Annotated in this window: 208 protein-coding genes, 5 pseudogenes and 1 riboswitch (1 of these 214 cut by a window edge); of the genes and pseudogenes, 95 read left to right on the forward strand and 118 right to left on the reverse strand. The window is 72.1% G+C overall.

The window, feature by feature from the left end:
* Positions 1-704: the start of a DUF2079 domain-containing protein gene (locus ACGFYP_RS19045; RefSeq protein ID WP_393494501.1), read on the reverse strand. 817 nt of this gene lie to the left of the window's left edge; the window shows 704 of its 1,521 coding nt (coding positions 1-704); its start codon is at positions 702-704; its stop codon lies off the left edge, out of view.
* A gap of 25 nt (positions 705-729) precedes the next feature.
* Positions 730-1,593 carry a prepilin peptidase gene (locus ACGFYP_RS19050; protein WP_393494504.1) on the reverse strand — a complete coding sequence of 288 codons (864 nt, stop codon included), beginning with the start codon at positions 1,591-1,593 and terminating at the stop codon, positions 730-732.
* A 72-nt stretch (positions 1,594-1,665) separates the two neighbouring features.
* On the opposite strand from ACGFYP_RS19050, the gene ACGFYP_RS19055 reads away from it, so the two are divergent.
* Positions 1,666-2,034 (forward strand): DUF192 domain-containing protein, encoded by a 369-nt coding sequence (locus tag ACGFYP_RS19055; protein ID WP_393494507.1) that lies wholly within the window; start codon positions 1,666-1,668, stop codon positions 2,032-2,034.
* On the opposite strand, the gene ACGFYP_RS19060 is transcribed toward ACGFYP_RS19055, so the two are convergent.
* Positions 2,006-3,133, reverse strand: a complete 1,128-nt coding sequence (locus ACGFYP_RS19060; protein ID WP_393494510.1) for a hypothetical protein — start codon at positions 3,131-3,133, stop codon at positions 2,006-2,008. The genes ACGFYP_RS19055 and ACGFYP_RS19060 overlap by 29 nt on opposite strands.
* Positions 3,134-3,291: 158 nt before the next feature.
* The gene (locus ACGFYP_RS19065; RefSeq protein ID WP_393494513.1) at positions 3,292-3,657 is read right to left on the reverse strand and encodes a hypothetical protein; all 366 of its coding nucleotides are present in this window, start codon (positions 3,655-3,657) and stop codon (positions 3,292-3,294) included.
* Between the two features lie 113 nt (positions 3,658-3,770).
* On the opposite strand from ACGFYP_RS19065, the gene ACGFYP_RS19070 reads away from it, so the two are divergent.
* Positions 3,771-4,763, forward strand: coding sequence for an endonuclease domain-containing protein (locus ACGFYP_RS19070; RefSeq protein WP_393494515.1), 993 nt, complete (start codon positions 3,771-3,773; stop codon positions 4,761-4,763).
* Positions 4,764-5,043: 280 nt separating this feature from the next.
* The gene (locus tag ACGFYP_RS19075; protein ID WP_393494518.1) at positions 5,044-5,931 is read left to right on the forward strand and encodes a PhzF family phenazine biosynthesis protein; all 888 of its coding nucleotides are present in this window, start codon (positions 5,044-5,046) and stop codon (positions 5,929-5,931) included.
* A 150-nt stretch (positions 5,932-6,081) separates the two neighbouring features.
* On the opposite strand, the gene ACGFYP_RS19080 is transcribed toward ACGFYP_RS19075, so the two are convergent.
* The 14 genes and pseudogenes from ACGFYP_RS19080 to ACGFYP_RS19145 form a co-directional block, all read right to left on the reverse strand.
* Positions 6,082-6,711 (reverse strand): OmpA family protein, encoded by a 630-nt coding sequence (locus ACGFYP_RS19080; protein WP_393494521.1) that lies wholly within the window; start codon positions 6,709-6,711, stop codon positions 6,082-6,084.
* 11 nt (positions 6,712-6,722) lie between these two features.
* The gene (locus ACGFYP_RS19085) at positions 6,723-7,265 is read right to left on the reverse strand and encodes a hypothetical protein (protein WP_393494524.1); all 543 of its coding nucleotides are present in this window, start codon (positions 7,263-7,265) and stop codon (positions 6,723-6,725) included.
* 62 nt (positions 7,266-7,327) lie between these two features.
* Positions 7,328-8,017, reverse strand: coding sequence for a pilus assembly protein TadG-related protein (locus ACGFYP_RS19090; protein ID WP_393494527.1), 690 nt, complete (start codon positions 8,015-8,017; stop codon positions 7,328-7,330).
* Complete coding sequence (locus ACGFYP_RS19095) at positions 8,017-8,232, reverse strand: Flp family type IVb pilin (protein ID WP_393494530.1); 216 nt, start codon at positions 8,230-8,232, stop codon at positions 8,017-8,019. Before ACGFYP_RS19095 ends, ACGFYP_RS19090 begins: the two co-directional genes overlap by 1 nt.
* A 135-nt stretch (positions 8,233-8,367) precedes the next feature.
* Complete coding sequence (locus ACGFYP_RS19100) at positions 8,368-9,075, reverse strand: response regulator (protein WP_393494533.1); 708 nt, start codon at positions 9,073-9,075, stop codon at positions 8,368-8,370.
* Positions 9,072-10,313, reverse strand: a complete 1,242-nt coding sequence (locus tag ACGFYP_RS19105; RefSeq protein WP_393494536.1) for a sensor histidine kinase — start codon at positions 10,311-10,313, stop codon at positions 9,072-9,074. The genes ACGFYP_RS19100 and ACGFYP_RS19105 overlap by 4 nt, the downstream gene beginning before the upstream one ends.
* A 3-nt stretch (positions 10,314-10,316) precedes the next feature.
* A complete protein-coding gene (locus tag ACGFYP_RS19110) occupies positions 10,317-11,204 on the reverse strand; it encodes a DUF5936 domain-containing protein (protein WP_393494539.1) in 888 nt (295 codons plus the stop codon).
* Between the two features lie 14 nt (positions 11,205-11,218).
* Positions 11,219-12,160, reverse strand: coding sequence for a type II secretion system F family protein (locus ACGFYP_RS19115; protein WP_393494542.1), 942 nt, complete (start codon positions 12,158-12,160; stop codon positions 11,219-11,221).
* 31 nt (positions 12,161-12,191) lie between these two features.
* The gene (locus ACGFYP_RS19120; protein WP_393494545.1) at positions 12,192-13,535 is read right to left on the reverse strand and encodes a CpaF family protein; all 1,344 of its coding nucleotides are present in this window, start codon (positions 13,533-13,535) and stop codon (positions 12,192-12,194) included.
* Positions 13,536-13,537: 2 nt separating this feature from the next.
* Positions 13,538-14,005: a TadE/TadG family type IV pilus assembly protein gene (locus tag ACGFYP_RS19125; RefSeq protein ID WP_393494548.1), complete on the reverse strand. Its 468-nt coding sequence runs from the start codon at positions 14,003-14,005 to the stop codon at positions 13,538-13,540.
* Positions 14,002-14,382 carry a TadE/TadG family type IV pilus assembly protein gene (locus ACGFYP_RS19130; protein WP_393494551.1) on the reverse strand — a complete coding sequence of 127 codons (381 nt, stop codon included), beginning with the start codon at positions 14,380-14,382 and terminating at the stop codon, positions 14,002-14,004. The genes ACGFYP_RS19125 and ACGFYP_RS19130 overlap by 4 nt, the downstream gene beginning before the upstream one ends.
* 3 nt (positions 14,383-14,385) lie before the next feature.
* Complete coding sequence (locus ACGFYP_RS19135) at positions 14,386-15,654, reverse strand: CpaE family protein (protein WP_393494554.1); 1,269 nt, start codon at positions 15,652-15,654, stop codon at positions 14,386-14,388.
* A 7-nt stretch (positions 15,655-15,661) separates the two neighbouring features.
* Complete coding sequence (gene cpaB, locus ACGFYP_RS19140; RefSeq protein WP_393494557.1) at positions 15,662-16,366, reverse strand: Flp pilus assembly protein CpaB; 705 nt, start codon at positions 16,364-16,366, stop codon at positions 15,662-15,664.
* A gap of 264 nt (positions 16,367-16,630) precedes the next feature.
* Positions 16,631-17,497, reverse strand: a pseudogene (locus ACGFYP_RS19145) (hypothetical protein); the annotation flags it as partial.
* 394 nt (positions 17,498-17,891) lie between these two features.
* Here ACGFYP_RS19145 and ACGFYP_RS19150 point away from each other — a divergent pair.
* Positions 17,892-19,592 (forward strand): chitinase, encoded by a 1,701-nt coding sequence (locus tag ACGFYP_RS19150; protein ID WP_393494560.1) that lies wholly within the window; start codon positions 17,892-17,894, stop codon positions 19,590-19,592.
* 64 nt (positions 19,593-19,656) lie between these two features.
* On the opposite strand, the gene ACGFYP_RS19155 is transcribed toward ACGFYP_RS19150, so the two are convergent.
* Positions 19,657-20,874: a serine/threonine-protein kinase gene (locus ACGFYP_RS19155; protein WP_393495057.1), complete on the reverse strand. Its 1,218-nt coding sequence runs from the start codon at positions 20,872-20,874 to the stop codon at positions 19,657-19,659.
* A 120-nt stretch (positions 20,875-20,994) separates the two neighbouring features.
* Positions 20,995-22,278: an Nramp family divalent metal transporter gene (locus ACGFYP_RS19160; RefSeq protein WP_393494563.1), complete on the reverse strand. Its 1,284-nt coding sequence runs from the start codon at positions 22,276-22,278 to the stop codon at positions 20,995-20,997.
* A 312-nt stretch (positions 22,279-22,590) separates the two neighbouring features.
* Between ACGFYP_RS19160 and ACGFYP_RS19165 the strand changes: the two genes are divergently transcribed.
* Entirely contained in the window at positions 22,591-23,961 is a 1,371-nt protein-coding gene (locus ACGFYP_RS19165; RefSeq protein ID WP_393494566.1) for a M14 family metallopeptidase, read from the forward strand.
* Between the two features lie 92 nt (positions 23,962-24,053).
* Here the strand turns inward: ACGFYP_RS19165 and ACGFYP_RS19170 are convergent, their stop codons facing one another.
* The 4 genes from ACGFYP_RS19170 to ACGFYP_RS19185 form a co-directional block, all read right to left on the reverse strand.
* A complete protein-coding gene (locus tag ACGFYP_RS19170) occupies positions 24,054-25,523 on the reverse strand; it encodes a GntP family permease (protein WP_393494569.1) in 1,470 nt (489 codons plus the stop codon).
* Between the two features lie 149 nt (positions 25,524-25,672).
* Positions 25,673-26,083: a RidA family protein gene (locus tag ACGFYP_RS19175; RefSeq protein WP_361966725.1), complete on the reverse strand. Its 411-nt coding sequence runs from the start codon at positions 26,081-26,083 to the stop codon at positions 25,673-25,675.
* On the reverse strand, positions 26,080-26,841 hold the full coding sequence (locus tag ACGFYP_RS19180) for an IclR family transcriptional regulator (protein WP_361966723.1): 762 nt from the start codon (positions 26,839-26,841) through the stop codon (positions 26,080-26,082). The genes ACGFYP_RS19175 and ACGFYP_RS19180 overlap by 4 nt, the downstream gene beginning before the upstream one ends.
* Complete coding sequence (locus ACGFYP_RS19185) at positions 26,838-27,977, reverse strand: sugar kinase (protein WP_393495059.1); 1,140 nt, start codon at positions 27,975-27,977, stop codon at positions 26,838-26,840. The genes ACGFYP_RS19180 and ACGFYP_RS19185 overlap by 4 nt, the downstream gene beginning before the upstream one ends.
* A gap of 227 nt (positions 27,978-28,204) precedes the next feature.
* Between ACGFYP_RS19185 and ACGFYP_RS19190 the strand changes: the two genes are divergently transcribed.
* Both ACGFYP_RS19190 and ACGFYP_RS19195 read left to right on the forward strand, forming a co-directional pair.
* Entirely contained in the window at positions 28,205-29,518 is a 1,314-nt protein-coding gene (locus ACGFYP_RS19190; RefSeq protein ID WP_393494574.1) for an amino acid deaminase, read from the forward strand.
* A 14-nt stretch (positions 29,519-29,532) separates the two neighbouring features.
* Positions 29,533-31,158, forward strand: coding sequence for an amidohydrolase family protein (locus ACGFYP_RS19195; protein WP_393494577.1), 1,626 nt, complete (start codon positions 29,533-29,535; stop codon positions 31,156-31,158).
* 273 nt (positions 31,159-31,431) lie between these two features.
* On the opposite strand, the gene mptB is transcribed toward ACGFYP_RS19195, so the two are convergent.
* Complete coding sequence (mptB, locus tag ACGFYP_RS19200) at positions 31,432-32,952, reverse strand: polyprenol phosphomannose-dependent alpha 1,6 mannosyltransferase MptB (protein WP_393494580.1); 1,521 nt, start codon at positions 32,950-32,952, stop codon at positions 31,432-31,434.
* 11 nt (positions 32,953-32,963) lie between these two features.
* On the reverse strand, positions 32,964-33,437 hold the full coding sequence (locus ACGFYP_RS19205; protein WP_393494583.1) for a hypothetical protein: 474 nt from the start codon (positions 33,435-33,437) through the stop codon (positions 32,964-32,966).
* Between the two features lie 185 nt (positions 33,438-33,622).
* Here ACGFYP_RS19205 and ACGFYP_RS19210 point away from each other — a divergent pair, with 185 nt between their 5' ends.
* Both ACGFYP_RS19210 and ACGFYP_RS19215 read left to right on the forward strand, forming a co-directional pair.
* The gene (locus ACGFYP_RS19210) at positions 33,623-34,834 is read left to right on the forward strand and encodes a pyridoxal phosphate-dependent aminotransferase (protein ID WP_361968313.1); all 1,212 of its coding nucleotides are present in this window, start codon (positions 33,623-33,625) and stop codon (positions 34,832-34,834) included.
* 77 nt (positions 34,835-34,911) lie between these two features.
* On the forward strand, positions 34,912-35,307 hold the full coding sequence (locus ACGFYP_RS19215) for a hypothetical protein (protein WP_361968311.1): 396 nt from the start codon (positions 34,912-34,914) through the stop codon (positions 35,305-35,307).
* A 63-nt stretch (positions 35,308-35,370) separates the two neighbouring features.
* On the opposite strand, the gene ACGFYP_RS19220 is transcribed toward ACGFYP_RS19215, so the two are convergent.
* Positions 35,371-36,153 carry a hypothetical protein gene (locus ACGFYP_RS19220; RefSeq protein WP_393494587.1) on the reverse strand — a complete coding sequence of 261 codons (783 nt, stop codon included), beginning with the start codon at positions 36,151-36,153 and terminating at the stop codon, positions 35,371-35,373.
* Positions 36,154-36,263: 110 nt separating this feature from the next.
* On the opposite strand from ACGFYP_RS19220, the gene ACGFYP_RS19225 reads away from it, so the two are divergent.
* On the forward strand, positions 36,264-37,178 hold the full coding sequence (locus ACGFYP_RS19225) for a poly-gamma-glutamate hydrolase family protein (protein WP_393494590.1): 915 nt from the start codon (positions 36,264-36,266) through the stop codon (positions 37,176-37,178).
* A gap of 148 nt (positions 37,179-37,326) precedes the next feature.
* On the opposite strand, the gene ACGFYP_RS19230 is transcribed toward ACGFYP_RS19225, so the two are convergent.
* The gene (locus ACGFYP_RS19230) at positions 37,327-39,153 is read right to left on the reverse strand and encodes a phosphoenolpyruvate carboxykinase (GTP) (RefSeq protein WP_393494593.1); all 1,827 of its coding nucleotides are present in this window, start codon (positions 39,151-39,153) and stop codon (positions 37,327-37,329) included.
* A gap of 195 nt (positions 39,154-39,348) precedes the next feature.
* Between ACGFYP_RS19230 and ACGFYP_RS19235 the strand changes: the two genes are divergently transcribed.
* Positions 39,349-40,020 (forward strand): hemolysin III family protein, encoded by a 672-nt coding sequence (locus ACGFYP_RS19235; RefSeq protein ID WP_393494596.1) that lies wholly within the window; start codon positions 39,349-39,351, stop codon positions 40,018-40,020.
* A 19-nt stretch (positions 40,021-40,039) separates the two neighbouring features.
* On the opposite strand, the gene ACGFYP_RS19240 is transcribed toward ACGFYP_RS19235, so the two are convergent.
* The 3 genes from ACGFYP_RS19240 to ACGFYP_RS19250 are packed head-to-tail and all read right to left on the reverse strand — an operon-like array spanning position 40,040 to position 42,250.
* A complete protein-coding gene (locus tag ACGFYP_RS19240) occupies positions 40,040-41,059 on the reverse strand; it encodes a glycoside hydrolase family 26 protein (protein ID WP_393494599.1) in 1,020 nt (339 codons plus the stop codon).
* 1 nt (position 41,060) lies between these two features.
* Positions 41,061-41,714, reverse strand: coding sequence for a vitamin K epoxide reductase family protein (locus tag ACGFYP_RS19245; RefSeq protein WP_393494602.1), 654 nt, complete (start codon positions 41,712-41,714; stop codon positions 41,061-41,063).
* A gap of 32 nt (positions 41,715-41,746) precedes the next feature.
* Positions 41,747-42,250: a DUF5949 family protein gene (locus tag ACGFYP_RS19250; RefSeq protein ID WP_393494605.1), complete on the reverse strand. Its 504-nt coding sequence runs from the start codon at positions 42,248-42,250 to the stop codon at positions 41,747-41,749.
* A gap of 150 nt (positions 42,251-42,400) precedes the next feature.
* Here ACGFYP_RS19250 and ACGFYP_RS19255 point away from each other — a divergent pair, with 150 nt between their 5' ends.
* Positions 42,401-42,826: a tyrosinase family oxidase copper chaperone gene (locus ACGFYP_RS19255; protein ID WP_393494608.1), complete on the forward strand. Its 426-nt coding sequence runs from the start codon at positions 42,401-42,403 to the stop codon at positions 42,824-42,826.
* Positions 42,810-43,676, forward strand: a complete 867-nt coding sequence (locus tag ACGFYP_RS19260; protein ID WP_361968287.1) for a tyrosinase family protein — start codon at positions 42,810-42,812, stop codon at positions 43,674-43,676. The genes ACGFYP_RS19255 and ACGFYP_RS19260 overlap by 17 nt, the downstream gene beginning before the upstream one ends.
* A 54-nt stretch (positions 43,677-43,730) precedes the next feature.
* Here ACGFYP_RS19260 and ACGFYP_RS19265 read toward each other — a convergent pair whose 3' ends face one another.
* The 6 genes from ACGFYP_RS19265 to ACGFYP_RS19290 form a co-directional block, all read right to left on the reverse strand.
* On the reverse strand, positions 43,731-44,000 hold the full coding sequence (locus tag ACGFYP_RS19265) for a chaplin (RefSeq protein ID WP_393494612.1): 270 nt from the start codon (positions 43,998-44,000) through the stop codon (positions 43,731-43,733).
* A 290-nt stretch (positions 44,001-44,290) separates the two neighbouring features.
* The gene (locus ACGFYP_RS19270; protein ID WP_361968283.1) at positions 44,291-44,767 is read right to left on the reverse strand and encodes a hypothetical protein; all 477 of its coding nucleotides are present in this window, start codon (positions 44,765-44,767) and stop codon (positions 44,291-44,293) included.
* 201 nt (positions 44,768-44,968) lie between these two features.
* The gene (locus tag ACGFYP_RS19275) at positions 44,969-45,955 is read right to left on the reverse strand and encodes an LPXTG cell wall anchor domain-containing protein (RefSeq protein ID WP_393494615.1); all 987 of its coding nucleotides are present in this window, start codon (positions 45,953-45,955) and stop codon (positions 44,969-44,971) included.
* A 428-nt stretch (positions 45,956-46,383) separates the two neighbouring features.
* On the reverse strand, positions 46,384-46,647 hold the full coding sequence (locus tag ACGFYP_RS19280; RefSeq protein ID WP_361968279.1) for a hypothetical protein: 264 nt from the start codon (positions 46,645-46,647) through the stop codon (positions 46,384-46,386).
* A gap of 248 nt (positions 46,648-46,895) precedes the next feature.
* A complete protein-coding gene (locus ACGFYP_RS19285; RefSeq protein WP_393494618.1) occupies positions 46,896-47,612 on the reverse strand; it encodes a hypothetical protein in 717 nt (238 codons plus the stop codon).
* A gap of 259 nt (positions 47,613-47,871) precedes the next feature.
* Positions 47,872-48,111, reverse strand: coding sequence for a chaplin (locus ACGFYP_RS19290; protein WP_361968275.1), 240 nt, complete (start codon positions 48,109-48,111; stop codon positions 47,872-47,874).
* 388 nt (positions 48,112-48,499) lie between these two features.
* Here ACGFYP_RS19290 and ACGFYP_RS19295 point away from each other — a divergent pair, with 388 nt between their 5' ends.
* From ACGFYP_RS19295 to ACGFYP_RS19335, 9 genes are read left to right on the forward strand one after another with little or no spacing between them, the layout of a single operon-like run.
* Positions 48,500-49,561, forward strand: coding sequence for a DUF3344 domain-containing protein (locus tag ACGFYP_RS19295; protein WP_393494622.1), 1,062 nt, complete (start codon positions 48,500-48,502; stop codon positions 49,559-49,561).
* Position 49,562: 1 nt separating this feature from the next.
* Positions 49,563-50,684, forward strand: a complete 1,122-nt coding sequence (locus ACGFYP_RS19300) for a glycosyltransferase (RefSeq protein WP_393494625.1) — start codon at positions 49,563-49,565, stop codon at positions 50,682-50,684.
* A complete protein-coding gene (locus tag ACGFYP_RS19305; RefSeq protein WP_393494628.1) occupies positions 50,681-52,120 on the forward strand; it encodes a sugar transferase in 1,440 nt (479 codons plus the stop codon). Before ACGFYP_RS19300 ends, ACGFYP_RS19305 begins: the two co-directional genes overlap by 4 nt.
* Before the next feature lie 2 nt (positions 52,121-52,122).
* A complete protein-coding gene (locus ACGFYP_RS19310) occupies positions 52,123-53,430 on the forward strand; it encodes an O-antigen ligase family protein (RefSeq protein ID WP_393495062.1) in 1,308 nt (435 codons plus the stop codon).
* A complete protein-coding gene (locus tag ACGFYP_RS19315) occupies positions 53,423-55,450 on the forward strand; it encodes a lipid II flippase MurJ (protein ID WP_393494631.1) in 2,028 nt (675 codons plus the stop codon). Before ACGFYP_RS19310 ends, ACGFYP_RS19315 begins: the two co-directional genes overlap by 8 nt.
* Positions 55,347-56,135, forward strand: coding sequence for a polysaccharide deacetylase family protein (locus tag ACGFYP_RS19320; RefSeq protein WP_393494634.1), 789 nt, complete (start codon positions 55,347-55,349; stop codon positions 56,133-56,135). Before ACGFYP_RS19315 ends, ACGFYP_RS19320 begins: the two co-directional genes overlap by 104 nt.
* Positions 56,132-57,265, forward strand: a complete 1,134-nt coding sequence (locus ACGFYP_RS19325) for a glycosyltransferase (protein ID WP_393494637.1) — start codon at positions 56,132-56,134, stop codon at positions 57,263-57,265. Before ACGFYP_RS19320 ends, ACGFYP_RS19325 begins: the two co-directional genes overlap by 4 nt.
* Before the next feature lie 26 nt (positions 57,266-57,291).
* A complete protein-coding gene (locus ACGFYP_RS19330; RefSeq protein WP_393494640.1) occupies positions 57,292-57,966 on the forward strand; it encodes a lipopolysaccharide biosynthesis protein in 675 nt (224 codons plus the stop codon).
* 11 nt (positions 57,967-57,977) lie between these two features.
* Positions 57,978-59,102 carry a GNAT family N-acetyltransferase gene (locus tag ACGFYP_RS19335; RefSeq protein WP_393494643.1) on the forward strand — a complete coding sequence of 375 codons (1,125 nt, stop codon included), beginning with the start codon at positions 57,978-57,980 and terminating at the stop codon, positions 59,100-59,102.
* 698 nt (positions 59,103-59,800) lie between these two features.
* Here the strand turns inward: ACGFYP_RS19335 and ACGFYP_RS19340 are convergent.
* Positions 59,801-60,794 (reverse strand): annotated as a pseudogene (locus ACGFYP_RS19340) (glycoside hydrolase family 26 protein); the annotation flags it as partial.
* 155 nt (positions 60,795-60,949) lie between these two features.
* Between ACGFYP_RS19340 and ACGFYP_RS19345 the strand changes: the two are divergent.
* Complete coding sequence (locus tag ACGFYP_RS19345) at positions 60,950-62,257, forward strand: ATP-grasp domain-containing protein (RefSeq protein WP_393494646.1); 1,308 nt, start codon at positions 60,950-60,952, stop codon at positions 62,255-62,257.
* A 14-nt stretch (positions 62,258-62,271) separates the two neighbouring features.
* Positions 62,272-63,528, forward strand: coding sequence for an NAD(P)-binding domain-containing protein (locus ACGFYP_RS19350; RefSeq protein ID WP_393495065.1), 1,257 nt, complete (start codon positions 62,272-62,274; stop codon positions 63,526-63,528).
* A gap of 58 nt (positions 63,529-63,586) precedes the next feature.
* Here the strand turns inward: ACGFYP_RS19350 and ACGFYP_RS19355 are convergent, their stop codons facing one another.
* Entirely contained in the window at positions 63,587-63,820 is a 234-nt protein-coding gene (locus tag ACGFYP_RS19355) for a chaplin (RefSeq protein ID WP_393494649.1), read from the reverse strand.
* Positions 63,821-63,992: 172 nt separating this feature from the next.
* Positions 63,993-64,196, reverse strand: a complete 204-nt coding sequence (locus ACGFYP_RS19360) for a hypothetical protein (protein WP_393494652.1) — start codon at positions 64,194-64,196, stop codon at positions 63,993-63,995.
* A 150-nt stretch (positions 64,197-64,346) separates the two neighbouring features.
* On the opposite strand from ACGFYP_RS19360, the gene ACGFYP_RS19365 reads away from it, so the two are divergent.
* Positions 64,347-65,396 carry an LCP family protein gene (locus tag ACGFYP_RS19365; RefSeq protein WP_393494655.1) on the forward strand — a complete coding sequence of 350 codons (1,050 nt, stop codon included), beginning with the start codon at positions 64,347-64,349 and terminating at the stop codon, positions 65,394-65,396.
* Here ACGFYP_RS19365 and ACGFYP_RS19370 read toward each other — a convergent pair.
* A complete protein-coding gene (locus tag ACGFYP_RS19370; RefSeq protein WP_393494658.1) occupies positions 65,393-67,423 on the reverse strand; it encodes a thioredoxin domain-containing protein in 2,031 nt (676 codons plus the stop codon). The two genes, ACGFYP_RS19365 and ACGFYP_RS19370, sit on opposite strands and share 4 nt — an antisense overlap.
* Before the next feature lie 189 nt (positions 67,424-67,612).
* Positions 67,613-68,005 carry a rodlin gene (locus tag ACGFYP_RS19375; protein WP_361968245.1) on the reverse strand — a complete coding sequence of 131 codons (393 nt, stop codon included), beginning with the start codon at positions 68,003-68,005 and terminating at the stop codon, positions 67,613-67,615.
* Positions 68,006-68,248: 243 nt separating this feature from the next.
* Between ACGFYP_RS19375 and ACGFYP_RS19380 the strand changes: the two genes are divergently transcribed.
* Complete coding sequence (locus ACGFYP_RS19380) at positions 68,249-71,458, forward strand: tetratricopeptide repeat protein (protein ID WP_393494662.1); 3,210 nt, start codon at positions 68,249-68,251, stop codon at positions 71,456-71,458.
* 59 nt (positions 71,459-71,517) lie between these two features.
* Here ACGFYP_RS19380 and ACGFYP_RS19385 read toward each other — a convergent pair whose 3' ends face one another.
* Positions 71,518-71,754: a hypothetical protein gene (locus ACGFYP_RS19385; protein WP_393494664.1), complete on the reverse strand. Its 237-nt coding sequence runs from the start codon at positions 71,752-71,754 to the stop codon at positions 71,518-71,520.
* Entirely contained in the window at positions 71,747-72,628 is an 882-nt protein-coding gene (mca, locus tag ACGFYP_RS19390; RefSeq protein WP_393494667.1) for a mycothiol conjugate amidase Mca, read from the reverse strand. The genes ACGFYP_RS19385 and mca overlap by 8 nt, the downstream gene beginning before the upstream one ends.
* Before the next feature lie 95 nt (positions 72,629-72,723).
* Here mca and ACGFYP_RS19395 point away from each other — a divergent pair, with 95 nt between their 5' ends.
* The 4 genes from ACGFYP_RS19395 to ACGFYP_RS19410 all read left to right on the forward strand — a co-directional run bounded on the left by ACGFYP_RS19395 (position 72,724) and on the right by ACGFYP_RS19410 (position 78,683).
* Positions 72,724-73,125, forward strand: coding sequence for a DUF4307 domain-containing protein (locus tag ACGFYP_RS19395; protein WP_393494670.1), 402 nt, complete (start codon positions 72,724-72,726; stop codon positions 73,123-73,125).
* A 189-nt stretch (positions 73,126-73,314) separates the two neighbouring features.
* Complete coding sequence (gene greA / locus ACGFYP_RS19400; protein ID WP_361968235.1) at positions 73,315-73,812, forward strand: transcription elongation factor GreA; 498 nt, start codon at positions 73,315-73,317, stop codon at positions 73,810-73,812.
* A gap of 108 nt (positions 73,813-73,920) precedes the next feature.
* On the forward strand, positions 73,921-76,311 hold the full coding sequence (locus ACGFYP_RS19405; RefSeq protein WP_393494673.1) for a PQQ-binding-like beta-propeller repeat protein: 2,391 nt from the start codon (positions 73,921-73,923) through the stop codon (positions 76,309-76,311).
* A 41-nt stretch (positions 76,312-76,352) separates the two neighbouring features.
* On the forward strand, positions 76,353-78,683 hold the full coding sequence (locus ACGFYP_RS19410) for a protein kinase (RefSeq protein ID WP_393494676.1): 2,331 nt from the start codon (positions 76,353-76,355) through the stop codon (positions 78,681-78,683).
* Between the two features lie 76 nt (positions 78,684-78,759).
* Here the strand turns inward: ACGFYP_RS19410 and ACGFYP_RS19415 are convergent, their stop codons facing one another.
* From ACGFYP_RS19415 to ilvA, 3 genes are all read right to left on the reverse strand, one after another.
* Positions 78,760-79,557 (reverse strand): ABC transporter permease, encoded by a 798-nt coding sequence (locus ACGFYP_RS19415; protein ID WP_361968771.1) that lies wholly within the window; start codon positions 79,555-79,557, stop codon positions 78,760-78,762.
* 5 nt (positions 79,558-79,562) lie between these two features.
* The gene (locus ACGFYP_RS19420) at positions 79,563-80,618 is read right to left on the reverse strand and encodes an ATP-binding cassette domain-containing protein (protein ID WP_393494679.1); all 1,056 of its coding nucleotides are present in this window, start codon (positions 80,616-80,618) and stop codon (positions 79,563-79,565) included.
* A gap of 159 nt (positions 80,619-80,777) precedes the next feature.
* Positions 80,778-82,007 carry a threonine ammonia-lyase gene (gene ilvA / locus ACGFYP_RS19425; RefSeq protein WP_361968765.1) on the reverse strand — a complete coding sequence of 410 codons (1,230 nt, stop codon included), beginning with the start codon at positions 82,005-82,007 and terminating at the stop codon, positions 80,778-80,780.
* Between the two features lie 147 nt (positions 82,008-82,154).
* Between ilvA and ACGFYP_RS19430 the strand changes: the two genes are divergently transcribed.
* Genes ACGFYP_RS19430 through ACGFYP_RS19445 form a run of 4 tightly spaced genes read left to right on the forward strand, consistent with a single transcriptional unit; the run spans position 82,155 to position 83,692 of the window.
* Complete coding sequence (locus ACGFYP_RS19430) at positions 82,155-82,670, forward strand: MarR family transcriptional regulator (RefSeq protein WP_361968763.1); 516 nt, start codon at positions 82,155-82,157, stop codon at positions 82,668-82,670.
* 31 nt (positions 82,671-82,701) lie between these two features.
* Entirely contained in the window at positions 82,702-83,211 is a 510-nt protein-coding gene (locus ACGFYP_RS19435) for a sigma factor-like helix-turn-helix DNA-binding protein (protein ID WP_393494684.1), read from the forward strand.
* A complete protein-coding gene (locus ACGFYP_RS19440; RefSeq protein WP_393494687.1) occupies positions 83,208-83,456 on the forward strand; it encodes a hypothetical protein in 249 nt (82 codons plus the stop codon). Before ACGFYP_RS19435 ends, ACGFYP_RS19440 begins: the two co-directional genes overlap by 4 nt.
* Positions 83,457-83,500: 44 nt before the next feature.
* The gene (locus ACGFYP_RS19445) at positions 83,501-83,692 is read left to right on the forward strand and encodes a DUF1059 domain-containing protein (RefSeq protein WP_361968757.1); all 192 of its coding nucleotides are present in this window, start codon (positions 83,501-83,503) and stop codon (positions 83,690-83,692) included.
* A gap of 70 nt (positions 83,693-83,762) precedes the next feature.
* Here ACGFYP_RS19445 and ACGFYP_RS19450 read toward each other — a convergent pair whose 3' ends face one another.
* Complete coding sequence (locus tag ACGFYP_RS19450; RefSeq protein ID WP_393494690.1) at positions 83,763-84,917, reverse strand: cystathionine gamma-synthase; 1,155 nt, start codon at positions 84,915-84,917, stop codon at positions 83,763-83,765.
* Between the two features lie 73 nt (positions 84,918-84,990).
* Here ACGFYP_RS19450 and ACGFYP_RS19455 point away from each other — a divergent pair, with 73 nt between their 5' ends.
* The 3 genes from ACGFYP_RS19455 (at position 84,991) to abc-f (ending at position 88,838) form a co-directional block, all read left to right on the forward strand.
* Complete coding sequence (locus ACGFYP_RS19455; RefSeq protein WP_393494692.1) at positions 84,991-86,100, forward strand: hypothetical protein; 1,110 nt, start codon at positions 84,991-84,993, stop codon at positions 86,098-86,100.
* 157 nt (positions 86,101-86,257) lie between these two features.
* The gene (gene msrA / locus ACGFYP_RS19460; protein ID WP_393494695.1) at positions 86,258-86,917 is read left to right on the forward strand and encodes a peptide-methionine (S)-S-oxide reductase MsrA; all 660 of its coding nucleotides are present in this window, start codon (positions 86,258-86,260) and stop codon (positions 86,915-86,917) included.
* A 292-nt stretch (positions 86,918-87,209) separates the two neighbouring features.
* Positions 87,210-88,838, forward strand: a complete 1,629-nt coding sequence (abc-f, locus tag ACGFYP_RS19465) for a ribosomal protection-like ABC-F family protein (protein ID WP_393494698.1) — start codon at positions 87,210-87,212, stop codon at positions 88,836-88,838.
* On the opposite strand, the gene ACGFYP_RS19470 is transcribed toward abc-f, so the two are convergent.
* Positions 88,821-89,183, reverse strand: coding sequence for a DUF1330 domain-containing protein (locus tag ACGFYP_RS19470; RefSeq protein ID WP_393494701.1), 363 nt, complete (start codon positions 89,181-89,183; stop codon positions 88,821-88,823). The genes abc-f and ACGFYP_RS19470 overlap by 18 nt on opposite strands.
* 227 nt (positions 89,184-89,410) lie before the next feature.
* Positions 89,411-90,499: an NAD(P)-dependent alcohol dehydrogenase gene (locus ACGFYP_RS19475; RefSeq protein WP_361968745.1), complete on the reverse strand. Its 1,089-nt coding sequence runs from the start codon at positions 90,497-90,499 to the stop codon at positions 89,411-89,413.
* 129 nt (positions 90,500-90,628) lie between these two features.
* Between ACGFYP_RS19475 and ACGFYP_RS19480 the strand changes: the two genes are divergently transcribed.
* A complete protein-coding gene (locus ACGFYP_RS19480; RefSeq protein ID WP_393494704.1) occupies positions 90,629-91,492 on the forward strand; it encodes a helix-turn-helix domain-containing protein in 864 nt (287 codons plus the stop codon).
* 82 nt (positions 91,493-91,574) lie between these two features.
* Here ACGFYP_RS19480 and ACGFYP_RS19485 read toward each other — a convergent pair whose 3' ends face one another.
* Complete coding sequence (locus ACGFYP_RS19485) at positions 91,575-92,843, reverse strand: Ig-like domain-containing protein (protein WP_393494707.1); 1,269 nt, start codon at positions 92,841-92,843, stop codon at positions 91,575-91,577.
* 183 nt (positions 92,844-93,026) lie between these two features.
* Positions 93,027-93,368 (reverse strand): hypothetical protein, encoded by a 342-nt coding sequence (locus tag ACGFYP_RS19490; protein ID WP_361968739.1) that lies wholly within the window; start codon positions 93,366-93,368, stop codon positions 93,027-93,029.
* A 110-nt stretch (positions 93,369-93,478) separates the two neighbouring features.
* Between ACGFYP_RS19490 and ACGFYP_RS19495 the strand changes: the two genes are divergently transcribed.
* Positions 93,479-93,739 carry an LAETG motif-containing sortase-dependent surface protein gene (locus tag ACGFYP_RS19495; RefSeq protein ID WP_393494711.1) on the forward strand — a complete coding sequence of 87 codons (261 nt, stop codon included), beginning with the start codon at positions 93,479-93,481 and terminating at the stop codon, positions 93,737-93,739.
* Between the two features lie 122 nt (positions 93,740-93,861).
* Here ACGFYP_RS19495 and hutH read toward each other — a convergent pair whose 3' ends face one another.
* The 5 genes from hutH to ACGFYP_RS19520 form a co-directional block, all read right to left on the reverse strand.
* Positions 93,862-95,403, reverse strand: a complete 1,542-nt coding sequence (gene hutH / locus ACGFYP_RS19500; RefSeq protein ID WP_393495070.1) for a histidine ammonia-lyase — start codon at positions 95,401-95,403, stop codon at positions 93,862-93,864.
* A 254-nt stretch (positions 95,404-95,657) separates the two neighbouring features.
* On the reverse strand, positions 95,658-96,773 hold the full coding sequence (locus ACGFYP_RS19505; RefSeq protein ID WP_393494714.1) for a diguanylate cyclase domain-containing protein: 1,116 nt from the start codon (positions 96,771-96,773) through the stop codon (positions 95,658-95,660).
* A 132-nt stretch (positions 96,774-96,905) separates the two neighbouring features.
* Entirely contained in the window at positions 96,906-97,703 is a 798-nt protein-coding gene (locus ACGFYP_RS19510; RefSeq protein WP_393494717.1) for an enoyl-CoA hydratase/isomerase family protein, read from the reverse strand.
* A gap of 49 nt (positions 97,704-97,752) precedes the next feature.
* Positions 97,753-98,910, reverse strand: a complete 1,158-nt coding sequence (locus ACGFYP_RS19515) for an adenylate/guanylate cyclase domain-containing protein (protein WP_393494720.1) — start codon at positions 98,908-98,910, stop codon at positions 97,753-97,755.
* Between the two features lie 166 nt (positions 98,911-99,076).
* Positions 99,077-99,928, reverse strand: coding sequence for a biotin--[acetyl-CoA-carboxylase] ligase (locus ACGFYP_RS19520; protein ID WP_393494723.1), 852 nt, complete (start codon positions 99,926-99,928; stop codon positions 99,077-99,079).
* Positions 99,929-100,061: 133 nt separating this feature from the next.
* Here ACGFYP_RS19520 and ACGFYP_RS19525 point away from each other — a divergent pair, with 133 nt between their 5' ends.
* Both ACGFYP_RS19525 and ACGFYP_RS19530 read left to right on the forward strand, forming a co-directional pair.
* Positions 100,062-101,654, forward strand: a complete 1,593-nt coding sequence (locus ACGFYP_RS19525; RefSeq protein ID WP_393494726.1) for an acyl-CoA carboxylase subunit beta — start codon at positions 100,062-100,064, stop codon at positions 101,652-101,654.
* 16 nt (positions 101,655-101,670) lie between these two features.
* Positions 101,671-101,883, forward strand: coding sequence for an acyl-CoA carboxylase epsilon subunit (locus ACGFYP_RS19530; protein WP_352190145.1), 213 nt, complete (start codon positions 101,671-101,673; stop codon positions 101,881-101,883).
* Positions 101,884-101,949: 66 nt separating this feature from the next.
* Here ACGFYP_RS19530 and ACGFYP_RS19535 read toward each other — a convergent pair whose 3' ends face one another.
* Positions 101,950-103,317 carry an MFS transporter gene (locus ACGFYP_RS19535; protein WP_361968723.1) on the reverse strand — a complete coding sequence of 456 codons (1,368 nt, stop codon included), beginning with the start codon at positions 103,315-103,317 and terminating at the stop codon, positions 101,950-101,952.
* Between the two features lie 69 nt (positions 103,318-103,386).
* Here ACGFYP_RS19535 and ACGFYP_RS19540 point away from each other — a divergent pair, with 69 nt between their 5' ends.
* The 3 genes from ACGFYP_RS19540 (at position 103,387) to ACGFYP_RS19550 (ending at position 104,990) form a co-directional block, all read left to right on the forward strand.
* Positions 103,387-104,022 (forward strand): TetR/AcrR family transcriptional regulator, encoded by a 636-nt coding sequence (locus ACGFYP_RS19540; protein WP_393494731.1) that lies wholly within the window; start codon positions 103,387-103,389, stop codon positions 104,020-104,022.
* Between the two features lie 75 nt (positions 104,023-104,097).
* Positions 104,098-104,226, forward strand: coding sequence for a morphogenic membrane protein MmpB (mmpB, locus tag ACGFYP_RS19545; RefSeq protein WP_361442946.1), 129 nt, complete (start codon positions 104,098-104,100; stop codon positions 104,224-104,226).
* Between the two features lie 158 nt (positions 104,227-104,384).
* On the forward strand, positions 104,385-104,990 hold the full coding sequence (locus ACGFYP_RS19550) for a nucleoside triphosphate pyrophosphatase (protein WP_393494735.1): 606 nt from the start codon (positions 104,385-104,387) through the stop codon (positions 104,988-104,990).
* Between the two features lie 8 nt (positions 104,991-104,998).
* Here ACGFYP_RS19550 and ACGFYP_RS19555 read toward each other — a convergent pair whose 3' ends face one another.
* Positions 104,999-105,454 carry a hypothetical protein gene (locus tag ACGFYP_RS19555; RefSeq protein WP_393494738.1) on the reverse strand — a complete coding sequence of 152 codons (456 nt, stop codon included), beginning with the start codon at positions 105,452-105,454 and terminating at the stop codon, positions 104,999-105,001.
* 362 nt (positions 105,455-105,816) lie between these two features.
* On the opposite strand from ACGFYP_RS19555, the gene ACGFYP_RS19560 reads away from it, so the two are divergent.
* Positions 105,817-107,571, forward strand: a complete 1,755-nt coding sequence (locus tag ACGFYP_RS19560; protein ID WP_393494741.1) for an acetyl/propionyl/methylcrotonyl-CoA carboxylase subunit alpha — start codon at positions 105,817-105,819, stop codon at positions 107,569-107,571.
* Between the two features lie 79 nt (positions 107,572-107,650).
* On the forward strand, positions 107,651-108,205 hold the full coding sequence (locus tag ACGFYP_RS19565; protein ID WP_393494744.1) for a TetR/AcrR family transcriptional regulator: 555 nt from the start codon (positions 107,651-107,653) through the stop codon (positions 108,203-108,205).
* Positions 108,206-108,256: 51 nt separating this feature from the next.
* Here ACGFYP_RS19565 and ACGFYP_RS19570 read toward each other — a convergent pair whose 3' ends face one another.
* Together ACGFYP_RS19570 and ACGFYP_RS19575 are read right to left on the reverse strand one after the other, a co-directional pair.
* On the reverse strand, positions 108,257-109,210 hold the full coding sequence (locus ACGFYP_RS19570; RefSeq protein WP_361968712.1) for a DeoR/GlpR family DNA-binding transcription regulator: 954 nt from the start codon (positions 109,208-109,210) through the stop codon (positions 108,257-108,259).
* 177 nt (positions 109,211-109,387) lie between these two features.
* Entirely contained in the window at positions 109,388-110,827 is a 1,440-nt protein-coding gene (locus ACGFYP_RS19575) for an NAD(P)H-quinone dehydrogenase (protein ID WP_393494747.1), read from the reverse strand.
* A gap of 226 nt (positions 110,828-111,053) precedes the next feature.
* On the opposite strand from ACGFYP_RS19575, the gene ACGFYP_RS19580 reads away from it, so the two are divergent.
* The 4 genes from ACGFYP_RS19580 (at position 111,054) to ACGFYP_RS19595 (ending at position 115,680) form a co-directional block, all read left to right on the forward strand.
* Positions 111,054-111,491: a gamma-glutamylcyclotransferase gene (locus ACGFYP_RS19580; RefSeq protein WP_361968708.1), complete on the forward strand. Its 438-nt coding sequence runs from the start codon at positions 111,054-111,056 to the stop codon at positions 111,489-111,491.
* Positions 111,492-111,686: 195 nt separating this feature from the next.
* Complete coding sequence (locus ACGFYP_RS19585; RefSeq protein ID WP_352190155.1) at positions 111,687-112,490, forward strand: purine-nucleoside phosphorylase; 804 nt, start codon at positions 111,687-111,689, stop codon at positions 112,488-112,490.
* Between the two features lie 163 nt (positions 112,491-112,653).
* A complete protein-coding gene (locus ACGFYP_RS19590) occupies positions 112,654-114,306 on the forward strand; it encodes a phospho-sugar mutase (protein WP_393494751.1) in 1,653 nt (550 codons plus the stop codon).
* Positions 114,307-114,489: 183 nt separating this feature from the next.
* On the forward strand, positions 114,490-115,680 hold the full coding sequence (locus tag ACGFYP_RS19595; RefSeq protein WP_393494754.1) for a hypothetical protein: 1,191 nt from the start codon (positions 114,490-114,492) through the stop codon (positions 115,678-115,680).
* A gap of 105 nt (positions 115,681-115,785) precedes the next feature.
* Here ACGFYP_RS19595 and ACGFYP_RS19600 read toward each other — a convergent pair whose 3' ends face one another.
* The 3 genes from ACGFYP_RS19600 to ACGFYP_RS19610 all read right to left on the reverse strand — a co-directional run bounded on the left by ACGFYP_RS19600 (position 115,786) and on the right by ACGFYP_RS19610 (position 118,594).
* A complete protein-coding gene (locus ACGFYP_RS19600) occupies positions 115,786-116,418 on the reverse strand; it encodes a PH domain-containing protein (RefSeq protein WP_393494757.1) in 633 nt (210 codons plus the stop codon).
* Between the two features lie 34 nt (positions 116,419-116,452).
* Entirely contained in the window at positions 116,453-117,082 is a 630-nt protein-coding gene (locus ACGFYP_RS19605; protein WP_393494760.1) for a class F sortase, read from the reverse strand.
* A 144-nt stretch (positions 117,083-117,226) separates the two neighbouring features.
* Positions 117,227-118,594 carry a hypothetical protein gene (locus ACGFYP_RS19610; RefSeq protein ID WP_393494763.1) on the reverse strand — a complete coding sequence of 456 codons (1,368 nt, stop codon included), beginning with the start codon at positions 118,592-118,594 and terminating at the stop codon, positions 117,227-117,229.
* A gap of 233 nt (positions 118,595-118,827) precedes the next feature.
* Between ACGFYP_RS19610 and deoC the strand changes: the two genes are divergently transcribed.
* From deoC to ACGFYP_RS19625, 3 genes are read left to right on the forward strand one after another with little or no spacing between them, the layout of a single operon-like run.
* Positions 118,828-119,784 carry a deoxyribose-phosphate aldolase gene (deoC, locus tag ACGFYP_RS19615; protein WP_361970195.1) on the forward strand — a complete coding sequence of 319 codons (957 nt, stop codon included), beginning with the start codon at positions 118,828-118,830 and terminating at the stop codon, positions 119,782-119,784.
* Positions 119,785-119,789: 5 nt separating this feature from the next.
* Positions 119,790-121,226: an aldehyde dehydrogenase family protein gene (locus tag ACGFYP_RS19620; protein ID WP_393494767.1), complete on the forward strand. Its 1,437-nt coding sequence runs from the start codon at positions 119,790-119,792 to the stop codon at positions 121,224-121,226.
* Entirely contained in the window at positions 121,219-122,112 is an 894-nt protein-coding gene (locus ACGFYP_RS19625) for an aldehyde dehydrogenase family protein (RefSeq protein WP_393494770.1), read from the forward strand. Before ACGFYP_RS19620 ends, ACGFYP_RS19625 begins: the two co-directional genes overlap by 8 nt.
* Positions 122,113-122,180: 68 nt before the next feature.
* Here ACGFYP_RS19625 and ACGFYP_RS19630 read toward each other — a convergent pair whose 3' ends face one another.
* Positions 122,181-122,567, reverse strand: a complete 387-nt coding sequence (locus tag ACGFYP_RS19630) for a hypothetical protein (protein ID WP_361970204.1) — start codon at positions 122,565-122,567, stop codon at positions 122,181-122,183.
* Positions 122,568-122,621: 54 nt separating this feature from the next.
* On the opposite strand from ACGFYP_RS19630, the gene ACGFYP_RS19635 reads away from it, so the two are divergent.
* Positions 122,622-123,317: a uridine kinase gene (locus ACGFYP_RS19635; RefSeq protein ID WP_393494774.1), complete on the forward strand. Its 696-nt coding sequence runs from the start codon at positions 122,622-122,624 to the stop codon at positions 123,315-123,317.
* Positions 123,318-123,455: 138 nt separating this feature from the next.
* Here ACGFYP_RS19635 and ACGFYP_RS19640 read toward each other — a convergent pair whose 3' ends face one another.
* A complete protein-coding gene (locus ACGFYP_RS19640; protein ID WP_361970210.1) occupies positions 123,456-124,181 on the reverse strand; it encodes a SigE family RNA polymerase sigma factor in 726 nt (241 codons plus the stop codon).
* Positions 124,182-124,341: 160 nt separating this feature from the next.
* On the opposite strand from ACGFYP_RS19640, the gene afsQ1 reads away from it, so the two are divergent.
* The 5 genes from afsQ1 to ACGFYP_RS19665 all read left to right on the forward strand — a co-directional run bounded on the left by afsQ1 (position 124,342) and on the right by ACGFYP_RS19665 (position 128,137).
* A complete protein-coding gene (gene afsQ1, locus ACGFYP_RS19645) occupies positions 124,342-125,019 on the forward strand; it encodes a two-component system response regulator AfsQ1 (protein ID WP_181019089.1) in 678 nt (225 codons plus the stop codon).
* 8 nt (positions 125,020-125,027) lie between these two features.
* Positions 125,028-126,509, forward strand: a complete 1,482-nt coding sequence (locus ACGFYP_RS19650; protein ID WP_393495073.1) for an ATP-binding protein — start codon at positions 125,028-125,030, stop codon at positions 126,507-126,509.
* Complete coding sequence (locus ACGFYP_RS19655) at positions 126,506-127,126, forward strand: hypothetical protein (protein ID WP_361970213.1); 621 nt, start codon at positions 126,506-126,508, stop codon at positions 127,124-127,126. Before ACGFYP_RS19650 ends, ACGFYP_RS19655 begins: the two co-directional genes overlap by 4 nt.
* 130 nt (positions 127,127-127,256) lie before the next feature.
* Entirely contained in the window at positions 127,257-127,844 is a 588-nt protein-coding gene (locus ACGFYP_RS19660; RefSeq protein WP_393494779.1) for a VanZ family protein, read from the forward strand.
* 92 nt (positions 127,845-127,936) lie between these two features.
* Positions 127,937-128,137 (forward strand): PspC domain-containing protein, encoded by a 201-nt coding sequence (locus ACGFYP_RS19665; RefSeq protein WP_361970216.1) that lies wholly within the window; start codon positions 127,937-127,939, stop codon positions 128,135-128,137.
* Between the two features lie 80 nt (positions 128,138-128,217).
* Here ACGFYP_RS19665 and ACGFYP_RS19670 read toward each other — a convergent pair whose 3' ends face one another.
* A complete protein-coding gene (locus ACGFYP_RS19670) occupies positions 128,218-128,571 on the reverse strand; it encodes a hypothetical protein (protein WP_393494783.1) in 354 nt (117 codons plus the stop codon).
* 178 nt (positions 128,572-128,749) lie between these two features.
* The gene (locus ACGFYP_RS19675; protein ID WP_393494786.1) at positions 128,750-129,904 is read right to left on the reverse strand and encodes an adenosine deaminase; all 1,155 of its coding nucleotides are present in this window, start codon (positions 129,902-129,904) and stop codon (positions 128,750-128,752) included.
* A gap of 115 nt (positions 129,905-130,019) precedes the next feature.
* Here ACGFYP_RS19675 and ACGFYP_RS19680 point away from each other — a divergent pair, with 115 nt between their 5' ends.
* Complete coding sequence (locus tag ACGFYP_RS19680; RefSeq protein ID WP_393494789.1) at positions 130,020-130,796, forward strand: alpha/beta hydrolase; 777 nt, start codon at positions 130,020-130,022, stop codon at positions 130,794-130,796.
* Positions 130,797-131,006: 210 nt separating this feature from the next.
* Here the strand turns inward: ACGFYP_RS19680 and ACGFYP_RS19685 are convergent, their stop codons facing one another.
* Positions 131,007-131,960, reverse strand: a complete 954-nt coding sequence (locus tag ACGFYP_RS19685) for a LysR family transcriptional regulator (RefSeq protein WP_393494792.1) — start codon at positions 131,958-131,960, stop codon at positions 131,007-131,009.
* 62 nt (positions 131,961-132,022) lie between these two features.
* Here ACGFYP_RS19685 and ACGFYP_RS19690 point away from each other — a divergent pair, with 62 nt between their 5' ends.
* The 3 genes from ACGFYP_RS19690 (at position 132,023) to ACGFYP_RS19700 (ending at position 135,126) form a co-directional block, all read left to right on the forward strand.
* Positions 132,023-133,297: an MFS transporter gene (locus tag ACGFYP_RS19690; RefSeq protein WP_393494796.1), complete on the forward strand. Its 1,275-nt coding sequence runs from the start codon at positions 132,023-132,025 to the stop codon at positions 133,295-133,297.
* A gap of 125 nt (positions 133,298-133,422) precedes the next feature.
* Positions 133,423-134,070, forward strand: a complete 648-nt coding sequence (locus ACGFYP_RS19695) for a L,D-transpeptidase (protein ID WP_361967645.1) — start codon at positions 133,423-133,425, stop codon at positions 134,068-134,070.
* Positions 134,071-134,151: 81 nt separating this feature from the next.
* The gene (locus tag ACGFYP_RS19700) at positions 134,152-135,126 is read left to right on the forward strand and encodes a sigma-70 family RNA polymerase sigma factor (RefSeq protein WP_393494799.1); all 975 of its coding nucleotides are present in this window, start codon (positions 134,152-134,154) and stop codon (positions 135,124-135,126) included.
* A 3-nt stretch (positions 135,127-135,129) separates the two neighbouring features.
* Here the strand turns inward: ACGFYP_RS19700 and ACGFYP_RS19705 are convergent, their stop codons facing one another.
* From ACGFYP_RS19705 to ACGFYP_RS19760, 12 genes are all read right to left on the reverse strand, one after another.
* The gene (locus ACGFYP_RS19705; protein WP_393494802.1) at positions 135,130-135,402 is read right to left on the reverse strand and encodes an STAS domain-containing protein; all 273 of its coding nucleotides are present in this window, start codon (positions 135,400-135,402) and stop codon (positions 135,130-135,132) included.
* Between the two features lie 53 nt (positions 135,403-135,455).
* Entirely contained in the window at positions 135,456-136,733 is a 1,278-nt protein-coding gene (locus ACGFYP_RS19710; RefSeq protein WP_393494805.1) for a thymidine phosphorylase, read from the reverse strand.
* Between the two features lie 82 nt (positions 136,734-136,815).
* Positions 136,816-137,220, reverse strand: a complete 405-nt coding sequence (locus ACGFYP_RS19715) for a cytidine deaminase (RefSeq protein ID WP_393494808.1) — start codon at positions 137,218-137,220, stop codon at positions 136,816-136,818.
* Positions 137,217-138,506 carry an ABC transporter permease gene (locus tag ACGFYP_RS19720; protein ID WP_361967556.1) on the reverse strand — a complete coding sequence of 430 codons (1,290 nt, stop codon included), beginning with the start codon at positions 138,504-138,506 and terminating at the stop codon, positions 137,217-137,219. Before ACGFYP_RS19720 ends, ACGFYP_RS19715 begins: the two co-directional genes overlap by 4 nt.
* Positions 138,503-139,615, reverse strand: a complete 1,113-nt coding sequence (locus tag ACGFYP_RS19725) for an ABC transporter permease (protein WP_393494812.1) — start codon at positions 139,613-139,615, stop codon at positions 138,503-138,505. Before ACGFYP_RS19725 ends, ACGFYP_RS19720 begins: the two co-directional genes overlap by 4 nt.
* Positions 139,612-141,204 carry an ABC transporter ATP-binding protein gene (locus ACGFYP_RS19730; protein ID WP_393495077.1) on the reverse strand — a complete coding sequence of 531 codons (1,593 nt, stop codon included), beginning with the start codon at positions 141,202-141,204 and terminating at the stop codon, positions 139,612-139,614. Before ACGFYP_RS19730 ends, ACGFYP_RS19725 begins: the two co-directional genes overlap by 4 nt.
* A gap of 196 nt (positions 141,205-141,400) precedes the next feature.
* Positions 141,401-142,438 (reverse strand): BMP family protein, encoded by a 1,038-nt coding sequence (locus ACGFYP_RS19735; protein WP_393494815.1) that lies wholly within the window; start codon positions 142,436-142,438, stop codon positions 141,401-141,403.
* A 293-nt stretch (positions 142,439-142,731) separates the two neighbouring features.
* On the reverse strand, positions 142,732-143,952 hold the full coding sequence (locus ACGFYP_RS19740; RefSeq protein WP_393494817.1) for a M20 family metallopeptidase: 1,221 nt from the start codon (positions 143,950-143,952) through the stop codon (positions 142,732-142,734).
* Positions 143,953-144,068: 116 nt separating this feature from the next.
* Positions 144,069-145,070 (reverse strand): hypothetical protein, encoded by a 1,002-nt coding sequence (locus ACGFYP_RS19745; protein WP_393495080.1) that lies wholly within the window; start codon positions 145,068-145,070, stop codon positions 144,069-144,071.
* A gap of 455 nt (positions 145,071-145,525) precedes the next feature.
* The gene (locus ACGFYP_RS19750) at positions 145,526-146,419 is read right to left on the reverse strand and encodes an N-acetylneuraminate synthase family protein (protein WP_393494820.1); all 894 of its coding nucleotides are present in this window, start codon (positions 146,417-146,419) and stop codon (positions 145,526-145,528) included.
* 14 nt (positions 146,420-146,433) lie between these two features.
* The gene (locus ACGFYP_RS19755) at positions 146,434-147,615 is read right to left on the reverse strand and encodes an acylneuraminate cytidylyltransferase (RefSeq protein WP_361967566.1); all 1,182 of its coding nucleotides are present in this window, start codon (positions 147,613-147,615) and stop codon (positions 146,434-146,436) included.
* Positions 147,615-148,883 (reverse strand): DUF6716 putative glycosyltransferase, encoded by a 1,269-nt coding sequence (locus ACGFYP_RS19760; protein WP_393494824.1) that lies wholly within the window; start codon positions 148,881-148,883, stop codon positions 147,615-147,617. The genes ACGFYP_RS19755 and ACGFYP_RS19760 overlap by 1 nt, the downstream gene beginning before the upstream one ends.
* A 187-nt stretch (positions 148,884-149,070) precedes the next feature.
* On the opposite strand from ACGFYP_RS19760, the gene ACGFYP_RS19765 reads away from it, so the two are divergent.
* Both ACGFYP_RS19765 and ACGFYP_RS19770 read left to right on the forward strand, forming a co-directional pair.
* Positions 149,071-150,069 (forward strand): glycosyltransferase family 2 protein, encoded by a 999-nt coding sequence (locus ACGFYP_RS19765; RefSeq protein ID WP_393494827.1) that lies wholly within the window; start codon positions 149,071-149,073, stop codon positions 150,067-150,069.
* Positions 150,066-151,379: an alpha-2,8-polysialyltransferase family protein gene (locus tag ACGFYP_RS19770; protein ID WP_393494830.1), complete on the forward strand. Its 1,314-nt coding sequence runs from the start codon at positions 150,066-150,068 to the stop codon at positions 151,377-151,379. The genes ACGFYP_RS19765 and ACGFYP_RS19770 overlap by 4 nt, the downstream gene beginning before the upstream one ends.
* A 213-nt stretch (positions 151,380-151,592) precedes the next feature.
* Here ACGFYP_RS19770 and ACGFYP_RS19775 read toward each other — a convergent pair whose 3' ends face one another.
* The 3 genes from ACGFYP_RS19775 to ACGFYP_RS19785 all read right to left on the reverse strand — a co-directional run bounded on the left by ACGFYP_RS19775 (position 151,593) and on the right by ACGFYP_RS19785 (position 154,792).
* Positions 151,593-152,417 carry a MerR family transcriptional regulator gene (locus ACGFYP_RS19775; RefSeq protein WP_393494833.1) on the reverse strand — a complete coding sequence of 275 codons (825 nt, stop codon included), beginning with the start codon at positions 152,415-152,417 and terminating at the stop codon, positions 151,593-151,595.
* A gap of 37 nt (positions 152,418-152,454) precedes the next feature.
* On the reverse strand, positions 152,455-153,111 hold the full coding sequence (gene leuE, locus ACGFYP_RS19780) for a leucine efflux protein LeuE (protein ID WP_393494836.1): 657 nt from the start codon (positions 153,109-153,111) through the stop codon (positions 152,455-152,457).
* Between the two features lie 100 nt (positions 153,112-153,211).
* Positions 153,212-154,792 (reverse strand): methylmalonyl-CoA mutase, encoded by a 1,581-nt coding sequence (locus tag ACGFYP_RS19785; RefSeq protein WP_393494839.1) that lies wholly within the window; start codon positions 154,790-154,792, stop codon positions 153,212-153,214.
* A gap of 173 nt (positions 154,793-154,965) precedes the next feature.
* On the opposite strand from ACGFYP_RS19785, the gene ACGFYP_RS19790 reads away from it, so the two are divergent.
* Positions 154,966-155,817, forward strand: coding sequence for a L,D-transpeptidase family protein (locus ACGFYP_RS19790; RefSeq protein ID WP_393494842.1), 852 nt, complete (start codon positions 154,966-154,968; stop codon positions 155,815-155,817).
* Positions 155,818-155,974: 157 nt separating this feature from the next.
* On the opposite strand, the gene ACGFYP_RS19795 is transcribed toward ACGFYP_RS19790, so the two are convergent.
* Complete coding sequence (locus tag ACGFYP_RS19795; RefSeq protein ID WP_393494845.1) at positions 155,975-157,063, reverse strand: hypothetical protein; 1,089 nt, start codon at positions 157,061-157,063, stop codon at positions 155,975-155,977.
* Complete coding sequence (locus tag ACGFYP_RS19800; protein WP_393494847.1) at positions 157,063-157,728, reverse strand: RNA polymerase sigma factor; 666 nt, start codon at positions 157,726-157,728, stop codon at positions 157,063-157,065. The genes ACGFYP_RS19795 and ACGFYP_RS19800 overlap by 1 nt, the downstream gene beginning before the upstream one ends.
* A 392-nt stretch (positions 157,729-158,120) precedes the next feature.
* Here ACGFYP_RS19800 and ACGFYP_RS19805 point away from each other — a divergent pair, with 392 nt between their 5' ends.
* Positions 158,121-158,855 (forward strand): Clp protease N-terminal domain-containing protein, encoded by a 735-nt coding sequence (locus tag ACGFYP_RS19805; protein ID WP_361967586.1) that lies wholly within the window; start codon positions 158,121-158,123, stop codon positions 158,853-158,855.
* A 49-nt stretch (positions 158,856-158,904) separates the two neighbouring features.
* Here ACGFYP_RS19805 and ACGFYP_RS19810 read toward each other — a convergent pair whose 3' ends face one another.
* The 3 genes from ACGFYP_RS19810 to ACGFYP_RS19820 all read right to left on the reverse strand — a co-directional run bounded on the left by ACGFYP_RS19810 (position 158,905) and on the right by ACGFYP_RS19820 (position 161,908).
* Positions 158,905-159,453, reverse strand: a complete 549-nt coding sequence (locus ACGFYP_RS19810) for a hypothetical protein (protein WP_393494851.1) — start codon at positions 159,451-159,453, stop codon at positions 158,905-158,907.
* A 62-nt stretch (positions 159,454-159,515) separates the two neighbouring features.
* On the reverse strand, positions 159,516-160,151 hold the full coding sequence (locus ACGFYP_RS19815) for a DUF4328 domain-containing protein (protein WP_393494854.1): 636 nt from the start codon (positions 160,149-160,151) through the stop codon (positions 159,516-159,518).
* 131 nt (positions 160,152-160,282) lie between these two features.
* Positions 160,283-161,908 (reverse strand): glycoside hydrolase family 20 protein, encoded by a 1,626-nt coding sequence (locus ACGFYP_RS19820; protein WP_393494857.1) that lies wholly within the window; start codon positions 161,906-161,908, stop codon positions 160,283-160,285.
* Between the two features lie 332 nt (positions 161,909-162,240).
* On the opposite strand from ACGFYP_RS19820, the gene ACGFYP_RS19825 reads away from it, so the two are divergent.
* The 7 genes from ACGFYP_RS19825 to ACGFYP_RS19855 all read left to right on the forward strand — a co-directional run bounded on the left by ACGFYP_RS19825 (position 162,241) and on the right by ACGFYP_RS19855 (position 168,344).
* Positions 162,241-162,861, forward strand: coding sequence for a 2-oxo-4-hydroxy-4-carboxy-5-ureidoimidazoline decarboxylase (locus ACGFYP_RS19825; RefSeq protein WP_393495083.1), 621 nt, complete (start codon positions 162,241-162,243; stop codon positions 162,859-162,861).
* A 172-nt stretch (positions 162,862-163,033) separates the two neighbouring features.
* A complete protein-coding gene (gene sdhC / locus ACGFYP_RS19830; RefSeq protein WP_189948009.1) occupies positions 163,034-163,414 on the forward strand; it encodes a succinate dehydrogenase, cytochrome b556 subunit in 381 nt (126 codons plus the stop codon).
* A gap of 8 nt (positions 163,415-163,422) precedes the next feature.
* The gene (locus ACGFYP_RS19835; protein ID WP_361967594.1) at positions 163,423-163,896 is read left to right on the forward strand and encodes a succinate dehydrogenase hydrophobic membrane anchor subunit; all 474 of its coding nucleotides are present in this window, start codon (positions 163,423-163,425) and stop codon (positions 163,894-163,896) included.
* Positions 163,897-163,921: 25 nt separating this feature from the next.
* The gene (sdhA, locus tag ACGFYP_RS19840) at positions 163,922-165,676 is read left to right on the forward strand and encodes a succinate dehydrogenase flavoprotein subunit (protein WP_393494861.1); all 1,755 of its coding nucleotides are present in this window, start codon (positions 163,922-163,924) and stop codon (positions 165,674-165,676) included.
* Complete coding sequence (locus ACGFYP_RS19845; protein WP_147980872.1) at positions 165,676-166,434, forward strand: succinate dehydrogenase iron-sulfur subunit; 759 nt, start codon at positions 165,676-165,678, stop codon at positions 166,432-166,434. Before sdhA ends, ACGFYP_RS19845 begins: the two co-directional genes overlap by 1 nt.
* A gap of 90 nt (positions 166,435-166,524) precedes the next feature.
* Positions 166,525-167,097, forward strand: coding sequence for a hypothetical protein (locus tag ACGFYP_RS19850; protein WP_393494865.1), 573 nt, complete (start codon positions 166,525-166,527; stop codon positions 167,095-167,097).
* Positions 167,098-167,270: 173 nt separating this feature from the next.
* Positions 167,271-168,344 (forward strand): serine hydrolase domain-containing protein, encoded by a 1,074-nt coding sequence (locus tag ACGFYP_RS19855; protein ID WP_393494868.1) that lies wholly within the window; start codon positions 167,271-167,273, stop codon positions 168,342-168,344.
* 20 nt (positions 168,345-168,364) lie between these two features.
* Here the strand turns inward: ACGFYP_RS19855 and ACGFYP_RS19860 are convergent, their stop codons facing one another.
* Positions 168,365-168,895, reverse strand: a complete 531-nt coding sequence (locus tag ACGFYP_RS19860; RefSeq protein WP_393494871.1) for a MarR family winged helix-turn-helix transcriptional regulator — start codon at positions 168,893-168,895, stop codon at positions 168,365-168,367.
* Positions 168,896-169,004: 109 nt separating this feature from the next.
* Between ACGFYP_RS19860 and ACGFYP_RS19865 the strand changes: the two genes are divergently transcribed.
* Complete coding sequence (locus tag ACGFYP_RS19865) at positions 169,005-171,284, forward strand: DUF4132 domain-containing protein (RefSeq protein ID WP_393494874.1); 2,280 nt, start codon at positions 169,005-169,007, stop codon at positions 171,282-171,284.
* Here ACGFYP_RS19865 and ACGFYP_RS19870 read toward each other — a convergent pair.
* Positions 171,253-172,056: an alpha/beta fold hydrolase gene (locus ACGFYP_RS19870; RefSeq protein WP_393494877.1), complete on the reverse strand. Its 804-nt coding sequence runs from the start codon at positions 172,054-172,056 to the stop codon at positions 171,253-171,255. The two genes, ACGFYP_RS19865 and ACGFYP_RS19870, sit on opposite strands and share 32 nt — an antisense overlap.
* A 140-nt stretch (positions 172,057-172,196) precedes the next feature.
* Here ACGFYP_RS19870 and ACGFYP_RS19875 point away from each other — a divergent pair, with 140 nt between their 5' ends.
* The 3 genes from ACGFYP_RS19875 (at position 172,197) to ACGFYP_RS19885 (ending at position 173,910) form a co-directional block, all read left to right on the forward strand.
* Positions 172,197-172,631, forward strand: coding sequence for a hypothetical protein (locus ACGFYP_RS19875; protein ID WP_393494880.1), 435 nt, complete (start codon positions 172,197-172,199; stop codon positions 172,629-172,631).
* 11 nt (positions 172,632-172,642) lie between these two features.
* Positions 172,643-173,062 (forward strand): thiol-disulfide oxidoreductase DCC family protein, encoded by a 420-nt coding sequence (locus ACGFYP_RS19880; RefSeq protein ID WP_393494883.1) that lies wholly within the window; start codon positions 172,643-172,645, stop codon positions 173,060-173,062.
* A 161-nt stretch (positions 173,063-173,223) separates the two neighbouring features.
* Complete coding sequence (locus ACGFYP_RS19885) at positions 173,224-173,910, forward strand: TetR/AcrR family transcriptional regulator (RefSeq protein ID WP_393495086.1); 687 nt, start codon at positions 173,224-173,226, stop codon at positions 173,908-173,910.
* 98 nt (positions 173,911-174,008) lie between these two features.
* Here ACGFYP_RS19885 and ACGFYP_RS19890 read toward each other — a convergent pair whose 3' ends face one another.
* The 3 genes from ACGFYP_RS19890 to ACGFYP_RS19900 all read right to left on the reverse strand — a co-directional run bounded on the left by ACGFYP_RS19890 (position 174,009) and on the right by ACGFYP_RS19900 (position 177,381).
* On the reverse strand, positions 174,009-175,562 hold the full coding sequence (locus ACGFYP_RS19890; RefSeq protein ID WP_393494886.1) for an ABC transporter substrate-binding protein: 1,554 nt from the start codon (positions 175,560-175,562) through the stop codon (positions 174,009-174,011).
* A gap of 202 nt (positions 175,563-175,764) precedes the next feature.
* On the reverse strand, positions 175,765-177,123 hold the full coding sequence (locus ACGFYP_RS19895; protein WP_393494889.1) for a metallophosphoesterase: 1,359 nt from the start codon (positions 177,121-177,123) through the stop codon (positions 175,765-175,767).
* Between the two features lie 12 nt (positions 177,124-177,135).
* The gene (locus ACGFYP_RS19900; protein WP_393494893.1) at positions 177,136-177,381 is read right to left on the reverse strand and encodes an SCO4848 family membrane protein; all 246 of its coding nucleotides are present in this window, start codon (positions 177,379-177,381) and stop codon (positions 177,136-177,138) included.
* 283 nt (positions 177,382-177,664) lie between these two features.
* Between ACGFYP_RS19900 and ACGFYP_RS19905 the strand changes: the two are divergent.
* Positions 177,665-178,387 (forward strand): annotated as a pseudogene (locus ACGFYP_RS19905) (D-alanyl-D-alanine carboxypeptidase family protein); the annotation flags it as partial.
* Between the two features lie 346 nt (positions 178,388-178,733).
* Here the strand turns inward: ACGFYP_RS19905 and ACGFYP_RS19910 are convergent.
* The 4 genes and pseudogenes from ACGFYP_RS19910 to ACGFYP_RS19925 form a co-directional block, all read right to left on the reverse strand.
* On the reverse strand, positions 178,734-179,756 hold the full coding sequence (locus ACGFYP_RS19910; RefSeq protein WP_393494896.1) for a YihY/virulence factor BrkB family protein: 1,023 nt from the start codon (positions 179,754-179,756) through the stop codon (positions 178,734-178,736).
* Positions 179,744-180,237, reverse strand: a pseudogene (locus tag ACGFYP_RS19915) (GtrA family protein). The gene ACGFYP_RS19910 and the pseudogene ACGFYP_RS19915 overlap by 13 nt, the downstream one beginning before the upstream one ends.
* Positions 180,234-181,118: a decaprenyl-phosphate phosphoribosyltransferase gene (locus tag ACGFYP_RS19920; RefSeq protein ID WP_393495089.1), complete on the reverse strand. Its 885-nt coding sequence runs from the start codon at positions 181,116-181,118 to the stop codon at positions 180,234-180,236. The pseudogene ACGFYP_RS19915 and the gene ACGFYP_RS19920 overlap by 4 nt, the downstream one beginning before the upstream one ends.
* A gap of 184 nt (positions 181,119-181,302) precedes the next feature.
* Positions 181,303-181,806, reverse strand: a pseudogene (locus ACGFYP_RS19925) (phosphatase PAP2 family protein); the annotation flags it as partial.
* 306 nt (positions 181,807-182,112) lie between these two features.
* Here ACGFYP_RS19925 and ACGFYP_RS19930 point away from each other — a divergent pair.
* Positions 182,113-183,477, forward strand: coding sequence for an FAD-binding protein (locus tag ACGFYP_RS19930; protein ID WP_393494899.1), 1,365 nt, complete (start codon positions 182,113-182,115; stop codon positions 183,475-183,477).
* Positions 183,478-183,513: 36 nt separating this feature from the next.
* Complete coding sequence (locus ACGFYP_RS19935) at positions 183,514-184,269, forward strand: decaprenylphospho-beta-D-erythro-pentofuranosid-2-ulose 2-reductase (RefSeq protein WP_393494903.1); 756 nt, start codon at positions 183,514-183,516, stop codon at positions 184,267-184,269.
* 88 nt (positions 184,270-184,357) lie between these two features.
* Here ACGFYP_RS19935 and ACGFYP_RS19940 read toward each other — a convergent pair whose 3' ends face one another.
* Together ACGFYP_RS19940 and trpS are read right to left on the reverse strand one after the other, a co-directional pair.
* A complete protein-coding gene (locus ACGFYP_RS19940) occupies positions 184,358-184,945 on the reverse strand; it encodes a 2'-5' RNA ligase family protein (RefSeq protein ID WP_393494906.1) in 588 nt (195 codons plus the stop codon).
* Between the two features lie 93 nt (positions 184,946-185,038).
* Positions 185,039-186,052, reverse strand: a complete 1,014-nt coding sequence (gene trpS, locus ACGFYP_RS19945; protein ID WP_361967626.1) for a tryptophan--tRNA ligase — start codon at positions 186,050-186,052, stop codon at positions 185,039-185,041.
* A 74-nt stretch (positions 186,053-186,126) separates the two neighbouring features.
* Between trpS and ACGFYP_RS19950 the strand changes: the two genes are divergently transcribed.
* Complete coding sequence (locus tag ACGFYP_RS19950) at positions 186,127-186,729, forward strand: sigma-70 family RNA polymerase sigma factor (protein WP_361967628.1); 603 nt, start codon at positions 186,127-186,129, stop codon at positions 186,727-186,729.
* Positions 186,707-187,552: a hypothetical protein gene (locus ACGFYP_RS19955; RefSeq protein WP_393494911.1), complete on the forward strand. Its 846-nt coding sequence runs from the start codon at positions 186,707-186,709 to the stop codon at positions 187,550-187,552. Before ACGFYP_RS19950 ends, ACGFYP_RS19955 begins: the two co-directional genes overlap by 23 nt.
* Before the next feature lie 133 nt (positions 187,553-187,685).
* Here ACGFYP_RS19955 and glyA read toward each other — a convergent pair whose 3' ends face one another.
* Entirely contained in the window at positions 187,686-188,951 is a 1,266-nt protein-coding gene (gene glyA / locus ACGFYP_RS19960) for a serine hydroxymethyltransferase (RefSeq protein ID WP_393494914.1), read from the reverse strand.
* Positions 188,952-189,021: 70 nt separating this feature from the next.
* Positions 189,022-189,112: riboswitch (ZMP/ZTP riboswitch) on the reverse strand.
* A 107-nt stretch (positions 189,113-189,219) separates the two neighbouring features.
* On the opposite strand from glyA, the gene rocD reads away from it, so the two are divergent.
* Complete coding sequence (gene rocD, locus ACGFYP_RS19965) at positions 189,220-190,425, forward strand: ornithine--oxo-acid transaminase (RefSeq protein ID WP_393494917.1); 1,206 nt, start codon at positions 189,220-189,222, stop codon at positions 190,423-190,425.
* Positions 190,426-190,746: 321 nt separating this feature from the next.
* Positions 190,747-191,442 (forward strand): polysaccharide deacetylase family protein, encoded by a 696-nt coding sequence (locus tag ACGFYP_RS19970; RefSeq protein WP_393494920.1) that lies wholly within the window; start codon positions 190,747-190,749, stop codon positions 191,440-191,442.
* A gap of 18 nt (positions 191,443-191,460) precedes the next feature.
* On the opposite strand, the gene ACGFYP_RS19975 is transcribed toward ACGFYP_RS19970, so the two are convergent.
* Entirely contained in the window at positions 191,461-192,645 is a 1,185-nt protein-coding gene (locus ACGFYP_RS19975) for a glutathionylspermidine synthase family protein (RefSeq protein WP_393494923.1), read from the reverse strand.
* Between the two features lie 16 nt (positions 192,646-192,661).
* The gene (locus tag ACGFYP_RS19980) at positions 192,662-192,961 is read right to left on the reverse strand and encodes a hypothetical protein (RefSeq protein WP_393494926.1); all 300 of its coding nucleotides are present in this window, start codon (positions 192,959-192,961) and stop codon (positions 192,662-192,664) included.
* Positions 192,962-193,051: 90 nt separating this feature from the next.
* On the opposite strand from ACGFYP_RS19980, the gene ACGFYP_RS19985 reads away from it, so the two are divergent.
* On the forward strand, positions 193,052-193,891 hold the full coding sequence (locus ACGFYP_RS19985; protein WP_393495092.1) for a hypothetical protein: 840 nt from the start codon (positions 193,052-193,054) through the stop codon (positions 193,889-193,891).
* A gap of 155 nt (positions 193,892-194,046) precedes the next feature.
* On the opposite strand, the gene ACGFYP_RS19990 is transcribed toward ACGFYP_RS19985, so the two are convergent.
* On the reverse strand, positions 194,047-195,498 hold the full coding sequence (locus tag ACGFYP_RS19990) for a PLP-dependent aminotransferase family protein (protein ID WP_393494929.1): 1,452 nt from the start codon (positions 195,496-195,498) through the stop codon (positions 194,047-194,049).
* Between the two features lie 47 nt (positions 195,499-195,545).
* Between ACGFYP_RS19990 and ACGFYP_RS19995 the strand changes: the two genes are divergently transcribed.
* Positions 195,546-196,061: a carboxymuconolactone decarboxylase family protein gene (locus ACGFYP_RS19995; RefSeq protein ID WP_393494932.1), complete on the forward strand. Its 516-nt coding sequence runs from the start codon at positions 195,546-195,548 to the stop codon at positions 196,059-196,061.
* Positions 196,062-196,141: 80 nt separating this feature from the next.
* Here the strand turns inward: ACGFYP_RS19995 and ACGFYP_RS20000 are convergent, their stop codons facing one another.
* The 4 genes from ACGFYP_RS20000 to ACGFYP_RS20015 all read right to left on the reverse strand — a co-directional run bounded on the left by ACGFYP_RS20000 (position 196,142) and on the right by ACGFYP_RS20015 (position 200,151).
* Entirely contained in the window at positions 196,142-197,131 is a 990-nt protein-coding gene (locus ACGFYP_RS20000; RefSeq protein ID WP_393494933.1) for a malate dehydrogenase, read from the reverse strand.
* A gap of 189 nt (positions 197,132-197,320) precedes the next feature.
* Positions 197,321-198,349, reverse strand: a complete 1,029-nt coding sequence (locus ACGFYP_RS20005; protein ID WP_393494935.1) for a helix-turn-helix domain-containing protein — start codon at positions 198,347-198,349, stop codon at positions 197,321-197,323.
* Positions 198,350-198,559: 210 nt separating this feature from the next.
* Positions 198,560-199,273 carry a DUF3017 domain-containing protein gene (locus ACGFYP_RS20010; RefSeq protein ID WP_393494937.1) on the reverse strand — a complete coding sequence of 238 codons (714 nt, stop codon included), beginning with the start codon at positions 199,271-199,273 and terminating at the stop codon, positions 198,560-198,562.
* Positions 199,274-199,290: 17 nt separating this feature from the next.
* Positions 199,291-200,151, reverse strand: coding sequence for a bifunctional methylenetetrahydrofolate dehydrogenase/methenyltetrahydrofolate cyclohydrolase (locus ACGFYP_RS20015; protein WP_361968975.1), 861 nt, complete (start codon positions 200,149-200,151; stop codon positions 199,291-199,293).
* A 264-nt stretch (positions 200,152-200,415) separates the two neighbouring features.
* On the opposite strand from ACGFYP_RS20015, the gene ACGFYP_RS20020 reads away from it, so the two are divergent.
* Positions 200,416-200,997 (forward strand): hypothetical protein, encoded by a 582-nt coding sequence (locus ACGFYP_RS20020; RefSeq protein WP_393494942.1) that lies wholly within the window; start codon positions 200,416-200,418, stop codon positions 200,995-200,997.
* Positions 200,998-201,097: 100 nt separating this feature from the next.
* Here ACGFYP_RS20020 and ACGFYP_RS20025 read toward each other — a convergent pair whose 3' ends face one another.
* Positions 201,098-202,564 carry a DUF2079 domain-containing protein gene (locus ACGFYP_RS20025; RefSeq protein ID WP_393494945.1) on the reverse strand — a complete coding sequence of 489 codons (1,467 nt, stop codon included), beginning with the start codon at positions 202,562-202,564 and terminating at the stop codon, positions 201,098-201,100.
* A 122-nt stretch (positions 202,565-202,686) separates the two neighbouring features.
* On the opposite strand from ACGFYP_RS20025, the gene ACGFYP_RS20030 reads away from it, so the two are divergent.
* Positions 202,687-203,442, forward strand: a complete 756-nt coding sequence (locus tag ACGFYP_RS20030; RefSeq protein ID WP_393494947.1) for an FHA domain-containing protein — start codon at positions 202,687-202,689, stop codon at positions 203,440-203,442.
* Positions 203,439-204,878: a protein kinase gene (locus tag ACGFYP_RS20035; protein WP_393494950.1), complete on the forward strand. Its 1,440-nt coding sequence runs from the start codon at positions 203,439-203,441 to the stop codon at positions 204,876-204,878. Before ACGFYP_RS20030 ends, ACGFYP_RS20035 begins: the two co-directional genes overlap by 4 nt.
* Before the next feature lie 92 nt (positions 204,879-204,970).
* On the opposite strand, the gene purH is transcribed toward ACGFYP_RS20035, so the two are convergent.
* Both purH and purN read right to left on the reverse strand, forming a co-directional pair.
* A complete protein-coding gene (gene purH, locus ACGFYP_RS20040; protein WP_393494953.1) occupies positions 204,971-206,539 on the reverse strand; it encodes a bifunctional phosphoribosylaminoimidazolecarboxamide formyltransferase/IMP cyclohydrolase in 1,569 nt (522 codons plus the stop codon).
* On the reverse strand, positions 206,536-207,159 hold the full coding sequence (gene purN, locus ACGFYP_RS20045; protein WP_361968981.1) for a phosphoribosylglycinamide formyltransferase: 624 nt from the start codon (positions 207,157-207,159) through the stop codon (positions 206,536-206,538). The genes purH and purN overlap by 4 nt, the downstream gene beginning before the upstream one ends.
* A gap of 277 nt (positions 207,160-207,436) precedes the next feature.
* Here purN and ACGFYP_RS20050 point away from each other — a divergent pair, with 277 nt between their 5' ends.
* Complete coding sequence (locus ACGFYP_RS20050) at positions 207,437-208,210, forward strand: hypothetical protein (RefSeq protein WP_393494956.1); 774 nt, start codon at positions 207,437-207,439, stop codon at positions 208,208-208,210.
* Positions 208,211-208,266: 56 nt separating this feature from the next.
* Here ACGFYP_RS20050 and ACGFYP_RS20055 read toward each other — a convergent pair whose 3' ends face one another.
* Positions 208,267-209,778 (reverse strand): DUF6350 family protein, encoded by a 1,512-nt coding sequence (locus tag ACGFYP_RS20055; protein WP_393494959.1) that lies wholly within the window; start codon positions 209,776-209,778, stop codon positions 208,267-208,269.
* Between the two features lie 131 nt (positions 209,779-209,909).
* Between ACGFYP_RS20055 and ACGFYP_RS20060 the strand changes: the two genes are divergently transcribed.
* Positions 209,910-211,328, forward strand: a complete 1,419-nt coding sequence (locus tag ACGFYP_RS20060; RefSeq protein WP_393494962.1) for a sigma factor-like helix-turn-helix DNA-binding protein — start codon at positions 209,910-209,912, stop codon at positions 211,326-211,328.
* A gap of 83 nt (positions 211,329-211,411) precedes the next feature.
* On the opposite strand, the gene sucD is transcribed toward ACGFYP_RS20060, so the two are convergent.
* From sucD to ACGFYP_RS20090, 6 genes are all read right to left on the reverse strand, one after another.
* Positions 211,412-212,296: a succinate--CoA ligase subunit alpha gene (sucD, locus tag ACGFYP_RS20065; protein WP_260229316.1), complete on the reverse strand. Its 885-nt coding sequence runs from the start codon at positions 212,294-212,296 to the stop codon at positions 211,412-211,414.
* A gap of 19 nt (positions 212,297-212,315) precedes the next feature.
* Complete coding sequence (sucC, locus tag ACGFYP_RS20070) at positions 212,316-213,494, reverse strand: ADP-forming succinate--CoA ligase subunit beta (protein WP_393494967.1); 1,179 nt, start codon at positions 213,492-213,494, stop codon at positions 212,316-212,318.
* Positions 213,495-213,894: 400 nt separating this feature from the next.
* On the reverse strand, positions 213,895-215,115 hold the full coding sequence (locus ACGFYP_RS20075) for a VWA domain-containing protein (RefSeq protein ID WP_393494970.1): 1,221 nt from the start codon (positions 215,113-215,115) through the stop codon (positions 213,895-213,897).
* Complete coding sequence (locus ACGFYP_RS20080; protein WP_393494973.1) at positions 215,112-217,523, reverse strand: DUF5682 family protein; 2,412 nt, start codon at positions 217,521-217,523, stop codon at positions 215,112-215,114. The genes ACGFYP_RS20075 and ACGFYP_RS20080 overlap by 4 nt, the downstream gene beginning before the upstream one ends.
* Complete coding sequence (locus tag ACGFYP_RS20085) at positions 217,520-218,710, reverse strand: AAA family ATPase (RefSeq protein ID WP_393494976.1); 1,191 nt, start codon at positions 218,708-218,710, stop codon at positions 217,520-217,522. Before ACGFYP_RS20085 ends, ACGFYP_RS20080 begins: the two co-directional genes overlap by 4 nt.
* Before the next feature lie 111 nt (positions 218,711-218,821).
* Positions 218,822-219,235, reverse strand: a complete 414-nt coding sequence (locus ACGFYP_RS20090) for a hypothetical protein (protein ID WP_393494979.1) — start codon at positions 219,233-219,235, stop codon at positions 218,822-218,824.
* A 142-nt stretch (positions 219,236-219,377) separates the two neighbouring features.
* On the opposite strand from ACGFYP_RS20090, the gene ACGFYP_RS20095 reads away from it, so the two are divergent.
* The 3 genes from ACGFYP_RS20095 to ACGFYP_RS20105 are packed head-to-tail and all read left to right on the forward strand — an operon-like array spanning position 219,378 to position 222,729.
* Positions 219,378-220,751 carry an SWIM zinc finger family protein gene (locus ACGFYP_RS20095; protein ID WP_393494982.1) on the forward strand — a complete coding sequence of 458 codons (1,374 nt, stop codon included), beginning with the start codon at positions 219,378-219,380 and terminating at the stop codon, positions 220,749-220,751.
* Positions 220,752-220,782: 31 nt separating this feature from the next.
* Positions 220,783-222,405, forward strand: a complete 1,623-nt coding sequence (locus tag ACGFYP_RS20100; RefSeq protein ID WP_393494985.1) for a DUF5691 domain-containing protein — start codon at positions 220,783-220,785, stop codon at positions 222,403-222,405.
* 54 nt (positions 222,406-222,459) lie between these two features.
* Complete coding sequence (locus ACGFYP_RS20105; protein WP_393494988.1) at positions 222,460-222,729, forward strand: DUF6406 domain-containing protein; 270 nt, start codon at positions 222,460-222,462, stop codon at positions 222,727-222,729.
* Positions 222,730-222,872 lie beyond the last annotated feature (143 nt).

Below are 222,872 nucleotides of genomic sequence, written 5' to 3' on the forward strand. Positions count from 1 at the left end.
ATCTCGATCAGCGAGCCGAGCGTCCCGACGGCGGCGGTGACCATCCCGAGCCGCCGGGCCCCCTTGACCGCGACGTGGACGCCGACGGCGGCGAGGGTGAGACCCAGGTCCTCCTTGATGAGCAGGAGCGGCGCGGCCCAGGCGACGGCGGCGCCCCAGCGGCGGTGGGCGAGCGCTTCGAGGGAGAAGGCGAGCAGCGGTACGGCGAGGGCGACCTCGTGGAAGTCGAAGGCGGCTGCGGAGGCGATGCCCCAACTGAGCCCGTACCCGGCGGCGACGACATGCGCGGCACGGACACCGAGCGCGCGCCGGGCCCAACGGGCCAGGGGGACGACGGCGAGGGCGAGGAGCGCCGACTGGGCGACGAGCAGGCAGAGGGGCGAGGGCCAGAGGCGGTAGAGGGGGGCGAGGGCGGCGAGGAGGGGGTGGAAGTGGTCGCCGAGGAGGTGGAAGCCGGGTCCGCGCAAGGGGACGACGGGCGCGCGGAGTTCGGCGTAGGCGCGGACGGCCTGCTCGAAGATGCCAAGGTCGTAGCCGGTGGTCCGCAGGAGCTGGTGACGGCGCACGGCGACGGTCGCGTAGAGCAGGCAGAGACCCGCGGCCCAGGCCCAGGGGAGGACGGCGGAGCGCCGGTACCAGGGGATGGGTGCCGGAGGGGCCACCGCCTGCGACTCAACGGGCAGTTTGTCAGTCATTGTCCGCATGTGCCTGGATGCTAGGCGGCGGACCTCAGGGGGAGGCGGAGAGCGCGCCGAGGAGCAGCCCGAGCAGAGCGCCACCGATCATGAACGGCCCGAAAGGGATCGCCGACTTCCGACTCCCCCGCCGCGCGAGGACCAGACCGAGCCCGTACAGCGAACCGAGGAGGAAACCCGCGAACGTACCGGCGAAGAGAACGCCCCAGCCGTACCAGCCGAGGGCCGCGCCGAGCGAGAGCGCCAACTTGACGTCACCGAAGCCCATGCCGCTCGGCCGGATCAGGAACAGCACGAAGTAGCCACCGCCCAGGGCGAGTCCACCGAGCAGCGCGTGGAACCAGGACCCGGCGTCGTACGGCAGGAGCTCGGCGCCGAGCAGGAGCAACGGCGTGGCGGCGGCGAGCGGAAGCGTGAGCGGGTCGGGCAGCCGGTGCACGCGTACGTCGACGGTGGCGAGGAGCACGGCCAGGGGCGCGCAGAGCAGCCAGACGGCGAGCTCGGGGCGGGGCCCGGTGGCGGCGGCGAGCGCGGCGCAGGAGAGGGCGGTGAGGAGGGTGGGGGTGAGGGCGGCGGGGGTGAGGGCGGCGGGGGTGAGGGTCCGCAGCCTCAGGGGGCGGGGCGTCGCGGGGGCGGTGGTGGCCTCGGGGGGAGGGGTGTTCGATGGCGCGGGGGCGGTGGTGGTGGCGGTCGAACGGGGGCTCGACGTCGTGGCGCAGGAGCGGCACGCAGGCGCGCCCAGCCAGCCGCGCGCCGGGCCGGCCAGGACGTGGCCCGCCTCGCAGTTGTCGCGCCACGGCTCCTCCGGCTCGACCGACAGTCGGTACGCGGCGCGCGGCACGAGCAGCCCCGTGGCGGCACCCCACAGCGCGGCGACGACGATCAGCGTGACGAACACCCGCCGAACCTACCCGCCCACCCGGCCGCACCGCACCGCACCGCACCGCACTCCACAGATACCGTCTCCCCCATGGGGAGACCGGGGAAGTGGCGCGACGGTACAGGGACCCTGCTCGCCGGGGAGGACCCGATCCCGCTGGAGATCGCGGCCTCCTACCGGGCGAGGCGGCGCGGCCTGCTCGGCCGGGACGGCATCGAGGGCGCGCTGCTCATCACGCCGACGAACAGCATCCACACCTTCGGCATGCGCTTCGCCATCGACGTGGCCTACCTGGACCGGAACCTCACGGTCCTGGACGTCGTCACCATGCGGCCCGGGCGGCTCGGCATGCTGCGCCCGCGCGGCCGGCACGTCCTGGAGGCGGAGGGCGGGGCGATGGCGGGCTGGGGCCTGTGGAAGGGCGCGCGGGTCACGGTGGTCCCGACCCGAGCAGCGTGAAGGCGCCGTACGCACCGGAGGCGAGCGCGAGCCCGGCGAGCACCAGGACCTGGTTGCGCGGGCGGAGCCGTACGAGCGCCACGGCGGCCGGCAGCAACAGACCGAACGCGGGCATCATCAGGCGCGGCCGGGACCCGAAGTACGCGGCGCCGATGAGGGAGATCACGACGACGGCGATCGTGTACACGAGCAGCGGCAGCGGCTGCTTCTGCCGTACGCACAGGGCGACGAGCCAGCCGAGCAGGACGAGCACGGCGCACAGGCCGAGGGCGGCCGGCGGCGGCAGGCCCCAGATGAAGCGGGCGAGGGCGACACCGCCGTCGATGGAGTTGCCCCAGGCGGCCTGGACGTCGAAGTAGGCCGTGGGACTGGACTCGCGTACGCCGACGTAGACGATGTACGCGAGCCAGCCCAGCGGCGCGAGGAGGACACCGGCCGCCATGCGGGCGGGCAGCTTCCGTTCGCGTACGACGGTGACGAGGGCCGTGATGCCGATGGCGGCGATCAGCGCGGCGGCCGTCGGCCGGGTGAGCCCGGCGAACGCGCACAGCGCACCGGCCAGGATCCAGCGCCCGCGCAGCACGGCCAGGATCGACCAGGCGGCGAGGGCGGTGAAGAGCGTCTCGGTGTACGCCATCGACTGGACGAAGGCGGTCGGGTACACGCCCCAGAGGACGGCGAGCACGACCCCGGTCGGCCGGCCCGCGACGTGGGAACCGACGGCGTAGATCCCCCAGGCGGCGGCGAGCGAGGCGGCCCAGGAGACGAGGAGCCCGGCGGTGGCGGCGTCGACGGGGAGAACGGTGGACAGGGCCCGTTCGAGCGCCGGGAAGAGGGGGAAGAAGGCCAGGTCGGAGTGGACGCTGCCGTTGGGGAGGGTGACCTGGTAGCCGTAACCGTTCTCGGCGATCCGGACGTACCAGACGGAGTCCCAGCGGCCGCTCAACCGGTGCAGCCCGTCCTTGCCGGTCGCGACGGCGGCGAGGGCGAGGATCGCGAGGCCGATGACGCGGGTGGCGGCGTAGCCACCGAGGGCGACGGCAGGCGAATCGGGCACTTGGCGCACATCGGGCGAAGGGGGCGGCCGGTCTGGGGACATGCGCTCGATTATGTCCGGCGCCGGGAGGGGGCTTGTACGCGCAGGGGCTTGTACGCGTAGGGGCTCGTAGGCGCGGGGGCTCGTAGGCGCGGGGGCTCGTAGGCGCGGGGGCACGTACGAGAAGGGACTCGTACGCGCGGGGGGCTCGTAGGCGCGGGTCATCCCCCAGGGCGGATGCGGACGAACCTCGCCGCCATGACCGGGCCGAGCTCCCGGACGAGGGCGTGCCCGGGCTCGTGCGGGTACGGCAGGTCGTTGAGGAACGAGGTGACGATGACCTCGTCGACGCCGAGGTCCCCGCGCGCGCTCTGCTCCTCCAGGAAGTCGAGCGTGCGGCGCCAGTCGGCCGCGGCCGGATCCTCCCCGAGGAAGGAACGCACGGTGTTCTGGACGACGTCCCAGAAGAACACGTGCGGGAGCACATCGCCCTGACTGAAGACGTGGGCCTCGTAGGCGTCCCGGAACTCGGGGATGTGCGTCACGAGATCGCTGACCAGTCGCACACTCGGAGATGTCGTCTTCATCGGCAGTCCACTTCGGAGCAGGCCTTGCGCCAGTTCGCACCAGGATGAGGCATGAAGGCATGAGTTATCCACAGGGGATGCGAACCTTCCCTCCTCCGTGGATCGTTGAGGCCATGGCGGTGGAGACGGAGGAGTTGGCGAGGGTCGCCCGGGGCGGGGTGCTCCTCACGGAGTGGGCCTACGGAGCGGGGTGGACACCGGGCCGCGTCGGGAGACGCCTGCGCACGGAAGGCTGGCAGCCGATCTGCCGGGGCGCATGGGCGGCCCCCGGCAAGGACGTGGACTGGCGGGTCCGCGCCAGGGCGCACCAGCTGATGCACCCGGCGTGGGTGTGCAGCCACGCCACGGCGGCGTCACTGCACCGCATCGAGGTACTCGGGGGTCGGGGGGAGGGGGTGGGGGCGGGGGTGGGGCCCCCGGTGGGGCCGGACGGGCAGCCCGAGGTGCTGGACTTCACCGTGCGCCGTCCGCTGTCCTCCCGTACCGGCGAGGGCGTGCGGGTCCACTCCACGGAGTTCCTGGCCGACGGGGACTGCGTCATGCGCGGCGGCCTGCGGGCGACGGGTCCGGCGCGGACGGTCGGCGACCTGATACGGAGCTGCGGCACGCGCGAGAGGGCCGTCGTGGTCGCGGACTCGGCACTGTCGCGGCGCACGGTACGGGGCGTCCGCCGCGAGCCGCTCGTCCACCACGGGGACCTGGCGGCAGAACTGGCCGTCCCGCGTCCGGGCGCGGCCCGAGCCCGCCGCTGGCTCCGGCTCGCGGACCCGGCGTGCGGCTCCCCTGCGGAGACGGTCGCCCGCCTCCACATGCGCGACGCCGGCCTCCGCCCGGAGTCCCAGCCCCTCCTCCGGTCCCGCTCCGGCCGCACCCTGCGCCCGGACTTCCTCTTCCGTACGGTGGGCCTGGCCGTCGAGATCGAGGGTTACGCCTTCCACGGCACCCGCCAGGCCCACGACCACGACATCCGCCGCTTCAACGACCTCGCGGACTGCCCGGAGGTCCGCCGGGTCCTGCGCTTCACGGCACGCGACGTGTTCCGCCGTCCGGACGCCGTGGTCGCGACGATCCGGGCGGTGCTGGGGCACTTGGAGGCAGGGGGTTAGGTCGGGCTGGGCAGCATGTGCCGCAACCCCGCAGCCCACGATCCTCGGCTTCACCGTCCCTTCAGCGACGAGGAGCTGGACGAGGAGCTGGACGAGGAGCTGTTGGAGCTACCAACGACTCTTTCGATGGTGCGCCGCCGTCTGGACAGCGCCCGCGTATAGGCCGTGTCCGGGCACGGAGCTCCGAGACGGTCCCCCTACCTGGGGGTCCGGGCACGGAGCTCCGAGACGGTCCCCCTACCTGGGGAACTACCTCGGGACTCGGCGGCGTTCTCCCGGCATGAACTCCGTACGTGAAACCCCCGACGTCCTGCGCTACACCGCTTTCTCCGACGATCCCGAGGGCGGCAACCCCGCCGGAATCGTTCTCGACGCCACGGGCCTCGGCGACGAGGAGATGCTGGCGATCGCCGCCGAAGTCGGCTACAGCGAGAGCGCGTTCCTCACAGCGCCGTTCGAGGGGGCGGGCTCCGGCGCGTCGGACGCCGGGCGTACGTACAACATCCGCTACTTCAGCCCCAAGGCGGAGGTGCCCTTCTGCGGTCACGCCACCGTCGCGACGGCCGTGGCGCTCGCTGAGCGCATCGGCCCCGGCGACCTGGTGTTCACCACGCGGGCCGGGACCGTGCCGGTCACCGTGACGCGGGAGGGCGGGGCGCTGCGGGCCACGCTCACAAGCGTCGAGCCGCACATCGAGGACATAGCGGCCGAGGACCTGGCGGAGGCACTTGCCGCGCTCGACTGGCCGGCCGGCGACCTCGATCCCGCCCTGCCTCCCCGCATCGCCTTCGCGGGCGCCCGCCATCTGGTCCTGGCCGCCGCGACCCGAGAGCGCCTGGCCCACCTGGCGTACGACTTCGCCCGCCTGGAGGCCCTGATGCACCGGCTCGACCTGACGACGTTGCAGTTGGTCTGGCGCGCCTCTGCGGAGGTGTTCCACGTCCGTGCCCCGTTCCCGGTGGGCGGTGTGGTGGAGGACCCGGCGACCGGGGCGGCGGCGGCCGCCTTCGGCGCGTACGCCCGTGAGCTCGGACTCGTGCCCGAGGCGACGGTTCTCACCCTCCACCAGGGGGAGGACATGGGGCGTCCCGGCGTCCTGACGGTGGAACTGCGTGCGGGCGACCGGCGGATCAGGGTCGGCGGCGCAGGGGCCCGCATCCCGGCCTGATCCGATCGAAAGGCCCTGACCGATCACGTTCGCCGGCTACCGGCCTCACCTGCGAGGGCCTCGTTCCTGGCGGCTGCTATGCCGGGGACGAGGCTTGGTCCGGGAGTGCGGTTGCCGCCGAGAATACGGCGCGGTTGCTGAGAACCCGCATCAGGGCGCCGGCGCGGGGGCCGGTGCCGTGGTGGTCGTCCGGGGGAAGGAGATCTCTACGCGACGGTTCTTGGTGCGGCCTTCCTCCGTGGCGTTGTCGGCGATCGGGTAGTCCTCGCTGTACCCGCGGATGTCGAAGGTCTTCCCCGGTTCGAGCGTCTTCGCCAACTCCAGCTGTACGGCGTCGGCGCGCTGCTTGGAGAGCTTGAGGCCGTGCTCGTAGGTCCCGAGGTTGTCGGTGAAGCCGAAGACGCGGACGCGGCTGGAGTTCTGCTGGTTGATCTCGACGGCGATGGCGGCGATACGGGCGGTGGCGGCGGGGCCGAGCTTGGCGCTGTCCTTCGCGAAGAGGACCTCGGCCTGAAGGGCGAAGGTCACGTCGACGTTGGTGTCCTCGCGGCGCTGTTCGCCCCCTTCCTCCTCGACGACCTGCTTGATGTCGAGGACCTTGGGCGCGGCGAGGGTGGCTCCGTCGGGAAGCATGAGCTCGGGCGAGTTCGCGTCGATCTCGGGGGGCGGGGAGGCGCTGGAGGTGGAGTTGGGGGGATCGTCGGCGAGCACGGGGGTGGCGGGGAGGAGGGTGAGGAGGAGGGATGCGGCGGCGAGGATGGCGAGGCGGTGGGGAGTCATGGCGGCGTCCGTCAGGAGAGTTTGATGGTGCCGGGTTCGAAGGTGGGGAGCTGGAAGCTCACTTCGGTGGTGCCGGCGGGGGGCGCCGGGAACTGCAGAAAGACCTCGGACGAGGCCTGTGCGCGGAAGATGTCGAGGCCTGTGGTGGTCAGGGGCCTACCGTCCGTGTCACGGAGCACGTAGTAGCGCTTCTTCGCGATCCCGTCCACGAGCGTCGCACCGCCCAGGGAATCTCCGTGCTTCAGCACTTCGGTCTCGTTGCCCTTCACTGCTTGCGGAAGCGCACGGCCCCTGTCAGAGGTGTTCTTCAGGCGTCCCTTGACGGTGAGAAAGCCGCCGGCATCACGCTGGGCCGAGGTGATCGTCAGCTCGAAGCCGTCCTGCCCCTTGAGCACGGCCAGAGTCTCCTCCGGAGCCTCGGACTGAGGCTCCTTGTCACCTTCGCTGCTCGTGGGAGTCGACGAGGAACTATTGGTGGGCTGGCTCTTCGGAGGCTCGTCGTCACTGCCGCAGCCGGCTACGCCGAGGACCAGGCCGGCCGCGGTGACTGCCACGGCCCACCTCCTGAGGGCCGTCGTTGCGTACCGAACACTCATGAACGGGATTCCTTCGCTTCTCAGTCGGCGAGTCGAACAGTGAAGAGGTCAGCAGCGCTGGGGAGTTCCGGCTCGTCAGGGTCGATCGTCCAGGGGACACCGTCGCATGAGAGACCGAGAATCGGGGCGGGTTCCGTCGGGGTGGGCTCAGGGTCCGGGTCCGGGTCCGGGTCGGGGTCGGGGTCGGGGTCGGGGTCGGGGTCGGGCGGCTCAGGCTCCTGAGTCGGTTCGGGAGCCTCGAACGTGCACCGTGGTTCGAGCACAGCGGTCGCCGTGGCCGTGGCGTGCTGGTTCTCCGTACCCGGGATGATGGAGTCACCGACAGAGTCCAGGGTGCGCACCTCCACCCGGAATCCCGGCTCCCCGAAGGGGAGGGGGACACACGCATCACCCGAGAGTTGCGCGTCGTTCTTGGCCGCGAAGGAGGCCGCGCGCCCGCAAGCGGCGTCCACGTCGTACTCCTCGCCCGAGAGGAAGTCACCCCATTGAGCGGGGTCGAGGATGACTCCCAACCAGCCGTCCCGCAGCTGATCGCGGGCGTCCTGGGCAGCGGCAAGTGCCGCGGCGTCTGCCGCGGTCTGAGCACCGTTCCGGGTGGCGGCCGCCTGGCCCACGGCAAAGTACGCGAACGCGAGAAGGAGCAGGCCCGCCATCACGGTGATGTAGACGGGGAAAGCCTGCCCTGAGTCGTTGTGTCTGCCGGCCCGCACTAATCGATCAGGTCGGCGATCTTGTTCGAGATCGCCGTCCGGATCGTGTTGCCGATGCTCGTACCGCTGATCGCGACCACGATCGCCACCACCACCACGATGATCCCCAGGTACTCGACCGCCGTCTGGCCCCGGTCGTTCGTCGTCCTCGTGCGGAGCCATCCGCCGAAGTGCACCTTTGCCTTCGTCGCAGCCTTCAGCATGAGGTCGCTCATGGTCGTCGTCCCCTCCGGATTCGTACATCCCCGTGCCGATGCCGTTGCCGAGTTCGGCACGCGCACGGTACGCCCCCACCCCCTCCTCCCCACAGGGCCCGTAGGCCCAAACCCGGGCCCATGTCGGGTTGTCGGTCATGATGCCGCCCTCGTGCCCAGCCAGGCGGCTATGGCCTCGCTTCGTGAGGTGGCGTGGAGTTTGGCGAAGATGCGGTTGATGTGGTTCTTGACCGTCTTCTCGCTGATGAAGCATGCGTCGGCGATCTGTCGGTTGTTCAGGCCGGACGCGATCAAGTCCATCACCTCCCCCTCCCTCACGCTCAGTCCAAAGCGTGCCACATTCGGTTGCACATGCGAAGGTACTCCGCCAAATCTCAATGAAGTCGAGACGATTGGTCGCACCAAACCATGTGCAGTCGCACCTCTCCCGCGCACTACCCCCACCAACGCGTTTGCCGCCGTCGGTGTGAAGCGCGCCCGGCCCGCTCGTACGTCGCGGACCGCCGTCACCAGTTCCTCCGCCGTGAACTCGCCGTGCACCAGGTAGCCCCCGGCCCCGAGGCGCAGCGCCTCCTGTACGACCTCGGTCTCCGCGCTGTACGTCAGCATCAGAACCGGGGCCACCCCGACCAGGTACGGGAGGGCTGTCAGGCCGTCGACGATCGGCATGCGGACGTCCAGGAGGACCACGTTCGGGCGGTGGCGGCGGGTCTCGTCCATCGCCGTGCGGCCGTCGGGGGCCTCGGCGACGACACGGATGTCCGGGGTCGCCGCGTGCAGCAGGGCGCGCAGGCCCGCGCGGACCACCGGGTTGTCGTCGGCGACGAGCACCGTGAGCGTCATCGCGCCGCCACCCCCTCGACCGGGAGTTCCAGGCGGACTTCCGTGCCCCGCGCGAGGCTTCCGCCGCCCCGCCCGATCCTGATCCGCGCACCCACGCCCGCCGCCCGCTCCACCATTCCGACCAGGCCGAAGTGGCCGGTGCTGCGCAGGCCGTCGAGGGTCGTGCCCGGGGGCAGGCCGCGGCCGTCGTCGCGGACGCTGATACGGAGAAGGCCCTCCACCACTCCCGCCGAGACGTCCACCCGCGTCGGGCGGGCATGCCGGCCCGCGTTCTCCAGGGCCTCCGACGCGATCGTGAGCAGTTGTCCGGCCACGGCCGACGGGACCGCAGGGGGTGCTGCCCCCTCATCCACGTAACTCGTCCTGATGCCCGAGCGTCGGGCGAAGTCCCGCACCCGGTCCGTCAGTTCCGAGGTCAGGTCCACCTTCACCCCGCCGTACGGCACTCCCCGCAGGCCCGCCAGCAACTCCCGCGACTCCTCCACCGCCCTGCGCGCAGCGCCCGCCACCGCCCTCGCCTGCCCGCGCGGGTCCGGCGACTCCGCCAGGGCGTCCGCCTGCAGTGCCAGGCCGTGCAGGGTCTTCGCGACCGAGTCGTGCAGGTCGCGCGCCAGGTGGGCGCGTTCCTCCTGCGCCGCCTGGGCGACCGCTAGGGCCCGGGCCGCCGCGCCGTATCGGAGGAGGAGGTTGCGGAGGGTGACCCCTAGCGCGCCCGCGATCACGCTCATGCCCGCGAGCAGCCCGGAAGCCCCGAGCGCGGGAGCCCCCCGCTCGGACTCCCCCAGCCCGGAAGCCCCCAACCCGGACTCCCCGAGCCCCGCCACGTAGGCCGTCAACACGATCAGCGACTGGAAGCCGGCGAAGGAGGCCGCCCCCCGCCGCCCGTACGCGAGTCCCGCCAGCAGCGGGGTGGTGCACACGCCGACGTACCCCAGCACGCTGTCCGGGCCCGCCGTGACGAGGAGCAGCGAGCCGACGAGGGCGTCCGCCGCGAGCAGGGTGGGGTGTCGGAGCAGCACGGGGCCGAGCCGTTCCCAGTTTCGGAACATCGCGTACGAGACGACGAGCGTGACGAGTACGGCCGTAGCGACCAACCAGCCCACCGCCAGGCCCGCTCCGCCCGCCCCTCCCGCCCCCAGAAGGGCATACGGGGTCCCCAGCGCAATCAACGCCAACCGAAGGCCCACGACCTGTCGGCACATCGCCCGCAGGGCGTTCATCTCGACATCCACCGCCATCGTTCACTCCCCCGTGATCGAGCCGAGGTTCGTGCCCGTGCCGAGGAACAGGCCCGCGCCGAGCAGGATCATCGTCGCCGGGACCATCAGGGTCGTGATCACCATCGTGGCCTTGGGGACCGCCTTGGCGGCCTTCCGGCGGGCGTTCTGGGCGTCGGTCCTGCGCATGTCGTTGGCGATCTGTATCAGGGTCTCCACGATCGGTGCGCCGAGCTCCTCGCCCTGTTGGAGGGCGGTGACGAACTGGGCGACCTGCTCGCTGTCGTTGCGTCGGCGCAGTTCGTCGAAGGCCTGACGCCGGCTGACGCCCATGTCCATCTGCCGCAGCGTGATGCGCAGTTCGTCCGCCCACGGTCCTTCGTACTTCTCCGACACCCGGTCCAGGGCCTGCCGGAAGCCGAGCCCGGCCGACACGACCACCGCCAGCACGTCGAGGAAGTCCGGCAGCGTCCGCTCGATCTGGTCCTTGCGGATGCGGATCGCCGACCAGATGCCGACCTCGGTCCAGAACGCGCCGAAGGCGAAGAGCAGCAGCGCGACGAGGATGTCGCCGTTGGAGAGCATGATCAGACCGCCGAGGCCGCCGAGGCCGCCGTAGACGGCGCGCCGGGCTCCGTAGCGGTCGATGGTGAGGCCGCCGGGGTTCCCCGCGAGGTCGATGCGGCGGCGGACGGCGCCGACCCGCTTGGGGCCCATGGCCCGCAGGACGGCGGCCGAGTAGCGCATGCCGAGCCGGTCCACGACGGAGTCGACGGCGCCGGTACGGGTGGAGCCGACCTCCAGGGCGAGTTGGAGGTCGTCGGGGAGTTTGGCGTCGGCCCGGTAGAGGCGGATGCCGTAGAGGATGCCGGTGACCGACACAGCGGCGGCCAGTGCGAGAAGAAGGTCCATGGTGCGTGCGCCCCTCACACGTCGATCTTCGAGAAGCGGCGGATGATCACGAAGCCGACGGCGTACAGCGTGAACGCGGCGACGACGGCGAACTGGCCGAGCCCGGAGCCGGTCATCCGGTCCAGTGCTCCCGGCTGCATGTTGTCGATGAGGAGCAGGGAGCCGATTCCGATGACCGGGACCGCGTACGCCGTCAGGCTGACCTGGGACAGTTGCGTACGGACCTCCCTACGGGTCTCCTTGCGCTCCTCCAAGGTCTCGGTGAGGTTGCGCAGCGAGGAGACGACGGTGCCGCCCGCCTTGTTGGCGAGGACGAGGGTGGTGACGAGGACGACCAGCTCGCGGGAGGGCAGGCGTTCGGCGAGTTCGCCGAGGGCGTCGTCGAGGGAGGTGCCGACGGCGAGCTGCTGGGCGACCTTCTCCAGTTCGTCGCCCGCGGGTGCGTCGAGTTCGTCGGCGGCCATGCTGAGGGCCATCCGCAGGGCGAGTCCTGCCTGGGTGGCGTTGGCGAGGATCCGGGACAGCTCGGGCAGCTGGTTGATGAACTTCTCGATCCGCTTCTGGCGTTGCCAGTTGAGGAAGCCCAGGGCCAGCCATACGCCGAGCAGCCCGCAGATCGGACCGAAGAACGGGGAGAGCGCGGCCTGACCGGTGATCCAGAGGGCGATCACGAGGACCGTCATGGCGACGACGAACTCGCCGGGGGTCAGGTCGAGGCCGGTGGCGGAGATCCGTAGCTCCAGGCGGCGGCCGAACGCGGTGCGCCGTACGCGCCGGTCGATGCCCCGGAAGCGGCGTCTGCGGCGGCCGGTGGCGGCGGGTTCGCCGCTCTGGGTGAGCCGGGCGACCAGGGCGGCGCGGTCCGCGGTGCCGCGCGCGTACGTGTGGATGCCGAGCACCCCGAGGACGCAGGCGAGCAGCACGACGCCGGTCACCAGCCACGTCGACGTGTTCATCTACGGCCCCTCCTCGTCATGACGGCCCTTCCTACTTCGCTTCTCGGGTGGTGAGCTGGTCGTCGGTCGCGGCGACGCCGAAGGCCTGCGGGATCGGCTGGCCGGCCAGGTAGAGGCGGTCGGCGACCCGGCGGGGCAGCGGGTGGTACTCGTACACGCCGTGGACCCGGCCGTCGGCGGCGAGGGGCTGGGCGCGGAAGGCGCAGACGGTGGCGAGGGTGAAGCGTTCGCGGGCGGTCGACGCGAGGACGGCGATCTCGGTGACCCGGCGGGTGCCGTCGGGGTGCCGGGTGAGCTGGACGAGGACGTCGACGGCGCTGTTGATCTGGTCCCTGAGGGCCTCGAAGGGGACCTTGACCTCGGACATCGACGCGAGCGTCTGCAGTCGCATCAGCGCGTCCTCGGCCGAGTTGGCGTGGACGGTGGCGAGGGAGCCGTCGTGGCCGGTGGACATGGCCTGGAGCATGTCGAGGGTCTCGCCGCCGCGGACCTCGCCGACGATGATGCGGTCGGGGCGCATGCGCAGGGAGTTGCGGACGAGGTCGCGGATGGTGACCTGGCCCCGGCCCTCGATGTTCGGGGGGCGGCTCTCCAGTCGGATGACGTGGGCCTGCTGGAGCTGGAGTTCGGCGGAGTCCTCGATGGTGATGACCCGTTCGCCGTCCGGGATCAGTTCGGAGAGCGCGTTGAGGAGGGTGGTCTTCCCGGTGCCGGTGGCGCCGGAGACGATCACGTTGAACTTGGCCTGGACGAGCCCGGAGAGCAGCAGGAGCATCTGTTCGTCGAGCGAGCCGAGGCCGATCATCTCGCGGAGCGTGTACGCGCGGGGGAAGCGGCGGATCGTCAGGGTCGCGCCGGTCAGGGAGAGCGGCGGGATGATCACGTTGACGCGTTCGCCGGACGGCAGCCGGGCGTCGACCATCGGGTTCGACTCGTCGACGCGGCGGTTGACGGTGGAGACGATCCGCTCGATGGTCTGCATCAGCTGCTCGTGGGAGGCGAAGCGGAGCGGCAGCAGTTCGACACGGCCGGCCCGCTCGATGTAGATCTGGTCGGGTCCGTTGACCATGATCTCGGTGATCGAGGCGTCTTCGAGGAGCGGTTCCAGGACGCCGAGGCCGAGCGCCTCGTCGACGACGCGGCGGATCAGCTGGGCCCGTTCGGCGGTGGAGAGGACGGGGCCCTCGCGGCTGATGATGTGGCCGAGGACGCGTTCGAGGCGGGCGCGCCGCTCGGTGGCGACGAGCGCGGACATCTCGGTGAGGTCGATCTCCTCCAGGAGTTTGGCGCGGAAGGAGGCCACGAGGTGGCCGTCCTCCCTGGCTCCTCCCGCGCCGCCCTCGTCGGGGGCGCTGATACGGGCTCGCAGGCTCATGGCTACTCGCCCTCCTCGGGCACGGGCAGGGTGGCGGTCTTCTCGATCCGTCCGAAGTCCCAGAAGGGGACGACGGACGGGATGTCCACGGAGACGGTCGCGACGGCCTCGCCGCCGCCCTCGACGACGTCGACCCGCGCGCGTGCGGCGATCCAGTCGCTCATCGCGGCCCGGCCGGCCGGCTCCGGGCCGATCGTCGCGTCGTCGTGGCCGGCGGCCCGCGCCGCGGCGCGCGCTCCGGTGCCCGCCTGCTGGGCGGCGTACGCGGCGAGGCCGAGCTGGATGCCCGCGAGGGCGATGAGCAGGAGGATGGGCAGGAAGCCCAGGTACTCGACGGCTACTTGACCCCGATCGCGCGAGGTGAGGGGGCGGACGCGCGAGGTGAGGGCGCGGACGCGGGCCTCGCTTCCGCCCCGGTCGATTCCCTGGTCGCTTCCACCCCAGCCGTCCCCCCAGTCACGTCGGCTCATCCTCCGCCCACCTCCTCCCGTACGGCTCCGGCCTCGCCCGTCACCCGGAACGGGAAGGCGATGGCGCCCGGGAAGAGGACCGGGACCCTCAGCTCCACCGTCGCCCGGGCCATGTCTCCCGAGCCGGGGCAGTCCACCCGCGCCGACCTCGACCACGAGCCGCCCAGGTGGCGCTTCCCCGCCGCCACGTAGTCGCCGTCCACGGCACAGACCCGTGCCGCCTCGTCCGCCGCGTTCGCGGCCAGCGTGAAGGTGTAGCCGACCAGGACGCACTGCCAGAGCAGGACGAGCGTGATCAGGATGAGCGGGACCATGCCGAGGAACTCGACGGCCACCTGCCCCCTGTCGTCCCGCCGTGTACGCCCCGAAGTCGGCATGGTTCAGCGCCCGCCCTTGCCGCGGGTCAGCCGGGCGAGCTGCTTGCCGGATCCGAGCTGCTTGCCCGGCCCGAGCGCGGGCCGCTGGTCGGCGGCGGACGGCGGGCCGACGAGCCCGAGTTCGCCGGCGAGCGACCAGAGGGCCTGCTTCACGCTCGATCGGGCGTCGAGCTCGTGCATGCGGCCGGCGTCGACGACGCCCTGCAGCTCCTTGAAGTTGGCGGGGACCACGACGCCCGCCATCCGCGTCCCGGTGATCTTCTGGATCAGGGCGGGCTGGATCTCGGTGCCGCGCGTGTGCCGGTTCACCACGACCGTCGTCTCCTCCGCCTTGCGGATCTGGAGGCGGTCCCACATCCGTACGGTCCGCTTGGCCGCCCGTACGGCGACCACGTCAGGGGTGGTGACGAGGAGCGCGGTGTCGGCCGTCTCGACGGCCGCCGCGTTGGCGCCGTTGAGGTACGTGCCGCAGTCGACGACCACGACGTCGTAGCGGGAGCGGAGGGCGCCGACGATCTGGCGGGCGGAGCGGTCGGCGACGTCCTCGCCGCGTTCGCCGTCGCCGGGGGCGAGGAGGAGGGCGATGCCCGTCTCGTGGACGTACACGGCGTCCTGGAGGACGCGCGGCGAGATGTCGTCGACGGCGGCGAGGTCGGCGACGGAGCGGCGGAACTGGACGTCGAGGTACGAGGCGATGTCGCCGCCCTGGAGGTCCATGTCGACGAGGGCGACGTTGCGGCCGGAGGCCCGGGAGGCCAGGGCGAGCTGGACGGCGGTGACGGTGGTCCCGACGCCGCCCTTGGCGCCGCTGACGGTGACGACCGTGCCGCCGGGTCCTGAGAACACGTCCGCGCCGCCGCCGAGGTGGCGGCGGACGCCGACGGACCACTGGGCGGCGGCCTGGACGCGGCTGGCCAGCTCCTCGTACCCGAGGGGGAGGGTGACCAGGCCGCGGGCGCCGGAGTCCATGGCGGCGGAGAAGAGCACGGGGCTCGCGTCGGCGGTGATGAGGACGACGCCGACGGCGGGGAAGCGGAGGGCGACCTCGCGGACGAGTTCGAGGGCGGGGACCGGGCCGATCCGCTCGTGTACGAGGACGACTTCGGGGAGTTCGTCGAGGGACTGGGCGGCCAGCCGGGCGAGGGTGTCGACGAGCTGGGTGGAGTCGGCGACGGGCGGGGCGGGCTCGGCGCCGGGGAGCTGGCTGAGGAGGCTGATGACGGCGCGGGCCGCGTCGGGGTCGGCGACGGCCGGCAGGATCCTGGTGGTCATACCGGCCTCACTTGTCCTTGTCGAGCGTGTAGGTGCGGTCGTCGGGGGTGAGGGTGGGCTCGGTGCCGGGGGCGACGAGGGCGAGCCGTACGTGCTCGGCGAAGGACTCGGCGTACGCGACGCGCTGGGTGTCGATCGTGGAGAGCGCGAAGGTGATCGGGACGGCTTCGGTGGGGCCGTTGCTGCGGTCGGTGCGGTCGGTGATCGGGGTGAGCTTGCCGACGTCGAGGACGCGGGCGTTGCTGACGATGACCTTGGACTGGGCGGCCTTGCCGCCCTTCTCGCCGGCGAACGTGGCGTAGATGTTGACCGTGGCACCGGGGGTGATCTTGCCGGCGACTCCCGTGGCGGCGTCGATCATGATGGCGATCTCCTGCTGGCCGGGCTGGAGCGCGGGCCGCCGGACGATCATGTCGGACTGGAGGAGGGAGCCCGCTTCGAGCGTGGTGACGGCGATCTTTCCGCGGATCTGGTCGAGGTCGGTGACGGCGGTCTTCGAGAGCCAGCGCTTCGGCATCGAGATCTCCTCGAACTGCCCGTCGTCCAGCGGGGTGTAGGGCGCCACGTCACCCTTGACGCGGTACGCCGTCACCTCGGGTCCGACCTTGGCGTTCACGTCGTCGATCACGGAGAGGACGCCGGCGAACGCGCCGAGGGCGCACAGGACGGACAGCAGCAACAGGATGACGCCACGACGCTGGCGGGAGTTCATTGCCGGACAACCTCGATCGGGGGTACGTGTGGCTCAGCGGACGGGGAACGTGGCGGACGGGGACGAAGACTCCGGGGCGGCGGAGGCGGGCGGAGCGCCGGAGGCTAGTGGGGCCGGTGGGGCCGCAGAGGCCGGTGGGGCGAGCTCACGAGGTTGACGCGCGGAGGCGACCGGCAGGGCGCCCTGCGAGCCGGTCGAGGCGGCTGCGGGAACGCGCCGCAAGGCGGTCTGCGGACCGGCCTGCGGAGCAGCCTGTCGGACACCTGGGTAGGCAGCTTGGGAAGCGGCCTGGTGGACAGGCGGTGCCGGCGGAGCGACCCACGGGGCCGCGCAGAAGCCGCAGCGGTCGCCGATGAGTTCCATCCGGCACCAGTGGCAGGTCTCGCGCCGTACGGAGGCGACCAGTCGGTGGAGTACGGCGATGTCGGGGAGGTACGCGGTGAACTCCACCAGCCGTCCGGTCCCCCACCACCGGGGCGACTCGGCGGGCAGCGGCGCCTCGTGGACGGCCTGGACCTGCCAGGTCGGGGCCAGCGTGCCGGTAGGCCAGTCGGTCTGCAGCTGGCCCCTGGCGAGGACGAGCTGGGTGGCGAACTCGGGTCCCGCGGGCGGTTCGACGCCCGCGCCGATCCGTACGAGCTGCGGGACGGGTCCTGCGAGCACGGCGAACTGGGCGCCGGGGAGCCAGCCCTTGACGTGGGACTTCAGGCCGACGGGGACGCGGTCCAGCTTGGCGACGGAGCCGAGGACGGCGCCCGCGTAGATGTAGTGGGTGAGCAGCCGGGCCGCGGAGGCGACGACGCCGGGGCTGAAGTCGCAGACCGAGAGCTGCCGCAGCTGCCGGGCCAGTACGGCGGTGCCCAGCGGTGGCAGATCGGTCTTGACCAGGGCGATCCGGTCGCTCTCCAGGAGGGAGCGGATGGCGTGCAGTCGCTGTTCGGCGGGTTTCGGCAGGGAGCTCGGGCAGAGGACGATCACATGGCCGTAGCGGTCGACCAGGAGTTGGAGATCGGCCACGGCGGAGGCGAGGGGCCGGCTCTCGGGCGCGGGCAGGACGGCGGCGGTGGGTGTCTGCTGGTCGGTCGGTGGCAGCACCAGATCGGCACTGGTGACCGCGATCGCTGTCGGCACGTCGGGCTCCCCGTCCCCATGTCCCCATGACTCACTGCGTTCACTGCGTTACTGCACAGCGCGATGCTGGCACTTTATCCACGACCTGCGGGGTGGTGAACACACAATCCGCCAAGCACAACGAGAAATCTGGGCCCGATTGGGCCTCGCCACGGCCCTTGCGATGGGCCCCCGACCGGGCCCGACGCCAGGCCCTCCCTGGGCCTTCCCCTAGGTCTCCCCTAGGCCCTCGGACCCACCCACCCAACTCCCCTTCCCCGCCAGAGGTCTTGACAACTCGATTGGTCTGGACCAGCTTGTTCCCCCAAGCGGTGGCCACCGTTCCCGACCCTCCCTCCCTCTCCCTCCCTTCCCCTCCCGTACCCCTCCCCAACTCCCCCACCGGAGGCAGCAAGTGGACCGCACCACCACACGCTCGCGCAGATGGATCGGCGGCGCCCTCGCGCTCGCCGTCGGCTCCGGGCTCGCTCTCGTCGGCGGCGCCGGCACCGCCCAGGCCGCGGACGTCAACGTGGCCAGGAACGCGGGCTTCGAGTCCGGCATCGCCAACTGGACCTGTACGGCCGGAAGCGGCGCCGCCGTCTCCTCGCCCGTACGGACCGGGGCGGGCGCCCTCAAGGCGACCCCGGCGGGCCAGGACAACGCCCGCTGCAGCCAGGTCGTCACCGTCAAGCCCAACTCGACGTACACGCTGAGCGCCTGGGTGCAGGGCGGGTACGCCTACCTCGGCGCGACCGGCACCGGGACCTCCGACGTCTCCACCTGGACCCCCGACAGCACCTCCTGGAAGCAGCTGACCACCACCTTCACCACCGGCGCGAGCACCACCCAGGTGACCGTCTACACCCACGGCTGGTACGGACAGGCCGCCTACCACGTCGACGACGTCTCCGTCTTCGGCCCCGACGGCGGCGGCCCTGTCGACCCCGACCCGGTCGTCCCGTCGACCCCGGCCGGCCTCGCCGCCGGCTCGGTCACCTCGTCCTCGGTCGCCCTGAGCTGGAACGCCGTCTCCGGCGCCACCGGCTACAAGGTGTACCGCGACGGCTCCCTCGCGCAGACCGTCTCCGGCACCTCCGCGACCGTGACGGGCCTCGCGGCCAACACCACGTACCAGTTCCAGGTCGCCGCGACCAACGCGGCGGGCGAGTCCGCGAAGTCGAACGCCGTCTCCGCCCGCACCAGCGCCACCAACCCGGGCCCCGGCCCGTCCGTCCCGAAGCACGCCCTGACCGGCTACTGGCAGAACTTCAACAACGGCGCGACCGTCCAGAAGCTGCGGGACGTCCAGGCGCAGTACGACATCATCGCCGTCTCGTTCGCCGACTCGACGACCACGCCCGGCCAGATCGTCTTCAACCTCGACCCGGCCGTCGGCTACGCCTCCACCGCCGACTTCAAGGCCGACGTCACCGCGAAGAAGGCGGCCGGCAAGTCGGTCATCATCTCCGTCGGCGGCGAGAAGGGGAACGTCACGATCAACAGTGACGCCTCCGCGACCGCCTTCGCCGACAGCGCGTACGCCCTGATGCAGGAGTACGGCTTCAACGGGGTCGACATCGACCTGGAGCACGGCATCAACTCCACGTACCTGACGAAGGCGCTGCGCCAGCTCTCCGCGAAGGCCGGCTCCTCGATGGTCCTGACGATGGCCCCGCAGACCATCGACATGCAGAACACGGGCACCGAGTACTTCAAGACCGCGCTCGCCGTGAAGGACATCCTCACGGTCGTCAACATGCAGTACTACAACAGTGGTTCGATGCTCGGCTGCGACGGCAAGGTCTACAGCCAGGGCTCGGTGGACTTCCTCACCGCGCTCGCCTGCATCCAGCTCCAGGGCGGCCTCGACGCCTCCCAGGTCGGCCTGGGTGTGCCGGCCTCGACCCGGGGCGCGGGCAGCGGCTACGTCGACCCGTCGATCGTGAAGAACGCGCTCGACTGCCTGGCCCGCGGCACCAACTGCGGTTCCTTCAAGCCCTCGCAGACCTGGCCGAACCTGCGTGGTGCGATGACCTGGTCGACCAACTGGGACGCGACGGCCGGCAACGCCTGGTCCAACGCGGTCGGCCCGCACGTCCACAACCTGCCGTAACCGGCAGATCGAAGAGACAGCCCCCGCAGCGCCGTCGCTCCCCGCGACGGCGCTGCGCCGTGTCTCAGGCGGGCAGCGGCCGGTACCCGCGCAGGGCCAGGTCCAGCTGCCGGGCCCACTCGTCGGCGCGGTCGGTACGGCGGCCGTCGACCTCGCAGGTGTACGCGGAGCCGTCGTGCAGGGTGAGGGTGACGCCGATGCCCCGGCCGCGCCGGGTCCGGCCCCACGCGAAGGACGCGATCTCCGCCCAGACGAACTCCGCCTCGACGTCGGAGACCACGAAGACCACCCCCTCGGCGTCGACGACGATCCCCGAGGTCTTGTCGGCGGCCTCGAACGTCGGCGAGGGCCCCGGCGGCCCGGCGGGCCGCGGCGGCACGACGAGGGTCGGCTGCGCGTGTACGGGAAGAGACCCGGGGACCTCGTCACGAACGCCGACAACGGGACCCGGCACCGGGACGACCAGCGTCGGCACCGGTGTCACAGGTGTCGCCGGCGGCGGCGCGAGCTCCCCGTCCCCCGCGAGCGCGTCGAGCAGCTGGGCCGGTGCGGGTCGCTCGGCCGGCTTCTTGGCGAGGCAGCGCCCCACGAGGCCGCGCAGCGCCTCCGGTACGGAGCCCAGGTCCGGGGCCTCGTGGACGGAGCGGTACATGAGCCCCATCGGCGTCCCGTCCCCGAAGGCCCGCCCCCCGGCGGCCGCGACGAGGACGCCGCCGAGCGCGAACACGTCGGCGGCGCCCGTAACCTCCTCGCCGAGGGCCTGTTCGGGCGCCAGGTAGCCGGGGGTGCCGAAGGCCGTTCCCGTGGCGGTGAGACGGGTCGACTCCAGGGCGCGGGCGATCCCGAAGTCCAGGACCCGGGGGCCGTCCGCGGCCATGACGATGTTGCCGGGCTTGAGGTCGCGGTGGACGAGCCCGCAGCCGTGGATGGCCTCCAGCGCCTCGGCAAGGGCGGCGCCCAGCGACCGGAGCCCCCGCTCGTCCATCGGGCCCTCGGCCGCGAGGAGGCCGGCGAGGGTGGGTCCTGGGACGTAGGCGGTGGCGAGCCAGGGCGCCTCGGCGTCAGGGTCCGCGTCGACGACCTGCGCCGTGTGGAAGCCGCCGACCCTGCGGGCGGCGACGATCTCGGCACGGAAGCGCTCGCGGAACCCGGCGTCGGCGGCGAGTTCCGGCCGGGCCACCTTGACGGCGACGGCACGGCCGCCGCGCGAACGCGCCAGCCAGACGGTACCCATCCCGCCTTCGCCGAGCTTGCGTTCGATCTCGTACGTGCCGATCAGCATCCCCACGCGGGACAGTATCGCCGACCGGGGCAGCCCGCCGCCCGGCCGGCTCGGCCACCGAGGGCAGCTCGACTACCGGGCAGCTCGGCCACCGAGCGGCTCGGCTACCGAGCGGCTCGGCTACCAGGGCAGCTCGCGCACCTGCTGGACGCACAGCACCACGAAGAGCAGCCCCGCCGCGCCCAGCATCCCGTTGCTCAGGTACCCGTTGCGCCACTCGGCGGGCGTACGGGAGGAGTTGAGGAGCTGGATCAGGGTCAGCGCCAGGAACGGCATGAAGAACGCGCCGATCACGCCGTACACGATGACCAGGCCGAACGGCTGGTCCAGGAAGAGCAGCGCGATCGGCGGGAACGTCAGCCAGAGCAGGTACGCGCGGAACGGCAGGGACCGGTCGCGGGGCGTTCCGGCGGGGACGAGCGTGGGCCGGTAGTGCGCGACGAAGTCGGCGAACATCAGGCTGACGCCGTGCCAGACCCCGATGAGGGAGGTGAAGGAGGTGGCGAAGAAGCCGATCAGGAAGAGCTTGGCGGTGGCGTTCCCGTACCGCTCGGACAGGATGGCGCCGAGGTCGAGGAGCCCCTTGTCGCCCTTGGCGAGCGCGAGGCCGGAGGAGTGCAGCAGCTCGGCGCCGACGAAGAGCATCGCGACGACGAAGATGCCGGTGGTGAGGTAGGCGAAGCGGTTGTCGATCCGCATGACCTTCATCCAGCTGGTGTCGCGCCAGCCCTTGGCGTTGACCCAGTAGCCGTACGCGGCCAGGGTGATGGTGCCGCCGACGCCGCCGATGAGGCCGAGGGTGTAGACGAGGGAGCCGTCGGGGAGCACCGGGACGAGACCGGCGAGGGCGTCGCCGAGGTGGGGTGTGACCCGGATCGCGAGGTAGACGGTGACCACGAACATCACGCCGACGAGGACGGTCATGACCTTCTCGAAGACGGCGTACCGGTTGAACCAGACGAAGACGAGGCCGACCAGTCCGCAGAGCACCGCCCACGCCTTGAGGTCCATGACGTCGGGGAAGAGGGCGCCGAGGGGCAGGGCGCTGGAGGACATCGCGGCCGCGCCGTAGACGAAGCCCCACACGATGACGTAGCCGACGAAGTAGACGGTGGTCCAGGCGCCGAGGCTGCGCCAGCCGTCGAAGAGGGTGCGGCCGGTTGCCAGGTGCCAGCGGCCGGCGGCCTCGGCGAGGGAGATCTTGACGAGGCAGCCGATGACGGCGGCCCAGAGCAGGGTGTAGCCGAACTTCGAGCCCGCGATCAGGGTCGCGACGAGGTCTCCGGCGCCGACGCCGGTGGCGGCGACGACGATGCCGGGTCCGATGTGGCGCCAGGAGGACTTGCGCGGGGCTTTCGTCCCCTCGACGTCTCCCGGGCCCTCCTCTTGAGCGATCTCCGCCATGTCCGCCCCGCCTTTCGCCGACCTGTGTGATCTCCTGTGGAACCCGGTCACCCAAGCGGCTATGGCGCGTTGGCGCAAGAGGGCGTGGCCGAACCGCACCCTTGACCCGTCCATGTCATGGCCGCACGATGTGCGGGACACCCCGCACAGCCACAGCAAAGCCACAGCACAGCCACCGCACAGCCACCGCACAGCCACCGCACTGTCACTGCACAGCCCCGCACCCGCGCTACCCCCGCACAACAACTGCTCAGCCCGCACAGCCCCCGCACGGCTTGTCGCACCCCCCACACTCCCCACCCAGGAGACAGCATGCGACTTCGAATCCGCGGCTCCCGCGGAACCAGCGGAAGAAGGACCGCGACTCTCGCGGCCCTTCTGGCGCTCGCCCTCGCGGCGCCCCTCTCCCTCGGCGCGAACCAGGCCGGAGCCGACTCCGAACCGACCTCCTCCGCCGCCACCGAGGAAGTGATCCGCCAGTACGAGATCCACGGCCCGTCCACCGTCGCCGAGCGCACCGCGCTCGCCGCCACCGGAGTCTCGATCGACGAGGCCGACGACCACAGCGTCGTCGTCAGCGCCAACTCCGCCCAGCTGCGCAAGCTCCGCGCCCTCGGCCACCGCCCCGAGGCGCTCCCCGCACCGCCGGACCGGTCGGCCAAGGGCCTGGGCCTCGAAGGCGTCGAACCCTTCGACTTCCCCTCGGCCGACTCGAAGTACCACAACTTCGCGGAGATGACCGCGGAGATCGACCAGCGCATCGCCCAGTACCCGACCCTCATGAACAAGCGGGTCATCGGCAAGACCTACCAGGGCCGGGACATCGTCGCGATCAAGATCAGCGACAACGTCGGCACGGACGAGGCCGAGCCCGAGGTCCTCTTCACCCACCACCAGCACGCCCGCGAGCACCTCACCGTCGAGATGGCGCTGTACCTGCTGCGCGAGCTCGGCGCGGGCTACGGCTCCGACAGCCGCGTCACGAACATGGTGAACAACCGCGAGATCTGGATCGTGCCGGACCTCAACCCGGACGGCGGCGAGTACGACATCGCCTCCGGCTCGTACCGCAGCTGGCGCAAGAACCGGCAGCCCAACGCCGGATCCTCGTACGTCGGCACGGACATGAACCGGAACTGGGACTACAAGTGGGGCTGCTGCGGCGGCTCCTCGGGCTCCAAGAGCTCGGAGACCTACCGGGGCACGGCCCCCGAGTCGGCCCCCGAGGTGAAGGTCGTCGCCGACTTCGTCCGCTCCCGCGTGGTGGGCGGCAAGCAGCAGATCAAGGCGGCGATCGACTTCCACACGTACAGCGAACTGGTGCTCTGGCCCTACGGCTGGACCACCGCGAACACCGCGCCCGGCCTGACCCAGGACGACCGGGACGCGTTCGCGGCGGTCGGCGGGAAGATGGCGGCGAGCAACGGCTACACCGCGGAGCAGTCCAGCGACCTGTACATCACGGACGGGTCGATCGACGACTGGCTGTGGGGCGCGCAGAAGATCTTCGGCTACACCTTCGAGATGTATCCGGCCTCGTCCTGGAACGGCGGCTTCTATCCGCCCGACGAGGTGATCGAGCGCGAGACGAGCCGTAACAGGGACGCCGTCCTCCAGCTCCTGGAGAACGCGGACTGCATGTACCGCTCGATCGGCAAGCAGGCGCAGTACTGCACGAGCTGACGGCCCGTAACACGGTACGTACGTACGAGGAGGGCGCCCCCGGAAAGTCCGGGGGCGCCCTGCCGCTTCGTACCTGATCCGCCGGACAGCCCCTAGACCACCAGACTGAGCCCGGCGGCGACGGCGAACCCTGCCACGGAGAGCACCGACTCCAGGACGGTCCAGGACTTCAGGGTGTCCCGCTCCGAGATGCCGAAGTACTTGGAGACGATCCAGAAGCCGCCGTCGTTGACGTGCGAGGCGAAGATCGAGCCGGCCGAGATCGCCATGATGACCAGGGCGAGGAAGGCCTGCGAGTGGCCGCCGCCCTCGACCAGCGGGAGGACGATTCCGGCCGTGGTGACGATCGCGACGGTCGCCGAGCCCTGGGCGACCCGCAGCACGAGCGATATCAGGTAGGCGAGGACGATGACGGGCAGGCCGACGTCGTTGAAGGTGTCGGAGAGCGCCTGCGCGACACCGCTGGCCTTCAGGATCGCGCCGAAGACACCGCCGGCGCCGACCACGAGCAGGATGTTGCCGACCGGCTTCAGGGACGAGGTGGAGACCTGCTCCAGGGACGTGCGGGACCAGCCGCGCCGGATGCCGAGCAGGTAGTACGCGAGGACCAGCGCGATCGTCAGGGCGACGAACGGGTTGCCGAAGAACTCGATCACGGAGCGCGGGGTCGACTCGTCGAGCGCGATGGAGGAGAAGGTCGCGGCGAGGATGAGGACCAGCGGCGTACCGATGATGACGAGCACGGTGGCGAGGGAGACCGGGGCCTCGGATCCGGAGCCCTCCTTGCGCTCGGCGGCCACCTTCGCGCGGGCCTCCTCGGCGGCCTCGACCATGTCCTGCGGGACCTCGACGAAGAGGCGCTTGCCGATCCAGGCGGCGTAGGCCCAGGCGGCGAGGACGGCGGGGATGCCGACGACGATGCCCATGAGGATGACCCAGCCGAGCGAGACGTGGAGCAGTCCGGCGGCGGCGACAGGGCCTGGGTGCGGCGGCAGGAAGGCGTGGGTCATCGACAGACCCGCGAGCAGGGGCATGCAGTAGAGCAGGATCGATTTGCCGGACCGCTTGGCGGCGGCGTAGACGATCGGCGCGAGGACGAAGATGCCGACGTCGAAGAAGACGGGGATGCCGAAGATCAGGCCGGTGAGGCCCATCGCGAGCGGCGCGCGCTTCTCTCCGAACAGGCCGAGGAGGCGGGAGGAGAGCACCTCGGCTCCGCCGGAGACCTCGAGTATCGCGCCGAGCATGGTGCCCAGGCCGATGATGATCGCGACATGGCCGAGGATGCCGCCCATGCCGGTCTCGATGACCGAGGTGGCGGCGGACTTCTGGACCGTGCCGAAGAGTTCGGTGACGGAGAGACCCGCGGCGAGGCCGACGCTGATGGAGACGGCGAGCAGCGCGACGAAGGGCTGCAGCCGGAGCTTGATGATCAGGACGAGGAGCAGGGCGATGCCGAGGGCGGCGACGGTGAGCAGCCCGGCGGTGCCGGGGACGAGGAGGAGCAGTCCTCCGGTGTGGGGTGGCGCCTCGGCGGCGGGGGATGCGGCGGCGAGCAGCATGGCGGGGCCTCGTTTTTGGGTAGGGGGGAGCGCGGCACGGCGTCCCGGGGACGGACGCCGTGCCGTGGAGCGGCGTTTTCAGCGGAATCAGCTCAGGTGGTGGGGGTACCGACTCGGCGCAGGCGCAGGCGCAGGCGCGGGCGGCGGACTCAGGAGAGGACGGCGAGGGCGTCGATCTCGATGAGGAGCCCCTTCGGAAGGCCGACGTAGACGGTCGTACGCGCGGAGGCGGGCGCCTTGAGGCCCTGCTCCTCGAAGTACGCGTTGTAGATCTCGTTCATCTCGGCGAAGTGGTCGACGTCGGTGAGGTAGACGCGCATCATCATGACGTCGTCCCAGCTCGCGCCGCCCTCCTCCAGGATCGCCTTGACGTTGGCGAAGGTCTGCAGGGTCTGCTCTCGCAGCGTGGGCCCCGCGGGCGTCGGCGCCTGGCCCTCGACCGCGGGCAGGAAGCCGACCTGCCCGGCGACCTGCAGGATGTTCCCCTTCTTGACGCCGTGCGAGAACTTCGCGGGCGGGGCGGTGTGGGTGGCGGGGGTGAGCGCGATCTTCTCGGTCATGTCCGGTCCTTGGTAGGGGTGTTGCCTGAGTAGTCCCGGCTGATGGCGTCGGCGGTGCGGCGCACCAGCGGGAGCAGGGTGAGGAGTTCCTCGGCGGTCACGACCACGTTGGGCGCGGAGACCGACATGGCGGCGACGACACGGCCGTCGGCGCCGCGGATGGGCGCTCCGACACAGTTGATGGACTCCTCGTGGCCACCGAGGTCGGTGGCCCAGCCCTGTTCGCGTACGGTCGCCAGCTCCTTGAGGAACGCGGCGGCGTTCGGGGTCGAACGGGGCGTGTACATGGGGTAGTCGAGCTTGGCGGCGATGGCGCGCCGCTCGGGCTCGGGGAGGTCGCCGAGCAGCAGCTTGGCGACGGCGGCGACGGTGATCGCGACGGGCTTGCCGATACGGGAGTACATCCGGACCGGGTAGCGGCTCTCGACCTTGTCGATGTAGAGGACCTCGCTCTCCTCGTAGACGGCGAGGTGGACGGTGTGTCCGATCTGCTCGTTGAGCGCGGTGAGGTGGGGGTGCGCGATCTCACGGATGTCGAGGTTCTCGACGGCTTCCTGCGCGAGGGCGAAGAGGCGGGCGCCGAGGCGGTAGCGCTGGTCCTGCTGCCGGTAGACGAGGCCGTGCTCGTGCAGGGTGCGGAGCAGCCTCAGGGCGGTGGACTTGTGCACCCCGAGCCGGTCGGCGACCTGGCCGAGGTCGGCGGGTCCCTGGGCGAGCAGCGGCAGGATGCTCAGCGCGCGGTCGACGGTCTGACTCATGGCGTACGTACCTCCTGGTCCTCCCCCGTCCAGCCGGGGCCGAGGTGCAGTGTCTCCCAGGCGGGGTCGTCGAGGGCGACGAGCCGGTCGGCGTGGTCCCGGCCGGGCGGCGCGGCGAGGTCCCCCGGCACGGTGAGCGCGGCGGCGGCCATCAGATGCCCGTGCCGAATCCGCTCCCGCACCCCGAGCCCCCGCAGGGTCCCGGACAGAAACCCGGCAGCGAACGCGTCCCCGGCCCCGACGGCCGCGACGACGTCGACACGGGGGGCGGGGACGGTGGTGACGGTGTCGGAGACGCCGGCCCCAGATCCAGCCTCGCCGGCTTCTGAGGCGCGGGGCTCGAATCCAGCCTCGCTGGGGGTCCCCCCACGCCCCTGGGCGTCGGGGGAGTCCGAGGCGCGGGGGTCTGGGGGCAGAGCCCCCAGTTCGGGAAGGGGCGGGGTGGGGAAGGGCCCGGCGCAGCGCTCGAAGACCACCGCACCCGCCGCACCCCGCTTCACGACCACCACGCCCGGCTCACGCAACGCACCCCGTACGGCCTCCGGCCCCACAAGCCCCCACGCCTCCTCCGCCTCGTCCTCCCCCACGAACACCACGTCCGCACCCCGCGCAAGCTCCAGGAGCACCTGCGGCCCAGACCCGTCGCGCCACAACCCGGCGCGGAAGTTCACGTCGAAGGAGACGACCGGCCGCCCCTCCCGCGGTGCGGTCAGCGTCCGCATCAGCGCCAGGCTGTCCTCCGACAGCGCGGCGGTGATCCCCGACAGGTGCAGGATCCGCCCGTCCGCGACGGAGTCGTACGGAACGGTCGCCGGCGACATCGCCGAAGCCGCCGACCCCGCCCGGTAGTACGCGACCTCGTGCGCCGACGTCGCCCGGTCCGTGGCGGTACGGAAGTAGATCCCGGTCGGCCGCACGGCGTCCCGCCCCACCGCCGACACGTCGACCCCGTACGCCCCGATCGCCTCCACCAGGTGGTCACCGAAGCCGTCCGCGCCCACCCGGCTCACCCACTTCGCGCGGTGTCCGGCCGAGGCCAGCGCGCAGGCCACGTTGGACTCGGCGCCTCCGATGGCACGGGCGAAGGTCGGTACGTCGGCGAGGCGCCCCGGCCGGGAGGGCAGAAAGGTGACCATGGACTCGCCGAGGCAGACGACGTCCACGGGTGGCGCGTCCACGGTCGGGTGGTCTCCGGTCACGGTCACCTGCGGGCTCCTCGTCGATCATGTGGGTCCATTGACCCGGCGTTGGCCCGGATGTTAGACACCACTAAGCGGTATACGCAATGACCGTTGCACATACTGCAACGCACGTACTGCACCGCGATGATGCGACGTAACAACGCGACGCCCCGGAGGACCCCATGCAGCAGCCGCAGACGCAACCCACGCCCGCCTCTGCCCCTACCCCCACCCAGCAGCTCGCGGACGAACGCGTCGACCACCGCTTCAAGGCCCTGCCGCCCGACGCCGAGGGGCTGACCGTCGGCGAGCTGGCCGCCCAGCGCCGCAACCTCTTCACCGGCGGCTTCACCACCCCCGTCCTCGCCCTCTCCGCCGAGTCCGTCGAGCACAACCTGCGCCTCCTGGAGACCTACGCCGAGCGCCACGGCCTCGCCTTCGCCCCGCACGGCAAGACCTCCATGGCCCCGCAGCTCTTCGACCGCCAGCTGGAGCACGGCGCCTGGGGCATCACCGCCGCCGTCCCGCACCAGGCCCGCGTCTACCGCGCCCACGGCATCGCCCGGATCTTCCTCGCCAACGAGCTCGTCGACGCCCCCGCCCTGCGCTGGCTGGCCTCCGAACTCGACGCCGACCCCGACTTCCGCCTCATCTGCTACGTCGACTCCGTGCGCGGCGTCGAGCTGATGGACGCGGCCCTCACCGAGGCCGGGGCGGCCCGCCCCGTGGACGTCGTCGTCGAGCTCGGCGCCGGCGAGGGAGCCCGTACCGGCGCCCGTACCGAAGCCGACTGCACCGCCGTCGCCGACGCGGTCGCCGCGACGAGCACCCTGCGCCTGGTCGGCGTGGCGGGCTACGAGGGCGAGGTCCCGCAGGCGGACGCCGCCCGAGTCCACGCCTGGCTGAACCGCCTCGTCTCCCTGGCCTCGGAGTTCGACAAGGCGGGCCGTTTCTCCCCCGGGATCGAGGAGATCGTGATCAGCGCGGGCGGCAGCGCCTGGTTCGACGCTGTCGCCGACGTCTTCGCGGAGATCCCCGAACTCTCCCTCCCCGTACTGAAGTTGCTCCGCTCCGGCGCCTACGTCTCGCACGACGACGGCCACTACCGGCACCTGACCCCCTTCAACCGGGTCCCCGAAGAGGGCGCGCTGCAGCCCGCGTTCCGGCTCTGGACGCAGGTCGTCTCCCGCCCGAGCCCCGAGCAGGCCTTCACCAACGGCGGCAAGCGCGACGCCGCGTACGACCTCGACCTCCCCGAGGCGCAGGTCGTCCGCGACGCCCGCACGGGAACGGTCCGCCCTGCCGACGGCATCACGGTCACCGGCCTCTCCGACCAGCACGGCTGGGTCCGCACCGAACCGGGCGCCGAGATCGAGGTCGGCGACTGGCTCGGCGTGGGCCTCTCCCACCCCTGCACGTCCTTCGACAAGTGGCAGCTGATCCCGCTGGTCGAGGCGGACGGCACGGTCGTCGACTACATCCGTACGTTCTTCTAGAGGAGCCGGTCACCATGGACCTCGTCATCCGCGACGTGGACGTCATCGACGGCTCCGGCGGGGAGTCGTACCGCGCCGATGTCGCCGTCGACGGCGGCCGCATCGCCGCGATAGTGAAGGAGGGCGCGGCGGCGGGCTGTCAGCGCCCCACCGCCCGGCGCGTCCTGGACGCCGAGGGCCTCGCCCTGTCCCCCGGCTTCATCGACATGCACGCGCACTCCGACCTCGCGCTGCTGCGCGACCCGGAGCACACCGCGAAGGCCGCGCAGGGCGTGACCCTCGAAGTGCTCGGCCAGGACGGCCTGTCGTACGCCCCGGTCGACGACCGCACGCTCGCGGAGGTCCGCCGGGCGATCACCGGCTGGAACGGCGACGGCTCCGACATCGACTTCGACTGGCGCACGGTCGGCGAGTACCTGGACCGCCTGGACCGCTCGCACGACGGCCGGGGCATCGCCGTGAACGCGGCGTACCTGATCCCCCAGGGCACGGTACGGATGTACGCGCTCGGCTGGGACGACCGCCCGGCCACCGACGCCGAGATGAACCGGATGCGGCAGCTGGTGGCGGAGGGCATGGAGCAGGGCGCGGTGGGCATGTCCTCGGGCCTGACGTACACGCCGGGCATGTACGCACCGGACACGGAACTGGCGGAACTCTGCAAGGTCGTGGCGGGGTACGGCGGCTACTACTGCCCGCACCACCGCTCGTACGGCGCCGGTGCGCTCCAGGCGTACGAGGAGATGGTCGCCCTCACCCGGGACGCGGGCTGCGCGCTGCACCTGGCGCACGCGACGATGAACTTCGGCGTGAACAAGGGCAAGGCCCCGGACCTGTTGTCCCTCCTGGACGAGGCGCTGACCGACGGCTCCGACATCACCCTGGACACGTACCCCTACACGCCGGGCTGCACGACCCTGGTGGCGATGCTCCCGAGCTGGGCGGGCGAGGGCGGCCCTGAGGCGATCCTGACCCGCCTCCGGGACGACGAGACGGCGGAACGGATCCGCCACCACCTGGAGGAGATCGGCTCGGACGGCTGCCACGGGGTGCCGATCGAGTGGGACACGATCGAGATCTCGGGGGTCGGCGACCCGGGCCTGGCGTCGTGCGTGGGCAGGACGATCGCCCGGTCGGCCGAGATGCGCGGCGAGGCCCCCTGGGTGACGGCCCGCCGCCTGCTGATCGACGACCGCCTGGGCTCGACGATCCTCCAGCACGTCGGCCACGAGGAGAACGTCCGCACGATCATGCGCCACCGGGTGCACACGGGCGGCTCGGACGGCATCCTCCAGGGCTTCAAGCCGCACCCGAGGGCGTACGGGACGTTCCCGCAGTACCTGGGGAAGTACGTACGCGAGGAGGGCGTCCTCTCCCTTGAGGAGTGCGTGGCCCACCTCACCTCCCGCCCGGCGGCCCGCCTCCGCCTCCCCGACCGCGGCCTGGTCCGCGAGGGGTACGTGGCGGACCTGGTCCTCTTCGACCCGACCACGGTGGCGGCGGGCTCGACGTACGACTCCCCACGCACCCTGCCGGTGGGCATCCCGCACGTCCTGATCGACGGCAAGTTCGTGATGGAGGACGGCAAGCGAACCCAAACCCTGGCGGGCCGAACGATCAGAAGAACCCCGACACCCTGACCCGGGATGGCGCGGACCGCGCCCGGGCTGCGCGGCCCGAGCTGCGCGTCATGACGAGGGCCGCGCGAGCCCTGACCCGGGTCTGCGCGGGGCCGCGCCCCGCGCAGCCCCGCCCACCCGCCGCGGGCACTCGCCCCCCCCTCCCGTGGGGGCAGCCGCCCAGCTCCCCGCCCTCCCCCCGTTGTGGGCATTCGTTCCGCGGGGCGATGGGGGTCCCCCTGCTCGAGCGAAGCCGAGAGCTTGGGGGAGGGTGGGCACAACGGAACGGCGCCCTTACGGGCGCGTCCGCTCCAGGTCCCCGCCCACCACAGGTCCGGCGCCCACCTCCGGGCGCGCCCACGACGACCGCCGCACCCACACGAGCCCCGCCGCCAGCACGACCCCGGCGGCCACGAACCCGTACCAAGGGGTCGCCCCGGACGGAGCGGTCTCGTAGACCAGCGCGGCCGACAGAACGGCCGGCACCTGCCCCACCCGCGTGTCCCAGGCCGCCACCGCCACCGCGCACACCCCCCACAGCAGGTACCAGGGCTGCACCATCGGCGACAGCGCCACCAACGCCACCAACGCCAGCCCCAACCCCAGCACCGGATCGATCCGCCCCTTCCACGCCCGCCACGCGAGCGCCAGGATGATCACCACCGCCGCGAGCAGCCCGAGCTTCTGCACAACCCCCTTCACCGGATCCGGATCATCGGAGAGCAGCAACCCCAGCCCCAACCCCACATCACTCGTCACCGACAGCGCCGTATGGATCGCCCCGGCGACACTCTGTGTCCGCAGCCACCCGAACCCGGTCCCCGCCGCCACCGTCGCGCCGACGGCCACCGCCCCCGCGACGACCCCCGGTCCGACGAGCCCCTTCGCCACACCCCGTACGCCCCCGCCACACGCACGCGCCACCATCACCCCGACGAAGAGCAAGGCGACCGCCGCCGGCGACTTGACCATCATCGCCAGGCCCACCAGGACGCTGCCGAGCACCCACCGCCCCCGCGTGGCCAGCAGCACGCCGCCGAGCATGAGCCCGATCATGAGCCCGTCGTTGTGCATGCCGCCCACGACGTGGATCAGCAAGAGCGGGTTGAGGGCAGCCAGCCACAACGCCCCGCTCCCCCTCCCGCCCGCAAGCCCCCGCACGGCCCAGACGATCAGCGCCAGCGCCCCCAGCGCGAGCAGCCGCATCCCGAACACCGCCGGGACGATCGCCCCGCCCGTCACCTTCACCACGGCCTGGGCCAACACCAGGAAGACAGGCCCGTAGGGAGCAGGGGTGTCCGTCCAGTGCCCGCCGACGCTCGCCGCCGCCTCCACGCCGAGGTCCCCGGGCCCCAGGACCGACGGCCCGGCCCCGTACACGTCGTACCCCTCCAGGACCATGGCGCCCTGGGCGATGTAGCTGTAGACGTCCGCGCTGTACAGCGGAGGCGCGAGCACCAGCGGCGCGCACCACCACCCCAGGGTCACGAGCACCCGGTCGCGGGCCTCCCGCTCCCCGCGCACGAGCAGCGTCCCGTACCGCAGCCAGGCCGCGACCAGCACCGTGAGACCCAGGTACGCCAGGACCGCGCCGGTCACCGTCGTCGCGGTGCCCCGGGCGGCCCACAGCCCCCACGGCTCCGGCCGGTCCGGCAGCGTCCCGGCCGCGTAGCCGCCCACGGTGACGGCGAGCGCGCCGAGCGCCCCCGACCACCGGCACCCGGCGGCGCTCCACAGACGGCTCCACGGACCGCTCCACAGACGGCTCCACAGACGGCTCCACGGACCGCTCCCCGCGCGGTTCCACCACGCCACGACCGTCGGCCTCACCTCGGGCGCTTCGTCTGCCCGGGCGCCGCGCCCGACTTCCCGGGCCCGTCGCTCCCGGAAACCCCGGTCGCGGTGGGCGCGGCGACATCCGTGGCGGCGGCACTCGCCCGCACGGACGCCGAGGCCGATGCCGATGCCGAAGCGGACGCCGAGGCCGACGCGGACCGGTGCGCGGCGGACGAGGACGGCGCCGGCGTACCGGTCGCGTCCGCCTCCCCGTCGCCGTCCCCGTCGCCGGAGGGATCGGCCTGGATCAGCGACGGCGGCCCCGGCCGGCCGTCGTCGTCGCCCGTGGGCGCACCGCCGCTGGTCTGGCCCGACCGGAACGCCCCGGAGACGACCGCGACCAGCAGCCCGATGCCGACCACGCCGACGCCCGCCAGCAGTCGGCGCGGGCCCGGGGCCCGCCGCTTCGTGGCATGACGGCGTCGGCCTGGGGCGTCTGCGGCTCGGTCGCGCTGGTGGCTCATGGCCGCGCATTCTACGGAGCGCACGGCGAGCCGGGTCGCGCCAGGTCACCTCCCGGGCACCGCCCTGACATCGCCGGGAAGCACGGCCCTGGAGCACACCTCCCCGCCCCCGGGCCGTGCTCCGTTCCGCCCGACGTGTCCCAAAACACGAGGCGCCCCGCGCCACCCCGCCGTAAGCTCTCGACATGCAGGTGATCCAGTCCACGAAGCTCGCCAACGTCTGTTACGAAATCCGGGGCCCGGTGCTCGAAGAGGCGATGCGGCTGGAGGCTGCGGGTCATCGCATCCTCAAGCTGAACACCGGAAACCCGGCCGCCTTCGGCTTCGAGTGCCCGCCGGCGATCCTTGAGGACGTCCTGCGCAACCTCGCCGACGCGCACGGTTACGGCGACGCGAAGGGGCTGCTCTCCGCCCGCCGCGCGATCATGAGCCACTACGAGACCAAGGGCATCCCGCTCTCCGTCGAGGACATCTACCTCGGCAACGGCGTCTCCGAGCTGATCCAGATGTCGATGCAGGCGCTGCTCGACGACGGCGACGAGGTGCTCGTCCCTGCCCCCGACTACCCGCTGTGGACCGCCTCGGTCTCGCTGGCCGGCGGTACGGCCGTGCACTACCGCTGCGACGAGCAGTCGGACTGGATGCCGGACCTCGCCGACATCGAGCGGAAGATCACCGACCGCACCAAGGCGATCGTGATCATCAACCCGAACAACCCGACGGGCGCCGTCTACGACGACGAGATGCTCCGCTCCCTCACCGAGATCGCCCGCCGTCACAACCTGGTCGTCTGTTCGGACGAGATCTACGACAAGATCCTCTACGACGGCGCCACGCACACCCCCACGGCCGCCATCGCGCCCGATCTCCTCGTCCTCACCTTCAACGGGATGAGCAAGAACTACCGGGTGGCCGGCTTCCGCTCCGGCTGGCTCGCGGTCTGCGGCCCGAAGGCGCACGCCTCCTCGTACATCGAGGGGCTGACGATCCTGGCCAACATGCGGCTCTGCGCCAACATGCCCGCGCAGCACGCGGTGGCCGCCGCCCTGCAGGGCCGGCAGTCGATCGAGGACCTGGTGCTGCCGGGCGGGCGGCTCCTGGAGCAGCGGGACGTGGCGTACGACCTGCTGACGCAGATCCCGGGCGTGACCTGTGTGAAGCCGAAGGGCGCGCTGTACCTCTTCCCCCGGCTCGACCCGAGCGTCTACAAGGTCAAGGACGACCGTCAGATGGTCCTCGACCTGCTGCGGGCCGAGAAGATCATGGTGGTCCACGGCACCGGGTTCAACTGGCACGAGCCGGACCACTTCCGGATCGTCACGCTGCCGAACGCCACGGACCTGGCGGACGCGGTGACCCGCATCGGCACCTTCCTGGACGGCTACAGCCAGCCGTAACGACTCCAGCCTCGACCACACTCAACTTTAGATTGAATCCAAGCTAGGATGGCTCCAGACACTCAGGAGGCCATCCCATGTACGAACCGATCCGCACGAAGTCGGTCCACCGGATGGCCGACGACGACCAGAACGCGTACCCGCACCGCTCCCGCGAGGAGGAGCTGGACATCCAGCTCGCCGGACACCTCGCCGCCCTGCTCGCCGTCACGGACGAGCTCGGCGACACGGAGGCGGGCGATCTCATCGCCCGCCAGGTCGCACGCCTTCGCGGCGCGCCGCCGGCCAGGCACGCGGGACTGAGCGGCTCGAACACCCCGGCGCTCCACCAGCGCGCCCACGCCCTCGCGGGCCGCGCCCTGGTCGTCGCCGCCTCCCGGGCCGACACGGCCGCCGCGATCCTCGCCGCCGAGCGCATGGACGCCCACACCGTGGCGCTGACCGCGCCCGAGCAGCTGGTCAACACCCCCTGACGGCCCCGGTCCGCGTGCCGCAGAGGCGCGCGGCCCGGGCGCCACCCCTTCGACACGGCCCCGCTACGGCGTCGTTGACGCAGTGGGCGCAGGGGAGGCCGTGAACACCGCGTCCGCCACGGCGCACTCGACGGCACCATCACCGTCGACCGTCGTCGTGCCGACCGACACCGCCGTCGCCGTACCGCCGGGCTCCACGGCGTCGACGAACGCCGTGCCGCTCGCCAGGACGGCACCGTCCCCACGCGTGAAATCGACGGTCACGACATAGCTGCCCTTCGTCGCCGCCCGGCTCGTCACCCGCAGCTCCGCCACCGGCTTCCGCGTCTGCGGGTCCGTCCGGCAGAGCGAGACCGTCACGTCGTCCGACGGGAACCGCAGGTCCTTGTGGTTCTCCCCGTACGCGTGGATGAAGAGCCCCAGCATGCCCATCGGCAACAGCACCGCCGCCGCCCCCACCGCCACCAGCGCTACGATCGCCCAGCGCGGCATACCGCCACCCCCTCCCCAGAGGGCGATCACGGTACACGGGCGTCCGACGGTGTCGTGACCGCCGACTACCCCTTCACGCTGTTCACGGCGGCGGGCCCGGACGCCAAGCAGGCGGCCGCCCGCCTCACCGCCCACCTCCGCACCCCCGACGCCCAGCGGCTGATCACCCGGAGGACGCTGCGCCGCCCGGTCGTCCCGGGCGTGGAGCTCGCGAAGCCGCTCACCGCCGACCAGCGCGGCGCTGTACGCGGCGGGGGCGCTGATCGCCCCGCCCGAGCGGCCTCCGGTCCCGCCGTTCCCGAACGCGGAGGAGCAACTCGACGCCCTCCGCGCGGACTTCGCGACCCTGCGCACGTACCTCGCCGAGGTCGAGCTCACCCGCTATCCGGAGGAACGCGGCAGGTCCTGACGGACAGTGCAGTCCCGTTCCACCCCACACCATCACGATCGGTTAAGTTCCGGCCATGACCACGAACCACTCTTCCACCCCGCCCTCCGCCTCCCGCCGCACGGTGCTCACCGCGCTCGCCGCCGCGGCCACGGTGGGCTCCCCGGTCCTCGCCCAACTGGCCTCCGCCGCGCCCGCGTACGCGGCGGGAGAGGTCGAGCACGCCTCGAACACCGCCCTGTACCAGGCGCTGGCCGGTCAGGAGGGCACCACCTTCAGCCGCCGGTTCCGCCGCCACGAGCAGTTCGACACCTCGATGACCACCGTCGCCCCGGTCCGGCGCACCGCGATCCTCGCGCTGCACGGCGGTGGCATCGAGATCGGCACCAGCGAACTCTGCCTGGGCATCGCCGGATACAGCCCGAGCGACGCCGCAGGCGCCCCGATCCTGCCGACCGTGCACGACTACTGGATGTTCGAGGGCCTGCTCTCCCAGGACAACAGGGACCTGCACGTCACCTCGAAGAACTGCGACGACCACGTCGCGCTGTCGACGGCGGCGAGCCACCTCAACGTCCTCAGCCTGCACGGCTGTCAGTTCGACCAGCTGAAGCTGCCCACGGGTACGTACCCCCCGACCGGCGACCGCCGGGTCGCCGTCGTCGGCGGCCTCAACAAGGCCTTCCGTACGGCCCTCGTGCAGGAACTGAACGCGGCGGGCTTCCCTGCGATCGACTCCCTCGCCCCCGCGTGGGCCACGCTCCTCGCGGACTTCAACGGCGACCACACCGCGAACCCCGCGAACAGGACGATGCTCGGCATGGGCGCGCAGCTGGAGCTCACGACCGAGCTGCGCAAGAGCCTCTTCACCGACCCCGACAGCCGGGGCGGCCGGGCGGGCACCTGGGACAGGAACGGCGAGTTCGTGAAGTTCCGCGACGCCTGCCGCCGGGCGATCGCCACCGTCGAGGCCGGTCAGCCGCTGCTCTGAGGCGGAGAACGCACCGGCCCCCGGAGCCGTGAGGGGGCTCCGGGGGCAGGTGTGCGTCGTGGCGGACCGTTCGTGACCCCACTGGTCAGGGCGGTGTTCGGGGCGACCCGCCACGAGTCTCGGGTCGTACCTCAGCGGGTACGGGGGCTCAGCCCAGGCGCTCGACCAGCGCGCGGTACTCGTCCCACAGCTCCTTCGGCGTGTGGTCGCCGAAGGTGTTCAGGTGCTCGGGGACCAGGGCGGCCTCCTCGCGCCAGACGTCACGGTCGACCTTGAGCAGGAACTCCAGGTCCTCCGCCGGCAGGTCAAGGCCCTCGGTGTCGAGCGCCTCCGCGGTCGGCAGGATGCCGATCGGGGTCTCGACGCCCTCGGCCTTGCCCTCCAGGCGCTCCACGATCCACTTCAGGACGCGGCTGTTCTCGCCGAAGCCGGGCCAGACGAACTTGCCGGCCTCGTTCTTGCGGAACCAGTTGACGTAGTAGATCTTCGGGAGCTTCGCGGCGTCCGCGTTGGCGCCGACCTTGATCCAGTGGGCCATGTAGTCGCCCATGTTGTAGCCGCAGAACGGCAGCATGGCGAACGGGTCGCGGCGCAGCTCGCCGACCTTGCCCTCGGCGGCGGCGGTCTTCTCGGAGGCGACGTTCGCGCCGAGGAAGACACCGTGCTGCCAGTTGAAGGACTCGGTGACCAGCGGGACGGCGGAGGCGCGGCGGCCGCCGAAGAGGATCGCCGAGATCGGCACGCCCTTCGGGTCCTCCCACTCCGGGGCGATGGTCGGGCACTGGCCGGCCGGGACGGTGAAGCGGGCGTTGGGGTGGGCGGCCGGGGTCTCGGACTCCGGCGTCCAGTCGTTGCCCTTCCAGTCGGTGAGGTGCTTGGGCAGCTCCTCGGTCATGCCCTCCCACCAGACGTCGCCGTCGTCGGTGAGCGCGACGTTGGTGAAGACGGAGTTGCCCCACAGGGTCTTCATGGCGTTGGCGTTGGTGTGCTCGCCGGTGCCGGGCGCGACGCCGAAGAAGCCGGCCTCGGGGTTGATCGCGTAGAGGCGACCGTCCTCGCCGAAGCGCATCCAGGCGATGTCGTCGCCGATGGTCTCGACCGTCCAGCCGGAGATCGTGGGCTCCAGCATGGCCAGGTTGGTCTTGCCACAGGCGGACGGGAACGCGGCGGCGACGTACTTCGACTCGCCCTGCGGCGGGGTCAGCTTCAGGACGAGCATGTGCTCGGCGAGCCAGCCCTCGTCACGCGCCATGACGGAGGCGATGCGCAGCGCGTAGCACTTCTTGCCGAGCAGGGCGTTGCCGCCGTAGCCGGAGCCGTACGACCAGATCTCGCGGCTCTCGGGGAAGTGCGAGATGTACTTGGTGGAGTTGCAGGGCCACGGCACGTCCTCCTGGCCCTCCGCCAGGGGCGCGCCGAGCGTGTGGACGGCCTTGACGAAGAAGCCGTCGGTGCCGAGCTCGTCGAGCACGGCCTGTCCCATGCGGGTCATGGTGCGCATGGAGGCGGCGACGTACGCGGAGTCGGTGATCTCGACGCCGATGGCGGAGAGCGGGGAGCCGACCGGGCCCATGCAGAAGGGCACGACGTACATGGTCCGGCCGCGCATGGAGCCGCGGAAGATGCCCTGCTCGCCCGCGAAGATGTCCTTCATCTCCGCCGGGGCCTTCCAGTGGTTGGTCGGGCCCGCGTCCTCCTCCTTCTCGGAGCAGATGAAGGTCCGGTCCTCGACGCGCGCGACGTCGGACGGGTCGGAGGCGGCGTAGTACGAGTTCGGGCGCAGCGTGGGGTCGAGCTTCTTGAACGTGCCCTTGGCGACGAGCTCCTCACACAGGCGCTCGTACTCGGCCTCGGATCCGTCGCACCAGACGATGCGGTCCGGCTGCGTGATCTCGGCGATCTCGTTCACCCAGGCGACCAGTTCCTGGTGCTGGGTGGGGACGGCGGTGGTGGGAGCCGCGTTGTCGCGCGCCACGATTGCTCCTTGATGAGGGGTTTTTAGATGTCTGCCCCGTGGGGGCTGCGACCCGGATGCGTCGTAGCTGCTCATCCGGTGCCGACCACACTCATTTGATCATCCGACGCATGCGCCCATATGTCCAGAGGGCCGCACACGTGAGCATCGCCACTCCCGTCCGGGACCTACGGGTGCGTAGGTAGCATTCGTCTCATGACTTCCGCCATGCCGTCGGTGAACGAGATCGAGCAGTTCGTGAAACCGCGGCTCAGAGGCTGGCTGCACGCCGGGATGTTCCCCGCGGTGATCATCGCGGGCCTCGTCCTCGTCGCCCTCGCCGACTCGCCCCGCGCCCGGATCGCCTGCGGCGTGTACGTCATCACCGCCTGCCTGCTCTTCGGCATCAGCGCGCTCTACCACCGGGGCACCTGGGGACCGCGCGGCGAGGCGATCCTGCGGCGCCTGGATCACGCCAACATCTTCCTGATCATCGCGGGCACCTACACCCCGCTGACCCTGCTGCTCCTGCCCGACTCGACCGGGCGTCCGCTCATGTGGGCCGTCTGGATCGCCGCGGCGGCCGGCATCGCCTTCCGGGTCTTCTGGGTCGGCGCCCCTCGCTGGCTGTACACGCCCTGCTACATCGCGATGGGCTGGGCGGCCGTCTTCTTCCTGCCCGACTTCATGCGGGCCGGCGGCATCGCCGTCCTCGTCCTCGTGATCGTCGGCGGACTGCTCTACAGCGCGGGCGGGGTCATCTACGGCATCAAGCGCCCGAACCCGTCCCCCCGCTGGTTCGGCTTCCACGAGGTCTTCCACTCCCTCACCCTCGCGGCCTTCATCGTCCACTACGTGGGCATCTCGCTGGTCGCCTACAACGCCTAGGACAGGCCCTGGACACGCCCTAGGGGGTGTCCCCGCCCCCCAGCGCGCCCCTGACCACCTCGCCGGACTCCGGATTGTCCGCGCACCCCCACACCCCGTGGGGGCAGTAGTCCGTGAACGTCTGGTAGACCGGCCGGTGCCGCGCGAACCAGTCGAGCATCCCGCGGACATACACCGGGTTGTCCCCGTTGCGGAAGAGCCCCCACTCCGGATACGAGACGGGCTTGCCGTGCGCCGCCGCGAACGCCACGTGGTGCGCGAGCCCGAACTCCTCCGTCACCTGCTCCTCGAATCCGAGCCCCTCCGGCTGGTCGTAGGCGTCGAGCCCGATGATGTCGACGTACGCGTCGCCCGGGTAGCAGCGCGGCCACTCCACGGCGTCCCGCCCCCGGCTCGCCGTGAAGTCGAAGCGGAACCGCTGCCCCGGCACGTCCCGCAGCACGCCCACGACCCGCTTCCAGTACGCCTTCCAGGCCTCGGGGTCAGGACCGCAGCGATGGCTGTAGGTGGTGCCGTTCATCTCCCAGCCCAGGACCAGGACCGCGTCGGGGAGCCGATGCGCGACGAGCCGCTCCCCCAGCGCGCGGAAGTGACCGTCGTACGCCCCCGCCGCCCCGCGCCGCAGCCCCGCCCGTACCTCCGCGTCCGGCAGCCCCTCCTCGCTGCGGTCGAGCAGCGGCACGTTCAGGACGAAGAGCCGCCCGGGCCTCTCCTCCTTCCACCGCGCCCACGGCTCGAAGAGCTCCGGATGGCCCTCGATGTTCGACCACCGGTCGCCGGGGAGGTAGGTGTGCCCGACATCCAGCGACCCGCCGCCGAGCCAGCGCTGCACATCCGCGATCCGCGCCACCCCGGCCGCGTCGGAGCCGGTGAAGAACCCGGAGGGAACGTTCAACCGCTCCGGAACGGCCTCCGGGACGGGCGCCGGCGCGGGTCCTGGCCCCCCGGTCGAGAGGCGGCCGGGAGGCAGGACGACGAGCGCGAGAACGGCCGCGAGCAGCACGGTCAGTGCGGCCCGCGGCCAGGAGAGGAGGGTCACGTCAACTGGTCCAGAAGTCCCACCAGCGCGTCAGGATCAGCATGCCGATGATCCCGATGTGCAGCACCGGCAGGGCGAAGGTGAACTCCTCGAAGAACCCCTTCACGGCGGCGGGCGCCGGCAGCACACCCGTACGGACGTTGTGCGAGGTCACGTACCAGAACATGACGAGGGTGGCGACCCAGGCGAGGCAGCACCAGAGGCAGAGCGCGTTGATCTCGTACAGCGACTGGTACATCAGCCAGGTGCAGAACCCGACACCGAACAGCATCCCGGCGTTGAGCCCGAGCCAGAACCAGCCCCGGTGGCGGGCCCCGGCGAGCACCCCCGCCCCGATCGCGACGACCATCGCGTACGTCACGAGACCGAGCATCGGGTTCGGGAAGCCGAACACCGCCGCCTGCTCGCTCTTCATGATGTTGCCGCAGGACACGACCGGGTTGAGGCTGCAGCCCGGCTGGAACTTCGGGTCCTCCAGGAGCTTGAACTTGTCGAGCGTGATCACCCAGCCGGCCAGCACACCGGCCGCGCCGGTGATCACCAGGAGCAGGCCGAGCGCCCGGCTCGCACCGACCGTCCCGTCCGTCCCGACCGCCTCCGGCGACGCGTCCTGACGCTGCCCCGGCACTCCGCCCCGTACGTTCACCGTCGCCATGCCGCCACCCCCTCCTCTCCTTCGCTCTCCGCTCAGCCCAGCAGGCTGCGCACCGGCAGCAGGACGTGCGCGGCGGCCGCCACGACCTGGTCGTCGGTGACGAAGGACTTCAGCTTCTCCTCGGTGACCGCCTCACCGGGCACGGCGTCCGGCCAGGGGCGGACCGAGACGATCAGGTAGGCGTGCCCGTTCTCCTTGACGGCCGCCTCCCACTCCGCGGGCACCGGGCACTGCGCCTTCATGAACGGCAGCGTGAGCACCGCCCGCTGCGCCTCGACGAGCAGATGGGCGCCGGTCCCGCGCTCCTGCGAGGCGTCGACGACCCGGTCCCCGACCGGCAGGCCCATGCCCTCGAGGGCGGCCCGCATCGCTTCCTCTCCGGCCTCGGGGCCGTCACGGCCGTCCCCGAGCGAATACACCATCAGAAAGGGGGTGACGGGAGTGTCGGCGGTGGGACCGATGGTCCACGGAACGACGGTGAGCGTTCCCAGCGGATTGTCGCTGCGCGCCGCGGAAACGACGTTTGGAGTGGTCATGCATCCGGATGCTAGTGGTCCAATGACCGCCGACCCGCGCCGAATTCACTCGATCGGCCGACAATCCCCCCGCTGGCATTTCGCTCGCAACCAAGTCGGGATTCCATCGTTGTGCCCTGAGGGCATTCTCCGACCGCTTGGAGACCACTCATGATCGTCCCGCGCCGCGTCGCACTGCGGTCACTTTTCACCGTGGCCGTCGCCGCCTTCACCGGCGGCACGCTGGCCCGCATCGCCACCACTCCGCGCGAGGGGTCCGCCCGCGCCGCCTCGGACGCGTCCGTCGAATCCTTCGACTCCTTCGAGCCCTTCGACGAGATGTACCGAGGGCGGCACATCAGAGGTCTGGTGGGCCCCTCCGGCGAGCCCCTCGTCCTCGTCGACGGCCGGCCGCTCCATGTGATGCGCCGCGCCGACGGCGGCTTTCTCACCCCCATCGACCACTACGAATCCCATGCGACGCCGCTGGCGGCCACCCGCGCGGCCGTGGACGAGTCGGGGTCCGCCCCGCTGACCCGCTACGCCGCCGCCCACGGCGACCATCCGGGAGGGAGCCCGCGTGGCCTACACACGTAAGAACCAGCGCGACCTTACGAGCGGCGAGCGGAGGAAGTTCGTCTCCGCCGTCCTGGAGCTCAAGCGCCGCGGCGGGTACGACGAGTTCGTCCGTACGCACATCGACTACTACGTCGCCGACGGGGACGACCGCCTCCGCGTCGCCCACATGACCCCCAGCTTCCTGCCCTGGCACCGCAAGTTCCTGCTGGAGTTCGAGCGCGCGCTGCGTGGGATCGACCCGACCGTCACCGTCCCGTACTGGGACTGGACCCGGGACAACACCCCGGCCGCCTCCCTGTGGAGCGAGGACTTCATGGGCGGCAACGGCCGCCGCGACGACCTCCAGGTGATGACCGGCCCCTTCGCCTACGCGGGCGGACGCTGGACGGTCAAGCACGGCATGACCGAGGGCAAGTTCCTGACCAGGGACTTCGGCCGCCCCCAGGACCCGATCACGCTGCCGACGAAGGCGCAGCTGGACGTGGTGATGCGGGAGACGGTGTACGACGTGGAGCCGTGGAACTCCACGAGCCGGTCGGGGTTCCGCAACGCGCTGGAGGGCTGGGCCCCAGGCCGGGGCAACGAGCGCTTCCGGATCCACAACCGCGTGCACCGCTGGGTCGGCGGCCTGATGCTCGGCGGCGCCTCCGTCAACGATCCGGTCTTCTGGCTCCACCACTCCTTCGTCGACCTGCTCTGGTCCCGCTGGCAGGCCCGCAACCCCAAGGCCGGCTATCTCCCGACCGAGCCTCCGCAGCTGGGCGAGTCGCAGTACCGCCGGATCGCGGCCCGCGACGAGAAGATGGGGCCCTGGGGCGTCACGCCCGCCTCGATGCTCGACCACAGCGCGCTCTACCGGTACGCATGACGCAGACGTCCCCCCGGCCGACGGGCCGGGGGGACGTCAGGACGTGACCGGGGGTCAGCCGCCGTAACCGCCGTCACCGTGACCGTCGACGTTCGCGCAGGTGTTGCCGAACGCCGGGTTGATCAGGCCGATGACCGTGACGGTGTTGCCGCACAGGTTGATCGGGATGTGGACCGGGACCTGGACGGCGTTGCCCGAGGCGACACCGGGCGAGTGGGCGGCGACGCCATGGGCGCCCGAGTCGGCGACGGCCAGGCCGGCTCCGCTGAGGGCAACGGCACCCGTGCCGGCGAGAACAGCGGCAGCCTTCGCGATGCGAGACATCAAGAACTCCTTGGACGTGGAAAGGCGACCGCGAGAATCACGGCCGACATTCCCGTTCAACGCCGAAATGGCGTACGGGTCACGGCCTTTAGGCCGGACGGGACGAATGAGTGAGGGAAGGCCCGCAGAACCGGTGGGCCGCCCGCCGTCGGATACGACGGGGCGAACCCGGGAACTGCGGGCCACGGCCATGCGACCAGCCTTCAGTTGTAACGAGCAACGACCCCTCGGGTGGCGGGGAAGAATCGTGTCTTCACCCGCCGGGTCATTGGTCGTACAAACGAACGCGGTCAGGCCGTCGGCTGCGCCAGACCCAACTGCGAGTCCAGCGCTCCGCGCAGTGCCGGAGCGACGACGCCGACCTGCGGCACGGCGAGGTCCGGCAGGCCGAGCCGGTCACCGCGCGGTGCGACGACCGGGTTGCCGACCGTGGCACCGGGGGTGGAGGCCGCCATCTCCGAACGCGGGGTGGCGAACAGCGCCTTGCCCGGCTCGCTTCCTTCGACGACCTCGGGCAGCTGCGCCGCGAGGACGGTCTTCGGGAGCGTGCTGGTGAACGGCACCGTGGGCAGGCTGACGTCCGGCAGAAGCCCGGACTGCCCCTGCTGGAAGCCGGTCGGGCCTCCCGGCACGGGCAGGGGAACGCCCGTGGCCACCGTGGGGGCGTCCATCGGGATCACCGGCTCAAGTCCCTGGAGCGGGACGACGACCGGCGCGTCGGCGGCGACGGCGGGGGAGGCCATGGCCGCGGAGGCGAGAGCGGTCATGAGGATTCCCATGCCGGCGTGAGAGCGCAGATTCATGACTGCGTAGGCCCTTCAGAGCAGGTGTCGACGGTACTGGGGTACTGCGCCCTGAGAACGAGCCCGACGGAGGGAACGTCGCTAAATTCGCCTGTGTGCAGCAACGCCGAAGACCCCCACAGGTGAGAGTGGGGGCCTTCGTTGACGCATCGTCAGTACGGAGCGTCAGTCCTGGCGCTCGCCCGTCCGTCCGCGCCCGGCGCGGACGACGCGCCCCGCGCGGAGGTAGAGGACGGTGCCGCCGACGAGCAGCGCGGCACTGACGGCCGCCGCACCCATCGTCGAGGCGTCGCTACCGGTCTCGGGCAGCTGCGGCTTGTCGGGCTCGTCCGGGGACGTGGGCGGAGTCGTCGGAGTCGTCGGAGTCGTGGGCTCCTCCGGCTGCTCCGGCTCCTCCGGGTACGTCGGCTCGTCCGGCTCGTCGGGAGAAGTCGGCGGAGTCGTGGGAGTGGTGGGCTCCTCGGGCTCCTCGGGCTCGTCCGGCTCCTCCGGATACGTCGGCGGAGTGGTCGGAGTCGTGGGCTCCTCCGGCTCCTCCGGATACGTCGGCGGAGTGGTCGGAGTCGTGGGCTCACCGGGGTTTCCCGGGTGCTCCGGGACATCGGGGTTGTCCGGGTTCCCGGGCTGGTCCGGGTTACCGGGGTTCTCCGGGTGATCGGGGTTCTCGGGGTGGTCCGGGTGATCGGGGTTCTCGGGGTGGTCCGGGTTCCCGGGGTTCTCCGGCTGCCCGGGATTCTCCGGGTGATCGGGGTTCCCAGGCTGGTCCGGGTTCTCCGGCTGCTCCGGATGGTCGGGGTTCTCCGGGTGGTCCGGATACTCCGGCTGGTCCGGGTGATTCGGCTGGTCCGGGTACTCCGGCGGCTTGGGGGTCTCGTCGTCGGGGCCTTCGCCGTCGCCGTAGCCACCGGGCTCGTCGTCGTCCGTCGTCGCGCAGACGTCGCCGGCCGCCTGTGCGGCGATCCCGGCGAGCTGCCCGGAATCGCCGCACAGGCTCTGGGGCAGGGGGACCTGAAGGTGCTGGCCCGTGCCGGGCTCCGGCGAAATGCCGCTACCACCGGGGGAGTTGGCCGCCATGGCGACGCCCCCGGTCAGCGACAGGATGCCCGTCGTGGCCGCGGCGGTGAAAAGCTTCCGGCTGATGATGGATCGCATACCGCTCTTCCTCTGGATAAAAGGAGAGACCGGAGGGGATCCCCCCTCGCTCCGACCGGCCTGTCCGCGCGCTCAGTGCGTCAGTCACTGACGGACTGGTTACGGAACGTCAGGCTCAGGGACACCGGGCAGCTGCGCCGCGGACCGCGACGCGAGAGCGAGCGCCGCCGTCCTCGATCTCTCCGAGCCGACCTTCCGTGGGGGGTCGGGCGAGAGCCTAGGGAGCGGACACTTCGGAAGCCGGGACCACACGGCAGCCGATCAGAAAATCATTCGATCAGCCGATCACTGTGGGCAGCGGCAGGCGCCCGGCGCGAACATCCGCCCGGGCCAGGCGGAGCGAGGGTTTCATCCAGGAGGGTCAGGACCGCGTGCGCGGTCCGCCGCGCCGGGGAAGTGCGCGGTGGGGTCGTGCTGCTGAGGCTGCGTCAGCCACCGACGGGAAGGCCGCCGAGCAGCGGGGCGCTCTGGGTCGTCTTGTTCAGCTGGTTCGCGGTGTCCCCCACGGTCTTGACGACGGAGCCGTCCGTGGTGCTGCTCAGCGCGTCCGTCTTCAGACCCTCACTGGCGAGCGTCGAGAGACCACCGTTCAGGCTGGTGGGGGTCATCGCCTCGGCGGCCATGGCGGGCGCGGCGGCACCCAGGGCCATCACAGAACCGGCGACGACCGCGGCAACCTTGGTGGGCTTCATGAATGGAGTCCTTCCTCTATCGCGTCAGTGTGCAAGCAAGTCGCTTGCCGTACAGGCCTCTTGGCCGATTCCTGTACGTCGTTCTGCCTTCTGTAACGAGAGGTGCGCGCCCCGGAAACTCCGGGAGAAGGGATTTCTGCTCACTGCACCCGAATGACTGGACGCGGTCCTATTTGCGGACCGGACAGCCGAACGCCGTGCCGTCCGGCGGGATGCCGGGCGGCACGGCGTGCATGGTGCGAGCGTGGCTACCTGACGGGCAGCGGCGGCTTGACCGGCAGCTCGGGGGCTGCGACCGGGGGCGCCACGGGAAGCTCGACGGGCGGGTCGACGGGCAGCTCGACGGGCGGGTCGACGGGCAGCTCGGGCACCTCGACCGGGAGCGTCGGCAGTGTCGGCAGGCCCGCGAGGTCCGGTGCGGGCAGCCCGCTGCCGAGCACCGTGGCGACGACCAGGTTGACCAGCGAGGTCAGGGTCGCGGTGACCTGCGGGACGACACCGGTGGCGTTGCCGGAGGTGACCGCGGCGAGCAGGCCGGCGACGGCCTTCTCGACGGTGGCGAGGGCGTCGGTGACGATGTCGGCCGGCGCGGCCTTCGCGGCCCGCCCACCACCGGCGGCGGCCGGGGTCTCGGGCAAGGGCGCCGGGGCGGTGTCCTTGACGGCGTCGAGGGCCGTCGTGATCTTGGTCTTGAGCGCCTCGGCGTCGGCGGCGGGGAGCTGACCGTCGTCGGCCTTGAGGGCCGCCGTGACGAGCTCGGTGACGGGCGTGGTCACCACGCCCATGTCATCCAGGGCCTCGGCCTGGGTGAGCAGCGCCGCGGCGTCCGGCAGGGGCGCCTGCGAGGTCACGGCGGATGTACGGGACGGGTGGTGTTCGTCGGCGATGGCGGGTCCCGCCATGCCGAGGGTGATGGCGGCGGATATCGCCAGGGCGGTGACGCGGCTCAGAGCCAGGGGACGCATATGTGTTCCTTTTCTGTATGCGTCGGACAACAACGTCACCACCGTGCGCAGCACACATAGCGCTCCGCAATGGGAGGACTACGGAGCGCCACCCCCTCCGTTCGGGTGAATCCGCTGCCCTGACCTGGTCCTCCGAGGGGCGCACGCCGTTGCACCGGACGGCGCACAAGGGTGCGTCCGAACGAGCAGAAGGCCGGCGCGCCGCCCCTTGAAGGGAGGGCGCGCCGGCCTCGGAAGGACCACGATCCGGCGTGCGAGATCAGGCGTTGACGCAGGTGTTGCCGAAGGCCGGGTTCAGGGCGCCGATGACGCTGACGGTGTTGCCGCACAGGTTGATCGGCACGTGGACCGGGACCTGGACGAGGTTGCCCGACAGGACACCCGGGGACTTCACGGCCGCGCCCTCGGCGCCGGCGTCGGCAGCGGCGACACCGGCGGCACCCGCGACGGACGCGGCGACACCCACGGACAGGACTACAGCCTTCGCGATACGGGACATGGAGAAGCGCTCCTCGATTGTTGACAGACGTCTGCATCTGAGTCGGCACGGACGGTTTCGCCCGGCTCCTTCAACAACGCGGCAGCAATTCATCGGTTGCTCTCCCGAACGGGTGACGTTCAACCGATCTTTGGGCCATAAGAGGGCCGTTCGAGCGTATGGCCGAGGCTTGGCGCAACACGCACAACGAGGAAACTGCCGAACAGATACGGGAGTTAGCGTTTGTGAGCATCTAATGCTTACTATCGCCCGGCGTCGGGGTTATAACGTTCCCGAACGTTGCTTCCGGTCCAGCCGCGCGGACAGCCTATTCGCACGGTCGACATCTCCCTCTCCCCCGGTCTTCACGGGTGTTCCCTTGCTTCTCTCATCAAAGCGGAGAACCTGTATGCGGAATTCAGCGGTTCGTGCTGTGCGCCGCGGCCTGTTGTGCGCCCTGTCGTGTGCGGCCCTGTCCGCCGCGCTGCCGGCCGCCGCCGCGCCCCAGCCCAAGGAAGCCCCCCGCGTTCCCTTCGCCCAGCGGTTCCAGGCCGTCCAGCACGGCGGGATCGTCCGCGCCGCCAACACCTCGGCCACGGCCGCCAAGGACGCCAAGAGCGCGGGAACGCGCAACGACGGATTCACCATCGGGTACGTCGACATCGACGACGACCCCAACACGTACAACTCCAGCAGCGCCGCGGTCCGGGTCCCCGAGGGCTCCCGCGTCAGCTACGCCCGGCTCTACTGGGGCGGGAACCTGCGGGTCGGCGAGCAGAAGCCGCACAAGGACAACGGCCGGGTCCTGATCGCCGAGCCCGGGGGCCAGTACAAGGCGGTCCTGGCCGACTCCACGATCGGCCACCGCACGGCGGACGGCGCCGATGCCTTCCAGGCCTCGGCGGACGTCACCGAACTCGTCCGCTCCGCCCGGAACGGGATGTGGACGGTGGCCCAGGTGAATGTGGCCATGGGCCGTTCGACGGTCGGCGGATGGGGTGGCTGGACCCTGGTCGTCGCGTACGAGAACGCGGCGGAACCGCTGCGCCGACTGGCCCTCTGGGACGGTTTCGAAACGGTCGGTCCGCGCACCGGCGCGCTGCGCGTCGGACTTGCGGAATCAGCTGTTCCGAAGGGTTCTTCGGGACAACTCGGAGTGGTCGCCTATGACGGTGACAGGGGCACTTCCGGGGATTACCTCGCGGTGGAAACGAGCCCGTCGAAGAGTGTCCTGCTCTCGGATTCCGCCAATTCCGCGAACGACGTGATGAACTCCAGCATCACCGATTTCGGCGCCGGTCGGATCGAACGACTTCCGGCTCATCAGAACACCCTGGGGTACGACTCCGACGTCTTCGATCTGGGGGGTGCGCTGCGCCATGGAGCCGACCGAATCCACGTCCGCTTCGGCGCCCGCAAGGACACCGTCTGGCTCGGAGCGCTCTTCCTCCAGGCGGACGTCCGGCGCTGACGTGCTGCCCTTCTCCGTTCTGCACGCGGTCCAGCCCGGTGACGGCGGGGTCGCGCGGGTCGTCGTCGACCTGGTCCGCGCCCAGCTCGGCGCGGGGCTGCGGGTCGCCGTCGCCTGCCCGCCGGGCACTCCGCTCGCCGAGGCCGTACGGGCCGAGGGCGCCGGTCTCTTCGACTGGCGGGCCGGGCGCGATCCCGGGCCCCGGCTGGTACGGGAGACCCGTGACCTCGCGGCCGTGATCCGTACGGTCCGCCCCGCCCTGGTCCACGCGCACAGTGCCAAGGCCGGGCTGTGCGCCCGACTCGCCGTGCGCGGGCGGATCGCGACGGTGTACCAGCCGCACGCCTGGTCCTTCGAGGCGGTCGACGGCACGGTCGGCGCGCTCGCCCGCCGCTGGGAGGTGTGGGCGGCTCGCTGGACGCACCGGATCCTCTGCGTCAGCGAGGCGGAGCGTCGTACCGGCGAGGCGGCGGGCGTGCGGGCTCCGTGGTCGGTCATCCACAACGGTGTCGACGTGGCGCGGTTCGCCCCGTCCGGCACCGACGAATCCGTGGACGAGGCCGGGCCCACCGTCGTCTGTGTCGGGCGGCTCTGCCGGCAGAAGGGGCAGGACGTCCTGCTCTCCGCCTGGCCCGCCGTCCTGCGACAGGTGCCCACCGCCCGGCTCGTACTGGTCGGCGACGGGCCCGACGGGGAGCGGCTGCGGGCCGCCGCTCCGCCGTCCGTGCGCTTCACCGGCAACGTCGACGACACCGCGCCCTGGTACCGGGCGGCCGATCTCGTCGTACTGCCGTCCCGTTGGGAGGGCATGGCGCTCGCGCCCCTGGAGGCCATGGCGAGCGGACGGCCCGTCGTGGTCAGCGATGTGGACGGGGCCCGGGAGAGCCTCCCGCCCGGCCACGAACCCCTGTGTCTGGTCCCGCCCGAGGACCCGGCCGCCCTCGCCACTGCCGTCGGCCGCCTGCTCGGCAGGCCGGAGCAGCGGCGAACCCTGGGCCGCGAGGCCCGTCAACACGTACTCAGCAGATTCGATGTGCGGCGCACCGGCGCGGCCGTCGCGGATGTCTACCGCGAGCTGGCCGGAGTGCGGTGCACCGAGCACAGAGAGCCGATTTCGCCGTGACTACGGAAAGCACCAGTGTTCCTCCTTCACCGGGCCCCTGGCCCTCGGCGGGTCGGGGCAAGCTCCCCGGACTCGCCTCCCTCGCGCCGCAGCGCGGCGGTTCGGACCGGCTCGCGCTGCCGCCGCGCCGCCCGGCGCCGCTGCGGTTCGCCGCCGTACCGCTGATCGCGGCCGACGGCCTTGCCGTGCTGCTCGCGGTCGGGCTGCTGCCCGAACCGCAGCGCGGGCTCAGCCTGTTCCTGCTGGTCGCCGCGTGCGTCCTGGCCCTGGACGCGCAGGCGGGGCTGCACCGGCCGGGCGGGGCCCGTGCCGCCGTACTGGACGAACTGCCCGCGCTCGCCGCGCGGGCCGGGGTCGCCTGGTGCGTGACGGCCGCCGCGGTCGCCGCGGTCGCCCCCGAGTTCGCCATCGGCCCGGGCGCACTCTGCACGGCGTACGCGACGCAGCTCGTCGCCGTCTGCCTGGCCCGCTCGGTGGTGCACGCCCACCGACGGCGTACGGCCCGGGCGCATCCGCGCTCCGCGCTCGTCGTCGGCGCGCCGGCCGCCGCCCGCACGTTCGCGGCGGCGCTCGCGCAGCACCCGGAGTACGGCATCCGGCCGGTCGGGATCGTCGGTTCGCGGCCGGACGGGGAGCCCGGGCTCCCGGTCCTCTCCTCGGCCGAGGAGATCCACCGCGCGGTCATCCAGAACACGGTGCGCGACGCGGTCTTCCTGACCGACGACACCAGCATGGTGACGCTCTTCCAGCACTACGGCTGCACCACCTGGCGGGTGGGCGGCGAGGGCCGCGACGGGGCGATGAGCGCCCACCTGTGGGGGTACGCCTGCCGGCGGGTGGTCCCGCTGGGCGAGCGGCCCGGGCTGACCGCGAAGCGCGCGCTCGACGTGGTCCTGGCCGCACCCGCGCTCGCGCTCGCCCTGCCGGTGCTGCTGCTGTGCGCGCTGGCGGTCCGGCTCTCCGACGGGCCCGGGGTGCTCTTCCGGCAGGAGCGGGTGGGGCAGAACGGGCGGCTGTTCACGCTGCTGAAGTTCCGTACGCTGCGCCCGGCCGACGAGACCGAGTCGGCGACCCGGTGGAGCGTCGCCAACGACCGGCGGATGAGCGCGGTCGGCGGCTTCCTGCGGAAGTCCTCGCTCGACGAGCTGCCGCAGCTGTGGAACGTCCTGCGCGGGGACATGAGCCTGGTCGGGCCACGGCCCGAACGGCCGTACTTCGTCGCGCAGTTCAGCCGGATCCACGCCGGCTACGCGGACCGGCACCGGATGCCGGTCGGGCTGACCGGTCTGGCGCAGGTGCACGGGCTGCGCGGTGACACGTCCATCGAGGACCGCTGCCGCTTCGACAACCACTACATCGACCACTGGTCGCTCTGGCAGGACGTCCGGATCCTGCTGCGGACCGCGGCGGGCCTGGTCCGGCCGGCGGGGAGCTGATGATGACGACGGCAGCGGCGACGACCGGGGTTCTGCCGGGAGCGGCCGGGATCGACGTACGGGACTTGGCGCGCCGGGCCGGGGCGCTGTCCCCGGTCCTGGCGGTGATCGCGCTGCTGCTCGTCCCCGGCGGGGGCGGCGCGGAGGGCGGCACGGGCGGTACGGGGACGATCGCGGACGCGGCGTCCGGGCTGCTGGTGCTGGTCTGCCTCGTGCGCGTGATGCGCAGCGGGGCGCGGCCGCTCAGCCGCGCGGCGGCGGTGGTGCTCGGGCTGCCGGTGCTCGGGATCTGCCTGGCGGCGATCACCTCGGGCGACCCGGCGGCGAGCCTGCCGGGCGTGGCCCGGTACGTGCAGATCTTCGTGCTCGTCCCCGCGGCCGTGCTGCTGATGATCCGCGACCGGCGGGACTTCGCCGTGGTCGCGTGGGCGCTGGTCGGTCTGGCGCTGCTGCAGGGCGCGGTCGGGGTCACGCAGTACCTGACGGGGACGGGCGCGTCGTACCAGGGCGAGGACATCCGGGCGGTCGGGACGTTCGGGCCGACGGACGTGATGGGGATGGCGACGGTCGTCTCGTACGGTCTCGTCATCGTCGTCGGGATCGCGCTGGGGAGCGGGCGGGGGCGGGCTCGGACCGCCGCCCTGGTCTGCGCGGGGCTGCTCTTCCTGCCGCTGGTGCTCTCCTTCAGCCGGGGCGCGTGGATCGCGACGGTCCTCGCGATCGCGATCCAGCTGGTGCTCTCGGGGCTGCGGCGGGCGGGGCGGGTGGCGCTCGTCGTCGGCGCGCTCGCGGTGGTCCTGGTCGGCGGGTTCGGGGTGGGCTCCGCGATGGTGAAGGAGCGGGTCGCCAGCATCACGCAGGTGGCGGGCGCCCCGGACCAGTCGGTGACGGACCGGTACACGATGTGGGCGGCGGCCGGGCAGATGTGGCGGTCCGATCCGCTGACCGGGGTGGGCCTGAAGGGCTTTCCCGCGTACCGCGACTCGCACGCCTCGCTCGCGCTGTCCTCGGGCAGCGACACCGCCGGGGCGGGCGCGGCCTTCCAGAAGCAGCCGCTGCTCTCCCCGCACAACATGTACCTGCTCGTGCTGAGCGAGCAGGGCCTCGTGGGGCTTCTCGCGCTCGCGGGGAGCTGGGTGGCGCTGCTCGTGGGCGCGGTGCGGCGGATGGGCCTCGTCGCGATCGGGCTGTTGTCGTGGCAGCTCATCGACTTCTTCTACGCGGACATCGGCGGCCCTTCGACGGTCCTGATGTCGGTCGTGCTCGGCCTCGCGGCCTGGTGGTCGTTGGCGGAGGTGAAGCGTGCGTGACCCGTGGGGCGGGGAGTCCGAGTCCACGGACCGGCTGCCGCCTCCGGAGCCCCCGGGGGAGCTCGGCGCGTCCGTGTGGGCGGACCCGTGGGCCCCGGGCGTGCGGCGCTGGGCGGGCACGACGGCCCAGGTCCCCCTCGGCGACTCCGGATCGGTGCGGGTCCCCGTGGGCCCGGCGCCCGCCGGTCCGCCCGCGTCCGTCGCGGCCGGGGGCGCCGCGCCCCCGGGCGGCGGGCTGCCGCCCCCCGTGGAGTACCCCGACGACTGGCGGCCGCGCGGCCGGCGGGGCGACGGCCCGGGGCGCGGGGCCACGGCCCCGAAGGCCCCCAAGGCCCCCGCGCCCGCCGCCGCCCCCGCCGCCGCGCGGACGCGGCACGGTGCGCCGAAGGCGGCCGGGGGCGGGGGGTTCCTGCGGCGGGCGGCCGCCGTGACGGCGGGGCTCACGGCCGCCGGGGCCGTACTGGGGCTCGTACGGGACCAGAGCCTGGCGCACTACTTCGGTGCCGGGGCCGAGACCGACGCGTTCCTCGTCGCCTGGACCGTGCCCGAGTTCGCCTCCACGCTCCTCATCGAGGACGCGATGGCGCTCATCCTCGTGCCCGCGTTCAGCCGCGCCCTGACCCGCAGGGGCGGCGCCGTCCGCGCCCTCGTACGCTCCACGCTGCCCCGGCTCGTGCTCGCCATGTCCGCGCTGGCCGGGGTCCTGATCCTCGGCGCGCCCCTCCTCGTCGCCGCGCTCGCGCCCGGGCTCCCCGACCCCCGACTCGCCGTCGACTGCACGCGGCTCACCGCGACCTGTGTGCTGACCTTCGCGCTCGCCGGCTACTGCTCCGCCGCCCTGCGCGCCCACGGCTCGTTCCTGCCACCGGCCGCCATCTACGTCGCGTACAACATCGGCATCATCGGCACGATCGTGGCGCTCCGCGAGCCCTTCGGCGTACGGGCCGCGGCCGCCGGGGTCGCCGTCGGCGGCGCGCTGATGGTGGCGGTCCAGGCGCCGTACCTGATCCGGGAGTTGCGCCGCCGGCCGGCCGTACCGCAGGGCGAGCGCGGCGGCGACGGACGGCTCCTCGTCCTCGGCCTGATCGCCCCCGTCATCGCCTTCACCGTCTCGCGCCAGTCGCAGATCCTCATCGAACGCTTCCTCGCCGCCCCGCTCCCCTCCGGCGCCATCTCGCATCTGAACTACGCGCAGAAGGTCGCGCAGATGCCGATGATCCTGTCGCTGATGCTGTGCACGGTCAGCTTCCCCGTCGTCGCCCGCGCCATGGCGGCCGGCGACGACGACGGCGCCCGGCGCCGCGTCGAGCGCGACCTGCTGCTCGCCGCCGTCGTCGTCCTCGTGGGCGCCTCTGTGGTCATCGCCGCGGCCCCGCAGATCGTCGAAGTCCTCTTCCAGCGCGGCGCCTTCGACGACAGCGACACGGCCGCGACCGCCGCCGTGATGCGCGTCTACGCGCTCGGGCTGCTCGGCCAGACCATGGTCGGCACCCTGGTCCGCTGTTACTTCTCCGCCGCCCGCCCCCTCTGGTTCCCGGCCGCCGCCATGGCCGTCGGTCTCGCCGCGACCGCCGTCGCCGGAGTCCTCGGCGCCGGGCTGTGGGGCGCCGTCGGCATCGCCGCCGCCAACGCCCTCGGGATCACCCTGACCGCCGTACTCATGCTGCTCGGCGCCCACCGCCAGGCCATCCCGGTCCGGATCCGCTACCTCGGCGAGGGGCTGCTGCGGCTCGCGACCGCCGCCGCCTGGGCCACCGCCGCCGGCTGGCTCTGCTCGGTCCTGATCACCCCCGCGCTCCTCTCCCTCGCCGTCGCGGCCGTGGTCTGCGTCGGCGTCTTCCTGCTCTTCATCGCCTGCGCCGCCCGTGCGCCGGACATCCCACCCCTCACCCGCACCGCATCCCGAAGGCTCGCCCATGCCCGCTGCCACGGCGCCCCCCACCGCCGCGATCCGTCGACTGCTGCCGAAGCCACCCCCGTGGGTGGTGATGTACCACTCGATCGCCGACCCCACGGATGATCCGTACCGGGTGACGGTCTCCCCCGTACGGTTCGCCCGGCAGCTGCACTGGCTGCGCGACCGGGGGCTGCGCGGGGTCTCCGTCCGCGAGCTGCTCGCCGCGCGCGCCGAGGGCCGCGCGAAAGGGCTCGTCGGCCTCACCTTCGACGACGGATACGCCGACTTCGTCGAATCGGCGCTGCCGCTGCTGCGCCGCCACGACTTCACCGCCACCGTGTACGTCCTTCCCGGGCGGATCGGCGGCGAGAACGCCTGGGACGGCAACGGCCCGCGCAAACCGCTGCTGTCGGAGGACGGCATCCTGCGCGTCGCCGAGGCCGGGATGGAGATCGGTTCGCACGGCCTGCGGCACGTCTCGCTGCCCACGCTGGACGCGGAGACGCTCGCCCACGAGACCAGGCGCAGCCGGGAGCTCCTGGAGGAGATCACGGGCTCGACGGTGGACGGCTTCTGCTACCCGTACGGGGACGTCGACGACCGCGCGGTCAGGGCCGTACGGGAGGCCGGCTACCGCTACGGCTGCGCCATCGACCCCGGCCCGCTGACCTGCGCGCACGCGCTGCCCCGCGTCCACATCGGGGAGCAGGACACCTCCTTGCGGCTCACCGTCAAGCGGCTCCTGCACCCGCTGCGCCGCCGCCACCCGGACGACGTCGAACGCGTCGTCCTCCAGGAGACGTCATGAAGGTCCTGCACATCATCACCGGCCTCGGGATCGGCGGCGCCGAGCAGCAGCTGCGGCTGATGCTGCGTCACCTTCCGGTGCGCAGCGAGGTCGTCACGCTCACCAACCCCGGCCCGGTCGCCCGTGGCATCGAGTCCGACGGGTTCCCGGTCACCCATCTCGGCATGGCCGGGAACCGGGACCTCGGCGCGCTGCCCCGGCTTGCGGGAATCGTCCGCAGGGGCGGGTACGACCTCGTCCACACGCACCTGTACCGGGCGTGCGTGTACGGCAGGATGGCCGCCCGCCTCGGCGGGGTCCGTACGGTCCTCGCGACCGAACACTCCCTCGGCGACACCCAGATCGAGGGCCGCCCGCTCTCCGCCTCCACCCGCGCGCTCTACCTCGCGACCGAGCGTCTCGGCACGGCGACGGTCGCCGTCTCGCCCAGCGTCGCCCGCCGCCTGACGGCCTGGGGCGTGCCCGCCCCGCGCATCGAGGTGGTCCCCAACGGCATCGACCGGGCGCGGTTCGGCTTCGACGAGGACGCGCGCCGCATGACGCGGAAGCTGCTCGACCTGCCGGAGGACGCGTTCGTCGTCGGCGGGGTCGGCCGCCTCGCGCCGGGCAAGCGCTTCGACCGTCTCGTACGGGCGGTGGCGTCGGTGCCGGAGGCGCGGCTGCTGCTCGTCGGGGATGGCGGCGAGCGCGAGCGGCTGCTCGCCGTGGCCCGTGAGTGCGGGGCCGCCGACCGGGTGCTGCTGCCGGGCGCGTGCGAGGACCCGCCGCCGGCGGACTCCACGGGACCCGACCTGCCGTCGCTGCTCGCGGCGATGGACGTCTTCGTCTCCACCTCCCCCGACGAGACCTTCGGCCTCGCGGTCGTCGAGGCGCTGGCCGCCGGGCTCCCGGCGCTGTACGTGGCCTGCCCGGCGATCGACGACCTGGCGCCGGACGAGGCCCCGGGGGCCCGGCGGGTCGGCCGGTCCGTACCCGAACTGGTCTCCGCGCTGCGCGGCATCCGTGACGCCCGACTCGCCCGGCTGCCGCAGCCCGCCGCCGCGCGCCGCTACGACATCGCGCACAGCGCCCAGCAGTTGCTGTCCCTCTACGAACAGGCCGTCCACGGCACCCCTCCCCTCCCGAAGTGAGTCACCCGATGTCACCGATGAGCTCCATGAGTCCCCGACGCGCCCGGCTCACCGCGGCCCTGCGCACCCCCCGCCGATGGCTCGTGCTGCCGGCGTCCGTGCTGGTCGGCACGGCCCTCGGCGCGGGCTACGGGGTCGTGAAGACCCCGCAGTACGCGGCCACGAGTTACGTCATCGTGGTCCCCGGCGAGAAGTCCGACCCGGCCGCCGCGCTCGGCTTCGCCCAGGCGTACGGGCGGGTCGCCACCGACATCGCGGTGACCGGAGACGCGCAGGTGTGGGCGGGCGTCTCCGCCGCGACCCTGCGCGCGAGCGTGCAGGCGGCGACCTCCCCCGACGCGCCGATGATCTCCATCACCGCGCGCTCCGCCACCCCCGCCAAGGCCGTCTCCATGGCGGACGGCGTCGCCCGCGCCCTGGTCCTCAACAGCACGCACGTCTCGGGGAGCACGGGCGTGAAGGTGGTGCAGTTCTCGCGGGCGACCAAGCCCGTGGAGCCCGCCTCGCCCTCCGCCCCGCTCTCCGCGCTCGTCGGCGGCTGCGCGGGCGGTCTGCTCGGCGGCCTGGCGCTGCTCGTACGGCCGGGGCGGCCCGCGCGCGCGGTGCGCGCCGATGCCCGGCACTCACGGCAGACCTCCGCCGCCGTGCCCGGCCCGGCGGCGGCCCAGCCGCAGCCCCAGCCGGAACCGGAGGCGGTGTGACGGGGGGCGGTGTGAGAGCCGAGGTCTGCAGGGACGGCGCGGAGTTCGGCCGGCTCGCCGAGCGGTGGGCGTCGCTGTACGCCCGCTGCTCCACGGCGACCCCGTTCCAGTCGCACTCCTGGCTGCACTCCTGGTGGGTGTCGTACGGCACTCCTGGCGCGCTGCGGGTGGTGCTCGTACGGCGGGAGGACGGCGAACTGGTCGCGGCGGCGCCCCTGGCACGCGCCCGGGGCCCGCTCCCGGTCCTCACTCAGCTCGGCGGTGCGATCACGGACTTCACGGACGTCCTGCTCGACGACGCGTGCCCGGAGGCGGCGCCCGCCCTTGCCCGGGCGCTGGCCGTGGCGGCGCGCGGAGCGGTGGTCGATCTGCGCGAGGTCCGGCCGGGTGCGGCGGCGGAGCAGCTCTTCGCGCACTGGCGGGGGCCGCGCAGGCGGCTGCCCGACTCGCTCTGCCTGGAGCTGCCCGCCGTGCCGATGGACGCCCTGCTCGAACGGATCCCGTCCGGCAAGGCCCAGCGGGTGCGGGCGAAGCTGCGGAAGCTGGACGCGCTCGGGATCGACGAGCGGATCGTGCCGGGGGACGAGGTGCCGGCCGCCCTTGAACGGCTCCTGAAGCTGCATCAGCTGCAGTGGCAGGGGCGGGGCGTGACCGTCGAGCACACCAGCGACCGCTTCGCCCAGCATCTCGCGCGGGCCGTCCGGCCGATGGTCGAGCACGGGGCCGCGCGGGTGACGGAGTTCCGGCTCGGCGGGGACGTCGTCGCGGCGGACCTGACCCTGATGTCGCCCCGTCTGGCGGGCGGGTACCTGTACGGCGCGGATCCCGTCCTGCGGGAGCGGAAGGTCGACGTGGCGACGATGCTGCTGCGGCACGGCGCCCGGGAGACCAGCGCGAGCGGGCGGGCGACGCTGAGCATGCTGCGGGGCAACGAACCGTACAAGCAGCACTGGCGGCCGGAGACCGTGCCCAACCAGCGGCTGATGCTGGCGGGGCGCGGTACGGCTCCCCTGCTGTGGCTGCGCGCGGGCGCCGCGGACGGCAGGCGCTGGGCGGCCCGGCAGGCGCGGGAGCGGGCCTGGGTCGGGCGTGCCCTCGAACGGCTGCCGGGGCGGACGAACGGCGGCGGAGGATGATCTCCTCCGCCGCCGTGGGGGTGGCCGTCAGAAGGGCCAGTTGTCGCTGTCCAGGACGTCCTCCCAGGCGTCGTTGACCTCGGCCTCGACCTCGTCCTTCCAGTTCATCTCGACCTTGGGGACGCAGACCGGCCCACCGATCCAGCTCTCGACCCACGAACCGAGGTTCACGGTCCAACAGGTCGGCTTGGGCTCGGGCTTGGGCTCCGGCTTGGGCTCGGGCTTCGGCTCCGGCTTGGGCTCGGGCTTCGGCTCGGGCTTGGGCTCCGGCTTGGGTTCCGGCTTCGGCTCCGGCTTGGGTTCCGGCTTCGGCTCCGGCTTCGGCTCGGGCTTGGGCTCCGGCTTCGGTTCCGGCTTCGGCTCGGGCTTGGGCTCCGGCTTCGGCTCGGGCTTGGGCTCCGGCTTCGGCTCGGGCTTCGGCTCGGGCTTCGGCTCGGGCTTCGGTTCCGGCTTCGGCTCGGGCTTCGGTTCCGGCTTCGGTTCCGGCTTGGGCTCGGGCTTGGGTTCCGGCTTCGGCTCCGGCTTCGGTACGGGGATCGTCGGGACCTCGGGTACCTCGGGGACTTCAGGCACCTCGGGAACCTCGGGAACCTCCGGGACCTCGGGCTCCGTCGGAACCTCAGGTACTTCAGGGACCTCCGGGACCTCGGGAACTTCCGGCACCTCGGGTACTTCCGGTACCTCCGGCTCCGCGCCCGACAGCATCTGGCGGAACACCTGCGAGGACCGCGGGTTGTCGTCGCACTGCCAGACGCCGTGCGGGCAGTAGTCCGTGATCGTGTGGTACAGCGGCTTGTGCTCACCCATCCATTCGAGCATCCGACGCATGTACTCGGGATTGTCCCCGTTCCGGAAGAGTCCCCATTCCGGGTACGAGATCTCCTTGCCGTGCGCGGCCGCGAAATCCACCTGGTGCTGCAGCCCGTACGGCTCGCTCACATGCCGGTCGAAACTCGACCCCGGCGGCTGGTCGTACGAATCCATGCCGATGATGTCGACGACATCGTCACCCGGATAGCATTGCGTCCACGGAATGGCGTCCGTACCCCGACTCGGATTGAAGTCGAAGCGGAACTTCTGACCGGGAACGGACCGCATCGCCGTGACGATCCGCGTCCAGTACTTCTTCCACGCCGTCGGATCCGGCGCACACCGGTGGGTGTACGTCGTCCCGTTCATCTCCCAGCCGAGGACGATGACGGTGTCGGTGGCCTTCAGGGCGACGAGCCGCTCGGCCAGCGTCTTGAAGTGGTGGTCGTAGTACCCGGCCGAACCGAGCTGGAGCTGACGGCGGACCTCGTAGTCGGAGACCCCGGCCTCGTTCCGCTCCAGCATCGGTACGTTCAGCACGAACAGCCGGTCGGCGCGCTCGTTGCGCCACTTCGCCCAGGCGTCCAGGAAGCCAGGGGGGCTCTCGATGTTCGACCAGAGGTCTCCGGGGAGGTAGGTGTGCCCGACCCGGAGTTCCCGTCCGCCGAGCCATCGCTGGAGCTGGCCGATCCGGCTGACGCCGGGCGGTCCCGATTCGAGGAACGCGCCCAATGCGGTGGAGAGAGTCGGTTCGGGGTTCCGTGTCGTTACGGATTCGGCGGCGTGAACCGGGGAGGACAGCACGACGGAACCTGAGGCAAGGAGACCTGCGGTGAACACCCCCAGCCACACACTCGATGTCTTCCGCTTCCGGTTTCCCATGGCCACTCCTTCACGCGCTGAACTGTTTGATGGCTCGTCAGTCCGATACTCAGAAAGTATTCCTAATAAGCCGACCGTGAACGCCGCTGCGATCTGATCAGTAGTCCATTGGTGTATTTCATCGCCCAGTTGGGGCACCGAGATGAAGGAATGCCGTGCCGAGTTTTGACACCCGCGTCCCCGCAGTCCTCGTGCGACTCGACCGGAACCCCTTCCATCACGGCACGCTGGGCGCCGCCCGCTCCCTGGGCAGAGCCGGTGTCCCCGTCCACGCGGTCCTGGAATCGCCCACCAGCCCCGCCGCCCGCTCCCGCTACGTCCGGACCGTCCGCACCCGCCCCGAGCCCCTGTCGCCGTCCGCCCTCCCCGCCGCCCTGGCCGACCTCCTGCTCCGGCTCTCGGCCGACCTGGAGACCCCCGCGCTCCTCGTCCCGCTCGACGACCTCGGCGCCCTCGCCCTGGCCGAACACCGCGCGGAACTGACGGACCGCTACCTCCTGCCCGACCAGTCGGCGGACCGGCTCGCCCGCGTGGCCGACAAGGCCGAGCTCGCCGAGACCTGCCGCGCCCTGTCGCTCCCGCACCCCCCGACCGAGCTCCCGGAGAGCGCCGACGAGGCCTCGGCCATGGCCTGGGCGCTGGGACTCCCGGTCGTCGCCAAGTGGAGCCGCCCCTGGCTGCTCCCGCCCGGCAGCGGGCTGCGCAGCACCTCGATCGTGCGCTCACTCCCCGAGGTCCGCGCGCTGTACGCCCGTACGTCCGAGGCCGGCAGCCGGCTGCTGCTCCAGCGGCTTCTGCCGCAGGGCCGCGATCTGGACTGGTTCGTCCACGGGTACGTCGACTCCACCGGCCGCTGTGTCGCCAGGGCCACCGGGCGCAAGGAGCGGTCGTGGCCGGACGGGGCGGGGCTCACGGCGGTCGGCCGCTGGGCGGCGAACCCCGAGGTCGAGCGGACGGCGGGCGAGCTGCTCGCCGCGCTCGGCCACCGGGGCGTGTTCGACCTGGACTTCCGGCTCGACCGGGGCACCGGCGCGTACCACCTGCTCGACTTCAACCCGAGGCCCGGCGCGCAGTTCCGGCTCTTCGCCGATCCCGACGGGCTCGACGTCGTCCGCGCGATGCACCTGGACCTGACCGGCCGTCCGGTCCCGGCGCACTCCCCCGCGTACGGACGCAGGTTCGTGGTCGAGAACTACGCGGCCCTGTCGGTGCTCACCTCGCCCGGCCGGCGGCGTACGGAAGGACCGCGCGGGCGGGGCGGCGGTGGCACGGAGACGGCCTGGTTCGCCGCCGACGACCTCGCGCCCGCGCTCGCGATGGCCGGCGCCTGGCTCCTCCACGTCCTGCGCAAGGGCGTGGTGACGCTCCGTCGGCTTCTCCTCCCGGGCCGTCCACAGAAGGTGACGGCGGTGTCGCCGCCGCCCGCGGCCCGTGCCGTCTCCGACCGCATGACCCGACGATGACAACGGAAGGCACCATGTACGACCTGGTGATTGTGGGAGCCGGACCCTACGGGCTCTCGGTGGCCGCCCACGCGGCGGCCCACGGGCTGAACCTGCGGACCTTCGGCCGCCCGATGGAGTCCTGGCACGCCATGCCCTCGGGCATGTTCCTCAAGTCCGAGCCCTGGGCCTCCCATCTCTCCGACCCACGCGGCGCGTACGGGCTCGACGCCTACGCGGCGTCCCGAGGGGTCCGCGCCGAGCACGGCGTCCCGCTCCCGGTCGGCTTCTTCGCCGAGTACGGCGACTGGTTCGCCCGCCAGACCGTCCCGGCGCTCGACGAGCGCCTCATCACCTCGGTCGCCCCGCGCGCCGACGGCTTCGAGGTCGTCACCGAGGACGGCGAGACCCTCCGTACCCGCACGGTGGCGCTGGCCGTCGGCGTCCTGCCGTTCATGGAGATCCCCGGCCCGCTGCGCGGACTCCCGCGCCGGTACGTCACCCACAGCAGCCACCACGGCGAACTCGACGGCTTCGCCGGGCAGGACGTCACCGTCGTCGGCGCGGGTCAGGCGGCCCTGGAGACGGCGGCGATCCTCACCGAACAGGGCGCGCACGCCCGGATCCTGGCCCGCTCGGACCGGCTGAACTGGAACACCCTCCCGCCCGCCCTCGACCGGGGCCTCTGGCAGTCGATCCGCGCCCCGCACACGGGCCTCGGCTGCGGCTGGCACAACCGGCTGTACGCGGACACCCCCGGGATCTTCCGGCGGCTGCCCGCGCCCACCCGTGAGCGGATCTTCGACTCGGCGCTCGGCCCGGCGGGCGCGTGGTGGCTGCGCGAACGGTTCGCGGCCGTCGGTGACGTACGCCTCGGCGCGCAGATCGTCCGGGCGGCGGCGACCGCCGACGAGCGGCTCCGGCTCGACGTGTCGGGGCCGGAGGGGCCGGCCGTCCTGGAGACCGACCACGTCATCGCGGCGACCGGGTTCACGCCGGACCTGGACCGGGCCGGGGTGCTCTCCCCCGCGCTCCGGGGCTCGTTGCGCACGGTGGGTGCGGGCGGGGCGCCGGAGGTGGGGGCGCTCTTCGAGTCCTCCTGGCCGGGCCTGTTCCTCGCCGGGCTGCTCACGGCACCTTCGTACGGGCCGTCGATGCGGTTCGTGTTCGGCGCGGGCTACACGGCCGGACGCCTTGTGCGCGGGGTACGGCAGCGGCTGCGGGCGACGTCCCGTGGCGCGGTGGGCCGTCCGCGGACGGGCGACGAGCGGACGCCGGCGGCGCGGGCATGACGAAGGGCCGGCCTCCGGGGCGTCGAAGGACGCTCCGGAGGCCGGCCCTGAGCGTGCGTCAGGCGTTGACGCAGGTGTTGAAGGCGGCCGGGTTCAGCAGACCGATGACGTTCACGGAGTTGCCGCAGACGTTGATCGGAACGTGGATCGGCACCTGGACGACGTTGCCCGAGAGGACACCCGGCGAACCGATGGCCGCACCGTGCGCGTCGGCGTCCGCCATCGCGGGGGCGGCCGCACCCAGGGCCATGAACAGTCCGGCGACGACGACCGCGGCCTTCTTGCACTTCATTTTCTTAGGTCCTTTCCGCGGCGGACGGAATTTCACGGATTTCGCGAATCGCCGGTGCAATGCAGCCCCCGGCCTCCGCCGCACACATCACAACGACCATGCCCCGAAAAGGAAACCGGCTTATCCCCGACCGATCGGTATTCACTCCATTGAGCCCACCGCTCCGGAGGTGTCATCGCGGCCAGACGGGCATCGCGACCAGCCGCTCCCACTCGCGGTCCGGCAGGCCGGGGACGGTGCGCCCGGCCAGCGCCCACTGCTGCACCAGCGACGAATAGACGGGGAAGGGTCCCCTGTCGACGGGTGGCGGGTCCGCCACATAACGGCTCTTCGGAATGAAGGCCATCCGCTCCCATTTCCCGGGATCGGGTGCCATCTTCCCTCCCATCCACGGCGGTTCCCGCATCATTACACAGTGCCCGCAGGCGAGTGATTCGAGCGGACCATGTCGCGTCGCGAACCTGTGTGCGAGGGACAACGGCTTACGGTGCCCCTCCACCCGTTCCCGAACCACGGAGGTGTGCACATGCCCGTCAGGAACTCCGTCCGTGAATTCTCCCGCCCCCGGCGGCTCGTGCTCGCCTCGGCCGTGCTTCTCGCCCTCGGATCCGGTGCGCTCGCCGACGCCGCCCCCGCGCTGCCGTCCCCCCGCCACGGGCTCAACATCCTGCTGGTCGGGGTGGACAGCCGGGCAGGCCTCACCGCCGACGAGTTGCGTCGGTACAGGGCCGGCGGCAAGGGCTGCGACTGCACCGACGTGATCATGCTGGTGCACGTCTCCGCCGCCAACGACCGGGTCAGCGTGGTCAGTCTGCCCCGCGACTCGCTCACCTCGCTCCCCTACCCGCACGTCGACCAGCGGTACGGCACCACGCACGCGCCGCACCCGGTGAAGGTCAATGCGGCTCACTCGGAAGGCGGACCCGCGTTCACGATCGAGACCGTCGAGCGGATGACGGGCACACCCGTCCACCGCTATCTGTCGATCGACTTCCGGCGCTTCGTCGACGCCGTCGACCGCGTCCATGGCGGGGTGCCGATCTGTACGACGGAGCCTCTCAAGGACCCGGTCACGGGGCTCGACCTGGCCCCCGGCACCAAGAGGGTCGAGGGCGGCGAGGCGCTGCAGTACGTACGGTCGCGGCGCGCGGACGGGAAGATGGACTTCGGACGGATCCACAAGCAGCGGGCGTTCGTCGTCAACACCTGGAACACGATCCGGGCCGGCCTGTTCGACGACCCGGTCAAGCTCTGGCTGCTCGCGTCCACCCTGCGCGGTACGGCGCCGGTCGAGCGCTCCCTCTCCGTGACCGAGATGGTGACGCTGGCCGCACGGCTGCGCCACCTCACCCCGGCCGACACGGAGTTCGCGACCCTGCCGATCACCCGCTTCAACCCGCTGATCGAGGGCGTGGGGTCCTCGATCGGCTGGGACCAGGAGCAGGCGGCGGAGGTGTTCGAGGCGCTCCGCTCCGACCGGCCCCTGCCGGCGGCCCGCCCCACATCCACGAGCAGCATCCCGAAGGGCCTGGGCGACTACCGACCGGCAGGGGGCGCCGCCCTGGTCTGCCCCTAGGGCCGGGAGAGCGTGCGGGCCAGGTCCGCCGGGTCCGTCGTCGGGGCGTCGCAGGTGAAGTGGCGGCAGACGTACGCGGCCGCGCCCCCGCCCACCAGCGGCCGGTCCTTGAGCAGCGGGAACTCCTCGCCGTCCGGGGCGCCGAAGGCGACGACGGCGCCGGGCGCCGGGCCGAGCAGCGCCGTGCGGTGCAGCGCCCGGGCCAGGTCGTCGTCCCCGGGGCCGACCACCGCGATCTCGCGCGGCCCGTCGAGCAGGGCCTCCGCAGTGGCCAGGCCCCAGCCGATGAACCGGGGCGCGCGCGGACCGAGCGCCTTGACCACGCCGAGCGCGCCCTCGGCGGCGGTGCGGTGCGCCTCGGAGCCGGTGTGCGCGGCGTACGAGAGGAGGGCGCCGGCGGCGGCCGTCCAACCGGAGGGGGTCGCGTTGTCGGTGGGGTCCTGGGGGCGGCGGATCAGGGCCTCGGCATCGTGGGCGGTGTCGTACAGCGCGCCGCCCTCGGCGACGAACTGGTCGAGGACGATGTCGAGGAGGAAGCCCGCGAACTCCAGCCAGACGCCCTCGCCGGTGACCCCGGCAAGCGCGAGGAAGCCCTCGGCGACATCGGCGTAGTCCTCCAGGACCCCCGCGTTCGCACCGGCCTTGCCGTCCTTGGAGGTACGGAAGAGCCGTGCGCCTTCGCCCATGTGGAGCCGTACGAGCAGGTCGGCCGCCTCCGTGGCGCGTTCGACGAGATCGGGCCGGTCGAAGAAGGCGCCGGTCTCGGCGAGGGCGGCGATCGCCAGGCCGTTCCAGGCGGCGACGATCTTGTCGTCGCGGCCGGGGCGCTCGCGCCCTTCGCGGGCGGCGAGCAGCCGCTCCTTGATCGAGGCGATCCGGTCGGCGTCGGCGACCCCTGCGTCCTGCGGGAGCTGGAGGACGGAGGCGCCCTCCTCGAAGGTGCCCTCGGGCGTCACCCCGAAGTACCGCGCCGCGTACTCCCCGTCCTCCTCGCCGAGAACGGCGGTCAGCTGGTCCGGGGTCCAGACGTAGAAGGCGCCCTCGACGTGCTTGCCCGTGCCGTCGTCGGAGTCCGCGTCGAGCGCGGAGGCGAAACCGCCCTCGGGGGTGCGCAGTTCGCGGACCATGAAGTCGGCCGTCTCCAGCGCGACCCGCCGGGCCAGGTCGCTGCCGGTCGCCCGCCACAGGTGCGCGTACAGCCGGCAGAGCAGGGCGTTGTCGTAGAGCATCTTCTCGAAGTGCGGGACGACCCACTCGCGGTCCACCGCGTAGCGGGCGAAGCCGCCGCCGAGCTGGTCGTAGATCCCGCCCCTGGCCATCGCCTCGCAGGTGTCGGACGCCATCTGCAGCGCGCCCTCCGCTCCCGTACGGGCGTGGTGACGCAGCAGGAACTCCAGTGCCATCGACGGCGGGAACTTGGGCGCCCCGCCGAAGCCGCCCGAGGTGCTGTCGTACTCGCGGACCAGGCCGAGGAGCGCCTGGGCCAGCTCCGGCTCCCCGGGCACGCCGTCGCCGCCGAAGGCGAGGGAGCGGGCGGAGAGGTCCTTGACGATCTTCCCGGCGACCTCGCCGACCTCGTCACGGCGGTCGGTCCAGGCCCGGGCCACCCCGTCGAGGACGTCACCGAAGGAGGGCATGCCGTGCCGGGACTCGGGCGGGAAGTACGTACCGAAGTAGAAGGGCTCCGCGTCCGGGGTGAGGAAGACGGTCATCGGCCAGCCGCCCTGGCCGGTCGCCGCCTGCACGGCCTCCATGTAGACGGCGTCGACGTCGGGGCGCTCCTCGCGGTCGACCTTGACGGCGACGAAGTGCTCGTTGACGTAGGCGGCGGTCGTCTCGTCCTCGAAGGACTCGTGGGCCATCACATGGCACCAGTGACAGCTGCTGTAGCCGACGCTGAGCAGCACGGGGACGTCGCGGCGGCGCGCCTCCTCGAAGGCCTCCGCCGACCAGGGCCACCAGTCGACCGGGTTGTCGGCGTGCTGGAGGAGATAGGGGGACGTCTCATGGGCCAGTCTGTTCGGCATGGCCCCATCCTCGCGCACGTGACAAGGCCCCGGTCGTACGCCACGGGTGGCGGCGCGCGAACGGGGCAGTGCCGTCGGAGACGGATGGGGACACCCCCAGGCCGAAGGCTCTGGGGGAGGACGCGAAGCGGCCCCGTTCCTCGCAGGTCGAATGCGAGGAACGGGGCCGCCTCAGCGGTGCGGTCGGACTCAGCCGCCGACGTTCCCGTTCTGCGAGAGGACCTCGCCCAGGATGTGCGAGAGGGCGTTGTCGCCGTTCTGCTGCACCGCGTTCTGGTTGCAGGTCTGGTTCGTCGTCGGGTTGCCCAGGACGTCCTGGACGGCGACCGGGACGGCGATGACGCCGACCGGCACCTGCGCCTGGAGCTTCTGGATGTCGAAGCAGTGCAGGACGCCACCGTTGATGAGGCCGAAGTTCGGGCTCATGTAACCGCCGGTGGAGTTGCTGCCGATCGACTGCTTCGACGTGTTGCCGATGATGTTGGCGCTGCCGCCATCGTTGCCGGCCGCCGACGCAGCGGTCGCCGTCACACCGACGACCGAAGCCGCAACTGCCGCCGTAGCGAGAACCTTCTTGATCACGAGTCTTCCTTCTTGAGCTCGAGGGCCCTGGAACGCTCCGTTAGCCGAAGCACGCTGATCAACTGCCTCGGATGGGATTGGTTCCGGGGGGTCACTCGGACGCGCTATTCCACTGATGAACGCCATCGGACGCCGTGTCGAGGGCCACGCGTTCGGTACGCCGGGCTCCCCGCTCCCTCGCGCCGACGCGCGTCACGCAGGACACTTGGGGCCGGAAGCGGAAGCTCTCGGAGGGGGACGCACATGCGGGACAGCCACCGGGCCGAGGCCGAACGGCTGTTGGCACGCGCCGTGGAGGAGGAGGTGCGGCGCTCCGGGGGCCGCTCCGACGCCACGGCCCTGCTGGCACGCGGCCGGGCCGCGCTGGACACCATGGCGGCGAGTGCGGGCGAGGAGTACGCGGCCTATCTACGGGCCCTGGAGGAGTCGGAGGCCGGGCAGCGGTCTCTGGGGGATCGATTCAGCAGAGCGACGGTGGGAACACCCGCTCTGGTCACGGCCGTTGCGGCGGTCGCGGCCTTCGGGGCGGACCTGGCGCTCGGCACGGCGGCCGGGACGGCGCTCGGCGCCGGAGCCGTGGTCGCGGTCGCGGGCGCGGCGGTGACCGTCCTGAAGGTGACCGCGGGGCACTGGCCGGCCGCCCACCGCAGGGCGGGCGCGCTCGGCCAGCCGGGCGGCCCCGAGCAGCTGCGGCTGCAGTGGCTGACGGCGCTCGACGTACGGGGTGTACGGCCCTTCCTCGACCAGCAGCGGGTGCTGCTGGCGACGGCCCAGCAGCCCGCGCAGAAGGTGGTGTCGCAGCTGCGGGGCGTCGACCGCAGCGCGGCGGCCCGGCGGCGGAACGTCCTGGAGCAGTCCTTCGGCCATCTGCCGGACCCGGGCGGGCCGTTCACGGGACGGCGGGCCGAGCTGGCGCAGATCACCCAGTGGGTGCAGGCCGGCCGGGCGTCGACGCAGACCCGGCCGACGGTCGTGATGCTCCACGGGGAGCAGGGTGCGGGCCGCACGACGCTCGCCGTACGGGCGGCGCACGCGCTGCGGGACCAGTTCCGCGGGGCGTGCGTGGTGGACCTGCGGGGCGGGACGCGCGGCGAGAAGCCGCTGTCGACCCGGGAGGCGCTGCTGCACCTGCTGAACCGGCTCGGCGCGCCGCGTGAGCAGCTGCTCTTCCGCGAGCGCTCGTCGGCGGAGCAACAGGTGCGCAGGCTGGCCGAGTTGTACCACCAGCATCTGACCGGGCTGCCGGTGACGGTGATCCTGGACGACGCGGTGGGGGCGGAGCAGGTCCGTACGCTGCTGCCCGAGCGCTCGGACAGTCTGGTCCTGGTCACCTGCCGGGAGCCGCTCGACCTGGGCGGGGACGTACCGGCGTCCGTGCACGTGCTGCCGGTCGCGGCGCTGGACGCGGCGGGCGCGGAGGATCTGCTGCGGGAGGCGGCGCAGGCGCCGGACCCGGGGCCGTACGACTCCGAGGCCTGCGCGGAGATCCGGGAGCTGTGCGGCGGGCTGCCGCTGGCGCTGCGGGTCGCCGGTTCCTCGCTCGGCGGGCGGTCGATGGCCGATCTGGCGCATCTGCTGGCCCGCCCCTGGAGTGAGGACCCGGTCGAACGGGCTCTTTCCGTACGGTACTTCACCGATCTGGACGAGGACGGCCGACGGCTGTTGCGGCGGCTCGCGCTCGCCGGGCGGGCCTCGCTGGGGGCGGCGGCGGCCGGGGCGCTGCTCGGCGCGAGCGGACAGGAGGGAGCGCGGCTGCTCGCGGGGCTCGCCCGGGCCGGGCTCCTGGACCATGTGCGGGGAGAGCGGTACCGCCTGCACGACGCGGTACGCGCCTTCGCGGCGGCGCGGCTCCAGGACGAGGAGGACGCGGCGGCGATCGCGGCGGCGCAGGAGCGGCTGATCCAGAACTACGCGGAGCTCGCGGACGCGGTGATCCGGATGGTCGACGGCAAGATGTCGACGCGTGCGGACCGGTTCGACGGGCACGGCTTCGGTTCGCTGGACGCGGCTCTGCGCTGGCTGGACGACGAGTCGAGCTTCATCACCTCGGCGCTGCGGCACGCGGAGGGCGTCGACCAGCAGGCCGTACTGAACCTGCTCGGCGCGCTCTGCGACTACTGCCTGCTGCGCGGCGACCTCTACCGGCTCGGGGAGATCAACGAGCTGACCGACGCGGTCGGGCAGGGGCTGCTGTCCCGGTCGGTGCAGTGGCGGACCGGTATCGCCGCCCGGCAGCTCGGCGAGCTCGACAAGGCGCGCACCACGCTGACCTCGGTGGTCTCGCTCTACCAGGAGGCGCACCAGGACGCGGGGGCGGCGCTGGCGCTCTGCTCGCTCGGGATCACCCTGCACCACCAGGGCAACCTCGCGGAGGCGTCGGTGAAGCTGCGGGAGGCGCTCGAGCTCCAGGAGCCGGCGTCGCTCGCGGCCGACCGGGGCTGGACGATGCACGCCCTCGCGGCGGTCGAGCGGGACCGGGCGAACCTGGCGGAGGCCCTTTCGCTGCTGCACGGGGCCCTGGAGCTGCACCGGGAGAACGAGTCCGTGCACGGCGAGGCCTGGGCGCACTTCCAGCTGGGCCAGGTCTGTCTGCGCATGGGCGACGTGGAGCGGGCCGACAGCGAGCTGCGTACGGCCCTGGACCAGTACGGGCGGACCCGCGACGGGCGCGGCGAGGCGTGGGCGCTGACCCAGCTGGCCCGCGCCCGGCTCGTCGAGGGCGAGGTGGCGCCCGCGGTCGACGGACTGCGCCGGGCGCTGGCCCGCCACCGCGAGCAGGAGGACGCGCGGGGCGAGGCCTGGACGCTGTACTACCTGGGCCACGCCCTGGAGGAGCGCGGGGACCTGGACCAGGCGGTACGGGAGCTGGAGCGGGCGCGCACGATGTTCTCCCGGATGCGGGACGTCTACGGGCTCGCGTGCGCCCGGCACCACTCGGGGCGCGTCACCCGCGACCAGCGGGCGGCCCAGACCGGCAACCTGCGGAACTCCGGCTTCGCCCGGCAGCTCCTGGTGGACGCGCGGGCGGACTTCCACCGCATCGGGGTGGCCCACGGCGAGGCGTGGACGTGCCTGGAGCTGGCGATCGTGGACGCGGGGAACGGCAAGGCCGCGCAGGCCCTGGAGCTGTGCGCGGAGGCGGAGCGGCTGTTCCTGTCGTACGACGACCGGCGGGGCGCCGACTGGGCCCGCTTCCTGCGCTGCACGCTGCTGCCGTACGCCTCGCCTGGCGGGGTGGAGGTGGGTACGGCGGTGGCCCAGGAGGAGCTGGCGCTTCTGGTCCGGGACCGGCATCCGGCACGGGACGGCAAGGTGGAGGACTGCGCGGAGGCGTACGCGCTGGTCCTGGAGCGGGGCGTCCAGCTGGAGGCGGGCTGGCAGGCCTGGCAGCTGGGCATGGTCCCGTCCCGGCACGCCCGGGAGGTCATGGGGGTGCCGGTGGAGGTGGCCTGAGACGGGATCGCCGAGGTGCGGGCTCCCTCTCGGGGGCCCGCACCTGAAAAGCCGGCGTACTACTCCCGGGCGGCGGCCTTGGAGGCGGCGGGCGCCGCCTTCGGGTCCGGGGCCTCCTCGAAGGAGACCTTGCCCATGTGGCGGTTCATCGACTTCATCAGCATCCAGACGGCGACGGCCATCACGGCGAAGACGACGAAGCCGAGGACGCCGGGGGTCACCTTGTTCTTGTCCAGCTCTTCGGCGGCGAAGGGGACAAGCTGGGTCAGTGCCAGGTGTGCGCTCATGTCAGGCATTGTCGCGGATGCCCGCGAAGAGGTCGTCCTCGGGGAGGGAGGTCGGCACCAGCGACTTGCTGAGCTCGTACTCCTCCGTCGGCCAGACCTCCTTCTGGATCTCCATCGGCACCCGGAACCAGCCACCGTCCGGGTCGATCTGCGTACGGTGCGCGATCAGGGCCTTGTCCCGGATCTCGAAGAACTCCGCGCACGGGACGTGCGTGGTCAGGATCCGCTCCGTGCGCTCGAACTCGTCCCAGCGCTTCAGCCAGTCGCCGTACGGCGACTCCAGGCCCCGGTCGAGGAGCGCCCGGTGCAGGGCCTCGGTGCGGGGGCGGTTGAAGCCCTGGTTGTAGTAGACCTTCTGCGGCTGGAACGCCGGGCCGAACTCGGCCTCCGGGTACTTCTCGGTGTCGGCCGCGCCGTCGAAGGCCACCATCGTGATCTTGTGGGTCATGATGTGGTCGGGGTGCGGGTACCCGCCGTTCTCGTCGTAGGTCGTGATGACCTGCGGACGGAAGGCGCGGATCTTGCGGACCAGGGCGCCGGCCGCCGTGTCGACGTCCTCCAGGGCGAAACAGCCCTCGGGGAGCGGGGGCAGCGGGTCGCCCTCGGGCAGGCCGGAGTCGACGAAGCCGAGCCACTCCTGCTTGACGCCCAGGATCTCCCTGGCCTCGTCCATCTCCTTGCGGCGGACCTCGTGGATGTTCGCCTCGATGTAGGCGTCACCCTGGAGCTTGGGGTTGAGGACGGAGCCGCGCTCGCCACCCGTGCACGTGACCACGAGCACGTCCACCCCCTCGGACACGTACTTGGCCATGGTCGCCGCGCCCTTGCTCGACTCGTCGTCGGGGTGGGCGTGAACGGCCATCAGTCGCAGCTGCTCAGTCAAGACTCGATCCTCTGTGATTCGTCGCTGAGGGGGTCTCTATAGTGACGGAACCGGGGGGCCGAAAATTCCCACCCCCCGCGGCGAGAGGAACGATCATGAGCGCGGTGCGAGAGCAGCTGCCCGAGGGGCGTTACGGACGCTCCGCGGACGAGCGCGCCGACCGCAAGCTCAAGATCGCCGGTGCCGTGCTCGGTGTGCTGCTCCTCGGGCTGATGGGCTGGTTCGGCTGGCACTACGTCGTGGACAGCAGGATCAGCGCGGAGACGATCAAGTTCGACGTGGTGAGCGACACCGAGGTGCAGCTGCACCTGGAGGTGCGCAAGGACGTCGACGCCCAGGGCGTCTGCACGCTGCGCTCGCGCTCCGAGGACGGGGCCGAGGTCGGCCGCAAGGACGTCCGCTTCGACGAGGCGAAGGACCGGATCGACACCGTCGTCTCCATCCGTACGACCGCGCGCGCGACCAGCGCCGAGCTCATCGGGTGTACCGCGAGGTAGCGGTGGGTAGGGACCCGGTGGCGCGCCGAGCCACGATCGGTCGCTGACCAGGGATGACGTCATCTTGATGGTGTATGTCCTCCCCCTTTTCGCCACTAATTGTTAGGCTCGTGGTTTCGCCCACTCAGGAAGGACAATCCTTCTGGGTAGGGCGATGCTTTGTATTCCCAGTACCTACGAGGAGCACCTGTGACCCAGACCAGCGACAACGTCACCTGGCTCACCCAGGAGGCGTACAACCAGCTCAAGGCCGAGCTGGAGTACCTGTCTGGTCCCGCGCGAACCGAGATCGCCGGCAAGATCGCCGCGGCGCGCGAGGAGGGCGACCTGCGCGAGAACGGCGGGTACCACGCGGCCAAGGAGGAGCAGGGCAAGCAGGAGCTCCGGGTCCGCCAGCTGACCCAGCTCCTGGAGCACGCCAAGGTCGGCGAGGCTCCGGCCGACGAGGGCGTCGTCGCCCCCGGCATGGTCGTCACCATCGCCTTCGACGGCGACGAGGACGACACGGTGACCTTCCTGCTGGCCTCGCGCGAGTACGCGAGCAGCGACATCGAGACGTACTCGCCGCAGTCCCCGCTCGGCGTGGGCGTGAACGGCAAGAAGGTCGGCGAGGACGCCGAGTACGAACTGCCGAACGGCAAGAAGGCCGCGGTGAAGATCCTCAGCGCCAAGCCGTACAACGGCTGAGCCGCAGCATCGTTCAAGGGCCGGACCCCTCTTGGGGGTTCGGCCCTTCGCTGTGCATGCACATGTAATTATGGCGGCTGACGTCACGTCACAAGGGGGAGATGAGACGTGCTGGGACCGCTGCGCGAGGGTACGCCACGCCGGATCGGACCGTACGAGCTGCTGGCGCGGCTCGGGGCCGGCGGAATGGGAGAGGTCTTCCTGGGCCGGGCGGACCGCGGGGGCACCTTCGCCGCCGTGAAGACCGTACGGCGCGATGTGGCGAACGAGCCGGCCTTCCGCGACCGCTTCCGCCGCGAGATCAAGGTCGCGGCCCTGGTGCGGAGCACGTACGCCGCCGCGCCCGAGGGCGGGGACGCGGACGCCGAGGTGCCGTGGCTGGCGACCGCGTACGTCCCCGGGCCGAGCCTGTCGCAGGCCGTGCGGCGGGGCGGGGCGCTGCCGGTGGCGACGGTACGGGAGATGGGCGCCGGGATCGCCCGCGCGCTCGCGGACCTGCACGCGGCCGGCGTCCTGCACCGCGACCTCAAGCCGGGCAACGTCATGCTGTCCGTGGACGGCCCGCGCCTGATCGACTTCGGCATCGCCCGCAACACGGGCGCCACGACCATGACCGCGACCGGGATGATGGTCGGCACCCCCGCGTTCATGTCGCCCGAGCACGTCCTGGGCGCGCGGCACGTCACGGGAGCATCGGACGTCTTCTGTCTGGGCTCGCTGCTCTGCTACGCGGCGACCGGCGAGGACCCCTTCGGGGACGGGCCGCTGGCGGCCGTCCTGTACCGCGTCTCCCAGGCGGAGGCGGACCTGAGCCGTGTGCCGGAGGAGCTGCGGCCGGTGGTGGAACGGTGCCTGCGCCTCGCCCCCGCCGAGCGGCCGACGCCGGCGGAGCTGGTGGAGCTCCTCGGCGGGGAACGGCGGCCCGCGTGGCCCGAGAGCGTACGGGAGCACATCGGCGAGTACGGACGGGAGCTCGCGCAGCTGGTGGCGTCGGGCGGGCCCCTGGTGGAGGTACCGGCGGCGGGCCCGGCCGCGGCCGTCGCGCCGGGGATGGACCAGCTGCCGACGATGGGGGCGGTGGCGCCGTCGGCTCCCGAGCCGCCCCGGAAGCGGCGCCGGGGGCTGCTCGCGGGGGTGGTCGCGCTCGCGGTGCTCGGAGCCGGTGTGGGCACGTACCTGCTGTGGCCGGAGGCCGAGAAGAAGGCCCCGCCGGCGAAGGCGGCGCCTCCGCCCGCGACCGCGCCGGCCGTCGCGAAGGTCGCAGGCGTCGACGACCGGGGCCTCGCCGACGCCTCCGGGGTCGTCCCGCAGAACCCGGCGCAGCGGCCGGCCGGCTGGAAGCCGTGGCAGGCGAAGCTGACGGCCCCGGCGTTCGGCTGCTCGGCCGGGGAGTCCGTGGTGGTCTGCCGGACGGTGGACGGGCGGTACGAGGCGCTGGACCCGGCGAGCGGGAAGCGGCTGTGGGAGGCGGACCTCGTGCCGGACCCCCGCAACAACGAGAGCTACATCGGACCCACCGGCGGGATCTTCATCGCCGGGTCGACCGCTCGGCCGATGGTCCACGGTTCCGCGGTGGTCCTCACCTCCGGCGACAAGCTCCAGGTGCGGGACGCGCGGAGCGGGAAGGTCCGCTGGGAGAAGAAGGCCTGGGGCTCTCAGGACCACAACAGCCGGCCCCTCGTGGGCGACGGGGTGGTCTTCGCCACGACCCGTTCCACCACGGACGAGCTCACGGGCAGGACCATGGTCTTCCTGAGCGCGTTCTCCCTGGCCGACGGCCGTCCGCTGTGGACCAAGTCGCTGACCAACGCGGGTCTCTCCCGCGCGGAGTACCGCCCCTTCGACGCCGTGGCGTTCGCCCAGGGGCGGGTGTACGCGGTGAGCGACGCCGGAATCGTGGCGTACGACGCGAAGAGCGGCGCCCTGCTGGGGCAGGTCCCCAAGGAGGCCGAGGGCTGTATGACCGTGAAGGTCCTCGGCCCCGTGGCGTACTGCTCCGATCACATGGTCGACCCCGACGGGTCGGAGCGGACGGTGCTGCGTGTCATGGACGCCGCCACCCTCGCCCCGAGGGCCGCGCTGCCCGCGCCGGTCGCCGCGCTGAACGCCGAGGCCATGGACTCCCGGACGGTCGTGGCCGCGAACGCCAAGGGCGTGTCGGTCCATGACGCGAAGACGGGTCAGCAGCTGGGTCAGTACCCGACCAAGGCCGCTCCGGCGGGGCTGAAGCAGGCACTGTCGTCACCTCTGCTCGCCGGTGACCAGGTCGTGTACGCCGACTACACCTCGCTCTACACCGTGCGGATCGGCAAGGACGGCAAGCCCTCCGACCTCGACGTGCGGCAGGTCCCGGGGGCACCGGGTCCGCGCGCGGAGGAACGGGGCGAGGTCGACAGCTTCGCCAACATGATCCGGTCCCCCGAGGTGCTGGTCATCGGCGGGATCGCCCACATCGCCTACGACCAGGGCGTCGTCGTCTCCGTCGAGCTTCCCAAGTGACGTACTGAACTTCCACATGACGTACGGAAAGGACGTGTTCGGTGCTGGAAGCACTGCCCGCAGGGCAGCCGCCGCGCCTCGTCGGTCCCTATCGGCTGCTCGCCCGGCTGGGCGCGGGCGGCATGGGCGAGGTCCATCTGGCGTGCCGGGCGGACGCGCCGACGGCCGATCCGTACCGGATGGTCGCGGTGAAGACCGTCCGGGAGGACCTGGAGGTCGACGGGGACTTCCGGACCCGGTTCCGGCGCGAGATCACGGCGGCGCGGGCGGTGAACAGCCCGTACGCGGCGCTGCTCGTCGACGCGGACGCCGACGCGGCCGTGCCGTGGCTGGCGACCGAGTACGTCCCCGGTCCCTCGCTCGCGGAGGCCGTCACCCGGGCCGGGGCGCTGCCCGTCGCGGCGGTACGGGCGCTGGGCGCGGCGCTCGCGCGGGCACTGGACTCGGTGCACCGGGCGCAGGTGCTGCACCGGGACCTGAAGCCCGCGAACGTACTCCTCGGGGCTTCCGGGCCCAAGCTCATCGACTTCGGCATCGCGCAGGCCTTCGAGGCGACGGCGCTCACCTCGACGGGGCTCGTGGTGGGCTCGCCGGGGTTCATGGCGCCTGAGCACCTGGTCGGGAGCCGGGCGGTCGTGCCCGCCTCCGACGTCTTCTGTCTGGGCGCGGTGCTCGCGTTCGCGGCGAGCGGGCGCGGGCCGTTCCACGACGAGGAGATGGCGTCGATCATCTTCCGGATCAGCCGTGCCGATGCCGAACTGTCCGGCGTGCCACAGGAGTTGCGGCCGGTCGTGGAGCGGTGCCTGCGGCTCGACCCGGCGGAGCGGCCGACGGCGGCGGAGCTGGTGGAGCTGCTCGGCGCCGAGGTGCCGACGGCGTTCCCGTGGCCCGGCGGGGTGCTGTCGCTGCTCGCGGAGTACGGGGATTCGGCGCGGCGGATCGGTGAGGCGGCGGCCTCGGGCGCGGGCGTGGCGGACCTGCCGACGATCAGCCCTGAGGTGCCGTACTCCCCCACGGTGGCGGGTCGACGGCCCGCGGCCGCAGAGCCGTCGGCGCCGCGTCGCCGTCCGTGGGGGCGGATCGCGGCGGGAGCGGTGGCCGTGGCGGTCCTGGCGACCATGGGGGTCGTGATGCTCAACCGGGAGGACGGAACCGGCGGGCAGGGCGGGCAGGGCGGCTCCGCGGGGGCCACGCCGAGCGGCGGCGCGAGTTCGGGACGTCGCACGCCGACGCCGAGCGCCGGGCCCGTGGCGCTCGACCATGTGGTCCAGCCGTACGGGGGCGAGGGGCACGCGAGCGACTTCGGCAGGGACGGCTCCGACCACAAGGCCCGCCCGGCCGGCTGGTCCCCGTGGGCGGTCCAGGTTCCGGCGGGCGTCGGCCCCTGCTCACTCGGCCCCGAGGTGCTGGTCTGCTCGGGCGACGGCGGCTCGGCGGTCGCCCTGCGCGCGGCGGACGGGACGAAGCTCTGGACGAAGCCGTCGAGGGGCGCGGAGTTGCAGACGGGCGCGCAGTACCCGGCGGTCGTCGGGGACGTGGCCTGGATGACCGCGCACGACGGTCTTGTCGGATACCGGCTGAGCGACGGCAAGGAGGTGGCGCGACAGCCCGGGCCCGGGGGCGTGTACGCGGTCAAGGGGACGGATCTGCGCGGCGACGTCCTGTACACGACGTATGTCGACAGCACGGACATGGAGAAGCCGGGCGGGTTGGTGACGGCGGTCGGACTTACGGGCGGCAAGCCGAAGGAACGGTGGCGTACGCCGGTCGCCGTCTTCCCCGAGTCGCCGGTGGCGGCGGGCGGGCAGGTGTACGTCACCGGCGACGGCACCGTGCGAGCCCTTGACGCGGGCACGGGGAAGGAGACGGCCCGGGCCCAGGGGCTCGACAGCTGCTTCCACGTCGTGGTCCGCGCGGGCCGCGTCCTGTGTCCGCCGTCGGGGAGCGAAGGCGTCGACGTGCTCGACGCCCGGACCCTGCGTCGGGAGCGGACCATCGGGCAGGGGATGCAGGTGACGGTCCCGCCCGCGGTGAACTCCGCGGGGGTGGTGGCGCTGATCGACGGCGAGCGGCTCGCCACGTTCGACCTGAAGACCGGGGCGGAGCGGTGGAGTCGGCAGCTCGGCCACGAAGGATCGTCGATCGCGTTCGCCGGCGACCGGGTGCTGTCCGTGTCGCAGCAATCGGTCACCTCGGTGCCCGTGACCGATCCCCCGGCCGCCCTCCGCGGCGAGGACACGAGGAGCTTCCAGGCGCCCGAAGGGTCGGGAGCGGTCGAGGGCGAGGAGTTCGCCTCGGGCGTGATGGTCGCCGGCGGAGCCGTCTTCATCTCCCTCGCCAGTGGTGTCCTCGTCTCGGGGTACGCGCCCTGAGGCCCCCGAGCCTCTGAGGCGACGGCGAGGGCCGGAGGGGCGACTCCCCTCCGGCCCTCGCCGTCGACCGGTGTCCTCAGCCGTCCGCGCGGCGGTACTTGCGGACCGAGAGGGTGCGGAAGACGACGACGATCAGGATCGAGTAGATCAGCGACGCCCACACCGGGTACTGCATCGGCCAGGCGTCCGAGGGTGAGACGCCCGGGTCGCCGAAGAGTTTGCGGCAGGCCTGGACGGTGGCGCTGAACGGGTTCCACTCCGCGATGGGCTGGAGCCAGCCGGGGAGCTTGCTGGAGTCCACGAACGCGTTCGAGATGAACGTGACCGGGAAGAGCCAGATCAGGCCGCCGGACGTGGCCGCCTCCGGGGTGCGGACGGAGAGGCCGATGAGCGCGCCGATCCAGGTGAAGGCGTAGCCGAGGAGGAGCAGCAGGCCGAAGCCGGCCATCACCTTGGCGAAGTTGGTCGGCTCCGCGTAGCCGGGGCGCCAGCCGATGATCAGGGCGACGATCGCGAGGACCAGCAGCGTCAGCGCGGTCTGGACGAGGTCGGCGAGGGTGCGGCCGGTGAGGACCGCGCCCCGGGCCATCGGCAGCGAGCGGAAGCGGTCGATGAGGCCCTTGTGCATGTCGTCCGCGATGCCCGCGCCCGCGCCGGCCGTCGCGAAGGTGACGGTCTGCGCGAAGATGCCCGCCATCAGGAAGTTCTTGTAGACCTCCGGGTCGGTGCTGTTGCCGATCTGCATGGAGCCGCCGAAGACGTACGTGAAGAGGATCACGAACATCACCGGCTGGATCAGCCCGAAGAGGATCATCTCGGGGATCCTGGTCATGCGGATCAGGTTCCGTTTGGCGATGACCAGCGAGTCGTTCATCGTGCTCAACGCGCCCCCTCCTTCCGGGTCTGCATGCGGTCCTGGGCCGCGTCCTGCGGCCCGCCCTTCGCCCCGCTCTCGCCGTTCTCGCCGTTGCCCTCGGTCAGCTCGGCCGCGTGGCCGGTCAGCGAGATGAAGACGTCGTCGAGGGTGGGCCGGCGCAGACCGATGTCGTCGATCTCGACGCCGACCGCGTCCAGGTCGCGGATGACCTCGGCGAGCAGCTTGGCGCCGCCGGTGACCGGGACGGTCAGCTTGCGGATGTGGTCCTCCACGGAGACCTCGCCGTGGCCGATCCCCGCCAGGCCGTAGCGCGCGAGGACGTCCTTGGCGCCCGGGATCATCCCCGGCTCGTGGACGACGACCTCGACGCGCTCGCCGCCCGTCTGGGCCTTGAGCTGGTCGGACGTGCCGCGCGCGATGACCTTGCCGCGGTCGATGACGCAGATGTCGTGGGCCAGGTGGTCGGCCTCCTCCAGATACTGGGTGGTGAGGAGGAGGGTCGTACCGCCCGCGACGAGCTCCTGGATGACCTCCCAGAGCGCCTGCCGGTTGCGGGGGTCGAGGCCCGTCGTCGGCTCGTCCATGAACATCACGGGCGGGGAGACGACGAGCGCGGCCGCGAGGTCCAGGCGGCGGCGCATACCGCCGGAGTACGTCTTCGCGGTGCGGTCGGCCGCGTCGACGAGGTTGAAGCGTTCGAGCAGTTCGCCCGCCCTGACCTTCGCCTGCTTGGCGTTCAACTGGTAGAGCTGGCCGACCATCTGGAGGTTCTCACGGCCGGTCAGATACTCGTCGACGGCCGCGAACTGGCCGGAGAGACCGATCGAGCGCCGGACTTCGTTGGGGTGCTTGAGCACGTCGATTCCGGCGACCTCCGCCCGTCCGCTGTCGGGCTGGAGTAGCGTCGTCAGCACGCGCACGGCGGTCGTCTTCCCCGCGCCGTTCGGGCCGAGCAGGCCCAGGACCGTGCCCTCGGGTACGTCGAGGTCCACGCCGTCCAGAGCTCGTACATCACCGAAGGTCTTCACCAGACCTTCGGCGTAGATCGCGCCTGGCATGTGGGTTCTCCCAGGGGATTTGGGCGTTTTCCACCCAAGTTTAGGTTTGAAGGGCTGGAGCCGCCCAACGGGTTTGTGACGGAGCCCACACGCTATCGCGATACATCGCGATATCACAAGACCTGGGGAAAACGAAATCGGCCCGGACGCACGACAGGCCTACGTCAGCACCACGTACCCCGCGTCCCGCAGCGCCGCCTCCACCTCCCGGCAGTGCTCCGGCCCCTTCGTCTCCAACTGCAGCTCCACCTCCGCCTCCGTCAGACCGAGCTGCGGATCGGTGCGCACATGGCTCACGTCGAGCACGTTCGCGTCCACCACCGTGAGCACCGCGAGCAGCGTCGCCAGCGCCCCCGGCCGGTCCGTCACCCGCAGCCGCAGGCTCAGATAGCGGCCCCCGGCCGCCATGCCGTGGCGCAGGATCCGCTGCATGAGCAGCGGGTCCACGTTGCCGCCCGACAGGACCGCGACCACCGGCCCCTGGAACGCCTTCGGGTCGCTCAACAGCGCCGCCACCGGGCTCGCCCCGGCCGGCTCGACCACCAACTTCGCCCGCTCCAGGCAGAGCAGCAGCGCCGAGGAGAGCGCGTCCTCGGAGACCGTACGGACCTCGTCCACGTACTCCCGCACGATCGCGAACGGCACGTCGCCCGGGCGCCCCACCTTGATCCCGTCCGCCATCGTCACCGGCGACTCGATCGCCACCGGGTGCCCGGCCGCCAGCGACGGCGGATAGGCGGCCGCACCCTCCGCCTGCACGCCGATCACCTTCACGTCGGGCCGTACGGACTTCACCGCGAGCCCGATCCCGGCGACGAGCCCGCCCCCGCCGACCCCGACCAGGATCGTGCGCACCTCCGGGCACTGTTCGAGGATCTCCAGGCCCACCGTGCCCTGCCCCGCGATGATGTCCGGGTGGTCGAAGGGGTGGATGAGGACCGCGCCGGTCTCCGCCGCGTACTCCTCCGCCGCCGCCAGCGTCTCGTCCACGACATGGCCGTGCAGCCGCACCTCGGCGCCGTACTCCCGGGTCGCCGCGACCTTCGGCAGCGGGGCGCCGACCGGCATGAAGACCGTGGAGTGCACCCCGAGGAGCGCCGAGGCGAGCGCGACACCCTGCGCGTGGTTCCCCGCCGACGCGGCGACCACCCCGGCCGCCCGCTGCTCCGGCCGCAGCCCGGCGATCCGTACGTACGCGCCGCGCAGCTTGAAGGAGCCGGTTCGTTGAAGGTTCTCGCACTTGAGGTGGACCGGCGCCCCCACCAGCGAGGACAGGTACCGGCTGCCCTCCATCGCCGTCATCCTGGCCACCCCGGACAACATCTTCTGCGCTCCGCGGACATCGTCGAGGATCAGCGGGTGCAAGGGGTCTGGCCTACGGAAGCTCATGACAGCAAGTCTCGCAGCTCACGGGGCTCGTGGCCGCCCGGGAAGAGGTCGTCGGGACCGGTTTGCGCAGCGCAGGTACGCACCCCCGTGGGTCCGCGTACTCTGTCCCCCACCAACCGACCACCGCACGAGAGAGCCCCCACAGCCATGCCCACATCTCAGGACATGACGACTGAGCTTGACCCCGGTCTCCTCGATGCCCTCCAGCACCAGGTGGCCGTCTTCGCCCGCCGGGCCGAACAGACCCGCCTCGGCGGCACCGGGCAGCTCCGCAACTCGATGGACCGCGCCGCCTACCTGCTCCTGAACCGGCTCGACCAGGAAGGCCCGATGGGCGTCAAGGCGCTCGCGGCCGGCATGGGCATCGACTCGTCCACCGTCACCCGCCAGGTCGCCCCGCTCGTCGACACGGGCCTGGTCAAGCGCACCTCGCACCCGGAGGACGGGCGCGCGGTCGTGCTCCAGCTCTCCCCGCGCGGCCTGGCCCGCCTGGAGGAGGTCCGCGCCTCGCGCCGCGAGCTGATGGCGCAGGTGACCGACGGTTGGACGGCGGCGGAGCGCGAGTCGTTCTGCACCCTGCTCACCCGCTTCAACTCCGCGCTCTCCGCCCGCCAGTCGGGTCTGCCGCCCGCCACGGACACGGAGTCCGCCGCTACCTCTTGACCACGGCCGCGCCCTGTCCTCATATGAGGACGTGCGAGATCGGCAGGACGACGGAGCGGGCGAACCTCGCTTCCGCACCCGGCAGTTCGAGGCGTTCGTGGCGGGGGCGGCGGGGCGGCTGCTGCATGCCGCGACGCTGCTCACCGCCGAGACCCGGGCCCGCAACCCGCACGCCCAGGCCCTGTTGACCGCCTCCCTCGCGCAGACCTACGCCCACTGGGACCGGCTGCGCGGCGAGGACCCGTACGACCGCACCCGCGCCGCCCTCGCCGCCCGATTCGCGCGCACCGCCTGGCGGCACCACCGCGGCCGGGGCGGCATCCTCTCCTCGCTCACTCCGCAGGAACGTCTCGTCGTGGTGCTGCGGCTCTACGAGGGCGTGGCGGAGGAACAGACCGCGGCCCTGCTCGGACTGCCCGAGGACCGGGTACGGGCCATCTGCGCCCGCTCCGTGTACGCCTTGCGGGAGCGGCGACGCGGAGGATCCGGCGGCCCCGGGGGCCCGGGAGGCCCCGGCGGCCCTGGGAGGCTCGCCTCATGAGCCGGTACGGAGACAGGGAGGACGAGGTCCGGCGGATGCTGGAGTCCCCGCACCCGCAGGTCCCCGCCGACCTGGCCGCCCGGGCGGTCGCGCGCGGCACCCGGCTGCTCCACCGCGACCGCGCGGTGCGCCGTGCCCTGTGGGCGCTGGTCGTCGCCGCCGTGCTCGTCCTCGCGGTCTGGGCCTCGGTCGTCGAGCCCTGGCAGGGACCCGCGGAGACGACGCCACCGCTCGAAGGCTGGTGACAACGGACCTAGCCTGGAAGGAGCAGGCGAGTCAGGAGGTCGTCATGACCAGGAAAGTCGCCGACTGCCGCAAGGAACCCAGTGTCATGAACTGCACCCTCACCATCATCGGTGAGGAAGAGGAAGTCGTACGGGCCGCGACCGAACACGCGATCTCCGTGCACGGACACGAGGACAGCCCCGAGCTGCGCGCGATGGTGCGCGAATCGCTGGAGGACGAGAAGGTCGCCGCCTGACGGCGGTGACCTTCTCGTGGTCGGGCGCCCCCCCCACGGGGCGCCCCGACCCGGAACGTCTCTCTGAGGCCTAGCCCAGCGCCTGGCGCAGGTCCGCCAGGAGGTCGTCGACGTTCTCGATGCCCACCGAGAGGCGGACGAGGTCCGCCGGTACTTCGAGGGCGGAGCCGGCCACGCTCGCGTGGGTCATCCGGCCCGGGTGCTCGATCAGCGACTCGACACCGCCCAGGGACTCGCCCAGGGTGAAGAGCTTCGCGCGGTTGCAGACCTCGACCGCCGCCTCCTCGCCACCGGCGACCCGGAAGGAGATCATTCCGCCGAAGGCCTTCATCTGCTTGGCGGCGATCTCGTGGCCCGGGTGCTCCGGCAGACCCGGGTACAGGACCTGGGTGACCTTCGGGTGCTGGGTCAGCATCTCCGCGATCTTCCCCGCGTTCTCGCTGTGCCGGTCCATGCGGACCGCCAGCGTCTTGATGCCGCGCAGCACGATCCACGAGTCGAACGGCCCGGCGACCGCGCCCATCGCGTTCTGGTGGTACGCCAGTTCCTCGCCGAGCGCCGCGTCCGCCGTCACCAGCGCGCCGCCCACGACGTCCGAGTGCCCGCCCATGTACTTCGTCAGCGAGTGCACGACGACGTCCGCGCCGAGTGCCAGCGGCTGCTGGAGGTAGGGCGAGGCGAAGGTGTTGTCGACGACCAGCTTCGCGCCGGCCGAACGGGCCACCGCCGCGACCGCGGGGATGTCGGTGATGCCGAGCAGCGGGTTCGACGGCGTCTCCACCCAGATCACCTTCGTACGGTCGTTGACCGCGCCGCGCACCGACTCGACGTCCGAGGTGTCCGCGACGGAGAAGTCGACGCCCCAGCGCTGGACGACCTTGGCGAAGAGCCGGAAGGTCCCGCCGTAGGCGTCGTTCGGGATCACCACGTGGTCGCCGGGGGCCAGCAGCGTCCGCAGCAGGCAGTCCTCGGCCGCCAGACCGGAGGCGAAGGCCAGGCCGCGCCGGCCGCCCTCCAGGGCCGCGAGGTTCTCCTCGAGCGCGGTGCGCGTGGGGTTGGCGCTCCGGCTGTACTCGTAACCGCCGCGCAGACCGCCCACGCCGTCCTGCTTGTACGTGGAGACCTGGTAGATGGGCGGGACGACCGCGCCGGTCAGCGGGTCGGCGGTGTTGCCCGCGTGGATCGCGCGGGTCTCGAAGCTCTGGTGGATGTGCTCGTCGCTCATGTGTCAGGAGCGTAGTCCCGAGGACCGGGGACCGCCGCCCATCGTCTCAGGGAGTGTCCTGGACAATGGACACATGGAGATTCTCTGGTTCCTGATGGCGGTCGCGCTGCTGGTCGCGGTCGTGACCCCGTACGTGAGGCGCCGCCGGTCCGGCGTCGGCATCCGTCAGGTCGCCCCCGGCTCCCCCGACGCCGCCGACCCCGAGGCGTACGGCTTCCTGCGCCAGGAGGAGCAGGACGTACGGATGCCGGGGCCCGACAGGGACCTGCTCGACGTGCTCGACGTGGTCCAGGCGACCCAGGAGTGGCGGGCGGCCGCGCAGCTGCTCGCCGGTACGGAGAAGGGGGGCGAGATCCGCTGGCAGCGCGTGCAGGCGTTCGCGGGCGCGGCCTCCCTGGAGCTCCAGCAGAAGCCCGGCGTCGGCGGCGCGTGGCTGCGCGCCTGGCGGGCGGACTCGCCCAAGGACCCGGGCGGGGCGGCCGTGCACGCGGAGTTCCTGGTGCAGCAGGCCTGGCGCTCGTCCTCGGCCGGCACCGACGACTTCCGGATCATCCTCGAAGAGGCGAAGAAGGTCACCGAGGAGGCGGCGCTGCTCGCCCCCGGCGACCCCGTCCCGTACATCACGCAGCTCGCCGTGGCGCGGGGACTCGGCTACAGCCACGAGGAGTTCGACCAGGTCTGGGCGAAGATCATCGACCGGGCGCCGCAGCACATGGGCGCGCACCTGGCGGCGCTGCACTACTGGTGCGAGAAGTGGCACGGCTCGCGCGAGGACGCCGACCGCTTCGCGACGGCGGCCGCCGCGCGCGCCCCGCAGGGCTCGCTGCTCGCCGCGCTGCCGCTGTTCGCGGTCTACGAGCACCTGCCCGAGATCGTGCTCGTGCAGGACTTCTTCCGTACCGAGGTGGTGCGCAAGGCGATGGAGGGCGCGCTGTACGCGGTCCACTCGGCGCGCGCCGACGACCCGATGCTGGCGCACGTCCGGCACCTGCTCGTCCTCTTCCTGGTCCGCGCGGAGCGCTGGTCGGAGGCGATGAACCAACTGGTCCACGTGGACGGTCACGTGGGCGCGCTGCCGTGGACGCTGAACGGGGACCCGGCGGCGGAGTACACCGTGTACCGGAACCTGGCGGTGGCGGGGTACGAGGCGAACGGCGGAAGCCCGGCGACGCTGCCGAGGTAGCGGTCGGCCGCACGCGCGCGTGCCGCTGTGCGCGCCCTCGTGCGTGAGCCACGCCCGGGGCCGTGGGCCGGGGCCGTGGGCCGGGGCCGTGGGCCGGGGGGAATCCCTCCCGGCCCCCGGGCGTTGTGCGTAACGCCCACCGTCGAGGAGATGCCGCATGTTCCTGTCACGCACCCCCGTCCTCCCCACGCCCGAGCAGGCACTGAAGGGCCGCCCGGAGCCCGAGTTCCAGGTGCCCGAGCGCCACACGGTCCTGGGCAACCCTCTGCTCGGCCCCTACCCCGAGGGGCTCGAGGTCGCGGACTTCGCCCTCGGCTGCTTCTGGGGCGCCGAGCGCAAGTTCTGGCAGACCGAGGGCGTCTGGACGACCCTGGTCGGCTACCAGGGCGGCCTCACGGAGAACCCCGCGTACGAGGAGGTCTGCTCGGGCCTCACCGGCCACACCGAGGTCGTCCGGGTCGTCTTCGACCCCGCGAAGGTCTCGTACGAGCGGCTGCTCAAGCTCTTCTGGGAGTCCCACGACCCGACCCAGGGCTTCCGCCAGGGGAACGACGTCGGCACCCAGTACCGCTCGGCGCTCTACACCCACTCCCCCGCCCAGGCCGAGGCCGCCGAGGCCTCCCGCGCCGCGTACCAGAAGGTCCTGGCGGGCTCGGGCTACGGCACGATCACCACGGAGCTCCTCCCGGTCGAGGGCCGCACCTTCTACCCGGCCGAGGGGTACCACCAGCAGTACCTGGACAAGAACCCGGCCGGCTACTGCGGCATCGGCGGGACGGGAGTCTCCTGCCCGATCGGCGTCGCGAAGGCCGAGTAGAAGGCCGAGCAGGAGGCCGAGCAGGCCCCCTGAAGCAGCGCACGTGCCCGGAAGGTGCCCGCACGGCCCATCCGGGCACACGTGCGCGTGGGCGTCCTGGGCGCGGAAAAGGGCGCGCCGGTCGAGGGCTCCCTCGTTACACTCGATCGCATGGGTTCGTACTACTTCTTTCTCTGATTCCGGCCGCGGACACGGTCGGACCCGCTGATCCGGCGCCCCTCGGGCGCGGCAGCGGTGGTCCCGGTGTCCCTTCACCCGGCCCGAACGAACCCGTCACCCAGGGAAAGAACCCATGCGCGAACGCGCCCAGTTGACCGTCAAAGACGTCTCCAGGTCCTACGGGACCCGCTCCGTCCTCGAACAGATCTCGTTCACCGTGCGCCCCGGCGAGAAGGCCGCCGTCATCGGCGAGAACGGCTCAGGCAAGTCCACCCTGCTGCGGCTGCTCGCGGGGACCGAAGCCCCCGACGGCGGGGAGGTGACCGTCCGCTTCCCCGGGGGCATCGCCCGGCTCGCCCAGACGCTCCCCGAGACCTTCGGCGTCGGCCCCGAACACACCGTGCGCGACACCGTCGACGCGGCGCTCGCCGAACTCCGCGCGATGGAACGGGAGATGCGGGTGGCCGAGGAGACGCTCGGCTCCGCGACACCCGAGGAACTCACCGCGTACGGCGAGCTGGTCGCCCGGTACGAGGAGCGGGGCGGGTACCAGGCCGACGCCCTGGTCGACGCCGCCCTGCACGGCCTCGGTCTCGGCCACGTCCCGTACGAACGTCCCGTCGGCACGCTCTCCGGCGGCGAGCAGTCCCGGCTCGCCCTCGCCTGCGTCCTCGCCTCCGGCGCCGAGCTGCTGCTGCTCGACGAGCCGACGAACCATCTCGACCGGGCCGCCGCCGGCTGGCTGGAGGAACGGCTGCGCACCCACCGGGGCACCGTGGTCGCGGTCACCCACGACCGGGCGTTCCTTGAGGGCATGGCGACGACCGTCCTGGAGGTCGACCGGGACACCCGCGCCGTGACCCGGTACGGGGACGGCTGGTCCGGCTACCGGGCGGCGAAGGCGGCGGCCCGCCGCCGCTGGGCGCAGGAGCACGAGGAGTGGCGGGAGGAGCTGGCCCGTACGGAGGAGCTGGTGGAGGCGGCCGGGCAGCGGCTCGCGGGCTCGGGCAAGGACCCCCGGCAGGGCTTCGGCAAGCACCGGCGCTCCTCCGAGAACAAGCTGTCGGGGCGGGTGCGCGCCGCTCGGACCCGGCTCGAACAGCTCCGTGCGTCTCCGGTGCCGCCCCCGCCCGAGCCCCTGCGCTTCCGGGCGGCGTTCACGACGGCCGCGCGCGTCGGGACCGAACCGCGCGTCCTCGCCGAGCTCGCCGACATCGTCGTCGGCGAGCGGCTACGCGTCGACAAGCTGCGGATCTCCGCCGGTGACCGGCTGCTCGTCTCCGGGCCCAACGGGGCCGGGAAGACGACCCTGCTCCGGGTCCTCGCCGGCGACCTGCGGCCCGAGGGCGGCACGGTCGTCCGGTCCGCCCGGGTCGGGTACCTGGCCCAGGAGCTGCCGCCCGTACCGTCCCCGAAGCCGCTGCTCACGGCGTACGCGGCGGGCCGCCCCGGCCTGCCCGAGGAGCACGCGGACGAGCTGCTCGCCCTCGGGCTCTTCCGGGAGGAGGACCTGACCGTTCCCGTGGCGCGGCTCTCGGTGGGCCAGCAGCGCCGCCTCGAACTGGCCCGGCTGGTGAGCCGCCCGGCGGACCTGCTGGTCCTGGACGAGCCGACGAACCACGTGGCGCTCTCCCTGGTGGAGGAGCTCGAGACGGCCCTGGCGGCCTTCGAGGGCGCGGTGGTCGCGGTCTCGCACGACGACCGCTTCCGCACGGGCTTCGGCGGCGCCCGCCTCGAGCTCCGCTCAGGCCGCGCCGCCTGACCCCGGTCCCGTCCGCAGGAGCGCGGCGGTCGTCGCCGGGTCGTACCCGGGGGCGACCCCGTCGATCAGCAGCAGGTCGCCGGGGATGTGCCGGGCGCGCAGCGGGATCAGCTCCTGGTAGGCGGCGGAGTCGTACCAGCGGCGGGCGTGGTCCATCGAAGGGAAGGAGACGAGGACGAGGTCCTGGGGCCACGTGCCCTCCCGGACCTCCCGCTCGGGAGCGCCGTGGACGAGGAAACGGCCGCCGAAGGGGTCGAGCGTGGACTGGACGCGCTCCATGTAGGTGAGGACCTCCTCGTGGAGGCCGGGCTGCGGGCTGAGGTTCGCGAGGGCGTATGCGGTCATGACGCAAGCGTGCCGGGGCATGCCGTACGGGGTCGATTACCTCGTACGTCATGCCCCGGCACGGTCACGGACCGGACGGCCCTGACGGACCTCACAGGCCCACAGGACTCACAGGCCTCACGGCCCTCACACGCCCACAGGCCCCCAGGCCTCACGGAGCGAAGCGGCCGGGACGACGGGCCGACGCCTCCCGCGGACCGTCGTCGTCCGGCGGCCTCAGATCGGCCTCAGATCGTCGAGGCGTCGATCACGAAGCGGTACCGCACGTCGCTGGCGAGCACCCGCTCGTACGCCTCGTTGATCTGGTCGGCGCGGATCAGCTCGATCTCCGCGCCCAGGCCGTGCTCGGCGCAGAAGTCCAGCATCTCCTGGGTCTCCGGGATCCCGCCGATCGCCGATCCGGCGAGCGACTTGCGGCCGCCGAGCAGCGCGAACAGGTTGAACGAGATCGGCTCCTCCGGGGCGCCGACGTTCACCAGCGCGCCGTCGGTCTTCAGCAGGCCGAGGTAGGCGCCGAAGTCGAGCGGGGCGGAGACGGTGGAGACGATCAGGTCGAAGGTGCCCGCGAGCTCGGTGAAGGTCGCCGGGTCGCTGGTGGCGTAGTAGTGGTCGGCGCCCAGCTTGAGGCCGTCCTCGCGCTTCTTCAGCGACTGACTGAGCACGGTCACCTCGGCGCCGAGCGCGTGGGCGATCTTGACGCCCATGTGACCGAGGCCGCCGAGGCCGACGATCGCGACCTTCTTGCCGGGTCCTGCCTGCCAGTGGGCGAGCGGCGAGTAGAGGGTGATGCCGGCGCAGAGCAGCGGGGCGGCCTCGTCGAGCGCGATGCCGTCCGGGATGCGCAGGGTGTAGTTCTCGTCGACGACGATGTGGCTGGAGTAGCCGCCGTAGGTCGGCTCGCCGTTCTTGTCGAGGGCGTTGTACGTGCCGATCATGCCGCCGCCCGAGCAGTACTGCTCCAGGCCCTTCAGGCAGTACTCGCACTCGCGGCAGGAGTCGACGAAGCAGCCGACGCCGACGCGGTCGCCGACCTGGTGCCGGGTGACGCCGGAGCCGACCTCGGTGACGATGCCGGCGATCTCGTGGCCGGGCACCATCGGGAAGATGCCCTCGCCCCAGCCGTCACGGGCCTGGTGGATGTCGGAGTGGCAGATGCCGGCGTACTTGATCTCGATGAGGACGTCGTGCTCGCCGACGGGGCGGCGGGGCACGGTGGTGCGCTCCAGGGGCGCGTTCGCGGCGGGGGCCGCGTAGGCGGCGACCGTGCCGGCCGTCGCCGCGTCGGGGGTGATCGTGGTCGTGGCGTTGGTGGTCATGGCATTCACCCTGCCGGGCCCGGCGCAGATCACCCAGACACCTGTTCTGCCTACGACCGGCGTACGTACCACTGGCAGGGACAGGAACACCCGTCCGCCGGGCCGTCCGGCCTGGGATAATCGGGACGCATGGATCTCAGTGCGGAACTCAGCGAATTCCTGCGCTCGCGCCGGGCCCGGCTGAAGCCGGAGGACGTGGGCCTGCCGGACTTCGGCCGCCACCGTCGCGTACCCGGCCTGCGCCGGGAGGAGCTGGCGCAGCTGGCCGGGGTCTCCGTCGCGTACTACACGCGCCTTGAGCAGGGCAACGGACGCAATGTGTCCATGGAGGTCCTGGACTCGATCGCCCGGGCTCTGCGGCTGAACGACAGCGAGCGGGCGCATCTGACGCACCTGGCGAAGCCGACGGCGAAGAAGAAGCAGCACAGGGCGGCGATCGCCCGGCCCCAGCAGGTACGGTCCGGCCTGGTGCAGCTGCTGGACTCGATGGAGACCGTCCCGGCCTTCGTCGTCGGCCGCCGCCTCGACATCCTCGCCTGGAACCGGATGGCCCGGGCGCTGCTCGGCGACTTCGCGACCTGGGAGCCGCGCGAGCGGAACATGGCGCGGATGATGTTCCTCGACCCGAACACGCGCGATCTGTACCTCGACTGGGACTGCAAGGCGACCGAGACGGTGAGCGTGCTGCGGCTGTACGCGGGCTGCTATCCGGAGGATCCGGCGCTGCTGGAGCTGGTGGGCGAACTGTCGGTGCGCAGCGAGGAGTTCCGCTCGCTGTGGGCGGCGCACACGGTCGCCGACAAGGGACACGGCTCCAAGCGGATGCGGCATCCGCTGGTGGGCGAGATGACGCTTCGGTACGAGTCGCTGAGGGTCGCGGGTCCCGACCCGGACCTCATGCTGGTGACGTACCACGCGGAGCCGGGGACGGCCTCGGCGGACGCCCTGCGGCTGCTCGCGCAGTGGGGCGTGGACGAGCCCGCGGTCCGCTAGGACGAAGAACGGCGGTACGAAGAACGGCGGCGGCCCCCTCCACACGGAGGGGGCCGCCGTTCTCGTACGCGTACCGGGCGGATCAGACCGCCGAGCCGGCCTTCCAGGCCGACCAGCTCATGTTCCAGCCGTTGAGGCCGTTGTCCGGGGCGATCGTCTTGTCCTTGGAGTTCTTGACGATGACGACGTCACCCACGATGGAGTGGTCGTACAGCCAGGCGGCCATCTGGTTCGGGTCGCCGGCGCCCTTGACGTCGTTCAGGCCCACGCAGCCGTGGCTGGTGTTGGCGGAGCCGAAGATCGAGTCCGGGCCCCAGTAGTTGCCGTGGATGAACGTGCCCGAGGTGGACAGCCGCATGGCGTGCGGGACGTCCTTGATGTCGTACTCGCCCTTGCCGTCGTCGTCGGTGAAGCCGACCGTGGCGCCGTTCATCCGGGTCTCCTTGAACTTCTCGGAGATCACCATCTGACCGTTGTAGGTCGGGTTCTCCGGGGAGCCGGCGGAGATCGGGATGGTCTTGACCGTCTTGCCGTCCTGCTTGATCGTCATCGTCTTCGTGGCGACGTCGACGGTGGAGACCTGGTTGCGGCCGATCTTGAAGGTGACGGTCTTCTGCTGGACGCCGAAGACACCCTTGGCGCCCTCGACGCCGTCGAGCTCCAGCTTCAGCGTGACGGTCGAGCCCTCGGTCCAGTAGTCGTCCGGGCGGAAGTCGAGGCGCTGGGAGTTGAACCAGTGCCCGACGACCTCCTGGCCGGTGCTGGAGGTCACCTTGATGCCGCCCTGGACGGCGGCCTTGTCGGTGATGGCCTTGTTGAAGTTGATCGAGACCGGCATGCCGACGCCGACGGTGGAACCGTCCTCGGGCGTGAAGCTGCCGATGAAGCTGTTGGCCTGCGAGACGGTGGTGAAGGAGGAGTTCTCGTGCGCCTCCAGGCCGGCCGCGTCCTTCGCCGTGGCGGAGAGCTTGTAGACGGTGGCGCGCTTGAGCGCCCCGGTGGGCTTCCAGCTCTTGCCGTCGGCGGATATCTCGCCCTTGACGGCCGCGCCCTCGGCGGTGGCGAGCGTCACCTCGGTGAGCGTGCCGTCGGTGACCGAGACCTTGGCGTCGTTGTTGATCGACGCGTTGGTGGCACCGTTCTTCGGCGAGATGGATATCTGGGCCTTCGACGTCTTCTGCGCCGCGGCCTCGTCGACCTGAGCCTGTGACTGCGCCGACTTGGAGGGATCGGCCGCGCCGTTCTTGTCCCCGTCGCTGCACGCCGAGAGCACCAATACGCCGCCGAGCACCGCGGCCGCGGCCGCCAGGCTCTTGCGGCGCTTGCCGTCCGTCATCACACGCTTCTCCATCGTCGCCGAATCCCTGCCAACACTCGTCTGAACATCCATGAGACCCTCCGCGGTTCCATCAGCGGTGGGTTTGTGGGGAACGCCACTGATCGACACGTACGCAACGAGCGTTCGGTTCCCGTACAGGGCGAAGCCCCGGTACGGAACGCCGTACCGGGGCTTCGAGGAGGTGCGACGCCCCCGTCAGACCCGTTCCGTGTCGTCTTCGTCCACCTCATCTTCCTCGTCGAGGTCCCACTCCTGGGCATCGGGGTCGTGGTCGACCTCCTCGCTGCTCCAGGAGGCCTGCACCAGCTCGATCCCGGGGACCTCCCTGACCAGGTCGAACGGCTCGATCAGATAGGCCAGCGCCTCGGCGTCGTCCTCGCGCACGGCGGATCGGGCGTGCACCCGCTCCTCCTCCGGCATGAACTCGTCGGTGTCGATCCGGCCGACGGCCGCGCCGGTCAGCTCGTCGGAGCCGGTGATCTCCAGGACGACTTCCACCCGAAGCCGTACATAACGTGATGTCTCGGAAGTGCTCATACGACGGAGCGTAGGCCGCCGGGGTGCTCGACTTTCTTCCGACCCGCTGTGTTCATTAGCATCTGCGCAAGCTGCCAATTCGGGGTTTCCGCAAGGGGGATCGAATCTCTGTGTCCGTCGCTCGACGCCCGCTGCTGACCGCCACGGCGGCCGGGGCGCTGCTCTTCGCCCTCTGGTTCGTCCCGTCCGCGAACGCGACCGACGAGGGTCGCGCCACCGCGACCGAGCAGGAGCGCGCGACCGAGGGCGCGCGCCTCGCGGAGACGGGCGGCCCGAACACCACGCCGTACGTGATCGGCGGGACGGGCTTCCTGGCCGTCGGGGCCGGGTTCGTGGCGCTGGCGATGAGACGCGGCGGCCGCGCGCACTGAACGGGGACGTACGGAACGCGCACTGACCCGGTCCGTACGGAACGCGCGCTGATCCGAGACGCACGGAAAGGGCCGCCACCCCTCGCTCGGGGGGATGGCGGCCCTTTCCGCTTTCGCTTTCGCTACGCCAGCGGGCCGGTGACCGGCTCCACGGCCGCGACCAGGCTCCCCGCGCGGACGAAGGCGTCGGCGGCCTCCAGGTCGGGGGCGAGGAAGCGGTCCGGGCCCGGGCCCTCGACCCCGGCGGCGCGCAGGGCGTCGATGGCGGCCTGCGAGGCGGGGGCCGGGGTCAGGCCGCGGCGGAGCTCGATGCCGCGGGTGGCGGCGTAGAGCTCGACGGCGATGATCCGGTTGAGGTTGCCGATCGCGGTGCGCAGCTTGCGGGCGGCGGACCAGCCCATGGAGACGTGGTCCTCCTGCATCGCGGAGGACGGGATGGAGTCGGCGGAGGCCGGGACGGCCAACCGCTTCATCTCGCTGACCAGGGCGGCCTGGGTGTACTGGGCGATCATCAGGCCCGAGTCGACGCCGGCGTCGTCGGCGAGGAAGGGCGGCAGGCCGTGGGACCGGTTCTTGTCGAGGAGCCGGTCGGTGCGGCGCTCGGCGATGGAGCCGAGGTCGGCGGCGGCGATCGCGAGGAAGTCCAGGACGTACGCGACCGGGGCGCCATGGAAGTTGCCGTTGGAGCGGATCTGGCCGTCCGCGAGGATCACCGGGTTGTCGACGGCGGAGGCGAGCTCGCGCTCGGCGACGGTACGGGCGTGGGCCATGGTGTCGCGGCCGGCGCCGGCGACCTGCGGGGCGCAGCGCACGGAGTACGCGTCCTGGACGCGCGGGGCCTCCTCCTCCTGGAAGTGGCCGGTGAGCCCGGAGCCCTTGAGCACGGCGAGCATGTTGGCGGCGGAGGCGCCCTGGCCCGGGTGGGGGCGGATGGCGTGCAGCTCGGGTTCGAGGACCTTCTCGGTGCCGAGGAGGGCTTCGAGGGAGAGGGCCGCGGTGATGTCGGCCGACTTGTAGAGGGTGTCGAGGTCGGCGAGGGCCATGATCAGCATGCCGAGCATGCCGTCGGTACCGTTGAGGAGGGCGAGGCCCTCCTTCTCGCGCAGCTCGACGGCCTGGATCCCGGCGGCGGCGAGCAGCTCACCGGCGGGCTTCACGACACCGTCCGGGCCTTCGGCGTCTCCCTCGCCCATCAGGGTCAGGGCGCAGTGCGAGAGCGGCGCGAGGTCGCCGGAGCAGCCGAGGGAGCCGTACTCGTGCACGACCGGCGTGATGCCCGCGTTCAGCACGTCCGCCATGGTCTGCGCGACCTCGGGCCGGACGCCGGTGTGCCCGGAGGCGACGGTCTTCAGCCGCAGGAACATCAGGGCCCGCACGACCTCCCGCTCGACGCGCGGCCCCATGCCGGCGGCGTGCGAGCGGACGATGTTGCGCTGGAGCTGCGCCCGCAGCTCGGGGCTGATGTGCCGGGTGGCGAGGGCCCCGAACCCGGTCGAGACGCCGTACACGGGCTCCGGCTTGGCGGCGAGCGCGTCGACGACTCCACGGGACTCGGCGAGCGCCCGCACGGCCTCGGGGGACAGTTCGACGCGCGCGCCGCGGCGGGCGACGTCGATGACGTCCTGGAATGTGGTGCCGGACGTGCCGAGGACGACTGAGTGCATATCCATATTCAGCACCCTACGGACTGAAGACCAACCTGTCACTAGATGACGGCGGGCCACCCCCACACGTTCCCGGCGCACCGTCGGCCCCGGAGGCTGCCGGACCCTCCGAGGCGCCCGAGGCGCCCGAGACGACGGAGCCGGTCGAGCCCGAGGACGCAGAGCCCGCGGTCTGACGCCCCCCCCGTCGGGGAGTTCCTCCGCCGGACCGGCGGTGCGCCTGGACCGGCGGCGTGTCCAGACCTGCGGTGCGTCTAGACCGGTGGTGCGTCGCGGAAGCGGCGGCGGTCTCGGGCTCCGGGTGGGGCGTCGGCCAGGGGGATGACCGTGCCGTCGCGGCCCGCCACCACCGGCTTCGCCGAGCGGGCGGCCTTCGCCTGGTACTGGGCCGCGTCCGCGAGGCGGAAGAGGCGGCGGGCGGATTTGACCGGGCCGATGGGGTCGCCCGTGGACGCGACGCCGCAGGCCACGCCCTCGCCCAACTCCAGTTCGCCCGCGCGGACGCAGAGTTCGTCGGCGACCGCCACCACCTCGTCCGACGTCGGGCCCACCGACAGAAGGCAGAACTCGTCGCCGCCGAGCCGCGCCGACAGGGCGCCCGGGAGCATCGCCCCGCATCGCGAGAGCACCGAGCCGAAGCGTTCGAGCAGGCGGTCGCCGACCGCGTGGCCGTGGGTGTCGTTGACCCGCTTCAGGCCGTTCAGGTCGCAGACCACCAGGCTCACCACGGAACCGTCGAGGCGGTAGCGCTCGATCGCCTCGTCGAGCCGGGTGTCGACCGCGCGCCGGTTCGCGAGCCCGGTCAGCGGGTCGGTGAAGGCCAGCTTCCGTACCTCCTCCAGGCGCTCCGCCTGCGCGATGCCCGCCGCGACGACGGCCGCGAGAACCGCCGCGAAGTCGGCGTCGTCGCGGTCGAAGACCGGCGCCCCGGCCGGCCTGGCCACGTACAGCTCGCCCCAGGCACGGCCGTGCAGCACCACCGGCGCGACCACGCAGCAGCCGCGGCCGCGCCTGCGCAGCCCGGTGACGCGGCCGGTCGGGACGCGGTCGTCCGCGGTCTCCACCCAGGCGTCCGGCTCGCCACCACCCGCCCACTGCGCGTGCAGGAACTCGGTGATCTCGGGGAACTGGTGCACCGGGTACGTCTCGGCGTCGGGGAACTCCTCCTCGCCCACGGCCCGCTCACCGGCGTTCACGAGCACCTTGAGCCGGCCGTGGTCGCGTTGCCAGACCGAGAGTGCGGCGAAGGTGCCGTCGAGCCCGTCGCGGGCGCCCAGCGCCGCGGCCCGCCAGAACTCGCGCGGAGTGTGCGCCGCCGCCATCGCCTGCGCCAGCGCCACTACGGCCCGCAACCGCACGTCCTCTCCCATTCCTCCAGCTTAGGGAGGTTTCGCCCGTTTTCCCGTGCGAGGCGTCACGGAAAGTGACATAACGGGTCAATCGGGAGAATTCTCACGGAAATTTCAGAGGCTGAGCCCGTGCACGCGCTCCACCGACGGGGCTCAGACGCCCGGCCACTCCGGCTTCCGCTTCTCGTTGAAGGCCGCCACGCCCTCCGCCCGGTCCCCCGAGAACGCCACCGCGCGCCACGCCGCGTCCTCGACCTCGAGACCCGCCTTCAGGTCCAGGCCCTGACCGAGCCGCAGCGCGCGCTTGGAGGCGCGCAGGCCGACCGGCGAGTTGGCCGCCATCCGCCCGGCCAGCTCGAGGGCGGCCGTACGGGCGTCCTCCGCGAGCACGTCGACGAGCCCGAGCTCGCGCGCCTCCGGCGCCTCCACCCGGCGCGCGGTGAAGACCAGTTCGGCCGCGCGCGCCGCGCCGACCCGGCGCGGCAGCAGCTGCGTACCGCCGCCGCCGGGGATGACGCCCACCGACACCTCGGGCAGGCCGACCACGGACGTCGCGTCGGCCACGATCACGTCGCAGGCGAGCGCCAGTTCGTAGCCGCCGCCGAGCGCGAAGCCGTGCACGGCGGCGACGGTCGGCATCGGCAGGTCGAGGACGCCGCCGTAGGCGCCGCGCGAGACGGGCCGCTGGCGGACCATGTCGGCGTCCGTGAAGGAGTTCCGCTCCTTGAGGTCGGCGCCGACGCAGAAGGCCTTGTCGTTGGAGGACGTCAGCACCGTGACCCGTACCGTGTCGTCCGCGGCGAGCGCCGCGCAGGCCGCGCTGATCGAGCGGGCCATCTCCAGGGAGACCGCGTTCATCGCCTTGGGCCGGTCGAGGACCAGCTCGGCGACGTGCTCGTGCCTACGGACGGCGACGAACTCACCAAAACGCTGCTCGGACTGCTCGGACATGACCGCACCCTCCCGGTTAACGCCTGTTAACGACTGTTCACCGGGGATCCTAGGTCGGGCGGCGGGTCAGGTGCCAGGGCTCGACGACGCCGAGACCGCGCACCGGGCGCTGCCACATCGGCTGGAGCGCGAAGCGGTACGTCGGCGGCTGCTCGCCCTCCTTCTCGGCGCGGGCGACCTCCTCGGCGGCCTGCGTCTCGGAGACGGGCGCGTCGCCGGTGCGGGTCAGCTCCTCCGCGAGCGCCCCGTCGACGAGGACGGTGTCCTTGGGCGCTATCGACGTGAGCCGGCTCGCCAGGTTCACCGTCGTCCCGAAGACGTCTCCCATCCGGGTCGTCACCGTGCCGAAGGCGATGCCGACCCGCAGGGCGGGCATCGTCTCGTCGTGGCTGAGCGTCTCGATCAGGCGCAGCGCGATCTCGGCGGCGGTGCCCGCGTCGTCGGCGGCGTACAGCACCTCGTCACCGAGGGTCTTGATGAGCCGGCCGCCGTGGGCGGCGACGAGGTCGGCGCAGGTGGTCTCGAAGGCCTCGACGAGCTCGCCGAGCTCCTCCTCCTCCAGACGGCGGGTCAGCCGGGTGAACCCGACGAGGTCGGCGAAGCCGACGGCGAGCCGACGGTCGACCATCTCCTCGTCGTCGGCGGCCTGCACGACGCGCCCGGTGGCGGCGGCGAGCTGGCGGCGCCAGACGTAGATCAGGAACTCCTCCAGCTCGGGCAGGAGCAGCTCGACCAGCGGGTACGTGACTTCGGTACGGGTCATCCCGGGCTCGGGGGGCTCGGTGAGGCCCTCCAGGAACGAGTCGATCTGCCACTCGGCGAGCCGGGCGGTGGTCTGGCCGGTGGAACGGGCGACCTGGACGGCCATCGGCTCGCTGAGCAGGCCCGCCTCGACGAGACCGGCGAGGCGGCGCAGGGCGAGGACGTCGGCCTCGGTGAGCGCCTTGGCCTGGCCGATGTCGGCGAAGCCCATGGCGCGCCAGAAGCGGGAGGCGAGCTCCATGGAGACGCCGGCCGTGCGGGCGGCCTGGAAGGGGGTGTAGCGGCGGTCCGCGCCCAGGATGAGCTGTTCGAGGCGGATCGCGAGGGGATCGTCGGTCGGCTCGGCCGTGTGGTCGACGTGGTGGTGCGGCGTGGGGTACGCCGGCGGCTCCGCCTCAGCGGGTGGCTCCGCCTCACCGCCGTTGTGCGCGTCGTCGACGGTCACCGGCCGCCTCCTGCCGTTTCCCTGCCCACTGCCCTGCCGATCTGTCGCCCTGGATCGCGCTCCACGATACGACAGGTGTGTGCCAGCTCACGCCGTTCCGACGGTTCGACCGGTCCGACCGGCATCCCGGGGGCGGCGCCCGTCCGCCCCCGGGTGGTGCCCGGGTTCAGCCGGACGCGCGGACGTGGACGATGTCGCCCGCCGCGACCGCCTCGGTGCCGCCGCCCTCCGTCGCCACGACCAGGCGCCCGTCGCCGTCCAGGGCGACGGCCTCGCCCTCCAGCATCCGCTCGCCCGGGAGGTCGGCCCGGACGTGGCGGCCCAGGGTCGAGCAGCCCGTCTCGTACGCCGCCTGGAGGCCGGAGGCCGCCGGGTCGCCGCCGGCCCGCGTCCACTCCCCGTACCAGTGCTCGAGGGACCGCAGGACCGACCGGAGCAGCGTGTCGCGGTCGGTCGAGATCGCGTCGGCGAGGAGCAGCGAACCGGCGCCCGGCACCGGCAGCTCCTCCGCCTTCAGGGTCACGTTGACCCCGATCCCGACGACGACCCCGTCCTCGCCGGCCCGCTCGGCGAGGATCCCGCCGGTCTTCCGCTCCTCGCCCCCGACCGAAACCAGCAGGTCGTTCGGCCACTTGAGGGAAAGGTCCACCCCGGCGGACTTCGTGAGCCCGGTCGCCGCGGCGACGCCGGCGAGGAGCGGGAGCCAGCCCCAGCGGTGCACGGGCACGTCGGGCTTGAGCAGGACGGAGAAGAAGAGCCCCGCGCGCGGCGGCGAGACCCAGTCGCGGTCGAGGCGGCCGCGCCCCGAGGTCTGCTCCTCGGCGACGAGCACCGCGCCCTCGGGCAGCTCGTCGGCGCGCGCGGCCAGGTCGGAGTTGGTGGAACCGGTCGTGGTGACCAGGTCGAGCGAGGTCCAGAGCCCGTCGGGAAGGACGAGCGCGCGGCGCAGCGCGGAGGCGTTGAGCGGGGGACGGTCCAGGTCGGACCACCGCGCTCCTGAGGCATCGGAGGACGTCATGCAAGCCAGACTAGGTGTGGCAAAGACCGCAGTGCCGAACCGTATCGCCGTCGATACGCTACGGGTCAGTAGCCCAGCAGTAGCCCATTCGTAGCAAACGAACCCCCGTGACCAGGCAGGGAGCCGCATCCCGATGTCCGAGTCGGTAGAGCCGCAAGAGATCGACATTCACACGACCGCGGGCAAGATCGCGGATCTTCAGCGCCGTATTGACGAGGCCACCCACGCCGGTTCCGAGCGGGCGGTGGAGAAGCAGCACGCGAAGGGCAAGCTGACCGCGCGGGAGCGGATCGCACTCCTGCTCGACGAGGGCTCGTTCGTGGAGCTCGACGAGCTGGCCCGGCACCGGTCGACCAACTTCGGCCTGGAGAAGACCCGCCCGTACGGCGACGGTGTGGTGACCGGCTACGGCACGGTCGACGGCCGGCCGGTGGCGGTCTTCTCGCAGGACTTCACGGTCTTCGGCGGCGCGCTCGGCGAGGTCTTCGGCCAGAAGATCATGAAGGTCATGGACTTCGCGCTGAAGACCGGCTGCCCCGTGGTCGGGATCAACGACTCGGGCGGCGCGCGGATCCAGGAGGGCGTCATGGCCCTCGGCATGTACGGCGAGATCTTCCGCCGCAACACCCATGCCTCCGGCGTGATTCCGCAGATCTCCCTGGTCGTCGGCCCCTGTGCGGGCGGCGCGGTCTACTCCCCCGCGATCACCGACTTCACCGTCATGGTCGACCAGACCTCGCACATGTTCATCACAGGACCTGACGTCATCAAGACCGTCACCGGTGAGGACGTCGGCTTCGAGGAGCTGGGCGGCGCGCGCACGCACAACACCACGTCCGGTGTGGCGCACCACATGGCCGGGGACGAGAAGGACGCGATCGAGTACGTCAAGTCGCTGCTGTCGTACCTGCCGTCGAACAACCTCTCCGAGCCGCCGGCCTTCCCCGAGAGCGCCGACACCGAGCCCTCGGACGAGGACCGCGAGCTGGACGTCCTGATCCCGGACTCCGCCAACCAGCCGTACGACATGCACACCGTCATCGAACACGTCGTCGACGACGGCGAGTTCCTGGAGACGCAGTCGCTGTTCGCGCCGAACATCCTCACCGGCTTCGGCCGGGTGGAGGGCTTCCCGGTCGGCATCGTCGCCAACCAGCCGATGCAGTTCGCCGGTTGCCTGGACATCAACGCGAGCGAGAAGGCCGCGCGCTTCGTGCGCACCTGCGACGCGTTCAACATCCCGGTCATCACCTTCGTCGACGTGCCGGGCTTCCTGCCGGGCGTGGACCAGGAGTACGGCGGCATCATCCGCCGGGGCGCCAAGCTGATCTACGCGTACGCCGAGGCGACGGTCCCGCTGATCACCGTCATCACCCGCAAGGCCTTCGGCGGCGCGTACGACGTCATGGGCTCCAAGCACCTGGGCGCCGACCTCAACCTGGCGTGGCCGACCGCGCAGATCGCGGTCATGGGCGCGCAGGGCGCGGTGAACATCCTGCACCGCAGGACGATCGCGGCGGCCGAGGACCAGGAGGCGGAGCGGGCGCGGCTGATCCAGGAGTACGAGGACACCCTGCTCAACCCCTACACGGCGGCCGAGCGCGGCTACATCGACGGGGTGATCCTTCCGTCGGACACCCGCCCGCAGATCGTGAAGGGCCTGCGTCAGCTGCGTACGAAGCGGGAATCCCTGCCTCCGAAGAAGCACGGCAACATCCCCCTCTAGGCCTCAGGGAGTCGACATGATCAAGGTCGTACGAGGTAACCCGACCCCGGAGGAGCTGGCCGCCGCACTGGCGGTGGTCCAGGCCCGGGCCGCCGCGACGGCGGCGGCGTCCGCGGACGGTGGCGGCCCGGTGGCCCCCGAGGGCTGGTCGGACCCGGCCAGGATCGCCCGTTCGGTACGGCCCCGGCCGGGGCCGCGCTCGTGGGCGCGCTCCTACTGGCCGGCGTAGCTCAACCGTCATGCCGAAGGCCGGACCCCGTGTGCGGGGTCCGGCCTTTCGCGTACCCGGAAGCCGTCACGTGCGGCGCAGGAAGAACCCGGCGAGGACCGCGCCGACGACGACGATGGCGGCGTTGACGAGGACGGCGAGGCCGATGCCGTCGAAGACCGTGGTGGAGGTGACGACGACGGCGCTCATGATCGGCGTACCCATGGTGATGCCGATCTGCTGGGTCATGGTGGCGAGGCCCGTCGCCATGCCCTGCTCGGAGTCGGGCAGTCCGGAGGTGGCGGTGACCATGAAGCCGACGATGGCGAGCATGTTGCCGACGCCGCCGACGAACGTGGCGGCGAGCAGCAGCCACAGCCAGCCGCGGTCGTCGCCGAGGGCGTAGAGGGAGACCGTGGCGACGGCCTGGATCAGTCCGCCGACCACGAGGGCGGCGCGGGAGCCGTACCGGCCGATGAAGCGCGGCGCGAAGACCCCGCCGACGACCGTGCCCGCGCCGAGCACACCGAACGACAGTCCTGCGGCGAGCGGCGAGAAGCCGAGGACGTCCTGGAGGTAGAGCGTCATCAGGAAGACCAGCGAGGTCTCGGTGACGAAGGCGACGAGCCCGGCGAGGTTCCCCCAGATCACGGTGGGGCGGGCGAGGATCCGTACGGGGACGAGGGGCGAGGCGGCGCGGCGCTCCACGAACCAGAAGGCGACGAGCAGGGCGACGCCGACGGGCAACGCCAGGGGCTCGGTGGTGAGGCCGTAGACGAGCGCGAGGAGGCCGCCGGTGACGGTGATCGCGCCGGGGACGTCGAGGCGCGGGCGGACGTCGGGGCGGCTCTCCTTGAGCACGGCGGGCGCGACGAGGAGGACGGCCAGGGCGACGGGCACGTTGATGAAGAACGCCCAGCGCCAGGAGAGCAGCTCGGTCAGGACGCCGCCGAGGATCGCGCCCGTGGTGAACCCGGCCGACATCAGCGCGCCGTTGAGCCCGAGCGCCTTGGCCCGCAGCGGGCCCTCGGGGAACGAGGACGTGAGCAGGGAGAGCCCGGCGGGGGTGACGGCGGCGGTGGCGAGGCCCTGGGCGACGCGGGCGACCATCAGCAGGGCCGGGTCGGTGGCGAGACCGCCGACGAGGGAGGAGACCCCGAGGAGCGCCATGCCGCCGAGGAAGAGGCGGCGGCGTCCGACGAGGTCGGCGACGCGCCCGAAGAGGAGCGTGAATCCGGCGGCCGCGAGGGCGAAGGCGGTGGCGATCCACTGGAGGTTCGCCAGGGAGAAGCCGAGTCCTTCGCCGATGACGGGCAGCGCGACGTTCAGGATCGAGAAGTCGACGGCCAGCATGAACTGGGCGACGAGGAGGACGAGGAGGACGAGCCGCATCCGTCCGTCCATACGGGCGGCGGGCTGGGTGCCGGCCTGTGACCGGACATCTGTGGCAACCATCGGTGGACCCCTTAATGGGAATCTGAATCCGTTAAGATGTCCCGTACCGTAGCAGACTCGAAGGCGTTAATGGAACAGGAGACCCGTTTGAGTGAGAGCCAGCCGGCCGTGCCCGGCACCGTGCGTCCCGGGGGCCGTACCGCGAAGGTGCGCCGGGCCGTCCTCGAAGCGACCGAGGACGCCCTGGCCGCGACGGGCTTCCACGGGCTGAACATGGACCACGTCGCCGCGAGCGCGGGGGTGGGCAAGACGACCGTCTACCGGCGCTGGGGCTCCCCCGTCGGCCTCGTCGCCGACCTGCTGCGCGACATGGCCGAGCAGTCCCTGCCGGCCTCCGACACCGGCAGCCTCGCGGGCGACCTCCGGGCCAACGCCGCGCTCGTCGTCAGGACGCTCACCGACCCCCGGATGGGCGGCGTCTTCCGCGCGGTCATCGCGGCGGCGGCCTGCGACGAGGAGTGCGCCGAGGCGCTGAACGGCTTCTACCGCGCCCGCCTGGAGGAGTGGGCCCCGGTGGTGAAGCGGGGCGCGGCCCGCGGCGAGATCCCGCCGGAGACGGACGAACTGGAGCTGCTGCGCGCGGTCTCGGCCCCGCTCTACTACCGGTTCATGATCACGCGCGAGCCGCTCGGCCCCGAGGACGGCGAGCGGGCGGTCCGGGCGGCGCTGACGGCGGCGGACGCGGGGGTGTTCACCTCGATGTGACTAGTTCTTCGGCACCGGGTCGCTTGAGTACGAGTACTCAGGCGCCCCGGCCGTCGCACGAGCAGGATCGGACGCATGCTGTGGTCCGACCCGGAGAACGAGCCGCCCAAGGAGATGCGCGACATGCAGGCGATGCTGCGTCGCGCGTCGATCCTGCTGGCACTGGCGATGGTGGTGGCGATGTTCGTGGTCGGCGTCCACTGAGCGCCGCCGGGAACCGAGGCCGCCGGGAGCCGAGGGCCCGCGCCGGGCGGGAGCTCAGGGCCACGGGGTGCGGGAGCTCAGGGCCACGGCGTGCGGGAGCCGAGCGCCCCTTCGAGCCGAGCGCCGCCGGGAGCGCCCGTACTGGCTACGCTTCCCCCATGACTCCTGATCGCCGCCGTGTCGTGCTCGCCTCCGCCTCGCCCGCCCGTCTCGGACTGCTGCGGCAGGCCGGACTCGCTCCCGAGGTCATCGTGAGCGGCGTCGACGAGGACAAGGTCCACGCCCCGACGCCCGCCGAACTCGCCCTCGCGCTCGCCGAGGCCAAGGCCGCCCATGTGGCCGCCCGCCCCGAGGTCTTCGGCGCCCTGGTCATCGGCTGCGACTCGGTCCTCGAGCTCGACGGGAAGGCCCTCGGCAAGCCCGCCGACGCCGAGGAGGCCACCGCCCGCTGGAAGGACATGCGGGGCAGGGTCGGCATCCTCCAGACGGGCCACTGCGTCTACGACACGGCTGCCAAGCGCTACGAGTCGGCGACTGCCTCGACCGTGGTCCGCTTCGGCGATCCGACCGACGCCGAGGTCGCCGCGTACGTGGCGAGCGGCGAACCGCTGCACGTGGCGGGCGCGTTCACCCTGGACGGCCGCTCGGCCCCGTTCATCGACGGCATCGACGGCGACCCGGGCAACGTGATCGGCCTGTCGCTGCCCCTGCTGCGCAGGCTGCTCGGCAAGCTGGGGATCTCCATCACCGACCTGTGGCACTGACGGGGCACCTACGCGGGCGCCGGTGCCCCTTCGGGGGCGTCGGCGTCGGGCGCGTCGGCTTCCGGGGTGCCGGCGCCCTTGCCGTACGCCACCAGCGTCAGCACGATCAGGCCGAGCACCACGGTCATGAACGCGAAGGCGCCCCAGCCGATCAGACCGACCGTCACCGCGCCGAGCAGCCCGTGCACGACGGCGCAGCCGATGAGCAGGGCCCGCCCTGCGCGCCCCGGTCGCTTGTCACGGATGCCGGCGATCAGCGCGACGGTGGCGCAGAGGGCGAGCAGCAGGCCGGAGACGATGCCGAGCACCCATGTTCCGGTAACCATGTGGTCCGGATCGAGTCCGTCCAGGGACATCGACTGGGCCTCGACGAAACGGGCCATGACGGCGTTGAGCCCGACGATGGCCGGCGCCTCCAGGAACAGCACCCCCGCCGTCACGAGCGCTATCGGTCTGCGGGCCACCTGGGCCACCCCCTGTATACGGCTGTTACCGACAGTACGTACGACAGCGCGAAGGCTACTGCCGGGTAAACCGGCGGACAAGGGTCGGCGACGGACGTTCCCAGGGCAAAGAATCATTGCGCCATTCGTAGGGACTCCACAAAGAAACCTGATCGGCGACTGGTCGCCCGAACAGAGACCTGTGCCACACCTCGGAGCTACTGTGCCGTAGAGGAGTCCTGCGTACCGTGGTACGACAAGGGATTTCATGACCCCGAACGCCTCGTATCACGCTCCGTGTGGGCAAGCTCACCACTGGGGACGGGTCGAAAGGCCGTGTCGGCAGTCCCTAAACTCAGCTTGTTTTCAAGGAGGGAGCCATCGTGCGCAAGGTGCTCATCGCCAACCGTGGCGAAATCGCTGTCCGCGTCGCCCGGGCGTGCCGGGATGCGGGGATCGCGAGCGTAGCCGTCTACGCCGAGCCGGACCGGGACGCTTTGCACGTCCGTGCGGCCGACGAGGCGTTCGCCCTGGGCGGTGACACCCCGGCCGCCAGCTATCTGGACATGGCCAAGGTGCTGCAGGCCGCGAAGGATTCGGGTGCGGACGCGATCCACCCCGGGTACGGCTTCCTCTCCGAGAACGCCGACTTCGCCCAGGCCGTCCTGGACGCCGGTCTGACCTGGATCGGCCCGCCGCCCCAGGCGATCCGCGACCTCGGCGACAAGGTCGCCGCCCGCCACATCGCCCAACGCGCCGGCGCCCCCCTGGTCGCCGGCACCCCCGACCCGGTCTCCGGGGCGGACGAGGTCGTCGCCTTCGCCGAGGAGCACGGTCTCCCGATCGCGATCAAGGCCGCCTTCGGCGGCGGCGGACGCGGCCTGAAGGTCGCCCGCACCCTTGAGGAAGTACCCGAGCTCTACGACTCCGCCGTCCGCGAGGCCGTCGCCGCGTTCGGCCGGGGCGAGTGCTTCGTCGAGCGCTACCTCGACAAGCCCCGCCACGTCGAGACCCAGTGCCTGGCCGACACCCACGGCAACGTCGTCGTCGTCTCCACCCGCGACTGCTCCCTCCAGCGCCGCCACCAGAAGCTCGTGGAGGAGGCCCCCGCGCCGTTCCTGTCGCAGGCGCAGAACGACCAGCTGTACGCCGCCTCCAAGGCGATCCTGAAGGAGGCCGGCTACGTCGGCGCCGGAACGGTCGAGTTCCTCGTCGGCACCGACGGCACGATCTCCTTCCTCGAGGTCAACACCCGCCTCCAGGTCGAACACCCCGTCACCGAAGAAGTCACCGGCATCGACCTCGTACGGGAGATGTTCCGCATCGCCGACGGCGAGGAGCTGGGTTACGACGACCCCGCCGTGCGCGGGCACTCCTTCGAGTTCCGCATCAACGGCGAAGACCCGGGCCGTAACTTCCTCCCCGCCCCCGGCACGGTCACCACGTTCGCGCCGCCGACCGGCCCCGGTGTCCGTCTCGACGCGGGCGTCGAGTCCGGCTCCGTGATCGGCCCGGCCTGGGACAGCCTGCTCGCCAAGCTGATCGTCACCGGCGCCACCCGCGAACAGGCCCTCCAGCGCGCCGCCCGCGCGCTCGCGGAGTTCAAGGTGGAGGGCATGGCCACCGCCATCCCCTTCCACCAGGCCGTCGTCACCGACCCCGCCTTCACCGCCGACCCGTTCACCGTCCACACCCGCTGGATCGAGACCGAGTTCGACAACCAGATCAAGCCCTTCGCCCCGGCCGGCGCAGAGGCGGACGAGGACGAGACCGGCCGCGAGACCATCGTCGTCGAGGTCGGCGGCAAGCGCCTCGAAGTCTCCCTCCCCTCCTCCCTCGGCATGACCCTCGCCCGCACCGGACTCGCCGCCGGCGCCAAGCCCAAGCGGCGTGCCGCGAAGAAGTCCGGCCCGACCGCCTCCGGCGACACCCTCGCCTCCCCCATGCAGGGCACGATCGTGAAGGTGGCGGTCGAGGAGGGCCAGGAGGTCAAGGAAGGCGACCTCATCGTCGTCCTCGAAGCCATGAAGATGGAGCAGCCGCTCAACGCGCACCGCTCCGGCACCATCAAGGGCCTCTCCGCCGAGGTCGGCGCCTCCGTCACCTCCGGCGCCGCCATCTGCGAGATCAAGGACTGATCGCGCACCACGTACCGTACGAAGGGCCCGCAGGCGCACCGCCGGTGGGCCCTTCGCCCGTATCCGGAGGGGAGGCCCCATGCGCGCCGATGCGCGTCGCAACCACGAGCGGCTGCTGACCGAGGCCCGAGCCGCCTTCGCCGCACACGGCACCGATGCCTCGCTGGAGGACGTCGCCCGTCGTGCGGGGGTCGGCATCGGCACGCTGTACCGGCACTTCCCCACCCGCGAGGCGCTGATCAACGCGGTCTTCCAGGAGGCCCTTGCCGCGCTGCTCCAGCGGGGCCGGGAGCTGGCGGAGGCCGAGGAGCCGTGCCCGGCGCTCGTGGAGTGGCTGCGTTCCCTGATCACTCACGCGAGTGAGTACCGGGGGCTTTCCCGTGCGCTGATGCCCGCCATGTCGGGTTCGCGGGACGCGAGTTCGGTGCTCGCGCAGTGCGGTGTCCCGCTGCGTGCGACGGGCGAGACCTTGCTGTCCCGGGCCCAGGAGGCGGGGACGGTACGCGACGACGTGTCGATCGGCGATCTGATGCGGCTCACCAACGCGATCGCGCTGGCGGCCGAACAGTCTCCGGAGGACACGGAGTTGGCCGACCGTCTGCTCGAACTGACCCTGCGGGGTCTGAAGCGCTGACCGGGTGGGAGACCCGGCCCGGGCCCCCTGGGGGAGGGGCCCCTCGAAGCCTCAGCGCCTGCGCATGTCCGCCACCCGCGCCGCGCGCTCGGGGGCGAGCACCTCACCGGTCAGCGCCCCGCCCGCGCTGCGGAGTTGACCGCCCGGGTGGCGGCCCCGCTGTCCCGGGAGGGGGACGTCGCGGCGGGGGCGTCCGGGCGGGGGGACCGCGTCACCGCCCGCACCGGTGCCGGCCACGGCGATCTGCACGCCCTGGTCGGCCAGCGCCTGGAGCTCCGTCGCGGCCCGGTCGTCGTGCGCCGGGGGCTCGTCGGTGACCAGGCGGGTGATCACGTCCGTCGGCACCGTCTGGAACATGGTGTCGGTGCCGAGCTTGGTGTGGTCGGCGAGGACCACGACCTCCGCCGCCGCCTGCACCAGCGCCCGGTCCACGCTCGCGGAGAGCATGTTGGACGTGGAGAGGCCGCGCTCGGCGGTCAGGCCGCTGCCGGAGAGGAAGGCCCGGGAGACCCGCAGCCCCTGGAGGGACTGCTCGGCCCCGCTGCCCACCAGCGCGTAGTTGGAGCCGCGCAGCGTGCCGCCGGTCATGACGACCTCGACCCGATTGGCGTGGGCCAGGGCCTGGGCGACGAGCAGGGAGTTGGTGACCACGGTCAGACCGGGCACGCGGGCGAGCCGGCGGGCCAGCTCCTGCGTGGTCGTCCCGGCGCCGACGACGATGGCCTCGCCCTCCTCGACGAGGCTCGCGGCGACGTCGGCGATGGCCGTCTTCTCCGCGGTCGCGAGATGGGATTTCTGCGGGAAGCCGGATTCTCGCGTGAAGCCGCCCGGCAGTACCGCACCGCCGTGCCGGCGGTCGAGGAGTCCTTCTGCCTCCAGTGCCCGCACGTCTCGCCGTACGGTCACTTCTGAGGTCTGGACGACGCGGGCGAGCTCCCGGAGCGACACGGCTCCGTTGGCGCGCACCATTTCGAGGATCAACTGACGACGTTCTGCAGCGAACACGAAACTGACAGTAACCTGAGCGGCCGGAACTTTTCAGCACTATGCGCCGAATTGCAGAAGATGCGCACAGACGGGGCCTCCAAGTGGTATGGGAGGCCCCGTCGTTGATCGTTCTATGCCCCGCCTTGCCGGGGGTTGTCCAGATCGCCCCAGGCGGGAGGGTGTGTCAGGAGGCGATCAGGCCTCGCCCGTCGCCTTTCGGGTGTGCAACTGCCGTGCCACTTCCGCGATCGAGCCCGACAGGGAGGGGTACACGGTGAAAGCTTTTGCGATCTGTTCCACCGTCAGATTGTTGTCGACCGCGATCGAGATCGGGTGGATCAGCTCGCTCGCCTTGGGGGCGACGACACAGCCGCCGACCACGATCCCGGTGCCCGGGCGGCAGAAGATCTTGACGAAGCCGTCCCGGATGCCCTGCATCTTGGCGCGCGGGTTGCGCAGCAGCGGCAGCTTGACGACCCGGGCGTCGATCTTGCCCGCGTCCACGTCGGCCTGCGTGTAGCCGACGGTCGCGATCTCCGGGTCGGTGAAGACGTTCGAGGAGACCGTCTTCAGGTTCAGCGGGGCCACCGCGTCGCCGAGGAAGTGGTACATCGCGATCCGGCCCTGCATGGCCGCCACCGAGGCGAGCGCGAAGACGCCGGTGACGTCACCGGCCGCGTAGACGCCGGGGGCGGAGGTGCGGGAGACCTTGTCGGTCCAGATGTGCCCGGACTCCTTGAGCCGGACCCCGGCCTCCTCCAGTCCCATTCCGGCCGAGTTCGGGATGGCGCCGACGGCCATCAGGCAGTGGGTGCCGGAGATGACCCGGCCGTCGGAGAGGGTGACCTCGACCCGGTCGCCGACCCGCTTGGCGGACTCGGCGCGCGAGCGGGCCATGACGTTCATGCCGCGGCGGCGGAAGACGTCCTCCAGGACGGCGGCGGCGTCCGGGTCCTCGCCCGGGAGCACGCGGTCGCGGGAGGAGACGAGGGTGACCCGGGAGCCGAGCGCCTGGTAGGCGCCGGCGAACTCGGCGCCGGTGACGCCGGAGCCGACCACGATGAGCTCCTCGGGGAGCTCCTTGAGGTCGTAGACCTGGGTCCAGTTCAGGATCCGCTCGCCGTCCGGCTGGGCGTCGGGCAGCTCGCGCGGGTGGCCGCCGGTCGCGATCAGCACGGCGTCGGCGGTCAGCGACTCCTCGGAACCGTCGGCGGCCGTCACGATCACCTGACGGGAACCGTCCATGGCCTGACGGCCGGAGAGCCGGCCGCGACCGCGCAGCACCCGGGCGCCGGCCCGGGTCACGGAGGCGGTGATGTCGTGGGACTGGGCGAGCGCGAGCCGCTTCACACGGCGGTTGACCTTGCCGAGGTCGACGCCCACGACGCGGGCCGCCTGCTCCACGTGCGGGGTGTCGTCGGCGACGATGATGCCCAGCTCCTCGTACGAGGAGTCGAAGGTCGTCATCACCTCGGCCGTCGCGATGAGGGTCTTCGAGGGGACGCAGTCGGTCAGGACGGACGCGCCGCCGAGACCGTCGCAGTCGACGACGGTCACCTCCGCGCCGAGTTGGGCCCCCACCAGGGCAGCCTCGTATCCGCCGGGTCCGCCGCCGATGATCACGATCCGGGTCACTGGGATCTACGCCTCGCGCTCTCGTTCTGCCGGGGGGTCCCCCGCTGGGCTGCAGTGCGTACGCCATTGTCCCGCACGCTTCAAGTGCGTACCCCATTGTCCCGTACGCCGGGGGTGGACTCTCGCCGGGGCCTCCGAACGGCCCCCGTACCGACCCCACCAGCCCCGTACCGGCCCCACCACGGACTTCCGCAGGCACCCTCCCCCCTCCCGTACCCTCGACCCCATGTCGCTCTACGCCGCGTACGCCGGCAACCTCGACGCGCGGCTCATGACCCGCCGCGCCCCGCACTCCCCGCTGCGCGGCACCGGCTGGCTCAACGGCTGGCGGCTGACCTTCGGCGGGGAGCAGATGGGCTGGGAGGGCGCGCTGGCCACGATCGTCGAGGCACCGCGGTCCCAGGTCTTCGTCGCGCTGTACGACATCGCGCCGATGGACGAGGACTCGATGGACCGCTGGGAGGGCGTCAACCTCGACATCTACCGGCGGATGCGGGTACGCGTGCACACTCTGGACGGCGACGAGCCGACCTGGGTGTACGTCCTGAACGCGTACGAGGGCGGCCTGCCGTCCGCCCGCTATCTGGGCGAGGTCGCGGACGCGGCGGAGTCGGCGGGAGCGCCGCACGACTACGTGATGGAGCTCCGCAAGCGGCCGTGCTGACGGGGCGGGCGAGGGTCTTCGTGCAGAGCGCACCGGGGTGGCCACTAGGCCATTCGTCGGAAACGACAAGACAACGATCGCATGTCCGTCAGCATCGTCATCTACGCGCGTAGGCATTCTCGGGCTACGCTTCTGCGCGTACGAAATCCGTCCGGGGCTCCCCTCGGACCCCCCCTCCCCGAGGCGAGAGAGTCAGTGAACGCAACTGCCACCCCGTACGAGGCCGCCGAGGCCGCAGCCACGCGCCTTCGCGAGCTGACCGGAATCGAGAACCACGACGTGGCCCTCGTCATGGGCTCCGGCTGGGCGCCCGCCGTCGACGCGCTCGGCGCGCCGGAGGCCGAGTTCCCCGTGACCGAGCTGCCCGGCTTCCCGCCGCCGGCGGTCGAGGGCCACGGCGGCAAGGTCCGCTCGTACAAGATCGGCGCGAAGCACGTGCTGGTCTTCCTGGGCCGTACCCACTTCTACGAGGGCCGGGGCGTCGCCTCCGTCGCCCACGGAGTGCGCACCGCCGTCGCCGCCGGCTGCAAGACCGTCGTCCTGACCAACGGCTGCGGTGGTCTGCGCGAGGGCATGCGCCCCGGCCAGCCGGTCCTGATCAGCGACCACATCAACCTGACGGCCGCCTCCCCGATCGTCGGCGCGAACTTCGTGGACCTCACCGACCTCTACTCGCCGCGCCTGCGCGCGCTGTGCAAGGAGGTCGACGAGACCCTCGAAGAGGGCGTCTACGTGCAGTTCCCCGGGCCGCACTACGAGACCCCGGCCGAGATCAACATGGTCCGCGTCATGGGCGGCGACCTGGTCGGCATGTCCACCGTCCTCGAGGCCATCGCGGCCCGTGAGGCGGGCGCCGAGGTCCTGGGCATCTCCCTCGTCACCAACCTGGCGGCGGGCCTCTCGGGCGAGCCGCTGAACCACGAGGAGGTCCTCCAGGCCGGCCGCGACTCGGCCGCCCGGATGGGCGAGCTCCTGACGCGGGTCCTCGACCGCATCTGAGGTACGGCACCATCCGGCCCCGCCGGCGTTCGAGGCGCGGGGTCCGGGGCGGAGCCCCGGTTACGGGAAGGGGCGGGGTGGGGAAAGGCTCCGCGCAGCGGCCCACCACCGCACCCCCACCCACCCCGCGCCCTCCTCACCCGCACACCCCGAAAGGCACACCGTGACGCAGGACGACCTCCTCGCCCGGGCCCAGGCCTGGCTCGCCGAGGACCCCGACCCGGAGACCCGTGACGAGCTCGCGAAGCTCATCGAGGCCGGTGACCGCGACGAGCTCGCCGCCCGCTTCGCCGGCACCCTGCAGTTCGGCACCGCCGGCCTCCGCGGCGAGATCGGCGCCGGGCCCATGCGGATGAACCGCTCGGTCGTGATCCGCGCGGCCGCCGGCCTCGCCGCGTACCTCAAGGCCAAGGGTCAGGAGGGCGGCCTCGTCGTCGTCGGCTACGACGCCCGCTACAAGTCCGCCGACTTCGCCCGCGACACCGCCGCCGTGATGATCGGCGCCGGGCTCCGCGCGGCCGTGCTCCCGCGCCCGCTGCCGACGCCCGTCCTCGCGTACGCCATAAGGCATCTGGGCGCCGTCGCCGGTGTCGAGGTGACCGCGAGCCACAACCCGCCGCGCGACAACGGCTACAAGGTCTACCTCGGCGACGGCTCGCAGATCGTGCCGCCCGCCGACGCCGAGATCGCCGCCGAGATCGACGCGGTCCGCTCCCTGAACGACGTCCCGCGCCCGGAGACCGGCTGGGAGACCCTCGGCGACGAGGTCCTGGAGGCCTACCTGGCCCGTACGGACGCCGTCCTGACCCCCGGCTCCCCCCGTACCGTCCGGACCGTCTACACGGCCATGCACGGCGTCGGCAAGGACGTCGTCACGGCCGCCTTCGCCCGCGCCGGTTTCCCGCCGCCCGCGCTCGTCGCCGAGCAGGCCGAGCCGGACCCGGCGTTCCCGACGGTCGCCTTCCCGAACCCGGAGGAGCCGGGCGCGATGGACCTCGCCTTCGAGGCGGCCCGCGCCGTGGACCCCGACATCGTGATCGCCAACGACCCGGACGCCGACCGCTGCGCCGTGGCCGTGCCGGACCGGACGGTCGAGGGCGGCTGGCGGATGCTCCGCGGCGACGAGGTGGGCGCGCTGCTCGCCGCGCACCTGGTGCACAAGGGTGCGCGGGGCGTGTTCGCCGAGTCGATCGTGTCGTCCTCGCTGCTCGGCCGGATCGCGGAGGCGGCGGGCGTCGGCCACGAGGAGACGCTGACCGGCTTCAAGTGGATCGCCCGCGTGGACGGCCTGCGGTACGGCTACGAGGAGGCGCTCGGCTACTGCGTCGACCCCGAGGGCGTCCGCGACAAGGACGGCATCACGGCGGCGCTGCTTGTCGCCGAGCTGGCCTCGGTGCTCAAGGAGCAGGACCGTACGCTGACCGACCTGCTCGACGACCTCGCGGTCGCCCACGGGCTGCACGCCACGGACCAGCTGTCGGTGCGCGTGGAGGACCTGAGCATCATCGCGAACGCGATGAGCACGCTGCGCGAGCGGCCGCCGGTCCGCCTCGCGGGTCTGACGGTGACGACGGCCGAGGACCTCACGAAGGGCACGGAGTCACTGCCGCCGACGGACGGTCTGCGCTACTACCTGGAGGGCGAGCACAAGGCCCGGGTGATCGTCCGCCCGTCCGGCACGGAGCCCAAGCTCAAGTGCTACCTGGAGGTCGTGGTCCCGGTCGCCGACGCGAGCGAGCTGGCGACGGCCCGCGCGAAGGGCGCCGAGATCCTCGCCGCGATCAAGCGCGACCTGTCGGAGGCGGCCGGCCTGTAGCCGCCGCCCCGAGACGCGACGAGGCCCGTACGGAATCGATTCCGCACGGGCCTCGTCGCATGCGTACGGCCGTTCCCTCACGGGTGAATTCGGTACGCCGAACAGCCCCACTCGCGTCCCGCGATCAGGTGGTTCCGGCCAGGGTGACCCGGTGTCCCGCCGAGCCTCCCTGGAGCCGCCGCAGTGCCCCCGGTCCTGACCGTCCGACCGACCGTTCCCGCCTCCCGGCGGCCGCCGTCCCCGCCCGGCGTCCGGCTTCCGAAGCGGGTGCGCGGCACGGTGCGCCACGCGGCACCCGCGCTCGTCGGACATCTGGCCGTACGGCTCCTCGGGCTGTTCGTGCTCGGCCGCTGGGCGCATCTGCGGGGCCACGGGATCTGGCCGCAGCTCGCGACGGACTGGGACTCCCGCTGGTACCTCGCGATCGCCGACCACGGGTACGAGCCCGGGCCGCCCGGCGAACCGCCCGGCAGCCACCGGCCGATGGCGTTCTTCCCGCTCTTCCCCGCCCTGGTCAAGGCGGTCGCGGCGGTCACGCCCGGCTCGCGCGCCTCCGTCGCCCTGGTCCTCGCCGTGCTCTGCTCGGTGGCCGCCGCCTGGGGGATCTTCGCGGTCGGCGACCGGCTGTACGGGCGCCGGGTGGGCACGGTCCTCGCGGTGCTGTGGGGCGCGCTGCCGGTCGCCGTCGTCCAGTGGATGGGGTACACGGAGTCGCTGTTCACGGCGCTGGCCGCCTGGGCGCTGTACGCGGTCCTGGACGGGCGTTGGGCCTGGGCCGCGGGGCTCGCGGTGGCGGCGGGTCTCACCCGGCCGACCGGGATCGCGGTCGCCGCGGCGGTGACGGTGGCCGGGCTGCTGGCCGCGCGGCGCGGCAGCCGCCCGGCGCTCGCCGCCGCCCTGGCCGCTCCCCTGGGCTGGGTGGGGTACGTGGGCTGGGTGGGGCTGCGCCTGGGCCGCTGGGACGGGTACTTCGCGGTGCAGGAGTCCTGGGGCAACGCGTGGGACGGCGGCACGGTGACACTCCGTCAGCTGCGCAGACAGCTCGTGTACACCCAGGACCCGCAGCTGTTCCTGGTCATGGTCTCGCTCGTCCTGATCGGCTCCACCGCGCTGTTCGCGCTCTGCGTGGCCGACCGGCAACCGCTGCCGCTGCTCGTCTTCGCGGGCGTGCTGCTGCTCGTGGTCCTGGGCAGCGGCGGCGTGTACTTCCCGCGCGCCCGCTTCCTGCTGCCCGGCTTCCCGCTGCTGCTCCCGCTCGCGCTCGCGGTCGCCCGGGCGCGCCGCCACGTCGCCGCCCTGGTGCTCGGCGGGGCGGCGCTGTCCTCGGCGTGGCTCGGCGCGTACATGCTGCTGGTGTGGCGGGGCGCGCCGTGACGCGCCGTTCCACCCCTACCCGAAGCGGCCGTTGACGTAGTCGGCGGTACGGGAGTCCTGTGGGGAGCCGAACATCGCCTCCGTCGGGCCGTGTTCGGGCCGGCCTCAGCCGGTCGCGAGCAGGATCACCAGCAGGACGAGCCCCGCCGCCGCCGGCGCGATGATCTCGTACGCCCAGCGCACCTGCGGCTCCCCCTGTGCCTCCGGACGGTTCGCGCAGCGCTCCGCCAGTTCGCGCAGGTCCGCGATGGTCCGGTCGGCCGGGGCGAGCCGGTCCCGGTCGTCCACGCGCGCGTTGACGGACGTCCGGCCGTGCGGATCGTCCTGGGAGGCACGCGCCTGCGCCCGGGCCACGCGCTTGCGCTGCCGCAGCGAGACGGGCACGGCCCAGAGCTGGAACTTGCCCCCGCCCTTGACGAGGACCTCGCTGGAGTACCCGGCCCTGACGTCGGCCACCGAGGCCCAGGGCAGCGTGATGTACCGGAAGGGGTTACGGACCCGCAGCCGGTCCTCGTTGGCGTACACGGCCGGGCGGATCGTGAACGCCACCACGAGCGGCACGACGAGCAGCAGACTCGCGAGGGCCAGCCACGGCGTGCGCCCGGTGCCCCGGACCATCGCGTCGACGCAGAACCACGCGGTCAGACCGATCAGCAGGACACCGCCGGCGATCCCGAGGGGCGAACGGAAGACACGGTCGGCGTAGGCCGGCTCGGCGGGCGGCTGGGGGCTCGTCATGGTGCCGATTCTGCCTCAGCCCCCGCCGGTCGGCTCAGGCGGCTCGGGTGACCAGATCGGCGTAGAGAATGATGTTGTCGGGGCGGTGGCCGTCGACCAGCTCTCCCCCGCAGGTGATGAGCCGCAGCTCGGGCCTGGTGGTGTCCCCGTAGACCTTCCGCGTCGGGAAGGCCTTCTTGTCGACCTGCTCCAGCTCGCGCACGCGGAAGACGGCGTCGGTGCCGTCGGCGCGGGTGACGGTGATCTCGTCGCCGACGCGGACCTTCGCGACGTTCTTGAGCACGGCGGGCCCGCGGGCCGTGTCGAAGTGCCCGATCAGGATCGCGGGGCCGGTCTGACCCGGGGTGACGCCCTTGTCGTACCAGCCGATGCGCTCGGCGTCGGCCTCGGAGGGCACCTCGACGGTCCCGTCACCGGCGAGCCCGAGCTCGAGCACGGGCCCGGTGTCGACCCCGGCGGCCGGCACCCGCACGCGGACCGGCTTGGAGCGCGGCAGCGGGGCGGCGGACGCGGCCGGCGCGGGCGAGGCGGTCTCCACGACCTTCGCGGGCGGCACGGCGGTGGCGGGTGCGCCGGCGCCGCCGCCGGCGCACCCGGTGAGCGCGGTCAGGGCGGTCAGGGCGGCGAGGACGAGCAGGGCCGGTGCGGTACGGCGGCGGTTCACGGGGCGGCTCCGGGCGGGGATGCGGCCGGCCGCCGCACGGGGTGTGCGGCGGCCGGCCCGGGGTGGGGTGATGCTCCTGCTCGGGTCAAGGGGCAGGGGTGGTGCTCCTGCCCGGATCGAAGGGGCAGGGGGGTGCGTCGGTGGTCAGCCGCGGGCCGCCGCGCGGCGGCGCAGGACGGTGAAGCCGAGACCGGCCGCGACGACCGAGGCCGCTCCCAGGCCGGAGGCCATCAGCGCCGTGTCGTTGCCGCTCTCCACGCTCCCGATCTCCGCACCGGCGGCGACCCCGCCCTGCGGGACGACGGTGGTCTGGCCCGAGGTGTTGCCGGGGGCCGGCGCGGTCGTGGCGGGCGTGGTCGGCTCGGTGCCGGGGGTGCCGTCCTCGCAGCCCTTCGGCAGGTCGGGGAAGTCCAGGGTGAAGAGCGCGTCGGGCTCGCTGGTGCGCATCTGCACGAACGGCTTCTTCGCGCCGGGCATCTGCGACAGCCACACACCGTCGGCGAGGGCGGTCGACTTCGTGTTGGTGAGGGTCGCCAGGACCTTGCCCTCGTCGTCGTGGAAGATCCGGGCGAGCGGGCCCGAGGGGCTGTTGACGAGCTCCAGGCTGAGCTCGTCGAAGGCGGAACCGCTGTACCGGGTGACGGTGCAGCCCTTGGTGCGGTCGTTGTAGTCGGTGCCCAGGTTCCGGTTGAGCCAGGAGCCCACCTGACCCTTGTTGTCGAGGGTCACCCACATCTCGCCGAACTGCGCACCCTTCTCCGCCTTGCCCCCGGGGCCACCGGCGCTGATGCTGCCGCGCGGCTTGCCGGCCGCGGTCTTCAGCACCAGCGTGTAGTGGCCCTTGGCCTTGCGCCACAGCTCGCCCACCGTGCCGTCGGCCAGCTTGCGGGTGCCGATGTGCTCTCCGCCGGGGGTGCCCGTGCCCACGGGCGCCGGGGCCGCCTGGGCCTTGGAGCCGGGGATGTACGCGGCGAATCCGCCGTCCTCCTCCAGGACGACCACGGCCTTGCCGTACGTCCAGACCTGCCGGGAACCGTTCAGGTAGGTGAAACCGCGCCCCTTGCCGTTCTCGATCACCTGGAGGCCGTAGCGGCCGTCCTTCTTGGCGAGTTCGAGGACGGTGCCGTCGGCGAGCTTGTAGACGCCGGGCTTGGCGCCCGGGAGGTAGTTGCCCACCCAGGACAGCGTGCGGCCGTCCTCGAAGAGGACGAAGAAGGTGCCGTTGTCGTTCCCGGCGACGGGGCGGCTGTTGGCGTCGAGCACACCGACGGGGTTGCCCTCGAAGAAGAGCTCGGCCCGGTGGTGGACCGCGCCCAGCTTGTAGATCTTGGCGATGGTGCCGCCGGGGAGGGTCTCCGTACGAACGAGAGTGCCCGGGGCGTCGGCGGTCCGCGCGCCGGTCGCCGGCTTCGCGTCGGCGGCGAAGGCGGTTCCGGCGGTGAGGGCCGGGGTGGTGAGGGCGACACCCGCGACGAGTGCGGTGGCGACGGCGGTGCGAAGGGCGGTGCGCATAACGACTCCTGTGAATCAGAAACAGGTCGGGTGAGGAAGAGCCGCATGCCGCTGACATCTCGTTCGGTCGGGGCCGGTGAGTTCTGGCTGGCTGCTGAGAAAGAATTTAGTGATCTTGTATGCGGGAGCTGTCCGTTCCATGTCACAGCGCCGTGACAGAGGTCACGAATCCCCTGCCTGAAGTGCGGGGCTGTACAGGCCGCTACGCGCGTAGATATGCTCGACTGGTGACCATGCCCACCACTGCATCCGCAGCTTCCGCTTTCGCCGACGCGACCGCGTCCGACAGTGCGCTGCGCCGCTTCCTCCACGGGCTGCCCGGCGTCGACGCCGTCGGCCTGGAGGCGCGCGCCGCGTCCCTCGGCACCCGCTCGATCAAGACCACGGCCAAGGCCTACGCCATTGACCTGGCCATTTCCATGATCGACCTGACGACGCTCGAAGGCGCGGACACCCCGGGCAAGGTCCGGGCGCTCGCCGCCAAGGCCGTCAATCCCGATCCGACCGACCGTACGACCCCGTCGACCGCCGCGGTCTGCGTCTACCCCGACATGGTGGCCACCGCCAAGGCCGCCCTGAAGGGCTCCGACGTCAAGGTCGCCTCCGTCGCCACCGCCTTCCCGGCCGGCCGTGCCGCGCTCGACGTGAAGCTCGCGGACACCCGCGACGCCGTCGCCGCCGGGGCCGACGAGATCGACATGGTGATCGACCGGGGCGCCTTCCTCGCGGGGAAGTACCTCAAGGTCTACGAGGAGATCCAGGCCGTGAAGGAGGCCTCGGGCGCCGCGCGCCTGAAGGTCATCTTCGAGACCGGCGAGCTCTCCACGTACGACAACATCCGCCGCGCCTCCTGGCTCGGCATGATGGCGGGCGCCGACTTCATCAAGACCTCGACCGGCAAGGTCGCGGTCAACGCCACCCCGGCCAACACGCTCCTGATGCTGGAGGCGGTGCGCGACTTCCGCGCGCAGACCGGCGTCCAGATCGGCGTGAAGCCGGCCGGCGGCATCCGCAACACCAAGGAAGCCATCAAGTTCCTGGTCCTGGTCAACGAGACCGTCGGCGAGGACTGGCTGGACAACCACTGGTTCCGCTTCGGTGCCTCCAGCCTGCTGAACGACCTGCTCATGCAGCGTCAGAAGCTGGCGACCGGCCGCTACTCCGGCCCCGATTACGTGACGGTGGACTGATCATCATGGCATCTGCATTCGAGTACGCACCGGCGCCCGAGTCCCGGTCCGTCGTCGACATCGCTCCCTCCTACGGCCTGTTCATCGACGGCGAGTTCGTCGAGGCGGCCGACGGCAAGGTCTTCAAGACCGTCTCCCCCGCCACCGAGGAGGTCCTCGCCGAGGTCGCCCAGGCGGGCACCGAGGACGTCGACCGCGCGGTGAAGGCGGCCCGCAAGGCCTTCGAGAAGTGGTCGGCGCTGCCCGGCTCCGAGCGCGCCAAGTACCTCTTCCGTATCGCCCGGATCATCCAGGAGCGCAGCCGCGAGCTGGCCGTCCTGGAGACCCTGGACAACGGCAAGCCGATCAAGGAGACCCGCGACGCGGACCTCCCGCTGGTCGCCGCGCACTTCTTCTACTACGCGGGCTGGGCCGACAAGCTCGACCACGCGGGGTACGGCGCGAACCCGCGCCCGCTGGGCGTGGCCGGCCAGGTCATCCCGTGGAACTTCCCCCTCCTGATGCTGGCGTGGAAGATCGCCCCGGCGCTCGCGACGGGCAACACGGTCGTCCTGAAGCCCGCCGAGACGACCCCGCTCTCCGCCCTGTTCTTCGCGGACATCTGCCGCCAGGCCGGGCTGCCGAAGGGTGTCGTCAACATCCTTCCCGGTTACGGGGACGCGGGCGCCGCGCTCGTCGAGCACCCGGACGTGAACAAGGTCGCCTTCACCGGCTCGACCGCGGTCGGCAAGTCGATCGCCCGCTCCGTCGCCGGCACGCACAAGAAGGTCACCCTGGAGCTGGGCGGCAAGGGCGCGAACATCGTCTTCGACGACGCACCCATCGACCAGGCCGTCGAGGGCATCGTCAACGGCATCTTCTTCAACCAGGGCCAGGTCTGCTGCGCGGGCTCGCGCCTCCTGGTCCAGGAGTCGATCCAGGACGAGCTCCTCGACTCCCTGAAGCGCCGCCTGAACACCCTCCGTCTCGGCGACCCGCTCGACAAGAACACCGACATCGGCGCCATCAACTCCTCCGAGCAGCTGGCCCGCATCACCTCGCTGGTCGAGCGGGGCGAGGCCGAGGGCGCCGAGCGCTGGACGGCGGCCTGCGAGATCCCGTCCGCCGGCTACTGGTTCGCCCCGACGCTCTTCACGGGCGTCACGCAGGCGCACACCATCGCCCGCGACGAGATCTTCGGCCCGGTCCTGTCCGTGCTTTCGTTCCGTACGCCGGACGAGGCGGTCGCCAAGGCCAACAACAGCCAGTACGGCCTGTCGGCGGGGATCTGGACGGAGAAGGGCTCGCGCATCCTGGCCGTGGCCAACAAGCTCCGTGCGGGCGTCGTCTGGGCCAACACGTTCAACAAGTTCGACCCGACCTCGCCCTTCGGCGGCTACAAGGAGTCGGGCTTCGGCCGCGAGGGTGGCCGTCACGGTCTGGAGGCCTACCTCGATGTCTGAGCAGCAGACGCGCCTGAACGTCTTCAAGACCTACAAGCTGTACGTCGGGGGCAAGTTCCCCCGCTCCGAGAGCGGCCGGGTGTACGAGGTGACGGACTCCAAGGGCAAGTGGCTGGCGAACGTGCCGCTCTCCTCCCGCAAGGACGCCCGTGACGCGGTCGTCGCGGCGCGCAAGGCGTTCGGCGGCTGGTCGGGCGCCACGGCGTACAACCGGGGCCAGGTCCTCTACCGCGTCGCGGAGATGCTGGAGGGCCGCCGGGAGCAGTTCGTGCGCGAGGTGGCGGACGCGGAGGGCCTGTCGAAGTCCAAGGCGGCGGCCGTCGTCGACGCGGCGATCGACCGCTGGGTCTGGTACGCGGGCTGGACGGACAAGATCGCCCAGGTCGTGGGCGGTGCGAACCCGGTGGCGGGCCCGTACTTCAACCTGTCGACCCCGGAGCCGACGGGTGTGGTCACCGTCGTCGCGCCGCAGGAGTCGTCCTTCCTCGGCCTGGTCTCCGTGATCGCCCCGGTGATCGCGACGGGCAACACGGCCGTGGTGATCGCGAGCGAGAAGTCCCCGCTCCCCGCCCTCTCCCTGGGCGAGGTGCTCGCCACCTCCGACCTGCCGGGCGGCGTGGTCAACATCCTCTCCGGCAAGGCCGCGGAGATGGGCCCGCACCTGGCGGCCCACCAGGACGTCAACGCGATCGACCTGACGGGCGCGGACACGGACCTGGCGCGCGAGCTGGAGATCGCGGCCGCGGACAACCTCAAGCGCGTCCTGCGCCCCCGCCCGGTGGACTTCACGGCCGCCCCGGGCACGGACCGCCTGACGGCGTTCCTGGAGACGAAGACGGTCTGGCACCCGACGGGTTCGCTCGGCGCGAGCGGCTCCTCGTACTAGGACCGGTACTCAGGACGATGGGGAACGGCCCCCGGGCAGCGAGCCCGGGGGCCGTTTCCCATGCCCGCTCACGTCGTCGGGAGCAGCCCCGTCACCTCGCCGACCACCGGCAGGTCGTCGAGCCCGCCGCCCTTCGTGACGTGGTCCGTCACCACGTTGGTGCCCACGGGCTTGAAGTCGGCGACCTGGGTGCCGATCCCGTTGTCGAGCGGGTCGACCCCGGTGTTCGCCAGCGGGTCGAGCTGGAGGCTGGTCAGCGGGCCCACGGCGTGGCCGGTGGCCCCGAGGGCCGCCGTGGCGTCGCTGCCGACGAGCGAGTCGACCGGCAGCGGCAGCGGGGCCGCCTGGGCGGAGGCGCCCAGACCGAGCACGGCCGCGCCGGCCGCCGTCGCGGTCAGCCCGGCCTTCAGCAGAGCGCCGCGACGGGCGGTCCTGGATTGCTTGTGACGCGCCATGAGAGTCCTTCGACGTTGGGTAATCACTGAGACACCGAGCGTAGTTGAGGTGTGATGCTCGATACCAACCCCCTCCCTCGGGGGTCCCCTGCCCGGGGGAATGGTTCACACTGGTGTCCCGTGAGTTCCCAACCGATCCCGACTCGTGTCGTCCTGCTCGCGGGCCCCTCAGGCTCCGGCAAGTCGTCCCTCGCCGCCACCACCGGCCTCCCGGTCCTGCGCCTCGACGACTTCTACAAGGAGGGCGACGACCCGACGCTCCCGCTGGTCGCGGGCAGCGCGGACATCGACTGGGACTCCCCCGACTCCTGGGACGCCGACGTGGCCGTCGCCGCGATCATGGAGCTCTGCCGCACGGGACGCACCGCCGTACCGGTCTACGACCTCTCCACGAGCGCGCGCGTGGACCGTGACGCCCTCGACATCGGCCGGACCCCGCTCTTCGTGGCGGAGGGGATCTTCGCGGCCGAGATCGTGGAGCGCTGCCAGGAGCTCGGCGTCCTCGCCGACGCGCTCTGTCTGCGCGGCCGCCCCTCGACGACGTTCCGCCGCCGCCTCCTGCGCGACCTCAAGGAGGGCCGCAAGTCGGTCCCGTTCCTGCTCCGCCGGGGCTGGCGCCTGATGCGGTCGGAGCGCGCCATCGTGGCCCGCCAGACGGAACTGGGCGCCCACCCCTGCGCCAAGCAGGAGGCCCTGGGCCGACTCGCGGCGGCCGCGGCGGGCCGCCACCGCACTCCGGTGGCGCGCTGACGCGCAAGCGGTGACGCGCAAGCTGTGACGCGAAAAAGCGACGCGGGTCGTACAAGCTCCCCCGGCTTGTACGACCCGCGCCTTTTCCCCCGTACCCCCGTACGTTCCCCCCGTTTTCCCCCGTGTTCCCCCGTACCTTCAGGCCACCAGCTCGCCGAAGGACTCCTCCTCGTCACGGCCGAAGCTCAGCACCTCGTCCTCGCGCAGCCTTCGCAGCGAGCGCCAGATGCTCGACTTCACCGTGCCGACACTGATGTCCAGGATCTCCGCGATCTCCGGATCCGTACGGCCCTCGTAGTAGCGCAGCACCAGCATCGTGCGCTGGAGCTCGGGCAGCCGGGCCAGGGCCTGCCACAGGACCGCGCGCAGCTCCGTGCCGCGCATCGCGTCCGTGTCACCCGCCGTCTCCGGCAGCTCCTCCGTCGGGTACTCGTTGAGCTTCCGCCGGCGCCACGCGCTGATGTGCAGGTTCGTCATGGTGCGGCGCAGATAGCCGCCGACCGCCGCCTTGTCGCTGATCCGGTCCCAGGCCCGGTACGTCGAGAACAGCGCGCTCTGCAGCAGGTCCTCGGCCTCGAACCGGTCACCGGTCAGGTGGTAGGCGGTGGCGTACAGGGAGGCGCGGCGCTCGGCGACGTAGGCGGTGAATTCCGCCTCGGACGCCGACTGCCGCTCCCCCTTGACCTCCCCGTACGCCGCTCCCCCGTCAGCCACGGCGACCATGTAGGCCGCCTTGTGCTGACGCCCGGCGCTTCGAACGCACCCCCGTCCGTTCACCGCGCCGGACTTCTCCGGACTCCGCACGACGACATCGTGGAGACGCGTGACAACTGCGCTTGAGGTGGTGCTGTGCAGTGCGTTCATTTCGCGCCCCCCGTCGGTTGGAGTCCGTTTCGGTCCGTGTGCCAAGAAGCTTGCCCGGGCCACTTCATCGAGGTGTCCGCCGACTGTCACAGCCGTGTCACAGGGGCGGGTCCCGCCACACAGTCGAACTCCGGTGGCCGCATGGGACAGAATGACGTCCGTGCCTTTCCTGTTGCTGATCGAGGACGACGACGCCATCCGCACGGCCCTCGAACTCTCCCTGTCACGCCAGGGCCACCGAGTGGCCACCGCGGCGACGGGAGAGGACGGCCTGAAACTGCTCAAGGAGCAGCGTCCGGACCTGGTCGTACTGGACGTCATGCTGCCCGGCATCGACGGCTTCGAGGTGTGCCGGCGCATCCGGCGCACCGACCAGCTGCCGATCATCCTGCTCACCGCACGCAGTGACGACATCGACGTCGTCGTCGGACTCGAGTCCGGCGCCGACGACTACGTGGTCAAGCCGGTCCAGGGACGGGTGCTCGACGCCCGGATCCGGGCCGTACTGCGGCGCGGCGAACGGGAGTCGACCGACTCGGCGACCTTCGGTTCGCTGGTCATCGACCGTTCGGCGATGACCGTGACGAAGAACGGGGAGGACCTGCAGCTCACGCCGACCGAGCTGCGGCTGCTCCTCGAACTGAGCCGAAGGCCCGGACAGGCCCTGTCGCGCCAGCAGTTGCTGCGCCTGGTCTGGGAGCACGACTACCTGGGCGACTCGCGGCTCGTGGACGCCTGTGTCCAGCGGCTGCGCGCCAAGGTGGAGGACGTGCCGTCCTCGCCGACCCTGATCCGTACCGTGCGCGGCGTGGGCTACCGGCTGGACGTCCCTGCGTGAGAAGAGCGATGTTCGCCGGGCTGCGCTTCACGAGCCTCCGGCTTCGGCTTGTCGTCGTCTTCGCGCTCGTCGCGCTCACGGCCGCGGTGTCCGCGTCCGGGATCGCGTACTGGCTGAACCGCGAGGCGGTGCTGACGCGGACGCAGGACGGCGCGCTGAACGACTTCCGGCAGGAGATGCAGAACCGGGCGGCGACGCTCCCGCTGCGTCCCACCGAGGAGGATCTGCGGCGCACCGCCGAGCAGATGTCGAGCGGCAGCGCCGGGTACAGCGTGCTGCTGCTCGGGGAACGGGACGAGGGCAAGCCGATCATCGGGGCCTCGAACCCGGACACGTTCACGCTGGCCGACGTACCGGACTCGCTGCGGGTGGCGGTGGACACCGCGCGGCCCGCGACGGACGGCGACACCAGCCCGTACCACCTGTTCTGGCAGCGGACGCAGCGCGGGCAGACGCCGTACCTGGTGGGCGGGACGCGGATCACCGGCGGCGGGCCGACCGGCTACATGTTCAAGTCCCTGGAGGCCGAGCGGGCGGATCTGAACTCGCTCGCCTGGTCGTTGGGGATCGCGACGGCGCTCGCGCTCGTCGGCTCCGCGCTGCTCGCGCAGGCCGCGGCCACGACCGTGCTGCGGCCCGTGCACCGGCTCGGCGAGGCGGCCAGGCAGCTCGGCGAGGGCAAGCTCGACACCCGGCTGCGGGTCTCGGGCACGGACGAACTGGCCGATCTGTCACGGACGTTCAACAGCGCGGCCGAGTCCTTGCAGAAGAAGGTCGACGACATGAGCGCGCGGGAGGAGTCCAGTCGGCGTTTCGTCGCGGACATGTCCCACGAGCTGCGTACGCCGTTGACGGCGCTGACGGCCGTGACGGAGGTCCTGGAGGACGAGCAGGACGACCTCGACCCGATGATCGCGCCGGCCGTCGCGCTCGTGGTAAGCGAGACGCGCCGGCTGAACGACCTGGTGGAGAACCTGATGGAGGTGACCCGCTTCGACGCGGGCACCGCCCGTCTCGTCCTCGACGACGTCGACGTCGCCGACCAGGTCACCGCGTGCATCGACGCCCGTGCCTGGCTGGACGCCGTGGATCTGGACGCCGAGCGCGGGATCATGGCGCGGCTCGACCCGCGCCGGCTCGACGTGATCCTGGCCAACCTCATCGGCAACGCGCTCAAGCACGGCGGTTCGCCGGTGCGGGTGTCGGTGCGGACGGAGGACGGCGAGCTGGTCATCGCCGTACGGGACCACGGCCCTGGCATCCCCGAGGACGTCCTGCCGCACGTCTTCGACCGCTTCTACAAGGCGAGCGCGTCCCGGCCGCGGTCGGAGGGCAGTGGTCTCGGCCTGTCGATCGCCATGGAGAACGCGGCGATCCACGGCGGTTCGATCACCGCCGCGAACTCGCCGGACGGCGACGGCGCGGTGTTCGTCCTGCGGCTTCCGCAGGACGACGAGCAGGACGAGCAGGACGGGGTGGAGGAGCTGTGAGCCGCCGCAGAGCAGTCCGTACGGGCGTGGTGGCCGCGGCCGTGGTCGTGGCCGCGCTCACCTCCGGGTGCGGGATCAGGACGACGTCGGTGCCCGTGGACGCGGGTCCCGGCCCCTCGCGGGTGCCGTGCAGCGTCACGGGCGACGAGATCGCCGCCCGGTCGTCGGCCGTGCCGGTCCGGGTCTACCTGGTGTGCGGGTCGCAGCTGGAGGCGGTGGACCGGCAGTCGCCGCTGCCGCAGGAGAAGGCGAGCGGGAACCCGGTGACCACCGCGTCGGCGCTGCTCGCGCAGCTGCTCGGCGAGCCCTCCGAGAGCGAGCGGGAGGCCGGGTTCTCCACGGCCGTCAAGGGGCCGCTGGTCGTCACCGGCGGGCAGCAGGGCGACCCGGCGGACACGCTGCGGCTGAGCCGGCAGCCGGAGGACCTGACGCCGACGGCGCTGTCGCAGATCGTCTGCACCCTCGCGCACAGCTCGGCGGGCGCGGGCGGGGACAGCGTGGTCCTCGGCGGCCCTGGCCGCTACCCCCCGCGCCGGTACGCCTGCACGACCGAGCTCCGCGAGCGCCCGGAGTCGGCGGCCCCGACGCTCGGCCTCCCGAGCCCGTCGACGTCCTGAGCCGTTCCGTACGGAGCGGTTCTGTACGGAGGCGTTCTGCACGGAGCCGTTCCGTACGGAGGCGGAGGCGTTCTGCACCTCGGCGTTCTGCGGCGGAACCGATTCCGGGACGGGGCGCGTCTTGGGGGGCGTGCAGCGTCAAGGTTCGGGCGGCAGTGCCGCCGTGGTCGTACGCGTGGTGGGGTTCTCTCTCCTCCTCGCGCATCTGCTGCTCGTCGCCTGGGTGACGCTCCGACCACGCGACGTGGCCTGGGTGACCGCGCCGAACCTGACCCCGCTCGCGGGGATCCGCGCGGATCTCGCGCTCGGCCCCGTTGAGGCGGCCCGGCGGATCGGCGAGGGCATGCTGCTCCTGGCCCCGCTCGGGATCCTGCTCCCGATGGCCGACGGACGGCTCCATGTCTCGCCCTGGGCCTCCCTGGCCCGTACGGTCGCGGCCGGGGCGCTGGTGTCGCTCGCCGTCGAGCTGCTGCAGACCGCCGTACCCGGGCAGGTCGTGGACATCGACTCGCTGCTCCTGAACACCGCGGGGGTGGCGCTCGCGCACGTCCTTGTGGTCCCCGCCGGGCGGGCGCGGCTGCGCCGGAGGCGGGCACGGGACGGGAGGACGAGCGGGTCCTCCTCGCGGACCAGGCCGGGTCGGGGTTCGACCCTGCTGCGGGACGAGGGTTCTCAGGGGCCTACCCCGACGATTCCCAGGGTCGGGATCGCCCCGTAGACCGACGCTTTGTCCCCCCGGCCGGGGCGAGTATGGAGTCATCGGAAGCCCGACGGAGCGGCTTCCGGAAGACCCTCCCGAAGGAGCCCACCATGGCCGCACTTGCCCGCCCCCGTGACGGACGCATGATCGGCGGAGTGTGCGCAGCGCTGGCACGGCGCTTCGGCACCTCGGCCACCACCATGCGGGTCATCTTCCTCGTCTCGTGCCTGCTGCCGGGTCCGCAGTTCCTGCTGTACCTGGCGCTGTGGCTGCTGCTCCCGTCGGAGAAGTCGGCGAGCGCCGCCTGGTAGCAGGGCTCGCGGACGTACGTACGCCGATGGGGCGCTCACCCGGTCCGGGTGAGCGCCCCATCGGCGTGCGTGCGCGGTGGTCAGCCGATCGGCAGGCCGCCGACCGGGAGGCCGCCGAGCAGGCCGCCGACCGGGGTGTTGGCGAGCGCGCCGGTGGCACCGTCGAGCGGCGCGTGCTCCAGCGCCTGGCCCGCGGCGGCCGGGAGGGCCTTGGCGCCCTGGTCCACGGCGGCCTGGCCACCCAGGAGGGACTCGGCGGCGCCGTCGGGGAGCTCGGTGAGGCCGTCACCCAGCGGCACGATCGAGGTGACCGTGCCGAGCGCGTCGGGGGCGGCGGGCAGCGCCGGGGCGGCGGTGGCCGTGCCGGCGGCGGCAGCGGCGAAAGCGGCACCGAGAGCGGCGACACCGAGCGTCTTGGCGGCAGACTGCTTCATCAGAGAATCATCCTTGAGGATTTCGGGGATCTTGCTTCGGGGAAAGCAGGGAAAGCAGGTAATTCGGGGAATGCAGAGCGGCTTTGCAACTTAGCCACCGGATGACGCTCCCGCAAACACCGAAAGGCGGCCGGTCAGACGTTCCCCGGCCGCCCCGGCCCCCTCCCGAAGCCCCCGCTCAGCCCGCCTGTCCGGAAGACTCGCTGGTCGTCGCGGTCTGCTGGAACAGCCATTCGGACTTCAGCTCGGCATATCCGGGCTTGATGACGTCATTGATCATGGCGAGACGTTCATCGAAAGGAATGAACGCTGATTTCATCGCATTGACGGTGAACCACGCCATGTCGTCGAGCGTGTAGTCGAATGCATCGATCAGCAGCTCGAATTCCCGGCTCATGCTCGTACCGCTCATCAACCGGTTGTCGGTATTGACGGTCGCACGGAAGTGCAGCCGACGGAGCAGACCGATCGGGTGCTCGGCGATGGAGTCCGCCGCGCCGGTCTGGAGGTTGGAGGTCGGGCACATCTCCAGCGGGATGCGCTTGTCCCGTACGTACGCGGCGAGCCGGCCGAGCCGCACCGAGCCGTCGTCGGCGACCTCGATGTCGTCGATGATGCGGACGCCGTGGCCGAGGCGGTCGGCTCCGCACCACTGGAGGGCCTGCCAGATCGACGGCAGCCCGAAGGCCTCGCCCGCGTGGATGGTGAAGTGGTTGTTCTCCCGCTTGAGGTACTCGAAGGCGTCGAGGTGGCGGGTGGGCGGGTAACCGGCCTCGGCGCCCGCGATGTCGAAGCCGACGACGCCGGAGTCGCGGTAGCGGTTGGCCAGTTCGGCGATCTCCAGGGCGCGGGCGGCGTGCCGCATGGCGGTCAGCAGGGCGCCCACCCGGATGCGGTGGCCGCTCGCCCTGGCCTGCCGCTCGCCCTCGCGGAAGCCCTCGTTGACGGCCTCGACGACCTCTTCCAGGGTGAGCCCGGCCTCCAGGTGCTGCTCGGGGGCGTAGCGCACCTCCGCGTAGACGACGCCGTCCTCGGCGAGGTCCACCGCGCACTCGGCGGCGACCCGGACGAGGGCCTCGCGGGTCTGCATGACGGCGCAGGTGTGCGCGAAGGTCTCCAGATACCGTTCGAGGGAGCCCGAGTCGGCGGCCTCGCGGAACCAGATGCCGAGCTTGTCGGGCTCGGTCTCGGGGAGGTCGTCGTAGCCCTGGGCGAGGGCGAGTTCGATGATCGTGCCGGGGCGCAGTCCGCCGTCGAGGTGGTCGTGGAGGAGCACCTTCGGGGCGCGCCGGATCTGGTCCGCGGTGGGGACGCTGTGGGTCTGGCTCGTCATTGCCGCACTCTAGCCCCTACGCGCGTAGAGCGCCTCTCCTCAACTCGCTTGTCGATACGTAACAGTGACCGCGCGTACGGATGGCGTACACCTCGGCTTCTGAGACTGTTCTGCCATGGCGCACTCCGCACTCGTAGGGGCCGCAGGAGGCCGGACACCCCGGCTCGGACGGCCCGTCGGCGCATCGCACCCCGGTACGGCGGTGGGCGGTGTGGTCCTGCTCCTCCCTGACGGGGAGGTCGCGTCCGCGCGGGGCGCTTCGGTCAGGGCGCACGCGGCGCTGCTGCCGCTGGGCCGACGGCTCGTCAGGGCGGGGCGCGGGGAAGGTCTGGTGGCGCACGTCGTGCGGTACCGGGGGCGCGGTTGGAACGGTACGGACGCGGCGTTGGCCTCGGACGCGTCGTGGGCGGTGGCGGAGGCGGTACGCCGGTACGGCGACGTCCCGATCTGTCTGGCCGGCCACGGGATGGGCGCGCGGGCGGCGTTGCGGGCGGCGGGGCACCCGGCGGTCGACGCGGTCCTCGCCCTCGCGCCGTGGCTCCCGGAGGACGACGTGGCGGCGGAGCCGGAGCCGGTACGGCAGTTGGTGGGGCGCCGGATCCTGATCGTGCACGGCACGACCGACGCGCGGACGGATCCGGAGCTGTCGTACCGGATGGCGGAGCGGGCGAAGAAGGCGAACCGCGACACGTGCCGCTTCGAGGTCCACTCGGACGGGCACGCGCTGCGGGCGTACGGCGACGAGATCCGCGCCCTGGCGGCCGACTTCGTCCTCGGCTCCCTCTTCGCCCACCCCTACGCCCGCCCCCTCGCCGACGCCCTCGCGGCCCCACCGCCCCTGGGCCTGCGGATGCCTCTGGCGGCGGGCTTCGGACAGACGCGGCGGCGGTAGGGGCGGGGGCCCAGGGAGTGTCCGGAAAGTATGGTCGTCCGCCCGAAGGGCGGGGCTCGCGGCGTCCGGTGCGTGCGATCGCAAGGCGCCGGGATGCTCTCGTAGCGGAGCTACGTGGGCATTTCGGCAACGCGGCGAGCGTGCGTGCCGGGCGTCGCGAGCCAGGCCAGACTTTCCGGACGCGACCTAGGGCCCCGGCGCCCCGGTGGGTCACTCCGGGAGGAGGTTGCCTCGTTTGCTGAGGAGGAACTTTTTGAAGGCGGCTACCGGGGCGGTGTCCGGGTGGCCGTCGAGCCAGGCGACGCCGATTTCGCGGACCGCGCGGGGGGCCGTGACCGTGAGTTCGACGACTCCGGGGCGTGGGACGGCCGGGGGTGGGAGGAGGGCTACGCCCAGGCCCGCCGCGACCAGGCCGCGCAGGGTCTCGGCCTCCTCGCCCTCGAAGGCGACGCGCGGCGTGAATCCGGCCTCGGCGCACAGGTCGTCCGTGATGCGCCGCAGCCCGTAGCCGGGCTCCAGGGTCACGAAGGTCTCGTCGGCCGCCTCCGCCAGGCGGACCCGCTTGCGGGAGGCCAGGCGGTGGTCGTCGGGGACGACCAGGCGCAGGCGCTGCTCGTCCAGGCGGCGGGCCACCAGGTCCGGGGCGTCCGGGACCGGGGAGGTCAGGCACAGGTCGAGGTCCCCGGCCCGCAGCCGCTCGATCATCGCCTCGCCGTAGTTCTGGACGAGCGTGAAACGGATCCGGGGATGGTCCACCCGGAAGGCCCGGATCAGCGCCGGTACGGTCTCCGAGCCCATCGTGTGCAGGAAACCGAACGCCACCCGCCCCGCCGCCGGGTCCGCGTCGGCCCGTACGGAGTCGGCCGCCCGCTCCACCTCCGCGAGCGCCCGCTCGGCCGAGCCGAGGAACGTCCGGCCCGCCGGGGTCAGTGAGACCGTTCGGCCTTTGCGGGCGAAGAGAGAGACCCCTAGGTCCTGTTCCAGTCTGACCATCGCCCGGGACAGGGTCGATTGGGGGACGCCCATCTCCGCCGCCGCACGCGTCACATGCTCGTGCCGAGCCACCGCCGCGAAGTACGCGAGCCGTGGGGCGAGCAGCAGCCCCATGTCTTCTTCGTAACTACTCGGTGACAGCCGACCCCGTGACCTGTACTCATGCACCATGGGAACGATTACAGCAGTTCCATGCATTGGACGCATGAAACGAATCGTCCTACGTTCGATGTATGCCTTCCGCCAGTACCAAGGCGGCCGCCACCAGCACGGCCGCCGACACCCGCCTCGCCCCCGGAGCCCCCGGCCACCGCCGGATGAGCTTCGCGCTCTTCGCCGCAGGTCTCGCCGCCTTCGCGCTCCTCTACTCCACCCAGGCCCTCCTCCCCGCGATCTCCGCCGAGTTCGGGGCCGGCGCCTCCGCCGCCTCCTGGACGGTCTCCGCCGCGACCGGCGCCCTCGCCCTCCTCGTCCTCCCGATGAGCGCGCTGTCCGAGCGCTTCGGCCGGCGCCGGATGATGACCGTCTCCCTCGCCGTCGCCGTCGCCGTCGGACTGCTCGTCCCCTTCGCCCCGAGCCTGGAGTGGCTGGTCGCCCTGCGCGCCGTCCAGGGCGCGGCGCTCGCGGGCCTGCCGGCCTCGGCGATGGCGTTCCTGGCCGAGGAGGTGCGGCCGAAGGCACTGATCGCCGCGATCGGGCTCTTCGTCGCGGGCAACTCCATCGGCGGCATGAGCGGACGCATCGTCACCGGCTGGGTGGCCCAGATGTGGGGCTGGCGCGCGGGGCTCCTCGCGGTCGGCCTGATGGCCGTGGCCTGCGCCGTCGCCTTCCGTCTCCTCATTCCGAAGGCGCGGCACTTCACGCCCGGTTCGCTCAACCCGAAGGCGCTCGCGGCCACCGTCCGCACCCACCTCTCCGACCCGCTGCTCGTGCGGCTGTACGCGATCGGCGCACTGTTCATGACGGTGTTCGGCGCGGTCTACACCGTGATCGGCTACCGGCTCGTCGAGGCCCCGTTCTCGCTCCCGCAGGGCGTGATCGGCTCGATCTTCCTGGTGTACCTCGTCGGTACGGTCTCCTCGGCCGCGGCCGGCCGCCTCGTGGGCCGGCTCGGGCGGCGCGGGGCGCTCTACCTCGCGGTCGGCACGACCGCCGCCGGGCTGCTCCTCTCGCTCGCCGACAACCTCGCCGCCGTCCTGGCGGGCCTGGTCCTGATCACGGCCGGCTTCTTCGCCGGGCACGCGGTCGCCTCCTCCTCGGTGAGCCGGACCGCGAAGACCGGCCGGGCGCAGGCCTCGGCGCTCTACCAGTCCGCGTACTACATCGGCAGCAGCGTCGGCGGCACGCTCGGCGCGATCGCCTTCCACTCCGGCGGCTGGGCGGGCACGGTCCTCCTCGGCCTGGTCGCGGTCCTCGGCGTCGTGTCGATCACGCTCTACGGCACCCACAGCGCCCGGGTCGAGGCCAGGGCGGAGGCTCGGCGGCCCCGCCTGCGTACGGCGCACTGAATCCCTGCCGATTCCGTACAACCGGACCACTCCCCCGATCGTCCTAAGTCTTAGGACCCTAGGGGGAGTTGGTGATCATGAACGGAATACGGAAGCGGGCCGGGATCGTCCTCGGCATCACCTCGATGGTGGTGCCGCTGACGGTCGCCCTCGGCTCGGGTACGGCTCAGGCCGCGTCGTGCAACGTGACGACGGGCCCGCACCAGAAGCAGGTCGAGAAGTTCCTGGGCCGGACGGCCGACGGGAAGCAGTCGCTCGCCGACTGCAAGGCGATCCAGTCCTTCCAGCGCACGCACGGCATCACGCCGGCGATGGGGTACGCCGGTCCGCTGACCTGGCGGACGATGAACACGATGCTGCAGCAGAAGGCGGCCGGGAAGAACCCGAACAAGGCCGGGAAGTGTCCGACCAACAAGGGCCGGATCGCCTGCGTCGACCTGACGCGGCAGCTGTCCTGGATCCAGGACGGCAAGAAGCTGAAGTACGGCCCGGTGCCGGTCCGTACGGGCAAGGACGGGACCGAGACCCGTACCGGTGCCAAGAAGATCTACTGGCGCAACATCAACCACTGGTCGACGATCTACCACGTCTCCATGCCGTACTCGCAGTTCTTCGACGGCGGCCAGGCCTTCCACTCCACCACCAAGTCCATGTGGAACCCGCCGGGCTCGGGCGGCTGCGTCAACATGCGTCCGGCCGACGCCAAGGCGTACTGGAACCTGCTGAGGAACGGCGACGACGTCTACGTCTACGGGCGGAAGCCGGGAACCTGACCCCGGCTGTCAGTGGGCTGCGGTAGCTTCCCCTCATCGGCACAGCACCGGTGCCGGTGAGGGGCGAGTGGGGTGGACCGCATGAGTGACCTGGCGACCGAGGACCGGCATTCCGAACTGGAGAAGTACCGCACGGAGCTGACGGGTTACTGCTACCGGATGCTCGGCTCGTCCTTCGAGGCCGAGGACGCCGTGCAGGACACGATGGTCCGCGCCTGGCGGTCCATCGACTCCTTCGAGGGTCGCTCCAGCCTGCGCTCCTGGCTGTACCGCATCGCGACGAACGTCTGCCTGGACTCGCTGAACGCGGGAAACAAGCGGGCCCGGCCGATGGATCTGACGGCCGCGACGCCGGTCGCCCAGGCGCAGTTGAACGCCCGGCCGGAGATCACCTGGCTGGAGCCGGTCCCGGACGGGCGGGTGCTGCCGTCGGTCGCCGACCCGGCCGAGACGGCGGTGTCCCGCGAGACCGTGCGGCTCGCGTTCGTCGCGGCCCTGCAGCACCTGCCGCCGAAGCAGCGGGCCGTACTGATCCTCCGCGAGGTCCTGGCCTGGAAGGCGAGCGAGGTCGCCGAGCTCCTCGACACCTCGGTCGCCTCGATCAACAGCGCGCTCCAGCGGGCGCGCGCGACGATCGCGGAGAACGAACCGGCGGTCTCGGACGCGGCGGACCCGCTGGACGAGGAGCAGAAGGAGCTCCTGGAGCGCTATGTCGCGGCCTTCGAGGGGTACGACATGAAGGCGCTGACCGCGCTCCTGCACGAGGACGCGACGATGTCCATGCCGCCGTACGACCTGTGGCTGCGCGGCCACGACGACATCGTGGGCTGGATGCTCGGGGTCGGCGACGTCTGCCGGGGCTCGAAGCTGGTGCCGACCGTGGCGAACGGTTCGCCGGCGTTCGCGCACTACCACCCGGACCCGGAGGGCGGGTACAGCCCGTGGGCGCTGATCGTCCTGGAGGTGCGGGACGGCAAGGTCGGCGGGATGGACTTCTTCCTGGACACCAAGCGGTGGTTCCCGCTCTTCGACCTTCCGGAGCGCTTGGAGGGCTGACCCTCAAAGGACGGTGTCGGTCAGTCCGACGAGGTCGAGGAGGAGGCGCAGCTCGCGCCCGGTGCCCCGGAACCGCAGCCGGTGTCCGAGCCGTCGCGCGGTGAGCCGGAGCCGGGCGAGCGCGTCGACGGCGGCGAGGTCGGCGTGCACGAGCCCACCGACGTCACAGATGACGTCGGTGGGCGCGACCCCTTCGAGCAGGGCGCACACCCGCGCCACCTCCTCGGGGGTGGCGCGGGCCGCCAGGGTCAGTTCGAGCGGTTGACTGGTGTCCACACCAGTCAGACCCGTCCGACGCCCGGAACTCATCGGAGCGTGCAGCCGGTGGCTCAGGCGATGCGGTCCAGGACGATCGGGTTCGGGACGAACTGCGTGCCCGCCGGGGCGATGTCCCAGGAGGCGTCCAGGGACTTGAGGGCGTAGTCGAACTTCTCCGGGGTGTCCGTGTGGAGGGTCAGCAGGGGCTGGCCCGCCGTGACCGTGTCGCCCGGCTTGGCGTGGAGCTCGACGCCCGCGCCCGCCTGGACCGGGTCCTCCTTGCGGGCGCGGCCCGCGCCGAGGCGCCAGGCCGCGATGCCGATGTCGTACGCGTCGAGGCGGGTCAGGACGCCCGAGGACGGGGCCGTCACGACGTGCTGCTCGCGGGCGACCGGGAGGGTCGCGTCCGGGTCGCCGCCCTGGGCCGCGATCATGCGGCGCCAGACGTCCATCGCCGAGCCGTCCGCCAGCGCCTTCGCCGGGTCCGCGTCCTTGATGCCGGCCGCGTCGAGCATCTCGCGGGCGAGCGCGATCGTCAGCTCGACGACGTCCGCCGGGCCACCGCCCGCGAGGACCTCGACGGACTCGCGGACCTCGAGGGCGTTGCCCGCGGTCAGGCCGAGCGGGGTCGACATGTCGGTGAGCAGGGCCACCGTCTTCACACCGCTGTCCGTGCCCAGGCCGACCATCGTCGAGGCCAGTTCACGGGCGTCCTCGATGTTCTTCATGAACGCGCCGGAGCCGACCTTCACGTCCAGGACCAGGGAGCCCGTGCCCTCGGCGATCTTCTTCGACATGATCGAGCTCGCGATCAGCGGGATCGCCTCGACGGTGCCCGTGACGTCGCGCAGCGCGTAGAGCTTCTTGTCGGCCGGCGCCAGGCCGTCGCCCGCCGCGCAGATCACCGCGCCGGTCGTGTCCAGGACGTTCAGCATCTCCTCGTTGGAGAGCAGGGCGCGCCAGCCGGGGATGGACTCCAGCTTGTCGAGCGTGCCGCCGGTGTGGCCGAGGCCCCGGCCCGAGAGCTGCGGCACGGCCGCGCCGCAGGCGGCGACGAGCGGGGCGAGCGGGAGGGTGATCTTGTCGCCGACGCCGCCGGTGGAGTGCTTGTCCGAGGTGGGGCGGGAGAGCGAGGAGAAGTCCATGCGCTCGCCGCTCGCGATCATCGCGGCGGTCCAGCGGGCGATCTCCGCGCGGTTCATGCCGTTGAGCAGGATGGCCATGGCCAGGGCGGACATCTGCTCGTCGGCGACCACGCCGCGGGTGTAGGCGTCGATGACCCAGTCGATCTGCTCCGGGCTCAGCTCGCCCTTGTCCCGCTTGGTGCGGATGACGGAGATGACGTCCATGGTGGTGCCTCTTTCTACGCGCATAGAGGGGGAAGAGGAGAGAGCGGCCCTCCCATGGTGCCGGAAGGGCCGCTCCGCGGTCTTACTTGGCGAGGTGGTCGGGGCCGAAGGCCTGCGGGAGCATGTCGGCCAGCGTGACGAAGCCCGCCGGGGTCTCCAGGACGAGCTCGGGGCCGCCGAACTCGTACAGCAGCTGCCTGCACCGTCCGCACGGCACCAGGGGCGCGCCCTCGCCGTCCACGCAGACGAAGTGGGTCAGCCGGCCGCCGCCGGTGGCCTGGAGCCGCGAGACGAGCCCGCACTCCGCGCACAGCCCGAGGCCGTACGAGGCGTTCTCCACGTTGCAGCCGGAGACCGTCCGCCCGTCGTCGACCAGGGCGGCCGCGCCGACCGGGTAGCCCGAGTACGGGGCGTAGGCACGGGACATCGCGTCCCTGGCCTCCTCCCGCAGGGCCTCCCAGTCGACGTCGGAGACGGGCGTGGTCACTTGCCCTCGCCCTTGCGGTAGCGCATGCCGTCCGCCTTGGGCATCCGCAGGCGCTGCGCGGAGAGCGAGAGCACCAGCAGGGTCACCACGTACGGCGTGGCGCTGACGAACTCGACCGGGACCGTGTCCGTACCGAGGTACCAGATGAAGACGCCGACGCCGATGACGATGGCGATGGACGAGGTGATCCAGCGCTTCTTGTACGCCTTCCACGCGGCCATGGCCACGAGGGCCGCGACCAGCAGCAGGAGCAGCGCGTGCACGGACTCGCCGCCGCTGCGCAGCTGGAGGGCGTCGGCGAAGCCGAACAGGCCCGCGCCCATGGCGAGACCGCCCGGACGCCAGTTGCCGAAGATCATCGCCGCGAGGCCGATGTAGCCGCGGCCACCGGTCTGGCCCTCGTTGTAGATGTGCGAGGTGACCAGCGACAGGAACGCGCCGCCGAGGCCGGCGAGACCGCCGGAGACGACCACCGCGATGTACTTGTACTTGTAGACGTTGACGCCGAGGGACTCGGCCGCGATCGGGTTCTCGCCGCAGGAGCGCAGCCGCAGACCGAACGCGGTCTTCCACAGCACGAAGAACGTGGCGATCACCAGGACCACGGCGAGGATCGTGACCAGCGACAGGTTGGTGACCAGGCCGCCGAGGATGCCGGCGATGTCCGAGATCAGGAACCAGTGGTGCTTCTCGATGTCGGCCAGCCAGTCGGAGAGACCTGGCACGGTGATCGAGGTGATGTCCTCGGCCGGCGGGGACTGCTTGGGGCTGCCGCCCTTGGCCGCGGCCTCGCCGGTGTTGAACCACAGCTTGGCGAAGTACGTGGTGATGCCGACCGCGAGGATGTTGATCGCGATGCCGGAGATGATGTGGTCGACGCCGAAGGTGACGGTGGCGACCGCGTGCAGCAGACCGCCGAACATGCCGCCCAGGATGCCGGCGAGGATGCCGATCCAGGGGCTGGTCTGCCAGCCGGCCCAGGCACCGAAGAAGGTGCCGAGGATCATCATGCCTTCGAGGCCGATGTTGACCACGCCCGCGCGCTCGGCCCACAGACCGCCGAGACCGGCGAGGCCGATCGGCACGGCGAGGGAGAGCGCGGCGCTGATCTGGCCGGCCGAGGTGAGGTCCTGCGCCCCGGTGATGACCCGGACGGCGGAGAGGGCGATGAGCCCGCCCGCCACGATCAGCAGGATCCAGGGCAGGGAGAGGCGGGTGCGGCCGCCCTTGCCACCGGCCGCCTTGGGCGCGGCGGGCGGCGGGGTGGAAGTCGCCGTGGCGCTCACGCCGACACCTCCGTCGAGTCGTTGGAACGGGCCTGGGCCGCGAGCTTCTCGCCGACCTGACGCTGCTGGCGCTTGAGGCCGTAGCGGCGGACGACTTCGTAGGCGATGACGACGCAGAGGACGATGACGCCCTGCATGACGCCGACGATCTCCCGGTCGTAGTCCTCGAACTCCAGCTGCTGGCCGCCACGCTCCAGGAAGGCCCAGAGGATCGCGGCGAGCGCGATGCCGATCGGGTGGTTGCGGCCGAGCAGGGCGATGGCGATACCGGTGAAGCCGATGCCGACGGGGAAGTCGCCGCCGAACTCGTACGAGTCGTTGAGCAGCGTCGGCATACCGATCAGACCGGCCATCGCGCCGGAGATCAGCATGGAGGTGACGACCATCTTCTTCACGTTGACACCGCTGGCCGCGGCGGCCGTGTCGGACTGGCCGACCGTGCGCAGGTCGAAGCCGAAGCGGGTGCGGGAGAGCGTGAACCAGTACCCGAGGCCCGCGATGACCGCGATCACGACGAAGCCGTAGATCGGGGTCGGCGTGGTCGGGAACTCGAAGAAGTGCGAGGACTCCGGGAGCGGGGTGGTGGCGACCTTGGTGCCGGCCGCGTCCAGGTGGCCGAGGCGGCCGGGCTGGAGGAGGTAGGCGATGATCGAGGTCGCGATGAAGTTCAGCATGATCGTGGAGACGACCTCGCTGACACCCCGGGTGGTCTTCAGGAGACCGGCGATGCCCGCCCACATGGCGCCGACGATCATCGCGGTGATGATGATCAGCGGGATCTGGACGATCCCCGGCAGGGTCAGCGCGCCACCGACGGCGGCGGCGAAGAAGGCGGCGAGACGGTACTGGCCGTCGACACCGATGTTGAACAGGTTCATGCGGAAGCCGATGGCCACCGCGATGCCCGCCAGGTAGTACGTCGTCGCCTTGTTGATGATGTAGACCTGGCTGTCCGACTTGATGCCGTAGTCGAACATGATCCCGAAGGCGCTGAACGGCTCCTTGCCGGTGGCCGCGAGCACCAGGGCGGTGATCAGGAAGGCGGCGACGATCGCGAGCAGCGGTGCCGCGATGCCGAGGAGCAACCGCTCCTTGTCGAACTTCTTCATCGGGCCTCGTCCTCCGGGCCGTCGGTGCCCTCAGGGCTCTCATCGTGCGCAAGGTGACCGGCGGCGGCGCCGGTCATGGCCGAGCCGAGCTCCTCCGGGGTGATGGTCGCCGGATCGGCGTCGGCGACCAGACGCCCGCGGTACATGACGCGCAGGGTGTCGGAGAGGCCGATCAGCTCGTCGAGGTCGGCGGAGATCAGCAGCACCGCGAGGCCCTCGCGGCGCGCCGCGCGGATCTGGTCCCAGATCTGCGCCTGAGCGCCGACGTCCACGCCCCGGGTGGGGTGCGCGGCGATCAGCAGCTTGGGGTCGTGGCTCATCTCGCGGCCGACGATCAGCTTCTGCTGGTTGCCGCCGGAGAGGGAGGCCGCGGTGACGTCGATACCGGGGGTGCGGACGTCGTACTCGCGGACGATCCGCTCGGTGTCCTTGCGGGCGGCCTTCAGGTCGAGGATGGCGCCCTTGGAGTTGGGCTTCTCGGTGACGTGGCCGAGGATGCGGTTCTCCCAGAGGGGGGCCTCCAGGAGCAGACCGTGCCGGTGGCGGTCCTCGGGGATGCAGCCGATGCCGTCCTCGCGGCGCTTGCGCGTCGGAGCGGCGGAGATGTCGGCGCCGTCCAGGGTCAGCACACCGCGGTCGGCGGTGCGCATGCCCATGATCGTGTCGACGAGCTCGGACTGGCCGTTGCCCTCGACGCCGGCGATGCCGAGCACCTCACCCTTGTGGATGGTGAAGGTGATGCCGCCGAGGACCGCGCGGACCACGCCGTCGGGGTCGACGGCGCTCAGCGACAGGTCCTGGACCGTCAGCATCGGCACGTCGGTGACGGTCGACTCGCGGGTCTCCGGGGAGGGCAGCTCGGCGCCGACCATCAGCTCGGCGAGCTGCTTGGTGGTGGTGTGCTTCGGGTCGGCGGTGCCGACCGTGGTGCCGCGCCGGATGACGGTGATCTCGTCGGCGACCGACAGGACCTCGCCCAGCTTGTGCGAGATGAAGATGACCGTCAGGCCCTCGGCCTTGAGCTCGCGCAGGTTGTCGAAGAGCGCGTCGACCTCCTGCGGGACGAGCACGGCGGTCGGCTCGTCGAGGATCAGGGTGCGGGCGCCGCGGTAGAGGACCTTGAGGATCTCGACGCGCTGGCGGTCGGCCACACCGAGGTCCTCGACGAGGACGTTCGGGCGGATGCCGAGACCGTAGGCGTCCGAGATCTCCTTGATCTTGGCGCGGGCCTTGTCACCGATGCCGTACAGCTTCTCGGAGCCGAGGACGACGTTCTCGAGGACGGTGAGGTTGTCCGCGAGCATGAAGTGCTGGTGCACCATGCCGACGCCGCGGGCGATGGCATCGCCGGGGCTGTGGAACGTCACCTGCTCGCCGTCGACCGTGATGGTGCCCTCGTCCGGCTTCTGCATGCCGTAGAGGATCTTCATCAGGGTCGACTTGCCCGCGCCGTTCTCGCCCACGAGGGCGTGCACGGTGCCGCGGCGCACGGTGATGTCGATGTCGTGGTTGGCCACGACGCCGGGGAAACGCTTGGTGATGCCGCGGAGTTCTACGGCGTTCGGACTGCTGGGGCTGGAGGCTTTGATGACGCACTCTCCTAGGCAGGGAGCGTGAGGAGGGGATGAGGCCGGTGCGCAGGCGCTGTCGGTGGCGAAAAATACCCTGTACAGCGGGCGCTACGCGCGTAGCTTTTGGAAAATCGTTCAACTGCCCGCAGGCAGACGTGTGAAGGGGGCCCGGAGTGTCGGCCGAAGCCGCTCTCCGGGCCCCCTCCGACGGACGTCAGAGGGTCGTGTTGACCTTGATCTGGCCGTCGACGATCTTCTTCTTGGCCTCGTCGATCTGGGCCTGGATGTCCTTGAGGTGGTCACCCGTGGTGGTCAGCGAGACGCCGTTCTCGGCCAGGGAGTAGACGTGCGTGCCGGTCATCGGCTTGCCGTCCTGGACGGACTTGATGAGCTCGAAGACACCGGTGTCGACGTTCTTGACGACCGAGGTCAGGATCGAGCCGGCGTACTTGGACAGGGCCGGGTCCTTGGCCTGGTCCGAGTCGACGCCGATCGCCCAGGTGCCCGGCTTCGCGGCGACGGCCTCGATGGCGCCGGCGCCCGAGCCGCCCGCGGCGGCGTAGATGACGTCGATGCCCTTGTCGAGCATGCCCTTGGCGGCGGCCTTGCCCTTGTCGGGGGCGCCGAAGCCGGACATGTCCGTGCCGGTGGACAGGTACTGGATCTGGACCGAGGCGTTCGGCTTCGTGTCCTTGACGCCCTGCTGGAAGCCGGCGGCGAACTTCTTGATCAGCGGGATGTCGACGCCGCCGATGAAGCCGATCTTGCCGTCCTTGGACTTGAGCGCCGCCGCGACACCGGCGAGGTACGAGCCCTGCTCCTCGGTGAAGACGATGGAGTCGACGTTCTTCGCCTCGGAGACCGAGTCGACCAGGCCGAAGGTGACCTTCGGGTACTTGGCCGCGACCTTGTCGATCGCGTCCTTGTAGGCGAAGCCGACACCGATGACGGGGTTGAAGCCGCCCTCGGCCAGGGAGGCGAGGCGCTGCTCACGGTCGGCCGGGGTCTCACCGGTCTTGGCGGTGAGCTCCTTGGTCTCGACGCCGAGGTCGGCCTTGGCCTTGTCGAGACCGCGCGCGGCGGAGTCGTTGAAGGAGTTGTCGCCACGGCCGCCGACGTCGTAGGCCATGCCGACCTTGATGGTGCCCGAGTCGGAGCTGGACTCGGTGGACGACTCACCGCAAGCGGTCGCGGTGAGAGCGAGGGCCGCAGTCGCGATGGACGCGGAAACGATCTTGGATACCCGGCGCAAGAGGAGGGTCCCTTCGAGACTGACCGAAAGCGCCTCTTCCGGCGCTGGTTTCGCGTGGATCGTAACGCGCGTAGATGTCAGTTAAAGACCCGTTCATGAGTCGTTATCGGATCGTCGCGAACCGGCCAGAGGGGCCGCGAGGCGGGACCACCTGGGGCGATCGACCCGGCACCGCCGGTTATACGCGGCGGTACGGGGGTTCGGGTGCGGCCCGCGCGGCGACGCGCGGGCCGTTGGGCCGAATGGATGAACGGCGTTTCGGCCGTCCGGGCCCGACCCGCGGGGCCCGGCGGTCAGCGCTTCGGCGCGGCGTCGATCAGGGCGGCGGCGGTGAAGAGCTCGACACCGACCTCGATCGCCTCCTCGTCCACGTCGAAGTCACCCGCGTGCAGGTCCCGGCGTGTCGTGTCGCCGGGGGCGCGGACGCCGAGCCGGGCCATGGCGCCCGGGACGTGCTCCAGATACCAGGAGAAGTCCTCGCCGCCGAGGCTCTGCTCGGTGTCCTCGATCGCATACAAGCCGCGCCGGGCGGTCATGGCGTCGCGGAGCAGCTCGGTGATGACCGGGTCGTTGACGACCGGCGGGACGCCGCGCACGTAGTTGATGGTCGACTTGGCGCGGTGCAGGGTGGCGATCTCGTCGATCGCCGCGTGCACCAGGTCCGGGGCGTCGCGCCAGCCCGGCAGGTCGAGGCAGCGGACGGTGCCGGAGAGCTCGGCGTGCTGCGGGATGACGTTGCAGGCGTGACCGGCCTCGATCCGGCCCCAGGTGACCGCGAGGCCGGAGCGGGCGTCGACGCGACGGGCGAGCAGCGCGGGTACGTCGGTGGCGATCCGGGCGGCGGCGGTGACCAGGTCGGTGGTGAGGTGCGGGCGGGCCGTGTGGCCGCCGGGGCCGTCGAGGGTGACTTCGAGCCGGTCGCAGGCGGAGGTGATGGGGCCTGGGCGCAGCCCGATCCGGCCGGCGTCCACCTTCGGGTCGCAGTGCACGGCGATGATCCGGCCGACGCCGTCCAGGACGCCGGACTCGATGGCGTCGGCGGCGCCGCCGGGCAGCACCTCCTCGGCGGGCTGGAAGATCAGCCGGACGGCGTTGGGGAGCAGCCCCTGCCGGTCGAGCTCGGCGAGGACGAGCCCGGCGCCGAGGACGGTGGTGGTGTGGACGTCGTGTCCACATGCGTGCGCCCGGTTGGGCACGGTGGAGCGGTACGCGACGGTCTTGACGTCCGGGATGGGCAGCGCGTCGATGTCGGCGCGAATCGCCAGCATCGGCCGCCCCCGGTCCCAGGTGCCGATGTCACAGACGAGTCCCGTGCCCGTCGCGAGGACCTTCGGCGCGAGTCCGGCGGCCTCCAGGCGCGCCTTCAGGGCCGCGGTCGTACGGAACTCCTGGTTGCCGAGCTCGGGGTGCATGTGCAAGTCGCGGCGGAAGGCGATCAGTTCGGCGCGCAGCGAGGCGGACAGCGTTCCGGGCAGAGCGACGGAGCCGGGCTCACGGGACTTCAACTGGTTCACCTTTTGAAGGGTAGGCCCCTTCAGAGATCAACTGCCCGTTGATCACGAAAAGTTCAGCCCGATAGGGGAAAGAATCTCGGTTCGCCAGGCTTGATGACCATCCCTTGTGGGTAAGCTCACCCGAATTCGAGCCGTTGTGTGGACTGGGCGGTGAGGCGGTCGACCTCGTGCGCCGCCGTGCCCGTGACCCCGGCGAGGAAGCCCTGGGCCCGCGGGGAGGTGTTCTCCTTGAGCCACTCGGGCGCGATCTCGCAGACGGCGACCTTGACCCCGGTGCCGACCAGGGCGAGCGGCAGGGTGTGCACGACCGTCGAGGGAAAACTGACCACCGTACGGCCGATGGGGCCGCGCCGGGCGATCAGCTCCAGCGGCAGGTCGGGCCGGACGATCTCCAGACCGGTCTCCACCGCGATCCGGTGCAGCTTCTCGGTGGACTCCCTGCGGTGCGCGAAGTAGCGGGTCGCGCCGTGGGTGCGGGCCAGCTCGGCGACGGCGAGGGCGTACCGGTCGGCGTCGACCACACCCGTCTCGACCAGCGAGGTCCCGACCAGGTCGGCGCCCTTGGTGATCCGGGGCGGGCCGAAGCGGGACCGGGTCCAGGCGAAGGTGTTGGCGGTCACGGTGGTGCCGGGCGGCGGCTCGACCGGGAGCGAGGTGAAGATCTCGACCGTACGGCGCCGGTTGGGGGCGAGCTTGCGGCGGGCGGCGGCGGTGACCGGGGCGAGCACGAGCTCGCGCGCCCCCCGGCTGCCGCGCCGGTGCCAGCGCACGAGGCGTTCGCCACGGGCCAGTTGGGCGGCGTACTCCATGGTGGCGGTGCCGTCGTCGACGACGGTGAGGTGCTTGGGCGCGAAGAGGGTCAGCAGCAGCTGGACGTAGCGGGAGAACGGGTCCCCGACGATCACCCGCTCCGCGGAGCGCAGGAGCGGGGCGAGCTCCCGCAGGGTCCGCGCGAGCGAGCCGCGTCCGCCGCGGGCGTCCTGCCAGCGGACGGTGAACCCGTCGTCGCGGGCCAGCTGCGCCATCCGGCGCAGCTGGCCGCGCGACATCGGGTCGGTCGGCGAGAGCACGACAAGCGTGAGCTCGGTCCGAGCGGGGACGACGGGCACGACGGACACGGGGACCGCGCCGCCGTCGTCGTGGGCGTCCGTGCCGTCGACGAAGGCGGGCTCGCCGCCGCCGACGGGCCCGGCGGTCACCCGGCTGTCGCCGGTGGCCGGGGCTTCGTGGCCGTCAGGGCCGTGGGAGCCCTGAGGGCCGGGGGAGCCGGCGGGAGTGGAGCCCTGCGCGCGTTCGGTGGCCGCGTCGGCGACCGGACCGGCGGAGGAGGAGCCGGTGGCCGCCCGGCCGTCGGCGGCACGGGCGGTGCGCGCGCCGCCGGCGTCGGTCACGGCCGTGCCGATGCTCCGCGCGTCGGACACCGCCGGCCCGGTGAGGGGCGGCGTGGCCGCGTGTATCGCGGCCCCCCGGCCGTCGGGGGCGGTCGTGCCCCCGACGGTGAGGGACTGGGCGTGAGCCCACTCCAGGACGTTCAGGAGCTGGACAGGGCTCTCGACGAACGCCAGCCGGCCGGTCATGCGGCGACAGACCCCTGGACCCGGCGGAGCTTCTTCATCGGGCCGAGCTCCGACTCGTAGACCTTCTTGACGCCGTCACCGAGCGCGGCCTCGATCGTGCGGATGTCGCGGACCAGGCGCTGCAGGCCCTGCGGCTCGACGGACGCGGCCTGGTCGGAGCCCCACATGGCGCGGTCAAGGGTGATGTGACGCTCGACGAACGTGGCGCCGAGGGCGACGGCGGCCAGCGTGGTCTGCAGGCCCGTCTCGTGGCCGGAGTAGCCGATCGGGACGTTCGGGTACTCCTCCTTCAGCGTGTTGATCACGCGGAGGTTGAGCTCCTCGGCCTTCGCCGGGTACGTGGACGTCGCGTGGCAGAGCAGGATGTTGTCCGAGCCGAGGACCTCGACCGCGTGACGGATCTGCTTCGGCGTCGACATGCCGGTGGAGAGGATGACCGTACGGCCGGTGTCGCGCAGGGCGCGCAGCAGCTCGTCGTCGGTGAGGGAGGCGGAGGCGACCTTGTGGGCCGGGACGTCGAACTTCTCCAGGAACGCGACGGCCTCGGTGTCCCACGGGGAGGCGAACCAGTCGATGCCGCGCTTCTTGCAGTGCTCGTCGATGGCGCGGTACTCGTCCTCGCCGAACTCCACGCGGTGGCGGTAGTCGATGTAGGTCATCCGGCCCCAGGGGGTGTCGCGCTCGATGTCCCACTGGTCGCGCGGGGTGCAGATCTCGGGCGTGCGCTTCTGGAACTTCACGGCGTCGCAGCCGGCCTCGGCGGCCACGTCGACGAGCGCCAGGGCGTTCTCCAGGTCACCGTTGTGGTTGATGCCGATCTCACCGGTGACGTAGACGGGGTGGCCGGGGCCCGCGGTCTTGCTGCCGAAAGAGCGAGTGCGCGTGTTCATGTGCGTGGTGTTCCTTAGGAGTTGGGGGAGAGGAGCTCGGGTCCGAGAAGCCAGGCCGCGATCTCGCGGACGGCTCCGGAGCCACCGGGGGTGAGGGTCACCGCACGGGCGGCGGCCCGTACGGAGTCGTGCGCGCTCGCCACCGCGACGGGCCAGCCGACGAGGTGGAAGCACGGCAGGTCGTTGACGTCGTTGCCGGCGTAGAGCACGCGCTGCGGGTCGATGCCCTGGTCCTCGCACCACTGCTTGAGGGCCAGGTCCTTGCGGTCGATGCCGTGCAGGACGGGGATCTGGAGCTTGCGGGCGCGGGCGGCGACGACGGCGTTCTGCTCGGTCGAGAGGATCAGGACCGGCATGCCGGCGCGGCGCAGGGCGGCGATGCCCAGGCCGTCGCCGCGGTGCGCGGAGACGAACTCGTGGCCCTCCGAGTCGAGGTGGACGCGGTCGTCGGTCTGCGTGCCGTCGAAGTCGAGGACCACGGCGTCGATCTCGTCGAAGCCGGGCGTGACCGGGGTGTCGAGCAGCGGCGCGAGCGCCTTGGCGCGGGCCAGGTCGTGCGGGTCGTCGATCTCCAGGACCCGCAGGGGGTCGGTGACGACGAGCTCGGTGCGGCCGAAGAAGCGGTGCGTGTGGGTACGGAAGCCCTCGGCGGCCATCGCGTAGACGGCGCCGGTCTCCAGGTACTCGGGCTCGCGGTCCTGACGGCGGGGGCGGAAGGCCTTGTCGTGGTTGACGCCTGTGCCGCCGTCGCGGGTCTCCCGCCACAGGAAGCCGTGGCTCGGGGACACCGTCAGGGCGGTGTCGGCCACGCCCGAGGCGACCCGCTCGGCGGCCTCGTTGACCTCGTCCGCCGTGATGAAGGGGCTCGTGCACTGGACGAGGAGGACCACGTCCACGCGGCGGCCGCTCGTCGCCTCGAAGGCGTCCATCGCGTGCAGCACCGCCGACTCGCTGGTCGCGGTGTCGCCCGCGATGGCCGCCGGGCGGTGGATCGCCTCCGCGCCGGCGGCGCGGGCCGCCGAGGCGATCGCCGCGTCGTCCGTGGAGACGACGACGTCGGTGACCACACGGGCGCCGAGGCAGGCGCGGACCGCGCGGGAGACCAGCGGGACGCCGGCGACCGGGACGAGGTTCTTGGCGGGGACGCCCTTGGAACCGCCCCGCGCCGGGATGACGGCAAGCACGGTCGTGGTCATCAGAGTTCTCCAAGACGGCGGATGACGGGTGCCACGCGCTGGACGCCGTGGCGGTACGCGCCCCGCGCCGCCTCCCGGACGATCCGGCGCAGCCCGCTGTCGCGGGTCTCCGGCGCGGTCACGTCCAGGCGGTGGCGGGCGAGGATCCCGGGCAGGTACCCGGGGGCGGTCTCCGCTGTGTAGTAGGGGTCGATCGGGGGCAGCGGGGGGCCCGCGAGCAGTTCGGCGACCCGACCACGGGCCGCGTCGAAGGACTTCTCGTACCCGCCGTCGGACGCGACGCCCTGGCGGGCGAGCCACTCCTCGTCCGGCGTCGGGCGGACGTCCGCGTCGAGCCGGTCGAAGGAGGTCAGCAGCCCCGAGCCGATGAAGTGGTGGTTGCCGAGGACCTCACGGACGCCCATGTCGCTGAGGATCGCCGTGGGGATCCGCCGGTGGAGCGCTTCGAGGGCGGCCGTGGAGGAGACCGTGACCAGCAGGTCGGTGCGGTCCAGGACCTCGCCCATGTGCCCGTAGACCAGGCGGAAGTTGGGCGGGGTGTCCAGGTCGCGCACCAGCTTCTGGTACGGCAGCTCCTCCAGGTGGGTGGTGTGCTCGCCCGGCTTGGAGCGGAGCTTGAGCAGCACCTCCCGCCCCGGGTGGAGCCTGGCGTGGTCGACGAGCCTGCGGAGCAGGTACGCCCGGTCGGCGCGGGTGACCGGCACGGACGGCTGTGCGGCGAAGACGAGGGTGTCCCGGCCGGCCTCGGGGGCGTAGGGCGCACCGCCGAGGAACGGCAGCGCGGCCTCCACCACCGAGGAGGCGCCGGCGCCCACTCCTTCGTACACGGCGCGGAAACGCTCCGCGTCGTGGCGGGAGTTGGCGAGGACGACGTCGGCGCCGTGGCGCAGCAGGAGACCGTCGGCGAGCTTCTCGTAGACGACTCCGACGTAGCCGGTGACGACGACCGGGCGGCGTTCGAGGCCCAGGTCGGCGATCCCCTGGAGGACCGCGCGGACCGTGCCGCCGACGAGGGCGAGCACGACGAGGTCGTACCCTCCGTCGCGTACCTCACGAAGGAACTCCGTGCCCGTCACCTCGCGCGGGGGCGTGTCGGACACCCCGGTCTCGGCGAGCTGGCGCGCGGTGGGAGTGGCCCGACCTCGCAGAACGAATCCGGTGGGCTCGGAAGCCGCTATACGACGCGCGGTGAGCGCGCCCCATTTCCACCGGGTGTCGGAGTCGGCGAGTACGGCAATGCGTACTCGTTCATGGGTACTTGCTGGCACGTCGAGGACGCTAGATAGGCATTCCGTTCGCTGGCCCAACTGAGACACAACAAACGGTGAACAGAGCATCTCCGCACGCTGAAAACGGTCGGGATCGGGGGCGGTTAAGGCTCCCGCCTCTTCGTGTTCACCGAACATCCCTCTTCCGGCCAGAACGAAGGCCGGACCGGCGCCTAGCGTCGGCCGGGTGGTCAAGCTCTCCGTCGTCGTGCCGTTCTTCAACGTGCAGACATATGCCCCCGACACCCTGACAAGCCTGCGTGCGAATGCCCGCGAGGACTTCGAATTCCTTCTGGTCGACGACTGCTCGACGGACGGAACGCCGGAGATCCTCGAGCGGGCCGGGCGCGAGATCCCGGGGGCCGTCCTGCTCCGACACGAGAAGAACGAGGGTCTTGCCACGGCGCGCAACACCGGTCTCGACGCCGCCAGGGGCGAGTACCTCGCCTTCCTCGACGGCGACGACTGGCTCGCCCCCGGCCATCTGACGCGGCTCGTGGCGGCCATGGACGGGCTCGGCTGCGACTTCCTGCGCACCGACCACGTGGTGAACACGGGCCGGGTCCGGTCGGTGAAGCGCGTCCCCGTCGCACGCAGGAACGAGGTGCTGCGTCCCCGGGACGCGATCCTGCCGGCCCACCGGACGACCTCCGTCGACTACCCGTACGCCTGGGCGGGCATGTACCACCGGCGGCTGCTCGACCGCGGACTGCTCCACTTCACCCACGGTCTGCGGACGGCGGAGGACCGGCCGTGGATCTGGAAGCTGCACCGTGAGGCGGAGTCCTTCGCGGCGGTGAGCACGCTCGGAATCTTCTACCGCCGCGGTGTCTCCACTTCTCTCACACAGATCGGCGATATTCGCCGGCTCGATTTCATCCGGGCCTTCGACCAGGTGATCGAGGAAACAGCGAACGACGTGGACGCGGACCGACTTCTCCCCAAAGCCGTCCGTACGTATTGCGCGCTCATTTCGCACCACGTCTCCTCCATTGAACGATTCGAACCGGCGGTGGCGAAGAAATTGCGCTCGATGAGTGCGGCGGCGCTGCGGCGCATGCCTCAGGACGTGCTGGACGAGGCGTTGTCCTCGATGGACGAGGAACGGGCGGGCGCCCTGCGCAAGCTGCGCAGGCGCCGCGCGGGTTCCCTCGACCGGACCGCGGGCTCGGGGGGCGCCGCGTGAGGACCACTCAGATCTTCTACGCCTCCACCCTGTACGGTGCGACGACGCTGGCCGCCGCCCTGGACAGTGGCTGCTTCGGCCCGGCCGACCGCCGGCTGCTGCTCGTCGGCAACAACGCGGCGGTACCGGAGACCACGCCCGCCCTCGACGAGATGCCCGGCTTCGACCGGCTGCGGGGGCGCTTCGACGAGGTGCTCTCGTGGAACGAGGCGATCGAGCCGCTCCACCCGGCGGGCTGGTCGCCGCGCGGGGACGACGTACCGCTGCTCGAACGCCATCTGCGGCTGCTGTGGGACCTCGGTGACGACCGGATCGAGATCGCCCTGGAGTCCGTGCAGGTGGCGCCGGCGCTGACGATCGCGCGGCTGTTCCCCGAGGCGGCGCTCGATGTGTACGCCGACGGCCTGATGAGCTACGGCCCCACCCGTAACAAGATCGACCCGCTGGTCGGCGACCGGGTACGGCGGCTGCTCCACCTCGACCTGGTGCCGGGGCTCGCGCCGCTGCTGCTCGGCGAGTTCGGGCCGACGGTGGAGGTGGTGCCGACGGAGGCGTTCACCAAGGTGGTCGCGGAGCTGGCGGGCCCGGCGAGCCCGGCCGCCGACGAGGAAGGCCCGGCGCTGCTGCTCGGCCAGTACCTGGCGGCGCTCTCGCTGCTCACCCCGGCCGAGGAGGAGGAGCTGCACGTACGGATGGTCCGGGGCGCGATCGCGCGCGGGCACCGGCGGCTCGTCTTCAAGCCGCACCCCACGGCGCCGGACGCCTGGACGCGGCGGCTCGCCCGGGAGGCGGAGGCGCTCGGCGCCGAACTGACCGTCCTCGACCGGCCGGTGCTAGCCGAGGTGGTGTACCGGGAGCAGCGTCCCGCCCTTGTGGTGGGCTGCTTCTCGACGGCGCTGATGACGGCGCACGCCTTCTACGGGATCCCGGTGGCGCGGGTCGGCACCCGGATGCTCCTCGAGCGGCTGACCCCGTTCCAGAACAGCAACCGCGTCCCAGCGACCCTCGTCGACGCGCTCGTCCCGGACCTGGAGGCCGAGGGCGCGACGGCGCAGGCGCCGGACGCGGAGGCTCTCGCGGGCCTGGTAGCGGCGGTCGGCTTCGCGATGCAGCCGAAGATCCGGCCGGATCTGCGGGGTGCGGCGGTCCGTCATCTCTCGGGCCCGCTCGCGGAGCGGACGCGGCACTACTTCAAGCGCCGCCGCCTCACCGTCCTGGGCCTCCCGGGCGGCATCCCGGTCCCCCGCCACCCGAAGGTCCGCCGACTCGCCCGCCGCGCCCTGAAGCTGAAGAAGGCGCTGGCGAGGTGAGGGCGTAGGTGAAGCGGAAGCGGCCCGCCCGGACGAGCGTCCGAGCGGGCCCCTCCTGGTCGTTCGCGCCGGGCGCGGGCGAGCGCCGGGCGCGGGGCGCGGGCGAGCGCCGGGCGCGGGTGTCCGCCGGGCGCGGGTGTCCGCCGGGCGCGGGTGTCCGCCGGGCGCGGGTGTCCGCCGGGCGCGGGCGAGCGCCGGGCGCGGGTGTCCGCGCTACGCGCGGGCGACGGGCTCCTGGAGCTCGGTCACCCACTTGGCGCGGTCCTCCGGGACCTCCAGGTACAGCTCGCGGGAGTACCCCGTCGAGCGGTAGCCGTTGGCGTCGATCCAGGTCGCCAGGGTCTGGACCGTGGGGAGGAGCTCCTCCATCGGCCCCCGGTGGACGACGGTCGCCGCCTCGTCCAGGCCGGGCAGCACGACGACGTCGACGCCGGCCACCTCCTCCGTACCGGCAGGGACGGTCATCCCCGCGTGGACGACGATCGAGCCGTCGCCCCGCCCCGCGTCCTCGTAGTACGCGATCCCCGGGCCGAACCCGGTGACGCCCGCCGCCTCCAGGCGCGCGCACAGCTCCTCGTACAGCGGCTGGATGACGGGGCCGATCTCGCCGGGGCCGAACCCGGCGGCCACCCCGCTCAGCTCGGCGAGCCGCACCGGTGGAATCCTCTTGATCACGACGTCCTGCGTGGGCATGTGCCCCTCGCTCTCGATGGCTCGGAGCCGCGCGCCGACCTGGGCCAGCCGTCCCGCCGCCTCCGCCAGGGCCGTCTCCAGCTCGGCCTGGCGCAGCCGCAGCATGCCGCGCAGCTCCTCCGCGCCGATCTGTTCGTCGAGGATCGACCCCACCTGTTCGAGGGTGAAGCCGAGCTCCTTGAGCGCGATGACACGGTTGAGCCGGGCGAGCTGGTCCGCCTCGTAGAAGCGGTAGCCGCTGTGCGGGTCGACATGGGCCGGGCGCAGCAGTCCGATGGCGTCGTAGTGGCGCAGCATGCGGACCGACACCCGCCCGTGCCGGGCGAAGTCTCCGATGGTGAACATGACGACTCCTACGCCACCGCCTCACACGGTGTCAGGGTCAAGCGGCGCTGCTGAGGGAGAGCTTCGCGGCGAAGCCGAGGAAGAGGGCGCCCGCGGCGGTGGTCGCGCCCGCCGAGAGGCGCTTGCGGCGGCGGAAGGCGGCGGCGAGCCGGGTGCCGCCGAATATCAGCATCGTGAGGTAGAGGAAGCTGCCGACCTCCATCAGGGTGCCGAGCACCAGGAAGGAGAGCGCCGGGTAGGCGTACCCGGGGTCCACGAACTGCACGAAGAAGGAGATCAGGAAGAGGATCGCCTTCGGGTTGAAGAGGCTGATGATCAGCGCCCTGCGGTACGGGTTCTCCCCCGCGGCGGCCGGGGCCTGTCCGCTCTCCTCGTCGAGCACCTCGTTCCGGCCCCGCCACATCGACCAGGCCGAGCGCATCATCCCGTACGCCATCCACGCCAGATAGCCCGCGCCCGCGTACTTCACGATCATGAAGAGCAGGGGCGTGGTCCGGAGCAGCGAGGCGGCGCCGAGCGCGGCCAGCGTCATCAGGATCGCGTCGCCGGTGAAGACGCCGGCGGCGGCCTTGTACCCGGTCCGCGTGCCCTTGCGGGCGGCGACGGACAGCACGTACAGCGAGTTCGGCCCCGGCAGCAGGATGATGAGGACGAGGCCCACGAGATAGGTCGGAAGATCGGTGACACCCAGCATGAAACGGAGTGTCGCACGGGGGTACGACAACCCGCTCCCACGTTTCGCATCGCGGAAGATCAGAACGCGAGCCCGGTGGGTACGCGGCGCCGCACCCCCCTCAGAACGCGTCCGTCGGGACGTACGTGCCCCAGACCTCCCGCAGCGCGTCGCAGACCTCGCCGACCGTCGCCCGCGCCCTGAGCGCGTCCTTCATCGGGTGGAGGACGTTCTCCGTGCCCGCCGCCGCCCGCTTCAGTTCGGCGAGCGCCGCGTCCACGGCCGCCCCGTCGCGCTCGGCGCGGAGCCTCGCGAGGCGCTCCGCCTGCTGGGCCTCGATCGCCGGGTCGACGCGCAGCGGCTCGTACGGCTCCTCGACGTCGATCGCGTAGCGGTTGACGCCGACGACGACCCGCTCCCCGCTGTCGGTCTGCTGCGCGATCCGGTACGCGGAGTGTTCGATCTCGCCCTTCTGGAAGCCGTGTTCGATCGCTTCGACCGCCCCGCCCAGCTCCTCGACCTTCCGCATCAGCTCAAGGGCGGCGGCCTCGACGTCGTCCGTCATCCGCTCCACGACGTACGAGCCGGCGAACGGGTCGACGGTGGCGGTGACGTCCGTCTCGTAGGCGAGCACCTGCTGCGTCCGCAGGGCGAGGCGGGCGGACTTGTCCGTCGGCAGGGCGATGGCCTCGTCGAAGGAGTTGGTGTGCAGGGACTGCGTACCGCCGAGGACGGCCGCGAGGCCCTGGACGGCCACCCGTACGAGATTGACCTCGGGCTGCTGCGCGGTGAGCTGCACGCCCGCGGTCTGGGTGTGGAAGCGGAGCATCAGCGACTTGGGGTTCCGCGCGCCGAACTCCTCCCGCATCACCCGCGCCCAGATCCGGCGGGCCGCCCGGAACTTGGCGACCTCCTCCAGGATCGTCGTCCGGGCCACGAAGAAGAAGGAGAGCCGGGGCGCGAAGTCGTCCACGTCCATGCCGGCGGCGACGGCGGTACGGACGTACTCGATGCCGTCGGCGAGGGTGAACGCGATCTCCTGCGCGGGCGAGGCACCGGCCTCGGCCATGTGGTAGCCGGAGATCGAGATCATGTTCCACTTGGGGATCTCGGCGCCGCAGTACTTGAAGATGTCGGCGATCAGCCGCAGCGAGGGCTTGGGCGGGAAGATGTACGTGCCGCGCGCGATGTACTCCTTGAGCACGTCGTTCTGGATCGTGCCCGTAAGACGGTCGGCCGGGACGCCCTGTTCCTCGCCCACGAGCTGGTAGAGGAGCAGGAGGAGGGCGGCGGGCGCGTTGATGGTCATCGACGTGGAGACCTCGCCCAGCGGGATCCCGTCGAACAGCACCCGCATGTCGTCGATCGAGTCGATGGCGACACCGACCTTGCCGACCTCGCCGTGCGCGATCGGCGCGTCCGAGTCGTGCCCCATCTGCGTCGGCAGGTCGAAGGCGACGGAGAGGCCCGTCGTGCCGTTCGCGATCAGCTGCCGGTAGCGGGCGTTGGACTCGACGGCGGTGCCGAAACCCGCGTACTGCCGCATCGTCCAGGGCCGGCCGGTGTACATGGTCGGGTACACCCCGCGCGTGAAGGGGTAGGCGCCCGGTTCGCCCAGTTTCTCGGCGGGGTCCCACCCGGCCAATGCCTCCGGGCCGTAGACCGGCTCGATGGGCAGTCCCGACTCCGACTCGCGCACCATGCGTCGCGCCTCTCGTTGAGATCTCGCTTATGTCACAGCATGGTCCGGGCTGCCGCCCGGTGCGCAACCAAGGGCGCGCGGGAAGCATCCAAGAGGTACACAAGCTGATTCCCGGGGGGCTACAGATGCGCCGTTCTTCCGTCATACGCAGAGCAGTCATACGCAGGGCACTCATGGCCACGGTCGCCGTGGCGATCGCCACGGGCTGTACGGCCCAGGCGGCCGGAGGCTCGGGGGGCTCCAGCGCCTCGCCTTCGACCGGCGGGAAGCCGTCGACCTCCGCCTCCGCCCCGGCCACGGAAGAGCCGACGACGTCCCCCAGCGGCACGCCGACGACGGACGACAAGCCGTCCGCCACGCCCAGCGCCTCCCCCACCTCCGCGCAGCCGGTCGGCAAGGTCCTGATGAAGGACGGCGACGAGAACGAGAAGGTGCGCGAGCTGCAGGCGCGGCTGCGCCAGATCGGCTACTTCGACCGGGCGCCCACCGGCTTCTACGGCTCGATCACGGGCAGCGCCGTCAAGGCGTTCCAGAAGAAGCGGGAGCTGCCGCAGTCCGGCTCGGTGGACGAGGTCACCTGGCAGAAGCTGACGGCGATGACCCGCAAGCCGACGGCCGGTGAGCTGAAGCCGGCCACCACCAACACGCTGGACACTCCGGACCCGCGCTGCATGACGGGCCGGGTGCTGTGCATCAGCAAGGAGACCCGCACGCTGGCGTGGATGATCGACGGCAAGGTCGTCTCGTCGATGGACGTCCGCTTCGGCTCGGAGAACACCCCGACCCGCGAGGGCATCTTCCAGGTCGACCGCAAGGTGCGGAACGACTGGTCGAAGCTCTACCACACACCGATGCCGTACTCGATGTACTTCAGCCGGGGCCAGGCGGTGCACTACTCGTCGGACTTCGCGGCCCGGGGCTACAACGGCGGCTCGCACGGCTGCGTCAACGTCCGGGACCGGGGGAAGCTCTCCGCGCTCTTCGACCAGGTGAAGGTCGGCGACAAGGTCGTCGTGCACTGGTAGTCACCAGGTACGGGAGGTAAGGGGCGCGGGTGGGACCGGGGGAACGTGTCCCACCCGCGCCGGGTGCGCGGAGCCGAAGGTACGGGGGGAACCCCGGCTCACGCGCGGCCGATGACCAGTCGGCTCACTAGGTACTGCGTCGCCGGGCCGAAAAGTGTCACACCGTGTTCATCGAGGGGACTCCGACGCGGTCCCCGAGGACGGCGGGACCGGTGGAGCGGGCGAGGGTGCGGGTCTTGGCGCGGCCGTCGTCCCACCGGTCGCCCCGGCCCCAGGAACCCGTTCGTTCGCCTTCGCCCCCGCCGTCGCCCGAGGAGTCGTCGCCCCTGCCGTCGCCGTCTCCGCCCGAGCGGGCGGGGTCGGCCAGGACGCGGTCGCAGAAGCGACGCACGGTCTCTCCGGTACGGGCCGACTTCGCGAGCCGGCTCTTGACGGTGGCGTCGAGGCGTCCGGCACGGAAGTCCTGGCAGGCCTTGGTGAGCTTGGCGCCGGAGAACTCGCCGCCCCGGCCCGCCGGTTCGGTGCTCTTCCCCGGCTCCGGGGTCGCGTCGCCCGTACCGCCCTTGCCACCCGTACCGCCCGACTCTCCCGTACCGCCGCCGGAGCCGGCCGTGGCCGGGGGCGCGGAGGTGACGGAGGGCGACGGGGACGCCCCGGGCGCGCTGGGGTCGCCGGCGGGCGGCGACCCCGGCGGGACCGCGTCGACGTGCGGGCCCGCCGACCCCGAGGGGGCCGGGGAGTGGGAGGAGATCGGGCCGGCGGTGTCCGCCGCCGAGACGGAACCGGCGGGAGCCGGACCGTCCGCGGTGAACGGCAGCATGCCCGTGCCCGAGGCGACGGCGACCCCGCCGACCGCCACGGCGGCGACCGCGGCCGCGAGGCCGTACCGCAGCGAGCGGCCCCAGCGCCGGGCGGCCTGCGCCTGGGTGATCCGTACCGCGTCGAGTTCGGCGACGGCGGACACGGAGGCCTGTGGGGCGGGCGGGGCGTGCGAGGCGTGGGCAGCGGAACGCACGGCCCGGCCGCGCTCGGCGGCGGCCTTGCGGAAGGCGGCCAGGGCGGCCGCCTCCCCCGGGAGTTCGGTCTCCGTCGCATGGGCCAGGGGGGCGGGGCGGGCCTCGGCGAGGGCCCTGGCCAGCCACTCGGCCTCGGCACGGGTGTGATCGTCGACGGCGTCGACCGGCTCGCCGCGCAGCAACCGCTCCGCGGCCTCCTGGTCGAGCCATGGGTACCGCTCGTCGGCCATCACATGTCCTTCTGCGTCCGCGCGCGCGATTGCGTCACACCCCCGGGGGCCTGGGCCCCCGGTCTGCGACCGCGCTGCGGCGGTACGCCCCCGAGGGGGGCGGCGGCGCCGTCGCCCTCGACGCCGAGGAGCTCGGCGAGCCGCTTCAGGCCTCGGTGGGCCGCGGTGCGTACCGCTCCGGGGCGCTTCCCGAGGGTGTCGGCGGCGCTCTTGGCGTCCAGGCCGACCACGACGCGCAGGACCACGGCCTCGGCCTGGTCCTGCGGAAGTTGGGCGATCAGATGCATGGTGTCGCCGGTGGCGAGTGCTTCCAGTGCCTCGTCCGCGGTGTCGGAGTCGGCGGGTTTGTCGGTGAGTTCGGTCTCGTCGCCACTGGCGGCGGGGCGTCTGCCGCGCATCCGGATGTGGTCGAGTGCCCGGTTGCGGGCGATCCTGGCCGCCCAGCCACGGAAGCGGTCGGCGTCGCCGCTGAAGCGGTCGAGGTCGCGGGCTATCTGGAGCCAGGACTCGGAAGCGACGTCCTCGGCGTCGGCGTCACCGACGAGCGAGCGCAGATAGCCCAGCAGCCGGGGATGCACGGCGCGGTACACAGTACGGAAGGCGTCTTCGTTCCCGTCCTGCGCAGCGAGCACCGCGGCTGTCAGCTCCGCGTCCTCCCCCAGCACTCCCCACCCTGTTCGTCATCACGGCTGGTCACCACCGCCGCACCGGTCGGCACGCAGCAGACGCTACGTGCTTCTCCGCCACAGCGTCCACGTTCGTCCGCTCTTTGTGCAACCTGCAACCAACTTGGGACATCGGCGGTGGTGTGACAGAAAACGCTTGTATGGCGCTGAACGGAGTACGGGGCCGTGCTGCGGCTCCGCGGACGACGACCGGGGCCTCTCCTGTGGGGGGTGGCGGCCCCGGTCGTCCTCCTTTTCCGCCCAGCTCAGGGCCCTCTCCACCGCCGACGCGCGCCACTTCGCCGCGCCCACCTCCGGCATGCCTCGACATCGACGACCGAACTGTCAACTGACGGTTGACACTCCTGGACTGTCAACCTAGGGTTGCACTCATGACGAACCCAGTCGGCATGACCATCCCCGTCCGGCTCGACGACCTCATCGAAGCAATCAAGAAGACCAACAAGGACGCGCTCGACCAGCTGTCGAACGCGGTGATCGCCGCAGACCACCTCGGCGACGTGGCCGACCATCTGATCGGGCACTTCGTCGACCAGGCCCGGCGCTCCGGCGCCTCCTGGACCGACATCGGCAAGAGCATGGGCGTCACCCGCCAGGCGGCCCAGAAGCGCTTCGTCCCCAAGGAACCCGACGCGGAGACGATGGACCCGAACGCCGGGTTCAGCCGCTTCACCCCCCGGGCCAGGAACGCCGTCGCGGCCTCGCACAACGAGGCATCGGCCGCCCGCAACGCCGAGATCACGCCCGGGCACGTGGCCCTCGGCCTGATCGTCGAGCCCGAGGGGCTCGCGGCGCTCTGGATCACCTCGCAGGGCGTGACGCTCGACGCGCTGCGCGAGGCGCTCACCCCGACGCTGCCGCCGGCCGCGGACGAGGTGCCCGCACTCATCCCGTACGACGCGGCGGCGAAGAAGGTCCTGGAGCTGACCTTCCGCGAGGCGCTCCGGCTCGGCCACAACTACGTCGGCACGGAGCACATCCTGCTCGCGCTGCTCGAGTTCGAGGACGGCGAAGGGGTCCTGACCGGCCTCGGCCTCGACAAGGCGCGGGCGGAGGCGGACATCGCGGCGGCCGTCGAGCAGATCGCGGTGAAGCCGGCGGAGTAGCGGTACGCAGTGGGGGCCGGGCGCCCGGCCCCCTCCGTGCCGGAACGTTTCAGGCCGTACGGGCCCGGCGGGAGACGACCGCGCGGAGCACCCGGCCGCCCTCCGTGGAGAGTTCGCGGGCCCGGCGCAGACCGGTCGGCCCGTGGGCGACCGACTCCAGGACCGCCTGCTGCCGGCGCAGCTCACCGGCGAGGAGCGGCCCGGCCCCGGTCGTGTTCCCGGCGCGGCACCGCTCGATCAGCTCGTCGGTGACCTCGGCGGCCTCGTACCGGCCGTGCAGGGCGAGCGCACTCATGGAACACCCGGCGGCCCAGACCTTGAGCGGCGCCTCGGCCCACTCGGCGGGCGCGGTCCCCAGCATCTCGCGGACGAGCCCGGCCGCCACGCCCTCCGTGCCGGCACCGTCAAGCTCGACCCGGGCCTTGGCCACCGCCTCGCCCCACGCCTCGCCGTCCCCGCGGGCCACCGCGGCCCACACGGGTCGCAGCACATCCCCGCCCTCGGGGGCGAGCAGCGGCAGACAGCGGTCCAGACAGGCGAGCCCGGCAGCCGCCAGACTCCGCTCGTCGGCCCGGTCGATCAGATCCAGCAGGCTCATCGAGGCCTCCCGTCGCGGTCGCGGCACTGCCTCTTACTGCGCCACCTGGCGTGATTTCGTCACTACGCGGCCGGAATCATGCCAGTGGCCTTGCGGTGCTGCATAGAGGTCAGACGGCGGACGAAGAGGATCGCGAGGACGGCGGCGGCGATGTCGAGGACGGCCGCTCCCATGAGGAAGCCGGCCCCCGCCGTGAACTCCTCGACCGTGTCCGCGTCGTCGTACACCGAGGTCGCGAAGAGGCTCATGAGATCCGTCAGGATCCAGCAGGCCCACCACCAGTTGAGCACCGCGAACGACTCCCCTTCGCCGTATGGGTCCCGGCGGCTGGCCCGCCAGGTGCCTACCGCGACACTCCGCGGCCACCAGAGGTTGGCGATCGGGACGAACCAGGCGCCGATGGCCCAGCCGGGCCCGCCCCGGTGCACATCGGGCGCGAAGATCCCGGCGTTCTTGCGGACCCGGAAGAACCACACGAGGAAGACGACGACGAGCGCCAGCTGGATCAGCCCTTGGAGCACCGACACGACATCGACGCCCATGTGCCCGAACCCCGCGGGATCCGGGTGGTCCTCCAGGCTGCCGGTCATCAGGAGCCGCACGTGGAGGGCCGAGAAGAAGAGAGCGGCGTCGGCCACGGCGAGCGCCGCGAGCAGCGTCACCACGGCGTACGACAGGCCGACGGGATTGCGGAGCATGGTCGAGCGAACCCCCCACGGGTGAGCGACGCCCCTCCCCGAGGCGTCGGCGCGGCCGCGCGGCCGTCGCGAACGGGACCGTACGCCAACGGAACCGCCCCGTCCATGGGGAAAGGGCTGGTCAACCGCCGTCAGCCGCGCACCTTCACCGCGAGCGCCCGGAACTGCTCCCAACTCGCCGTCGGCGTCCGCGCGTCCCACAGCTTCTGCGCCGTCGCCGTCAGCGGCATCCGGATCCCGTCCGCCACCTGCGCCGGCGTCTGCGCCTGGGACAGGTCGCACCAGACCGCGAACCGGCCGCCCAGGATCTGGGGTCCGTACCGCGCGGGCACGGGCGTCGTGCCGCGCAGGACCAGCGGGGTCCACTGCTCGTAGATCCGGCGCCCGGTGGGGTACGTGAACTGGTTCGGCTCGCCGAGGACGTAGTAGAGGAACTCGTCGTTGAGGTTGACGACCTTCCGGCCCTCCTGGAGGTACTCGATCGGCGGCCGGGCCCCGATCTCCTTGCCGGTCCAGTACTCGACCTCGATGCGCTTGTCGGCGGTGACGACCCCGCCCCGGAAGAACCCGTCGTTCCAGGCCTTCGCCACCTTGCCCGTGTCGCGCACCACCGCCGCGCGGTCGTTCAGCCAGCCCTCCGCCAGGTCCTGGACACCCGCCTGCGGGCCGTACTTCTCGCGCGCCGCCGCGGCCAGCTGCGGGTAGGACGCGGCAGGGTTCCGGACGGTCAGCGCCTGGTACTCGTCGGCGCCGACGTGGAACCAGCCGCCGGGGAAAAGGCCCGCGTACTCGCGCAGCAGCTCGTCGATGAGCCGCGCCGACGCGGGCTTGGAGATGTCGATGGCGCCCTGCCGCGGAACGCCCTGGACGTTGAGCAGCCGCAGGTCCGGGTAGGCGCGCAGGACCGCGCCGAGGTGTCCGGGCGAGTCGATCTCGGGCACGACGGTGATGTGCAGGGTCTGCGCGAGGGCGAGGATCCGGCGCACCTCGGCCTTGGTGAGGTGCTGGGCAGAGACGATCTCGGGGTGGGTGTCGGAGGCGATCCGGAAGCCCTGGTCGTCGGAGAAGTGCAGTCCGAACTGGTTGAGCTTGAGGTCGGCCATCTCGCGCAGCCGGGCCTCGATCCACTCCGCGGTGAAGAACTTCCGGGCGATGTCGAGGTTGAGGCCGCGCTGCGGCTTCGCGGGCGCGTCGGTCACCGTGCCCTCGGGCATCGCGCCGGAGCCCTTCACCGACTGCTTGAGCGTACGGGTCCCGTAGAAGACGCCCGCCTGGTCGGGGCCGGTGATCCTGACCCTGTCGTCGCGGGTGGTGAGCGTGTACGACTCGGGGGCGCCCTTGCCGCCGAGCGCCAGCTCGACGTCGCCCGCGCGGGCCGCCACGGCGCCCCGGTACGCGATCTTGAGCTCCCCCGCGAGGAGCCTGCCCTCGTCGGCGAGGCCCTCGCTGCCCGCCGCGACGACGACACCGGCCTGGGGCGTGGGGCGCCAGCCCGGTCCGCGCGCCGCCTCGTGGGAGCGGACGGCGGGGACGGTGAGCGGCGCGGCGGAGAGCGGGTACGTCCGGGTGGGCGTGGGGCTCGGCGGCGGGGACGGGCTCGTCGGCGCGCTGGTGACCGGGGACGGCGTACCGGCACCTGACGTGGGTCCCGCCGGGCCGTCGGACGTGCCGTTGGAGCAGGCGGTCACGGTGGCCAGTGCCACCACGGCCGCGACGAAGGTGGGGCCCGCATGGGGCCTTCGTATGGCGTAGCGCATCACTCGGAATCCTCCCTCAGGGGGCGGGGTGCGGCCATTCGGGGCACCTTCGAGACGCTTCGAGACGCGGAGCCGGCGCCCCGAAGGCGCGGAGCCGACGCTCCCAAGGCGCGGAGCAGGCGCTCCGGAGGCGCAGATTCGGTGCCGGAACGTCACGCACACGTTCCGAAACTCTCCCTTCCGGGTGAAATTCGCGCATCCGTCGGACAGTTCTCCCTCCCCGTCGATAACGTTGCGTCACACCCACCCCACCTTTCCCGGAGTCCACGCTGACCAGCGACACCCGCGCCCCTTCCCGGAACCGGAACCTGGGCTCCGCCGTCAACCCCGCGATACCTGCCCAGCAGGCCGAGCCCCGGCACCTCGCCACGCCCGACGGCCTGGGGCGTTTCAACGCGGCCCCGGCCGCCGCCGCACAGGAGCTGCTGCTCACCTGCTGCCACAGCCGCCGTTGGGCCGAACGGGTGGCCGCGCACCGCCCGTACCCGACGCTCGACGCGCTGCTCGCCGCCGCCGACGAGGCCGGGTACGACCTCTCCGTCGCCGATCGGGACGAGGCGCTCGCGGCGGAGTCCTCGGCCGTGCCCCACCCCGACGCCCCGCCCGCCGCGCACACCGCGCTGCGGGCCGCCCACGCCGCGTACGAGAGCCGCTTCGGGCACGCCTTCGTCATCAGCCTCGACGGCGTTCGCCCCGGTGAGCGCCTCGACCAGGTCCTCGCGGGCATCCGCTCCCGGCTCGCCAACGAGCCGGAGGAGGAGCGGGTGGTCGCCGCCGACGAGCTGCGCCGGCTGACCCGCTCCCGACTCGTCCACCACATCGGCGCGGCGACCGCTCCCGTACCGACGGCCGCTGCCCGACCGGCGGGGCATCCCGGCGCGGCCGCCTCCCCCGGACCGGCGAGCCGGCCCGTACCCGTCCCGCATCCCGTACATCCGTCCGGAATGCGGTGATTCGCGCTTGTGCGATAGCCCGTCCGTGCCTGTTTGATCACACCGATGGACCCCGCGCGAGCGAACCGACAAGTCGTCGCTACGATGACCAGGGCCGGTGGACCGTACCCGGCCGGGTCAGACCGACAGAGAAGCCGGCCGACCCTGATCCCCGCTCCCGGAGGGTTTTTCCGTGCCGGCTGGAACGCTGTACCGCGGCCGGGAAGGAATGTGGAGCTGGGTGGCTCATCGAGTCACCGGCGTCCTCATCTTCTTCTTCCTGTTCGTACACGTGCTGGACACCGCTCTCGTCCGCGTCTCCCCCGAGGCCTACGACGAAGTGGTCGCCACGTACAAGACGCCGATCGTCGCACTCCTCGAGTACGGCCTGGTCGCCGCAATCCTCTTCCACGCGCTGAACGGCCTCCGGGTCATCGCCGTGGACTTCTGGTCCAAGGGCCCGCGCTACCAGAAGCAGATGCTCTGGACCGTCGTGGGCATCTGGGTCGTGCTGATGGCGGGCTCCATCTACCCCGTCCTCGGCCACGCCGCACGTGAACTGTTCGGGAGCTGACGCCAGACATGTCTGCTGACACCACTTCCGCGATCGGTCCCGTCGAGGGCTCCTCCTACGACGTGGACAACCCGGCCCCGTACATCGAGGCCCCCCGCAAGCGCACCGGCAAGACGCCGAAGGCGACGCGAGGCAACTTCGAGATGGCCGCGTGGCTCTTCATGCGCCTCTCCGGCATCGTCCTCGTCGTCCTGGTCCTCGGCCACCTGCTGATCCAGCTCTTCCTCGACGGCGGCGTCTCCAAGATCGGCTTCGCCTTCGTGGCCGGCCGCTGGGCCTCGCCGTTCTGGCAGGTCTGGGACCTCCTGATGCTCTGGCTCGCCATGCTGCACGGCGCCAACGGCCTCCGCACGGTCATCAACGACTACGCGGAGCGGGCCAACACGCGCCTGTGGCTCAAGGGCCTGCTGTACACCGCCACGGTGTTCACCATCCTTCTGGGCACGCTGGTGATCTTCACCTTCGACCCGAACATCCGCTAGGCACGGGGCTGAGGTAATCCACGTCATGAAGATCCACAAGTACGACACCGTCATCGTCGGCGCCGGTGGCGCCGGCATGCGCGCCGCCATCGAGGCGACGAAGCGCAGCCGCACCGCCGTGCTCACGAAGCTCTACCCCACCCGCTCCCACACGGGCGCCGCGCAGGGCGGCATGGCCGCCGCGCTCGCCAACGTGGAGGAGGACAACTGGGAGTGGCACACCTTCGACACGGTCAAGGGCGGTGACTACCTGGTCGACCAGGACGCCGCCGAGATCCTGGCGAAGGAGGCCATCGACGCCGTCCTCGACCTGGAGAAGATGGGCCTGCCGTTCAACCGGACCCCGAACGGCACCATCGACCAGCGCCGCTTCGGCGGTCACTCCCGCAACCACGGCGAGGCCCCGGTCCGCCGGTCCTGCTACGCCGCGGACCGCACCGGCCACATGATCCTCCAGACGCTGTACCAGAACTGCGTCAAGGAGGGCGTGGAGTTCTTCAACGAGTTCTACGTCCTGGACCAGCTGATCACCGAGGTCGACGGCGTCAAGAAGTCCGCCGGTGTCGTCGCGTACGAGCTGGCCACCGGCGAGATCCACATCTTCCAGGCCAAGGCCGTGATCTACGCCTCCGGCGGCACGGGCAAGTTCTTCAAGGTGACCTCCAACGCGCACACGCTGACGGGTGACGGCCAGGCGGCCTGCTACCGCCGCGGCCTGCCGCTGGAGGACATGGAGTTCTTCCAGTTCCACCCGACGGGCATCTGGCGCATGGGCATCCTGCTGACGGAGGGCGCCCGCGGTGAGGGCGGCATCCTCCGCAACAAGGACGGCGAGCGCTTCATGGAGAAGTACGCGCCCGTCATGAAGGACCTCGCGTCCCGTGACGTCGTCTCGCGCTCCATCTACACGGAGATCCGCGAGGGCCGCGGCTGCGGTCCCGAGGGCGACCACGTCTACCTGGACCTGACGCACCTTCCGCCGGAGCAGCTCGACGCCAAGCTCCCGGACATCACCGAGTTCGCCCGTACGTACCTCGGCATCGAGCCGTACACGGACCCGATCCCGATCCAGCCCACCGCGCACTACGCCATGGGCGGCATCCCGACCAACGTCGAGGGTGAGGTCCTGGCGGACAACACCACCGTCGTCCCGGGCCTGTACGCGGCCGGCGAGGTCGCCTGTGTCTCCGTGCACGGCGCCAACCGTCTGGGCACCAACTCGCTGCTCGACATCAACGTCTTCGGCAAGCGCTCCGGCATCGCCGCCGCCGAGTACTCCGCCAAGCACGACTACGTCGAGCTCCCGGAGAACCCGGAGTCCCTGGTCGTCGCGCAGATCGAGAAGCTGCGCAACTCCACGGGCAGCGAGCGGGTGGCCGACATCCGCCGCGAGCTGCAGGAGACGATGGACGCCAACGTGATGGTGTTCCGTACGGAGCAGACCATCAAGACGGCCGTCGAGAAGATCGCCGAACTGCGCGAGCGCTACGAGAACGTGTCCATCCAGGACAAGGGCAAGCGCTTCAACACGGACCTGCTGGAGGCCGTCGAGCTGGGCAACCTGCTCGAACTGGCCGAGGTCATGGCCGTCTCGGCCCTGGCGCGCAAGGAGTCCCGCGGCGGTCACTACCGCGAGGACTACCCGAACCGCGACGACGTCAACTTCATGCGCCACACGATGGCGTACCGCGAGGTCGGCGAGGACGGCTCCGAGACCGTGCGTCTCGACTACAAGCCGGTCGTCCAGACCCGCTACCAGCCGATGGAGCGTAAGTACTGATGGCTACCCCCGTACTGGACAAGGTCGAGGCGGAGTCCGCCGCCTCCCCGTACATCACGGTCACGATGCGGATCCGCCGCTTCAACCCCGAGGTGTCGGACGCGTCGGTCTGGGAGGACTTCCAGATCGAGATCGACCCCAAGGAGCGTGTGCTCGACGCCCTCCACAAGATCAAGTGGGACGTCGACGGCACGCTGACCTTCCGTCGCTCGTGCGCGCACGGCATCTGCGGCTCGGACGCGATGCGGATCAACGGCAAGAACAGGCTCGCCTGCAAGACGCTGATCAAGGACATCAACCCCGAGAAGCCGATCACGGTCGAGGCCATCAAGGGCCTGACGGTCCTCAAGGACCTGGTCGTGGACATGGAGCCGTTCTTCCAGGCGTACCGGGACGTCATGCCGTTCCTGGTCACCAAGGGCAACGAGCCGACGCGTGAGCGTCTGCAGACGGCCGAGGACCGCGAGCGCTTCGACGACACCACCAAGTGCATCCTGTGCGCCGCGTGCACGTCGTCCTGCCCGGTCTTCTGGAACGACGGGCAGTACTTCGGCCCGGCCGCGATCGTCAACGCGCACCGCTTCATCTTCGACTCGCGCGACGAGGCGGGCGAGCAGCGCCTGGAGATCCTGAACGACAAGGACGGTGTGTGGCGCTGCCGCACGACGTTCAACTGCACGGACGCCTGCCCGCGTGGCATCGAGGTCACGAAGGCGATCCAGGAAGTGAAGCGCGCGCTGATCACGCGTCGCTTCTGACCTGGCTCCTGGTCACACCGGGGAAGCCCGTTTCTGTACGCTCTGGCGTGCAGAAGCGGGCTTTTCCGTTGGCGGAGAGAGCGGGGACAGATGAGCGAGCCGAACCCATACGCGGACGGTGAGTACAAGTGGGGACCCGGGCAGCAGGCGGGGACCCCGGGGTACGGCTATCCGCAGGCGGGGACGCCCGGTTACGGCTATCCCCAGGGGCCCGCGGCCGACTTCGGGAGCGGAGCCGGAGCCGGTGCCGGGTACCAGCCGACGCTTCCCGGCCTGCCCGTGCCGCCGCAGTACCCGCAGGCGGGGCAGGGCGGGGGCGGGGCGCCGCTGCTGAGCCTGGGCGACATCACGGTCGTCGGGGACCAGATCATCACCCCGGCCGGTCCGATGCCGCTCAAGGGCGCGGTGTGGAACGTGATGGACATGTCGCGGACCGAGGAGAAGATGCCCACGGTCGCGATCGTCCTGGCCGTCATCTTCTTCATCTTCTGCCTGCTGGGCCTGCTGTTCCTGCTGATGAAGGAGAAGCAGACGACCGGCTTCATCCAGGTCACGGTGACGAGCGGCGGCCGCCACCACGCCACGATGATCCCGGCGCGGGGGCCCGAGACCATCCACTGGGTGATGGGTCAGCTCAACTACGCGCGCTCGCTGAGCATCTGACGGTCGCGTCGCGGGCACGGTCGCGGTCGCGGTCGCGTCGCGGGCACGGTCGCGTCGCGGGCACGGTCGCGGGTCACCTAAGGGGCCGGCCCGGCAGGCGTGCGGGTGGCGTCCGGGTTCGGCGAGGGGTGTCCCCGATGGCCCGGGCGGGCCGGCGGCGGGAACCTTGATCCATGACGAACTCACGGATCAGCAAGGCACGTTGGACGGCAGCTCTCGCGACCGGTGCAGCCCTGGTGAGCGTGGCGGTGCTCGGGGCGGCGAGCGTGCCGGCCGCGGCCGCCACACCGACGTGGACACAGGCCGTCGCCCCGGCCACCGGCCAGATCGACACCGCCGCGCTGCGGGCCGCTCTCGCCGGGCTGCCCGAGCCCTCCGTGCGCGGGGCGATGGTGCGGATCGGCGGGCGGGACGGCCGGTGGACCGGGACCGCCGGGGAGTGGACGGCGCCCGTGGAGGGGCAGTTCGCCGTCGGGAGCGTCACGAAGGTGTTCACCGCCGCCGTCGCGCTCCAACTCGTCGGCGAGGGGCGGCTGTCCCTGGACGACCCGGTCCAGGACCTTCTGCCGGGCCTGCTGCCGAGTTCGTACGCTCCGATCACCGTCGGGCAGCTGCTCAGCCACAGCAGCGGGCTGCCGAAGCCGGAGTGCGCCCGGCCCGGGACGCCGGTCGAGGTCGTGACCTCGGCGCTCTCCTGCGGGACGCCGACGTCCCCCGGGACGTCCGTCCAGTACAACGGGATCAACTACTTCCTCGCCGGCCTCGTCATCGAGAAGGTGACCGGCCGGTCGTACGGAGCGGAGCTGCGCGACCGGATCCTGCGGCCGCTCGGGCTGCGCCACACCCATCTGCCCGCCGAAGACTGGGCGTGGGCCGAGGGCGGCCTCGTCTCCACCGCCGGCGATCTCACGCGCTTCATGAACGTGCTGATGCGCGGCGGGCTGCACCGGCCGGCCGAGCGGGCGTCGCTGTTCACGGTGCCGTCCATACCGGACGCGCGCTTCAGCCACGGCGGCCTGATGCGCACCCCCGCGCCCGGTGGCGGTCCCGTGGTCTGGGGCAAGACGGGGACCAACCGGGGGTACACGAGCGGGGTGTTCGCCACCCCGGACCTGGGCCGGGTCGTCGTCTACTCCACGCTCACGACAGGAACGGACACCAAGCGGGAGACGGACCGGGTCCTCGGGATCGTCGGGGCGGCGTTCAAGGGGTACGGGGAGGGAGTGAGGGGGGCCGGGGGCGCGTAGGGAGGGTGGTCGAGAGGCCGTCAGCCGTGCCAGGACGGGGTGGTCGGGCCTTCCTCGGCCACCACCATGATCCGGCGGAGCATGTCGTTGAGCAGGGTCCGCTCGTCCTCGTCGAGGACGCGGAGGAGGCGGTCCTCCTCGTGCCCGAGGACGTCCATCGCGCCGAGCCAGGTCTCCCGGCCGGAGGCGGTGAGTTCGACGACGACCCGGCGGCGGTCGGTCGTGGACGGCGTACGGCGGACGAAGCCGCGCTTCTCCAGGGCGTCGAGGCGGCCGGTGACCGAGGCGGGGGCGAGGTCGAGGTCCTGGGCGAGTTCGGAGGGGGCGGCGCGGCCGCCGCGGCCGGCGAGCTTGTGGAGGGTGTCGAACTCGTGGCGTTCGAGTTCGAAGTCCACGAGGGACTGTTCGCGTACGCGCCGTAGGTGGACGGAGAGCTTCTTCATCCGGGTGACGGCGCCCTCCACGACCGGGTCGAGGCCGGGCAGGACGGGCTGCCAACGCTCCACGTGCTCGTCGGTCCAGTCGCGCGGGGTGGGCTCGGTCGGCTCCATGGACAAATCGTACGTCTCCGGCCGCGATTCTTCGGGTTCGAATATTTCGGCAACGAACCATTTGGTGGCGAAGGGGGTGGTGTCAGTGGCGTCCCCTACCGTCGTACGCATGGTGGGGACCACGAGCCTGGGTCGCAGGCTGAACGCGGCGTTGGAGTCGGAGAAGTCCGGAGAGGCCGGGGGCGGGGAGGTCCTGGCGCTCGTCGACGCGCTGGACACGGCGGAGCGGCGGGAGTGCGCGCTGCTGATGCACCGCAGGACGTGCCTGCGCGGGGATCCGGTCGTGGAGCGTGCGCTGGGGCATCTGGCGGGGCAGGAGCTCGGCTGGTCGACGGCGGAGGCGGACGTGCTGATCGGGCGGCTCGTGGGGCCGGACGCCGAGGTCGCGCCGCACGAACTGCGGGACCGATTCCGGGCGTTGGTGCCGATCACACTCTCCGCGGCGGAGCAGATCGAGGAGTTCGACCGGCCTCGCGTGCGGGCGCTGCGGCGGACGGCGGAGAATCTGCGGATCGACGCCGGTGACGAGTACACCGGGATACGGGACCGGATCGACGCCCTGCTGCGGCGGGGGACGCCGCTCGTCGAGGGCCGGCTGCCGCGCCATCTGCTCGACGGGCTCGACGCGTACGGTCCGGCGATGCGGGCCGCGCACGCCGAACTGCTGGCGGGCCGGGGCGTGGCCGCGTTCCTGACGCACTGCGCGCTCATGGACAAGGTCCGGGCGACCCGGACCTGGCGCAGGCGGGCCTCGGCTCTCCTCGCGGAGGCCGAGTCCGGTGTCGAGCTGGTGCGGCGGCTGCTGGAGGGGATCGCCGCACAGCCCGAGCACACGGTGGCCGACCTCAACCCCTGGGGCATCACCGTCCAGGGCCTCGCGGGCGACACCAACACCTGCGTGGTGCGGGGGCTGTTGTGGACCGTGCTCGACCTGGACGTGGCCTGGGCGGCTCCGGTGACGGGTGCCGTCGCCCTGCACGCGGGTGTCGGGGTGGGCGGTTCCGGGGGCGAGTGCCGCAGCGGGCCGCTGGCCTCGACGGCCGTGGCGGTGCTCGGCGAGTTCGAGGGCCGGCGGGGCGAGGAGGCCGTCCAGTGGCTCGGGCGCGTCAGGAACGCCGTCCGCAACCGGACGATCGTCAAGGCGGCCACCAAGGCCCTGGAGACGGTCGCGGGGCGGGCCGGGCTCACACCGTCGATGGTGCGCGAGCGCGGCGTCCCGGCGCACGGGCTCGACGCGCGCGGGGTGCGCGAGGAGGCGCTCGGGGAGTACACGGCGGTGCTGGCGGTACGGGAGCCGGGCGAGGCCTCGCTGTCGTTCCGGGGCCCTCAGGGCCGGGTCCTGAAGTCGGCGCCGAAGCCGGTCCGGGAGCGGTACGGGGAGCGGCTGACGCCGCTGCGGGCCGCGTCGAAGGAGCTGCGGACGCTACTGACCGTGGAGCGGTCCCGCCTTGAGGACCATCTGGCGGCGGGGACGACGTGGCCGGCGGAGGACTGGGAGCGGTACTACATCGACCATCCGGTGACCGGGTCCGTCGCCCGGGCGCTGCTCTGGGAGGCCGATCCGGACGGCGATCGGGACGGCGATCCGGAGGAGGACGGGCACTGGACGGCGGGGCTGCCGGAGCGGACCGGCACCGGCTGGGCGCTGGCCGGAGCCGACGGCACCGCGCTCCCGGTCGGCCCGGGGGCCCGGCTGCGGCTGTGGCACCCGGTCCGGGCCGACGGCGAGGAGATCGCCGAGTGGCGGGCCGAGGTCACGGAGCGGGAGCTGGCCCAGCCGTTCAAGCAGGTCTTCCGCGAGGTGTACGCGCTCACCCCGGCCGAGGTGGCCGCGGGCGCGCACTCCGACCGGTTCGCAGGACACGTCCTGCGCTACGACCAGGCCAGGGCGCTGATGGCCGAGCGCGGCTGGACCGGCGACCATCTGGGGTTCTTCGGCGACGGCGACTCCTCCGAGATGGTGCGGGAGCTGCCGCGCCCGGGTGAACTCCCCGTCGACGAAGGCGCCTTCTGGCGGGCGCGGCTCCTCGTCGAACTGGTCGACCTGGGGACGCGGGAGACCGGGATCGCGTCCCTCTGCTCGACCGGCCAGGTCCACTTCGAGCGCCGTGCGGCCTCGGCGGGGGCGCTCGGCCGTTGGGAGCGGGCCGCGCTGACCGACGTACCGGCGCCGGTCCTGTCGGAGGCGCTGCGGGACGTCGACCTGTTCGTGGGGGTGGCGTCCGCGGGCGCGGATCCGGGCGGGGCGGCCGGGGAGGACGCCCGGGTCTCCGACCGCCCGCTCACCGACCGCCCGACCGCCGACCGCCCGACCGCCGACCTCGCGACCGCCGACCTCGCGATCGCCGACCGCCCGCTCACCGACCGGGTTCGGCGCGGGCTGTCGTAGCGTCCCGGGTGCCGCTCCCGTCGGTCAGGTACTCGGCGAGTAGTTCCGCCGTCTCCTCCGGGCGTTCCAGCGCCGGGAGATGACCGGCCCAGTCCAGGTCGACGTGCTGGGCGTCGGGCAGGACGGCGGTGAGCCGGGTGGCCATCTCCCGGAAGTCCGGGACGTCATGAGCTCCCGAGACGACCAGGCACGGCACGTCGATGCCGGCGAGATCCGCCGCGCCCACACCGGGGTCGACCGGGCCGAACTCCTCGGGGGCGGCTAGCTGTACCTCGAAGGCGCGCCGCTGCATCCGCCGTACACGCTCGCGCGCCTCGGCCCCGGCCTCCGGGCCGAGCCAGGTGTCGACGTTGAGCGCGACCGCGCCGTCGAGGTCACCCGCTTCGATCAGTTCGTCCTCACGGCGGCCCCAGGCGCGCAGCTCGTCGCTCGCCTCGTAGCCGGGCATCCCGGAGCAGAGGAGCACGAGCGCCGAGACGCGTCCGGGGTGGCGGACGGCGACCTCCAGGGCGACCTCGCCCCCGAAGGAGGAGCCGACGAGGGCGGCCCGTTCGACGCCGAGGCCGTCGAGGAGCTCGACGACGTCGTCGCTGTGGGCGTGCGGGGCGTCGACGGGCGTCTCGCCGAAGCCACGGAGATCGCAGCGCACCACGCGCATCCCCGCGGCTGCCAGCGCCGCGAACTGGCCGTCCCACATCCTCCGGTCACAGACGCCGGAGTGGAGCAGCAGGACGACGGAAGAGCCTTCACCGGCCAGGTCATGAGAGAGCATCGCGCGCCACCTTATGGGCCGGGCCCTTCGCCCGCCTCCCTTTACGCAGCCCGCCGCGGACCCCTACTTGAACATGTTCAAGTAGGGGTCTACAGTCATGCGCAGAAAGCATTTTGAACGCGTTCAAGGGAGGGTGGGGCATGGACCTCACTGTCGTCGCGTACATCGTCTACCTGCTGATCAGCGTGGCTCTGACCATCTGGGTCGCCCGCACCCTCAGCCGCAACGGAAGGATCTTCCTCTCCGACGTCCTGCACGGGAACGAGAAGCTCGCCGATGCCGTCAACCACCTCCTGGTGGTCGGCTTCTACCTCGTCAACTTCGGCTTCGTCGCCCTGTACCTCAGCCAGGACGAGGCCGTCACGGACGCCCGGGCGCTCTTCGAGGCCCTGTCCGTGAAACTCGGCGTGGTCCTCCTCGTCCTCGGCGTGATGCACCTGGGCAACGTCTACGTCCTCAACAAGATCCGCCGCCGCGGCGTCATGGAGCGCGAACAGGTCCCGCCCGTGCCCCCGCAGGGCTGGGCCGGCCCCGCACCCAAGGGCCCGTGGGCACCGCCCGTCGCCGAAGCGTGAGGTGAGAGCGGATGAGCCGGCCCGTCACCCCCGTACACCGCCTCACCGTGCTGTACGACGCGGACTGCTCGCTCTGCGTCCACCTGCGGCACTGGCTCCTGCGGCAGCCTCAGCTCGTGCCGCTCGACCTCGTCCCGGCCGCCTCGCAGGAGGCCAGGCGCCGCTTCCCCGACCTCGACCACGCGTCCACCCTCAGGGAGATCACCGTGATCGGGGACCGGGGACAGATCTACCGGTCCACCTCCGCGTGGATCGTCTGCCTCTGGGCCCTGGCCGAACACCGGCCCAAGGCCCACTGGCTGGCCACCCCCGCCGGACAGCCCTTCGCCCGGGTGACCGTCCTCGCCGCCGCCAAGTGGCGCGAGGCGATCAAACCCGACGGACCGGTCTGCGAGGACGGGCACTGCGAGCTACCCGGCGCGCCCGGCTAGGCTCGGGCACTGTGAAGGACGTGAAGGAAGAGAAGCCCGCCGAGCGCGACGCACAGGCCGCCGAGCGCGAGGCACAGCCCGAAGCCGGGGCCACCACCGGGGCGAAGGCCCCGGCCGGCGCCCCGGCCAAGGCCGCGAAGAGCGAACAGACCCGCACGCTCATCCTCGAAACCGCCCTCCGGCTCTTCAAGGAGCGCGGCTACGACAAGACGACCATGCGGGCCATCGCCCAGGAGGCCGGGGTCTCCGTCGGCAACGCGTACTACTACTTCGCGTCCAAGGAACACCTGGTCCAGGGCTTCTACGACCGGATCGCCGAGGAACACCAGACGGCCGTCGAGGGAATCCTCGACAGCGACGAGAAGGACCTCACGGCCCGCATCCGCGGGGTCCTGCTCGGCTGGCTCGACATCGCAGAGCCGTACCACGAGTTCGCGTCCCAGTTCTTCAAGAACGCCGCCGACCCGGACAGCCCGCTCAGCCCCTTCTCCCCCGAGTCGGAGGGCCCGCGCGAGGCCGCGATCGAGGTCCACCGCCGTGTCATCTCCGGCGCGAACGTCAAGATCGACCCCGAACTGGCCGAGCCGCTCCCCCAGTTGCTCTGGCTCCAGCAGATGGGCCTCGTGCTGTTCTGGGTGTACGACCGCTCCGAGGGCTGCGCCAACAGCCGCCGGCTCGTCGAGCGCCTCGCGCCCGTCACCGCCCGGGCGATCCAGCTCTCCCGCTTCCGGCTGCTGCGCCCCCTGGTGCGCGAGACCCACGACCTCCTCGCCGACTTCATGCCGACGGCGGCGGGCATGGCGGCCTCGGGCAAGCCCAAGCGCACCAAGGCCTCCAAGGAGGACTGAGGAACGCAGGAGGGCCGACGAACGACCGAGGGGCCCCGAGCCGGTGCAAACCGCACGGCTCGGGGCCCCTCACGTTCACCCTCCGGGACGGACGGGCGTCAGATCCAGCTCAGCTCCCAGAGCCGCCAGATCCCGGTGCCGTCGGTGAGGTACTGCGAACCGGCGACGTCCGTCGTCGCGAGCACGTAGTCCTTCTTCTGCCAGAGCGGGATCAGCGGAACGTCCTTCGCGACCTCCGTCTGGATGTCCTCGAAGTCGTTGGCGGCCGCACCCCGGTCGCTGTACTGCTGCGTCGCCGAGATCAGCGAGTCGATCTTCTTGCTGGAGAACCCGTTGTGCATGGCGTTGCCCGCGCCGACGAGCGGGGCGGTGAAGCTGTCCGAGTCCGGGAAGTCGGGCAGCCAGCCGACGGGGTACGCGTCGTACTCGCCCTTCGCGTACGCCTTCTGGAAGTCCTGCCACTCCGCCTCGACCAGCTTCACCTTGAACAGGCCGGTCACCTCCAGCTGCCGCTGCAGCTCCTTCGCCTCGGCCGCGTACGTGACGTCCTTGCGGTAGCCGAGGGTGAAGCTCACCGGCGTCTCGATGTCCGCGTCCTCGAGGAGGTCCTTGGCCGTCTTCTTGGACGGCTCGGGGTACGCGTCGTAGAACGAGGTGCTGTGGCCGTTGTAGCCCTGCGGGATGAGGGAGTACAGCGGCTCGACCGTGCCGTGGTACGCGCCGGTGACGATCGCCGGACGGTCGATGACGGCGGCGATCGCCTGCCGGACCTCCTTCTTCGCCATCGGCGAGCCGGGCTTCACCTTGAAGTAGAGGTTGCGGACCTCGGCGGTCTGCGCCTCCGTGATCCTGGCGGTGTCCTTGCCGTTGCGCGCCTCGGAGAGGAACTCCGGCGGCATCTGGCGGTGCGCGATGTCGATCTGCTTGGACTTCCAGGCGCTCGCGAGCTGCTCGGACTCCGTGTAGTACTTGACGACGACCGTCCTGCCCGCCTTGGCCGCGCCCTTGTAGTTCGGGTTGGGCTCCAGACGCGCGCTCTCGCCGGGCTTGAACTCCTTGAGGAGGTACGGACCGGAACCGTCGACCGTGCCGCCCTCGCGCACCTGCTTGGCCGGGTACTGGTTGCTGTCGACGATCGAACCGGCGCCCGTGGCGAGCTTCAGCGGGAAGGTCGCGTCCCGGCTGTTCAGGTTGAAGGTGACCTTCTGCCCGTCCGCCACGACGCTCTTGAGGGTCGGGAAGAGCGGCGCGGGGCCCGCGTCGGCCTTGATGTTCAGGATCCGCTCGAAGGAGTGCTTGACGTCCTCGCCGGTCACCTTGCGGCCGTTGGAGAAGGTGAGGTCGTCCCGCAGCTCGCACTGGTACGTCGTGAGCTTCGCGCCGACGAACTTGCAGTTCTCGGCGGCGTCCGGGACCGGCGTGACGACGCCCGGCTTGAAGCTCAGGAGCGTCTGGTAGACGTTGCTGTACATCGCCCAGGAACCGGCGTCCCAGGCGCCCGCCGGATCGAGCGAGGTCACCTCGTCCGTGGTGCCGATGGTGATCGGATCGGTCCGGACGTCGTCGGAGGGGAGCAGTTGCCAGCCCCCGACCCCGGCGGCCAACAGAACTCCACAAGTGATGAGGATCCGAAGACGGACCGTCGACCGCATCGCCGTGCTTCCTTTGATTCGAGCCCACCCCTGCCGCGACGGCGCCCAGCCATGCCGCGATGGCGTCACCCAATCACACGGGCTTCACAAGTGGAAGAGGAAACCTTCACGATGCAGCTATATGTCCGGGATGAGAATCGGGGGGATCGGACGGTACGTGTCGCCCCCGACGCGATGAGTGACGCCTTCCGCTCGGCGCTTGTCATGCCTGCTTCGAGGCGAGCTGTACGACCGTGATGTCGGAGGGCGCGCCGACCCGGACCGGGGGACCCCAGGCGCCCGCGCCGCGGGAGACGTAGAGCTGGGTGTCGCCGTACCGCTCCAGACCGGCGACGGTCGGGTTGGCCAGCTCGGCGAGGTAGTTGCCGGGCCAGAGCTGGCCGCCGTGGGTGTGGCCGGAGAGCTGGAGGTCGACGCCGTGGCGGACGGCGTCGTCGATGACGATCGGCTGGTGCGCGAGGAGGACGGCGGCCTTCGCGAGGTCGCGGTCGCCGAGCGCGGCGGCGAAGTCGGGCCCCTGGCCCTCGCTCTCGCCGGCGATGTCGTCGACTCCGGCGAGGTCGAAGCCGCCCGCGATCTCCAGGCGCTCGTTGCGCAGCGGGCGCAGGCCGAGTTCGCGGACGTGGTCGACCCAGGCGTCGGCGCCGGAGAAGTACTCGTGGTTGCCGGTCACGAAGAACGAGCCGTGCCGGGCCCTGAGCTGCGCGAGGGGCTCGGCGGCGGAGCCGAGGTTCTCGACGGTGCCGTCGACGAGGTCACCGACGACGGCGATCAGATCGGGCTGGGTGGAGTTGATGGTCTCGACGATGCGCTGGGTGTGGGCGCGGCCGAGGATGGGCCCGATGTGGATGTCGGACACGACGGCGATCCGGTACCCGTGCAGCGCGCGCGGCACCTTGGCCAGCGGCACGGTCACCCGCTTGACGCTCGGCCCGCGCAGGACGCCGTACGTCCCGTACCCGACGGTCCCCACGGCGGCGGCGGCCGCGGCCCCTCCGACGACCCGCGACACGAACAGCCGCCGGGAGACGGCGGTGGCGCCGGGGGGCGTGACGGCGCCCTCACGCGTGCTTTCGACGACGCTCTCGGCGACGACCTCTCCGGGGCCCTCGGCGGAGCTTTCGGAGGCCGGGGTCTCCTCCGCCGGGGCGGCGGGCACGGTCGCCGGTACGGGAGCCGGGGCCGGGGTCGGTGCCTGCGTGGGAGCCGTGGTCGGGGACTGCTCGGCAGCCCGGTCGGCGGCCCGACGCTCCAGCGCGCGCCGCAGCAGCGGGCGGACGGCCTCCCCGACGACGAGGGCGAGGGTCACGTACAGGAGCAGGGCCAGCCAGAGGTAGCCCGGCCAGGCCACGACCTGCTGGAGCCAGAACGGGGCGCCGGCCCGCGAGGAGACCAGGGCCGCGACCGAGAGCGCGGGCAGGACGAACGCGGCGCCCGTCCCCAGCCGCCGGGCCACGCTGCCCCGCGCGGTGACATCGCGCACGAGGCGCCGCCACACGTACCGGTGGACCCCGCCGAGGAGGCCGAGGACCACGACAGCCACCAGCAGAAAGCCGAGCACGCGCCCCACCCCTTATCCGCGTTCGCGCCGCGATGCGCGCACGCCACGCAACCCGATGGTGCCGACCACCGTCCCCAGGACAAAGGACGTGATGGCGAGCAGCAGATGAACCCAGAAGTAGGCCGTCGGGTCGCCCGCGTCGTCGAAGGCGAGACCGCTCCCGTCGCTCCACAGGTTCTTGACGAAGGTGATCCAGATGAACCAGCTCCACACCCCGAAGGCGAGCAGGAACCAGGAGACCGGCCGGCTGAGCTTCATACCCCCAGTATCACCACCCGTCCCACCGGCCTCGGCGCCGGGGCAGGCGGGGCGGCGGGGCCCCGCGGGGGACCAAGGGCGTCCGAGTGGTCGCCTCCGGGGGAACCGCCCGGCGGGGTTCGGTTCATTGTCGGGTACCTGTACGTTTTCGATCGTGTCTGCTTCGAAGAAGACCGCTCTCGCGGTCCTTGCTGCCGCGCTGCTCCCCCTCCTCGCCACCACCCCCGCCCACGCGGACCCGGTGGACAACAAGGAGGACCAGCAGCCCAAGCCGCCCGCCCTCATGTCCTCCGTCGGCGGCTCGCTGCTCAGCAGGCCCGGTACGCAGGTGCGGCTCGGGCCGGGTGTGCCGGTGCTGCCCAAGGAGCTGAGCGCGCGGTCGTGGATCGTCGCGGACGCCGAGACCGGTGCCGTGCTCGCCGCGCACAACTCGCACTGGCCGCTGGCGCCGGCCTCCACGCTCAAGATGCTCTTCGCGGACACGGTCCTGCCCAAGTTCCCCAAGACGGCGACCCACACGGTCACGTCCCAGGACCTGGCCGGACTCGGCTCGGGCTCCAGCCTCGTCGGGATCAAGGAGAAGCAGACCTACACCGTCCACGACCTCTGGCTCGGCGTCTTCCTTCGCTCCGGCAACGACGCCGTGCGCGTGCTCTCCGCGATGAACGACGGCATCCCGCAGACCGTGGCGGACATGAACGCCCGCGCCGACGAGCTGCAGGCCCTCGACACCCACGTCGTCTCGCCGGACGGCTACGACGCCCCGGGTCAGGTCTCCTCCGCGTACGACCTCACGCTGATCGCGCGCAGCGGCATGCAGAAGGCGGAGTTCCGGGAGTACGCCGCGACCGCCCGCGCCGCCTTCCCCGGCGAGCAGAAGCCGGGCAAGAAGCGGGAGACCTTCGAGATCCAGAACACCAACCGGCTGCTGACCGGCGACCTCGGCGTGGCGCCGTACCAGGGCATCGCGGGCGTCAAGAACGGCAGCACGACGCACGCCGGCTCCACGTTCACAGGAGTTGCGGAGCGCAACGGCAAAGTCCTGCTGGTGACGGTGATGAACCCGTCCTCCAAGGAGCAGTACGCGGTCTACAAGGAGACCGCACGGCTCCTCGACTGGGGCTTCGCGGCGACCGGGAAGGTGAAGCCGGTCGGCGAGCTGGTCGCACCGAAGTCCGCCCTGACGAGCCCCGGCACCGGGAGCGACGGCTCCGGCGCACCGGCGCCCGGCAAGGACGCGCCGGGTTCGGACTCCAAGAACGCCGCCGCCGGGGAGAGGTCGGGCGGCGTCGGGATCGCCCTTGCCGTGGTCGGCGGGGTCCTGGTGCTGCTCGCGGGCGCCGTCTTCCTCGTCAACCGCCGCTGGCCCCTGCCGGAGCTGGTCCGTCGCCGCCCTCGGACGGACGGGTCGGAGGGCCCGGACGGCCCGGTCCTCCCGAATTCTCAGGACTCCGAGAGCTCTCAGAGCTCCCAGAGTCCTCAGAGCTCTCCGGACTCTCAGAGCTCTCCTGACGCTCGGGACCGGACCGTGACCCCGTAGCCGTCCAGGCGGCACAGAACAGCAGCAGCTTCGCGGTGAAGTTGATCCACAGCAGCAGCGCGACCGGCACGCCGAACGCGCCGTACATCGACTTCGCCGCGACCCCCCGCATGTACCCGCCGATCAGCAGCTTCAGCAGCTCGAATCCGATCGCGCCGATCACCGCCGCCACCACCAGGCGACGGCGCGGCGGCTCGACGCCGGGCAGCAGCGTCAGCATGTAGAGCAGGATGAGGAAGTCCGCGAGGGCGGCGACGGCGACGGCGGCGACCTGCAGCAGGATGCCGCCGGCCCCGGAGTCGGGGATGCCGATGCGGTCGGCGGTCCAGCCGACCGCCGTCGAGCCGAGCCAGGACGCGGCGAGCGTGCAGAGCCCGACCCCGCCGAGCCCGACCAGGACGACCGCGTCCTTGGCCTTGCGCACGACGGGGTTGCCCTCGTCCTCGTCGTCGATGCCCCAGACGGCGCGCAGACAGTCCCGCATCGAGCCGACCCAGCCGATGCCGGTGAAGAGCAGCAGCGCGCCCGCCACGAGGCCGACCGTGCCGGCGTTGTCCACGAGGCCGCCGATGTTGAGCTGGTCGGAGATGCCGGGGACCTGCTCGGAGATCTTCGTCTCGATCTTGTCCAGCTGCTCCTTGCTGAGCAGCGCGGCGCCGATCGCCGCGCCGACGGTGATCAGCGGGAAGAGCGCGAGGAAGCTGAGGAAGGTGATCGCGGCGGCGAGCCGACTCCAGTGCACCTCGTCGAGGGTCTCGTACGAGCGCCAGGCGTGGGTCCGCATGAGCCGGGCCACCCAGGGGCCGATGACGGGAAGCTTGGTCAGCCAGTCCATGTCGTACGCGTACCCCTTGATCCGGCACTCGATCGGAAGACGATCGTCCGAGTTCCCCAGAATCGCAGACAGGTGGCGAGAACCATGCCGATACCGAGTCCTGACACCGTGTCGGCCCGCGCGGAGGTGAGTCCGAGGCCGTAGTGGGAGATGCCGAGGCAGAGCAGTTGGACGGCGGCGCCCGCGAGGTTCACGGCGAAGAAGACGGCGTACTCGCGCAGCCCGACGGTCCGACGGTCCGACGGCGGTACGTGCCGAGGGCGTTGCCCAGGTACGCGACGGTGCAGCCGGCCAGGAACGAGAGCACCTTCGCGGCGATCGGGTCGAGCCCGGCGGGGCCGCGCAGCCAGACGAAGAGGGCGAGGTCGGCGGCGTACGCGGCGAGTCCGACGCCGGCGAAGGAGAGGAGTTCGCGCGCGCCGGGGAGCCCCGGGCGCGGCCTCCCGGGTCGCGCACCGGGGGATGCTGTGCGGGCGCTCACAGGTCCGCGACCGCCATGCCGTACATCGCCGCCCAGGCCAGGCCGATGACCGCGAGCGGGCGGTCGCGCAGGACGACGTCCTCGGGGGCTCCGGCGGTGCCGCGGTCGGCGAAGACGGCGTAGCGCAGGACGGCCAGGATGAACGCGATCATGGAGAGCTGGCGCCAGGGCAGCAACGAGCTCGCGGCGACGCCGCCGCTCTCCAGCGCCCACAGGCAGTAGCCGAGGACGGCGACTCCGGCGGCCAACTGCCAGACGAAGCGCAGGTATCCGGTCGTGTACTGGGTGAGCAACGCGCGCGTGGCGCCCTGCGCGTCCTCCATCTGGACGGCCTCGGAGTAGCGCTTGGCCGCGACCATGAAGAGGGCGCCGAAGCCGGTGGTGATCAGGAACCAGCGGGAGAGCGGGATCGCGAGGGCGACCCCGCCGATCATCGCCCGCATCAGGAAGCCGGTGGTGACGACGGCGAGGTCGACCACGAGGACGTGCTTGAGGCGCAGGCAGTACGCGAACTGCATGACGAGGTACGCGATGAGGAGCGCGGCGGTCATGGCGTTGCACAGGACCGCGCTCGCGACGGCCGCCCCGAGGCCGAGGAGCGCGCCGGTGGCGTACGCGAGGGGCACGGGGACGAGTCCTGCGGCCACGGGGCGGCGGCACTTGACGGGGTGGGCGCGGTCGGCGGCCGCGTCACGGGCGTCGTTGACGAGGTAGACGGCGGCGGCCGCGGCCGTGAACAGGGCGAAGACGAGGGCGAGTCGGGCGGCCGTGTGCCAGGAGACGAGCTGCCCCGCGGCGACGGGCGCGGCGACGACCAGCACGTTCTTGACCCACTGCCGGGGCCGCGCGGTCCTGACGAGCCCGACGGCCGTCGCGGCCACCTGTCGACCGCCGCGGCCGCGCCGCCGTTCCCGTACGGCGACCGGCTTGTCGAGGACGGCGGCGAGGCCGGTCGTGACGCGGTCAGCCACGGCCGCCGCCGGGGAACGGCGCGACGGCCTTCAGTGCGGTCGGCGGCAGGGGTGCCACGCGCGCGTGGGGCGGCCTGCCCGCGGGTCCCGGCGCCCGGAGCCAGGCGCGGCCCAGGGTCGCCGTCACGGCGCCCAGGAGGGCGCCCGCGGCCACGTCCGTCGGGTAGTGGACGCCGACGACCAGGCGGGAGACGCACATCGCGGCCGCCACGGGGGCGGCGAGGCGGCGGGCCTTCGGGCGGAGGGCCCCGAAGGCGACGGCGGCCGCGACGGCGGAGGTCGCGTGGGAGCTGGGGAAGGAGTGCCGGCCCGCCGTGCGGACCAGGGGCGCGTACTGCGCCGTCCCAGGCCGTGGCCGCCGTACCACCCGCTTGACGCCCATGCTGGCCAGATGCGCCCCGGCGATCAGGGCCGTACCGCGTAGCCAGCCCGCCCGCCGTTCGGGGTCCACCGCGGCGCCGGTGAGCCCGGCGGCGAGCCAGAGGGCGCCGTGCTCGCCGCCGAAGGAGAGCGCGCGGGCGGCCGTCGCGACGGGCGCGCGGCGCCCGCAGCCGCGCAGGGCGTCCAGAAGCCGCCTCTCGGCCGAGGCGACGGCCAAAGCCACGGCGGCCGCTGCCCCCTCGTCGGCCGCTGCCCGGTCGCCTCCGGCACCCCCGCCCTCGGCCCCGGCCCCGGCCACGTCCGCGTGTCGCATCGGCTCCGCCTCCCCGGATCCCGGTCCCGGCTCCGCCGCCGACCCGGTCGAGCTGGTCGAAATGGTCGAACCGGTCGACCAGGGGTGACTCTGGCCCGGCCGCGCGGCGACCGCACGGCAATCTTTCCTGACACTCCTTTAATCACCCATTTCGGCGAACCGCAGGGCATACCAGGCATAACGCATAGACCGGGCGATACGGTCGCCCTCATGGCTGCCCACTCCGACGTCGAGCCCCTCACAGGCTGGGGACGCACCGCCCCCACCCTCGCGCGCGTGCACCGCCCCCGCACCTACGAGGAGGCCTCCGAAGCCGTCCGCGCCTGCGGCGCCCGAGGCTCCATCGCTCGCGGTCTCGGCCGCGCCTACGGCGACGCCGCGCAGAACGCGGGCGGCTCCGTCCTCGACATGACCGGCCTCGACCGCATCCGCTCCGTCGACGCCCTCGCCGGTCTCGTCGTCTGCGACGCGGGCGTCAGCCTGCACCGGCTGATGGAGGTCCTGCTGCCGCTCGGCTGGTTCGTCCCGGTCACGCCAGGGACGAGGTACGTCACCGTCGGCGGCGCGATCGGCGCCGACATCCACGGCAAGAACCACCACGTCTCCGGCTCCTTCGGCCGCCATGTGGCCTCCCTCGAACTCCTCACCGCCGACGGGGAGATCCACACCGTCGTCCCCGGCACGGACCTCTTCGACGCCACCACCGGCGGCATGGGCCTGACGGGCGTCATCCTCTCCGCGACCCTCCGGCTCCTCCCCGTCGAGACCTCCCTCATGTCCGTCGACACCGAACGCGCCACGGACCTCGACGACCTGATGGCCCGGCTCACCACCGGCGACGACCGGTACCGCTACTCGGTCGCCTGGATCGACCTCCTCGCGCGCGGCGCCGCCACCGGCCGGTCCGTCCTCACGCGCGGCGACCACGCCCCGTACGACGCGATCCCCGTCCGGGACCGCCGTTCCCGCCGCGCGCCCCTCGCGTTCCGCCCGGGGCAGCTGCCGGCCGCGCCCGCGCTCGTCCCCGAGGGGCTGCTCGGCCGCACGACCGTGGGCCTGTTCAACGAGCTCTGGTACCGCAGGGCGCCCCGCCGCCGCACCGGCGAACTCCAGCGGATGTCGGCCTTCTTCCACCCCCTGGACGGCGTCCCGCACTGGAACCGGATCTACGGGCGCGGGGGCTTCGTCCAGTACCAGTTCGTCGTCGGCCACGGGCACGAGGAGACCCTGCGCCGGGTCGTGAAGCGGATCGCCCGGCGCGGCTGTCCTTCGTTCCTCGCCGTCCTGAAGCGCTTCGGCGACGGCGACCCGGGCTGGCTGTCGTTCCCCGTCCCCGGCTGGACGCTGGCGCTCGACATCCCGGCCCGGCTCTCCGGTCTCGGCGCGTTCCTCGACGAGCTGGACGAGGAGGTGGCGGACGCGGGCGGCCGGGTCTACCTCGCGAAGGACTCGCGCCTGCGGCCCGAGCTGCTGCACGCCATGTACCCGAGGCTCGCCGACTTCCGCGCGCTGCGCGCCACGCTCGACCCGCGGTCCGTCTTCACCTCGGACCTCTCCCGTCGTCTCGCCCTCTGATCACCCGCTGACCGCCCCCTGAGGAGTTTGATCGTCATGAAGGACGCCTTCGGTACCCCGCAGTCCCTGCTCCTGCTCGGCGGCACGTCCGAGATCGGGCTCGCCACGGCCCGCCGGCTGATCGCCCGCCGTACCCGCACGGTCTGGCTCGCCGGACGCCCCTCGCCCGCCCTGACGGCCGCCGCCGACTCGCTGCGCGTGCTGGGCGCGGACGTGCGGACGGTGTCGTTCGACGCGCTCGACACGGAATCGCACGAGGAGCGGCTCGGCAAGATCTTCACCGAGGGAGACATCGACATGGTGCTGCTCGCGTTCGGGATCCTCGGCGACCAGGCGCACGACGAGGCCGATCCGCTCGCCGCCGTCCGGGTCGCCCAGACCAACTACACCGGCGCGGTCTCGGCGGGCCTGGTCTGCGCGGCGGCGCTCCAGGCGCAGGGGCACGGCTCGTTGGTCGTGCTGTCGTCGGTGGCCGGCGAGCGCGCCCGCCGCGCGAACTTCATCTACGGCTCGTCCAAGGCGGGTCTCGACGCGTTCGCCCAGGGGCTCGGGGACGCGCTGTACGGGACCGGGGTGCACGTGATGGTCGTACGCCCCGGATTCGTACGGTCGCGGATGACGGCCGGCCTGGAGGAGGCGCCGCTGGCGACGACTCCGGAGGACGTCGCCCGGGCGATCGAGCTGGGGCTGCGGCGCCGCTCGGAGACGGTGTGGGTGCCGGGCGCGCTGCGGATGGTGATGTCGGCCCTGCGGCACGTACCGAGGCCGGTCTTCCGACGGCTGCCGGTCTGACGGACGGGGCGGACGGGCGGGCGGGGCGGGCGGGCGGACGGCCGGACGGGCGGACCGTGCGGCCGCCGCCGGGGTCAGCAGGTCGGGGTCAGCAGGTCGGGGTCGGGGTGTCCACCGAGGTGCCCTGGGCCGGGACCCCGGAGACATGGCGGGCGTCGCCGAAGTCGAAGACCCGGAGCTTGCGCCACACGCCGTCCGCGCCCTGCTCGTACAGGGCGAAGGAGGAGCAGGTCCAGGCGGCCTCGAAGTCGGCCAGCTCGGTGTACGCCCGGTCCATCGCCTCCTCGGCGATGCCGTGCGCGACGGTCACGTGCGGGTGGTACGGGAACTGCAGCTCGCGCACGAGCGGCCCGGACTCGTCCCGTACCCGCTCCTGGAGCCAGCCGCAGGAGGAGACGCCCTCGGCGAGCGTCACGTACACGACCGGGGAGAGCGGGCGAAACGTTCCCGTGCCGCTCAGCCGCACCGGGAAGGAGCGGACGCCCGCGGCGACCTCGGCGAGATGCGCCTGGATCGCGGGGAGCCGCTCCGCGTCCACCTCGGTCGGCGGGACGAGGGTGACGTGCGTGGGGATGCCGTGCGCGGCAGGGTCCCCGAAGCCGGCGCGCAGCTCCTGGAGCAGGCTGCCATAGGGCTCCGGGACCGCGATCGAAACGCCGAGCGTTACGGTCCCCACGTCGTTCTCCTCCGTCGTCGTGTCATTCGGGTCGGTGGTGGTGCAGCCGCCAGTGTGCGGCCTGCACCACCCCTGAGGCCAGAGTCCTTGGACTCAGTGCTTGGCGGGCAGGAAGCCCACCCGCTCGTACGTCTGTGCCAGGGTCTCCGCGGCGACCGCGCGGGCCTTCTCCGCGCCCTTGGCCAGGAGCGAGTCCAGCGTCTCCGGGTCGTCCAGGTATTCCTGCGTACGGGTCCGGAACGGCGTGACGAAGTCCACCATGACCTCCGCGAGGTCGGTCTTCAGCGCGCCGTACATCTTGCCCTCGTAGCTCTTCTCCAGGTCGGGGATGCTCGTCCCGGTGAGCGTGGACATGATGGAGAGCAGGTTGGAGACGCCGGCCTTGTTCTCCGGGTCGAAGCGGATGACCGTGTCGGTGTCGGTGACCGCGCTCTTGACCTTCTTCGCCGTCACCTTCGGCTCGTCGAGGAGGTTGATCAGACCCTTCGGCGTGGACGACGACTTGCTCATCTTGATCGTCGGGTCCTGCAGGTCGTAGATCTTGCCCGTCTCCTTGAGGATGTACGGCGCCGGGATCGTGAACGTCTCGCCGAAGCGGCCGTTGAACCGCTCCGCGAGGTCGCGGGTCAGCTCGATGTGCTGGCGCTGGTCCTCGCCGACCGGGACCTGGTCGGCCTGGTAGAGGAGGATGTCGGCGACCTGGAGGATCGGGTACGTGAAGAGTCCGACGGTGGCCCGGTCGGCACCCTGCTTGGACGACTTGTCCTTGAACTGGGTCATGCGGGAGGCCTCGCCGAAGCCGGTCAGGCAGTTCATGACCCAGCCGAGCTGCGCGTGCTCGGGCACGTGGCTCTGGACGAAGAGGGTGCAGCGCTCCGGGTCGAGGCCGGCGGCGAGCAGCTGCGCGGCGGCGAGCCGGGTGTTGGCGCGGAGCTCCGCCGGATCCTGCGGGACCGTGATCGCGTGCAGGTCCACCACCATGTAGAAGGCGTCGTGGGTCTCCTGCAGCGCGACCCACTGACGGACCGCACCCAGGTAGTTGCCGAGGTGGAACGAGCCTGCGGTGGGCTGGATTCCGGAGAGCACGCGGGGACTATCAGAGGCCATGCTCCACATTCTCTCAGGTGCGAGAGGCGATCCCGGACTGGGAACCGATCCCGTTCTGCCGGTGTATCAAAGGTGTGAGGACGCTGGAGGGGGGCCGGGTCGTGGAGGCCGAGGTCGCGGTGATCGCTCGCGTACGCGCCGGGGAGCCCGAGGCGTACGCGTCGCTGGTCCGCGCGCACACGGCGGTCGCGTTGCGGGCCGCGGTGGCGTGCGGCGCGGGCGCGGAGGCCGAGGACGTGGTGCAGCAGGCCTTCTTCAAGGCGTACCAATCGTTGGGGCGCTTCAAGGAGGGGGCCGCGTTCCGTCCGTGGCTGCTGCGGATCGTGGTCAATGAGACGAGGAACACAGTGCGGGCGGCGGGCCGGCAGCGGGCCGTCGCGGGGCGGGAGGCGGAGCTGCTCGCCTCGGAGCCGCTGATACCGGAAGGGGCGGACCCGGCGGTCGCGGCTGAGGAGCGGGAGAGACGCCGCCAGCTGCTCGCGGCGCTTGACGGGCTGGGTGAGGACCACCGGCAGGTGGTGATCCACCGGTATCTGCTGGAGTTGGACGAGACGGAGACAGCGGCCGCGTTGGGCTGGCCGCGCGGGACGGTGAAGTCCCGGCTGAGCCGGGCGCTGAAGAAGCTCGGACTGGTGCTGGAGGGAGGTGACGAGCATGACGGAGGAGAGGGCCGGTGACGGGCTGCCCGAGCGCCAGGAGCGCCCAGGGTCGCCCGGGTCGCCCGAGCCGCCGGAGCGCCCCGAGCTCGGGGAGGAGCTGCGGGAGCTGGGGCGGCGGCTGAAGGTGCCGGACGTCGGCGGGGAGACCATGGCCGAGCGGGTGCTCGGGCAGCTCCTGGCGGAGCAGGTGCCGACGCCGGTGCGACGGCGCCGGTTCGAGGGCCTGCGCAGACGCTGGAAGGCGTTGCTCGCGGCGGTCTCCGGGCTCCTGATGGTCCTGGTGCTCACGCCTCCGGTGCGGGCGACGGTGGCGGACTGGTTCGGCTTCGGCGGGATCGAGATCCGGTACGACCCGTGGGCGCCCCCCGGCGCGGACCCGGAGGTGCCGGGCTGCCCCGACCCGGTCCCGTTGGAGGAGGCCGCGCGCAGGGCGGGGTTCGAGCCGCTGCTGCCGAGTGCGCTCCGTCCGCCCGACGCGGTCTCGGTGACCGGCTCGGCCGAGCGGGGGCGGGCGGTGATCAGCCTGTGCTGGCGTGGGGACGGCACGTTCACGGTCCGGCTCGACCAGTTCCCGGCGCGGCTCGGCATGGGCTTCGCCAAGGAGGTCCGGACGCAGCCCGAGTGGGTCGCGATGCCGGACGGCGGGGAGGGGTACTGGTTCGCCGAGCCGCATCTGCTGCGGTTCCCGATGACGGACGCGAGCGGGCAGGAGTGGACGCACTCCATACGCACGGCGGGCCCCACGCTCCTCTGGACGAGGAACGCGGGAGCCCTGACCCTGCGCCTGGAGGGCGAGCCGACCCTCAAGGAGTCCCTGCGCATCGCCGAATCGGCGGGCTGAGCGCTCGCCGCCGGGTCGGTGGCCGGGGCAGCAGCGGGTCGGCTGCCGGGTTGGGTGCCGGGTCGGCGGCCGGGCCGGCCGGCGGGTCGGGCGCAGGGTCGGCCGGCGGGTCAGGCGCCGAGTCGGTGGCCGGTCAGGTCGGCAGGCCGGGGGCCGGGAAGGCGGCCATCAGCTCGGCGACCTCGGCGCGGATCGTGGTGAGGGCGTCCTCGTCGCCCGAGCCGGCGGCGGCGACGCCCCGGTCGATCCAGTCGGCGACCTGGGCCATGTGCGCGGTGCCGAGGCCCCGGGAGGTGAGGGAGGGGGTGCCGATGCGGATGCCGGAGGGGTCGAAGGGCTTCCGGGTGTCGTAGGGGACGGTGTTGTAGTTGACGACGATCCCGGCGCGGTCGAGGGCCTTGGCGGCGACCTTGCCGGGGACCTCCTTGGGGGTGAGGTCCATCAGGATCAGGTGGTTGTCGGTGCCGCCGGAGACCAGGTCGAAGCCGTGGGCGAGGAGCGCCTCGGCGAGGGCCTTGGCGTTGGCGACGACCGCGTGGGCGTAGTCGCGGAAGGAGGGCTGGGACGCCTCGCGCAGGGCGACGGCGATGGCGGCGGTGGTCTGGTTGTGCGGACCGCCCTGGAGACCGGGGAAGACGGCCTTGTCGAGGGCCTTGGCGTGCTCCTCGCGGGACATCAGCATGGCGCCGCGCGGGCCGCGCAGGGTCTTGTGGGTGGTCGTCGAGATGACGTCGGCGTACGGGACCGGGGAGGGGTGGGCACCGCCCGCGATCAGGCCGGCGATGTGGGCGATGTCGGCGACGAGGACGGCCCCGGCCTCGCGGGCGATCTCGGCGAAGGCGGGGAAGTCGATCGTGCGGGGCAGCGCGGTGCCGCCGCAGAAGATCACCTTCGGGCGCTCCTTGAGGGCGAGCTCGCGGACCTGGTCGAAGTCGACGAGCCCGTTGTCCTGGCGTACGCCGTACTGCACACCGCGGAACCACTTGCCGGTGGCGGAGACGCCCCAGCCGTGGGTGAGGTGGCCGCCCATCGGCAGGGCCATGCCCATCACGGTGTCGCCCGGCTCGGCGAAGGCGAGGTAGACGGCGAGGTTGGCGGGGGAACCGGAGTAGGGCTGGACGTTGGCGTGGTCGACGCCGAAGACGGCCTTGGCGCGCTCGACGGCGAGAGTCTCGACCTGGTCGATGTTCTGCTGGCCCTCGTAGTACCGGCGGCCCGGATAGCCCTCGCTGTACTTGTTCTGCAGGACCGTGCCGGAGGCTTCGAGGACGGCGGCGGAGACGTAGTTCTCGCTGGGGATCAGCCGCAGGGTCTCGGCCTGCAGCCGCTCCTCGGCGCCGACGAGCGCGGCGAGTTCGGGGTCGGTGGCGGCGAGTGCGGGGTGGGTGGGCGCGTTCATGGCGTTCCTCCGGGCGTTGCGGCGGGTCCCGGGGCACTGCGACGACGCGGCACCACACGGGACGAGGTCCTTGTGGTGCCCAGGCGGGCGGCACCGCGTGTGGTCTGCCGCGCACGGCTCCCCCAGGGTCGATTCCCCGTACGCCAGTCGCCGTGCGTGTTTCCAGACTAGCTGGCGCGCCGTCGCACAGGTTTCTTCGTCCGGCATACGAGCGACGATAAGAAAGGGAGCCACACCCGCCCCTGGCCGCAGGACGAACGGAGATCCCGTGTCGAGTACGCAAGACGCGATCGCTTCCGCGGAGGCGCACAGCGCGCACAACTACCACCCCCTGCCCGTCGTCGTCGCCTCGGCCGACGGGGCCTGGATGACCGATGTCGAGGGGCGCCGCTACCTCGACATGCTCGCCGGGTACTCGGCGCTCAACTTCGGGCATGGCCACCGGCGGCTGATCGACGCCGCGCGGGCGCAGCTGGAGCGGGTGACGCTCACGTCGAGGGCGTTCCACCACGACCGGTTCGCCGAGTTCTGCACGCAGCTCGCGGAGCTGTGCGGCAAGGACATGGTCCTGCCGATGAACACGGGCGCGGAGGCGATCGAGACGGCGGTGAAGACCGCCAGGAAGTGGGGGTACGAGGTCAAGGGCGTGCCGGACGGGCACGCGAAGATCGTGGTCGCGGCGAACAACTTCCACGGCCGGACGACGACGATCGTCAGCTTCTCCACGGACCACGAGGCCCGGGACCACTACGGCCCGTACACGCCGGGCTTCGAGATCGTCCCGTACGGCGATCTGACGGCGATGGAGGCCGCGGTCACCGCCCACACCGTGGCGGTGCTGATCGAGCCGATCCAGGGCGAGGCCGGGGTCCTCGTCCCGCCGGCCGGGTATCTGCGCGGGGTGCGGGAGTTGACCCGGGAGCGGAACGTGCTCTTCATCGCGGACGAGATCCAGTCGGGCCTCGGCAGGACCGGGCGGACGTTCGCGTGCGAGCACGAGGGTGTGGTGCCGGACGTGTACGTCCTGGGCAAGGCGCTGGGCGGCGGTGTCGTCCCGGTCTCCGCGGTGGTGGCGGACCGGGACGTGCTGGGGGTGTTCCGGCCGGGCGAGCACGGGTCGACGTTCGGCGGGAACCCGCTGGCGTGCGCGGTGGCGCTGGAGGTGATCGCGATGCTGCGGACGGGCGAGTACCAGCAGCGGGCGGCGGAGCTCGGCGAGCATCTGCACGCGGAGCTGGGGCTGCTCGTGGGCGGCGGCGCGGTGGAGGCGGTGCGCGGGCGCGGTCTGTGGGCCGGGGTGGACATCGCGCCCTCGCGGGGCACGGGCCGGCAGATCTCGGAGAAGCTGATGGAGCGGGGTGTGCTGGTGAAGGACACCCACGGTTCGACGATCCGGATCGCACCACCGCTGGTGATCAGCAAGGAGGACCTGGACTGGGGCCTGGAGCAACTGCGGGCGGTACTGGCGGGCTGACGGGGTCCGTACGGTCGGGTCGGCTGCGCGGGCTGACGGGGCCCGCACCGCGCGGGTCGGCCGGCGTCCTGCCTGTCGGGCCGACCGCGCGGGTCGGCGCCGTGCGGCGGACCGATCGGGTCCGCACCGCCGGACCGGTCGGGTCCGCACCGCCGGACCGGTCGGGTCCGCACCGCCGGATCGGTCGGGTCCGCACCGCCGGGCCGGCCGGGTCCTCGCCGCCGGACCGGTCGGGTCCGTTTCTCGGGGCGGATGTCGGGGTGGAGGTCGGGGCAACTATGGGCATTGACAGCGCAGTTGGTCTAGGCCAATGATGCCGCCATGCCGAGACCCCGCCCCCGCCGCGCACTGCGTGGCGCACTCGCCGCTCTCGTCCCGCTCGCGCTGCTCGGCGCGTTCGGGGGCCCCGCGCACGCCGCCCCGAAGGCGGCCTGGCCCGAGCCCGTCCCCGTCGTCTCCCATGTGCGGACCACCGACCCGGTCGTCTTCATCACCATCGACGACGGCTGGTTCCACGACCCGGCCGCCGCCAAGGTCCTCCTCGACCGCCGGGTGCCCGCCTCGCTGTTCCTGCTCCCGGGCGCGTACTCGTACGACTCCGGCTACTTCCACACGCTCCTCGACCAGGGCCGCTCCCGGGTCGAGAACCACACCGTCAACCACCCGGACCTGACCGGGCTCGACGCGGCAGGCCAGAAGGCCGAGGTCTGCGGCGCGCGCGACCGGCACCTCGCCGAGTTCGGCGACGGCCCGCGCCTGCTGCGCCCGCCCTACGGCACGTACGACGAGACCACCCGCACCACCGCCCGCGCCTGCGGCGCGAAGGCCGTGGTGACCTGGACGTACGACCTCACCACCTGGGGCCGGTGGACCCCGCCGACCCCCACGCTCAAGGCCGGCGACATCATCCTGCTGCACTTCAACGAGACCCTGGAGCAGGACCTGACGCGCGCCCTGGACGCCGCCGAGGCGGCCGGTCTGAAGCCCGCGCCGCTCAGGGAGTACGTACCGGAGTGACAGCGGCCGGAGCCGCCGTCAGAGGATGACGTGGGGCAGGAAGCGGGCGTACTCGTCCGTGATCAGCCCCGCCGACTCCCGGATGCCGAGCCCCGCCGCCTCGTCCTCGACGACCCACGCGCCGAGCACCACGCGGTTGCCGTCGAAGTCGGGCAGCGGGGCCAACTCCTGGTAGCAGCAGGGCTCGTCGCGCAGGACCGGGGCATGGCCCGGTTCGTGGACGGTGACGCCCGCGCCCTCGCGGCCGAGGAGGGGCTTGGCGACGTAGCCGCCGCGCTCGGCGAGCTCGCGCGGGCCGTCGAGATAGGCCGGCAGCAGGTTCGGGTGGCCGGGGTAGAGCTCCCAGAGGATCGCGAGCAGCGCCTTGTTGGAGAGCAGCATCTTCCAGGCGGGCTCGATCCAGCAGGTGGTGCCCGTACCGCCGCCGTTGTCGAGGGTGTCCAGTACGTACGGACCGAAGCGGTCGGTGGCCAGCCACTCCCACGGGTAGAGCTTGAAGCAGCTGCGGATGAACCGCAGCCGGTCGTCCACGAAGCGCCCCGAGAGCCGGTCCCAGCCTATCTGTTCGACCGACAGCGCCTCCGTGTCGAGCCCGGCCTGCTGCGCGGTCTCGCGCAGATACGCGACCGTCATCAGGTCCTCGCCGAGCTCGTCCCCCTCGGAGTGGACGAAGTGCACCGGGCTGCCCGGGGGCAGCAGCGGGGCCTGGCGCCTCCAGGCGTCGACGAGCCGTTCATGGAGGGAATTCCACTGGTCGGCACCGGGGAAACGTTCCTCCATCCAGAACCACTGCGGGCTCGCCGCCTCGACCAGCGAGGTCGGTGTGTCGGCGTTGTACTCCAGCATCTTGGCCGGGCCCGTACCGTCGTAACGGAGGTCGAACCGGCCGTAGAGCGAGGGCAGTTCGGCGCGGCGCCGCCAGGACTCGGCGACGAGGGAGACGAGCCGGGGGTCGGTGAGGCCGAGATCGGCGAACCGCTCGTGCTCGACGATGTGGGCGGCCGCCGCCAGGCACATCGCGTGCAGCTCCTCGACGACCTCCTCCAAGGCCTCCACCTCGGGCAGCGTGAAGGAGTAGTACGCGCTCTCGTCCCAGTACGGGCGCAGGGAGTCGTCGGGGTAGCGGGTCAGGGGGTAGACGAGCCCCTGCTCCTCCACCGTCTGCTGCCACCCCGGCCGGGGTTCTGTCGTGTGCCGCCGCATGCCCGGTCCCGTCCGCTCAGCCGCCGCTGGAACCGGAGCAGCCGAAACCGCCGGTGTCCACGGCCTTCTTGTCGAAGCTGCCGCCGCTGACCCGGTTGTCGCTGACGCTGCCGCCGTAGTAGTACGAGCCGCGGGCCGTGGTGCCACTGCTGCCACTACCGCTGCCGCTGCTGCTCTCGCACTCGTAGCTCGGGAGCTTCTCCCGCGTCAGCGGGTCGACACACCGCCGGTCGGGCTCCGAACCGCAGGACGTGATCGTCGCCGCGAGCACCCCCATACCGCCGAGCACGACCGTGCTCGACCTCAGCCTGCGCATGAATCTGCCTCCCCATCCCGTGGTCGCGACCGCACAGTTTAGGCCTGTGGCCGAGCGGCCCCGCACTAGAGTCCATTCGTGGTCTTTGGGATGATCTGCGCTCTGGGTTCCTCGGTCTGCTTCGGCATGGCGTCGGTGTTGCAGGCACTCGGCGCTAGGGAGGCGACGCCCGGGACCGGCGCCGGCGTCGACGTGGCCCTGCAATTGCGGGTGATGCGGCAGTGGCGATATCTGGCCGGGCTCTCGCTGGACGGCATCGGCTTCGGCCTCCAGGTCGTCGCCCTGCTGACACTGCCGATCTACATGGTGGGGGCGGCACTCGCCGCAAGCCTGGCCGTCACAGCAGTGGCGGCCTCATGGCTGCTCAAGGTCCGGCTGCACCGGATGGAGTGGGCGGCGGTGGGCGTGGTGTGCGCGGGACTCGCGATGCTCGCCCTTGCCGCGGGCGACGAGGGCGAGCAGAGCTCGTCGGAAGCGCTGCGGTGGGCCATGCTCGCGGCGGCGTTCGCGGTTCTGGGGCTCGGCGCGGCCGCGGGGCGGCTGCCCGGCCGGCCGCGGGCGCTGGCCCTGGGGCTGTGCGCGGGGTTCGGCTTCGGGGTGGTGGAGGTGGCGGTCCGGCTGATCGACAGCTGGTCCCTCGCGAACCCCGCTGTGTACGCGCTTGTCCTCGGCGGCGGGACTGCGTACGTGCTGCTGACCTCCGCGCTCCAGCGGGGTTCGGTGACGACCGCGACGGCGGGCGCGGTCCTCGGCGAGACGATCGGCCCGGCGCTGGTGGGCGTGGTGTGGCTGGGCGACCGGACGCGCGAGGGACTGGCGTGGCTGGCGATCCTCGGCTTCACGGTGGCGGTGGCGGGGGCGCTGGTCCTGGCCCGGTTCGGGGAGGCACCGGTGCCGGAGGCCGCCCGCGCGGAGACACCGACGACTTGACGACGCGTACGCCTGGCACCGTGAGCTGAGCCGGCACACGGCGGACGCGCTCGTCACCCCGCCGGAACGACCTGCGTCGGGAGGGCGATGGGTTCCCGACATCGGGACGACCCTCGCCGGGACGACCTCCGCCGGAAGGCCGACATCCCGACGCCCTACGCCGGCAGAACCCTGCACAAGGCGGCGAGGGCGCCGGACCAGGCGCTGTCCGGCGGTGTCGCGTAGCCGACCACCAGGCCGTCGTGGGTCGGGGCCGCGTCCGGGTGGCGGAAGCGGTTGAGGCCGAGGACCGCGAGGCCCTGCCACGCGGCGGAGCGGAGGACCTCCTGCTCCTGGCCCGCCGGGAGTTCCAGGACCGCGTGGAGGCCGGCCGCGATGCCGCTCACCCGCGTCCGCGGCGAGTGCGCGGCCACCGCGGCCACCAGCTCGTCGCGCCGCCGCCGGTAGCGCAGCCTCATGGCCCGTACATGACGGTCGTACGCCCCCGAGCCGAGAAACTCCGCGAACGTCAGCTGGTCCAGCGCGCTGCCTGTCCAGTCCATGTGGCCCTTCGCCTCGACCACCTCGTCCACCAGGCTCTCCGGCACCACCATCCACCCCAACCGCAGCCCGGGCGCGAGGGACTTGCTGGCGGTGCCCAGGTAGACGACCCGCTCCGGGTCGAGGCCCTGGAGCGCGCCGACGGGCTGGCGGTCGTAGCGGAACTCCCCGTCGTAGTCGTCCTCCAGGACGAACCCGCCCGAGGACCGCGCCCAGTCGATCGCGGCCACCCGCCGGTCGGGGTGGAGGGCGCCGCCGAGCGGGAACTGGTGGGCGGCCGTCATCAGGACCGCGCCGACCCCCTTCATCCCGGCAAGCCCCTCGGTCCTCGTGCCGAGCTCGTCGTACGGCAGGGCAGGCAGCCGCAGCCCCGCCCGGGTGAGCAACGCCCAGTGCTCCTCGAGCCCGTACGACTCGACCGCCACCTCCCGCACCCTGCCCCTGCGCCCCGAGGACGTGGGGGGACCGCCGGCCCGCAGCACCTCCCCCATGAGCCGCAGCCCGTGCACGAACCCCGAGCAGAGCACGATCCGTTCCGGCCGCGCGTGGACGCCCCGCGCCCGCGCGAGGTACTCGGCCAGCACGGTGCGCAGTTCGATCCGGCCGCGCGGATCGCCGTAGCCGAAGGCCTCGTGCGGCGCGGCCGTCAGCGCCCGTCGGGAGGCCTTGAGCCACTCCGCGCGCGGGAACGAGGCCAGGTCGGGCATGCCCGGCTTGAGGTCGTACGTCGGCCGGGCCCGGGCCCTCCTGGCCGCCGGGGTCGCGGGCCGCCCGCCCGAACCGGTCGCGGGGCGGCGTGGCACCGACCGCTGGGCGACCCTCGTCCCTGAGCCCTGCCGGGCGGTCAGCCAGCCCTCGGCGACCAGCTCGGCGTACGCGTCGGCGACGGTGTTGCGGGCGATCCCCAGGTCCGCGGCGAGGGAACGGGAGGACGGCAGCCGTACGCCCGCCTCCAGGCGCCCGCTGCGCACCGCCTCCCGCAGCGCGTCCATCAGCCCCGTACGCAGTCCCGGTCCGTGCAGGTCGAGGTGGAGGTCGGACCCAAAAGTGGCCCACTCTTCTGCCATACGAATGGACCATACTCCTGTGCCACCGCCCTCGTACGGTGAGAGGCATGACGACGACAACGACGCAGGAAAACGCCAAGGCCGAGTACGCCCACGAGCACGCGCCCCGCCTCAACTTCGGCGCGGAGGTCCCCGAGTTCTACCGGGCGATGCTCCGGCTCGAACAGGCCGCGGCGAAGGACATCGACTCGACCCTCTTCCACCTGATCAAGATCAGGGCGTCGCAGATCAACCACTGCGCGTTCTGCATCGACATGCACACGAAGGACGCCCTCGCGGAGGGCGAGTCGGTGGAGCGGATCGTCCAGCTCTCGGCCTGGGAGGAGTCGCGGCACTTCTACACCGAGCGCGAGCTCGCGGCGCTCGCGCTGACCGAGGCCGTCACCGTCCTCACCGACGGCTTCGTCCCCGACGAGGTGTACGCGGTGGCCGCGGCCCACTTCGACGCGACGGAACTCGCCCGGGTCATCAGCGCCATCACCGTCATCAACGCGTGGAACCGGATCGCCCTCTCGACCCGCATGGTCGCCGGCCACTACACCCCCGGCCAGTACAAGAAGTGAGCGCGACCGCGCACAGAACGACGCACCGCCCCCGGCCTCTGCGGCCGGGGGCGGTGCGTCGTTCAGTGTGTGCGGCGGTCTCAGATGAGGCCGAGCTCGCGAACGGCGTCGCGCTCCTCCGCCAGCTCGCGCACCGAGGCGTCGATGCGGGCGCGGGAGAACTCGTTGATGTCCAGGCCCTGGACGATCTCGTACTTGCCGTCCTTGCAGGTGACGGGGAACGAGGAGATCAGGCCCTCGTCGACACCGTAGGAGCCGTCCGACGGGATGCCCATGGAGGTCCAGTCGCCCTCGGCGGTGCCGTTGACCCAGGTGTGGACGTGGTCGATGGCGGCGTTGGCGGCGGAGGCGGCCGAGGACGCGCCACGGGCCTCGATGATCGCGGCGCCGCGCTTGGCGACGGTCGGGATGAAGGTGTCGGACAGCCACGCCTCGTCGCTGACGACCTCGGCGGCGTTCTTGCCGGCGATCTCCGCGTGGAAGATGTCCGGGTACTGGGTCGCCGAGTGGTTGCCCCAGATGGTGAGGCGCTTGATGTCCTCGACCGACGCGCCGGTCTTGGCCGCCAGCTGCGAGAGCGCGCGGTTGTGGTCCAGGCGGGTCATCGCGGTGAAGCGCTCGGCCGGTACGTCCGGGGCGGCGGCCTGGGCGATCAGGGCGTTGGTGTTGGCCGGGTTGCCGACGACGAGGACCTTGATGTCGTCCGCGGCGTGGTCGTTGATGGCCTTGCCCTGCGGCTTGAAGATGCCGCCGTTGGCGGCGAGCAGGTCACCGCGCTCCATGCCCTTGGTGCGCGGGCGGGCACCGACGAGCAGCGCCACGTTCGCACCCTCGAAGCCCTGGTTCGGGTCGTCGAAGATGTCGATGCCCTTGAGCAGCGGGAAGGCGCAGTCGTCGAGCTCCATGGCGGTGCCCTCGGCGGCCTTGACGCCCTGCGGGATCTCGAGGAGGCGCAGCTTGACCGGCACGTCCGCGCCGAGCAGGTGGCCGGAGGCGATGCGGAACAGCAGCGCGTAGCCGATCTGGCCGGCCGCGCCGGTCACGGTGACATTCACGGGAGTGCGGGTCATGGCGATCTCCGTAAGACAGCTGGCGGTGGGGGTCCCTGCCCCTGATGCTGGACACCCCCTCTTGATCGACGATCGATCGGTCGACCCGATGTCTCGACGTGAAGAGATATCCAGCGGTCAGGCTATCCGACCCGGGACCGGTCGAACCCCCACCCCCTTGTGGTCCGGCTCACTGCCACCCGACCGGGGTCAGCGGCCACCGGTGCATGTCCGCGCGCCGTCCGTGGGCGTCGCGCAGGCGGTCGCCTCCGTTCCGTCCGTCACGGCGACCATCGGGCTGTACGCGTCCGGGTCCGCGCCCACGGTCACGTCCTGGCTGCTCACGGCGCCGGTGACGCGCAGGATGTCGCCGGGTGACGCGCCGGTGATCCGCGCCCAGGCGGCGCCGCAGGTGCTGCTGAAGCGCACCTCCAGCTGCCCGGCGACGCCGATCGGGGTACGGGAGACGGTGGTGGCGAGCGTGCCTCCGCAGCCCATGACTTCGGGGTCCTGGCCCGTGCAGCCGGCGCCCGAGCATTTCACCCCCGCGGGGAGGGGCGTCGCGCTCTGCCCGGAGCCGGGGGACGTGGTGGGCGTGCGGGTGACCGCCTCGCCCCTGCCGTCGGTGGCGCCGTCGCCGCCGCTGCCGCCGAGGTCGGCGAGAAGGACGGCGGCGGTGACGACGAGCAGGGCGCCGAGGATCCCGGTGAGGAGCAGGAGGGCGCGAAGAGCGGCGGGGCGGCGGGGCGGTACGGGGGCGCGGGCGGGGGCAGGGGGCGAGGTCGGCCGCCGGGTGGGGGTGGATCCGGTACCGGTACCGGTACCGGTACCGGCTCCGGCTCCGGCTCCGGCTCCGGGGCTTCCGGTGGTGCTGTGGCTGCTGCTGACGCTGGTCTCCGTCGAGGCGTTCGCACCGGGAGGGACGTCGGCCGCGTCGGCGACCTCGGCCGCGTCCCTGGGGCCCTGCCCGGAGCCCTTCGAGGCGCGCTCGGCCTGCTCCCACTCCGCCGTGAGCCGTACGGGATCGGTGCCGGTCACCTCGGCGAGCGCGAGGACGGCGCCCCTGGGCGCGAGGACGCGGCCTTCGAGATACCGCTCCCAGGAGGCCCTGCTGTAGCCGGTGCGGTCGGCGACGGCGGCGACGCTCAGTCCGCTGCGGTCGACGAGGCGTCGTAACCGGCCCGCGAACTCGCGCACGCGCGGGTCGAGTTCGTCAGGCAGCGCCTGCCAACGAGGCATGTGCGGTTCCCCCTCGCCTCCTCGCGATCCCCGGAGGGATCCTCCTGCTCAGGATGGCAGCTTCCGGAGGCACGTGGGAGTGACGGAGTGGCGGAATGGTCACTTCCGTGCCACAACGCACGGACGGCCCTTGAACCATCGTTGGCACGTACATGACCCTCATGAGGACGGCGCCCGTCCTCCCTCGGGGGAGGGGACGGGCGCCGGTCCCTAAGTGATCGTCAGATGGAGGATGTCCTCCAGGAACGGGATCTTCAGCCAGGGATCCGGCTGCACCATGAGCGCGAGCAGCACGATGAGCCCGCCCATGACCCCGTACGTGACCATGTCGGTGAACCGCGACCGTACGGCGAGCATGCCGACCGACGGCAGCGCGCGCCGCAGCCCCGCGCCGACGAGCAGCGCGACGCCGACGAGCATCGTCCCGACCCGGAACGACTGCGGGAAGAGATCGGTCCCGACGATCAGCAGCCCGAGCACGGCGAGCCCGAGCACGGTCAGCAGCGGCCACTGGCGCGCGGGGGCCGAAGCGTCCCCGGCGGCGGCCCGCCCGCCCCCTTCGGGGCGCGCGGTGTCGGTCGTGAGCGACGGGGGCCGCCGCTTACGCACGGGCGCGGCGGCGGCACCGGCACCGGCCGCCGAGTCCGTACGAGACTCCGTACGGGAGTCGGAACCGGATTCCGTACGGCTGTCGGAGTCGGCCGCCGTACCGGCGTCCGTACCCGCCTCCGTACCGTCGACGCCCTCGGCGCCCTCGACGCCCTCGGCGCCCTCGGCGCCCTCGGCGTCCGAGGACCCGCCCGGAGCACCCTCCGCGCCGGAGCCCGCGCCGGAGCCGCTGCCGGAGCCCGCGCCAGGCGGCGCGACCCCCTCGGCACCCTCGGCACCGTCGGCGCCCTCGGCGCCCGGTGTGTCGCCCCCCACCACCCGCGACGTCATCGTCAGAGGGCCGCGGCCGCGCGCTCGGCGGCCTCGACGACGTTGACGAGCAGCTGCGCGCGGGTCATCGGGCCCACGCCGCCGGGGTTCGGGGAGATCCAGCCCGCGACCTCGGTCACCCCCGGGTGCACGTCACCGACGATCTTGCCCTCGCCGTCGCGCGAGACGCCGACGTCCAGGACGGCCGCCCCCGCCTTCACGTCCTCCGGCTTGATCAGGTGCGGCACGCCCGCCGCCGCGACGATGATGTCCGCCCGCCGCAGGTGCGAGGACAGGTCGCGCGTGCCCGTGTGGCACTGCGTCACCGTCGCGTTCTCCGAGCGCCGCGTGAGCAGCAGCGGCATCGGGCGGCCGATCGTGACACCGCGCCCGACGACCACGACCTCCGCGCCGTTGATCTCCACGCCGTGGCCGCGCAACAGGGTGATGATGCCGTTCGGGGTGCACGGCAGCGGCGCCGGCTCGTTCAGTACGAGTCGGCCCAGGTTCGTCGGGTGCAGACCGTCGGCGTCCTTGGCCGGGTCCATCAGCTCCAGGACGCGGTTCTCGTCGATCCCCTTGGGCAGCGGGAGCTGCACGATGTACCCGGTGCAGGCGGGGTCCTCGTTGAGCTCCCGTACGACCGCCTCGATCTCCTCCTGCGTGGCGGTCGCGGGCAGTTCGCGCTGGATCGAGGCGATGCCGACCTGCGCGCAGTCGCGGTGCTTGCCCGCGACGTACTTCTGACTGCCCGGGTCGTCGCCGACCAGGATCGTGCCGAGGCCGGGCGTGACGCCCTGCTCCTTCAGGGCCGCCACGCGGACGGCCAGTTCGGTCTTGATCGCGGCTGCGGTGGCCTTGCCATCGAGAATCTGGGCGCTCATGGGCCCATCCTCCCGGATGACCCCTCGCTAGTTCCAATTCGCCTCCGCTTCGGCTCCGCGCGGACGGCGCGGAGGCGGAAGGAAGGGTTCGGGGAAAGTTGCACTCGCACAACGCCCTGCGTACCGACTGGACAAAAAGTCGACGGTGCGACGACGATAACGGCGAAGTGCCGCGGGCAGTGCCGGGGGGCGAACCGCTCATATTGTGAAAGTTCCTCCGCGCGGGCCGCGTCGTCCCCGCAAGACCAACGGAGGAATCCCGCGATGAGCTTCGGCGAACCGAACAACCCCTACGGCCAGCCGCAGGGTCAGCAGCCGGGCTACGGCTACCCCCAGCAGCAGGGCCAGCAGCCCGGCTACGGCTACCCGCAGGCTCCCCCGATCCAGCAGCCGTACGGCGCGGGTGGCTACCCGGGTGCCGTCATGGAGATGCCGGGCGGCGTGAAGTCGGCCCGCGTGATCCTGTGGATCCTGAGCAGCCTCAACGTGATCGGCGCGCTCGCGGTCATCGCCATCTCGTTCACGCTCGAGAGCGAGCTGTCGAAGTCCGGCGCCACGTCGGCCGAGGCCGACGCGTTCGCCGACCTGGGCCAGGGCCTGCTGATCGGCGTCGGCATCTTCTCGGCGATCGTCGGCGCCCTGGGCATGGTGCTCGCGGCCAAGTTCAAGTCGGGCGGCAGCGGCGTTCGCGTCTGCACCATCGTCTACGGCTCGTTCATGGTGCTGTTCAGCATCTTCTCGCTGCCCGCGGGCGTCATCAGCCTCGTGCTCGGCATCCTGATCATCGTCTTCGTGGCGAAGGCGGACGGCGCGGCCTGGTTCAACCGGCAGAAGCAGCAGTACTGATCGACTGCACGCGTCACGCCGAAGGGCCCGGTTCCGTTCTCGGAACCGGGCCCTTCGGCATGCGCGCCTTCATGCGCCCCTTCGGCATGCGCGCCTTCGATCAGCTCCGCTTGAGCACCACGAACTGCCCGGCCCGCGCCGATACCTCGTACCGCGCCTCCGGGTGCAGCTGGGACGCCAGCTGCACCGGGTCCGTCACCGGCTGGGACCAGCCCGAGGAGATGTCGAGGGCGAGGTAGTCCGGGCTGACGCCCTTCGCCCCGCCCACCCAGTAGACCGTGCGGTCGGCCGTGAGGTGCGCCATGAGCGGCACGTTCGTCTCGACGCTGGCCCCCGTGGGCACCGCGTCGACCGCCTGCCGGGCCTCCAGCGTCCGGGCGTCCGTACGGTACGTCTCCGAGCGCAGCAGCTCCCGCAGCGGCAGGTCGAGGGCGAGGACGATCGCGACGGCCGTGACGACCGGGACGACGACCTTTCCGTACGCCACGAGCCAGGCGCGCGGCGAGGTGCGGACGGCGCGGACCGCGTCGACCAGGGCGAGGAAGACGATCGGCATCAGGATGGCGCTGTAGTGCCAGATCATCCCCCAGTGGTTCGGGTCCTGGGAGAGGAAGCGCCAGCCGAGCGTCGGCAGCACGAGCAGCATCAGCGGGGAGCGCAGCGCCAGGAAGCCGGTGATGCCGACGAGGAAGAAGACCATCTCCCACTTCACGTCGGATCCGAGCGAGCCGAGCAGCACCTGTACGAAGGAGACGTCGGCGCCCTCGTTCGACTTCTCGATCTTGGCCCAGTAGTCGTACTGGCCGACCCGGCTCGCCGCCGGGATCAGGACCAGGACCGTGAGGGCGAAGAACGCGGTGCCGAAGGCGGCCAGGGCCGCGCCGAGCCGCTTCTGGCCCTTCAGGAAGAGGACGGCGCCGACCATGGCGACGGTGAGCCCCATGTCCTCCTTGACCAGGACCAGGGGCGCGGACCAGACGGCGGCGGCGGTCCAGCGCCCGAGGAGCAGGGCGCGGCAGGTCAGGGCGAGCAGCGGGACGGCGAAGGCGATCTCGTGGAAGTCGGACTTGACCGCTTCCTGGAGGCCCCAGGACAGGCCGTAGGCGACGGTGAGCCCGAGGCCGGCGGCGCGGCTGCCGAGCACCTGGTGGGCGGTGCGGCCGACGACGACGGCGGAGGCGGCGAAGAGCGCGGCCTGCGCGAAGAGGAGGGCGAGCGGGGAGGACCAGATCCAGTACAGGGGTGCGAGGAGCGCCGTCACGGGACTGAAGTGGTCCCCGAGTATCAAAAAGCCGGGGCCCTTGATGTCGACGATCGGGGCCCGGAACTCGGCGTAGGCGCGGACGGACTGGTTGAAGATCCCGAGGTCCCACGAGGGCGTGCGGAAGTGCGCGTACTGGACCCAGGAGTAGAGGAAGTAGAGCGCGCAGAGCACGCCCGCCACCAGGGCGTACGGGCGCAGCGGCGCCTCGGCGAGGTCACCGCGGACAGGCCCGGACCGCTCCGTCTCGGGGGCGGTGGCCTGGGCCGGCACCCCCTTCTTCAGACCGTTCTGTACATCCAACACCGCGCCCCCACCTAGAGCCGCCGACAAAAGAGCAACCCATTAGACCAGAGCGACGTTCTGCTTTCGTTTATCGCGCCTCCCTAGCCTGGCCGCCGCGCAGTACCTCGGGGAAAGGAAGCGCCATGTACAGCATCATCGTGGTGCCCGCACCGACAGCACCTCCCGGACAGCAGGTCAGGCTGGCCCCCGGCGAGCGGCTCCACTTCGGGCGCACGCGCGCGTGCCCGGCCGGGGCCCGGCGCCATCTGGAGCTCCCGCACGCCGGGGTGTCCCGTACGGCGGGTGAGATCGCGGCGACGGGCAGCTACTGGTCGCTGAGCAACTTCAGCCGCTCCTCGACGTACGTCGTGGAGAACCCGGAGGGTGCGGGAGAACACATCAAGGTGGCGCCGGGTCGGGTGGACGCGCCGGTGCCGTTCGAATTCTCGCGGGTCGTGCTGCCCGCGGGCGGTGAACTGCTCGATTTCAGCGTGTGGGCGCCGCGCCACGACTACGTCGAACACGCGCCGGCCGTCGAGGACGGCGAGCCGACCGCGCTCGCCTTCCCGCTCGACCGCTCGAAGCGGTACTTCCTCGTCCTCGCGGCGCTCTGCGAGGAACGGCTCCGGGGCGCCCCGCACGCGCCGCTGCCGACGGTCGAGCAGATCGTGGACCGGCTGCGCCCCCGCTGGCCAGCCGTGAACCGGGCCTCCGTGCAGTGGAACATCGACTACCTGGCGGTGAAGCTACGGCTCAAGCCCGGCCCCGACACGGCCGACACGGGCCCCCGGCTCAACGGCAAGAAGGAGTCCCTGGTCTCGCTCGCCCTCCGCTTCGACCTCGTCAGGGAGGACGACCTCGCGACCCTGGCGACGGCGACACCGGCGCCCGCCCGATGAGCCCGACGGGCCCGCTGACCGTTCCGGAGGGGTACCGGATCGGCGACTGGACGGTCGGACGGACGCTGGGGTCCGGGGCGTTCGCGAGCGTGTACGCGGCCCGCCGCACCGACCTGAAGGGCAGGGCGGACCTGCCGGGCCTACCCGAGAGAGCGGCGCTGCCGGATCTACCCGAGAGAGCGGCGCTCAAGTTCCTCCCGACCGGCACCCACACCCCGCGCCAGCTGCGCCACCTCCGCGAGCTGGCCGAGCGCGAGGTGGAGCTGCTGCGCCGGCTGCGTTCGCCGCGTCTGATCCGGCTGTACGAGACGCTGACGGTCGACGACCCGGACCACCCGGAGCTGGACGGCGCCACCGTCCTCGTACTGGAGGAGGCGGAGCGCCCCCTCCAGGCGCTGCTGTCCGGGACCACGCCACCCGCCGCCGGTCCCCTGCTGCTCGTCCAGGTCTGCGAGGGCCTGCGCCAGCTGCACGAGGCGGGCTGGGTGCACGGGGACCTCAAGCCGGGGAACGTGCTGCTGATGAAGGACGGGGGCGTACGGCTCGGGGACTTCAGCACGGCGAGCGAGCTGGAGGGCACGCACGCGTACGCCCCCGGTTTCGCCACGCCCGACTACACGCCGCCGGAGCTGCTCTGGTCGGACGTCGGCGACCGGGGCATGCGGATCCGCCCGAGCTCCGACATCTGGGCCTTCGGCGTCCTCGTCCACCTGGTCCTCACGGGCGCCTCCCCGCTCCCCGGCGGCACCCCGACCGCCCGCCGCGACGCGGCCCTGCGCTACGCGCGCGGTGAGGAGGAGCTGCGCCTCTCCCCCGCGCTCCCGGAGCCCTGGCGGGAGATCGTCGCGGACTGTCTGAGCCGTACGCACGAGGAGCGCGCCGCCCACGACGCGACATCCCTGCTCCCCCGCGTACGCGAGGCGGCGGCGGGCCGTCTGCCGCGCGGCGGGCGCACCGGACGACGGGGCCCGCTGGTCGCGGCGGCGGGCGCGCTCGCCCTGGCCGTCACGGCCCTCGGGGTGGCGTTCCTGCCCGACGGTGACCCGCCGTCGACCGCGCGGCCCGGTCCGACGACGGTGAGCTCCGCCCGTACGACGCAGCCGACCACCCAGCGGGCCACGGGATACGAGCGCTGCGCGCCGCGCTCGGTGTGCTTCTTCTCTGCGGCGAACGGCGGTGGCGAGGTGTGCGCGTGGGAGGGCGACGACACCGACTGGTTCGACGGCAGGACCGACTGCTCCTGGGCGGACACCGCCCGCCCCCGCTCGATCTTCAACAACGGCGGCCCCGACCCGGACGGCTACGAATACGTCACCTACTTCGCGCAGCCGGGCCTGCGGGAGCGGCTCGGCTGCGTCGAGCGGGGCCGGCGCGTCGACCTGCCACCGGGCTCGCCCGTCCTGTCCCACACCTGGGCCAAGACCTGCGCCGTCTGATGCGACCGCCCAGGAAACCGCCCAGGAAACGCCCCAGGGGCCCGCCGGTCGATACCGGCGGACCCCTGGGCCATGTTCGTTCCGACGGACCGTCAGTGGAAGAAGTGGCGCGTGCCCGTGAGGTACATCGTCACGCCGGCGTTCTTCGCGGCCTCGATGACCTGCTCGTCACGGACCGAGCCGCCCGGCTGCACGACCGCCTTGATGCCCGCCGCCGTGAGGATCTCCAGGCCGTCAGGGAACGGGAAGAAGGCGTCCGAGGCCGCGTACGCGCCACGCGCCCGCTCCTCGCCCGCACGCTCGACCGCGAGCTTCGCGGAGTCGACGCGGTTGACCTGGCCCATGCCGACGCCGACCGAGGCGCCGCCCTTCGCGAGCAGGATCGCGTTGGACTTCACCGCGCGGCAGGCCTTCCACGCGAAGGCGAGCTCGGCCAGCTCCTCCGCCGACAGCGCGTCACCCGTGGCGAGCGTCCAGTTCGCCGGGTCGTCGCCCTCCGCCTGGAAGAGGTCGAGGTGCTGGACGACCGCGCCACCGGAGATGGGCTTGATGTCGTCGATCATCGCGGCCGGGTAGCCGTCGACCTTCAGGACGCGGATGTTCTTCTTCCGCGCCAGGATCTCGACCGCGCCCTCCTCGAAGTCCGGAGCCGCGATGACCTCGGTGAAGATCTCCGCGACCTGCTCGGCCATCGCGACGGACACCGGACGGTTCACGGCGATGACGCCGCCGAACGCCGACAGCGGGTCGCAGGCGTGCGCCTTGCGGTGCGCCTCCGCGACGTCCTCGCCGAGCGCGATGCCGCACGGGTTGGCGTGCTTGATGATCGCGACACAGGGCTCGTCGTGGTCGAAGGCCGCGCGCCGGGCCGCCTCGGTGTCCACGTAGTTGTTGAAGGACATCTCCTTGCCGTGCAGCTGCTCGGCGTTGGCGAGTCCACCGCGCAGACCGTCGGTGTAGAGCGCGGCGCTCTGGTGCGGGTTCTCGCCGTACCGCAGGGAGGACTTGCGCTCCCAGGTCTTGCCGAGGAACTCCGGCAGCTCCGCGTCCTCGTCGGCCGCGTAGCTGTCGGTGAACCAGGAGGCGACCGCCACGTCGTACGCGGCGGTGTGCTGGAAGGCCTCGGCCGCGAGGCGCTTGCGCGCGGTCAGGTCGAAGCCGCCGCCCTGCGCCGCCGCGAGGACGTCGGCGTACCGCTCCGGGCTGGTGACGACCGCCACGGACGGGTGGTTCTTGGCCGCGGCGCGGACCATCGACGGGCCGCCGATGTCGATCTGCTCGACGCACTCGTCCGGGGTGGCGCCGGAGGCCACGGTCTCCTTGAACGGGTACAGGTTGACGATCACCAGGTCGAAGGGCTCGACGCCCAGCTCGGCGAGCTGGTTGCGGTGGTCCTCCAGACGCAGGTCGGCGAGGATTCCGGCGTGCACGCGCGGGTGCAGGGTCTTCACCCGGCCGTCCAGGCACTCGGGGAAGCCGGTGAGCTCCTCGACCTTGGTGACCGGGACGCCGGCCGCGGCGATCTTCGAGGCGGTGGAGCCGGTGGAGACGAGGGCGACACCCGCCTCGTGCAGGCCGCGGGCCAGCTCCTCAAGGCCGGTCTTGTCGTAGACGCTGACGAGTGCGCGGCGGATGGGGCGCTTCGTACCTTCGGCGGTCACGGGATTGTTACCTTTCGTCCCTCAATGCGGTAGCCGTGCCGGGCCAGACGCCCCACGACCTCGACGAGCAGCGAGCGCTCGACTTCCTTGATGCGCTCATGGAGAGCGGCTTCATCGTCCTCGTCCCGGACCTCGACCACGCCCTGGGCGATGATCGGGCCGGTGTCGACGCCGTCGTCGACGAAGTGGACGGTGCATCCGGTGACCTTCGCGCCGTACGCGAGTGCGTCCCGCACTCCATGGGCACCGGGAAAACTGGGCAGCAGCGCCGGGTGGGTGTTGACGACCCGACCGCCGAAGCGGGCGAGGAACTCCTTGCCGACGATCTTCATGAAGCCGGCCGAGACGACGAGGTCGGGCTCGTACGCGGCGGTGGCCTCGGTCAGGGCGCGGTCCCACTCCTCGCGGGTCGCGTGGTCCTTCACCTTGCACACGAAGGTGGGCAGCCCGGCACGCTCGGCCCGCTCAAGACCGGCGATGTTGTCGCGGTCGGCGCCGACGGCGACGATCTGGGCGCCGTATCCCTCGGGGCCCTCGGGGTCGGCGGCGATCGCGTCGAGCAGGGCCTGGAGGTTGGTGCCGGAGCCGGAGACCAGGACGACGAGGCGGGCGGCGGCCACAGGGTCACTCTTTCCGTGGTGTTTGTACGGTCGCACGAACGAATCGTGCCTCTGGATACGGGGAACCCTACGAAGGGCCCGACCGTCAGCAACGATACCGGCACACGGGAAGGCCCCCACGGGACGGGGGCGTGGCCGGGGGGTAGCGTCGGGTTCACGACAGTCGAGCCCGTAACCGAGCCCGTAGTTGAACCTGTGGCCGAACCCGTGGTTCGGCCGGTAGTTGAGACGGCAGTTGAGACAGCAGTTGCGACGACAGAGGGAAGACGTTCAGCAGATGCCGGAACGCCAGTCCACGGACGACAACAATCCGTTCGCGCCGCCGCCCGAGGGGCAGCCGGACCAGCCGTGGCAGCCGCGGCGGCCGGAGGGCTCGGACGACGACGCGTCGTCCGGGCCGTCCGGACCCGCCGACGGCTCCGGCCGCTCCGGCGGCCGCTGGAGCAGCCGCCAGCCGGGCCGCTCCTCCGACGGTTTCGGCCGCCGCCCGGAGCGCCCCTCCGGTCCCGACGGGCAGGGCCAGGGGCCGGGACCCAAGTGGGACCCCACGGACCCGATGCAGCGGCGGGCGCGGTACTCGCTGCTCGCGGGCATGTGGGCCTTCTTCTTCGCCCTCTTCGAGATCCAGGAGCTGGCGCTGCTCCTGGGCGCCCTGGGTCTGTACTGGGCGATCAGCGCACTCCGTGCCAAGCCGAAGGCGCAGACTCCGGCGCAGGGGCAGGGGCAGGGCCAGGCGCCCAGCCAGGTCCCGGGGCAGCTCCAGGGGCAGGGATGGGGCCCTGGCCAGGCGCAGGGGTCGGGCCCGTCGGCCGCGCAGCCGCCCGCCCGGACGGGGTCCAACCTGGCCGCCCGTACGCAGCGCACGGCTGCGGTGAGCGGTCTGATCGCGGCGGCGCTCTCGCTGCTGATCGTCGCGGGCAGCTTCACCATCCAGCTCGTCTACCGCGACTTCTACACCTGCGCGGATGACGCCCTGACCAAGTCCGGCCAGCTGGCCTGCAACGAGCTGCTGCCGGAGCCCCTGCGGGACATCTTCGGCGTACGGGAATAGCGGGAGTAGCGGGAGTTACGGAGGCGGGCGCAGGACGCCCGGGGCCCGACGCTCGCCTACGCGTCGTCGCCGGGCTCCGGGGACGGCGGCAGCGGGAGCGGGAGCGGGGGCGGGGGCGGTAGGGACGGTTCCCAGGCCGCCGGGAGGAAGTCGTACGACTCGAAGGCGGCCTCGTCGTACGCGACCTCTTCCTGGTCTTCGCTCCCGTCCCCGTCCACGTCCGTGTCCGCGCCGCCGGGGAGCGGTACGGGGTCGGGAGCCCGTACCGGAACCTGGGCGGGGGTGTGGGCGTGGGCCTCGGCCTGAGGCGTCGCCGTCGGCTCGGGCACCGGCTTCGTGCCGCGCAGGCCCCAGGCCCGTACGCCCAGCGCCACCGGCACCCCCACCGCCGCGCACCACAGCACCGCCGCCGCCCCGGTCTGCCACCACACCGGGCCGAACACCGAGAGCCGCCCCGAGCCCAGGGGCCCTCCGGCGGCCCCCGCGAGGAGGGCCGTCGCCGCCCCGCACACCCAGGCGCCGATCAGGGCGGTCAGCGCCGCCTCCTTGCCCGTCCAGGCCCGCGCCGACCGGCCCACGCCCACGCCGAGGATCACGGCCGCCACGAGCGGGACCGTCGCGGTGGCCCAGTGCGCCCAGCCGCCCGGGCCCTCGCCGGGCAGCGCCGCCAGGAGCGGGAAAGGCGGTGCGGCCGTGGTGCCGGTGAGGCCCAGCGGGGTGGCCGAGGCGCCCGTACCGATCGCGAAGCCGGGCCCGAGGCCGTACGAGGCCCCCCACACCGCGGCGTTCGGCACCAGCGCGGCGGCCAGGAGCAGGACCGACACGCGCCCCGACCACTCCCCCGCGAGCCCCGCGAACGACTCCTGCGCCGCGCCCGCGTGCCAGACCAGCGAGGCCCCGAACACGGCCGCCCCGCCGGCGAGCAGGGCCACGAGCGCCGGCGCCACCGAACGCAGGGCCACGGCCGCATGTTCCTGTCGCGGGAGCGGCCGTCTTGCCGCCGTCCACGCGCCGAGACCGGCGGAGGCGGCCACCGTCGCGGGCAGCCACAGACCGGCGGTCAGCAGGTCGGCCGGGAGCGGACCGCTCGCCGTGTAGAGCACGACACCGGCCGCGACCAGCAGATACCCGCCGCACACGGCCGCCGTCGCGGCCGCCGCGCCGGTGCCACCGCCCACGGAGAGCCCCGCCCGGGCCGTCGACTCCTCGACGTACGGCTCCAGGGTGTCCCGCGCGGTCCTGTGCACGAGCCAGACCGGCAGCGCCATGAGCAGCAGCGGGGCGACACCGAGCGGCGCGTGCCCGCCCATGAGGGTCTCCGTTCGGATCAGGTCCACCCCGTGGGCGAGCAGCCACAGCCCCGCGGCCGTGTGCAGCGCCTCGCCGGGACCGCTGTCGGGGTACGGCGAGCTGATCCACGCCGCCGTCACCAGGACCGCCAGCGCCCCGAGCCCGAGCCCCGCCGCGACCCCACCGCGCACGAACGCGGTCGCCAGGGCCGCGGACCGGCCGCCCTGGACCAGTGGTTCGGCCTGCAACGAGGGGGTGTGCTCGGTCAGATGGGTCACGCGCCCATGCTGCCAACGACACGCGCTTTTCTCGCGTAACAGGCAAAACGCCGTTGTGTCGCTCAAGATACGTTTATGTACTTTTCCGCCCGGAGCTGCCTTGCGGGAGGTCGTCGGCGATGAACCGGAGCATGCCCTCCCCCAAGGAGCGGCGCAGACTGCGCGAGGCCAAGGGACTGAGCGAGGACCAGGTCGCCGAGGCCATGGGCGTCACGCGGGCCACCGTCCGGTCGTGGGAGACCGGCCGCACCACACCACGCGGGCGCAAGCAGGAGGCGTACGCGAAGCTGATCGGCGCGTACGAGGACGAGGGCGCCCCCGCCCCTACGCCGCCCGCGCCCGCCACCACGCCCTCCCCGCCCTCCGAGCCGCCCTCCGCGAACACTCGCCCGAGGTCCGCGACCAAGCGCGCGGCGAAGCCGCCGAAGGCCCCCGCGGCGGCCGCCCTGGGCCTCGGATCCGGCTCCGGAGCCGGCTCGAGTTCCGGTTCCGGCGCAGGTCGGAAGGGACCGCGCGCCGTCCGTGCGGGCGCCCCGGCCGCCCAGCAGCCCCTGGAGAAGCTGAAACCGGTGGAGGCCGCGCCCGCGCCCGCCCCGAAGCGGCCGTCCCAGAAGCCCGCCCCGGCAGCGCCCCCGGTCTCCGCCGAGCCTCGGGCCACCGCAGAACCCTCGGCCCTCGCCGAGCCCCCGGTCTCGGCAGACGCCCTGGTCTCCGCAGAGCCCCCGGCCCCCGCGGAGCCGGCCGAGCACTCGCTCACCCCGGAAGAGGCCTTCGACGCCCTCTACGCGCACGCCGCGCCCGGTCTCGTCCACCAGACGTACCTGCTCACCGGTCGCCGCCGACTCTCCCGGGAGTCCGTCGAGCACGCCTTCCACCACGCCTGGCAGCACTGGCCCGAGGTCGCGGTCGACCGGGACCCGGTGGGCTGGGTGCGGGCGGCGGCGTACGAGTACGCGCTCTCCCCCTGGCACCGGCTGCGCCGCACCCACAAGCACCCGGACGCCCCGCCGACCGAGGCCGGGCGGCGGAACCTGCTCGCGGCGCTGCTCGAACTGCCCCCGCCGTACCGCCGGACCATCCTGCTCTACGACGGGCTCGGCCTCGACCTGCCCGACACGGCGGCCGAGACGGAGGCGAGCACCCCCGCCGCCGCCAACCGCCTGCTGCACGCCCGTACCGTCATCGGGGAGCGCGTCCCCGAGCTGGCCGACCCCGACGCCCTCCACCGGCGGCTCGGCGCGCTGGTCGCGGAGGCCCCGACGGCGACGCTCGCGGAGGCCCGGACGGTACGGACGGGCAGCGAGCGGCGCGCGCGGATGTGGACGCGCGCGGTGCTCGGGGCGACGGCGGCGCTCATCGCGGTGACGGCCTTCACGGTCGCGACCGCGCCGACGCAGTACCTACCGGTGAACCACCCCGGCGAGACGGTCAACGGCGTGCCGGTGCGCGGTGGCTCGCAGAAGCTGACCCCGCAGGACGTGGAGCTGCGCGACACCCTCCGCTCCCAGCCCCACCCCGGCCCGGAACGGCTGATCCCCGACCCGCACTGACCCGCGGGCGTACGCGAGTGGGCCCCGCCCCCGCCCGGTTTCCCGGGAGGGGCGGGGCCCACCTGTGCGGTTCGGACGCTGCTTCAGCCCGCGAGGATCGCGCGCGCCAGCTTGGCCGTCTCGGTCGGCGTCTTGCCGACCTTGACGCCGGCGGCCTCGAGGGCCTCCTTCTTCGCCTGGGCGGTGCCGGAGGAGCCGGAGACGATGGCGCCGGCGTGGCCCATGGTCTTGCCCTCGGGCGCGGTGAAGCCCGCGACGTAGCCGACGACCGGCTTGGTGACGTTCTTCGCGATGAAGTCCGCCGCACGCTCCTCGGCGTCGCCGCCGATCTCGCCGATCATGACGATCAGGTCGGTGTCGGGGTCGGCCTCGAACGCCGCGAGGGCGTCGATGTGCGTGGTGCCGATGACCGGGTCGCCACCGATGCCGACGGCGGACGAGAAGCCGATGTCACGGAGCTCGTACATCATCTGGTACGTCAGCGTGCCGGACTTCGAGACCAGGCCGATGCGGCCCGGCTTCGTGATGTCGCCCGGGATGATGCCGGCGTTGGACTGGCCCGGGGTGATGAGACCGGGGCAGTTCGGGCCGATGATGCGGGTCTTGTTGCCCTTCGACTGCGCGTACGCCCAGAAGGCGGCGGAGTCGTGGACGGCGATGCCCTCGGTGATGACGACGGCGAGCGGGATCTCGGCGTCGATCGCCTCGACCACGGCGGCCTTGGCGAAGGCCGGCGGGACGAAGAGGACGGAGACGTTGGCGCCCGTCTTCTCCATCGCCTCGGCGACGGAGCCGAAGACCGGGACCTCGGTGCCGTCGAAGTCGACGGACGTGCCGGCCTTGCGCGGGTTGACGCCACCGACGATGTTGGTGCCGTCACCCAGCATGAGCTTGGTGTGCTTCATGCCCGTGGCACCGGTCATGCCCTGGACGATGACCTTGCTGTCCTTGGTCAGGAAGATAGCCATGGTGTTCTGACCTCGTCCCTTACTTCGCAGCCGCGAGCTCGGCGGCCTTGTCGGCCGCGCCGTCCATGGTGTCCACACGCTGCACGAGCGGGTGGTTCGCGTCCGACAGGATCTTGCGACCCAGCTCCGCGTTGTTGCCGTCGAGGCGCACGACCAGCGGCTTGGTGACCTCTTCGCCCTTGGAGGCGAGGAGCTCCAGCGCCTGGACGATGCCGTTGGCGACCTCGTCACAGGCGGTGATGCCACCGAAGACGTTGACGAACACGGACTTGACGTCCGGGTCGCCCAGGATGATCTCCAGGCCGTTCGCCATGACCTCGGCGGAGGCGCCGCCACCGATGTCGAGGAAGTTGGCCGGCTTCACGCCGCCGTGGTTCTCACCGGCGTACGCGACGACGTCCAGGGTCGACATGACCAGCCCTGCACCGTTGCCGATGATGCCGACCTCGCCGTCCAGCTTGACGTAGTTGAGGCCCTTGGCCTTGGCAGCAGCCTCGAGCGGGTTGGCTGCGGCCTTGTCCTCGAGCGCCTCGTGCTCCGGCTGACGGAAGTCGGCGTTCTCGTCGAGAGACACCTTGCCGTCCAGGGCCAGGATGCGGCCGTCCTTGGTCTTCACCAGCGGGTTGACCTCGACGAGGAGCGCGTCCTCGGCGACGAAGGTCTTCCACAGGGTCACCATCGCCTCGGCGACACCCTCGGCCACGTCGGCCGGGAACTTCGCCAGGGCCACGATCTCGCGGGCCTTCTCGATGCTCACGCCTTCGACGGCGTTGACCGGGACCTTCGCGAGGGCCTCGGGGGTCTTCTCCGCGACCTCCTCGATGTCCATGCCGCCCTGCACCGACGCCATCGCGAGGAAGGTGCGGTTGGTGCGGTCGAGGAGGTACGAGACGTAGTACTCCGCCTCGATCTCCGGGGACAGCTCGGCGATCATCACCTTGTGGACCGTGTGGCCCTTGATGTCCATCCCGAGGATGTCGGTCGCGCGGGCGACGGCCTCGTCCGCGTCGGCCGCCAGCTTCACGCCGCCGGCCTTGCCGCGGCCGCCGACCTTCACCTGGGCCTTGACGACGGACTTGCCGCCGAGGCGCTCGGTCGCGGCGCGCGCGGCCTCAGGCGTGTCGATGACTTCACCGGCCAGCACCGGTACTCCGTGCTTGGCGAAGAGGTCCCTCGCCTGGTACTCGAACAGGTCCACGCGCGTCCGTCCCTTTTCTGATGATCGCGGTTCGTTGTCTGCGTGGGCGTGCCGCGGAGGGCAACGTGACTGCGCTGTCACAAGGGAGGCGTACACGGTGTCCGTGGACGCGGCATGTCCGTCCCGCAGGTTATCCCCGCAGGACGTTGGTCCCTAAATCGCAGGTCACACCGGAGCGGTGATACGGGTCACAGACCGTAGGGGTGCGGGGGCGGCCCGTGGGGGCGCGGGCCGGTGACCTCGACGCTCTCGGCACAGGTGGGAACTGGGCTCCGGCTGCCTCACGACCCGCCCGGCCCTGAAGTGAGGGACCGGACGGCCGTGCTGTGATATGGGCCTCAGTCCGCCCGGGCGCGTCCACCCGGGTGGTGCCGCGGCTACGGATTCCTGACCCACGGGGCTACGGATTCCGCACTCCCCCGGCCGTGTCCGGCACGGGCAGGGGGCGCTTCTCGATCGCCGCCGCCATCACCTCGGGGAAGAGGTCGGGGGTGCAGGCGAAGGCCGGCGCGCCGAGGGCGGCGAGGGCCGCGGCGTGCTCGCGGTCGTAGGCGGGGGCGCCCTCGTCGGAGAGTGCCAGCAGGGCGACGAACTGCACCCCGGACGCCTTCATCGCGGCGACCCGCTTCAGCATCTCGTCGCGTATGCCCCCTTCGTAGAGGTCGCTGATGAGGACGACGACGGTGTCGGCCGGGCGGGTGATCCGGGACTGGCAGTACGCGAGGGCGCGGTTGATGTCGGTGCCGCCGCCGAGCTGCGTACCGAAGAGGACGTCGACCGGGTCGTCGAGCTGGTCGGTCAGGTCGACGACGGCCGTGTCGAAGACGACGAGCCGGGTCGCGATCGCCCGCATGGAGGCGAGGACGGCGCCGAACACGGAGGCGTAGACGACGGAGGCGGCCATGGAGCCGGACTGGTCGATGCAGAGGACGACGTCCTTCTTGACCGACTGGGCGGCGCGGCCGTAGCCGATGAGGCGCTCGGGGACGACCGTGCGGTACTCGGGCAGGTAGTTCTTGAGGTTGGCGCGGATCGTGCGGTTCCAGTCGATGTCCCGGTGGCGCGGGCGGCTGATCCGGGCGGAGCGGTCGAGCGCGCCGGTGAGGGTGGCCCGGGTGCGGGTGGCGAGGCGCTTCTCCAGGTCGTCGACGACCTTGCGGACGACCGCGCGGGCCGTCTCCTTGGTCGTCTCGGGCATGGCCTTGTTGAGGGAGAGGAGCGTGCCGACGAGATGGACGTCGGCCTCGACGGCCTCCAGCATCTCGGGCTCCAGGAGCAGGGTGGAGAGCCCGAGGCGGTCGATGGCGTCGCGCTGCATGACCTGGACGACGGAGCTGGGGAAGTACGTCCTGATGTCGCCGAGCCAGCGGGCGACGGAGGGCGCGGAGGCGCCGAGCCCGGCGGACCGGTCGCGTGCGGTGCGGTGGTCGGCGCGGCCGTCGCCCCGTGCGTCGCCCCGTCCGTAGAGCGCGGTCAGGGCTCCGTCCATGGCGGCGTCCGTGCCGGCGAGGGAGCAGCCGGTGCCGTCGGCCTCGCCGCCGCCGAGCACCATGCGCCAGCGCCGCAGCCGTTCGTCGTGCCCGGCTCCGCCCGGGGCGGTGCTGTCGGTCGTCACGCTCATCGGTCCGCCCCCACGAGGTCGATCTCTCCCAGAATCAGTTCGAGCACCGGCAGGACGCCGTCGGCCCGCTCCTCGTCGAGCGCGGTACCGAAGCCGGGTGCGACGGCGTCCGTACGGCTCGCGGCGGAGGCGGCCGGACCGCGGGCGACCAGCTCGCCCAGGGTGCGGCGCACACCCGGTTCGTACGCGGAGAACGTGCGGCGCAGCAGCGGCAGGACGTCGGTGAACGCGTCGGCCGTGACGCCGGTCAGCCAGGCGTCGACGAGGGCGAGCAGCCGTTCGTCGTGGACGAGGAGCATGCCTCCGCCGGAGGCGCCGCCGACGAAGCCCTCGATCCAGGCGGCGGCGTCGGCGGGCGGGGTGCCGGGCGAGAGGGCGAGGCCCATGAGCCGCGCGGCCTCCTCCTCGACGAGCCGGCCCTCGTCGAGGAGGAGTCGGGCGGCCCGGCCCCGGATGGTGCCCGGCACGGTGTCACGGGCGGCGAGCCCGCGCAGGACACCGGTCCACCGCTCGGTCGTCCCCGTGGCGTCGGGGAGCAGGGGGAGCGCGCCGTGGACGGCGTCGAGGTGGCCGCGCATCTCGGCGGCGGCGTCGGTGTCGAGGCCGGTGCAGGCCGGGGGCAGGCCGACGCAGATCCGCTCGGCGAGCCCGGCCGCGACCTCGCCGAGCGCGGTGGTGTCGGTGGCGCGGACGTCTCCGTAGCGCAGCGAGCGGGCGAGCGCGGGAAGGGCCTGGGCGAGGTGGGCCACGTCGGTGTCGAGCGCGGCACGGTCGGCGAGGGCGGTCATGACGACGGGGAGGGCGGCGCCGAGTCCGGCGAGCAGGCACTGCTCGGCGAGCGCGGTGACGTCGGCGAGCGCGGTCGCCTCCTGGGCACGGGCCTCGGCCTTGGCGACGGCGGCTGAGCCGACGGTGGTGCCCCAGACTCCGGCCTCGGCGACCCGGACGTGCAGTTCGGGCTGCCAGCGCAACCGCCAGGTCTCGCGGAAGGTGCCGGTGCTGCCGCGACCGGCGACGGGCGCGCCCCACTCGACGGCGAGCAGCCGCAGCCGGTGGAGGAGGCGGCTGCGGGCGGCGTCGTTCTCCTTGCGCAGGTCGAGTTCGAGCTCCCGCTCCTGCGCCTCCGGCTTGAGGCGCAGGCTGCGCTGGAGCTTGGCGAGGTCGCGCTGGAGGGGTACGGCGGGGGCGTCTTCGGGGACCTCGCCGAGGACGTCTCCGACGACGAGGCGGTCGCGCACGAGGTCCAGCGGGACGTCGGAGCCGTCGCACATCACGGCGCGTACGGCGTCGGTGGTCTCGACGAGCCCGGCGAGCGGTCGGCCGCGCATCGCAGCGAGGGTCTCCGCGAGGCGGACGGCCTCGATGACATGGGCGGAGGAGACGAACGTGTCCTCGTCCCTGAGGAGCCCCGCGACCTTCGTCATCCAGCGCTCGATCGGGCGGTCCTGGGTGGCGAAGAGGTGTCCGTACCAGCCGGGGGCGTCGATACCGGCGCCGTAGCCGGAGCGGCGGGCGAGGCGGCGGTGGGTCCAGGGCACCCACGTCATCTCGGTCTTCACCTTGGGCAGGCCCTTGAGCAGGGCGCGGTCGGCGGTGGCGGTCGTCGCACGGGTCAGCGCGGGGACGTGCCAGGCGCCGCAGACGACGGCGACGCCGTTGTCACCGAACTCCTTGCGTGCGGCGCGCAGTTGGAGCCGCATGTACGCCTCGCGGACGAGGTCGCGGGCGTGGCCGCCGTGGCCGTACGTCTCGCGCAGGGCGCCCATGGCCTCGGCGAGCGCCTCGAACGGGGCGACGGGGTCGGCGGCGCCCCGCAGTTCGACCGCGTCCTCCCACCAGCGCTCGGGGTCGTCGTACCCGGCGGCACGGGCGAGCTCGGCGATCGGGTCGATGCGCAGGCCCTGGTCGGCCTCGTCCTCCTCGCCGTCGCCCCAGGTGGGGTCGGTGGCGGCGAGGGTGTGGGTGGCGGGGAGGTCGATGAACCGGACGGCGGAGCCGTGGGCGAGGGCCCAGCGGATCGCCACCCACTCGGGCGAGAACTCGGCGAAGGGCCAGAACGCGGCGCGCCCCGGGTCGTCCACGGCGTGCCCGAGCAGCGCGACCGGCGGCCGCATCCCGTCGTCCCCGGCGAGCGCCAGGATCCCGTCGGCCTCGGGCGGCCCCTCGACCAGCACCACGGCCGGCCGCCGCACCTCCAACGCCCCGAGCACGGCCCGCGCGGACCCGGGCCCGTGATGCCGCACCCCGAGAAACAGGGGTCCTCGGGCCGGCGGCGTAGTGGGGGCCGGGGCTGCGGTCGGGGCCGGCGTCGCGGTCGGGGCCGGCGTCGCGGTCGGGGCCTGCGCCGCCGGGGGCGTCGAAGGGTCCGGGCGCGTCGAAGGCTCCGGGCGGGTCGAACGGGTCGTCATGCGCTCACCTCGCGGCAAGCGCGGTAGAAGTCCTTCCAGCCGTCTCTCTCCCGGACGACCGTCTCCAGGTACTCCTGCCAGATGACACGGTCCGCCGCCGGGTCGCGGACGACCGCGCCGAGGATGCCGGCGGCGACGTCGGCGGGGCGCAGGACGCCGTCGCCGAAGTGGGCGGAGAGCGCCAGGCCGCCCGTGACGACGGAGATCGCCTCGGCCGTGGACAGCGTCCCCGAAGGGGACTTGAGCTTGGTACGGCCGTCCGCCGTCACCCCGTCCCGCAGCTCGCGGAAGACGGTGACCACCCGTCGGATCTCCTCCACGCCCTCCGGAACAGCCGGCAGGTCCAGCGAGCGGCCGATCTGGTCGACGCGGCGCGCGACGATGTCGACCTCCGCCTCAGGCGTCGCGGGCAGCGGCAGCACGACCGTGTTGAAGCGGCGGCGCAGCGCGCTGGAGAGGTCGTTGACCCCCCGGTCGCGGTCGTTGGCGGTCGCGATCAGGTTGAAGCCCCGTACCGCCTGGACCTCCTGCCCGAGCTCCGGAATCGGCAGGGTCTTCTCCGACAGGATCGTGATCAGCGTGTCCTGCACGTCGGCGGGGATGCGGGTGAGCTCCTCGACGCGGGCGGTCAGCCCCTCGGACATGGCGCGCATGACGGGGCTGGGCACGAGCGCGTCCCGGCTGGGGCCGTGGGCGAGCAGCTTGGCGTAGTTCCAGCCGTACCGGATCGCCTCCTCCGGTGTCCCGGCCGTGCCCTGCACGAGCAGCGTCGAGTCGCCGCTGACGGCGGCGGCGAGGTGCTCGGACACCCAGGTCTTGGCGGTGCCGGGCACGCCGAGCAGCAGCAGCGCCCGGTCGGTGGCGAGTGTGGTGACGGCGACCTCGACGATCCGTCGCGGTCCGACGTACTTCGGTGTGACCACCGTGCCGTCGGGGAGCGTCCCGCCGAGGAGGTAGGTGGCGACGGCCCACGGCGACAGCTGCCAGCGGGCGGGCCGCGGCCGGTCGTCGGCGGCGGCGAGCGCCTTGAGTTCGTCCGCGAAGGCGTGTTCGGCGTGCGGCCGCAGGGCCTCGGAGCCGAGGTCCTGGCCGCTCGGCTCGGCCGGGGCGGGCAGTGCGGTGGCGTCCGCCCCGGTGCCGGTTCCGGCACCGGGTACGGCGCTCGCGATGGTTTCGGACACGGTCATGGATCCCCCTCCAGATCGTTCGACCTGATGTGGGATCCACCGTGCACCATGCCACTGACATTCGGCCGTAGCCGCAGGTCAGCGAGGTAACTCCGGTGGTGCGTAGGGGTGTCAGCCGGCGATCGGGGAGACCGCGACGCACCCTCCGGCCATCGCCTCCTGGCCCTTGGCCTCCTTGATGACCTTGCCCTCGTGGATGACCTTGCAGGTGAGGTCGGCCGGGTCGAGCGCCATCGGCATGACGGCCGGCGGCATGATCCCCTTCAGCGTCACCGTCTTCTTCCACGGCGTGGTCGGCTTCGCCTCCGTCTCCAGCTTCGGGTCCATGGCCGAGCCGCTGCCGCCGTGGAACTGGATCGACTCGATGCCCTTGCCGGTGACCTCGTACGTGACCTCGTAGGTCTCGTTCACGGCCTTGTCGGCCTGGTCGGCGGCCTTGTCCGCGACCTCGGAGCAGGCGCTGAGGCCGAAGGCCAGGCCGGTGACGGCGAGCGCCGCGACGGCGGTGCGGATGGTGCGCTTCATGGTGGGTCCCCCCGTGAGTCGGTGTCGGCCACGGCAGACAATCGTAAAGAGCAGGCAAAGTCAAATGTCTTCCGCGGCAGATCGCCGGCCTGGAAAGAGCAGGTCAGATCCGTTGTCAGTGGCGCCCCCTACCGTCGAGGACATGGATACACAGGGGGTGCGCTGGACGGCGGATCAGGTGCTGGCACTGGCTCCTGACGACGCCTCGCGCAAGGCGGGAAGCAAGCTCGGCACGGCCGGGCCCTGGTCCGGCACGGGCTCGGGCGGCGAGGGGGCCGTCTGGGGTCTGTGCCGGGGCAGCGGCAGCAAGCCGTACCGGACGGTGGTCGACACCACGGGCCCGGCGTATGCGTGCAGTTGCCCGAGCCGGAAGTTCCCGTGCAAGCACGCGCTGGGGCTGCTGCTGCTCCGGGCCGGGGACACGGAGGCCTTCCCCGCGGGCGCCGACGTGCCCGACTGGGCGGAGACGTGGCTGGCGGGCAGACGTGAGCGCGCCGCCGCCGCACGCACGCGCGGCACGGAGGGGACGGGACCGGCGGCCACCGCCGATCCCGAGGCCGCACGGCGCAGGGCGGAGCGGCGCTCGGCCCGGATCACCTCGGGCGCCGAGGAGTTGGAGCAGCGCCTGGCCGACCTGCTGCGCGGGGGCCTGGCCTCGGCGGAAGGGGCCGGGTACGGCCTGTGGGAGGAGACGGCTGCCCGCATGGTCGACGCCCAGGCGCCGGGACTCGCGGGCCGGGTCAGGGAGTTGGGCGCGATACCGGGCTCGGGGCCCGGCTGGCCGGTCCGGCTCCTGGAGGAGTGCGCGCTGACGCATCTCCTCGACCGGGCCTGGCTCTCCGTCGACCGCCTCCCGGGCCCGCTCGCCGCGACCGTACGGACCCGGGTGGGCCTGACCGCGCCCGCCGATGGCCCCTCGGTGCGGGACCGGTGGCTGGTCCTCGCCCAGTACGACACGGGGGACGGCAAGTTGACGACCCGCCGCATCTGGCTGCACGGCCGGGACACCGGGCGCACGGCGCTGCTCCTCTCCTTCGGGGCGGTCGGCCGCGCGCCTCAAGTGGCCCTGCCGGTGGGTGTGGTCGTCGACGCCGCGCTCACCCTCCACGCGGGCGCGGGGGCGCTCCGCGCGGAGCTGGGTGAGCAGTTCGCCGCCCCGTCCCCGCTCGAAGCCCCGCCCAGGGGCGGCACGGTCGGCGACGCGCTCACGGCCTACGGCCTCGCCCTGCGGGAGGACCCCTGGCTGGACTCCTGGCCGGTGACGCTCTCCGACGTCGTACCGATACCGACGGAGCAGGGCTGGCAGCTCGCCGACGCGTCACCGGGGCCGGGCGCCGCCCCTGGCGAGGCGGTGCCGCTGAGCGGTGCCGCGCTCGGGCGGCCCGGCCTGTGGCGGCTCGTCGCGCTCTCGGGCGGCGGCCCTGTGACCGTCTTCGGGGAGTGCGGGCACCGGGGGTTCACCCCGCTCGCCGCCTGGTCGGCCGACGCCCCGGGCGAGACGGTCCCGCTCCACTGACCTCGATCGGCACGACGGCCTGGAGGCCTCCATGGACGCCTGGGAAGAACTCGTCACTTCGGCGCTGCTCGGCACGGACCGCCGCCCGCCGACGCTGCCCGCGCTCACCGACGCGGGGGCCGGCGGCGCTCCCGTCGCCCTGCTCGACGCCGCCGCGCTGCACACCGTACGGAGAAGGGCGGGCCTGCGGCCCGGGCCCGCGGCCCCGGCACCCGAGCCCGCACCGGACGACCACCGCAGACCACTGCCGGAGGCCGCCCGCCACCGGCTCGGCCGGCTCCTGGCGGGTCGGGCCGCCCCCGCGCCGTCCGGGGGGCGGCGCGGGGCCGCACCCGACCTCGCCGAGCTGCTCCCCCAGTGGCTCGCCGCCGCCAACGAACACGGCTACCGGGCACCGGCGTCCGCGCTGCCCGCCCTGCTCGACGCCGCCCGCGCCCGTACGGACCTGCGGCCCCAGGCGCTCGCCCTCGCCGGGCCGCGCGGCCTGTGGCTGGCCCGGCTCAACCCGGACTGGAAGTTCGCCCTGCGCGGCGCGGGAAGCGGCGCCGCGCTGCCCGACGCCCGGGACGGCGAGGCGGTCAAGGTCCTGTGGGACGAGGGCCTGTTCGCCGAGCGGGTCGCTCTGCTGGCCGCCGTACGGACCGAGGATCCGGCGGCCGCGCTGGCCCTGCTGCGTTCGACCTGGGCGGCGGAGCGCGCCGAGGACCGGCTGATGTTCCTGGATTCGCTGCGGGCCGGACTCTCCGGCGCGGACGAGGAGTTCCTGGAGGAGGCCCTGTCCGACCGCAGCCGCAACGTCCGCTCGACCGCCGCCGAACTGCTCTCCGCCCTGCCCGGATCGGCGCTCGCCGGCCGCATGGCGGACCGGGCGACGTCCTGTGTGTCCCTGGACCGTACGGAGGGGGCCGCGACGATCGTGGTCGAGGCGCCGCACGAGTGCGACGCCGGGATGCAAAGGGACGGGGTCGTCGCCACCCCGCCGACGGGCCGGGGCGAGCGGTCCTGGTGGCTGGGCAGGCTCGTCGACTCGGCGCCGCTGTCGTGCTGGCCCGCGCGGTTCGGGGGGCGCTCGCCCGAGGAGATCGTGGCGCTTCCGGTCGCGGACGAGTGGGCGGGCGAGCTGCACGCGGCGTGGTGCCGTGCGGCGGTCCGCCAGCGGGACGCCGACTGGTCACGGGCGCTCCTCGGCTCCCCGGCCACCCCACCGGCGACGGGCCCCGGCACGTCGTCCCTCGCGGAGCGGGCCCAGTTGCTGTCGACGCTCCCGGACGAGGAACGGGCCCTCTGGGTCGCCTCGTTCATCGCCGCACACGGCCTGTCGGAGGCCTTCCAACTCCTCGGCGTCTGCACGGTGCCCTGGTCGGCGCCGCTGGGCGGCGCGGTGATCGACGCCCTGGACATCGCCCGGGACGCGGGCAGCTACCCCTGGAGCTTCAGCGGCGTGATGGGCCTCGCTGAACGCTGCCTCTCCCCGGAAGCAGCCCCCCAACTGGAGTCCCTGACCGCCCTCACCACCGAACCGGAAGACGCCTCCCCAGGAGCCGGCGGCTACTGGTCGGAAGCCTTCCAACGCCTGGTCTCCACCCTCCGCCTACGCTCCCAGATGCAGACCGAACTCACACCCCCACCGAAACTCACACCCCCACCGAACTGATCCATCCCAGTCATCCATCCGGGACAGCACTCAGCGCTTCGACAGGGGAATGAAATGCCTGAAATCGACCGCGAATTCACGGTCAGGGGAGGTCAGATCATGCGGCTGCCCTTCGGCACCGTCGGGGGCGTGGGAGCGCTTGCGGCGCGGGCGGGGCAGCCTGCCCAGGTGAGGCTCTTCATCGATGCACCGGGCGGCGCGAGCGGGCCACGAACCCTGCCCCTGGGAGCCGAGTTCGCCCTGGCCAACGGCACCTGGACCGTCGCCGAGATCGACAGTGCGGGAAGGAGCGAGTGGTCCGTCCGTCTCCGGAGGACCGACTGACACCACCCAGCAGGGCGGCGGGGGCATCGTCGTGCCGCACCGAGGCCGGCCCGACGTTGCCGGACCCGGACCACCCGGGCCACGCTCCGCTCCCGCGGCCCGGTGGCGGGTTGCGACGCCCGCCGAGCGAAGGGCAGCCGGCC

Origin of the sequence: Streptomyces sp. NPDC048370 (assembly GCF_043200825.1) — a bacterium.
In the GTDB taxonomy this organism is placed as follows: domain Bacteria; phylum Actinomycetota; class Actinomycetes; order Streptomycetales; family Streptomycetaceae; genus Streptomyces.

Coding starts and splice junctions, on each gene's coding strand:
- ACGFYP_RS19275 (WP_393494615.1), bottom strand. CDS start 45,955: ATGCGATCCATCATCAGCCGGAAGCTTTTCACCGCCGCGGCCACGACG.
- ACGFYP_RS19690 (WP_393494796.1), top strand. CDS start 132,023: ATGCCTTCCGCCAGTACCAAGGCGGCCGCCACCAGCACGGCCGCCGAC.
- ACGFYP_RS19065 (WP_393494513.1), bottom strand. CDS start 3,657: ATGAAGACGACATCTCCGAGTGTGCGACTGGTCAGCGATCTCGTGACG.
- ACGFYP_RS20105 (WP_393494988.1), top strand. CDS start 222,460: ATGCCTGAAATCGACCGCGAATTCACGGTCAGGGGAGGTCAGATCATG.
- abc-f (WP_393494698.1), top strand. CDS start 87,210: ATGCGCGAACGCGCCCAGTTGACCGTCAAAGACGTCTCCAGGTCCTAC.
- ACGFYP_RS19695 (WP_361967645.1), top strand. CDS start 133,423: ATGGTGGTGCCGCTGACGGTCGCCCTCGGCTCGGGTACGGCTCAGGCC.
- ACGFYP_RS20015 (WP_361968975.1), bottom strand. CDS start 200,151: ATGAGCGCCCAGATTCTCGATGGCAAGGCCACCGCAGCCGCGATCAAG.
- ACGFYP_RS19620 (WP_393494767.1), top strand. CDS start 119,790: ATGGCATCTGCATTCGAGTACGCACCGGCGCCCGAGTCCCGGTCCGTC.
- ACGFYP_RS20090 (WP_393494979.1), bottom strand. CDS start 219,235: ATGAAGCGCACCATCCGCACCGCCGTCGCGGCGCTCGCCGTCACCGGC.
- ACGFYP_RS19095 (WP_393494530.1), bottom strand. CDS start 8,232: ATGAGCGACCTCATGCTGAAGGCTGCGACGAAGGCAAAGGTGCACTTC.
- ACGFYP_RS19455 (WP_393494692.1), top strand. CDS start 84,991: ATGGAGATTCTCTGGTTCCTGATGGCGGTCGCGCTGCTGGTCGCGGTC.
- ACGFYP_RS19850 (WP_393494865.1), top strand. CDS start 166,525: ATGAGCGAGCCGAACCCATACGCGGACGGTGAGTACAAGTGGGGACCC.
- ACGFYP_RS20030 (WP_393494947.1), top strand. CDS start 202,687: ATGTACAGCATCATCGTGGTGCCCGCACCGACAGCACCTCCCGGACAG.
- ACGFYP_RS19170 (WP_393494569.1), bottom strand. CDS start 25,523: ATGCTGCTCGCCGCCGCATCCCCCGCCGCCGAGGCGCCACCCCACACC.
- ACGFYP_RS20075 (WP_393494970.1), bottom strand. CDS start 215,115: ATGAGCGTGACGACCGACAGCACCGCCCCGGGCGGAGCCGGGCACGAC.
- ilvA (WP_361968765.1), bottom strand. CDS start 82,007: ATGAGCTTCCGTAGGCCAGACCCCTTGCACCCGCTGATCCTCGACGAT.
- ACGFYP_RS19935 (WP_393494903.1), top strand. CDS start 183,514: ATGAAGGACGCCTTCGGTACCCCGCAGTCCCTGCTCCTGCTCGGCGGC.
- ACGFYP_RS19600 (WP_393494757.1), bottom strand. CDS start 116,418: ATGACGAGCCCCCAGCCGCCCGCCGAGCCGGCCTACGCCGACCGTGTC.
- ACGFYP_RS19680 (WP_393494789.1), top strand. CDS start 130,020: ATGGCGCACTCCGCACTCGTAGGGGCCGCAGGAGGCCGGACACCCCGG.
- ACGFYP_RS19470 (WP_393494701.1), bottom strand. CDS start 89,183: ATGACCGCATACGCCCTCGCGAACCTCAGCCCGCAGCCCGGCCTCCAC.
- ACGFYP_RS19650 (WP_393495073.1), top strand. CDS start 125,028: ATGTTCGCCGGGCTGCGCTTCACGAGCCTCCGGCTTCGGCTTGTCGTC.
- ACGFYP_RS19835 (WP_361967594.1), top strand. CDS start 163,423: ATGTCTGCTGACACCACTTCCGCGATCGGTCCCGTCGAGGGCTCCTCC.
- ACGFYP_RS19955 (WP_393494911.1), top strand. CDS start 186,707: ATGACGGAGGAGAGGGCCGGTGACGGGCTGCCCGAGCGCCAGGAGCGC.
- ACGFYP_RS19280 (WP_361968279.1), bottom strand. CDS start 46,647: ATGAAGCCCACCAAGGTTGCCGCGGTCGTCGCCGGTTCTGTGATGGCC.
- ACGFYP_RS19540 (WP_393494731.1), top strand. CDS start 103,387: ATGGAACAGGAGACCCGTTTGAGTGAGAGCCAGCCGGCCGTGCCCGGC.
- ACGFYP_RS19820 (WP_393494857.1), bottom strand. CDS start 161,908: ATGCGCTACGCCATACGAAGGCCCCATGCGGGCCCCACCTTCGTCGCG.
- ACGFYP_RS19805 (WP_361967586.1), top strand. CDS start 158,121: ATGACGAACCCAGTCGGCATGACCATCCCCGTCCGGCTCGACGACCTC.
- ACGFYP_RS19270 (WP_361968283.1), bottom strand. CDS start 44,767: ATGACCGCTCTCGCCTCCGCGGCCATGGCCTCCCCCGCCGTCGCCGCC.
- ACGFYP_RS19215 (WP_361968311.1), top strand. CDS start 34,912: ATGTACGAACCGATCCGCACGAAGTCGGTCCACCGGATGGCCGACGAC.
- ACGFYP_RS19075 (WP_393494518.1), top strand. CDS start 5,044: ATGAACTCCGTACGTGAAACCCCCGACGTCCTGCGCTACACCGCTTTC.
- ACGFYP_RS19630 (WP_361970204.1), bottom strand. CDS start 122,567: ATGGCGCGTCACAAGCAATCCAGGACCGCCCGTCGCGGCGCTCTGCTG.
- ACGFYP_RS19785 (WP_393494839.1), bottom strand. CDS start 154,792: ATGGTGCGCGAGTCGGAGTCGGGACTGCCCATCGAGCCGGTCTACGGC.
- ACGFYP_RS19360 (WP_393494652.1), bottom strand. CDS start 64,196: ATGGCACCCGATCCCGGGAAATGGGAGCGGATGGCCTTCATTCCGAAG.
- ACGFYP_RS20060 (WP_393494962.1), top strand. CDS start 209,910: ATGCCCTCCCCCAAGGAGCGGCGCAGACTGCGCGAGGCCAAGGGACTG.
- ACGFYP_RS19135 (WP_393494554.1), bottom strand. CDS start 15,654: ATGACCACCAGGATCCTGCCGGCCGTCGCCGACCCCGACGCGGCCCGC.
- ACGFYP_RS20100 (WP_393494985.1), top strand. CDS start 220,783: ATGGACGCCTGGGAAGAACTCGTCACTTCGGCGCTGCTCGGCACGGAC.
- ACGFYP_RS19415 (WP_361968771.1), bottom strand. CDS start 79,557: ATGAACGACTCGCTGGTCATCGCCAAACGGAACCTGATCCGCATGACC.
- ACGFYP_RS19970 (WP_393494920.1), top strand. CDS start 190,747: ATGCCGAGACCCCGCCCCCGCCGCGCACTGCGTGGCGCACTCGCCGCT.
- ACGFYP_RS19845 (WP_147980872.1), top strand. CDS start 165,676: ATGGCTACCCCCGTACTGGACAAGGTCGAGGCGGAGTCCGCCGCCTCC.
- ACGFYP_RS19670 (WP_393494783.1), bottom strand. CDS start 128,571: ATGAAGCAGTCTGCCGCCAAGACGCTCGGTGTCGCCGCTCTCGGTGCC.
- ACGFYP_RS19175 (WP_361966725.1), bottom strand. CDS start 26,083: ATGACCGAGAAGATCGCGCTCACCCCCGCCACCCACACCGCCCCGCCC.
- ACGFYP_RS19295 (WP_393494622.1), top strand. CDS start 48,500: ATGCGGAATTCAGCGGTTCGTGCTGTGCGCCGCGGCCTGTTGTGCGCC.
- ACGFYP_RS19875 (WP_393494880.1), top strand. CDS start 172,197: ATGGACCTCACTGTCGTCGCGTACATCGTCTACCTGCTGATCAGCGTG.
- ACGFYP_RS19790 (WP_393494842.1), top strand. CDS start 154,966: ATGGCCACGGTCGCCGTGGCGATCGCCACGGGCTGTACGGCCCAGGCG.
- ACGFYP_RS19980 (WP_393494926.1), bottom strand. CDS start 192,961: ATGCGCAGGCTGAGGTCGAGCACGGTCGTGCTCGGCGGTATGGGGGTG.
- ACGFYP_RS19225 (WP_393494590.1), top strand. CDS start 36,264: ATGACCACGAACCACTCTTCCACCCCGCCCTCCGCCTCCCGCCGCACG.
- ACGFYP_RS19860 (WP_393494871.1), bottom strand. CDS start 168,895: ATGGAGCCGACCGAGCCCACCCCGCGCGACTGGACCGACGAGCACGTG.
- ACGFYP_RS19870 (WP_393494877.1), bottom strand. CDS start 172,056: ATGCTCTCTCATGACCTGGCCGGTGAAGGCTCTTCCGTCGTCCTGCTG.
- ACGFYP_RS19190 (WP_393494574.1), top strand. CDS start 28,205: ATGCAGCAGCCGCAGACGCAACCCACGCCCGCCTCTGCCCCTACCCCC.
- trpS (WP_361967626.1), bottom strand. CDS start 186,052: ATGGCCTCTGATAGTCCCCGCGTGCTCTCCGGAATCCAGCCCACCGCA.
- ACGFYP_RS19580 (WP_361968708.1), top strand. CDS start 111,054: ATGTCGCTCTACGCCGCGTACGCCGGCAACCTCGACGCGCGGCTCATG.
- ACGFYP_RS19245 (WP_393494602.1), bottom strand. CDS start 41,714: ATGGCGACGGTGAACGTACGGGGCGGAGTGCCGGGGCAGCGTCAGGAC.
- ACGFYP_RS19160 (WP_393494563.1), bottom strand. CDS start 22,278: ATGGCGGAGATCGCTCAAGAGGAGGGCCCGGGAGACGTCGAGGGGACG.
- ACGFYP_RS19750 (WP_393494820.1), bottom strand. CDS start 146,419: ATGAACACGCGCACTCGCTCTTTCGGCAGCAAGACCGCGGGCCCCGGC.
- sucD (WP_260229316.1), bottom strand. CDS start 212,296: ATGGCTATCTTCCTGACCAAGGACAGCAAGGTCATCGTCCAGGGCATG.
- ACGFYP_RS19505 (WP_393494714.1), bottom strand. CDS start 96,773: ATGGGAGAGGACGTGCGGTTGCGGGCCGTAGTGGCGCTGGCGCAGGCG.
- ACGFYP_RS19110 (WP_393494539.1), bottom strand. CDS start 11,204: ATGGACCTTCTTCTCGCACTGGCCGCCGCTGTGTCGGTCACCGGCATC.
- mmpB (WP_361442946.1), top strand. CDS start 104,098: ATGCTGTGGTCCGACCCGGAGAACGAGCCGCCCAAGGAGATGCGCGAC.
- ACGFYP_RS19990 (WP_393494929.1), bottom strand. CDS start 195,498: ATGGCAGAAGAGTGGGCCACTTTTGGGTCCGACCTCCACCTCGACCTG.
- ACGFYP_RS19640 (WP_361970210.1), bottom strand. CDS start 124,181: ATGAACGCACTGCACAGCACCACCTCAAGCGCAGTTGTCACGCGTCTC.
- ACGFYP_RS19810 (WP_393494851.1), bottom strand. CDS start 159,453: ATGAGCCTGCTGGATCTGATCGACCGGGCCGACGAGCGGAGTCTGGCG.
- ACGFYP_RS20035 (WP_393494950.1), top strand. CDS start 203,439: ATGAGCCCGACGGGCCCGCTGACCGTTCCGGAGGGGTACCGGATCGGC.
- ACGFYP_RS20020 (WP_393494942.1), top strand. CDS start 200,416: ATGAGCTTCGGCGAACCGAACAACCCCTACGGCCAGCCGCAGGGTCAG.
- msrA (WP_393494695.1), top strand. CDS start 86,258: ATGTTCCTGTCACGCACCCCCGTCCTCCCCACGCCCGAGCAGGCACTG.
- ACGFYP_RS19320 (WP_393494634.1), top strand. CDS start 55,347: ATGCCCGCTGCCACGGCGCCCCCCACCGCCGCGATCCGTCGACTGCTG.
- ACGFYP_RS19330 (WP_393494640.1), top strand. CDS start 57,292: ATGAGTCCCCGACGCGCCCGGCTCACCGCGGCCCTGCGCACCCCCCGC.
- ACGFYP_RS19100 (WP_393494533.1), bottom strand. CDS start 9,075: ATGACGCTCACGGTGCTCGTCGCCGACGACAACCCGGTGGTCCGCGCG.
- ACGFYP_RS19815 (WP_393494854.1), bottom strand. CDS start 160,151: ATGCTCCGCAATCCCGTCGGCCTGTCGTACGCCGTGGTGACGCTGCTC.
- ACGFYP_RS19350 (WP_393495065.1), top strand. CDS start 62,272: ATGTACGACCTGGTGATTGTGGGAGCCGGACCCTACGGGCTCTCGGTG.
- ACGFYP_RS19155 (WP_393495057.1), bottom strand. CDS start 20,874: ATGCTGATCGGCACGTACGAGATCGAACGCAAGCTCGGCGAAGGCGGG.
- ACGFYP_RS19115 (WP_393494542.1), bottom strand. CDS start 12,160: ATGAACACGTCGACGTGGCTGGTGACCGGCGTCGTGCTGCTCGCCTGC.
- ACGFYP_RS19080 (WP_393494521.1), bottom strand. CDS start 6,711: ATGACTCCCCACCGCCTCGCCATCCTCGCCGCCGCATCCCTCCTCCTC.
- hutH (WP_393495070.1), bottom strand. CDS start 95,403: ATGCACTCAGTCGTCCTCGGCACGTCCGGCACCACATTCCAGGACGTC.
- ACGFYP_RS19910 (WP_393494896.1), bottom strand. CDS start 179,756: ATGGACTGGCTGACCAAGCTTCCCGTCATCGGCCCCTGGGTGGCCCGG.
- ACGFYP_RS20095 (WP_393494982.1), top strand. CDS start 219,378: ATGGATACACAGGGGGTGCGCTGGACGGCGGATCAGGTGCTGGCACTG.
- ACGFYP_RS19985 (WP_393495092.1), top strand. CDS start 193,052: ATGATCTGCGCTCTGGGTTCCTCGGTCTGCTTCGGCATGGCGTCGGTG.
- ACGFYP_RS19995 (WP_393494932.1), top strand. CDS start 195,546: ATGACGACGACAACGACGCAGGAAAACGCCAAGGCCGAGTACGCCCAC.
- ACGFYP_RS19430 (WP_361968763.1), top strand. CDS start 82,155: ATGCCCACATCTCAGGACATGACGACTGAGCTTGACCCCGGTCTCCTC.
- ACGFYP_RS19445 (WP_361968757.1), top strand. CDS start 83,501: ATGACCAGGAAAGTCGCCGACTGCCGCAAGGAACCCAGTGTCATGAAC.
- ACGFYP_RS19530 (WP_352190145.1), top strand. CDS start 101,671: ATGATCAAGGTCGTACGAGGTAACCCGACCCCGGAGGAGCTGGCCGCC.
- ACGFYP_RS19255 (WP_393494608.1), top strand. CDS start 42,401: ATGATCGTCCCGCGCCGCGTCGCACTGCGGTCACTTTTCACCGTGGCC.
- deoC (WP_361970195.1), top strand. CDS start 118,828: ATGCCCACCACTGCATCCGCAGCTTCCGCTTTCGCCGACGCGACCGCG.
- ACGFYP_RS19775 (WP_393494833.1), bottom strand. CDS start 152,417: ATGTTCACCATCGGAGACTTCGCCCGGCACGGGCGGGTGTCGGTCCGC.
- ACGFYP_RS19535 (WP_361968723.1), bottom strand. CDS start 103,317: ATGGTTGCCACAGATGTCCGGTCACAGGCCGGCACCCAGCCCGCCGCC.
- ACGFYP_RS19055 (WP_393494507.1), top strand. CDS start 1,666: ATGGGGAGACCGGGGAAGTGGCGCGACGGTACAGGGACCCTGCTCGCC.
- ACGFYP_RS19185 (WP_393495059.1), bottom strand. CDS start 27,977: ATGGTCACCTTTCTGCCCTCCCGGCCGGGGCGCCTCGCCGACGTACCG.
- ACGFYP_RS19930 (WP_393494899.1), top strand. CDS start 182,113: ATGGCTGCCCACTCCGACGTCGAGCCCCTCACAGGCTGGGGACGCACC.
- ACGFYP_RS19525 (WP_393494726.1), top strand. CDS start 100,062: ATGTCCGAGTCGGTAGAGCCGCAAGAGATCGACATTCACACGACCGCG.
- ACGFYP_RS19365 (WP_393494655.1), top strand. CDS start 64,347: ATGCCCGTCAGGAACTCCGTCCGTGAATTCTCCCGCCCCCGGCGGCTC.
- ACGFYP_RS20080 (WP_393494973.1), bottom strand. CDS start 217,523: ATGACGACCCGTTCGACCCGCCCGGAGCCTTCGACGCGCCCGGACCCT.
- ACGFYP_RS19310 (WP_393495062.1), top strand. CDS start 52,123: ATGACGACGGCAGCGGCGACGACCGGGGTTCTGCCGGGAGCGGCCGGG.
- ACGFYP_RS19395 (WP_393494670.1), top strand. CDS start 72,724: ATGAGCGCGGTGCGAGAGCAGCTGCCCGAGGGGCGTTACGGACGCTCC.
- ACGFYP_RS19250 (WP_393494605.1), bottom strand. CDS start 42,250: ATGACCACTCCAAACGTCGTTTCCGCGGCGCGCAGCGACAATCCGCTG.
- ACGFYP_RS19490 (WP_361968739.1), bottom strand. CDS start 93,368: ATGAGCACTTCCGAGACATCACGTTATGTACGGCTTCGGGTGGAAGTC.
- ACGFYP_RS19565 (WP_393494744.1), top strand. CDS start 107,651: ATGCGCGCCGATGCGCGTCGCAACCACGAGCGGCTGCTGACCGAGGCC.
- ACGFYP_RS19125 (WP_393494548.1), bottom strand. CDS start 14,005: ATGAGCCGACGTGACTGGGGGGACGGCTGGGGTGGAAGCGACCAGGGA.
- ACGFYP_RS19665 (WP_361970216.1), top strand. CDS start 127,937: ATGGCCGCACTTGCCCGCCCCCGTGACGGACGCATGATCGGCGGAGTG.
- ACGFYP_RS19510 (WP_393494717.1), bottom strand. CDS start 97,703: ATGTCCGAGCAGTCCGAGCAGCGTTTTGGTGAGTTCGTCGCCGTCCGT.
- ACGFYP_RS19610 (WP_393494763.1), bottom strand. CDS start 118,594: ATGCGCACCGCCCTTCGCACCGCCGTCGCCACCGCACTCGTCGCGGGT.
- ACGFYP_RS19625 (WP_393494770.1), top strand. CDS start 121,219: ATGTCTGAGCAGCAGACGCGCCTGAACGTCTTCAAGACCTACAAGCTG.
- ACGFYP_RS19355 (WP_393494649.1), bottom strand. CDS start 63,820: ATGAAGTGCAAGAAGGCCGCGGTCGTCGTCGCCGGACTGTTCATGGCC.
- ACGFYP_RS19795 (WP_393494845.1), bottom strand. CDS start 157,063: ATGGCCGACGAGCGGTACCCATGGCTCGACCAGGAGGCCGCGGAGCGG.
- ACGFYP_RS19865 (WP_393494874.1), top strand. CDS start 169,005: ATGGTGGGGACCACGAGCCTGGGTCGCAGGCTGAACGCGGCGTTGGAG.
- ACGFYP_RS19290 (WP_361968275.1), bottom strand. CDS start 48,111: ATGTCCCGTATCGCGAAGGCTGTAGTCCTGTCCGTGGGTGTCGCCGCG.
- ACGFYP_RS19385 (WP_393494664.1), bottom strand. CDS start 71,754: ATGCCTGACATGAGCGCACACCTGGCACTGACCCAGCTTGTCCCCTTC.
- ACGFYP_RS19105 (WP_393494536.1), bottom strand. CDS start 10,313: ATGGCGGTGGATGTCGAGATGAACGCCCTGCGGGCGATGTGCCGACAG.
- ACGFYP_RS19380 (WP_393494662.1), top strand. CDS start 68,249: ATGCGGGACAGCCACCGGGCCGAGGCCGAACGGCTGTTGGCACGCGCC.
- ACGFYP_RS19975 (WP_393494923.1), bottom strand. CDS start 192,645: ATGCGGCGGCACACGACAGAACCCCGGCCGGGGTGGCAGCAGACGGTG.
- ACGFYP_RS19550 (WP_393494735.1), top strand. CDS start 104,385: ATGACTCCTGATCGCCGCCGTGTCGTGCTCGCCTCCGCCTCGCCCGCC.
- ACGFYP_RS19890 (WP_393494886.1), bottom strand. CDS start 175,562: ATGCGGTCGACGGTCCGTCTTCGGATCCTCATCACTTGTGGAGTTCTG.
- ACGFYP_RS20000 (WP_393494933.1), bottom strand. CDS start 197,131: ATGACCCGCACTCCCGTGAATGTCACCGTGACCGGCGCGGCCGGCCAG.
- ACGFYP_RS19130 (WP_393494551.1), bottom strand. CDS start 14,382: ATGCCGACTTCGGGGCGTACACGGCGGGACGACAGGGGGCAGGTGGCC.
- ACGFYP_RS19685 (WP_393494792.1), bottom strand. CDS start 131,960: ATGGTGCATGAGTACAGGTCACGGGGTCGGCTGTCACCGAGTAGTTAC.
- ACGFYP_RS19700 (WP_393494799.1), top strand. CDS start 134,152: ATGAGTGACCTGGCGACCGAGGACCGGCATTCCGAACTGGAGAAGTAC.
- ACGFYP_RS19485 (WP_393494707.1), bottom strand. CDS start 92,843: ATGGAGAAGCGTGTGATGACGGACGGCAAGCGCCGCAAGAGCCTGGCG.
- ACGFYP_RS19265 (WP_393494612.1), bottom strand. CDS start 44,000: ATGTCTCGCATCGCGAAGGCTGCCGCTGTTCTCGCCGGCACGGGTGCC.
- ACGFYP_RS19635 (WP_393494774.1), top strand. CDS start 122,622: ATGCTCGATACCAACCCCCTCCCTCGGGGGTCCCCTGCCCGGGGGAAT.
- ACGFYP_RS20005 (WP_393494935.1), bottom strand. CDS start 198,349: ATGCCTCGTTGGCAGGCGCTGCCTGACGAACTCGACCCGCGCGTGCGC.
- ACGFYP_RS19180 (WP_361966723.1), bottom strand. CDS start 26,841: ATGAGTCAGACCGTCGACCGCGCGCTGAGCATCCTGCCGCTGCTCGCC.
- ACGFYP_RS19880 (WP_393494883.1), top strand. CDS start 172,643: ATGAGCCGGCCCGTCACCCCCGTACACCGCCTCACCGTGCTGTACGAC.
- ACGFYP_RS19710 (WP_393494805.1), bottom strand. CDS start 136,733: ATGGACGTCATCTCCGTCATCCGCACCAAGCGGGACAAGGGCGAGCTG.
- ACGFYP_RS19440 (WP_393494687.1), top strand. CDS start 83,208: ATGAGCCGGTACGGAGACAGGGAGGACGAGGTCCGGCGGATGCTGGAG.
- ACGFYP_RS20050 (WP_393494956.1), top strand. CDS start 207,437: ATGCCGGAACGCCAGTCCACGGACGACAACAATCCGTTCGCGCCGCCG.
- ACGFYP_RS19070 (WP_393494515.1), top strand. CDS start 3,771: ATGGCGGTGGAGACGGAGGAGTTGGCGAGGGTCGCCCGGGGCGGGGTG.
- ACGFYP_RS19210 (WP_361968313.1), top strand. CDS start 33,623: ATGCAGGTGATCCAGTCCACGAAGCTCGCCAACGTCTGTTACGAAATC.
- ACGFYP_RS19325 (WP_393494637.1), top strand. CDS start 56,132: ATGAAGGTCCTGCACATCATCACCGGCCTCGGGATCGGCGGCGCCGAG.
- ACGFYP_RS19725 (WP_393494812.1), bottom strand. CDS start 139,615: ATGAAGAAGTTCGACAAGGAGCGGTTGCTCCTCGGCATCGCGGCACCG.
- ACGFYP_RS19475 (WP_361968745.1), bottom strand. CDS start 90,499: ATGACCACCAACGCCACGACCACGATCACCCCCGACGCGGCGACGGCC.
- ACGFYP_RS19235 (WP_393494596.1), top strand. CDS start 39,349: ATGACTTCCGCCATGCCGTCGGTGAACGAGATCGAGCAGTTCGTGAAA.
- ACGFYP_RS19370 (WP_393494658.1), bottom strand. CDS start 67,423: ATGCCGAACAGACTGGCCCATGAGACGTCCCCCTATCTCCTCCAGCAC.
- sdhA (WP_393494861.1), top strand. CDS start 163,922: ATGAAGATCCACAAGTACGACACCGTCATCGTCGGCGCCGGTGGCGCC.
- ACGFYP_RS19420 (WP_393494679.1), bottom strand. CDS start 80,618: ATGCCAGGCGCGATCTACGCCGAAGGTCTGGTGAAGACCTTCGGTGAT.
- ACGFYP_RS19205 (WP_393494583.1), bottom strand. CDS start 33,437: ATGAGCCACCAGCGCGACCGAGCCGCAGACGCCCCAGGCCGACGCCGT.
- ACGFYP_RS19855 (WP_393494868.1), top strand. CDS start 167,271: ATGACGAACTCACGGATCAGCAAGGCACGTTGGACGGCAGCTCTCGCG.
- ACGFYP_RS19900 (WP_393494893.1), bottom strand. CDS start 177,381: ATGAAGCTCAGCCGGCCGGTCTCCTGGTTCCTGCTCGCCTTCGGGGTG.
- leuE (WP_393494836.1), bottom strand. CDS start 153,111: ATGCTGGGTGTCACCGATCTTCCGACCTATCTCGTGGGCCTCGTCCTC.
- ACGFYP_RS19195 (WP_393494577.1), top strand. CDS start 29,533: ATGGACCTCGTCATCCGCGACGTGGACGTCATCGACGGCTCCGGCGGG.
- ACGFYP_RS19480 (WP_393494704.1), top strand. CDS start 90,629: ATGGATCTCAGTGCGGAACTCAGCGAATTCCTGCGCTCGCGCCGGGCC.
- ACGFYP_RS19450 (WP_393494690.1), bottom strand. CDS start 84,917: ATGAGCGACGAGCACATCCACCAGAGCTTCGAGACCCGCGCGATCCAC.
- ACGFYP_RS19285 (WP_393494618.1), bottom strand. CDS start 47,612: ATGCGTCCCCTGGCTCTGAGCCGCGTCACCGCCCTGGCGATATCCGCC.
- cpaB (WP_393494557.1), bottom strand. CDS start 16,366: ATGAACTCCCGCCAGCGTCGTGGCGTCATCCTGTTGCTGCTGTCCGTC.
- ACGFYP_RS19755 (WP_361967566.1), bottom strand. CDS start 147,615: ATGACCACGACCGTGCTTGCCGTCATCCCGGCGCGGGGCGGTTCCAAG.
- glyA (WP_393494914.1), bottom strand. CDS start 188,951: ATGAACGCGCCCACCCACCCCGCACTCGCCGCCACCGACCCCGAACTC.
- ACGFYP_RS19060 (WP_393494510.1), bottom strand. CDS start 3,133: ATGTCCCCAGACCGGCCGCCCCCTTCGCCCGATGTGCGCCAAGTGCCC.
- ACGFYP_RS20085 (WP_393494976.1), bottom strand. CDS start 218,710: ATGACCGTGTCCGAAACCATCGCGAGCGCCGTACCCGGTGCCGGAACC.
- ACGFYP_RS19165 (WP_393494566.1), top strand. CDS start 22,591: ATGCGACTTCGAATCCGCGGCTCCCGCGGAACCAGCGGAAGAAGGACC.
- ACGFYP_RS19675 (WP_393494786.1), bottom strand. CDS start 129,904: ATGACGAGCCAGACCCACAGCGTCCCCACCGCGGACCAGATCCGGCGC.
- ACGFYP_RS19520 (WP_393494723.1), bottom strand. CDS start 99,928: ATGACGTCCTCCGATGCCTCAGGAGCGCGGTGGTCCGACCTGGACCGT.
- ACGFYP_RS19120 (WP_393494545.1), bottom strand. CDS start 13,535: ATGAGCCTGCGAGCCCGTATCAGCGCCCCCGACGAGGGCGGCGCGGGA.